Below are 230686 nucleotides of genomic sequence, written 5' to 3'. Positions count from 1 at the left end.
CAGGCTTACAATAACCTTATAAAGATTATAAACAACGATTTACAAAATCTTTCAAAAGATGAATTTTGCGACAAAATTAAAGATTCAATAAAAATTGCTGGACTAAATAATCAGAAGACAAAAACTTTACACTCTTTGGGCAAAAAATTTCTCCAAAACAAAAATTATTCTAATATTGAAGATTATTTTAAAAAAATGAAAATTTCTGAAATTGTAGAAGTCTTTCTGTCCATTGACGGAATAGGTTTGAAAACCGTTTCCTGCGCAATATTGTTTGGTTTACACAAACCTGCCTTCCCTGTTGATACACATATATCAAGAATTGTTCAAAGGGTTAAAAAGAAAAAGATCTCCAAAAAGGATATACAAATTGAAATAGAAGGTTCTATTCACGATTGGGAAAAATTAAAAGCCCTGCACTTATATTTAATTGAATTAGGAAGAAATATCTGCAGGGCTAAAAAGCAAAATTGCCAAATGTGTCCCATTAAAGAGCTTTGCGAAGATTATCGTTCAAAATAACCTTCATCCTGCTAATAGGTTCAATTGGCTCTGGTTCTATTCCTTTAAGTAATGCAAGGTAATAGCTTACAAAATCAGTAGAATATATAAGATCTAATCCTGCTAAAACGTGATTTTTCCCAGAACCAAACACCTCCAAAACCTCTATCCCTTCAGAATTTAGAAAAGTTTTAACTGTACTTATAATATTAGATACCAACACTGATTCTAATTGTGGAATCCTAAATATTAACACAATATATTCTTCTTTGTTATCAACCAGCGAGATTGGGACAATCTGGTTGTGTGAGGCCTCCGGAAGATAAGAGTAATAAGACAGCTGTTTTGCGTTCTCTTCGAGCTGAGATTTAAACCTATAGGCAATATTTTTACTGATCGATTCCACTCCCCAAATTATAACGTTCTTTTTAGTAGCGAGCTTATATGCGATCCTTTTTGAAACATTATCCTCAAAGTCAACTTCGGGCAAAAAATTATTTTTACTATTAGACAGCTCGATTATATCATTCCAAAAATCATCCTCGTTATATTCAGTCCATCCTTTAGAAAGGGCTAACTTAAATAAAATTGATAAGGTAAACGGCATAGCAGCTCTTGGAGCTCTGCCCTTTGGTACAGCAATATGTTGCCAGTTCAAACTTTTACACAGATCAACAATTTTGCCGCCAGATGAAATTCCTATTCCTCTAAATCTATCCTTTGCAATTAGTTCAATACTCCTTAAAGTCTCAACAGTATTTCCGGAGTAGCTAAAAGCTATAACAAAGCTTGTGGAAGGATCTGGTAAAGCTTCAAACCCATTCAAGGTAGAAAAAAAATAAACCTTTTTGTTAATATTCATAATTTCAGTAAAGATCTTTGGAGAAATTGCAGATCCACCAATTCCCAGAAAAATTAAGTTTTCTATTTCGTTTAAATCTATTTTGCCATCTTTATAGAAAGTTAAGTCTTTATAAAAATCTTTCATATGGTATGCAATATCAGAAACGTATGAATTCATTACATTTTTGTCCATAAAGCTTTCCCTCCTAAGTAAATATTTACACCATATTACATTGCACCCCTAATTCTCTGTCTAACTCTTGAAGACGTTTAATTCTCTCATCTGTCGCAGGATGATCAGAAAAAATCTCATAAGCCTTACCAAAATTATCCTTTTCCAAAGTTTTCAATCTTTCCATAAAAGTAATCATCGCACATGGGTTATATCCAGCCCTATAAGCATAGATAGTTCCATAGTGATCGGCCTCATATTCCTCTTCACGGCTGTATCCTAACATCACTAAGTTTTCTGTCAGCCCAGCTATATATTGAGTCAAAGAAGAACTTTTCGCCAAAAAAATTTGCAATAATAAATTTGCATAAAATTCTCTTTCAATATTTTTAACAACATGTCTTCTACAAACATGACCAATTTCGTGACCTAATACACATGCGAGTTCATCATTAGATTTAACGAAATTCAACAAGCCTTTATATACATAAATAAATCCGCCTGGAAAAGAAACAGCGTTTACTTGATTTATATTAACAATTTTAAAACTATATGGCAAATCCTTTCTATCACAAACAGCAACAAGTCTTGAACCTATTTCAGAAACTTTTTGATTCCAATATTGATCGGTGTATAATCCATATTTCTTTTCAAAGCTTTTAGAAGCATCCCGACCTATTTTTATTTCTTCCTGCGTAGAGATTAAAGAAGCACTTGCTTTTTTAGGCAAGATCAGAGAAGAGGCAAAGCCAAAAAAAACAATTAAAAAGCTACGCCGTTTCATTGTCCTTTACTTTACGCCACTGATCTAAAGAGATCTCTTCCTTCAAACCGTCTTCATACATCACTACAAATGAGTTTTTAAGATATCTATTCTCAATAACTCTTCCAATGCCTCTTGGAGTCTTAATTACATCATCTATGTTTGGGAAACAAGATTTACAAGAAGCATAAAAAGGATATTCATATGCCATACAACACAAAAGTCTACCACAAACACCTGATATTTTAGTAGGATTTAATTGCAGTCCCTGATCCTTTACCATTTTTACTGAAATTGTATCAATCTCATCCAAAAAAGTAGTACAGCAAACCTCTCTACCACAACTCCCAATAGCGCCCAACAACTTTACAGCATCTCTAGAACCAACTTGAAATAGTTCAACCCTTGTTTTTTTTACTCTTTTAGTAATTTCTTTAATTAGCTCTCTGAAATCAATCCTTCCATCTGCTGTAAAGTAAATCGTAATTTTAGAACCATCAGTGTTATATGCAGCCTTAAGAAATTTCATTTCGAGTTTTAGCTCTCTCGCAAGCTCTTTTGAAAGAGAAAGAATTTCTTTAGCTTTTTCTTCTCTCTCTTGTATTCCACTAATATCTTCTCTGCTAGCTAATTTTATGATTTTTTTTACTTTCTCAATATTCTCAAAAGTTTCCTCTACTATTGAGTCAATAATTCCCATCTCAATACCAAAATTTCCTTCAACTACAACACAATCTCCCTTTGAAAAGACTTCTTCGGAAGAAAAATATCCAAATCTTCTTAATGGCAAAACCTTAACATAATAATAGTTCATTTAAATCTCCTTTGAATCCAATAAGAAATTAGTAATTAAAAATATTGATGAAGGATTAACTCTGTTTACATAAAATTCATTTGCTATTTTTATTCTATCTAAAATACTTAGATATTTGTCAACAGGTATTTCTTTTTTCTTAAATAGGCTAATTAACAAGGATTTAAAAAAAAATATAGAAAGATAAGGCTCCATATCTTTATAAATACTATCAAACAAATAGCTTTTGCCACCAAATTTTTCAGATTTAATAAAACTTCTCATTAACTTAACCTTTTCTTTCATGTTTATTAAGGTTGTCTCATCTTTGTCAGAAAGCAACCCAGGACATCCATAAACTAAATCAGCAAATTCTTCGTCATTTTTTAAATTTTTGTTCAAACTTACAAGTAACTGTATACTTTCCCTATCAGAAAGCAAAGGAGCATAAATCTCAATACATCGAGACCTCAAAGTAGATATTATTTGAAAATCAGATAAAAATATAAAATAAGTATTTTCTGGTGGCTCTTCTACAATTTTCAAAAAAAAATCAGGTATCTCAACAACATCTCTCATTCTTTGAGGATCGTTTCCAAATTCTACATAAACTGTAATAATTTCATTATTAATCCTTTTCTGCCACAAAACATCGTTCAAAATTTCTCTTAAAAAATTCCTATCAGACAATAACTCATTTTCAACCTGTTTTCCAAAAACAAAAGAGAAAAAATTAGGTTTGTTCTCATATAATGAACTGAACTTATAACCATAAATACTCTCTAAAAGTCTAAGCACTATTTGTTTTTTAAAGCAACCTTTTGGACCCCATATTGCAAATGACTTTAGTTCTAATTCTTTAACTTTATCAAAAAGCCTATCGAACTGCTCTAATCTTTTCTCGAACATCTTCTTTCATTCTTTCTCTCTAAAACCTTTTTTAGAACGATTTCATGAAGTTTTTCTATATTCAGTTTTGAATACAAAATACAAAACCTATCCGGTTCCATTGAAGCAAGGTCAAGATATCCTGCTCTTACTCTATTATGAAATTCTATGCTCTCAGTCTCCATTCTATCCTTGCTATCTAAAAACCTCTGTTTTGCTTCAAAAAAAGAGAAATCAAAAAGAAAGGTGATATCAGGTTTTATTCCTTTTGTTGCAAACTTATCAAGACTTTTTAAAAACGACAAATTAACGTTCCTTCCATAACCCTGATATGCAAAAGTGGAATCAGAAAACCTATCGCAAATAACGATTTTGTCATCTTTTAGTGCTGGAAAAATATGTTCATTTACCAGTTGAGCCCTACAAGCAAGAAACAGTAGAACCTCTGTTTCCACAGAAATATTTTTGCCATATAATAAAGCATTTCTAAAATTCTCTCCCACTTCTGTAACTCCTGGATCTTTCAAATAAACTACTTTCTCTCCTAAGGAAAGGAGTTTATCATAGAGCAACTTTGACTGAGTAGTTTTACCACATTTTTCAATTCCTTCAAAAGTAATAAATAAACCCTTTTTATTATTTTGCAAAGATCTTCACTCTTCTCCTAGGTTCTTCATCCAGGCTTTCTGAAAAGAGATTATATTTTTCTACTAGTTGGTGTTGAAGTCTTCTGAAATAAGCATTTCTTGGACTTAATTCAACAGAAACTTTATCTCTTAAAACTTTTTTAATAGCTTCTTCTGCCTCCCTCAAAGCCTCAAATTTTTCAAAATCCATATCTTCAAAATTAACTGATCTAAGTTGTATAATTTCCGACAAGACCTTTCTCGCCTGTGTTATAGTATTGCTCCTCATAACATATACAGGAAGATTCTTATCTTCAACTTCATCAAAGAATTTCCCTCTTGATTTCAAAAAACCTTTTAGTGTTATAACAACATCTGCAACATTTAGATCTTTAACTATATTTGTAGAAACTCTTAGTTCTTTTGATACTCGTTCTAAAATGTCTTTACTAACTCCAAATGAAAAGATATTTAAAAACTCTTTACAAACATTTACATCAAGATTCCTTTTTGCTTCTAAATTATTGTAAGAATTTTTATCTTCAAATTTATCTTCTTTTAACTCCATGCGATGTTCTTCAATTATTATTTTTCCATCACTCGACTTTGAACGTACTTCTGGTCTTATTTGTTCACCCTTTAATAGTTGATCTACAACTTTATCTACATTTTTGTGTATTACCATCTTTTCTCTGTCTAAAAGTTCTATAACTACATTAAAAGTAGGCTGGGTTTTCCTTTCCTGAATTGTCTTTTGTGTTCTTCTTCTCTTAGCCTCTTCATCTGATAGGGTTACTACCTGAACACCTCCTACAAGATCACTTAAAGTTGGATTCATAATTAGATTAACAAGGCTATTTCCATGAGCAGTTGCAATAAGCTGAACCCCCCTTTCAGCTATAGTTCTTGCTGCTTGAGCTTCTAGTTCTGTGCCAATTTCATCTACTATAATGACTTGTGGCATATGATTTTCCACAGCTTCAATCATTACAGCATGCTGTTTTTCAGGAGTTGGAACCTGCATTCTTCTTGATTTCCCTATTGCAGGGTGAGGAATATCACCATCTCCACCTATTTCGTTCGAGGTATCTATAACAATTACTCTTCTTTTCATGTCTACCGATAAAACCCTAGCAATTTCTCTTAATTTTGTAGTTTTACCAATACCAGGAGGGCCCATCAAAAGTATATTTTCTTTGCTTTCTACTATATCCTTTATTATATCTATAGTTCCAAAAACAGCTCTGCCTACTCTGAGCGTTAAACCAACAATTTCTCCTGATCTATTTCTTATACAGGAAATTCTGTGCAATGTTCTTTCTATGCCAGCCCTATTATCGCCCGAAAAGACGCCAACTTTTTTTACCACGTTTTGTAAGTCTTCTCTTGTTACTTGTTTAGTGGTTATTTCGAACGCATCCTCTGGAAATCTTACTTCAGGATATCTACCTAGATCTAAAACAATTTCTACAATATCGTTTAGATTCTTGAGCTCTAAGATTGGATATTTGAAATCATCTGGCAAGATGTCAATAAGACATCTTAAATCATCAATAGTTTCATCTGGTCCCAAATAAATTCACCTTCCATAATTAATTTGGTTTTAAATGAGGAAAAAATATAACATCCCTTATCGAAGGAGAATCAGTCAGGAGCATAACTATTCTATCAATTCCCAAACCAAGTCCACCTGCAGGTGGCATGCCGTGTTCGAGCGCAAAAATAAAATCTTCATCCATACTCTGGGCTTCTTCATCTCCGCTTTCTTTTAATTTTGCTTGTTCTAAAAACATATTTTTTTGATAAATCGGATCGTTCAACTCGCTATGAGCATTTCCTATTTCCCTACCAGCTACAATCAACTCAAATCTATGAGCTTTTTCTGGATTCAAAGGATCCTTTTTTGCCAGTGGAGAAACTTCTGCTGGGTAGCCAACTACAAAGGTAGGTTCTTCAATTTTCTTCTCTACAATGTGCTCAAATATTTCAAGCTTTAACTTTCCCAGTCCCCATTCCTCGCTGAATTGGCAACCTAAATTTTTTACAAAAGACTGCAAAAAAGCTTTATCCTTCAGTTGATCCTCGGTTAAACCAACATATTCTTTGATCGATTCGTCAAAATCAAGTCTTCTCAAAGGTGGCTTGAAACTGTAAGTCTTCCCCTGATAGACAATATCTGTAGTACCTAAAACGTTTTGACAAAGATAAAATAAAAGCTCCTCTGCAAGGGACATCATATCATTCAAGTCAGAATAAGCCTGATAGGCTTCTAACATTGTAAATTCAGGATTGTGTTTAACAGAAACCCCTTCATTTCTAAATGATCTATTTATTTCAAAAATTTTATGAAAATTACCAATCAAGAGTCTTTTCAAATACAACTCAGGGGCAATTCTTAAAAATAAATTTTTCTCTAAAACGTTGTGATAGGTCACAAAAGGTTTTGCAGATGCACCTCCTGGTATTATGTGTAGCATTGGAGTTTCAACTTCTAAAAAACCTCTCTCTTCAAAAAATTTTCTAATAAAACTTATTATTTTACTTCTCTTTACAAAGATATCTCTTGTTTTTGGATTAGATATAAGATCCAAATATCTAAACCTATATCTTAACTCAACATTTTTTAGACCATGCCATTTTTCCGGCAGAGCTCTCAAAGCTTTCGACAATATTTTTATTGTTTTAACTAAAACTGTAATCTCACCTGTTTTAGTTCTAAACAGATTCCCCGAAACCTGGATAAAATCTCCTATATCAATATAATTTTTAAAGAAATCATATTGTTCACCTAAAATGTCCTTTTTTAATTGTATTTGTATTTTACCAGTAAAATCAATTATATCAGCAAAACTCATCTTCCCGTGAAGTCTTTTAGAGAAAAGTCTTCCAACTACAGTTGTTTCGTCTGTTTCAGATAGCTTATTTTCTTCAAATTTATTTTTTATGTTAGAAATATAATCTAAAAAATTAGACTCAACCGGATAAGGGTCAATTTTCATATTCCTTAAAGCATTTATTTTTAAAAGCCTTTGCTTATAATATTCGTCCTCTAAAGTTTTATCAATTAAAAAGGATTCTTCATCATGCTCTTTCAATGCTTACCACCTTTAATTTTATAGTTTGACCACCTGGAGTGTGAACAGTAACCTCATCTCCTACTTGTTTCCCAAATAAAGCCTTTCCTACTGGAGATTGAAAAGATATCTTTCCATTTACAGGATCTGCCTCAATAGGTTCTAAAATAGTATATTCCTTTATAGTTTTTTTGTTAAGATCCTTTACCACAACTTTACAACCTATACCAACCCTCGATATTTCTATTTTATCTTTATCGATTATTCTTGCATTGGAAAGTTGAGCTTCTAATTCATTAACTCTTGCAAGAACCATAGCCTGCTCGCTTTTTGCCTCTTCATACTCAAGATTGCCAAAATCTTCTGCAAAGTCCTTTGCTTCTTGAATCCTTTCTGATATTTCTTTTAATTTAACATCTCTAAGATATTCGAGCTCATTTTTTAATCTATCGTAACCCTCTTGAGTCAAATTAATTATCTCTTTCATATGACCCTCCTGTACTAAAATTCCTATGTATTATAGTTACTAGAATGAATATTGTAAACACTAAGGGTTTCCTGATACTTCTATTTTATAATCCAAAGATCTCCAGTTGGATACCATATTAGGACCTGAATCTGATGGTGAGTTTAATATCACTAAAGTAATACTATCTCCTGGTTGCCCTAATTTAAAAGTATAGCTAACAGTATCATAATATCCAAACCCTATTTTTGTATTTTTATAAATTCCATTGCTAGTATAAAAATACAAATTTGCAGTTGGAACAATAGCACCTTTCAATATTACTTTAACAGTACAGCTGCTAAACGAGGCTAATCTTGAAAAAGTAATAAAGAACCATCTTGACTGTGGTGGACCGAAGAAATTACCTGGAATTGGAGAATAATATCTTTCTTTTTCTCCTTCTGTAAGGTAAACAGCTGCTTTATCAGAATCCCAGAATGGATTGTCATTGCTCAACACAATAATTGATACTCTTTGTATTGAGTCTTGCTGACCTGGGATAAATTCTCCAGAAGAAAAATCAAGGTTAAGGCTACTGTTCAAAGGAAGCTTTGCCAGCTGCCATGGGGAGGGAGTAAATATTAGATCATCAGCAAAAGCTTTTGTTGAAACCGCTACTGTTATAAGGAATAAAAACAACAAAACAAAAATTTTTCTCAAAAATGATTTATTTAAAATGTACAATTGTAACTCCTGCACCTCCTTCATGAGGATCAGCCAAATTAAAGCTTTTAACTTGTGGATGCTTTTCTAATATTTCATGAATAATTTTTCTTAATATGCCTTCTCCTTTGCCGTGTACTATTCTTACATAGGGGACATTAGAAATTAAGGATTTATCTATAAATTTTTCGACTCTTTGTATTGCCTCTTCTGCTCTCAAACCTCTAACACTAATTTCAACATTAGGACCCATGTTTTTTAGATTACTTAAAACACTAAAAGTATTACTATACTCCTTAGAGAGCTTTTTGTCAGATTCATTCTTATCAAAAACTAACAAAGAATTATCAACCCAGATTTTAGACTTATCTGTTTGTACTAAGCTCCTTTTACCTTGTTTTTTTATTACTTTCCCTGATATATTCATTGTTGATATATTAACATAATCGCCAATATTTATCTCTATTTTATCCTTAGAAGTCTCTTCTCTTTTTAAAACTTTTTCATTAATTAAGCTGCTCAATTCCTCCCATTTTTTTAAACTTTCAAGCACTAAATCTTTTTTTGGTTGATTCAAATTTCTCTTCAACTCTTTAGCAACTAAGTTTACTGAAGACAGCAATTTATTTAATTGAGATATTTTTTCTTCATACTGTTCTTTCATATCTCTTTCAAGCTGCTCAAATTTCTCTTTTAAAAATTTTCTTTCATTTTCTAAAATTTTTTCCTTATTGTTTAATTCTTCAACTTTTTTGTAGTAAAATTCTGTAAGTTCGTTTAACTTTATCATCTCATTATAAACCCGATCGCCAATAAGATATTCTTTTGCATCAGAAATAATTTCTAAAGGTAAACCCATTTTCTTTGCAACATCTAAAGCATGGCTATTACCAACAGAATTCCACACAAGTCTATAAGTAGGAAGATTTGAATTTTTATCATATTCCATTGCACCTATAGCTATCTGAAAGCCTTCAATATTTGTTATCTTTAATTCTGCAATGTGAGTAGTTATACAAACAAATGCACCTTTTGTTAAAAGATATTTAATAATTGACTTTGCCAGAGCATAGCCCTCTTTAGGATCTGTTCCACTACCCAACTCATCTATTAAAATTATCACATTTTTTAGGTCGTTCTCCAAAAAATGTTTTAATCTATCTATATGATAGGTAAAGGAACTAAGTCCCAAACTTAAATCCTGTATATCACACAAATCTGAATACAACCCTTTAAAAGGACCAATTTTTGCACTACTTGCATGCACAAAAAGTCCACTGAGAGCTAAAAAGACGTTTAAACCAAGGTTTTTTAATGCAACAGACTTGCCGCCACCGTTTGGTCCAGTTAATATAAAACCCCTTAAGTTTTTGTTTAATAAAAAATCTTGACCAATTGGGTTTTTTAAGAGAGGGTGCTTTGCATTTTTAAAATCAATTACCATTTCGTCAACATACTCTGGTTTTATACAATTATTTTCTTTAGCGTATATCCCTAAAGAGAAAAAAAAGTCTACAGTTTCGTAAAAATCAACGCATTCTTGGATTATTGCTTTATTATCAGAAAAATTTTTATCAAGATTTTTAAGTATTAACTTTAATTCGTTTAATTCTTCTTCCCTTTTCAATCTAATTTTACTAACTATTTGTGCAGAAATATAAGGCTCAACATAAGCTGTAAGTCCTGAAGCAGAAGTGTCCCTAATTGTTCCTGGAATTTTATCTAAATATTCAATTTTTACAGGAAGTAAATAAAAACCATTTCGTTCTAGAATAATGCTTTCCTGAAAATATTTTTTGTTTTCACCTCTAATGTAGTCATTAAGTAAACTATTGAGTTCTTTTTCAAGTTTTTTTATATTTTTTCTTATTTCGCCTAATTTTTCGCTTGCACTATCCTTTATATTACCTTCATCATCAAAAATATTTATAAGGAGGTTAAAAAATTTTTGTGGGAAATTTAGCTTTAGTGAACTATCATAAAAAAAATTAAAATTAAGTTCTGTTTTTAAAAAAAATTCTCTAATTGAACTAACTGCTTTTAAAAAGAGCAACAGTCCAAAATAGTTCTTAAAGGAAAAGGGAAGATGGTTTTTATAATTAACAAGTGAATCAATAGCAATTTCTTGCAGCCTTTCTCTAGGATCAGAGTACTTCCAAATAATATTGATAGCATCATTAATACACTTTTGCCTTATTTTTAGTTCAAAAATTTCTAAAGGCTTGATATTTAAAATATTTTCTTTAACAAAAGGCAAAAATGCTTTTTTGCAAATGATTTTTAAAACGTCTTTATAATCTAAATCATCAGCATCAAATTTAAATGACATAAAATATATTATAATTTATTTGCTTAAATAAAGTAAAAAAAATGTTAGAATTAAAAATTTGTAATAAAACTAAAAAATTGTAATAAAATATTTATAAATTATATTTCAAGTATATTTTTAGGAGGCATGAATTTGGATAAATTTAATGTGATTGTAATCGGAGCTGGACCAGCAGGGCTTAAAACTGCAATGAGATTGAAAAGATTAGATTTTAATCAGAAAATTTTAGTTATAGATAAAGGAACGTATCCCTCATTTGCTGCTTGCGGAATGCCATTTTATCTGGAAGGTTTAGTAAAAGATTTTGATGACTTGCGAAAGACATCATTTGGATCTTTAAGAGATGAAAATTATTTTAAGAATTACGCTAACATAGATTTATTACTAGATTACTTGGTTACCGAAATTGATCCAGAATCAAAAACCGTTGTGGTCCTAAATAATGTAAGTCATGATACATTTAGATTCCAATACAACAAACTTGTAATAGCTACAGGTTCAAAAGCTATTGTTCCCCCCATAGAAGGGCTTTCGATTGAAGACGAAAATCTTTTCACGCTAAAGGACCCATCAGATTCAATAAAAGTTAAATCTTATTTAGAAAAGAATAAAGTCAACAGCGCTTGTATTCTAGGTGCTGGTTTAATTGGGTGTGAAGTTGCTTCATCGCTTTTTAATTCTAATATAGATGTTTCAATCTTTGAAATCTTTGATTGGCCTCTTGCAGCACTTATAGACAAAGAAATAGGGTTATATTTAAAAAAACAAATGTTCAACAATGGAATGGAAATATTTACAGGTGAAAAAGTAGTAAAATTTGTCTCAAAAAACAAAAAAACAATTAAGGCCATTTCTGAAAAAAGAGAGGTAAATGCAGATATATTCCTTATATGTTCAGGAGTAAGACCAGACACAGAAATAGCAAAAAAAGCTGGATTAGAAGTGTCAACAAAAGGTGCAATAATAACAAATGAATTTCTACAAACTTCAAACCCTGATATTTACGCAGTTGGTGACTGTATAGAAATAAAAAATTTATTAACTAACAAAACCTTTTATGCACCAATGGCAACTTATGCTAACAGACTTGGGAGACTTGTTGCAAATAATATTATGAACAACAACACTCAAACTTTTGATGGATCAATAGGAACTGCAATAGTTAAAGTATTAGATTTTAATATTGCCAAAACTGGCCTGAGCGAAAAAGAGGCAAAGGATTTGAATATTGATTTTGAAACAGTTTATTATTCTGGTTTTGATAAACCACATTATATGAGTGAGAGCAATAAAATAAACATTAAACTTATTTTTGATAAAAAAACTGATAATTTAATCGGAGCTCAATGTATAGGCAAAAAAGCCAATGTGGACAAAACAATTGATATTGCTGCAACAATTATTCAAAATAAGATTTTGAATAATAAAGTTCTAAACTTAGATCTGTCATATTCCCCTCCATTTTCAAATTCTGTAGACATTTTGATTCAGGGCTTTCAAATATATGAAAACAAAAAGAACAATATGTACAAAGGAATTTCATTCGAAGAAGTAAAAGAAATTTTAGAAAATGATAAAAATATGGAAAACGTAGTATTATTAGATGTAAGATCAGAAGATGAATTTAAAAAAGTTCCTTCTCCCTTCAAGAACGTTATCAACATACCTATTGATTATTTATATAATTCTGATTTAGAATATATTAAAAATAAAAAGATTATCATATACTGTGGCACAGGCTCAAGGTCTTATCAGGCATCAGTAATGTTGAAAAGTAAAGGCTTTAGGGAAGTATACAACCTGGAAGCAGGAGTTAGTGGTTTTTACTAATACAAAGAGGTGAACGAATTTGACAAATGAATTCGGTAAATTCTTAAAAGAAGCAAGAGTTCGAAAAGGCATTAACCAGAGGCGGCTTGCTCTGCTATCTGGGATAGATCCTGGTTATGTAAATAAGCTCGAATCTGGGAAGATGCCACCACCATCTCCAAAAGTCTTGAAAAATATAGCATCAGTTCTTGGGATAGATGAATTAGATTTATATCTAAGAGCAGGTTATATTACAGACGATTTAACAAAGAAGTTTTCTGAAGAACCTGAATTTAGCATGATGTTTTACGCTCTAAAGGTTTTGTCAAAAGAGGAACAAAAAAGTATTTTAGATTTTGTAAAATTTAAGCTTGAAAATTGGGAAAAGACAGACAAATCAAAAAATTGATTTTTTCAAAATTATGTTTTATAATTTAAATACTTTTTGAACATTATAAATATACAAAAGAGGGGGAGAAAAAATAACTTCTTTAAAGGAATTAATAGAAAAAAATAGTTTGCTCAATAAAATTCACATCCTATTAGACAACAACGCTTATGAGGATGTTTTTTTAGTTGGAGGAGCAGTTAGAGACTTATTAATTGGCAAAGAAATAAGCGACTATGACTTCCTCGTTTCTGAGGGGTCTGTGTCAGATATAGCCAAATTATTAGCTAGTAATTTAGGCGGGAAGTTTTTCTTTCTTAAGGGCGCTAACTATTCTTCTAAAACAATTCGTATATTAAAAGAAGGTTTGCAAATAGACATATCAGAACCAAAGGGCAGTAACCTTCAAGAAGATTTATTAGAAAGAGATTTTACAATAAACTCAATGGCCATAAGAATGAGCGACGGAGCTCTCTTTGATTCAGCTGAGGGGATTAGAGATTTAATTAACAAAAGAATTAGACTAACCAGCGACCTTGCCTTTATCAAAGACCCTGTCAGACTCATTAGAGCCTATAGATTTGTCGCCGAAATGAATTTTCAGTTAGATGAGAGAACAGGTATTTTGATTATGGAACAAGCACCTCTAATATCTCAAGTTCCTTCAGAACGAGTTCGAGATGAAATTTTCAAAATTTTAAACCTAAAGAATTCTGCTGACGTTCTTTATAATCTCTGGAAAGCAGGTATTTTGAAAATAATATTCCCAGAGCTGACATTACTTGAAAAAGTTAGTGCAGAACCCCAAAGATTTCATCATTTAAATGGACTTGAGCATTCTTTTGAAGCACTCAGATGTCTTGAGAGGATTTTACTTTTCAAATCTCCTATCTGGCACGATATATCAGAAAAACTAACACATTATTTAAATCATATAATAGGCGGTGGCAGGAAGAATCTACAATTATTAAAGTTAGCTACTCTTTTACACGATGTGGGAAAACCTATAACTATGAAACTAGATTCTAATAAAACAAGCTTTCTTAATCACGATCAGGAAGGTTCTATAATAGTTGAAAAAATTGCCAGAAGAATGCGACTGTCAAAATCAGAGATAAAAGAGCTAAAACATTTGGTTAAGAATCATATGCAACCGATTTTTATACCACCTGAAAATTCTGAAGCTCATATATTAAAATTTCTAAGCAGAACTTATCCTTATACCGTCAATATTACTCTTCTTAGTTTAGCAGACAGACTATCAAGCAGAGGCCAGAAAATTACCCTTTCTTATATATTAGAAAGATACAGATTATACAAAAAAATTATTAAGACGTCTCTTTACTACGAACCACCTAAAAAATTACCACTAAATGGAAAAGAAATAATGAAGCTATTAAACCTTGAACCTGGACCTACAGTTGGCATAGCATTAAAAATGTTAAAAGGAGCCATGATAAGGGGAGAAGTTAAAGACGAAGAAGATGCAAAGGCATTCCTTTTAGAAAAATTCAATAATTTGAAAATAAAAAAGTAGTAATTATTGTTTTATAGCTCTTTTAATTTATCATAGAAATCTGGAAAAGAAATGGCACAACATGATGGGTTATCTATTGAGCTTTCCCCGTTTGCCAAAAGTGAAGCAATAGTAAAAGCCATTGCTATTCTATGATCATCAAAAGTTTTAATATTTGAAGGTTTAAGCTCATTTGTACCTTCTATCAAAAAGCCATCTTCTTTTTCGACAACTTTAACTCCCATATTTCTTAAGTTAAAACATACTGCATTAATTCTATCGCTTTCCTTCTTCCTCAAGTCAAGCGCACCTGATACTTCACTTTTTCCCTCAGCCAACGCCATAGCAATTGAAATGATAGGCACCTCATCTATAATTTTAGGTACTTCTTCAGGAGATATATTTGTAGCTGTTAACTTCTCCACCCCTTCTACAAAAATATTCCCGATTGGTTCGGGGTTAAAGGAACAGTATTCAAGCTTTATATTTGCACCCATTCTTTTAAGTACTTCGATATAGCCTATCCTTAAAGGATTAAGGCAAACGTCTCTTACTAACAATTTAGAACCAGGTATTAATACTGCAAGAACCACAAAAAATGCTGCAGATGAAGGATCTCCCGGAACAGTTAAATCAAAGGGATTAAGATCTTCTGAGGGATATACGTATATTGAGTTCTTTATTTTTTTTATATTAACACCCAAATAAGTCAAAATAAGCTCAGTATGATCTCTGGAGGGAAATGGTTCAATAATAATAGTATCAGAATTAGCTTTTAGCCCAGCCAAAATTAAACACGACTTTAACTGTGCGCTTGAAATGGGCATTTCGTAATTAATACCATCTAGACCATTCTTATTTCCAACAATTGCTAAAGGCGCCAAAAAGTTTCTTCTTGAAAATATATTGGCTCCCATAATAGATAATGGTTTTATTATTCTACCCATTGGTCTGTTTCTTAGGGAATTATCCCCAGTTAAGATAAATAATCCCTTTCTTTCCGAAGCCAATAAACCCGAAAAAAGCCTTATTGTGGTTCCAGAATTACCACAGTTTAATATATCTGTCGGTTCATCAAGATCTCTTAAACCCTTACCTTTAATAATAATTGCTTTTTCTTGCTTTTTAACCATCCCACCAAGCTGTTCCACTATTGCTAACGTTGACAAAGTATCTGCACCAAGCAAGGGGTTTCTAATAATAGATTCCTTTTTGGTTGATAGAGCAAAAATAAAAAGTCTATGTGTAATAGATTTATCAGAAGGAACTGAAATTTCTGAAGAAAACTTTTTAAATTTTCCTAAAATTTTCAATCTAAAACCTCCCTCTAAATTCCTTAGCTACCACAATTTCTGACCTAAATCTCTCTATGTCTTTATCAAAAGAGTCTCTAAGAGAGGATAAAGTATCAATGTATGAATCAATAGCTTTCAAGATCTCTTTCTTATTGAATTTAAATATTGAATAAGTAAAATTTGGATCTTGAAGCGCTAATCTAGATGTGTCCTTAAAACCAGGACCAGCAACTAAATTCAAATATGGAAAAGTTTGATCATATTTTCTTAAAGTATTCGATAAAGATAGTGCAACAAACATAGGCAAATGGCTAACTAAAGAAACAAGACTATCATGTTCATTAATACTAATTAGTTGAATGTTAACTCTTAAATTAATTTTTAAAAAATTACTAAATTCATTAACTAAATGCTTAGCATTTTCGTTTTCTATTATTAAAAAAGGTCTATCAAAAAAGATTTCTTTAAAAGAATTCTCGTACCCACTATACTGAGTTCCAGCCATTGGATGAGTGCTTATAAAGTTTACATCTTTAGGAATAATTTTGCTCACTTCATCAAAAAAGTGCGATTTTACACTAGCCACATCAGATACAATACAATTATTTTTTAGATATGGTATAAGAGCTTTAAAAGCCTCTAGAGTTTTTTCAATATTTACACATACGAAGACAAGATCACAAAAAGAAATATTAGAGTCAAATTTATCGTTCAAATGACGAAAAAATCCATCAGATCTAGCCAAATTAATAGTATCTATACTTGAATCATACCCATAAACGCTATACCCATTAAAAGAAAACGCCTTAGCTAGAGAGCCTCCAATAAGGCCTAGTCCTATAACACAAATATTTTTAAAATCCATTGTATTTTTACAAAGTTCTATTCAATACTTTTGCTATCGGGCGAATTTCCTTCATAAGTGTCTCAAATTCATTCAAATTAAGAGACTGAGGTCCATCTGAGAGGGCTTCTTCTGGCCTTGGATGAACCTCTATCATCAATCCATCTGCTCCAGAAGCAATGGCAGCTCTTGCCATAGGAGCTACAAGAGACCTCTTTCCTGTAGCATGGCTTGGATCAACAATTATTGGAAGATGACTAAGTTGTTTTACTAGGGGAACAGCGCTTAAGTCAAGGGTATTTCTCGTATATTTTTCAAAAGTTCTAATTCCTCTTTCACACAAAATTACATCTTGGTTTCCTTCAGCCAAAATATACTCTGCAGCTAATAACCACTCTTCAATTGATGAAGACAATCCTCTTTTTAGTAAAACAGGTTTTGAGCATCCGCCTACTTCTCTTAATAGGGGGAAATTTTGCATATTTCTTGTCCCAACTTGCAGTATGTCAGCATAAGAGGCGACCAATTCCACATCTCTTGTATCCATTACCTCTGTAACAACCTTTAACCCGTATTCATCGGCAGCCTCTCGAAGATATTTTAATCCTTCTTCTCCCAATCCTTGAAAAGAGTATGGGCTAGATCTGGGCTTAAATGCACCTCCTCTTAAAATTTTAGCTCCACAACGTTTAATTGCTTTTGCCACTTCAAAAGACAATTCTCTACTTTCAACAGCGCACGGCCCAGCCATAACAACCAATTGTTCGCCACCTATTTTCAAATCTTTCATATTTATGATGGTATCCAGAGGATGAAATTCTCTGCTAGCTCTTTTATATGGCTTCCTCACAGGTATAACTTCAGAAACTCCCGGTAACACCTCAATAGGTTCAACTAATAATTTCTTATCTCCAATTGCACCGATTATAGTATGAACCTCTCCCCTTGAAAGATGAACCCCAAAGCCTAAACTCTTTAACTTCTCAATTACTCTATTAATCTCCTCTTCACTAGCTGACGGTTTCATTACAATAATCATAGAAATTACCTCCATATAAAACTAATTTAGAAAATACTATAAAAAATTTATGCTTTTGTCAAAGATTTAATTTATCTGTAATCTAGATTAGAATATAATAGCTATAAAGGAGGGATAAGATGAGAAAATTTATTTTCCAAAGAGTTACCATTGCAGCTCTAATTTGCAGCTTATTTCTTTTATCGCCTGCCAAACTTTATGCATTCAATCTAAGCAGTATTTTAGAAGGTGGAGGAATTGCAATAGCAGTTAAAATTTTTGGCAGACAAATAAATGACTTTATTAACACAGCACTAATGAACAGAAACATTTCTACTCAAGAAATGACAAAAGTTGTACCAGTTATATCGATAGGGAACGGGACGTATGTTGGTGCAGTACAGGTTTCTGGTCCCGCTGAAAGAGTGCAAACAGTTCAAGCTGTTATGCAGTTAGAACTTAATTTTAGCAATGATAAGTTTAGAATTAAAGCACTAATACCATCCGACTCTCTTAACCCATTACAGTTCCATAGAGTATTAGGAGTCGGTGTCTCAGCTATGATTGACGTGAAACTTTAAACCTTGAATTAGTAAATTTTTTAGCTCTTTCAATTGCCATATCAAGAGTGGGCAAATTAGTTTGAGCTCCATCTTTTTCTAGAACAAAAGACGATACAGAGGCTGCTATATATGCACAATCAATAAACTCAAATCCTAAAAGATACGAAGCCAAAAAAGCGCCTCTGTGACTATCTCCCGCCCCAGTAGAATCCACAAATTTTTTTGGAGGAATAGCTGGAATTTTATAATTTACTCCGTTATAAAAAATCTCACATCCATTTTTACCTAAACTTACACAAGAAAGTTCAAATTTCTTATATTTCATAATATTGTCAACATTTAAGGTTTCGCATAATTTTTTATTCTCGAACTCGTTCATAAACAAAAAATCAACATATGGCAGTATTTCAATTACTTTTTCAGGTTGAGTCAGAGTTTGCTGCCCTGGATCAAAACTAATTTTTATATTTTTTTTTCGATCCTTTAATTCCTTTAATTTAATTAAAAATTTTTTATAGAAATCATAATAGCCAGTAGTAAAGTGTAGCACCTTACATTTATCTAAGTTGTCTAATATACTAGAAATATTTGATTCTAAAATTTTTTCATAGTTTATTTTATCTTCATAGAAATAAATTTGTTGAGCACCATCGGGCACTCTTGTAATTAAAATGCTTCTTGGAGAATATCCATTTTGAACTTTAAATACAAACTTTGTGTCTATCATCAAATCTTTGAGGTAACTTTCATACCCGTGGTGAAAATCATTATCTCCTACAACAGAAATAAGGCCCGAATCTACGGATAATTTTTTTATTGCAACAGCACAATTCGCAGCAGCTCCTCCAAAAGTCCTTTTGTATTCATCAGCTACCACTGCATCATTAACCAATGCTAACTTTTTAACTACAAGTATGGTATCGAATACTATAGTCCCAACACAAAAAATCATTAATCCTCCCTAATTATTCTTATAATTTTGTACATTATAAAACAAAATTTGATATAATAATAAAAGCAAAAAAGGAGGGTAAATGGAAAAAAATATCATTAAAGTAGCCATTGTTGACGGACAAGGTGGCGGAATAGGACAACAAATAGTACTAAAAATTAGAGAAATTCTGTCAGAAATCATTGAAAATATAGAAATAATAGCACTAGGAACAAATGCATTTGCAACTGTAAATATGCTTAAAGCAAAGGCAAACAAAGGTGCATCAGGCGAAAATGCAATAATAAAGAATGTTCCAGAAGCCGACTATATACTCGGTTCCATTAGCATTTTAGTAGCCGATTCTATGATGGGAGAATTTACTCCAAGAATGTCAGAAGCTGTTGCAAAATCAAAAGCAATAAAAATTCTTTTACCAATTAATCAATCCAACATAGATATCGCACTCACTCAGCAAGAACCCCTCCCCCATCAAGTTGAAGACGCAGTTTTGCGTCTAAAAAATTATATCGAAAGGACGAGCTAAAAATGTGTGAAGCCAGCGCTTTTTATAAAAACCAGGAAAGTGAAGAAACTTTAATTCTAAAAGATGTTGCACTTTTGAAACCGGAGGAAGAAAATTTATGGTTTTTAGTTAATATCTTTGGCGAACAAAAAGAAATACACGCAAAACTACTTGAAATAAATCTATTGCAACACAAAATAATCTTTCAAAAAATTTAAACATCTCTTACATAATTTTTAAAAAATCTAGGTAACGCAAAGGATGCTTTGTGTATTTCTGTTGTGTAGTACTTTAAATCGCTAATAGATATATCACTTGGTAATTCCTTTATTGGATCTATTGTAAAGGATGCAAAACCGAAGCTCCATAGTCCAGCAGGATAAGTTGGTATAAATGCAACATAGTTTTTGAAAATCGGAAAGATGTTTTTGACTTTTTTACTAACTTCACTAATAAATTCCAAATGACACCATGGAGATTCAAGCTGAAAAACTAAAATACCTTCGGGATTAAGAATTCTTTTTATGTTTTCAAAAAAGTCAGCCTCAAATAAACCAACAGCAGGTCCTATTGGATCTGTAGAATCAACTAATACAAGATCAAACTTGTCTGAAGTCTGTTTAACAAAATTTATACCATCGCAAATACAAAGTTCAAACCTAGGATCATTAAAACCACTTGACAGAGAAGGAAAGAATTTTTTGCTAACTTCAACAACCATTTCATCAATTTCAACTTGTTTTATATGTTTAATATTTTTATGCTTTAAACACTCTCTTGCAGAACCGCCATCTCCTCCTCCGATAATTAGAACTTCTTTAATTTTATCTGACAAATTCAATGGAACATGAGTTAACATCTCGTGATAAACGAATTCATCTCTTTCAGTAAGCATTACCTTTCCGTCTACAAGAAGGACTTTCCCATAACTAGTGGTTTGAAATACTTCAATTCTTTGATATTTCGAATGCGCACTAAAGAGTATATCAATTACATCAAAATATATGCCAGAACCTGGAAGATGTTCTTCTTTGAATTGAAAAATCGGTATATTATTATCTCCTAATACCATAGGACCACACAAGCAAAGGCGCATGCAGCTTTATCGACTACGATATCCGTAGTCACAGCCTTCTTTTCTAAAAGTTTAAAGCCTCTCATTGCAAAACCCTCTTCAACCATTTCTAATACTGTTTTTTCAGCTTCTTCTTTGCTTCCAGAACAGCTATACTCCATTATTAAGCCAGGAAGACTTGGATCTTCTGGTATTCCAATGCCAGCTGCTGCCGCAATTCTTTCTCCCTTGTTTGTACTTACCTTACTTGCATAAGCAATAGGAACTAGTGCACCATAAGGTAGAACTAAATTCTTTACTTCAACGGCAGACGGTGGCAAAATACTACTAACTCTAACAAGGTTAGTATTACCTACTCCAGCAGAAAGAAGAGCACCATCAAATGCATTAAGAGGGTGATCAGCATTACAGCTTCCAAATGAAATAAAATACTTTGTTGGTATTGGCAGCATCAAAAAAATTCCTCCTTAAAATAAAATACCAAGGTTAATATTATAACTCAAAATTCTTTTGTCTAAATATTTCATATAACAAAATACTAGAAGCCACAGATAAATTCAAAGAGTTAAAATCATTAGACATAGGAATATATACATTTTGATCGAGATCTCGCAAAAAAACATCTGAAAGAGATTTCGATTCAGAACCAAAAACGCAACAAATTGGGAGATCATATTTCAACATATCGTACCTAACTGATCCTCTTTTTTCAACACCAATAACGCTTACACCTCTTCTTTTTAGATCCTTTACAAAATATCTTAAATTGCTGAGTCGCACTACTGGAATGCTTAAGAGAGAACCTGTAGATGCCTTGATGGCAGCAGGAGTAATATCAAGCGATCTATGTTTTGGCAAAATTATTCCTCCCACCAGGCCGGATGCCTGAGCAGTTCTAGCTACAGCACCAATATTACGTACATCCATAATACCGGAAAAAGCTAAAAGAACCTTTTTAGATTTTATAACATTAAGAACAGTTTCTTCCTCATCTGCATATTCAAATCTCTTTATAAACATTACTATTCCTTGTGAATTAGGAAAAAGCCTTTCAATTTCTGAAAGATTTTTGTAAACAACAAGAGACCTTTTGTCTTTGTTTTTTTGTAAAAACTCTTCTATAAAGGGCAGTTTCTTATTTCTAGCAATAAGTAATTGTTTAAATTCTATTCCTTCCTTGATTGCATTAATAACAGGATGTATACCAATCACAAAATCTTTTCTCATCTCTTTTTGGCTCTTATGCCCCCTGGTAAATCTTCTAACACAATACCCTTTTTATTCAAAAAGTTTCTTATTTTATCGGCATTGTCATACAATTTTTTCTTTTTCAAAAATTCTCTAAAACTCAAAAGCTTAAACATATTCTCAGTAGTAAGTTCATCAAATAATTCAAGATTTACTTCAGTAAGCTCATAAGAGTCAAATTCTTTAGATAGCTGTTCTTTAGAATAAAATAAGACATCAGGCTTATATTTTAAACCTAATATTTCAATCATGGATAAAACTTCATTTATATTAAAAGAAATAGCGTTTTTCAGATCCGCTGCCTGTGATTTTGAATAACTATCTACAATTGAATTAATAAATCTAACTTTTTCAAAAATATATGAGATAGCTAAAGGAGTATTGAGATCGTCACATAAAGCAGCAATAAAATTACTTGGTGGCGCAGCTTTAAGTTCTCCTATAAGTCCAAAAGAAGAACAAACGTCAATAGCATTTTTAATTTTATCCCAAGCCTCCTTAGCTGCCATTAAATTTTCTAAATTAAATACAACCGGACTTCTATAATGACTACTTAATATAAAAAGCCTTAAAACCATCGGATCATATTGTTGATAAATATCTCTTAAGGTTTTAAAATTCCCAAGAGATTTTGACATTTTTTCTCCAGATATAGTAACAAAACCATTGTGCAACCAATAATTTACAAATTTTTTACCAGTAAAACCTTCCGATTGTGCAATCTCGTTCTCGTGGTGAGGAAAAATTAAATCTTGTCCACCTGCATGGATATCAAATGGTGAACCAAAGTGTTTCAGAGACATTGCAGAACATTCTATGTGCCATCCCGGTCTTCCTTTCCCAAATGGGCTATCCCAAAAAGGTTCATCAGGTTTTGACGTTTTCCATAATACAAAATCCAAAGGGCTTTCTTTGTAAGATGATGAATCAACTCTATAGTTTTCAATGAGATCGTCTATAGATTTTCCAGATAATTTTCCGTAGTCTTTGAATTTCTTTATAGAAAAGACTATATCACCACCCGCCTTATAGGCATAGCCTTTTTCTATTAAACCAGTAATTATTTTAATCATCTCATCAATATAATCAGTAGCTTTTGGATAAAGAGTTGCCCTTAAAACATTTAGTTTATCCATATCTTCAAAGTATGCATCAATAAATTTATTTGTAAGTTCTTTCCAATCAACTTTCTCTTCTCTTGATCTCTTTATTATTTTGTCATCAATATCTGTAAAGTTTTGAATATGAAATACCTCAAATCCCTGACTTAAAAATAATCTTTTCCACACATCCCAGACTACATAAGACCTTCCATGCCCTAGATGACAATAATCATAGACTGTAACACCACAAACATACATTCTAATCTTTTTATTTTCTATTGGCACAAACAGTTCTTTTCTTTTTGTTAGCGTGTTATAAAGATATATTTGATTGTTTGACAAAGTTAAGATTTTACCTCCAAATCCAAAGTTTTTTTAAGCTTCAAGATTTCATTTTCTAATTCCATTATCTTTTGATCCTGCTTAATTAGATAGTCCTTTAAAGGATCCGGCAACATATTGTGATCTAATTGTGATATTTTCGCCTTTACCCCATTTCTTACAACTACCCTTCCAGGATTTCCCACTACTGTTGAATTTTCAGGAACAGCTTTTATCACTACTGCTCCAGCACCTATTCTAACATTGTCACCAATTGTAATAGGCCCCAGAACTATTGCACCCGCACCGATTACTACATTATTCCCTATCGTAGGGTGTCTTTTCCCTTTTTCCTTGCCTGTTCCTCCCAAAGTAACATACTGATACATTGTTACGTCGTCGCCTATTTCAGTTGTTTCACCTATTACAACGCCCATCCCATGATCAATAAAAAATCTTTTACCAATTACAGCACCAGGATGTATTTCGATGCCAGTAAGAGCTCGTGAAATCTGAGAAATCAAACGTGGAAAAAAGGGTACTCCTTTAACCCATAAGAAGTGTGAAAACCTATGAAGCCATATAGCGTGTAAACCCGGATAGCAAAATAATACTTCAAAAATGTTTTTAGCAGCAGGGTCTCGTTCAAATACCGTATTTATATCTTCTTTTATTGTTTTAAACAATTTTTTCAACTATTATTAAATTTATGTTATTAATCTTATTTAAGTAACTCAATTTTTACTGGAGCAAGGCCTGAACTGATCATTCCGATCTTTTCAGCTGCGCCCTCAGATAAATCTATTACCCTGCTTGTGCTTCCCATCCTATCTGTAATCGTTACTATGACGCTCTTCCCATTGTTTTCATTTGTTACAAGAACAATAGATCCTAAAGGAAGCCATCTATGAGCTGCAGTAAGGTCATAAGGATCAAATATTTCACCATTCGACATATACCTACCTGCTAGATTAGTACCATACCACGAAGCTATACCCTCTTGAATAAATTCTTTTGAATAATATTTATGTCCATATAAAATTTTATGATTTTCATCTGGATTGTATCCTAGCGATCTTTGCAAGTTTGTAAGCCACATATTTGTAATATCACTATCAGCTAAACTTTGTAAAAAGGCTTGGCTTCTATCTATTTTAAAAGCCAAATCATCTCCTACATAACAACAAAAATATTTGTCTTCGGTTACAAACCTTATATCAGAAGGATCATAAGAGCCTTTAGATGAACCAAAATATTGATTAATAGCGCTAGAAACTATATCCGCCTCTTTTTTAATCCTTTCGAAACTCTCATTATCAAATGACACTAAAGTTAAGACCTTATAATTGTTTACAAAGATCTGAACTTCTTTGGAAGGTATTATGTTTTCTTTAACAATCCCAATAGTTTTCGTTTCTGAGGCTTTACAGTTCATGCAAAAAATTGAAAATAACAAATTAAACAATATCAACATAAAAATTAAATAAAATAACCCTTTTAGTTTCATAAACTTTCCTCCTCTAGCTAAATTTTCGCCTTCTTTCAAATTTTAATTTACACATATTAATTTTCTTTTATATTTTCATTTAAAACGTTTTTATCTAATTTGTTTTCAACAGTTTTAGAATCGTCATCGTTTTTTTCATCTTCAAACTTTCCATTTAGGTAATCCAAAAGGGTATCTCCTTGGAGCGTCTCATTTTCAATAAGTTTCATAGCAATTTTATTCAAAGTATCATATACACTTAAAAGTATGTTTTTTGAATTTTCATAACAACTCTCAACAATTCTTTGAACTTCAAGATCTATTTCATTTGCCATATTTTCACTATAGTTTTTGGTTTCAAAAAGATCTCTGCCCATAAAAACATTTTCGCTTCTCTTTCCCCAAGTTCTGGGCCCCAAATGATCACTCATACCATATTCCATAACCATCTTTCTTGCAAGTTCTGTAGCCCTCTGAAGGTCATTTTGTGCACCAGTTGTAACTTCCTTAAAGATAATTTCTTCAGCAGCTCTTCCTCCTAAAAGGACACAGATATTATTAATAAGTTCTGTCTTGCTAATTAAATATCTATCTTCTCCCGGAAGTTGCAGGGTATAACCCAATGCCATGCCTCTTGGAATAATAGAAATTTTATGAATCGGGTCTGTCCCTGGAAGATTGTGTGCTACCAATGCATGACCTGCTTCATGAAAAGCAATTATTTTTTTATCCTTTTCAGAAATAACCCTACTTCTCTTCTCGATACCTGCCACTATTCTATCAATTGCATCCTCAAATTCAGCCATCGATATAGTTTTTTTACCCTTCCTAGCAGCAAGCAAAGCAGCCTCATTAACCAAATTAGCAAGATCTGCCCCCGCAAATCCGGGTGTTCTTTTTGCAAGTATGTCAACCTTAACTTCTTCTTCTATAGGCTTCCCGGCTAAGTGAACTTCTAATATTTGCTTTCTGCCCAACAAATCTGGCCTATCAACTGTAACATGTCTATCAAACCTTCCTGGTCTTAAAAGCGCAGGATCTAAAACATCAGGTCTATTTGTAGCAGCCATAACTATAATTGTTTCATCAACTTCAAACCCATCCATTTCAACAAGCAATTGGTTAAGAGTCTGTTCTCTTTCATCATGACCGCCTCCAAGACCAGCTCCTCTTTGTCTACCTACTGCATCGATTTCATCAATAAAAATTATACACGGCGATTGATTTTTTGCTTGCTCAAAAAGATCTCTTACACGTGAAGCACCAACTCCTACAAACATCTCAACAAAATCCGAACCCGATATACTGAAAAAGGGAACTTTTGCTTCTCCAGCCACCGCTCTAGCCAAAAGAGTCTTACCGCATCCAGGCGGCCCAACCAAAAGAACTCCTCTGGGAATTTTTGCCCCCATAGCCCTAAAGGGTGCTGGATTTTTTAGAAAGTCTATAATTTCCTCAAGTTCTTGCTTTGCCTCATCTGCCCCAGCAACGTCTTTGAATGTTGTTTTGGTTTTCTCTTGATGAAAGAGTTTTGCCCTTGACTTTCCAAAGGACATAGCTTGACTTGCTCCACCCTGTGCTTGCTTTAACATAAAAAGCCAAAAACCAATTAGAATTAAGATGGGAAACAATTGAGTAAGGACCGAAACCCACCACCCATTATCACTAGGCGGCTCAACTCTAATATCTACTTTTTTTTCAGTCAAAGTTTTTATTAGCGAAGGATCGTTTTGAGGGTAATATACAGTAAATGAAGTGCCATCCTTTAATTTACCATTAATTACATTTTGAGAGGAAGAAATAGTTACCCTTCGAACATCTTCCTGATTTACTCTATCCATAAATTCTGTATATGACAATTCCTGATTTGAAACCTTTTTACCACTACTCAAAACTACTGTTAAAACTACAACTATCAACAAAATTATAAGATAAAACGTAACACTCTTAGTTATTTTCAAAAATTCATATCCCCTTTTTTAAAAAATGTTAGTTAAATATTGTATCTTTTTTTACGTATAAGTGTCAAACAAAAGAAACTACATATAAATCCTTTAGATTACGATATTTTTCAGCATAATCTAATCCATATCCAACTACGAAGTAATCTGGAATTTTTAGTCCGAAATAATCTGCATTAGGTCTTTTGCAATCATTATTTTTCATTTTATAAAACAACACTACAGATTTAACACTTAATGGTTTTTTTTGTTTAAAAAAATCAATTAGATATTGCAAAGTAAGTCCAGAGTCTAAAATGTCTTCAACAATCAGAACGTGATAATCAGATAAATCCTTTCTTATATCTTTAATTAATTTAATTTTCCCAGAACTTTCAGCTTTATTGCCATAGCTTGATACTTCTACAAAATCTATTTCTAGTGGTAAAGATATTGATCTTGCGAGGTCTACAAGAAAGAAAGCAGCGCCTTTCAATACCCCTACCAGTAAAATTTTCTTACCAAGATAATCACTATCTATTTTTTTTGCCAATGAATTAATAGCCTTAGCAATTTCTTCTCTACTTACTAAAATTTTTAGCTCATGTTCTTTCACAATATTCCTCCAAACTTCGAAAAAATAATTATTAATATAAGAGCAAATATATAATTAATCGTTTTAATTTTAGTTAAACTTAGCAAATTAAAGCCAATACCAATTAACATAATGCCACCCGTTGCATAAAAATTACTGGCTATGTTTGTATTGCTAAACAACCCAGAAAGTGCGTTTGCAAATAGGGTAAGCGAACCCTGATAAATAAGGATTGTAATGAAAGAGAAAAAAACTCCCACTCCCAACGATGAAGCAAGAAATAAACTAGATACCCCATCAAGAGCTGACTTCAACAACAATATTGAATAGTCACCTTTTAGGCCATCCTGAAAAGATCCCAAAATGCTCATTGGACCAACACAAAATAATAAGCTTGCACTCATAAAGGCATTTACAACATCGCCTTTTTGCATCTTTTTATTAACATAATTTCCAAACCTTTCAATAAGACCTTCAAGAGAAATAAATTCCCCTATTAAACCTCCTAATATCAAAGAAAGCAAAACCCAAAAAATACTTTTAACCTCCAAAGCTAGCTTTAATCCGATCAGAAGGGTTACCAAACTAATAGCATTAATCACTATGTTTTTATATTTTTCAGCTAAACGAGAGCCCATAACTAAACCTATACTACTACCAATAATTACAGAAAAAGCATTAATTATTGTTCCTGTCATTTCTCTGCCTCCACGATAATCTAAACTTTTCCAAAAAATCATCGCAAATAATTTTAATATTATAATTTTTAAAAAAATTCTCATCACAATATTCAAATGGAGCCCATTTGAGAACGTTTTTATAAAATATCATTGGCACAAATTTGTAAAAAAAATTATTTTTTTTGTTAAAAAAATTATTTAAATAAATCTTTTTTCCGTTTATAATTACAAAGTCAGAATTTTTAAAAAACCTTATTTCTAGAAAAATTTTTTCTTCTAATGGGTTATTAATAGATATGCCCAACTCTTTAGGTATTTTATCCCATGGGTATCCCTTTACAAAAGACCGGTCGTACAACGAAAAAATATTTTTATTTTTATAAACTCCAAAATCTTTAAAAGAAGGCAAAGAAAGATTTTCATTCTTTTGTAGAAATTTGCATAACAAATTAACTTCATTAAAGTTATAAGATATATCTAAAGAATGTAAAAATTTCAATATAACCCTGCGTATTAAGGCAATATCAAATTTTAATAATTCCTTTAAAAGGATAATATTAGCCCATGGCATAGAAAGGACAACTTTTCCATATATCTCGTTTGTAATCTTTTCTAGGTAACAATCTTCGTCTTCTGCCAGTTTAATAAAAGAATCAAAGTGTTCTAAGGAATTTTGCCAAACATTCTCTATTCTTGGAGTTATTTCCTTCCTAATAAATACCCTTTTGTAGCGTATATCATCATTATAAAAATCAGATATATAATCTAGCTTCAAATACTCGCAAAAAGTCCTTATTTTATCCCTTTTTAAATGTATTAAGGGACTAATAATATTTATTTTCCCAAATTGTCTTATTTCTTTCAAAGATAGAATCCCCCTAATTCCTGTTCCACGACAAATATTCCACAAAAATGTCTCAAACCTATCATTCAAATTGTGTCCTGTAAATAAAACATTTGAATTTATCTTATCCATAATGTTACAAAAAAAAGCAAATCTTCTTTTTCTTGCATCTTCTTCATTTAAACTCCCAGTATTTCCCGAAGAGCCAAAAATAATTCTAAAATTATATTTTTCTGCATAATTAATTATCAAATTCCTTTCAAGAATTAGATCCTTTTTTCTCCATCCATGATCAAAGTGAAGTAATATAAAGTCGTCTTTAGATTTAAGTCTTGAAAGTATATAAGTCAGAAAGACAGAATCAGCTCCACCTGAAATAGCTATGCATGGATTTGAAAATTTGAGATTGTAGTTATTTAAAACACTATCGATATGGCAAATGATTTTGTCTATTTCAGTTTTAATATACATAAAAAAATGGTAGCGGCGAGTGGATTTGAACCACTGACACAGCGGGTATGAACCGCTTGCTCTGCCTCTGAGCTACGCCGCCACATAAAAGCAAGATTATTTTAAAAAAATATTTGAATAAAGTCAAGAAAAATCTCAAAATAAATTTATACATATAAAATTTAATTCTTAATTAACTGTTTAAAATTTTGTAAAAATCTTGTATAGATTTTACTTCTATTTCAGAATTCTTTAGAGCTTCAATGGCGTTAACTGTTGCAGCAGCTCCCGCGATAGTTGTGATAGTAGGTATATGATGTAAAAGTGCCATCCTTCTTATCTTATAATCATCCTTTCTTGCACCTTTACCAGAAGGGGTATTAATAATAAGCTGGATTTGGTTATCTTTTATCATATCAAGAATTGTAAAGCCGTCCTCGCTAGCTTTTTTTACCTCATTAACCTTTATACCATTAAATTTCAAAACCTTAGCAGTACCTTGAGTAGCAAATATATTAAAGCCCATATTCACAAGGCTCTTAACAATAAAAACTATATTTCTTTTATGCTTATTCGAAACACTAACAAAAACATTTCCTCTTAGTGGCAGCTCTTCTCCTGCAGCAATTTGTGCTTTTGCATATGCCTTTCCAAATTCAAAATCAATGCCCATTACCTCACCTGTAGATTTCATCTCTGGACCCAAAATTGTATCTACACCAGAAAATCTTCCAAACGGCAATACAGCTTCCTTTACAGCAATGTAAGGCAAATCTAACCTTTCTTTAATATTGAAATCTTTTATTTTTTTGCCAAGGGATATTTGAGTTGCAAGCTTTGCTAGAGGAATACCTATGGTTTTGCTTACAAACGGTACTGTTCTAGAAGCTCTTGGATTTACTTCAAGAACATATATTTTATCTCTAATGGCGTATTGAATGTTTATTAAACCCTTTACTCCTAGTTTCAAGGCTATCTCTCTTGTAATTCTAGATAGTTCTGTTAACTCTTCTTTTGTCAAACTAAAAGTTGGCAATACACATGCTGAATCGCCAGAATGAATCCCTGCCTCTTCAATATGTTCCATAATACCACCTATAAAAACTTCATCTCCATCACAAAGGGCGTCAACATCAATTTCTATTGCATCTTCCAAAAATCTATCAATAAGAACCGGTTTCGCTTCAGAAACCTCAACAGCTTTCTTAATATATTCCATTAGATCGTTGTCATCATAAACTATCTCCATAGCCCTACCACCCAAGACATACGAAGGTCTTACTAAAACTGGATATCCAAGACTTCTTGCAACTCTTAACGCTTCATCTGGAGACTTGGCTATACCAGCTGCTGGTCTAAATATTTTTAATTTCTCCAAAAATAAGTCAAAACGTTCTCTATCTTCAGCCATATCAATTGCCTCAGGAGAGGTACCAAGAATTGGAACATTAAGTTTTTCAAACGATTTAGCGAGTTTTAAAGGAGTTTGACCTCCAAATTGTATTAAAGTTCCAAGCGGTCTAATTTTCTCAACAATATTTATTACGTCCTCAAATGTTAAGGGCTCAAACAAAAGTTGATCAGACGTATCATAGTCCGTTGACACAGTTTCAGGATTACAGTTAACCATTATTGCAGCTTTCCCTAACTTTTTAGTTGAATCTACTGCATGAACACAACAATAATCAAATTCAATACCCTGCCCAATTCTATTAGGACCTGCTCCCAAAATAATTACCGATTCTTTATTATCAATGGGTATTAATTCATTTTCTTGATCATAAGTAGAATAATGGTAGGGGGTAAATGATTCAAACTCAGCCGAACAGGTATCAACCGTCTTATAAACAGGGAAAATACCAAGTTTTTTTCTATATTTTGTAACCTCTTCTTCACTTGATTTAGTAAGAAATCCTATTTGAAAGTCGGAAAAACCATCTCTTTTCAAACTGAACATTTCGTCTTTATTTATAGAATACAAATTTCTATTCATAAATTCCTTGCCAGTCAGAACTATCTCTTCAAGTTCTTTTAAAAACCACTTATCAATGCCAGTTAGTTCATTTAATCTATCTACGCCTACTCCAATTTCTAACAATCTGTGAATTGTAAAAATTCTATTATCCTTAGGAGTCCTAAGTTCTCTTATAAGTTCTTCTTCTGTTAAATTCATCAAATCAGCATCTTTTCCATCGAAACCAAAACCTCTTCTACCATTTTCAAGCGAACGAATTGCCTTTTGAAAAGCTTCTTTAAAATTTCTACCTATAGCCATTGCTTCGCCCACAGATTTCATCTGAGTATCCAAAACTCTTGGTGCCCCATGAAATTTTTCAAAATCCCATCTGGGTATCTTTACAACAACGTAATCAAGAGTTGGCTCGAAAGAAGCTGGAGTCTTTTTGGTAATATCATTGGTAACTTCATCAAGAGTATAACCAACAGCAAGAAGAGCAGCAATTTTTGCAATTGGAAAGCCGGTGGCCTTTGAGGCAAGAGCAGAACTTCGCGAAACACGAGGATTCATTTCAATGATAACGATACGACCATCTTTAGGATTCATTGCAAATTGAATATTAGAACCACCAGTATCAACACCAATTTTCCTAATAACTTTTATAGACATATCTCTTAAGACTTGATATTCCTTATCCGTTAAGGTTTGAATAGGCGCTACAGTGATGCTATCACCCGTATGAATGCCCATCGGATCAAAATTTTCTATAGAACAAATTATTACAACGTTATCCTTTTTATCTCTCATTACTTCTAATTCAAATTCTTTCCAGTTAAGAACTGATTCTTCAATCAAAACCTGATGTATCATACTTAGATCCAGGCCATTAGATACATGATATCTTAGATCGTCGAAGTTATAAGCTATACCTCCTCCCGTTCCTCCAAGCGTAAATGAAGGTCTTATAATTAAAGGAAATCCAAGTTCAAAAGCAATTTTCTCTGCCTCATTCAAACTATGAGCAATTCCGCTTTTAGGAAGATCTACACCTATTTCTTTCATAGTTTCTCTAAATAAAAGCCTATCTTCGCCCTTTTTTATTGCATCAGTATTTACACCCAACATTTCCACATTGTATTTTTCCAAAATTCCAGCTTCTGCAAGATTTACAGCAACATTTAAAGCAGTTTGACCGCCCAATGTTGGCAATATTGCATCTGGTCGTTCCTTCTTAATAACTTTTGTTACAACTTGAGGAGTAATTGGTTCAATATAAGTATGATCTGCCATTTCAGGATCAGTCATAATTGTAGCAGGATTAGAATTTACCAAAACTACCTCATATCCTTCCTGCTTTAAGGCTTTGATTGCTTGGGTCCCTGAATAATCAAACTCACATGCTTGCCCAATTATTATAGGCCCTGAACCAATAATCAAAATCTTTTTTATATCCGTCCTTTTAGGCAAAACTTATCACATCCTTAATGTTTTATATAAAGTAATTAATTTATAAAATTTTTAGTTTTTTTTCATTAATTCGCAAAACTGCTTGAACAAGTATCCCGAATCATGTGGTCCAGGACTTGCTTCAGGGTGATACTGAACAGAAAATATTGGCAATTTTTTGTGCCTGATGCCTTCAACAGTTTTGTCGTTAAGATTAATGTGAGTAACCTCCCAGTTAGATTTATCAATGGAGTCGTAATCTACAGCAAACCCATGATTTTGTGATGTAATTTCTACTTCACCGGTTTCAAGTCTTTTAACAGGATGATTTCCGCCATGATGCCCAAATTTCAATTTAAAAGTTTTTGCTCCTGAAGCAAGAGCCATTAATTGATGCCCCAAACAAATTCCAAAAATAGGCACCTTATCAAAAAGTTCTTTAATAGGACTAATTGCATAACTTACTGCAGCAGGATCTCCCGGGCCATTTGAGAGAAAAACACCATCTGGCTTTATAGATAAAATTTCATCGGCACTACTAAAAGCTGAAAATACGGTTAACTTGCAACCAAGCGCAGTTAATATTTTCAGTATATTCCATTTAACACCATAATCTATAACAGCAACTTTAAAATCTCCTTCTGGTTTAAACCTTTCACTGATCCATACATCAGTCTGGTTCCAGCTATACCTTTCCCTAGGAGTAACATCTTTTACCAAATCAAGTCCTTCCATAGACGGAAAAACTTTTAGTTTTTCATATAAAGATTCAGGATCAAGATCTACAGTAGATATAATACCATTAAGAGCACCTCTAGTCCTTAGTTTTCTAGTTAAAAATCTTGTATCAATATTATCTATACCTACAATATTATTTCTTTTCAAATACGAATCAAGAGTTTCCTGGGATCTCCAATTGGAAGCTCTGTCTTTATAATCTCTCACGATAAAACCTTTTGCAAAAGGTTTAGTGCTCTCAACATCTTCATTATTTACACCATAGTTTCCTATCAAAGGGTAGGTCATTGTTACAATCTGTCCAAAATAAGAAGGATCAGTCAAAATTTCCTGATACCCGCTCATACAAGTGTTAAAAACAACTTCTCCCATAACTTCTCCTTCAGCTCCAAAAGACCTTCCCAAAAAAAAACTTTTATCTTCTAGTAAAAGCATAGCTTTTTTAAAACTCAATTAAGAAACACGCCCTTTCTTTTTTCATATTTGCTAAAAAACAAAAAAATAAATTTCATATTTCTTGTTTAACACTTTTCATAAAATTTTTGTCCTTATAAACTAGATTTCCGTTGTAAAAAGTAGCAAGAGGAAATCCATACAACGTTTTGTTAAGAAATACAGAAAGTTTACACTTTGAAAAAAACATTTCAGGACTTACCAAAAACTCTTTGCCCTTTTTAAAAATAAAGAAATTGGCTCTAGACCTATTTTTAAGTTCTAAAACTGGTAAAGAAAAGATTTTGGATGGATTTACAACCATCCACTTAATAATATCTTCTAAGTTGCACTTATTTTTCATAACAAAATATGTATATAATGCTGCAAATGCAGTTTCAAGCCCTGGAGTTCCAAAGGGTGCCTCGCTATAATCAAGCTCTTTTTCCTCTAAAGTATGAGGAGCATGATCAGTACAAACTACATCTATTAGCCCCTTCTTTAAAGCAATAAAAAGTTCGTTCATATCTTCCTCATCTCTGAAAGGCGGCTTCACCTTAAATCTTGTATCAAAGATAGGAATGTTCTCACAATTAAAAATAAGATGATTTACTGTTACCTCCGATGTAATATTAAGTCCTTCTTCCTTGGCAGCCTCAATATACTTTAAAGAATGTCTTGTAGATAAATGCGCAAGATGAAGTCTCGATCTGGTTTCTCTTGTAAGAGCAATATCTCTTGCTACACAAACTTCTTCCGAGGTATAGGGAATCGAATTTATTCCATAAGCTCTTGAAATCTTCCCTTCGTGAATTACACCATTGCCACTTAACACAATATCTTCCGGGTGATCTATAATTATTCCGTCAAAAGTTTTACTATAAATTAAAGCCTTTCTAAGAATATTTGTTGAGATTGGCTTTCCATCATCAGAAAAAGCTATAGCCCCACTTTTTTTCATCTCAAGCAAAGGAGACAATTCTTCTCCTAACTGATTTTTTGAAACTGCTCCAACAGGATAAATTTTTATAACTGAATTTTTATTGATATTACTTATTAAATAGTCTACAAGATAAGCATTATCAACTACTGGATTAGTATTAGGCATCGTAAAAATTTGTCCAAAACCACCCCTTGCAGCAGCTTTAGAGCCTGAAACAATATCTTCCTTTTCTTCTTGACCTGGCACCCTTATATGAGTGTGCACATCAGTCAAAAGAGGCATTATAACTAAGTCTTCCCCCTCAACAACTTCTTCAAAACTAGAAATATCATAAGAATCTAAAAAATTTACTTTTCCTGATTGGTCTATGTAAAAGCTGATCCTCTTTGAACTTAGATCTGAAAAGTAAGCCAAGACATTCTTAAACAAAATTTTATTCATAAAAAATAACCTCACAGTTTGCTATATTAATTTAATTTCAAATGATCTCCTATATTACCAGTTTTATGAGCTAACAAATGATAAAAAATAGACATTCTTATTGCTACTCCATTTGTTACTTGATTTCTTATAAGCGCATTTCTCCCATCAGCTACGTCAGATGATATCTCAAGACCCCTGTTCATAGGTCCTGGGTGCATAATTATAACATTACTGTTTTTCATCAATTTCTCACGATTTAACCCATAAAAAATAGAATACTCTCTAGTACTTGGAATCCAGGCGCTTGCAGCCCTTTCTAGCTGAATCCTTAGCACTATAATTGCATCTGCATTAGTAATAGCTTTATCTAAATCCCAGTAAACATCTACATCCCATTCTTTCTCAAATTCTTCTCTCACAAGAGTAGATGGCCCACAAAGAGAAATTTTAGCTCCAAATTTTTTTAAAAGCCAGATATTTGATCTTGCTACCCTGCTGTTTAAAACATCTCCTAAGATCAAAATTTTTTTATCTTTCAGATCTTTAAAATGTTGCATCAATGTAAAAGCATCAAGCAAAGCTTGAGAAGGATGCTCGTTCGAACCGTCGCCTGCATTAATTACCTTTGCTGATGTAAAATTTGTTATATACTCAGGAATTTTCGAAACAGAATGTCTTAATACAATACAGTCTGGCTTCATAGCATTAAGTGTTAAACAAGTATCCTTAATAGTTTCTCCTTTTTTGGCAGAGCTTTGAGAAACGGATAGGTTAATAACATCTGCGCCCAAAGTTTTACCTGCAATTTCAAAAGAAGTTCTCGTTCGTGTGCTAGGTTCAAAAAATACTGTTAGAATGAGCTTACCTTTAAGAATTGGTATCTTTTTTGTGGGTCTATTTAATACCTCCAAAAATTTTTTTGCATTATCAAATATTTCTAAGACTTCGTCTAAATCAAGATATCTAGTACTAAGCAAGTGAGAAATCACTCTAAAATAATCACCTCATCTACATTATCAATCTCTTTAAGTCTTACCTTAACATCTTCTTTGGAAGAAGTGGGAACATATCTGCCTAAATAGTTAGCATTAATTGGAAGTTCTCTGTGTCCTCTATCAATAAGCACTAATAGCTCAATTTTCTTAGGTCTGCCAAAATCAAAAATGGCTTCTATTGCGCCTCTTATAGTTCTTCCTGTAAAAAGTACATCATCAACAATTATAACCGAAAGATCCTGAGTAGAAGTTAAATTTGTAGTTTTTAAAGGAATTTTTTCTTTAGTGTATAAATCATCCCTATAAGGTGTGATATCCAATTCTGAAGTTACTAATTTTATTCCATGTTCACTTAAAAAAATATCCGCAATTCTCCTACTAAGATAAACACCCCTTGTCCATAAACCTACTAACAAAAGTTCATTAAAATCTTTATGATTCTCATAAATTTCATAAACTAAACGACGAAGTATCTTATCAATTTCCTGCTCATTTAAAATTTTTGCCTTGAGCATAATACCTCCCTATTAACTATGAATATGTTACTACAATTTTCGTGAACTGTGAACTATAAACTCATATTGTATAATTGATTATTGAGAAACTAATTTTTAAGGAGGTTTTATTTGTCTTTTTACAACCATTTGAAAAAAGAAACTCAAAAACACATCACTAAACTTTATCCAGAGATTAAGAACCCAGCTTCCTTTGTAGAAATACAAATATCTAATCCTCAATACGGAGATTATACTATCTTAAGTTCAATGAAACTTGCAAAACACCTAAAGGAAGACCCTATAAAAATTGCAAACAAATTAGCTCAAAGTTTTAAGGATGATGATTTTTCTGTTCAAGTTGCTAATCCTGGATTTATAAATATAAGCTTAAAAGAACATGCTCTACAAAATATTTTACAAAATTTTACTATTGAACCTTATTTAAATAGTTCTAATTCCAAAACAATACTAATTGAATACGTTTCGGCAAATCCTACAGGACCACTTCACATAGGACATGCCAGATGGGCAGCATTTGGCGATTCTTTAACTAGAATTTTAAAAGATTATGGTTTTAATGTCCAAACTGAATTTTATGTGAACAATTATGGAAATCAAATGGAGCTTTTCACCCTATCAATAATAGCTAGAATGAGGGAAATTCTAAAACAAGATTATGACTTTCCAGAAGGGGGTTATCAAGGCGAATATGTCGTAGATATTGCAAAAAAGATTCTTAATAAATATCCTTTTTTATCTAAAGATGACCAAAATTTGCACTTTGAACTCATAAAAGAAGAGGCATTAAATATAGCTCTTGGAGAGCAAAAGGAAACTTTAAAAAACTTTGGAGTTATTTTTGACTCTTTTTTCTTTGAAAGTAGCTTACATCAAGAAAACAAAATTAATAAGATAATCGAACTTTTAATTTCAAAGAATCAAACATATAAGAAAGACGGTGCACTCTGGCTTAAAACTTCTAATTATTTCGATAGCGAAGACAGAGTATTAATAAGAGAAAATGGACTCCCGACATATTTTGCAGCCGATATAGCATATCATTACGAAAAATTTAAAAGAAATTTTGACATTTACATTAATATATGGGGTACAGATCATCATGGCTATATACCAAGACTCAAAAGTGCCTTGAAAGCACTAGATTTGCCTGAAGAAAAACTTGTCGTTCTTTTGGGACAATTAGTAAACCTCTATAAAAACAAAAACCTCATACGCATGTCAAAAAGAACTGGCAATATGATCACTTTAAAAGAACTTTTAGAAGATGTTGGACATGATATTCTAAGGTTTTACCTAACTTCAAGATCTTTAAATAGCACAATTGATTTTCATATAGAGAAAGCAAAAGAAGTTACAATGGATAACCCTCTTTATTACATCCAATATGCTTGTGCAAGAATATCAAGCATAAGAAGAAACATTGATGAAGAAATACCAGCTAATTTAAACGAATACTCAAAATATATAAAAACAGCAGAAGAGTACGAAATTATTAAGAAAATTGATAATTTTGACTTTTTCAGAGAAAAAGCAGTTCGGGATTATGAACCATATTATCTTGTCAACTATATGCTTGATCTTGCAAGGCTGTTTCATATTTATTATCAAAAAAATAGAATAATTAATCAAGATAAGTCAATCCAGTGGTCAAGGCTGTTTCTGATTTTAAAAGTTCATAACATTCTCTCAAGAGGATTGTCATACTTAAATATTATTCCGATGGAGAAGATGTGAAATTAATTTTTTTTTGGACTATAATATTGTTTTTTTGTATTTTTACCTCTTCATTTAATAATATTGATGCAAGAGCAAACGACCAGCTTCAGGTAAATCTTTCTATTACAGGAGACGAAAAACCGGATGGTAACTATAGTTCTATAAGTTCCATATCTGTGCATGTAAAAGCTGATAACAGTCTAATGAAAGAAGTTATTCAAAATACCCCTGATTATGGGCCAGTGCTTGAATCATGGCTTAAATTAGGAAATAAGCCGCCCTTAACAGGCCCAAAATTGATATACAGGTTGAATTTTTATTCACCAGATTCAAGATCCTTATATTCAACTGATATCGTCTTCTTTGCAAGAAAATATTCTGTTGTAAGCGATAATGGGCAAAAAAAACCAGTAACTGAGGTAGTAGATGAAACAAATATAGTTATACCTGTACAAACTGAAATAAATGGTACATACAAACTCTTAATTAGCCAGGGAAACAAACCCATTTTTATAAAAAATATTGTCTTAGAGAAGGATAATACTGAAAAGCAAGCCATAACAGAAAAAACAACGTCCACAAATGAAAAAATTAATAAACCTAAAAAAATTAGTAATTTTTCCGATTTTATTCCTATACTTTTAACAGTTATAGGTATTTTATTAATAGCATTATCATTTTTTATTATCGTTTTAGCTATTAAAAAATTTCCAAGAAAACCAGAAGCAAAGTGTCCTTTCTGTCACAAAACTCTCTTTGACGAAAATGATACTTTTTGCTGTTATTGTGGAGCACTATTAAAACCAGAAAAAAAACAAGCAAACAATCACGATAACGAAAATGTTTAAAAAAAAATTTCTGCTTTTCTTTATTACATTAATAACTTATCTTCTTTTAAACTTTCAGGATAATGCCTATTCTCAAACTATAGTCAATTATGATGCAGAATATAAAGAAGGTCAAAAAATTGCAAAAGAAATCGAATCATATTACAAAATCGTAAAAGATCCCGTAGTTCAAGAAAGACTGAACAAAATCGGTGAACGTTTACAAAAATATGCCAGAGAATTTTCAGGAGTTAAGGATTTAAAACTAACAATAAAAGCATATTATAGTAATGACGTTAATGCTTTCGCTCTACCAGGAGGCTTTATTTTCGTTACAACGGGAATGTTAAACTTTGTAAGAACTGATGATGAATTAGCATGTATACTTTCACATGAGACTGGTCATGTAGTCTTAGACCATCACAGAAAGCAAATGGAACTACAAAAAAAGTACACTCTTGTAGCCCTTGCTGTAATAATAGCATCAAGAGGAAATGCTGCAGCAAGTGAATCAGCAAGCTTACTCTCAATGGCAATGATGAACCAATATTCTATTGGTTTAGAGAAACAAGCAGACGAATTTGCAATTAAGTGTGCTATGGCTTGCGGTTACAATCCAGTTGGTTTGTTAACTACTATGGAAAGACTTAATGCAAGAGAAAGAAGTTCTCAAGATATAAATTGGGGAATTTATCAGAACCATCCAGATACAGAAGAAAGAATCAAATACATTATTGCAGATCTAAAAAAATACGGAGTTATAATTAATCGAAGAATTGCTGCTGATTATTTCAGAGTAACCAATAAGGGACCTAATATTTATATTGAAAAAGATCTTTGGTTTAATCTTCAGGATTATCCTGAAATCTTCCCTAATCCTTTCATAGACTTAACGTCTGTAATAAAAAATTTGAATCTTGCTTTAAATGAAGAACCAAATATATATGATATTAGGGTTATTAACAGCAAAAACAGTGTTATAATTGACATTAAAAATATAGCAGTTATTACTGCAAAAAACACTGAAGAAAATAGGAAAGTCCTTGAAGAATTAAGTTCAAGGTTAAAAAATATAATGTGGAAAAATTCATTTTGGGAGGCATTTAATTAAATGCATGAAGCAAGTATTGTTCAGGAAATAATTGATATAACTACAGAACAAGCAAAACAAAATAATGCACACAAAATTCTTGAAGTGGAAATTACTGTTGGAGCTGGCGCAATGATAGAAACCGATCTTTTAGCTTCTGCTTTTGACATTATGAAGGGCGAAACAATGTTAGAAGAAGCTGTTTTGAAAATAAATAAAGTAAATCTTAAATTACATTGTTTGAATTGCGGAAAAATATCAGAAAGCGATAAAATGGTTAGTATGGAGTGTCCATATTGTCACTCTTTTGAAACAATAATCGAATCTGGTAGAGAAATGTTAATTAATAAAATTATTGCTGAATAGTTCTTCAAAATTTTATAAAGCAAAGAAGAAGGGAGAAAATTATGGAGCTTAAAGATATAAATGTAAATATCCCAATACTATCAAAGAATATTAAAGAGGGGGAAAACAATAAAAAGATCTTCGAATCGAAAAAACTCTTAACCATCAATCTTATAAGTTCTCCTGGATCAGGAAAAACAACTCTTTTAGAAAATATTACGCCCATATTAAACGAAAAAGGATTTTCCTCTTTAGTTATTGAAGGGGATATTGCCACTACAAGAGATGCAGAGAGAATCAACAAAAAGGATATTAAATGCGTACAAATTAACACACATGGTATTTGCCATCTAGAATCTAAGATGATAAGAAAGGCTTTCGAACAATTTAACATAAAAAATGAAAAAATTTTATTTATAGAAAACGTTGGCAATCTTGTTTGCCCTGCAGAATTTTATTTAGGAGAACATGAAAAGGTAGCAATATTAAGCGTAACAGAAGGTGAAGATAAACCAGAAAAATATCCGCTTCTTTTCAAAGAAGCTTCTTGCATACTTCTAACCAAAGTTGATCTCTTGCCATTTCTCGATCTGAGTGAAGAAGATTTCATTTTAGAAATTAGAAAATTAAACAAAAACTCCCCTATTTTTCTTGTATCAAAGAAGGATAAAAATTCATATCATAAATTCGTAGAATGGCTAATTCAAAAATACTTTTCTATCTTTGGGGAAGCACAATAATTGAATTGCCCTCATGCTTTGGAATAGTAGTTGGCTGACTATTCTCACCTGAAACTTGTGGCTTCTCATTAGTATTCTCTTTAGTTTTCTTCTCTTTTGGAACATAAGGACCACCAGGATATCTGTTATCATATTCTGTAGGCACTTTGTCTTTTGGAAAAGATTTTAACACAGGATTTGGACACTTATCAGTTGCCAACTTACCAGTATCATCACACACCCATACACTAACTTCATTTCCACTCGATGAACCACCAATAGGTTCAGAACTTTTCGGAAAGTAAGCAACAGGCGTGCCAGCAAGAGCACTTTTCATAAATGAAGCCCAAATTTCAGCAGGAATAAAGCCACCAACTACACCATTCATTGGTGAATTATCATCATTCCCTACCCATACTCCACAAACTAAATTAGGTGTAAAACCTATAAACCATGCATTTCTAAAGTCATCCGTTGTACCAGTTTTGCCTGCGGCAGGTCTGCCAATATTTGCAGCCATTCCTGTACCGTGCAAAATTACATTAGTAAGCATATTATCAAGAACTGATATATATTTTTCATCAAATACCCTCTGAGGTATCGGTTTATTCTCTTCTAATACTTTCCCATTTCTATCCAGAACTTTGGTTACAAAAATTGGCTCAACCCTAATACCTCTATTAGCAAAAACCCCATAAGCAGAAGTAAGCTCAAGCAAGTTCACATCGCTTGCACCTAAAGCAAGTGCAAGATTTGCATTTAATGGACTTTTAATTCCAGCCTTTCTAGCTGTTTTAATTGCATTTTCTACTCCTACCATAGCTAATAATTTCACACTAGGAACATTTCTAGAAAGCATTAAGGCCTCCCACATAGGAATATTTCCCATAAAGGTTCTATCATAGTTCTGGGGGCTCCAAGGACCTTCTGGTGTTGGATAGGTAACAGGGGTATCAGACAACATAGTATTAGGACTCATTCCTTCTTCTAGAGCAGTCAGATAAACAAATGGTTTAAATGCAGAACCAGGTTGTCTTTCTGCCATAATAACCCTATCAAACTGACTCTTTTCATAACTGGTTCCACCAACATATGCCCTTATCTCTCCATTTTGAGGATCAATAGCAACAAGCGCTCCCTCCGATACGTGTAAATATTTATATTTGTTTACATATTCTTTGACCAGTTTATCAGCTTCTTCTTGCATATTGTAATCAAGAGTGGTATAAATTTTTAAACCGCCAGTATAAACTTCGTTATAACCATACTTTTTTGCCATTTCTTGTAATATGTGATCAACAAAGTATGGAGCAATACCACCCCATTTTGAATTAGAATGAGCTATTTTAATAGGTTGGTTGTATGCTTCTGCTGCTTGAGCTTTGGTAATAAAACCTACATCTACCATTCTGTTTAACACAATTTTCTGTCGTTCTTTAGCTAACTTAAAATTTCTTACCGGAGAATAATACTCAGGTGCACTTATTAAGCCCGCAAGCATTGCAGATTCAGCCAGATTAAGATCTTTTACGTCTTTATTAAAATAATATTTCGAAGCAGCCTCAACACCATTCGTTCCGTGACCTAAATATATTTCGTTAAGATATAACTCCAAAATTTTAGCCTTACTAAGGGTAAGATCTACTCTTATTGCAATAACCAATTCAACAAGCTTTCTCATTATGGTCTGTTGAGGAGTAAGGTAGATATTTTTAACAAGCTGTTGAGTTAGGGTACTTCCTCCCTCAATTTCTTTTCTGTGTGTAACGTCAGCTATAAAAGCTCTTATTATTCCTATAGGGTCAAAGCCTATTTCCGAGTAGAATCTTGAATCTTCAACAGCTATAACTGCATCTTGTAAACTTTTTGGAATATCCTTTAAAGGAACCACTATCCTATTTTCGGAATCGTACAGCGTAGTTATTAACTTACCATTTCTGTCGAATATTTGAGTAGCTTCGGGAGGAGCATAGTTCTCAAGACTTTCTACGTTTGGGACTTTAATAAAGGAATATATCGTTACTCCAGCCAAAAGTCCAACCAAAAAAAGCGTTAGAAATATCGCAATAAAAATTACAAATTTCTTAATTTTATTAAGCATATTATATTATCTGTCTAAGTTTTAAAGATACGTATACGCTTGCTTCGTCTGGCGGAACAAGATTTGAACTTCCATCCCTTCTAACTTTAATCTCAACAAGACCAGATTTAGAAAAGTGACTACCTATTATAATCTTAATTGGAATTCCAAGGAGATCAGCATCTTTAAACTTTACTCCTGCTCTCTCATCCCTATCGTCAAACAAAACGCTTATGCCTCTTTCCTTTAGTTCATAGAAAATCATTTCAGAGGTCGTTAACTGATTTTTATCATTTATATTTGTAGGAATAATAATTACCTGGTAAGGAGAAATAGAATTTGGCCATATAATTCCAAATTCATCATGATGTTGTTCAACAACAATAGCAAGAAGTCTTGAAATACCAATTCCATAACATCCCATTTCAAACGGTTTCTCTTTGCCATCTTCATCTTTAAAATAAGCTTTCATTGGTTCACTGTATTTTGTACCAAGTTTGAATACATGACCAGCTTCACTACCCGTGCTCTCTAATAACCTAGAGCCACAACGAGAACAAAATTCGCCTGCCTTTGAAATTCTCAAATCAAAAATTTTATCTGTATAAAAATCCCTCTTAAAGTAAACATTTTTATAGTGATATCCCTCTTTATTTGCTCCAGCATAAAAGGCTACATTTTCAACACAAATTCTTTTGTCACATATCAAATCTATATTATTATTAATCTTTACCGGTCCTATTGAACCAACATTCAAGTTTAATTCTTGCTTAATTTCTTCAGGCGTCATCATTGACAGCTCTTTTCCAGAAAGAGCGTTTTTTAACTTTACCTCGTTTAACTCATCATCACCAGCTATCACTATCATTGTTGGTTTTCCATCGACTCTATACATCAAAGACTTTAGAATATACTTCTGGTCTACTCCAATATATTCCGAAACTTCATTAACTGTTCTTGCATTAGGTGTTGGAATAATGTCTATATCAGAAAGTTCACTACTGTTAGGGTAAAATGGTTCATAAGTTGACGTGGCCTTTTCAAGATTTGCCGCATATGAACAACTTGAGCAATAAAGAATCTTATCCTCTCCAAAAGGAGTCAAAACCATAAATTCATGAGAAACACTTCCACCAATAGCTCCAGAATCTGCTTCAACCGACTTAAAATTCAATCCCATTCTTGTAAGAATTTTTTCATAAGCGTGAAACATGTCCCAATAAGTTTTATCAAGGTCCTCTTCGTTTCTGTGAAAGCTATAAGCATCTTTCATAATAAATTCCCTTGTTCTCATCAACCCAAATCTAGGCCTTATTTCATCTCTAAACTTTGTTTGTATTTGAAATACAGAAATTGGAAGTTGTTTATAAGAATTGACCTCTCTATTTATCAAATCAGTTATAACTTCCTCATGAGTAGGACCAAGAGCATAGTCCTTATCGTGTCTATCCTTAAATCTCATAAGTTCAAGTCCATATTTTTTCCATCTTCCTGAAATTTCCCAAATTTCTCTTGGTTGAAGGGCAGGAAGTAATAGTTCTTGAGAGTTAATATTAATCATTTCCTCACGAACTATATTTTCAATTTTTAACAAAACTCTTTTGGCTAAGGGCAAATATGTATAAATACCGGAACTAAGACGTCTTATATAGCCAGCTCTTAACAAGAGAACGTGACTAATAGCCTCAGCATCACCTGGTACTTCCTTAAGAGTCTTGAAGAACAATTTGGATAATTTCATAAATCCTCCTGAAAAATAAGAGATTCTAGTTCATCTAAAAAAATTTTTTCCAAATTATCATTATCAATTTTTTTTATTATTTTTCCATATTTAAACAAAAATGCAAATTGTTTAGCGCATGCAATACCCAAATCAGCAGACTTAGCCTCAGAAGGTCCATTTACTGCACATCCCATAATAGCAATTTTTAAAGGTTTTTTTACATTCAGAAGTCTCTTTTCAACAACTTTAGTTAATTTTCTTAAATTGACCTCTGTTCTGCCACAAGTTGGGCAAGATATTATCACTGGACCAGTTTCAAGTTCAAGAGATTTAAGAATCTCCTTTCCAACCCTTATCTCATCAATTGGACTTGAACTGAGAGATACCCTTATGGTATCTCCTATGCCTTTGTTTAAAAGAATTCCTATAGCAACGCTTGATCTTACTGTCCCCTGAAACAAAGGGCCTGCTTCAGTAACTCCTACATGTAAGGGATAAGGAAACTTTTCAAAAAGCAACTCATAGGTTTTTAAAAGCAAATTAACAGAAAAAGTTTTTGCACTGATCACAATATTGTTGAATCCAACATTTTCAAGTAAACTTACTTCTCTTTCTACAGAACTAACAAGAGCATCAACCGGATTATCTTGAAATTTTCCAAGGAGATCTTTAGGTATAGAGCCTTCATTTACACCTATTCTAATAGGGATATTATTGCTCGATGCAGCTTTCACAACCTCTAGCAAATTATTTTTTGAACCAATATTGCCAGGATTTATCCTTATCTTAGAAATCCCTGCATCGATAGCCTTCAAGGCCAACCTATAATCAAAATGAACATCTGCCACAAGGGGTATCGATACCCTTTTGACAATTTTATAAATGGATTCTGCAGCCTCATTATCTGGAACCGCTAGCCTTACAAGATCTGCACCCGCTTTTTGGATTTGTCTGATTTGTTCAACAGTAGCATTAACATTTCTTGTATCAGTTTTTGTCATTGTTTGAACAAAAACTTTGCCAGATCCAAAAATTAAATCTTTAACAGCAACCTTTTGTCTAATCATCTTTTAAAGATTCTTAATATATCAAAATAACTGACAAATATCATTAATAAAATTAAAAATACAAAACCAGCCACATGTATGAAATTTTCTTTTTTTGGATCTATAGGCTTCCCTCTAAGAACTTCAACAAGCAAAAATAGAATTCTTGAACCGTCAAGAGCAGGAATAGGAAGCAGATTTAATATCCCTAAATTTAAAGACAAAAAACCTATAAAAAAAATAAGAGCAGTAGGGCCTTCATTGGCAGCCTGACCAAGCATATTAGCTATCCCTATAGGTCCAGCCAGACTTCCTACCGGAACTTTTCCTGTTATTAACATCCAAATACTTACAACAAGTGCAATAGACCAGGAAATTGTTTGAGTAAATCCCATATATATAGATTCAAGAATTGAATATTTCTTTAAAGTACGATCAAACATTATGCCAATTAAATACCTGTTTTCCTTCTGATCAAATTCTGGAATAAGGCTAATATTTATATCCTTGCCATCCCTCAAAATAGTTAGTTTAAGTTTTTCCCCTTTCGATTCAGATACTATTTTTATTAACTCATTTGGCGTTTTAATAGGAATGTCATTAACAGCAACAATCTTATCTCCAACCTGTATTCCTGCTTTTGCAGCTGGGAAATTATCATTAACTGATTGAATCTTTAAATCAGGAACATAAACGCCCTGTGTATATACAAGAGTAAAAAGAACTGCAGCCATAATTATGTTCATTACAGGACCAGCTAAAATTACTAAAATTCTTTGAAATGATTTAATTTGATCAAATCTCTTCGTTCCAGGGGGAACCTCTCCTTCATCCAAACCAGCAATTCTTACAAACCCACCAAGAGGAAGAACCCTAACGCTAAGATCTGTTTCTTTGTATTTACTTTTGAAAATTCTTGGACCAAAACCAATTGAAAATTCATAAACTCCTACACCAAAAATCCTTGCAAAAACAAAGTGCCCCGCTTCATGAACTAGCGTCGCAACAAAAATTACTAAAATAAAAATTAAGATACTCATTAAATTTTATAGGCCTCCAACAACTCTAAACTTCTCGCAACAGTTTCATTATAAATCAAATCTATCTCTTCAAAAGATGTAACATTACCCGAATTAGATTTTGATAAGATCAATTCTAACATTTTTGGGATGCTTAAAAATGAAATCTTTTTATTTAAAAATGCATCAACCAAAACTTCATCACAAGCAGCAAGCGATGCAGTTTTAATTGAACCACCTTCCAACGCTTCATAAGCAAGAGCCAGGCATGGGAACTCATTATTATTAGGCTTTTCAAATTCCAACACGAAATGATTTTCAAAATCTTCTTTTTGAGGAGCAACCCATCTTTCAGGATAAGAGAGTACATGCTGTATAGGTATTCGCATATCCGGTTTATAATACAAGATTCTAACAGAACCATCAAGAAATGAAATCAAAGAGTGAACCAAACTAGTTCTATTAATAAGAACCTTAATCTTACTAGGATCAAAACCAAAAAGAAAAGAGGCTTCTATTACTTCAAAACCTTTATTCATCAGATTAGCAGAATCAACAGTTACCTTTGGTCCCATTTTCCATGTAGGATGCGACAAAACTTCATCCACTGAAGGACTTTTGATAAAATGCTTGTTATAGAATGGCCCTCCTGAAGCTGTCAGATATATAGAATCAACAAAAGAAATATCTTCGTTTTCTAATAGTTGAAAGATTGCGTTGTGTTCACTGTCTACAGGTAAAATTTTTCTGCCAACTTTTTTTGCATAATTAACAATTAAATTTCCACCATAAACAAGTATTTCCTTTGTAGCAAAAGCAAGATCTTTATTTGAGTCAAGCGCTGATTTAGCAATATATATCGAATCTTTGCCTACCCAAGCTAGCAAAACTAAGTCAGCTTCTGTTTGTCTTACCATTTCTAAGATTCCATCAAAACCATAAAATGTCTTCTCAGGCTTAGTTTCAAAATCTTCTTTATACAATAGGCCAACACATTCAGGTTGAAATTCCCGAATTTGATCTCTTAATTTTTCTGATATCTTTCTTGCTGCTAAACCTACTACTTTTAATTTATCAGAATGTTTTCTAACAACTTCTAAAGCTTGCGTGCCTATTGATCCTGTAGATCCAATCAAAATTATTTTCTTCATTTAATTTTCCCAAGATAAAGAATCATAAAATATAAAACTGGTGATGAAAAAAACAAACTATCGAATCTATCAAAGAAACCTCCATGTCCTGGCAAAAGATTTCCAGAATCTTTACAATCAAAGGTTCTCTTGATCAAAGACTCGCTTAGATCAGAAATTTGAGAAATTATATTAACAACAATACCCAAAAAAATCAATAAAAAAATGGATTTTTGCAAAATATTTGAAAGAACCAAAAAAGGAACAACACCAAAAATTATATTTGCAAATGCACCTTCCCAGGTTTTTTTTGGCGAAACGCCTGAAAGTTTATGTTTGCCAAAGTTTTTACCAACTATATAAGCCATAGAATCTCCTAGCCACAAACTTGTCAAAAGAGCAACTGACCAAAAAAAACCGTTATCAAGATTCCTAATTAAATAGAAAAAAGAAAGTGAAAAAGATATAAAAAGGCAAGAAGCAAGTGAAAGACTAACATCAAAAAAAGAAAACTTATTGAAGAAAACTATCGCCCAAAAGAAAAGTAACAACATACCTAAAAAAATTGAAAAAGATAGAAAACCAAAAACATTTCCAAAAAATATTATGAATGATACTAAAAATGAAATATAAGGCATTCTATGATTATTATTCTTCATCATTACACTAAATTCATATGTAGAACATAATATCAAAACAGAAAGAAGCAAAACAAGCCATAAATTACCAGCATAAACAAGAAATAACAAAACAGGTATTCCCCAACAGGCTGTTATCACCCTAAAAATCAAGAATTACGTCCCCCAAATCTTCTTTGTCTCTTGTGAAATTCTGCAATAATATTATCAAGATCATCCTTTGTAAAATCGGGCCACAATTTATCGACAAAAAAAAGTTCTGTATAGGCAATTTGCCATAAGAAAAAGTTGCTTATTCTTTTTTCCCCGCCAGTTCTTATCAATATGTCTGGTTCAGGGAAGGGATAAGTCAAAAGCAACTTTGAAAAATTTTCTTCATTAAATTCAATATTTAAAGACTTTATTTTATTAGCAGTATATAAAATTTCTTTTCTTGAACCATAATTAAAAGCAACACCAAGGTTAACCTTTACTGGATTGACTTCGACTTTTTCAGAAGTTTCAATTAATTTTAAAATATCATTTGATAAATTTTCTTTTAGAGTGAAAAACTTTAACTTAACACCCTTTTTTGACCAATCTTCTATATACTTTTCTATTCCATCATAAAAAATTTTAAATATGCCTTCTATTTCTTCTTTAGGTCTCTTCCAATTTTCGGTTGAAAAAGCATAAACGCTTAGATAGGGAATATTTTTTTCAGTAAAGATATTTACCATTTCTTGCAATTTTTTAAATCCTTCAAAGTGACCGTTGAAAACTGGAAGGAATCTAGCTTTTGACCATCTTGCATTGCCATCCATTATGATGGCAATATGATTTATTTTAGACATAGCTAGACTAAATAATCCCTAAGTTTACGACTCCTGCTTGGATGTCTTAATTTTCTAAGCGCTTTAGCTTCTATTTGCCTAATTCTCTCTCTGGTAACGCCAAATTCTTTGCCCACTTCCTCAAGAGTTCTCGCATGGCCATCAACAAGACCAAATCTAAGTCTAACTACATCTCTTTCTCTTGGTTGTAAATCTTTGATTACTTCTTCTAAATCTTCCTTCAAAAGACGATACGTAACTGCCTCCATAGGTGATGAAATTGATTCATCTGCTATGAAATCTCCAAGATGACTATCTTCATCTTTCCCAATAGGAGTTTCGATGGATATAGGTTCTTGTGAAATCCTTTTAATTTCATGAATTTTTTCTACATTTACTTCCATCTTTTCGGCTATTTCTTCGTCAGTAGGTTTTCTGCTTAATTGTTGGCTTAAATTTCTAACAGTTTTTTTGTATTTATTGATTGTCTCCACCATGTGTACTGGTATTCTTATAGTTCTTGCCTGGTCCGCTATAGCTCTAGTAACAGCTTGTCTAATCCACCATGTTGCATAAGTTGAAAATTTATAACCTTTTCTATAATCAAACTTTTCAACAGCCCTTAATAAACCCATATTTCCTTCTTGAATTAAATCAAGAAACAACAAACCTCTTTTTGTATATTTCTTGGCAATTGAAACCACAAGTCTTAGATTTGCTTCGGCAAGTTTCTTTTTAGCTGCTTCATCGCCATGAAATGCTCTCTCAGCCAAATATTTTTCTTCTGAATGTTTTAACAGAGGAATCTTGCCAATTTCTTTCAGATATTGCCTTACCGGATCCTCGACCATAGGAACGCGTTCTTCTGGCATAGTTAGGACGTCTTCTGCTGAAACCGGCTCAGTATCGTTAACAATTTTTAAAAGATCTTGATCTTCATCATCCACATTGCCAGCTTCTATGGATTTTATTATATTATCTAAATCGGACGGTTCCTCTAAATCATCAAAATAGCTAGAAAAACTCTTATAAGATTGGTCTTCTGTATTTGGCAACTGTGGAGTTTTTTTAACCTTCTTAGAATTCTTTGGCATTTTTTTCACCTTCTAAAATGAAGTTTTAAAAAAATGGTGGGCGAAGTAGGGTTCGAACCTACGACCCCCTGCGTGTAAAGCAGGTGCTCTTCCACTGAGCTATCCGCCCATTTTTTAAGAAGTACATAAAACAAAATGGTACCTCCAAGGGGATTCGAACCCCTGTTTCAGCCTTGAAAGGGCTGTGTCCTAGTCCCCTAGACGATGGAGGCATCGTTAATATTCTACAAAAAAGATAAAAATTGTCAACCATCATAATAATTTCAATTCTTTTAACATATTATAACTTAAAAAAATAAAAAAAGCTTATTTAAAAATGTATTAAAAAGCCATAATAAATATAACTGCAAATTGAAATACAAATCACTGTAAAAATAATAGGTTTTTTATAATAAAGAGATATTGCGCTTATAATCATTATTAGAAATGTAAATGGATCAGTTATAGTCTGCGGATAAAATTGTACACCAAGAGAGAAAAGAAGAGATGTCAATGCTGTAATCACACCAATCATACCCTTATAAAACCAGGTTCTTTTACTTAGCCTATCATAGAACGGATTAACCAAAATTAGCAAAATTATAGGAGGTAAAAAGGTAAACAAAAAAGCAAGCATTGCACCAAAAACCCCCCATAAACATAACCTATATAACCAGAAAGACAAAGAACAGGACCAGGAGTAATCTGACTTATAAGAACAGCATCCAAATAAGCATTTTGGGTTAAAAGATTGTTATTAACAACAAAAGTTTTATGATAAAGAGGCAGTGCAGATTGAGCGCCTCCAAAAGCAAGCAGGCTAATTTTACTCAAACTAAGACAAAAATCAAAAAAACTTGGAAATAAGAAAAAAACAGTTAAAAACATTGTTGCTAATATAAAAAGCGCATAAATAATCTCTTTTAAAGAAAGATTTTCAATTGAAGAGCTTCTTGCTCGAGGCACATCTATTCTAAACAAAAAGGCTCCAAATAAGAAAGATAATAAAAATGCGTAGATAATCTCAGCATTATTTAAAAAAGCAATAAAAGAAATCAAAAGAAGAATTAACTGCCTTCCAGTTTTAATATATTTTTTATAAAATTGCAAAAAAGCAACAAAAAAAAATGCAACTACAAATGGTTTTAATCCTTTAAAAATCAGACTTATTATTGTTGCATTTCCATGCAAATACAAAAAAGCAAAGCCTATCATCATTAATATAGACGGGAAAACAATAGCTAAAGAAGAAAGAATGCCATACCAAAAACCAAAAGACCTATAAGCTATAAATCCTATAAGATTACTAATAATTGAGCCTGGCAAGAACTCGGTAAGCGTAACTCCTCTTAAAAAAGAGTTATCACTTACACATGTATATTTTTTGACAAATTCAGATCTTAGAGTGGGTAACATTGCAACTCCCCCAAATGCAGTGGACCCTAGATACAAACATTTTATTAGAAAATGCAAGGGATCAGGACAAGAATCAATTACTCTTTTCATATAAAGATGATTTTACCACAAAAACTCTGCAGCCAAGACATTTTAACTTGGCTGCAGAAGAAAAAATTAAGCAGATTTTTTGACCGGCTCTTTAGGTAATATAGCTAACAGTATGACAGCCACGAGAAGTAAGGCTCCTACAGCTGCAAGCCCAAAATATACATTCCCTGTTTTGTCCTTTATAAGTCCAATAATGTAGGGAGCAAAAAAGCCACCAAGATTTCCAATAGAATTGATCACTGCAATTCCAGCAGCAGCCGCTTCTCCAGATAAAAATTCATTAACAAGTGCCCAAAAGGGACCAAATGCTCCAAATGCTCCTATAGTAACAATTGACAAAACAATCATTGATATAAAAGGATCTTTTATAAACAACATAAGAAATATTGCAATAGAACTTACCAAAAGAGGAATTTGAGAGTGTCGTCTCCACTCTCCTTTTTTGTCGGCATCCCTACCAACCCACACCATAGCAATAGCAGCGAGTATGTAAGGGATCATTGTTAAAAAGCCTACTATAGTTGCACTAAAAGAATTTGACAAACCTTTGATGATCGTAGGTAACCAGAAACTGGTTGAATATAGACCCATAATACATCCAAAAAAGTAAATAAATGCCAAGAGCCAAACTCTACCATCAACAATAATCTCTCTGACCGAAGCCTTTCTTTGCTTAGCTTTCTCTGCTTGCTCTCTAGATATTTCATCAGTTAGGGCCTTTTTTTCATCAATAGTTAAAAAAGTAGCATCTGCTGGCTTGTTCGGAAGCACAAAAAATGTAATAAAACCAAAAATAACTGAAGGTATCCCCTCAAGTATAAACATCCACCTCCAGCTCTGCATATTTAGCCAATGTACGTGATCTAAAATAAGACCAGAAATAGGACCGCCAATAACACTCGATATAGCTAAAGCAGTCATAAAGATTGCTACAGCTTGAGCCAATTCTCGTTGTGGAAACCAGTATGTAAGATACAATATCATGCCTGGGAAAAATCCTGCCTCTACCAAACCAAGCATTACGCGAGCGACATATAGATGAAAAGCATTGTCTGAAAATCCTGTTAAAGTCGCAGTCAAACCCCAAACTATTATAATAATAGCTATCCAAATCCTTGCTCCAATCCTGTGTAAAAGCAAATTGCTGGGCACTTGAAAAATCAAATACCCAAAAAAGAATATACCAGCGGCAAAACCAAATTGCTCAGCAGATAGTCCTAGATCTTTATTCATACCTCCTACTGCTGCAAAGCCAAAATTAATGCGATCAACAAAATTTAAAATGTACAAAATAAAAATGTAAGGCATTAAAAACCATTTCGATTTGTTAATTGCACTTTTCAAAACTGTAGAATCCAATTGTTCACCTCCTAAGATTTTAAAAAATTAAACTAAATCACCTCCTCAAATTTAAGAATTATGAAAAATCAATTTCAGTTCCTACAAAGGCAGCTATAAAACTATCACCGAAAGAATCTTTTAGCTTGGCCATCATAGAAAAACCAGTACAATGATTGGCAGCCACAATAGTTGGTTTAGCATCTAACAAATCTGAAATAGTATTTTCTCTTTGAACAGGGTCAGCCGGACCAAGATGAGTTCCCCCAACAATCGCATAAAGTTTGTTTGTTTTTAAAAGTTTAAAACCGTATCGGATAATATTTATAATGCCAGCATGAGCACATCCTGTCAGGGCTATAAGCCCATTATCCTTAATAGCATATAGGGCCATATCATCTAGAATCGGATCTTTTACACTTTTGCCATCCTTTTCTATAACTAAATTTGAATCCCCTTTTTCATAATCAGTCTTACGCTCAATAGTACCGCTCAAGAACAAACCTGGGACAATTTCTAAAATTTCTTCAACAAAAACAAAATTTGCACCTAATGACTCCAAATATTTCTTAGAATAAGGGATACCAATATGAAATTTCTTCTCACCAGCTAAAGAATATCTGTTTAAAAATGCGTCTTTATGAAGAAAAACTGGTATCTTTTTTCTTGCATTACCTAAAATAGACAATAAACCGCCTGTATGATCATAGTGTCCATGACTCAAAACAATCATATCCAAATCTTTTGGGTTAACGCCTAATAAAGAAAGATTGTGAATAATTGAACCTGATTGGCCTGTGTCAAACAGTATAAGTTTGTTAGATATATTGATTAAAATCGACATGCCGTGTTCAGCTTTGAAAGAATATGGTGTTGGAGCATGAACACAATTATCCATTACAATAGTAATTTTCATAATATCCCCTCGTTTTATTTTTATTAAAACATAATTTTATTGTAACATTACTTAAATAAAACAGAAAATAAATTATATATATTAAAAAAAAGATATTTTAAATACAGAAATTATGTTAATTTACAAACCACAATTCTCAAAAAAAATCCTATTTAATATTTTCTTTCAGAAAACTAATAGCAAGAGACCAAGAACGCTTATCTGCTAACTTATTATAAGCAGCTCCTTTAGATGCATCCGTTCCCGCTCTTTTGTTGGTAAACGAATGAACACTATTTCCATAGGAAACAAACACCCAATCAGCTTTAACTTTTCTTAATTCTTCTTGAAATTTTAATACTTGATCGAGGGGTACATGAGGATCATCCGCACCGTGCAAGGCTAAAACCTTTGGTTTAAAAATACCGGGTATAGCCTCTAGTGGAGTATCCAGGCCTGCATGAAAAACTACCACACTTTTGAGATTAGCACCACTTCTTGCCAACTCTAAAGCTACTGTGCCACCAAAACAGTATCCTACAGCTGAAATGTTATTTCTTTCAACATACTTACTTTAATTCCCCACACCCATCCAATCTGAAAACAGTAAAATTCCAGCTTTTTTACTGAGTTCATTAGAATTATAAAAAATAACACTTTTTAGCGTGGTCTCGTCTGATAAATAAGTAATAGTTTTCTTTTTGACATGAACTTCTGAAGATTTAGATGGTTCACATTGATAAATTGTTGTATCTTCCTTCACCTTTATACTTCCCCCTAATTCTAAAGTAATAGGCTGGCGCGCCCGACAGGATTCGAACCTGTGACCTACGGATTAGAAGTCCGCCGCTCTGTCCAACTGAGCTACGGGCGCTCAAAACAACATGGAGCGGGAGACGAGATTCGAACCCGCGACCCTCAGCTTGGAAGGCTGATGCTCTACCGACTGAGCTACTCCCGCTCACATGTTGAAATTATAAACTAAAAAACTAAAATTGCCAACCCCTAAATTTCAACAAACTTATCATTTTTAACTTCATAAACAGTAATTACTTTATTTTTTGTATCACCATTTGGAGCAAATGTTGTATTTCCAAGAACACCATTATAATTGGTTTCGTCTAAAAGTTTAATAAGTGCTTCACCCTTAGCAGTTGGATCCTTTTCAAGAGCAGCTGCTAATATTTTTACAGCTTCATACGCAAATATACCATATGCACCTGGCTCTCCATATTTTGCCTTATAAGCTGCCAAAAAATCTTTAGCATTTGGATTTGTTTCAATATTAAGACCTATATTTGTTATTATGTCTCCATTAGCTGCTGCTCCTGCAATCTTTAAAAATTGTGGATCATATAAGCCATCTGGTCCTACCAAAGGCATCTTCATGCCCAAATCTCTCATTTGCTTGGTTATAAGAGCCCCCTCAGGATAGTAACCACCAAAATAAATAGCATCTGGATTAAGGGTTTTAAATTTTGTAAGAATAGCTGAAAAGTCCTTCTGATCTTCTGTCACACCTTCAAATGCAAGAACTTTTCCACCAAGTTTTTCAAAGCTATTTTTAAACTCTGTAGCAACCCCCTGTCCATATGCAGACTTATCCTGCAAAATAGCTATATTCTTATATCCTTTTTTAAACAAAAAATCAGCAGCAAAACTTCCCTGAACATTATCAGTTGGGGCTACTCTAAAAATATTTTTTAAACCTTGCTGTGTTAACTCAGGATTTGTAGACACAGTGAGCATTGGAACATTGGCTTGAGCATAGATCTTAGAAGCAGGTATGGAACAACCAGAATTAACGTGGCCTATTACAGCCACAATACTTGGATCGCTAACAATCTTTTGAGCTACAGATACAGCCTGCTTCGGATCTGCTGCATCGTCAAATATTACCGCTTCAAGTTTTTTCCCCTTTATTCCTCCCTTTGCATTAATTTCATCAATAGCCAAAAGTGCAGAATTTTTCCAGTCTTCTCCATATTTCGCTTGCGCTCCTGTCATTGGACCTACCACTGCAACTTTAATTGTAGAACTTGCAGCTTTTTGTTGAGTACCAGCGCAACCTGCCAACAGCAAACCCACTCCAAATAAAGCTAAGACCAAAAACAAAAATTTCTTGTACTTTAAAAACAAATTAGCACCCCCTAAATAAAGTATTTGATACGTTAATATTTTATTATAATTTCTTTTTATCTAACAATATATAAATATTTTTTATAGTCTTGCTACAACTTTAATCCAAGAGCTGTTTTAATTATGTTTGGATTCTCCTTTAGTCTTCTTCTAACATAAGATAGCCACTCTTTGCCATATGGTACATATATCCTAAGTCTATGCTTCTTAGAAAGTATAAAGTCTCTCAGTTCATCACCTATTCCCAACAACATTTGAAATTCATATTCATTTGGCTGTAAGTTGTATTTCCTAATTAGCTTCATTGCATGAAAAATTAACTTCTCGTCATGAGTTGCAATGCCAACATATGCCTTATTATCAAAAAGTTTTTCTAAACAATAAATATAGTTTTCATTAATTAATTCAGGATTTTTGTACGCAATTTTATAAGATTCTACGTAGATACCCTTGCAAAGCCTTATATTCAGATTTTTATCTGAAAGTTTGTCAATATCGTCAATTGTTCTTCTTAAGTAGGCTTGCAAAACAGTCCCCACATGACCTGGAAATTCTTCTCTTAAAAGCTTATACATTTTTAACGTATCAGTTGTATATGGTGAATTCTCCATATCAATTCTTACAAAATTGTCTAATTCCTTAGCTCTCCTTACTATTTTCCTTATATTTTCATAACAAAGAGCTTTATTTATGGCAAGACCCATTTGAGTAGGTTTTAAAGAGAGATTTGCGTTTAAAGACTCTTCTTTAATGGTTTCAAGTACTTTAATACACTCATTTCTAAAAAAAATAGTTTGATCTTCGTTTTGAACGAATTCACCCAACACATCAATAGTAGACATCATTCCCTTGGAGTTCAAATCAATTGTAGTCTTAACCGCATCGGAAAGAGATGGTCCAGAAACATATTTTTTTGAAAAAAAATCTATAATTTGTTCTGGAACATAATCAATAGTGTTTGAGATAGTAAAATTAAAAATATTATTTAGCATCATCTTTCCTCCATAAAGGGGTATTGAAAATTTTCTGGAGGGTTAAAAGTTTCTTTAACAGACCTTGCGCTTGTCCACCTAATCAGGTTTAACAAACTGCCTGCCTTATCGTTTGTTCCACTAGCTCTAGCCCCACCAAAAGGTTGCTGACCAACAACTGCACCTGTTGGCTTATCGTTAATGTAAAAATTCCCTGCGCTAGACTCAAGAACTTCGGTTGCAATGTTTATAGCATTTCTATCCTGAGCAAAGATAGCACCAGTTAAACCGTATATGCTTGTTTTATCGCATAAATAAAGCGTTTCTTCAAACTTATTATCATCATAAGGATAGAAAGTTACCACAGGACCAAAGATCTCCTCCTCCATAGTTTTGAAATGAGGGTTTTCAGTAACTATAACAGTAGGTTCTACGAAATATCCTACACTATCATCACATTTTCCACCAAATAGAATACTAGCTTCGTTGCTATTTATTGCATAATCAATATATGATTTAATTTTGTCAAATGATTCTCTATCAATAACTGCATTCATAAAGTTTGTAAAATCTTCAGGAGAACCCATTTTTATCTTGCTAAGCTCATTTAGAAACTCGTCTTTAAAACTATTAAACATTAATTTTGGTATATAAACTCTTGAAACAGCAGAACACTTTTGACCTTGATACTCAAAGGAACCTCTAATAATTGCAGCAATTAAACTCTTAACATTAGCCGAATTATGAGCAAAAATAAAATCTTTTCCACCAGTTTCGCCAACAATTCTTGGATAGGTTATATAATTTGAGATGTTATTAGCTATAGTTTTCCACATGTAGTTAAAAGTTTCATAGCTCCCTGTAAAATGAAGGCCAGCAAATTCTCTAGAAGAGAAAACCAAATCTCCTATAGTAGAACCTTTAGCAGGCACGAAATTGATTACCCCATCTGGTAAACCTGCCTCTTGAAGAATCTTCATAAATAAATAAGAAGGATAAACAGCGCTGGAAGCCGGTTTCCAAATTGAAACGTTTCCCATTATTACGGGTGCAGTTGGCAAATTGCCAGAAATCGAAACAAAATTAAACGGGGGAACTGCAAATACAAAACCCTCAAGAGGCCTATACTGCATTCTATTCCAAAAACCCTTCGGAGAAATTGGTTGATCCTCATAAATTTTCTCAGCAAATTTCACATTAAATCTCAAAAAATCAATAAGTTCGCAAACACAATCTATTTCAGCCTGGAATACGTTTTTGCTAATTGAAAGCATTGTTGTAGCATTCATTAAATATCTGTACTTTGTGCTTAAGAGCTCTGCCGCCTTTAAAAAAATTGCTGCCCTTTCTTGAAAATCAATTTTAGCCCAATTCTTTTTCGCATTCATAGCCGATTCAATTGCTAACTTGATTTCTTCCTTACCAGCTTGATAATACTGACCAAGAACAATATCGTGTTGATGTGGACATCTAATATCTACTGTATTTTCGGTCTTAATTTCTTTTCCACCAATAATTAACGCAATTTCAACCTTTTTCGAAAGAACATCCTTTAATGCCGATTTTAGGTTATCTCTTTCTTTAGTTCCCACCCCATAATCATAAACAGGTTCATTAATTGGTTCTGGAATCTTTGCTATACAATTTCTCAAATTCAATCCTCCTTAAAAAATAATTGCAATAAATAAATTTAATTAATATTATAATTTATTTATTGGATTAATAACACTATCAAAATTTTTAAATGCTCTAAAATATTCCTTCTTAAGTTCTTCATATATTAAATGAGTATATATTTGAGTAGTCGAAATTGACTCATGACCTAATATTTCTTGTATAGTCTTAATACTAGCCCCACCAGAAAGTAAATGGGTTGCTAATGAATGTCTAAAAATATGAGGATGTAATTCTAAATTTAAGAAATTACCTACTTTTTTACACATTTTCCATATATATTGCCTTGAAAGAGGCTTCCCTTTTGAATTAACAAAAATATTTTCACACTTAGGTTTCAAACTCTCTTGTCTAAAAATTAAATACGAATTAAACAAATCCAAAATATCTCGATGAAAAGGAATAATTCTTTCCTTTGATCCTTTCCCAAGAACTCTAATATCCATACTTTCAAAATTAACGTTATCAATCTTTAGATTTAAAAGCTCTGAAATTCTCATGCCCGTAAAATACAACATCTTAAAAATAAGCAAATCCCTAATAGTAAATTGTTTTGAATTAGAAATAAAGTTAAAAATATTAAAGATATCGCTCCTAGACAAAAAAAATGGCAATCTTTTATCTTTTTTTGGCAAAACAATATCAGGAATTTTGCCCTTATAATAACCTTCTTGGAATGAAAAAATAAGAAATTGTTTTATTGCTACCAATTTTCTTTCAAGAGAAGAGGCTTTATAATTATTTGAAATTAAATAATTCGAATAATATAGCAATAACTTTTCAATATCAACAGTATCGTTTATTCTGTCCTTAAAAAAGTTAAAAAAGGACTTTATATCGCTCCTGTACGAATTTACTGTATTCTCAGAATACCCTCTTATAAAAAAGAGATAGCTTACAAAAGCATGTAGGGCCTTACTACCTTCTTGTAAGATAAAGGACCGCAAGCACTGTTTTGGCGTCTTTAATCTTCCCCTCTAAAACCATTTTCTCAAGGTCTTTAATATTAAATTTTACTACATTAATTACCTCATCTTCATCAGGATTAACGCCAACGTATTCTAAGTCTTCACAAAGCATAATGTGCATATATTCGTCGGTAAATCCTGGAGTTGTATACATAGAAAATATCCTTTTAACGCTTTTAGCCCTATATCCTGTTTCTTCAATAAGTTCTCTTATAGCACCAGCTTCAGGGGATTCACCAGGATCCAATTTTCCAGCAGGGATCTCTAAAAGTTTTTCATTGGGAGCATATCTGAATTGTTCAACCAATAAAATCTCTTCTTTGTTTGGTAAAGCAATTATGCCTACGGCATTAGAAAATTCAACAACCTCCATCCAAGTTCTGTGTTGCTTTGTTCCCTTTTTAATCTTTACCCAATCTCGTCTCACTTTAATAATTTTCCCACAATATACATACTCTGTATAAGTTTTATCTTCTTTCATAGGTATGACACTCCCTTTACATTAATAAGCTAAGATTTCATTCGTTCCTACAAAGCATGGACTTTTTATGAGCGCTAAATCCTTCTACTTCGGCTATCAAAGAAGCATCTAAAAGATTTTTTAAAGCATTTTTTGTTTTTATTCTAGAAAAGTTTGTTCTTTTTAAGAAATCATACACGTTTATCCCTGAAAAATAACGTGCACTACCTGATGTCGGCAAAACATGACTTGGTCCTAAAATATAATCTCCAAATGGTTCACAAGTCAAATTTCCCAGAAACACTGTGCCTGCATTTTGAACTTTGTTAAAAAGTTCTTCAGGATTTTCACAAGCAATTTCAAGATGTTCAGGAGCTAAGATATTTGAAATACTTATCGCATCCTCAAGGGTAGGGGCAAACCCAAAAAAGGAATTTTGGAGTGAAGATTCTACAATATGTTTATTCAAAACTCTAAGAGAATATTCTTTAACTCTTTCCATTACTTCATTTAAAAAATCAATTTCATTTGATATCAGGCCAGTTTTTGCATTTTTATCATGTTCTGCTTGCGACAAAAAATCCCATGCAATCCAAGAAGGATTTACTTTGCCATCAGAAACTATTAATATTTCAGAAGGACCAGCCATCATATCAATAGCTACCTCTCCAAAGAAATATTTTTTAGCAAGACTTACATAGTCGTTACCAGGTCCAAATATCTTGTCAACCTTTTTAATTCCCAAACCCAAAGCCATAGAAGAAATAGCCTGAATACCAGAAAGCTTCACAACCTTAACCTTCTTAGTATTGCAAGCAAGAATAGCTGAAGCTATATATGGATTTATTTTTCCCTTATTTGGCTTAGAACATACATAGATGTTATTCACTCCCGCAACATCAGCAACAATAACCGTCATTAGAATTGTAGATGGATATGCTGCCAATCCTCCTGGTATATATATACCTACATTTTCAATTGGAGTCCATTTAAACCCTGATTCTGACTCTTCTGTTTCATACTTAAATGATTCAATTTTAACGCTTTCATGATACCTTTTTATCCTTTCAGCAGAATGCTTTAGTGCATTATAAACATCAGTAGGTACAAGCCTCGCTTGAGAAATTATTTCCTCTTCTGAAGCTATTAAACCAAGGGATAAATCATAATCATCAAATTTTTTAGAATATTCTTTTACAGCTTCAAGTCCTCTTGATTTAATGTTATTTATAATTGCTATCACTTCATCAAAAATTTTATTATCTTGAAAATACGACCCCCTTTTCCACAATCTTTGAAGCTCTGCCTCTTTTTTTAATAAAAGAAAATCATCAATAAATATCATTAAGAACCTCCTTAACTCGCAAAATGAATTCGTTTATTTCTTTTCTCTTAAGTCTATACTTAGCATCATTTACCACTAAACGAGAAGTGGAAAACAAAATAGTTTCAATTTCTACAAGGTTATTGGCTTTGAGAGTATTACCAGTAGAAACGAGATCGATTATTGCATCAGACAAACCCACAATAGGCGACAACTCTACAGATCCTCCAAGAGGGAAAATCCTAACCTGAATTCCTTTTTCTATAAAAAACTTTTTTGAAAGATTCTGATATTTCGATCCAACTTTAATAAAAGAATGAAAATCTTCAACAGATCTATAAGGACTAAAACCTGGCACAGCAACTGACAACCTGCATTGACCATAACCTAAATCTAATATTTCAAAACAAGACATCGAAGTTTCTTCAATTACATCTTTACCGATAAAAGCAACGTCAACAACCCCTTCTTCCACATAAAGAGGCATATCAAAAGGTCTTACTATTACCAAAGACAGTTGCTGATTTGAATCTTCTATTAAAAGTTTCCTCCCAAAATCTGAAGGGATCTTGTATCCACAATTTTTTAATAATCTTAAAGATGGTTCAAACAAAACTCCTTTTGGTACAGCAATTTTAAGCATCAGCAAAAGGTCATCCTTTCTTTGTTTTCGGTATGCGTATCAACAATCCACCCAGATACTCCTGATGATTCTAATTTAGATATGTAAACCAATCTTTTAGCCTTTTTATTTTTCGAAAACTCTAAGGCTTCATCAAATTTTCTACTTTTTAAGTCTATTTCCACCCTTATCCCCTGGTCTCTATAGGAAGCAGCTAGATTCCACACCCAATGTAAAGGTATATCATCATTAAAAGATAAAAGGACGTCAATATTTATAGGTTTAAGATAATTCGCTTTCAAAATCTCATAAATCTTATCTAAATCAATACCAAACCCTGAGGAAGGACAATCAAAACCAAATAGGGAATATAAATCATCATATCTGCCTCCGCCACCAATAGAATTTGGCGAACCTGGAACAAAAACTTGAAAAATAAAGCCAGTATAATAGGAAATTTCGTTAATCAAAGAAAGATTAATATAGTGTTTTACGCCAGCATTTTTGATTTCATTACTTATTTTCTCCAAATTTTTAACTGAAGGATGCAAAAATTCAGGAATTAAATTAATTTTTGAAAAAACTTCATCTGGTGTTCCTGAAAGTTTTGGAAGATTTCTAATAAAGTTTGAAATTTTAAAATCCTTAATCTCATTTGCAATACAGTTTAGTGTTACCCAATCCTTTTTTAAAAAAGCCTCAAGCAAATTTTTTTTGTAACTCTTAAGCATATCCAGATCCAAAAGCTCTTTTAATATTTCAAAATTTCCTATTTCAAGATATATCTCATTAAAACCGATTTCTTTTAAAGTCATAAAAATTAATACTGCAAGTTCTACGTCAGCTAAACTTTGTTTATCAGCCCCTATAATTTCAACACCACATTGTCTTATTACACTATGTTCTGAAGTAACTCTAAATACATCTGATAAATAAAAATATTTTAACGGAAAAGGAGAGCTTCTCTTTCTAGCAGAAACCATCCTTGCAATAGAAACCGTCAAGTCGGGGCTAAGAACGCTAACTCCTCCAAATCTATCAATAAATCTAATTGTTTTTTCTATTAATTTTTCGTCAAGTGCTACTTGTAACTTGTCCCAATTTTCAAGAACAGGGATAGACACCATAACAAAGCCATTTTTTTCCCAAAAACTTTTAATCTTTTCTTCGATTGAGTTTCTACACAAAACTTCTTCAGGTAGCATATCTACTGATCCAGAAAGCGAATTATTCACAATCAAATACCTCTCCTTAATAATCTTGATGATAGGTTAATTATTCTTTGTAACTGTTTTAATTATATAATTATTTTTTTCTTAATTACCTATTTTCTTCAAGCCAGCACTCAACGCCTCTAAACTTATTAATCCTTTCAACAATATCGCTTTCTACATTAACAAAGTAATTTGAATCTGCCAAACAAAGCTTTTCTGCGTTTTCGTCAACAAAGTGAATAATTAATGGTATATCGCCTTTTAAAATCGAAAGTTCTTCTTTTAATTTCATAAGTGCACCTTCTGAACAAAGCTTCTTATAAAATTTAATATGAAATATCTTTCTGTTAATTTTTCCTATTTGATCAATAATTATTCTTGATCCCTCATCCTTTTTTATAAGTCTTCCCTCAATCCAAACAATATCATTTTCCATTATTTCATCAATAATAGCCTTGTCTTTTTTAGAATAGATGCACTCTACGCTTCCAGTTAAATCCTCAATGTTTAAAACAAAGAAAAAGGAGCCATCCTTTTTAAAGACTTGCTTCTTATTGAAAACTATTCCACAAATTTTTACCTTTTCAGTATCGAGCTCGTTTAGAGAAGAAATATTAAAATTTGAAATACTATTAATCAAAAATTTATAAGGTTTAAGTGGATGCCCACTGACATACAATCCAAGAACTTCCTTTTCAAATGCAAGTTTTAAACTTGGATCAAAGTCTTTTTTGGGAATAATTTCAATGTCATTGTCAATATAAAGCTCTTCCTCGTCAAAGGCTTCATTAAATAAACTATGTTCATTGTCTGTTTTGGTACTCTTTTTTACCAAAGCCAAAACTTCATCCAACTGATCTAAAAGATTTAGCCTATCTTTATACAGATTATCGAGTGCTCCAGCTTTTATTAAATTTTCATAAATCTTTTTATTTACAGACTTTGAACTAGTTCTATAAATAAAATCTCTCAAATTTTTAAAATTGCCATCAGAGAGTCTGTTTGCTAATATAGTATCAATTGCAGCCTTACCAACTCCTTTAATTGCAGAAAGACCAAATCTAATTTTGTTTCCTATTACAGTAAAGTTTTCTCCACTTTCGTTTACATCAGGAGATAAAACCTCCACGCCAAATTTTTTTGCTTCTTTAATATACTCAGCAACTTTATCAGTATCAGAAGACACAGAAGAAAGCAAAGCAGCCATATATTCAGGAGTATAATAAACCTTTAACCAAGCAGTTCTATATGTAATAAGAGCATAAGAAGCACTATGAGATTTATTAAAACCATACTCTGCAAACTTTGCCATATCATCAAATATTTTTTCAGCTTGTTCCCTTGAAATTAAGCCTTTGTTTATAGCCCCTTCCACAAACTTAGGTTTTTGGGCCGCCATCACTTCTGCCTTTTTTTTGCCCATTGCCCTTCTTAAAAGATCCGCTTCTCCTAGAGAAAACCCTGCCAATATGCTTGCAAGCTGCATTATTTGCTCTTGATAAATCATAACGCCATACGTTTCAGAAAGAATTGGCTCAACATCTTTATGAATAAATACTACAGGTTCCTTTTTGTGCTTTCGTCTAATAAATTGTTCTACCATTCCAGAATTCATAGGACCAGGTCTGTAAAGAGCAAGTATTGCTATTAAATCTTCAAATTTGTCAGGCTTAACTTCTTTTAAAAGTTGTTGCATTCCGGAACTCTCTAGCTGAAAAACTCCAAGAGTCTCTCCTCTTTCTAAGAGCTCATAAACTTTCGGATCATCAAGAGGAATATCTTCTATATCAACCTTTATACCTCTAGTCTTTTCAATTAATTCCAAAGTTTTCCCAATTACCGTTAAGTTTCTTAGCCCCAACAAATCCATCTTTAAAAATCCTGATTTTTCTACATCTTCCATGGGCCATTGTGTTACCGGAACATCACCTTCAGATGGTCTTTGTAAAGGTATTAAATCATAAATAGGAAAAGGCGATATCACCACACCAGCAGCATGAACAGAGCTATGGCGTGTCAATCCTTCTAACTTTATGCTTTTTTCCCAAAGCTCTTTTAGAGAGGGGTTAGAATTTAAGAACTGCTTTACTTCTTGCAGTTCTTCTGCTTCTTTCAAAGTTGCTTGAGAACCAGGCTTGTTTGGAATTAATTTTGCTAGTTTGTCAACAATACTAAGAGGCTTACCTAATGTTCTTCCAACATCTCTAACTACTGCTCTTGCGTTCATAGTTCCAAAAGTACCAATTTGGGCTACATTTTCTTGACCATATCTTTTAACCAAATAATTCAAAACTTGTGCTCTCTTCTCTATACAAAAATCAACATCAATATCGGGTGGATTTACCCTTTCTGGATTTAAGAATCTCTCAAAAAGCAAATTATACTTCAAAGGATCAATGTCAGTTATCCCAAGAACATATGCAACCAGACTCCCAGCAGCAGAGCCTCTACCAGGACCAACTTGAATTCCATTCTCCTTTGCATAATTAATATAATCAGATACTATTAGAAAATAACCTTCATAACCAGTTTTTTGTATAATATCAAGTTCATATTTTAAACGCTCTTCGATCTCTTTGGTTATATTGCCCTTATATCTTCGATTTAAGCCTTTTTCAATTAATAGGTTCAAATATTCTCTCTCACTTTTGCCCTCAGGACAAGGAAACTTCGGTACTGTTACCTTGCCAATTGGTAATTCTAAACTACATTTATCTGCAACTATTAAAGTATTCTCAACAGCATCTTTGCAATAAGAAAAAAGTTCTTTCATTTCTTCAGAAGTTTTAAAATAAAGAGAATCAGTATTGAATTTCATTCGATTTTCATCCTGAACTGTTTTTTTTGTTTGAATGCAAAGTAGTACGTCATGAAACTCAGCATCTTCTTTATTGGTATAGTGAGAATCATTAGTAGCTATTAGTGGAATATTCAAATCCTGAGACATATTTATTATTACTGGAATTAACTTCTTCTCTTCAGGAAGTCCATGATCCTGAATTTCAAGATAAAAGTCATCACCAAATTGTTCTTTAAAGGTTTTTGCAAGTTCAACTGCTTGATCCTTTTTATTAGAGAGAATTAGTTGAGGTATTCTTCCGTACATACAAGCACTTGAAACTATTAGACCTTTCTTGTATTCAAATAAAGTTTTTAAATCAATCCTTGGTTTATAATAAAATCCTTTAAGAAAACCAAAAGAAACTAGTCTAACTAGATTTTTATAGCCTTCAAAATCTTTTGCAATAAGGATTAAATGAGATAAATAGGTATCAAGATCGCCATTAGCTCTCGTCTGTTTGGTCATATCATCAGTAATATACATCTCACAACCTATTAATGGTTTTATTTCATGTTCCTTTGCCAAAGAATAAAACTTAAGGGCGCCATACATATTTCCGTGGTCAGTAAGCGCTAGTGCTTGCATGTTATCATTTTTTGCCTTGAGAATTATATCATCTAATCTACTTGCGCCATCCAGTAAACTGTATTCACTGTGTACGTGAAGATGAACAAAGCTCATGTCAATTAGCCTTAGAAGAAAATTCTACAAAACCTAAATCTCTATCATAAACAATTTTCCACAAACCATTTTCTTTTCTTAAAACATATTGCGTCATCTTTCTATCTCCTCCTATCAAGGTTACAAGAACATTAACATACGCCTCATTGCCAAAATTTTTAACGTCAACTACTCTATATCTTACTTCTTGATATATGTTTTTTGTCCATCCACTATAGGCAATACCATACAATTCCTTTTTAAAAATAGATGGGTAATTAGTATATATCTCATAAAAGTCATCATTTCTCTTCCCATCAAGATATTTTTCAACAACAAAACTTGGAGTTTCAGAGCTTATATAATATTTTGGTCCTACCTGATTAATAAACCAATAAAGAGGCAAAAAAATCACTATAAACATTGCTATTAAAATTTTTAACAGTCTTTTAATATGCCACCATAATTTATCTATCATATTTCAAGACACCATATTTTTATTATTTATAAAAATAAGTAACACCTCTATTTTTCAAACTAAAAGATTGTTTTTTCTAAGCTTTCTGATTCTAATATCTCTTATCAAACTTTCGAATTCATTCAAATTAAGAGAATTCACGATATCACAACTTTTTAAATAAGACTTCCTTGCGGTCATCACCGAACAATAAAATCTTATATCATATTGTCTAAAATTATGTAGATCAGTGTTTACGGCATACAAGTTCTTAAACTTATTTTTATAAGTTTTAATCGAAGCACAATCCAAATCCAACCGAGCTGGATTCCCATTGATTTCAATTATAGTACTATATTCAGAAGCAAGCCTTAGTAACCTCTGTAGGTCGACGTTATAAATGGGTAAAAAACCCACAAGCCTTCCACTTATATGTCCAATCATATGAACATAAGGGTTTTTTATGGCCTTTTCAAACCTAAAGGTCATAGCGTCTTCATCTAAATCATAATTTTGATGCACTGATGCAATCACAAAATCTAGATTTTCTAAAACCCAATCGGGATAATCTAAAGATCCATCCTCTAATATATCAACTTCAGCTCCTTTAAATATCTTAAATTTTTCTACCTGCTTGTTTAATTTATCTATAAGCTCATTTTTCTCAATCAAAGTATCAATGTCTAATCCTCTTCCCTGCGAAAGAGAAACAGAGTGATCAGTCAGAACTATATATTGAAAACCTTTAGACATATAAAAATCCACTAATTCTTCAATGGAATGAGTTCCATCACTATAATTTGTATGGACATGTAAATCAGACTTGATATCATTAAAATTCACAATATTTAACTCTTCTCTATTTTTGAACAACTCACGTCCACCACATCTAAGTTCTGGATAAACATAATTAAAACCTAACTTTTTATACACATCCCTTTCACAATTAATTGTTATCTTATTATTATTTATAAAGAAATTATTTTTAAAAATTTTAAAGGATTCAAATTTTTGTTTTGCAAGATCAGTTAATATTTCATTATGTCTTAGTGTTCCAGTTAAAAACCATTTTTGAATTATAAAGTTTTCGCCTGGCAAATATATCTTTACTTCTAGCTGGCTTTCTTTATCATAAAGCAGCATATAAACATTTGTTTTGTAAAGATATTTAAAGCTTCCTAAATTAGAAGATTCAAAATTAGAATTCTCTTTAAAAAGCAGTTCTACTGGATAAATCATTTCATCAAATCTTAAAAGCGAACCAACAGGTTCTAATAAGGGATAAATTGCCCTCAATTTTTCATAACATCTAATAGCTCTCCCTATAGGTTTTTTGGAACTTTTGAAATAAAAAAGATAAAAATCATAAAAATTTGATTCATCTAAATAATAATTTAAAATTTCCCTAAACTTTTTATAAGAATGAAAAGCTTTATAAAAAGATATTGGACCAAATACGCTATATTTAGCTAAAATTTCTTCCTCTAAAGTGCTACCACAAAACTTAAAAAAAGCTTTATTAAAATTATTAATCTTATTTAATTCCACTTCCTCATCTATTTTCAAACCAGCAAACATTTTTCTTAATTTTAATTTCATATTAGTTGGAAGTAAGTTATTTTCTTCTCCAAAAACTATAGTATAAGATTCTTTGTTCCACTTTAGAACAATATCGTATGCTCTATAAAAATTAGAAACATCGTTAATTTTAATTAGTTGATGAAAATCAATTATATCCTTTAATCTTCTGGCTACATCCGCAGCTCTCTGGTTGCTCTTGTATTTTAACTTTTCCATGGCAAAGAGAAGTTGAAAGGAAAGTACTTAAAGAAATTGTTATTTAATTCTAATAAATAATGTCTAGTTAAAGAACTATTCCATTGATTTGAAAAGAGCATATACATCTTCGCCCAGTCTAAAGATTTAATTATCAAACTCAATATTAAAATAGATAAAAAAACATTTAAAAATCCTGCAAGAAAAGAATTTTTAGATATTCTAGTAATACCTAAGATATCAGCTATTAATAACAAAAATTTGCCAATTAAAGCATTAAGCATAAGTAGAGTAAAAATAAAAGAAATACTTATAAGGCTATTTCCACTGAACAATAGCGCTTTTGAAAAAAAGGCTTCAGCAATGTTCATTAAATGAGGAGTAAGATACAAAGATAAAAAGAATGCAAAAATGAAAGTAAAAACAACAATTAGACCAGTTTTATAACCACTAAAGTAAGATAGTACGACCACAACTAATATTAATAAGTCAACAAAATTCATAAATCAAATCTCGCCTCACTAAATACATAAAGAAGGAATTTAACTATTAATTAACTTCGCTTCTAATCTGAATGCCCAAGTTATCTTTTAATTTTTTTATTATTTTTTCTACCCATTCAGTTATTTCTTCATTAGATAAAGTCTTTTCCTCACTTCTAAACCTTAAACTTAAAGTTATACTTTTCATGTCTTCAGGTATACCCTTTCCTTGATAAACGTCTAAAATACTTATGTTTTCAAGTATTGGACATTCTAGCATTTTAATTTCATTTCTAATTTTAGAATAAAATGTTTCTTTTGATACAAGCATCGAAATATCCCTAGTTGCTGCTGGAAAGACTGAAAAAACGTGTTTAACATTTTTAAATTCTAACAGATCAAGAAACTCATCAACAAATAGCTGCGCATAAAAAAATGTTTGATTTATTTCCCAATTATGTAAAATTCTTGGATTGACTTCGCCTATCTCTAATACTTTCTTGTCATTAATTACAAATGCACATGAAATAGATGGATGGAATATGTAGTCTACATCAGAAGAAATTTCCCAATCTACTATTCCAAAAGATCTAAAGAAATTCTCAAAAACTCCTTTAAATGAATAAAATGACCAATTCTTATCTTCAACGGGCAATCTCCAAGGATCTAACTGTCTTTTGCCTGTAGCAATCAAACCTAACAGATTTTCTTCCAAAAAAGAATTGTTTATTTTTTTAAACACTTTACCTACTTCAAAAAAGGAAATATCGTAAATTTGTCTATTCAAATGTCTTTTTAAAAGCATTGTTAAAGGCTCTAACATCGAAGTCCTCAAAACGCTATGCTCTTCAGAAAGAGGAGATAAAACTTTTATAACTCTATTCTCAATAAAAGTTGCTTTATCTATGTCATCTGTTGAAATTATATTCGTCTTTAGGACATCTTCCATCGATATTAAGCTGTCGCTAATTGATTCTGTAAAACCGTTATTTGCAAAATAGCTTTTAATTTTATTAATAAGTTCAATCTTTTTGGGCAAAAAACCAGGCATAGGTTCACCTGGCAAAGTAGAGGGAATTTTATCAAATCCCTGAAATCTTGCCACTTCTTCAACTAAATCTTCAGCCTCTTTGATATCCAATCTATAAGTAGGACTACTCACTCTAAACGAGCTATCTTTACATTCTACTTTAAACCCTAAGTTTTGAAGAGATTCTTGAATATCAGTCTTAGAAAAAGTTGTTCCCAATATACTATTAACTTTCTCAGGAACTAAATAAATATCTTTTGAGCTTTCAGGCACTTTTCCATCAATTTCTATTTTTTTGTGCAAAATACCGTCTGAAACCGATGCTATCATTTTAGAAGCAAAGGATATTATTTCAGATACATCTTTCCAGTATAAACCTTTTTCAAACCTTATAGAGGCTTCAGTTCTAATACCTAATCTTCTTGACGTCCTTCGAATATTTACATGGTTAAAAATAGCTGCTTCAAGAAAGACATCAGTTGTTGCGTTTGATATTTCTGAGTTACCAGCTCCCATTATCCCAGCAAGACCTATAGAACCTGATTCATCTGCAATTACTATATCATTCTCATTTAATATAACTTCAGACCCATCCAGTAATACCAGGCATTCATTATCAAATGCACGTCTTACAATAATTCTATTGTTAATTTTACCCATATCAAATGCGTGCAAAGGATGTCCAAAAAGATACATTACATAGTTTGTGCAATCTACAACATTATTAATTGGTCTTATGCCAACTTTTTTTAACCTTTCAGCTATAAATGGCGAAGAGGGTTTAACCTTTACACCTTCGATCCACTGCCCCAAGTAAACTAAACAACCTTCTGGAAAGTCAATCCTAACCTTAATAGGAGAAAAATCGTTTGAATCTTTACACTCAAAATCATTAATTTTAACTTTTAATCTTAATTTAGCACCAATTTCCCTTGCAACGCCAACAACGCTCATCAAATCAGGTCTATTTGCAGGAATCGAAAGATCAAATACATAATCTTTTTCACCTAAGACAGACGCAAGATCCGAACCTATTTGAAATTTTTCATCATTTAAAATCATAATACCAGAGTGATCTTTTCCAAAACCTAATTCATTTGGAGAGCAAAACATCCCCTCTGACAAAATTCCCCTAAGCTTTGTTTTCTTTATTATAGTACCGGTTGATAACCTTGAACCATGAAGAGCAACAGGCACAATATCACCAACGCTTAAATTTGTTGCAGCTGTTACAATTCTTTTTATTTCTCCTCCAAGATCCACATCAACAACAAAAAGCCTATCTGCATCAGGATGTTTTTCGTGATTAATAATCCTTCCAATTACTACCTTGTTAAAATCAGTTTTTACCTCGTCTATTTGTTCAACTTCTATCCCTGAGCTTTGCAATATATTTGAAACAGTATATTCATCAAGAGATTCTTCAAGAATTTCACTTAACCATGACAGGGAAACTTTCAAAACAACAAAACCTCCTCTAACAATTTTTAAAATTAATAATAATAAACATTAGAATTAAAATTACTAAAATCTAATTTCCAATGAAAGAATGAATGAATCTTACATCGTTATCATAGAACATTCTTATATCGTTTATAGAATATTTAAGCATTGCTAACCTTTCAGGCCCCATCCCAAAAGCAAAACCCTGCCATTCTTCAGGATTATAACCTACATTTCTTAAAACATTTGGATGAACCATTCCAGCGCCTAACACTTCTAACCATCCAGTGTGGCTACAGATAGCACAACCTTTTCCTTCACAAAAAATACACTTTATATCAACCTCTGCACTTGGTTCTGTAAATGGGAAATAACTAGGCCTAAACTGGATTTCGCATTTTTCACCAAAGAAAGATTTAGCAAAATATTCTAATGTTCCTTTTAGATTAGCAAATGAAATTCTCTTTCCGATTGCTAGACCTTCAACTTGATGAAATACTGGAGAATGTCTTGAATCCTTTGCATCTCTTCTGTAAGTTTTACCAGGTGCAATTATTCTAATTGGCGGTTTTAATGATTGCATTGCCCTAATTTGAACAGGAGAGGTATGAGTTCTAAGTAGAAAATCATTTGATAGATAAAATGAGTCTTGCATCTCTCTTGCAGGATGGTCTTTGGGTATATTTAATGCCTCAAAGTTATAATAATCGCTTTCTATTTCAGGCCCTTCAAATATCGAATATCCGATGCCAACAAATATGCTTATAATTTTATCAATTACCTTTGTTAATGGATGTAAAGTGCCAACATTTTTGCAATCACCAGGTAAAGAATTATCAATTTTTACTTTTGACAAATTATTGTATATTTCACGTTCTTTAATTATTTTTAATTTTTTGTCTCGTATCTCATTTATGAAGGTTTTTATACTATTAAGCTGCATTCCCATTTTTCTTTTTTCCTCTGGAGTTAAATCTTTCATTTTGTTAAAAAGTTCATTAATCAAACCTTTTCTACCAAGATATCTTGAGTATATTTCCAATACTTCTTGACTGGATGAAGCCTTTTCTATCTCTTCCATAGCCTTATTTTTTAAAGACTCCAAAGACAAAACAACTCCTCCTTCGATATAAAAAAAGTAATTTATAAGTACTTAATCTGGCAACATTGAGCCCGGTGACCCAGGAAAATAAATGGGGATTGAAGAAAGTCTCCATTCATTATCTTCTACATACATTGTTATAGTCTTAACTATATCAAATTTTTGATTGTTCTCAGTAAAAGTAATCTTTGCATTAATTTCAGCATATCCTCTTGCTGTTTTAAAAACAGCTTTTGACAGTTTAAAAGATTCAAGCCTTAGGCCACCAGCTTCAGCTTTTTTAAACTCATTTACAAAAGTATCCTTAGAAATTATTTTCTTATCACCTTTTAAAAGATACTGATACATTTTATCATAATCACCCTTCATCCAGTCAGAAAAGTAATCTTTTAGTGCATCTGTAGCTGTACCATGTGTAAAAATTACTGTTCCTTCTAAGCTTGGATTTGATTCGGGCCCAGCAAAAGAACTACTTTGAAAAAGCAAAATAACCGACAAAACAACAAGTAAAAATAAAATTAATTTTTTCATATTATCACTCCTTTTTTAAAATCAAGAGAATCTTTCAACAGTAAAAGTAAAATAATCACATGGCAAATCATTAAATATGCCTGCTTTCATTTTAACTATTCTAATTTGATCCTCTACAGTATCAACGCCTTCTAAATCGGGGAGTAGCAAGGCTTGCTTAGAACCTTGTTTTATTATAATTCCATTTACTTTTGGGTTTAATTTTCCTAAATCTTTAACAGGAAAAATTTCAGACAAAACATCTACTTTATATTCTAATAAGTCCAACTCCTCGACCCTAACGGGCTCAAATCTTGGATCTCTAGTCGCTGCGCTTATTGCATTTTCTATTATTTCTTCATATAAAGAATCATGCAATGGGAATATAGTACCAATACACCCTCTAAGCTCTTTGTTTTTATATATCGTGCAAAAGCATGCGCCTTTTCTTTCAAACAATGGAGATTTTTTGTTATTTTTATCTGGTTTTTTGTGTTCTTTTATCCAAAGCTCTACCGCCTCTTTAGCAAGTTGAACATAAGGGTGCATATTATTCACCTTCCCAGACAAATTTTCTAACTAATTCTGCTTCCCAACTATATAGAATATCACAAGGTCTAAAAAGTTCCAAAAAACCCCACTTTAAAACCCTAAAGTCTAAAATAACAAAAACTCCTATGTCGTTTTTGCTTCTAATAAGTCTACCAAAGCCTTGCCTTAATGATAACTTTGCATTTGGCAAATAACTTTTGTTAAAAACTTCTCTTCCTTCATTCTTCTCTCTCATAATCATCATAGGATCGTTGGGGTTAGGAAAAGGCAATCTATCGATTATCAAAAGCGAAAGAGAAGAACCTGGAACGTCAATACCCTCCCAAAAACTATTAAGCCCAAACAAAACAGATGAACTGTCATTTGAGAATTCTTCAACTAATTGGATATTTGGCTTTTCGCCTTGGAAAAAATACCTATATTTTCTCTTTTTTGACATTATTAATCTTTTTGTTTCATTTAAATTTTTTTGCGATGTAAACAGAACAAGAGCATGTCCTCCAAAATCATCTAGGATACGTTCCACTGCATATGCAACCTGAGTTGAGAAAAGAGAAGATTTTGGATCAATATTAAAATTTTGAGGAATAATTATCTTTGCCTGCTTTTTATAGTTAAAAACGCTCTCATAAACAATCTTGTTGTCAGCCTTGAAACCAAGCTCATTTTCTAAATAAGAAAAAGTTTTTTTGTCTGGAGTTAGGGTAGCAGAGTATAAAGTTACAGATTTTGGAGGTTGAAGGTCTAAAAAATTTTTCAAAATCCCGTTTACATACACTGGTTCGATTGAGAGATAGCCCTTCTCAACAGAAAAAGAATATGAAAAATTTGGGTAGTCATTAAGGCTTAGAAAATCAGAAATTGCCAAAGCATAAAAATCAATTTTTCTCTTATAATACTTAAGTTTCGCATCAGCAAGGCCTTTTGTTCCAACTTTTTGAAAAAATTTTTCCCACTCGTCAAATTCTTTTAAAATCTTTTTTGAAATATCTATTATTTCGTTGCCCTTTTTTTCCAAAAAGGATAGGGTTTTATGAAACGTTACAATTTTTGAGTCTTTGTTTATCTTTGGATCGATACAATAATTTTGAAGTTCATCAAAAAAGTTTTCATATGAAATTTTTAAATTGTTAACATAATTTTCTAAGGATTTCAAATCATTTAAAACTGATAACAAAATATCTGGTTCTCTATCTACGATTTTTAAAGCAAAACCCCGTGGCAAAAAATAGTTTAGAGAACCTTTTGAAATCTGCCTTGTACAGGCGCTAGATAAAATTTCAGGCAAATGGTGAGCCTCATCCATAAGAATGTGATCGAAATCAAAAGGGAAAGAACCATTAATTAGATTAAAAAAAAACGTGTGATAATTAGAAACTAAAATATCTAAATCGTTCAGAGAATTAACAAGCCTAAAATAGTGACAGGCTCCACTAAGTAAGTATGGACATTTTCTACCCGGACAATCTTCATAATCCACACTTATTACATCTTTTAATTCATGGACTAAAAAATCATCATATTCATTTAGATCTCCATCTCGAGAAACCCTTGCCCAATTTCTTATTGAGTCTAATTCATTTTGATATATAAGGCCATGGGTTCTAAAAGCTTCATCAAAACGAAGCCAACAAAAATAGTTCGATCTGCCTTTGAGTAGACCATATTTAAAATCAACTTCAACAATTTTATGTAAGTTTGGTAAATCCTTCTTTATTAATTGATCCTGTAAAACAATTTTTGCAGTAAGATAAAGTATTTTTGAATTGTTTAAACCAATCTCTACTATAGAGGGAATTAAACTAGAATAAGTCTTCCCAATGCCTGTTGGAGCCTCAATAAATGTTATCTTACAATCTCTCATGCCTTTATAAATCAAATTTGACATATTTATCTGGTTTAATCTTTTTTCTAAATCAGTTTTCTTTTCTAACAGCTCATATATTGAATCAATAGATAATACTTTACTTTTTTCCATTTATCCAAGTAACTCTTCTATTTGACAAAAGTGGATTTAGCAACGTTCCAAAAATCCCCAAACATATAAAGAAAGCTCCAAAGAGTTTGTATCCTAGTGACTCTTTAAAAAAGATTATTGCAACAATACTACCAACAAGGGGCTCTATAAATGTAAATACAGCAGCCTTTGAAATTTCAACCATACTCAATCCATAATAAAACAAAAAATAAGCCAGAATGCCTGGGAAAAATATCAAATAAAAAATTTCTACTAAATTAAAGAAGGTATATGTTCTAAAAAATATACTAAAACCTACAAATGGAAAGTAAATTAGGGTTGCAGCTGAGAACCTGTATAAAGTTAACTTAAAAGGTAAAACATAATTCGAAAAATATTTTCCAAACATACTATTTATTGCATATGAAATTCCTGAAATTAACCCAAAAACCATCGTTATGCTTGGATTTTGACTGGTATTATCATAGCTTGATGCAAAAAGTAAAATAATGCCTAAAAAGCCTAAAAAAACACAAAATATTAACCACTTTGTTAATTTTTCTTTAAAAAAATATTTTGCAAATATAGTAATAAAAAAGGGCGCAGTATATAAAAGCAATACTGAAATAAATATTCCATTTAACTTAACAGAGGTAAAAAAAGAAAACCACTCAATAATAGTAAACAACGCAAACAAAAGAAGTGGATAAAATAATCTTTTTGAATATAAATAAACAATATCCTTAAATAGAGGTATAAATCCTATCAAAAAAACTCCAAAAAGTCTAAAAAAAACAACATCATTAGCATTAAAGCCAGATCTATACAAAAGCTCTGCAACAGGACCTAAAAGACCCCACAATACACAGCTAAGCGAAATAAAAAGATAACCAATGCTCATTTAAATGACCATTTTCTATTATGATAATGCATATTGCTTATTAAACCTAATGCAATAAAGTTTGTCATTAAAAAAGTGCCACCATAAGAGACGAATGGCAAAGGTATACCTGTTACCGGCATCATGCCCAAAACCATCCCCACGTTTACGAAAGTATGAAAAGAAAGCAAGAAAGACCACAAGACACAAAAATAACCCATATATCCTTTAATTTCAAATCCAATTTTAAGAATTCTGAAAACCACAAGAAATTCAAATAATATTGTTAAAAACCCGCCTACCATCCCCCATTCCTCAACAATCGCGCTAAAAATAAAATCAGTATGTTGTTCTGGAATAAAGTGAAGTTGAGTATGTGTTCCGTTTAGAAAACCCTTTCCAAATATCCCTCCAGACACAACAGCTGCTTGTGATTGAATAATATGATAACCAGCCCCAGTCGGATCTTTAAATGGATTTATAAAAGATAATAGTCTTTCCTTCTGATATGTATGCAATGAATTCCATCCTATAGGCCCAGAAATAGCAGAAAATATTGTAAAAAGCAAAATTAAAAAGACTGTAATTTTTCTTCTTTTAAGGCGTATAAATATATAAAACAAAAGAGGAATTAATACAATTAATAATAATTTAAAAAAATAGACAAAAAAGGATATTAAAATAGCAAAAAATACTAGATAAATAATCAAATCAAAACCATAAAACATAAAACCTATAAACCACAAAAACAAAATTGATAAAGCAGTCCCAAGATCAGGCTGCAGAGAAACAATTATAAATGGAACTATTGAGTATACAACAGAACTAAATATTATAATGTAATTCTTGTTTTGAGAAGAAAAAATTTTTGACAAATGTATGGCAATCAAAAGCTTAAAAAACTCAGAAGGCTGAAATGAGAATGGACCAAACGAAAGCCATCTTCTTGACCCAAGTACTACCTGACCAAAAACAATTGTAAACAGAAGAATAAAAAGCCCTACAAAATATATTTTTCTAGAATTTTCAAATATATGTCTTTCACCTATATATGAAAATATTAGCATCAGAAAAACTGAAATTAAATACCATAAAAATTGTTTGATCACAAATATATATTTATTACCCCCCGTCAAAAAAACATTAGAATAAGTAACACTATAAATATTAATCATGCCCCATATAGTTAATAAAGTAACTATTAAAAATAATTTAAGATCAATTATTACTAGTATGTTTTTTAGTTTTTGAAGCAATTTTATCTTTTTCTTTTAAGTGGAATATTCACAATAAGATGACTGATATTAGAATCATTAGACTCAACAAATACGTTTGCAGCTTCTTTATCTATTTCCATATATTTATCGATTACCTGTATAATTTCATCTCTAATTTTTTCTTGCAAAGCAGGATTAATAGACAATCTGTCAAATGTCAAAACAAATTGCAATCTTTCCTTTGCAATTGAAGAATTTTTGTCGCCTTTTTTAAACAAGAAATCTAATATCCCCACTTTATTCTCCCAACTTAGCTTTAAAAAAGTTTTTGATTTTATTGAACAACCCTTTATCTTCTTCAAAGGAAGGAAAATCAACCTTTTCTCCAATTAATCTTCTAGAAATCCTTTGAAAGGCCTTTCCTGAGATGGTTAAATCAGATGTAACAACCAATTCTCCCCTATTGGCAAAGGTTATAATTTCTGGATCTTCTGGAACTATACCCAATAATTGAATTCCCAAAATATGCAAAACATCTTCCACGTCCAGCATATTTCCTGATTTAACCATCGCATATCTGTATCTATTTAAAATAAGATAATGATCTTTAATCCCTTTTGCTTCCAACAAACCTATTACTCTATCAGCATCTCTAACAGCGGTAACTTCAGGAGTAGTTACGACGATAGCTTCATCAGCAAAATTTGAGGCTGCCATAAAACCCTGCTCAATACCTGCTGGAGAATCTAAAATCACATAGTCAAACTCTTTCTTCAAACCCTTTATTATCTCGCCAAATCTATCGATTAGTTCTGCTAAGTCTGATTTATCATGAATCTGGGAAGCAGCAAGCAAATACAATGAATTTAATCTTTTGTCCCTCACGATAGCCTGCTGGATCTTGCATCTACCTTCCATTACGTCCATTACGTCATAAACAATTCTTTTTTCCAGTCCCATTATAATATCTAAGTTTCTTAAACCAATATCTACATCAGCAAGAAGGACAGATTTGCCAAGACTTGCTAGCCCACCACCCAAATTAGCTGAAGTAGTAGTTTTGCCAACTCCACCTTTACCAGAAGTTACAACTATACACTTCCCCAAAATATCACTCCCCTATCAAAAATTTTCGCCCTGTCCAGGGCTCGATATTTATTTTATTATCTTTAAAATATGCAAACATATTATTAGTATTTATTGCACTTTTATCATTATTAGATAATAAACCTAAAACCCCTGCAATTGTTATCTGTACAGGGTCGAAATCTAGAGCAAATACTATAGAGGAATTATCCAAAATTCCAGCTTGGACTATTCCCTTTAAACTACCTAAAACTATTACTGAACCTCCAGCTGAAATTTTAGCACCAGCATTAACATCACCTAAAATTATAACATTTCCTTCGAAATCTATCTTTTGCCCAGATCTTAAGCTTTTATAAACATATTTAGTACTCATTTTATTGAAACATATTTTATTATCAAAGCTTTCAGTACTTTTATCTTCAATTTCATCTCTATCATCATCGTGATCATTATAAATTTTAAATGTATTTATCTCTTCAAAACGAGCCAACTTAAGTTTTAACTGCTCTATAAAAGATGCTTCTAAATCACATAATGATTGAATCTCAAAAATTATCTTTGTACCTTCAAAGAATTTTTTATTACTTTCAAAAAAAGATTTTACGTAAGAAATAACATCAGCTAATGAAGGCTTTTGATCAATTATTAATCTAAGAGCTCCTTTACTCCCTATCAAACGAAATTTTTTACCCCTTTCCATAACTATCTTTCCCTCAAACTAGGATTTGAAAAATAATAGTCTAGATAAGATTTAGCCACAGGACCAGAAAAAGACGCTCCCTCTCCAATATGTTCAAAGAAAACACAAACCACAATTTCAGGTGCATCATAAGGAGCTGCTACAACTATCCATGAATGAGGTTTTTTTCTGGGAGGGTCTTCTGCCGTACCAGTTTTTGCAATTGCGCTATATTTATCGCTATTTAATATCATGGCAGTTCCTTCTAGGACTGCTTTTCTTAAGCCTTCTCTCACTACCTCATAAGTTTTTTCGCTAAATTTAAAACCTTCATAGGAAGCATCTTCACCACTAATCAATTTACACCCCGCAAAACTACCTTTATTGACAAAGATGCTCATCATTCTAGCAACATCCAGTGGAGTAGTTCTTACAAAACCCTGTCCTATAGACATATTTACTGTGTCACCATCATACCATACGTCATTAAACTTTTTTTCTTTCCACTCCTTTGTGGGCAAAAAACCATTTTCTTCCCCTGGCAATTCTAAACCACTTGGCAAATCAAGACCAAACTTATTAGCATAATACCTTATCTTTTCAGGTCCTAGTCTTAATCCAAGAGTATAAAACACAACATCGCATGATTGTGCTATCGCTCTCTCAATATGAAGATGACCATGCCCGCCTGGAAGCCAACAATAAAACGTATGATTTCCTACTTTTAAATAACCAGGACAATAAAACAACTCTTCAGGCGTAGTAACCCCTTCTTCCAAAGCTGCTACACTAACAGCAATTTTAAATGTAGAACCAGGCGGAAAGGCAGAAAGAGCCCTATTAATAAATGGATGATCTTCTTTAAGAAGCTTATTCCAATCTTTTTGTGACATTCCATAAACCATCTTATTGGGATCAAAATCAGGTGAACTAGCAAGAGTTAATATCTCTCCACTTCTAGGATCAAGAGCTACTAGTGCTCCAGGTCTTTCATTCAAAAGTTTTTGAGCATATTCTTGCAAATCAGAATCAATATTTATTTTTATATTTTCACCAGGTATTGGCTTAGTTCCCTGGAATCTCTTTTGTATGTTACCAAAAGCATCTACAATCGTTATATCTGCACCATCCTGACCCCTTAGTTCCTTATCCTTTATTAATTCAACTCCAGTTTTCCCAACCATTTGATTTGGGTGTAAATAAGGAAATCTTTTTAAGTCGCTTTCCGAGGCTTCACCAACATATCCTATTGCGTGACAACCTACATTTTTCAGCGGATAATTTCTCATAGGTATCTCTATAAGCCTAAAACCCCTTTGTCTAAAAGTTAATTCCGATAAACTAAGATATTGTTTAGTATCTAATTTTTCATGGAGTATGTAAGGATAGGGATTTCCTATACTTTTCTTAATGGCATCATATATTTTTGTGCTATCTTCATTAAGAATTGGAGAAATATTGTCAGCTAGTTCTATTGCGTTCTTGTCATCTCTTGCCATAAACATTATTGCATGAGCAGAACTATCATATGCCATAGGCAGCCCCTTTCTGTCAAAAATCTTTCCCCTTGGAGCAGGTATAGGAAAGATTCTTGTAGTGCTATCAATCGTTACTTGCTTAAACTCATTGCCGCTAAACATAGCCAAAGAGATAAGTCTATAATTAAGAGCTGCCCAAAGAATACCTAAAAAACCTATCGACAAAAATTCCCGTCTTCTAATTCTCATTTTTGCTCACCAACAAATATTTATAAAATTTTTGAATTACTAATAAAAAGATTACGTTTAATAAGCTGTTAACTATTATAACCACCAAAAGATTAAAAAAATTAAAGACATTTATCAAAATAGCAATTAGGCTATATAGCAAAAAATAATAGATTACTAAAGCAAAGATAAATACAAGGTGCTTACTCCAACTAAAATTTTTTTCTAGATATAACTTTATAAATAAAATTATAAACAAAATTAAGGCCAAATTTGTTCCTAAATAAACCCCCAGTCTCAAGTCGTCAAAAAAAGAGAAAAAAGTTAATGGAAGCAAAATACTCTTTGAAAAATCAAAGTTGCAATATAAAGAGTATAAGATTGCTGGAGTAAGCGTTAACAAAACACTTGACAAACCGAACACGTTTACAAAAGAGAGAAATAAAACTTGAATTATGTAGAAAAAAATACATAATATAAAACTCAGCTTCCAAGATAGACCCATACTTCATTCACCGTTTGAATTTGTTTAATCGGTACCGCTGTAAAAACTGTGTTCAAACTTCCAACCTCACGTAGAGTCATAATTTTTGCGACCGGAATATTTGGTGGCAACAATGATGATGGAACACTTGCTGTAACTAAAACTTCAAGAGGATGAATTGCCGCAAAGACGCTCGGTACACTAAAAACTAACTGTTCAGAACCTGTTCCTTCTAAAATTCCATACAAGTTTGAACCATTTAGCTTAACTGGAATTTTTACTGATTTATCGCCTATATATGAAACTTTGGAAAAATTTGGCCCAACATCTGAAATTAGCCCCACAATACAACCATCAGAGATAACTGGCATTCCTATTTTAACTCCATCATTGGATCCAACATTAATTATTAGGTCTTGATAAAAAGGCTCAGTCCTATACAAAACTAAAGCCCTTAGAAGTTTAAATTTTGGATTTTGAGCTTTGAAATTTTGAAAAGCCTTTTCTTCATATAAATTTTGTATATCCTTCAACATCAACGCATAAGAAAGTCTAAGTTCCTCGTTTTGTTTCTTTAAATCTTCTATTTCTTTGTTAAGATTTACGTTATCGTTTACTATATTAGACAAATTATTTGAAAAAGTTCCTAAACCTGTTGCCCACTCGCTAAAAAGATATATAGGCGACAAAACAAAGAAACCTATTCTATTATAAATATTAAATTTATAATTTAAAAAAAGAAGGGATACACTAAAAATTAACGTTAAAAAAATTATTTTTTTTTTAGTTCTTGAAAACATGACCAAATCTGTCTAAGTCTTCTAATACCTTCCCAATCCCCTCAGCAACTGAAAGCAAGGGATCTTCCGCTAAATAAACGGGAATTTTTAGCTTTTCTGAAATATATTTATCCAATCCCTTAAGGAGCGCCCCACCACCAGCAAGCATTGCTCCTCTTTCCATAATATCAGATGCCAACTCAGGGGGAGTTTGTTCCGCTGTCAATCTTATTGTTTCAGTAATTTGATCAACAATAGGACCTATAACTTCCCTAATCTCAACAGACGTTAGGTTCAAGCTCTTTGGCAAACCAGTAATTAAGTCCCTTCCTCTAACTTCCATACTCTTTTCTTCTCTTAAAGGATAAGCAGAGCCAATATTAATTTTTATATCTTCAGCAGTTCTTTCTCCAATAAGTAAGTTATATTCTTTTTTACAATACTCCATTATCACCTCATCCAATTCATCACCTGCAACTCTCAAACTCTTTGCAACAACCATACCGCCAAGTGAAATAACAGCTACTTCTGTAGTCCCGCCACCTATATCAATAATTAAACATCCTTTAGGTTCATCAATAGGTAAGCCTGCACCTATAGCAGCAGCCATCGGTTCTTCAATTATGTAAGCCTCTCTACCACCGGCTCTTTGTGAAGCTTCTATTACAGCCCTCCTCTCAACACCAGTAATTCCTGATGGTATACCTACAACAACTCTAGGCTTAAAAATACCGCTTGAAAGGGCTTTTTTTATGAAATATCTAAGCATCATTTCGGTAGTCTCAAAATCAGCAATTACGCCATCTTTTAATGGCCTAACAGCAATTATATTAGAAGGTGTTCTACCAAGCATATTTTTTGCTTCCATACCTACAGCAACGGCTTGTTTTTTCTCAACGTTATAAGCAACTACTGAGGGTTCTTGCGTTACAATTCCCTTACCACGTACATAAACAACTGTGTTTGCAGTACCTAGATCAATCCCAATATCGTTAGATAACTTCATAAATCCAAACAACTTTTTTCCTCCTTATTGTTCACTAATAATTTTTGCGTTAATACCTTTCATCTTTAAGTTGTTAACAAGATTTAAAGCATCTTCCTTTTTATTAAGAGCAGCAACTTGTAACCAATAGCTTCCATTAGCCTTTAAAAGTATACTCGAATAACCCAATTTAAACAAATCCTTTTTCATTCTCACACTATCTTGCTCGTCATCAAAAGGACCTACTCTTACCTTGTATAACAAATTTGCCGCGTTTTTTAAATTGCTAATTTGAGACTCATTAACCGTTTTTTGACTGGTTTCTTCCGATACAGGTTTAGAGTTTTCACTGTTGGTAGCTCCATTATTATAACCTTTTTGTTGTAAATTTATATTAGAATCAGAATTCCTATCTTCTGGAGGAGTTTGAATCTCAACACTTTTATTTTCGTTAGATGCTGTAATCTGAGTATGTGGCTTGTTAAAAAATAAGAAATTAAAGCCTTTTCCAACCAGATAAAAACCAAAAAACGACAATAAACAAGCAAATATAATTATAGCAGCATAAAAGACCTTACTTTTCAAGAATATCACCCTCCAAGACTTTTTATGAAAGCCTGTTGTTCTTCATATGTTTGAGAGAAAAAGTGTGTTCCGTCTCCCTTTGCTACAAAATACAAATATTTAGTATGTGCTGGATGTAGAGCTGCTTCTATTGATTTGATTGAAGGGCTATTAATAGGAGTTGGCGGTAAACCGTAATGTATGTAAGTATTATAAGGTGATTCGATTCTTGTGTCAGCATAAGATAACACATCTTTGTGAACAGGAAGAAAATATTCCACGCTCGCACAGGATTCCAAAGGCATATTAATTTTTAATCTGTTTAAAAAAACCGAAGCTATTATAGGTCTCTCCTTATCAACTTTTGCTTCGCCCTCAACCAAAGACGCAAGCTTTAAGAGGTCATAATAGTCTTTTCTATCTCTAATAAGTGGCCACACCTTTTTCTCAAAATCACTTAATTGCATATCAATAATTTCTTCAGGTGGATCATTTTTGCCTATAAAATAAGTATCCGGAAACAAGAAACCTTCCAAAGAATTAGAATCAATTCCTTGTAAAAAAGGAAATTTCTTTGAAAAGGATTTTAAATCATTATAGGCTATATTTTCATACTCTTTATATTTAATATATCCGTCCTTCTTCAAAATCAAAGCCATATCTTTGATTCTTAACCCCTCAGGAAAGGTAACCCTTAAAACGTTATCTGGACCTTTTTGTATAGCATATATAGAATCTAAGAAGCTTCCACTCAAACTATAGTTACCAGGCTTTGGGTCAAAGTTTTTTATTCTAAAGTATAAATCAGCAAAAAACGATGGGGTAACACCATAAACTTTATAAAGTTTTTGAAGAACAACACTCGACGATTCACCTTTATAAACGTGAAATTCTACTTTGTTAGACAATCTATAAAATAAAACATATGGAAAATTAATTAATATCAAAAGCAAAATAACTAAAATAAGATATAAACTCCATCTCTTCAAACGAGATATTGTTCTTCTAAGTTGCATATTTTTATTTTATTTAAACTAAATTACTCTGAAATATCTTCGAAATCAAAACTTTCCTTTAAATATTGATATATTTTGTCGAACTCTTCATCTGTCAAAGATTCATCTACTTTTGTGTCCTCAGAACCAAATATTACTACTGGAGTCAAAAAGTTATCGTTTTCTTGTCTAAAAATTGATATCTCAGGAACATATTCACTATCAACTTCTTCTTCAAAGTAAGGAGTAAGTACAAAATACAATTTGTCATCAAGCTCAAACTTGTCTAATAACTCGTATTGCTTTTTAACCCCATCTTCTTCTTCAATTTCAAAAATTTCCAATTCATCGAACTCTCTATCTTCTTCCACGATTCACCTCGCTTCAATAATATCAAAACAATATGTTATCATTTTAACTAAAATATATCAATTACTACGGAGGTAATAGGTTTGGATTTTAAAGTTTTTGAAGGTAATATTTTAAAACTAATTAATCGCTATAAGGAAATAAATGAACTTTTATCTAGTTTAGAAATAATAAATAATCCTTCTAAGCTTATATCGCTATCTCAGGAAAAAGCAGAACTAGAAGAAGTTGTAAATAATTATAATGAACTAAATAAGCTGAAAAATTACTTATCAGACCTCAAAGAATTAAAAAATAGTGAAGATGAAGAAATAAAAGCTTTAGCAGAAGAAGAGTTTCAAGTTGTAGAGAAAAATATTGAAAATTTAGAATCAAAGTTGCTAAATTTTATTTTGCCCAAAGATCCCCTTGATGAAAAAAATATAATTCTTGAAATCAGAGCTGGTGCAGGTGGAGAAGAAGCAGCATTATTCGCATCAGAACTTCTAAGAATGTATCTTAGATATGCTGAAAGAAAAAATGCTAAGACAGAAATATTATCTATCAACGAAACAGGAATTGGAGGTATAAAAGAAGCAATAATTTCAATAAAGGGGAAAAGGATATATAGCAGGTTAAAATTTGAAAGCGGGACTCATAGAGTACAAAGGGTGCCAGAAACTGAATCTGGTGGTAGAATACATACCTCTACAGCAACTGTTGCTGTGTTACCAGAAGCAGATGAAATTGACATTACAATTGATGAAAAAGACTTAAAAATTGACACCTTCCGCGCCGGTGGAGCAGGTGGACAACATGTCAACAAAACTGATTCTGCAGTAAGAATAACACACTTGCCCACAGGAATAGTAGTCGCTTGTCAAGATGAGCGTTCTCAGTTCCAGAATAAAGAAAAAGCTATGAGAATTCTAGCTGCAAAAATCCTTGAGGAAAAGAGAGTTGCATCAGAAAAAGAAATAGCAATGTCTAGAAGAATACAAGTTGGATCGGGTGATAGAAGCGAAAAAATTAGAACTTACAATTTTCCTCAAGGCAGGGTAACTGATCACAGAATAAATCTTACTTTATACAGATTAAACGAAGTTTTAGATGGCGATTTGGATGAAATAATTGATGCCCTCATTGCTGCCGAAAATATAAGAAAATTAGAACTTTTATCTGTTAAATAGTTTTAAATTAAAAAATCAGAGCTTTGTAAAATCCTTAACCAACTTAACCAAAAACCTCATCTTTGGGGAAGAGTGATAGTGTTGTTATTTGGCGAAGGAATTTTTTGATTTTCATTAACTGTAGACTTAGCGTTATTGACATTAGTTTTAGTTCCATTTTTCGTAGTAGTTTTATTCTGTGCTTCGTTCGTTGTTTGATTTTGAGTAGCTTTTTGAAGAACTGTATTTACACTATTGTAAGTAGCTTTGTCTTCTGGAAATGGAAAAGTTAATGGCACATCAGGATTAGCGTTTGGAAAAACACTTTTAATAATTGAAACAACTTTTTGAGTTGGCCATAAGTAATCTACCCCATATGCATATTTGGGTACCATTCCCTCATCTAAAAAGATTCTTTTAATCTGAAAGTTTGGCTGGTTTACAATATCTTTCACTGCAAGGGCCCAACTTAGTGCATCGTTAAACGACATATCTGTTTGTACGTTATCCAATACTACCTTTAAAATATCTGGTATCTTTGTTATCATCGCCGGACTTGAAAAAAGTTGATTTTTAACTGCAAGGAGAAATTCCTGCTGTCTTCTCATTCTTCCAAAATCACCTAAAGCATCATGCCTAAATCTCACATATTCCAAAGACTGTAACCCATTTAAATGCTGCATACCAGGATATAAATCAATAGTAAAATGAGCCCAATTGTCAACGTAATACATTCTCTTGTCAACGTTAATATCTACTCCACCAATAGCATCTATAATTTTCATAAATCCCTTATATCCTAAAATTACATATTTATCAGGTTTAACCCCAATAAAATTAGTAAGTGTTCTAAGAGCTAGTTCTGTATTTCCATAAGCATAAGCAGCATTAATTTTGTCATAACCGTGTCCTGGTATTTGTACAAGAGTGTCTCTCGGCACCGACATCATGGTTATGGTTTTATCATTCGTATTGATATTTAACCAAAGAATCGTATCAGTTCTATGAGTCTCATCGACATCATCTATACCAAAAAGCACTAAATTAAGTTCCCCTTTTGCAGGCTGAGCCATAAAATTAGGGGTTAGCAAGTCGCTAATATTTTTAGTAGGAGTAAACAGGCCGAAAACAAAGCCACAAAATCCAGACAAAAAAAACAACACTCCAAATAAGATCATAATTTTTTGTCTGGAAGAATTTCTTCTTTTCCTTAAAATCCTTTTAGGTATTTCGTTATTCAAATTTTCTAAATTTTTATCCATAAAAGCTCCTAAAAAATTTAAAATCTAAGAGTTATAGAAGCTAAATGTACATCTTTCATAAATTGTACATTTTGTCCTGTTATTAACCCTAAAGAATCCTTTAGTGTAGCATAATCTACTATCATAGAACCTGTCTTAACTCCTATATCATAGTGAACCGCTCCATCATGATAACCTACCTCTAAAAGCAGATTCTTTTTGTCAAGAGCAAGAGTGCGATAACCAATTCCAGTTACAGGTTTTATTCCAATTTTTAACTTCCCATCACTTAAAGATAGAGATACATCAGATGAAATTATAGCATCACTTCTGCTATCAAGTTTATATCCCCAGGAAAATTGTAAATTTACAGTCTTTTTCGTATGTACCCCTGAGTCATCCTTAAGCTCTTCAGTAGCAAAAGACGGTGTAACTCCGTATTTAAATCTATTAGTAGAACTCTCCCACATATAGCCTGGCTGCAACATAAAAAATTTATGTATATATATAGTTTTTCCAGTTTTGTCATCCCTTAACCAGAAGTCACCCTTTGCCAAGGAGAATCCAACACTAGATATATCATTTCTATGAGCCAGACCAATTTCAAAAAGTCCACCCTTTAGTGTTCTTCTAGGTATTTTTCCATTTTCATCAGAAGAATTTTGAGTACACCAATCAAAGCCTGTTTCATGAGGCGTCATCCAAAGAAACCCAAAACTCGTTTTGCCAGCTTCAAAAGGTAAACTAAAACCATATATATCTGAGTCAAGTTGGTCAAGATTTTTTATTCTTCCAGGAAAGTGTCTAAGAGAATGAGTCATTAATAACTGCAAACCTCTACTAGAAGCTATCGAAGCTGGATTAAATGGGAAAAAGTTTAATCCTTTTTCTACAGAAGAACCAAATGATAGTACGCTTCCCTCAGGCGTTAATTTAATATAATTTAGATTGTCTGCAAAAGAATTTTTGCAAACAACAATACTTAAAAATAGAAAAAAAAAGGCTACTCTCCCTCGTCCTTTTAACATACTTTATTTTGTCAAGAGCAAATTAAAAAAAAATTAAAAATTTATTGTTCTTCCTTTTCAGAGTCTCTTCTTAAAAAGCTTGGAAGATCGTCGAAACCAAAGTTAACTGTTTCATCAAATAAACGCTTTTTAGAAGGAGTTGAATAAGTTGAATCTGTCTTTTTCTTTAGAGGTATATCGCTTGCAGTTTCTGAAAATCCTGTAGCAATAATAGTTATTCTTATAGAATTCTCCATTTCTGGGTTAATAACCGCCCCAAATAATAAGTTAGCATTCTCAGAAGTCAATGAGCCTAGCTCATCTGCAGCTTCATTTATTTCAAGCAAAGTCAAATCATAACCGCCTGTTACGTTCATAATAATGTTTGTTGCCCCTTTTACAGGTATTGTCAGAAGAGGCGAATCAACAGCGCTTCTAACTGCATCAATAGCTCTCATTTCATCTTGTCCATATCCAACCCCCATAATAGTATTTCCAGTATTAGTAAGAACAGATTTAAGATCTGCAAAATCAAGATTTATAATACCAGGTACAGTTACAAGATCAGAAATTCCCTGTACCCCTTGTCTTAACACGTCATCGGCTAAACGAAATGCTTCTAAAAAAGAAAGTTTCGAATCTGCAAAAGTCAAAAGCCTTTGATTATCAATTACAATATATGAGTCAACAATCTTTTTAAGTTCCTCCAAACCCTGATCTGCATTCTTTTTTCTCTTAGGCCCCTCAAATTTAAACGGAAATGTAAGAACAGCTACAGTCAATATACCCATTTCTTTTGCAATACTTGCAATATATGGAGCAGCACCTGTGCCTGTACCACCACCTAAACCTGCTGTTATAAAAGCCATATCAGCTCCTTCTAAAATGCTCCTTAAATCATCTTCACTTTCTTCAGCTGCCTCTCGCCCAAGATCAGGATTAGCTCCAGCACCCAAACCTTTTGTTGCTTTAGGACCTATTTGTAACTTTTGATCAGCTCTGGACAAACTAAGAGCCTGAACATCAGTATTAATAGCCCAAAACTCAACAGAAGAAAGACCTGCCTCAATCATTCTATTTATAGCATTGCCACCCGCTCCTCCTATGCCTAAAACCTTAATAGAGGGACCCATTTTTTCATCATACATATAAAAACCTCCCACTTATCGTCCTCTTTTTAAAAAAATTTCAAAAAATTTCTTTATTAGATTTTGGTTGTCATACTTATTAGATAATATTGTATTATTTAAAGCATAATTAATCAAACCCAAAACAGTTGAGTGCTCATAATCCCTTTTCTCATTTATTGAAAAAGTAAAAGGTCTCCTAACCTCAACCGGGCATTCAAAAATTTCTTCAAATAATTTTTTAAAAACAAATAACTTAGAACCTTGTCCGGTAAGATAAATTCTTAAAGGGATCATATTATCAGAAATTTTTTTTAGTTTATCATAAATATATAACACAATATCTTCCGATCTCGAATAAATAATATTTTTTAAAAAACTTTTAAAATCATCATGATCTTCAGGTTCAGAAAAGTCTAACTTTAGTTTCTCTGCCTCATCTCTATTTACCTTAAGACCAAACGATATATCTCTAGTAATGTTTTCTGAACCTAACAAAACTGTAGAAGTAAATTCTGGAACTCCTGAAGAATACAAAACAAAATCAGTCGTCAAAGCACCGATATCCACTACTAAGAACTTGGGAATTAGATAATCATTATCTTTCAAAATAGCATTTGCACTTGCAATTGAACTAGGAAGGATATCTACTAAATCTAGATGCAAAGAGCTAAACAACTCTTTAAGGGTTTTATAATAGGTTGAAAGCATATATATAACGTGAAAATTTGCTTGAAGCGATTTACAAAACATCCCTGATGGATTTAGTGTTTCAAATGAATTATCAACTAAAAATGATCTTTTACAAATATGCACAGGAGTATAATCTTTTTCTTCTGAAATATTTAGAAGTAAGTCATTAATTGTTTTAGTTCTGATTTGAGTTTCTTTAGAATATTTTTGTTCAATTTTAATATTCTTTGAAATATAAACTTTTCCTGAAAGGTTTAGTATACATTTCTCTTTAAAATTAGAACCTTCCCTCTGATAAATAGATTTCAAACCGGCATTTAAGATTGATCTTACCTGTTCAAAATCATATATTGTACCATTCTTAATCCCATATGAGGGCAAAGATATAAAGTGTGCAATGGCTTTATTAGAAAGTTGATCCTTTCCAACAACAATTCTTATAAAACTACTACCAAGGTCAACAGCTAAAATATTGCTCTCTTTTATATCACTCATACCTTGATGAAGGAGGAGTAAACAATAAATGTCTTATAGCAGTTATATTATTAAAAATTCTTATACCAAATAGTATTACAGCCGCTATATACAGATCGATTCCTAATAGATCTCCTGCATAAGTCAGACCAGCTGCAACAATAGAATTACCAAAAAAACCTGTTATAGCTTGCCATCCACTAAACTTCCCCTCTAAACCACTTTTAAATGCGCCAAAAAATGAATCAGCAAAAGCAAGAATAACAACTGCCATGTATTTAGTATAAACAAATGGCATCTCTATAGGGAAAAAGTAAGCTGCAATCATTCCCAACACAAAACATAGCAATATAAACCACATAAGTTATTCTCCTTTATTAATCAGAGTTGCATAATTAATCTGTATATTTGCACTGAAAGCAGGAATATAAAGAGAATCTGACTTTTCAACAGAAACCCTTATTCCTAATAGCTTCAAATAGTCAATTATACCGCCGCTCATCGTCAAAGAGTTATAAAGCATTTCCGGTGAACCTATTGCTTTTATTATAAAAGGAGGAGCAAGCCTTACACCATTTACAAGTATAACAGGACCAGCACATCTTATTTCAGAAATTGCAACGAGTCTTTGATCGTTAACGCTTATTGCTTCTGCACCACCAGCTCTAAGCTCGTTCACAACCCTCAACAAATCCTCGTCATGAACTAAAGAAGCGTTGCCTTCTTGACCATTTTTCGCATCCTTTACGGTAACTATCACGCCTGGACCTTTAACAGGAGTAGAACCAGCCAAAAGCGCAACTTTTTTACTCTCTTCCCCTATTGAAATATTTTTATTTTTTTCTTGCTCTAGCTTATTTTGAAGATCCATTATTTTTTGTCTGGAAACAAACAGTTCTCTTTCCAAATCGAGTCTCTTATTTTCGGCTTCTTTCAAAAGGCTAGCCATCTCCTCTGCCTGCCTTGTAGGAATAAGGTGAAACAAATCTTTTTGAGTTCTGTATTGAACTACGATAAAAAATCCTAAAATAAAAGCAATAATACCTAAGATTAACTCCCACCTTTTTGGCGGATGAATGCTGTGAATAACCTTTTCTTGAATATGATGAACTTTATTTTCACCGTTCATTTCTTAACCACAAGCCTTCTTTCGTCTAACAAAATTATCTCCTTGGGCCATTTTTTATTATTCAAATTTTCTAAAAAACTAAAAATATTTCTAAATTTTTCTTCAAAGTTACCATCATTTTTAAACTCAAAAACTGTTGTACTTTTATCCTTAAACTTTATAATATCATCATAAAAAAATATATAATCTGGGATAAAACCATAAAAAGTAGAATAATAAACAATATTTTGTAACATATCAAAAAATTCACTACTTTTTATTATACTATTGACATCTATAACTTTTTTATTCTTTAAATTTTCATTTGATATTACGTTTCCATTTAGATCATAAAAATTGCTATCAGAACTCGCCTTTACTATGTAATCTGGAATATAAAAAGTTACATCAACTCTTCCTAGGCTTGTATGAGTTATTGATTTAATCTTATAAAAATTATTGTTTTCAATTTGATTTTTTAAATTGTTAAGGAAGGTTTTATAGCCCAAAATCCCATATTTATCTTTATGTAAAATGTAAAAACTTTTATTTTTTATATAACTTGACATACCTTCAACTTTCAAGGAAGTAAAGCTATTTGTTGAAAAAATAAACCAAAAAAAATAACATAAAGCAAAAAAAAATATTATAGAAACTAAAAGATTAATCCTCCAACGCCAGTTTGACAAGAAGTTTAACAATTTCCTGGAACGAATATCCAGCAGCTTTAACCTCCTTAGTAAAAAGACTATTTGCAGTCAAACCAGGAATAGTGTTTATTTCAGAGAGGTAAATGTTTTCATATTTATCTACAAACATATCAACCCTGCCAAAACACTTGCAATCAAAAGCCTTATATGCTTTTATTGCTAGCTCTTGTAATCTATCCTTTAGGTTGTCATTTAATCTTGCAGGAACAATTTCGTCACACAATTGAGGATTATATTTCGACTCATAATCAAAAAATTTTGTTTTGGGCAATATTTCAACAAGAGGCAGGGCAATTACATTGCTGTTTCCGATAACACCACATGTTATCTCTTTTCCATGTATAAATTCTTCAACCAGAACAATTGGATCGTATTTAAATCCAAGCTCCAAGGCATCTTTCAATTCGTTATTATTGTTCACAATAGATACTCCTACACTTGAACCTTGCGAATTAGGTTTTACAACTAAAGGAAAGCCTTTCAAACGCACAAATTCCAAAACCTCTGTAGAATCCTTTGTTCTTATAGCAATAAAATCTGGTTGTGGAAATTCCAAAGATTTACAAATTAATTTGTACCTGTATTTGTCCATAGTTATTGCACACGAAAAAACTCCAGAACCGATATATTTTATTCCAAGAGTATCCAAAAAACCTTGTATAGAGCCATCTTCTCCAGGCTTCCCGTGTAAAACTGGAAAAACAAGATCAAAATTTTCACATAATATTTTTTGACACAATTCATAAGGAGAAAGTGTAGCAATATCCACCATTTCAACGATATATTCAGTATTAATCAAGGACTTATAAACGTTCTCTGCAGACCATATAGAAACTTCCTTTTCTGAAGAAGTTCCACCACATAAAATCAAAATTTTCATAATTCATCACCGGATAAAATTGGCAGTTCTTTAAATTCTCCCAAAAATCTTACCTCTGGCTCCAATAAAATATTGTAGCTTTCCAAAACCCTATCTTGCATCAATTTTATTATCTTTACAGCGTCAGAAGTGGAACCTCCAATATTTTCTAAAAAATTTGCATGTTTCTCAGAAACTCTAACCCCACCAAACTTGTAACCTCTAAAACCCAAACTATCAAGCAGTTTCCCAGCCCAATTATCCGGTGGATTTTTGAAAACACTTCCAAAAGTTTTAATTCCATGTGGCTGAGATGATTTCTTTTTATTTAAAAGTTCAAGAGTTTTAGCAAAAATGTTCTCAGACTTATCAAAATTTATCTCAAAATATGCTTTCAATATAACTTTATCTTTAATAGAACTCTTTCTATAAGAAAATTGTATATCACCTGAATCTATTTCACCAAAAGTTTTACTAGCACAGTCAAAGACAAAAATTCTTTTTAGATTTTTTGAAAAATCTGAACCAAAACAACCTGCATTACCAAAGATACAGGCTCCAATTCTTCCTGGTATTCCTGCTGCAAATTCAAAACCACTTATACCTTTTCTGGCACACCACCATGAAAGAGCGCTTGAGGAAACGTTTGCATCAACCTCTAAACAATCAGAAACAATATTAATTCCCTCAGAAGAACTTAAAGGAATAACATATAAAATATTTTTAGAGAAATAATCATCAGAAAAAATAACGTTCGAACCGTTACCTAATATCACGAAATCGTCTATCTCTCCCAAAATAACAGGTAAATCAGAACTTTTAAGAAGATAGACACTTCTGCCTATACCACCAGTTCCAAAAGTAGTAAGGTTTTTAAGTTGAAAGTTCCGAAGTATTCGGATCACTTATCTCTTTTCTTTCACCTTTTTTAATATCTAAGAAAATTGATGCCACCTTATCACAGATCTTTGTAATATCGCCTGCACCCATAAACAAGTATACGTTCTTTTCACCATGTATTTCTTGGATAAGCTCATAAATCGAGTCTTTAGAAACAAAAAAAACGTTGTCTTTCATCCTCTTTTTACACTCTTCGAACAATTTGTTACCCAAATAAGGATTCGCCGTCTTTTCACCTGCTGGGAAAACATCAAAAAGCAATAAAGTATCTGCTTTTGTTAAAATATCACAAAAATTATTCAAAAATTTTTCAGTTCTGGAAAATCTGTGAGGCTGGAAAATCAGGACTAGGTTTTTATCTTTAAATATACTTCTCGCTGTATTTAAAACTGCATTTATCTCCTCGGGATGATGAGCATAATCATCAATAATGTAAGGATCTTTACACTTTAGTTCAAATCTTCTTCTGACCCCTGAGAAGGATGCAATTGAATCAAATGCAGAAACAAAATCAAGTCCAATTATTTTAGCAACACTAAATGCTGCAAGCGAATTCAAAACATTGTGAATTCCCGGAACATTCAACGTTATTTCTCCAATTTTTTCACCTTCAATATAAAGGTCATAATAGCTACCAAAACCGCTCAATATTACATTTTTACACTGTACTTGATTGTTGTCACCAAAGCCATAAAAGATTTTTTCTTTATCTGTTATTCTTTCTGCAACGCTTCTAGTAACAGCGTGATCCCCACAAACTACCAATTTTCCATCTTCACTTATTCCCTGCATAAACTTTTCAAAGTAATCTTCAACCATTTTTAAATCACTAAAAAAGCTAGGATGATCAAAGTCAATATTAGTAATAACAGCAATATTGGGCTTATAATTCAAAAACGAGCCATCACTTTCATCGGCCTCAATTACTATATATGGGCCACTTCCATGCCTTGCATTAGCACCATAATCATTTAACTCACCACCAATCAAGAAAGAGGGATCAAGCCCCCCATCGTTAAGCATCTTGCTAATCATTGAAGTAGTAGTTGTCTTGCCATGTGTTCCTGCAACAGCAATTGAAAATTTTTGTTCAATTATTTTAGATAACATTTGTGCTCTCGATAGCACTGGAATATTTCTTTGCCTTGCACTCAAAAGCTCACAATTATCAGATGGTATAGCTCCAGAATATACAACTGCATCAACGTCTTTCGAAATGTTGTCAGGACTATGACCTATGTATATATTTACTCCTTTTTGTTTTAACTTTAAAAGAGACCTAGATTCTTTCTTATCAGATCCCGAAATAATCTTTCCATCTTCGAGAAGAAAGAACGCTAAAGCGCTCATGCCTGTCCCACCAATCCCAATAAAAAAAACCTTCTTCAAATTTTTCACAATGTTTTCCATTAAGAAATTATCATCTTCCTTTCTATAATTTTTTCAACAAGATCAACAATATTTTTTGTTGCATCAATCTTTTGAAGCTTTAAAAGTTCATCATAATTCACATTAATACTTTTATTATTTAATTCAAATATTTCTCTAATCATATTATATAGTAAGTTTTCAGAAAGTGCATTCTGAAATATAACTTTTCCAAGTCCCAATTTTTCAAGATAAAGAGCATTATATTTTTGATGCGATTTTGCTCCTGGATAGGGAATTAAAATAGCTCTTTTTCCTGTCTTTATAATTTCAAATACTGTAGATGCCCCGCTTCTAGAAATAACCAAATCTGATAATGCATACAGCAAGGACATTTCTTTAAAGTATTTGAAATTAACGTATTGACATTTTAGATCTCTTATTTGAGGAACAAATTGTTCGCCTGTAATATGTATTACAAGATACTTCTCATCAAGCATTGGCAATAAGGCCCATACTGTCTTATTTATTGCCTCAGAACCTTGGCTTCCACCAAAACATAAAATGGTTCTTTCCAATTTCTTAAATCCCAATCTTTTCTCTGCCTCTTCTATTTTAACTTCTCCAATATTTTCTCTAACTGGAAGCCCTGTAAATATTACTTTACTTTCTGGCAATTTTGGATCAGCTTCTGGAAAAGAAGTCATTATGAATTTAGCAAATCGAGAAACTAGATAATTTGTCAATCCTAACTTATAATTTTGCTCGTGAGATAATATTGGTATGCCTAACATATAAGCTGAAATACAAGGTGCAACGCTTGTATGACCACCAAAGGAAATTAAACAGTCAGGCTTAAATTTTATCATTTCTGGAATGAGTTTCAAAGATAAAAAAATAGTTTTTATAATTGACAAAAATTGCACAATTTTTGTCATCCCAACAAATGGGTAAGAAGGTATTTCTTTCTTTTCAATCCCCTCAAGCTTTGTGTTCTTAAGAAGTGTACCTTGAGACCAAAAGGATATTTTTGATTCAGGATGTAATTTCTTAAAAAGCTCTGCTACACAAAGTGCAGGATAAAAGTGACCGCCAGTACCAGATGTGACAATTAAAATTCTCATTGCAGACCTCTTGGCAAATCAGAATAAAATCTATAACATATGGCAATCATTATCAAATTGATTATTTCAGAAGTTCCTCCATAACTAAGAAAAGGCAGTGGCACACCAATAACAGGTATGATGTTTAAAACCATAAAAACGTTCAAAAAACACTGCAAACCCAATATTGTAGCAGTCCAAAAAATAAATGATTTGTCAAAGGGATCTGTAACCTTTTTTGCCATCTTAAAAAGTAAAAGCACAAGATTTAAAAAGCCAAACAAAAAGGCAACCCCTCCAACCATACCAACCTCTTCTGAAAAAACAGAGTAAACAAAGTCTGTATGTGCTTCTGGAAGATAACCTAATTTCTGTTTTCCACTACCAAGTCCTTGTCCAAAAAATCCACCATCCCCGATACCATATAGAGCTTGAACAATCTGATAACCACTAGTTCGCATATGAGCCCACGGATCAAAATTTGACGTTATTCGTTGAAGTCTATATGGAGCGAGAAGCGCTCCAATCAAAAGAATTACAAAAACAATACTTGTTATACTTAACCAAAACCTAAAATTTATTCCCATAAACAATAAAAATAAGAACACCGTAACAACTATTAAGGTCATCGTGCCATAGTCCGGCTGCATTGCTATTAGAATACTAATAGGAACAAGATACAATGATATATTAACTATAAAACCTGATATATTATTTTTTAAAGCCAAAAAAAATGAAGCGCTTCTAGCAATTTTTAACCCCAAAGTTAGCTTTACAAATTCCGAAGTTTGAAATGATATTAAACCAAGATTAATCCATCTTCTAGCTCCATTAATTTTATGGGAAAAAAAAGGTACGAGAGTAACTATTAAGAGAGCTATGCTTAAATAGAATAAAGAATCAATATATCTTTTAACAAAGCTTGATGGTAATTTAACTATGATAAAGAAAATCAACCATCCTATAACAAAGTAAACAATAGCATGTTTAAAAAAACTCAGTGGATCTGAATAAAGCTGAATCCCCAATTGGGCAGCTGAACTAGCAGTAAAGAGCGTACCTACTAGACTTAGTATGAAAGTCAAAAGCAATAAGAGCCTTTTGTCTTTCATCCTTTTCATGTTATTTCCTCACATTTGCTCTTCTCTTTAACTTTTTTCTTAAAAATCTTTCCTCTTTCTTCAAAATTTGCAAACATATCAAAACTCGCACACGCCGGAGAAAAAAGAACTATATCATTTGGCTTTGCTAATTCAAAAGCCTTATCAATCACATCATCAAGCGAATTTAAAACAAAAAGGTTTGGAAAACTCTTAAAGTGATCAAAAAATCTTTTTTTTGCTTCTCCAAAAAGAATTATTGCTTTACAAGTTTTACTTGCTAGACTTACAAGCTCATCCAAAGGCGTATTCTTATCTTTACCTCCTAAAATTAAAATAAGATTGTTATTCTCACCCCATGTTTTTAGTGCAACAATAGTAGATTCTGGATTCGTTGATTTAGAATCATTTATCCAAGTTATCCCTTTATGAGTATAAAATCTTTCTTGTCTGTGCTCAACTCCTGAAAAAGTAGATAAAGCTTTTTCTATATGTTTTGGTTCTACTGAGGAAAGATAAAGCGAGCTTGCTACAAATAAAGCATTTTCGATATTGTGTTCTCCTTTTAGAGAAAGATCAGATAAATCAATAATTTTGACAAAATCTAAATTATCTTTAACAAAAATTTTATTTTCAATAACCCCCGCTATAGAGAAATCCTTTCTCTTAGAAACGTTTAGAATTTTTGTTTTCAAAGTTAAATTTTTAATATTTTTCTCTAAATAAGGATCGTCTTTATTATAGATAGAGTAACCATTTTCTTGATTTTTAAATAAATGAACTTTTGCGTTAAAGTATTCATCTAAATTAGCATATCTATCTATATGATCTAGAGTTAGATTTGTAATCATTGCTATTTTTGGTTTCAAAAAAATTGAATTTTCGATCTGATATGAACTCAACTCCAAAACAAGATTAGAACCAGTTACAATATCATAAATAATTTCAGAAAGAGGAGTCCCCACATTCCCCGCAACATAATAGGGCATTTTTGCTACCTCAAAACCATATCCTATCCACTCAGTAACTGTAGTTTTCCCATTGGTTCCAGTTACCCCTATAGTATTTACCCCATCAGGTAAAAGCCCAAATACCAAATCCAACTCTCCAACTACAGGAATGTTCTTTTTTCTAGCAAATTCAAAAAATTCTAAATTCAAAGGAACTCCAGGGCTTTTAATTATCCATGAAGCTTTGTCTAAAATCTTTGGGTTATGTTCTCCTAAAAGATAATTTATCTCTTCAATCTCAGGAAACTTTAACTGATTTTTATCTGTCACCACAATTTCAACACTTTTTAATTCACTCTTTAAAAGTCTAGCAATGCCAAAACCGCTTTTACCATAACCAACTATAACAATCTTAGTTGGAACCTTAAGCTTTTTAAATATTTTCTCCCAATTTAACAACATATCTGTATGCTCACAGCAAGAAGTGTAAACAGTAAAGATACAATAAAAAATCTCATAGATATGTGTGTCTCCTTTACATTAGATAATTCAAAATGATGGTGAAGAGGGCTCATTTTGAATATCCTTTGTTTTGTTCTTTTATAATATACTACCTGTATAATCACAGAAAGAGTTTCAATTATAAATGGCATTGCAGAAATAATGAAAAAGACAATTCTATTGGTAAAAATCGCAAGTATTGCTAAAAGGGCACCTATACCAATTGAACCAGCATCACCCATAAATATTTTTGCCGGATTTACATTAAACCACAAAAAAGAGAGCAAAACCCCAATAAAAGAAAAAAGCATTAAGGTTAATGGTACGTCTCCATCTAAATACGAAAAAAACAAATATCCAAAAAGAATAGATAAAGAGCACAGTGCAGCTAGACCATCAAGACCATCAGTTAAATTAACAGCGTTGGTAGAACCGCTTATTACGAAAATTAGAAACGGCCACAAAAATATGCCTGGAACATAAAACTGTATTGTAGGAGATATTTGAAGCCTCGTAAAAATCTGAGAATTAAGAATAAAAGCTAGAAAAAACACTGCTACAAAGGAAAATATCACAATTAAAATCATCTTTTGTCGAGGCTTTAAGCCTTCGTTCTTCCCCTTTTTTATTGAAAGAAAATCGTCTATAAAGCCAATTATAAAAAATGGAAGGGAAATAAGAAAAATTATAAAGGTCCTTGAATCAAAGAAGGGTAAAAATAAGGCAACAACGATAATAAAAAATATCCCAGATGCAGTTGGCGTTCCCGTTTTTATTTTATGAGTTTCGGGCCCTTCCTCTCTTATCTTTTGACCAAAAAATTTTCCAAAATGTCTCTCCCATATTGAAAAAGCAAGAATCCCTATAAAAAAGCTAAAAAAGAGCTCGATCATTTATAAAGCTAACCTCCAGTTTACAAATAAACTCTTATTCTTTAATCCCACAACTCAAGTACTTTCCACGTTTTTGTAGAGTTTGAACCCTTAATGTAAACAAGATCTTCTTTTGATAAAATTTTAGCTAAATCTTCTTTCACCTCATCAATACCTAAATTTTTAAACCTTAATTTAGAGTTACGACCTACTGATTTTACAAATTCTGTTCCAACAAAGTACACCAAAAAAGGATCTAATTCTTCAATCTTTTTTATAACCTTCTTGTGCAAATCTCTAGACTTATCCCCAGCTTCAAGTATATCTCCGAATACAAAAATCTTTCTTCTGTTACCAAATTTTAAACTTTTGATTGTTTCTAATCCCTTTAGAAAAGAAGTGCATGTTGCATTGTAGGAATCGTCAATAACAATTTGATCTCCTAGTTTTTTAATTAAAAATCTACCCTGTAAAGGGTGATAGCCTTGTAAATTATCATTTATTTCATTCCAGTCCAGACCTAAAAATCTTGCAACCGCTACCGATGCCAAAAGTGGTTCAAATTGTGGCAAAAAGATGTTTGGAGCTCTCAAAACAAAGTTTCCAAATCTACCAGACAATTCAAGTCTTGATCCGTGTATAAAAATTTCATGTGATTTTATGTAAAGATCTGATTCTTTCCCAAACCAAATAACCTCTTTAGGTTTTCCCTTTTTATCCTTAAGCATCTCACCAAAAATTTTTCTGCTATATTTACAATTGAAATTTAAGAAGGCACTGTCCACAAAGTCTAAAATTTCACCCTTTGCTCTTGCTATGTTTTCCATCGAACCAAGAAGCCCAATATGAGATTCTGCAATTCTTGTAATTATGCCAATATCAGGCATTGCTATTGAACAAAGCTGAGAAATTTCTCCTTTTGAGCGCATAGCCATTTCAAATATCCCAAACTTATCATTTTTTTTTGCTCTAAAAAGACTTAATGGCAAACCTATTTCATTATTGAAATTTCCAAAAGTTGATACCGTTTGATACCCTTTAAGAAGAGTTTTTAAAATCTCTTTGGTAGTTGTCTTACCAACACTTCCAGTAATGCCTATAACTTTTTCAATCCTTTGTCTAAACCCTCTTGCAATATCATGCATGGCAAGAATGGTATTTGGAACCTTTATAAATGAAAAATCAGTTCCAAAAACTATATTTCCTAAAGTATTAGCAACCTCTGCCAAGCTCAATTCAGAAATTATCCCAAAAGCACCTTGTTCTAAGGCATTCTTAATAAAGTTGTGTCCATCAAAATTCTTCCCTTTAATTGCAATAAAAAGTTCTTTTCCTTTAATATCTCTTGAATCTATTGAAATTCTTTCAAATTCCATAGGGCCAACTCTTTCAATTTCACAATTAGTTAAAGACGTTACAAAACTTAGCAAAATAGAATCATCAACTTCAAAATTGCGAATGTTATTTATTTTATCTATATCTTTGTCAGCGCTCAATGTATTAAAGCTTAAACCTCCTTATAATTTATCTATGAATTAACTCTTTAACAACTTCTTTGTCCGAAAAAGGATATTTTACACCATTTATCTCTTGATAATCTTCATGGCCTTTTCCTGCAATTATTATTGCATCATTGTCTCTTGCAATCTCTATAGCTCTTTTTATCGCTTCTCGCCTATCTGAAAGTATCTCAAAATTTGAATTTTTTACACTTAAAAAGCCAGATTTTATCTCATCAATAATTGACATCGGGTCCTCATAACGAGGATTGTCTGAGGTAATTATTGTATAATCTGAAAACTGTGCAGCTATTCTACCCATAATAGGTCTTTTACCTTTATCTCTATTGCCACCTGCTCCAAAAACTAAAATTATTTTCTTTTCAACCATATCCCTCAAAGATTTCAATACCTTTTCAAGGCCATCAGGGGTATGTGCATAGTCTATCCATATTTTAAAAGGTTTTGTTTGTACGCATTCCAGACGTCCGTAAGGAGCTACTAAATCAACAAAAGCATCCCCTAATTTATCCTTTTCAATCCCCATCATCCTCAAAAAGGTATATGCTCCTAATAAATTTGAGGCATTAAATCTTCCATAAATAGGAGCAAAGACTTTTTGGCCTTCAACTAACAAACATACACCTCTATCAACAGGTTCAAATTTCCCAAAAAAGCTTGCTTTTTCGTTTTCCAATGAAAAAGATGCTTTTCTAAAATCTTTTATACCGTTATATAAATTTATGCCGTAAAGATCGTCTATATTAATTACAACAAATGCGTTTTCTTTTAGATAAGTAGAGGTGAACAAAGACTTCTTAGTCTCAAAATAATCTTCAACAGACGGGTGAAAATCCATATGATCTCTAGCGAGATTGGTAAAAAGCGCAGCATCAAATTGTATGCCGTGTAACCTACCAAGTTTTAAAGCATGAGAAGATACCTCCAAAAATCCATATTTCATATCTAATTGAATTGCTTGATCTAAAAGTTCACATATGTCCTTCGATTCAGGAGTAGTATTACTTGTTTTTCTAATAATTTTTCCAGCGTGCATCCAACCCAACGTACCTAAAGCAAAAGATTTCCCCAATAACTTATTTACAGCATGAGATAAAATCCACGTAATAGTACTTTTACCATTCGTTCCCGTAACAGAACCCAAAAAAAGCTTCTTAAAAGGATAATCGTAAAATACAAGAGATGTTTCTCTTAAAGCCTGAAGAGTAGACCTGACCTTAATAGTATTGACATAATCTACATCTTTTTCAACAACAGCACCTATAGCTTTATTTTTGAAAGCTTCTTGAATAAACTCGTGACCATCAATTCTATTGCCTTTGATTGCAAAAAACAAATATCCTTTTTTTATCTCTTTCGAGTTATAACTAATGCCAGCTACTTGACTGTTAAAAAATTCTCCAGGATAGTGTTCCTTTATATCTTCTATCCTAATATTTGATTTATCAAAAAGTTCTTTAACAGTCAAGCAAATCACTCCTTAGAAGCTTTATAATTTTTATCTTAAAACATAGATTTAACAATCATCTGTTCATTGACATTGACATAGTAGCAATGGCTATTTCCCTAAACAGTGGCGCTGCAACTGAGCCACCCCAGTGTATACCTACTGGATTATCGATCAACACACCAATTACATATTTAGGATCGTTAGCAGGGAAAAAACCTATAAACGAAGCCACATATTCTCCTGGAATATAGCCACCAAGTTTTGATGGCTTCTGAGCTGTTCCAGTTTTTCCTGCAACTTCAACTCCATTTATCTTAGCATTTACTCCAGTGCCATCTTGAACAACGCTCACAAGACACTTTCTTATAAAATCTGCGTTTCCTTTGTCAAACAATCTTTGAGGTCTACTAACATCATCGTCAATTATCTTTAAAGGCACTATCTCTCCACCATTTGCAATAGCAGAATAATAAGCAACGACGTTCAAAAAGGAAAGTGAGATGCCTTGTCCAAATGCTGTTGTTGCTTGTTCAACTGGACCTTTGTAGTCAGGCAGATGAATATATCCTTTAAGGAAGTTTTCAGAAAAAAGATATTTCTCATCATCGCAAAAATATTTATTTAGTAATTCAAAGTACTCTTTATTTGGAGCTTTCAAAGCTAAAGAGCCAGCACCAATATTACTAGAATATCTTAAAATGTCCTTAATAGTAGATGGACCTGATAAGCCCATTCCATCTTCAGCATCAAAAATTCTCCTATTGGCAACTTGCAAATACTTTCCTATATTTACCGTTGTGTTCTTGGATATTATATTGTTATCTAATAGTATATTAAATATTATAGGTTTTAATATTGAACCGGGTTCATATAGGAAATCCCTTGAAATAATTCTATAATCTTCTTCTGGAAAATCATAAAATTTATCAGGATCTATCCTTGGACTTTGAGCCAAAGTTAAAATTGATCCAGTTTTAACATCAACTACAACTACAGTTCCTCTTTTTGCATTATATTTCTTCATACACTCATCTAAAAGCCTTTCAGTAAGGCCTTGTAATTTAGAATTTATCGTCAGTTTCAATTTTACTGGCGACGATTGCACCAGACTTTCCAATTTATCTATATTCACTATCCTTCCATTAGCATCAAACTCTAAATTCTCTTCTTTCGAAATACTCCCTAAATACGAATTATAAAATTTTTCTATACCTTCCAGTCCTTGATTATCGATTCCAACAAAACCTAAAAGAGGCTCAGCGAGATCTTTATAAGGATAAACTCTCTTTTCTTCCTTTATAAGTCCTATTCCTTCATCGGGGAACCTGCTTAGAACCTCTCTAACTTGTTTTTCAATATCAAATGGCATTTTTCTATAAACCCAAGTAAAGGGCGCATTTTTGTCGAAAATTTTTTTAAGGTTTTCAATTGGCATACCTTTAATCTTTGAAAGCTCCTCATACAATTTATTTCTAATTTCATCATTTTTTATAAGTGACGGTTGTATGTACAATGAGTAAGAAGGAATTGAAAAAGCCAAAACCACTCCTTCTCTGTCAATAATTTCGCCTCTAGGATTTGATACCTTCACTCTCTCATTTCTTTGTTCTTGAGCATAGGAAATCAATTTTTGTCTATCAATTGTTACAAAATAAAGTTGTTTAAACACAGCAACAAAAAATAAAACTATCATTATTTTTTGTATATAGGCAATTCTTTTATTTATAAATTCATTATGTGATTGATCTAATGGTTTATTTGGATATACTCTATCTCTGATGGTAAAATCATACCCCTTTTCAAAGCGACCGATTGCATCACTTTTGCATTAAAAATACTTGCCTCCTCTAAAGTTTTTTTGGTCTTTAATGTCTCTAGTCTTTGAATCGAAGTTTTAATACTATCAACTTCATTAGACATTGATATTATATCCGATCTTAAATAAAGACCATAGATTAAAACAAATATTATAAATAAAGAAAACAGAACTATTAAAATGTTGTTTTTAATGCCTATAAGAAAACTCTTTAGTTCAAAAGTTCTAAGACCTTTAACGCTTTCAATTTCAGAGAAACTCAGATCATAATCTCTTTTCATATTGCCTCCCATACCCTCATTTTGGCACTTCTTGCCGATGGATTTTCTTTAGTTTCGCTTTCTGAAGCTATAATGGGCTTTTTTGTAATTACTCTTCCTCTTCCCTCCTTTTCTAAGTTTTTAAATGTCCACTTAACAACTCTGTCTTCTCCTGAGTGAAAGGAAATAACAATTATTCTTCCAAGAGAATTTATATGATTCGTTGCTTCCCTCAAAGTAGCTTCAAGATGTTCAATTTCATCGTTTATAACAATTCTTATTGCCTGGAATATTCTTGTTGCAGGATGCCTTCTACCATATGGATAAATTTTTTTTACAAGTTGGGCTAGATCCATAGTGCTTTCGAATGGCTTTTCGCGCCTTCTCAAAGATATCATCTTAGCTAATTTTCTTGATTTGGGTTCCTCACCATATTTTCTAAAAACTTCTTCCATTTCTTCTTCACTTGCGCTGTTAAGCCAATCTGAAGCGGTCATTTTTTCCTTAAGATCCATTCGCATATCTAATTTCTCGTCTTTCATAAAACTAAATCCCCTATTTGACTCCTTAATTTGCATAGTGGAAAGTCCAAGATCTAAAAAAAATAAATCAAATTTACCATAAGGTAAAAAGTTTAAATATTTGACAAAATTTTCAAATTTATCATTGAAAATAGTAAAAGAATTTCTATCAAAAGTTGAAGACAATTTTTCAACCGCTAATTTTACTGCCTCTATATCCTTATCAAACCCTAAAAGAAAACCACCCGGCAGAATTTTTTTCAAAAAGTTGAAGCTGTGTCCTCCAGCACCAATTGTGCCATCCACTACTACCTTCCCAGGAGCTAAGTTAGAATTTTCCAACACCTCATTTAGAAGAACTGGGATATGAATATCTTTTGAATAGTTACTCATTTTCTATAAACTTTTTGACAGAATTTGAAATCTTCTTTTTTTGGCTTTCCCACTCTTCAGGATTCCACAATTCAACTCTATCCATTGCTCCTATTACTACAACTTCTCTTTGGATATTGCTATACTCCCTCAATTGTTGAGGCAACAAAAGTCTACCAGAGCGATCTAGTTCATCGTCATAAGCACCCGAAAACAAAAAACGAATCACATCTCTAAGTTTTATATCTGATTTTGATTTTTCTTTGAGATATTCTACGTATTCTTCCCAATACTTTACTGGATAAAGATATAAACACCTTTCAAAACCTCTTGTGAGGATAACTTTTGAGGATATTTCATCCCTTAGCTTAAAGGGAATTGTGACTCTACCCTTAGAGTCTAAAGAATGTAGATATTCTCCACCTAACATAATTTTTTATCCCACTTTATCCCACTCATAGACACTATTCAACACTTAAATACACATAATGTCAACAATTGAATAAATATCAATTATATTTTTATAAGAGTTAGTTTCTTTGAGTTATTTAGAAAAACTGTAATAATTTTTTTAGAAATTTTAGTTTAAAATATGAGAAATTAAGAAAACTGGAGGTAAGATGCACAGAATTCTATTCAGCTTCGATGGATTGAAGGTGTATTCGTGGGGCTTTATGGTAGCGTTAGGTATAATTATTGCGACAATCTTTATCTTAAGGGAGGCCGAAAAGAAGGACATTAACCCAGATAACATCTTAAATATTGGCATGGTCAGCATATTCTGTTCTTTAATTGGAGCAAGGATATATTATGTCATAGAACATCATCAGGACTTCGCGAATAACCTGATTAGTGTTTTTTATTTATGGGATGGCGGATTAGTTTTTTATGGAGGTTTAATTGGATTTGCATTAGCCTTTTATTTTATGGCTAAACATTACAAAATTAATTTACTTACTTTAGCCGATCTAATAACACCTTTTCTACCTCTTGCATATGCAGTAGGCAGAATTGGTTGTTTTCTTAATGGTTGCTGTTATGGAATTGTCGCAAATACTCCTATTTCAGTTGTATTTGCCGATGCTAACGTACCTGGAAAAAGAATCCCTACTCAGTTAATAGACTCCTTTGTGAGTTTTTTATTTTTCATTTATCTTTACTTCCAAAGAGGAAAAGAAAAGTTTATAGGAGATTTGACTACAAAATATCTGATAATGTATTCGATATCAAGATTTTTAATAGAATTTTTGCGAGATGAGGCAAGAATTTTTTTTGGACTTACTCACTCTCAAGTTTTTAGCATAATATTATTTATATTTGCAATTATATTAAGAAACTATCTAAAAAGAAAATCCCTTCAGACTGTTTAAATAGTTCTGAAGGGATATTGTTCTCTTAGAAGTTCACGTCTAGCTGAATATAATACCTTTGGTCTTTATCGATCTGATCTGGGTTAAAGGTATAGTAGTAGTTATTTAAAGAGTCAGTAGCATAAGGTTTTTTGCCCTTGAAGTAATCGTAGTTTAGAGTAAGCGTTGCATTATTTGCAACTGGCAGAGTGTAGTAAACGTTGTAATAATCTTTGTACTCTGTAGAGACCATCGTATTTAAGTTAAAAGGATTAAACCATTTGTTATTCCCAAACCAGAAATCCCCTGTAAGAGAACCTACTGGTAGAGGAATAGTAGCTCCAACTCTCCATGCACCGCCATTTACAGAATGCGTGCCTGTAAAAATTTGATTAGAAGCAAGAATTGGCATATCAGTAGACGTACCGTTATATCCAGCCCACATACTCACGTTGTATATATTCCAATTGCCTATCAACGCCCACCAGTCGTATTTTCCATACATGCCATTTAAAGAAGTATTGAAATATGAGAACTTATTTACGTTTCCATAATCTGCTTCTAAACCAAGGGTATTAAATAATTTTGTACTAAGATTAAGTACGTATACATCCTTATCCTTTAATCCATTTGCTTCATCAGATGAAGTTACAAGGCCGCCATCAAACATCTTTACCCACGCAGCAGAAACTGAAGTTGATGGGAGCATGTTGCTAAGATCGAATATTACCATTCCACCTTCTGTGCCAGTATCCATAAAAAGATTGTTGTAATAAGCTCCAGAATCCATAGTAGGAAGTCTGCCAAGAACAAAGGTCACAGGATATGGGTTAAGAGTCCATGTGATATATGATCTTTCCACATACAAGGTGTTGTTGTCATCATTGTATCCTGTAAGGGATGCATACAAAGGATTGTTATTTGAAGAGCCGTCTGAATTAACTCCCGCATTCTTCTCCATTGTAAGTCTTGCATTAAATGATATGTTGTCTGCTACTGGAGCAGAAACGTTTAATCTGATCCTATACTGCATGAATGTGTTGTCCTTTTGCTGAGAGAGTCCAGGATCCTGACTTAACATCGCAGGTAAAGTATCTCCAACAATAAATCCATTGCTGGAGGAACCTTCTGTATTAATAAATACATTTGTTCCAGAGGTAGACATTGCATAAAAAGTTCTCTTCTCGCTCCCAAACCTAAACCTTGCATCCCCTGTGAAGTTTACGGTATCAAGAGCTGCTTTTTTCTCAAGCGCTGCAACTCTGACGTTTAGCGATGCTAGTTCTGACTTAAACTCCTGAGCTAACTTCATAAGAGTTGCTATGTCGTTAGCGTTTAGCTCTATCTTTTTATCCTGTGTATTTTGACCCTTTTCATACATATCGAGCATTCTTGCAACTATCATTGCCATCTCATAACGGGTGGCAAGTCTTTCACCTCTGAAAGTGCCATCTCCATAGCCTATAACCAATCCTTTTGCCGATAAATCTTGCACTGCCTTGTATGCCCAAGAATTAGCTGGCACGTCTGAAAACGGTCCTGCAAAAGCAAAAGAAACAAAGTAAACAGAAACAAAGAAAGAACAAAAGATTACAAAGATTTTTTTCATTATTAACCCCCTAAACAATTTTTTTAACTAACAAAAAAAATTAAAATTCTCACCTCCTCCAAAAGCAAAAAGTCACGAAGACATAAAGCACATAAGTCTTCGTGACTTAGAATCCTAAAGTTAATTTGGTGGGCCCTGAAGGATTCGAACCTACAACCAACGGATTATGAGTCCGCTGCTCTGCCGTTGAGCTAAGGGCCCCTACTTTCGTGTGATATTATAACCTATTTACAATAAATTAGTCAAATTTCACTTATCTAAATAATCAATTCTATATTTTTTAATCATTTTCGAGCATCCACTTTGTAGACTTCATGGTTTGTTTAGATTTTTTATTTGAGGCAACGATTGTATTTCGTTTAGATTTTTGATGAAGCAATTCGCTTAAAATTCTAAACATAACCATAATATATTTTATCTTTGTTTTTGCTAATTTTTTTAATAGAGTTTCTTACTTCTTCCTTTATGGATATATCTTCTAGTAATTTTTTTTGAAGTTTTACTATTTCTCTTTGAAGTTCAGCTGGATTTAATTTTGTATACTGTTCTATTAGCTTTTCTTTATCTATTTTTTCTACACCAGGATTTTCTAATATTCTTTGATAAGGAGTTCTTGCTTTATCGTATTTTTTTGTAACTTTACTTCCAATTCTTTCTTTTGAGATTTGTTTCATTATAGGCTGAAAAAAAGTTTATATATAGCCTTAGGCTTTCATAAAGCCTTTTTAAAGTTATTAGCTCAACTTCTCTATCATATCTAAAATAACCAACATATTTTCTTACTACAGAGTAGTTTTTCTGTTCAACATAGCAGTTATCGTTTTTTCTATATTTTCTTGACCTTGTGAACGTTATATTATTTTCAACACAATAACGATGAAGTTGATGATTTATAAACTCTGCTCCATTATCAGAATCAATTCCAAAGAGTTTAATAGGGATCTGGCTTTTAAGAAGGCTGCCTGGTTTTGTATATGTCTTTCCCTTTGGTTTATTCATTCTTTTGTATTCTGAAAGTATTCTGTCTATAGTAGATGCGCTTATCTTAAAGAGTTTTTCTTCTACATCCCTTTCAATTTGTATTTCTTTAAACTCTTTAAGTTTATATATTATTTCAGGAAGAACAGGTTTTAACCTTTTGCCACATGGACAATCTAAAACGTCCCATACCTTAATTAACGCCTTTTTTACATCATCATCATAATATTTGCTTTTCTTTTTCTTTGTCTTCATCGTTAAATCTACTTTTAAAACTCTGTTATTCATCCTTACTATCTTCTCATGACTGCTTAAAAGAAAAGATGCATAACTACGATTGTATCCAGTCAAAGCTATTAACTCATCTAAAATAATGCCTTTTTGTTTCTTGCTTGCTTTTTTATATCTTTTTGCAATTTCACTCACCACTGATTTTCTTTCCTTCATCGTTAACCCCATTTCTAGCCTCCAGAGTTATAGTAACTACTATTCTAAGAGGCTTATTATTTTCATTTAGATTTTTTATTTGAGGCAACGATTGTATTTCGTTTAGATTTTTGATGAAGCAATTCGAGGACTTGACAAGATTAATTTTATTATTATAATATTATTAGCACTCAAGAATGATGAGTGCTAATAAAAAAATATTTAGGAGGTGTTAGTATGTTCAAGCCAGTTAGATCTTTGTTAAGATCATCAGATCCCTTTGAAAACTTGTTTGCTCTACAGGAAAGAATTAACAAAGTTTTTAACGACTTGCTACCCTCAACAGAGTTTGAAACAACTTCTCGTTGGATACCTGCTATGGACGTTTATGAGAAAGAAGGAAATATAATTATTGAACTAGAGGCACCAGGGATCAAAGAAGATGACTTAAAGATCAAAGTTGAGGACGGCATGCTTATTATCAATGGCGAAAGAAAGTTCGAAAAGGAAGATAAAAAAGAAAATTACTATAGGATTGAAAGAAGCTATGGCAGCTTTTCAAGAAGCTTCTCATTACCTGATAACATAGAGAAAGATAAAATTGAAGCTAAATATGAAAATGGTCTCCTAAAGATCACCATGCCCAAAAAGCCAGAATCTCAACCAAAAGAAATACCTGTTAATTTTGTTAAAGAAGTAAAGAAATAAAATCATATTAAAATCATTACTTTACATATACCCCCACAGTAAGTGGGGGGATTTTTTTCTTACAAAATTAACATAGCATCACCAAAAGAATAAAACCTATAGTCGTTTTCTATAGCATACTTATAAGCTTTTTTAATTAATTCAATGCCGCCAAACGCCATTGTAAGTGCCAAAAGACTTGTCATTGGAAGATGAAAATTAGTCATAAACATATCTGGAACTTTAAAATTATATCCTGGCAGTATTACAGTATCTATATAACCGCTATAAGGTTCTAAATTTGTAGATTCAACAGTTCTCATTGTTGTAGTGCCAACAACAAGAATTTTATTATTTCCTTTAGCTTTTTTAATAGAATCACAGACATCCTGCGAAATATCTACCCATTCGGGTTCTAATAGGACTTCTCCTTCATTTGAAATTGATTTAAACGTTCCAGGACCCACGTGAAGAGTTATAAATTTAATTAATACCCCCTTCTCTCTTAAACTCTCTAGCAAGCTTTCCGTAAAGTGAAGCCCAGCTGTTGGAGCAGCAACAGAACCAGGCACATTTGCGAATTTTGTTTGATATTTCTCGTTAAAATCTTTGCTAAATTTTTTGACATATGGCGGTATAGGGATCATTCCAAACTCTTCAATTACCTTATCAATTTCGTCATAAAGCTCTATAATTCTTCTGCCTTGCAAATCAATATCCCTAACTATCCCCATTTTTTTACTGTTTATGATAATTTCCTTACCTTTTTTCAACCTCTTCCCGGGTTTTGTCATAAATAAACCAGTTTTATTATCAAGTTTTTTTATTAAAAGCATTTCAACCTTCGCTGAAGTATCTGTAATTGCATAAAGTCTTGCTTTTATTACTTTAGTATTATTCAAAATTATCAGATCACCTTCATTAAGAAAATTAGGCAAATCTCTCACAATACAGTCCTCAAAACTTAATTTTTTTCTATCCACAACTAAAAGTTTTGCATTATCGCGTGGTTCAATAGGATTTTGTGCAATCTTTTCATTTGGGAGAAAATAATTTAAATCATTCATCAATTTTTTTTCAAGGATCAAACTTCACTACCTCCATGCCAGAAAAATAATAACAAATAATATTTTTGTAATTATTATTCGATTTAGCCATAACATACACTCACCATTAATTTAGCCCAACTCTGTAGTCATATACTGAATCTCCAAAATTTAAAAAACTTCTATCTAGGAAAATTTTAAAATTTGTACAATAAAACCCAAAAATTTTACGAAAAAGAAATACCTGATTGAGAAGAGATATTAATAATCTTTGAAGAGTAGTGATTAATATTGGTAATATGAGTAAAATTGTTGCAAAAGATTCATTAGCGAAAAAAGACAAAGGAATAATGAAGAAAATAAAGGTTTTAAAATTTTTCACCTTCTAAAGAAATAAAAAAATATGTTTAACAATATTGTTAGAATCAAACTTACAATTAACATAGACAAAAAAGGAAAATAAACCCTAATGTTTGAACCTCTGTATTCAAAATCACCCGGAAGCTTCCCAAAAAAAGGTAGTTTATCAAACAACAATAAAAGTAAGCCCGCAAAAATTAACAAGAATCCTATTCCTATAAAAATTTTTGCAAACTCGCTCAAATCTTATCACCTCTTGCTCTTTTTTTCATTAACATATTATATTCACTTATAATACAACCACAATAGTGCTGTCTATAGATGCCATTTTCTTTAGAAAATTTTATAGAATCTTGATACAAAGATCTAAAGTTTTTAAAAACGTGATCAATTTTATATTTGTTAGAAATTTCTTCAAAACAATTCTTTATAATCTCAAGAGATTGATAAGGGCTTATAGAAAGGGTTGTAGAAAAGGCATCAAAGCCAAGATCCTTTGCTAATTTTGCAGTTCTTTCCAGGCGTATAAATATGCAATTACTACACCTTTCTTCGCTCGAAAAATTGTTTATCCACCTTTCAACCTCCCAATCTATTGAATAAAGAACTTCAAAATTTAATATTCTTGCAACTTCTTCTAAATTCAGCCTTCTTTTTTCATATTCTGAAAAGGGATGAATATTTGGATTATAGTAATAACTAACAAAATCAAGCCCCTGTGCTCTAAACCAGGGAATTACCCCACTAGCACAGGGACCACAACAAGTATGCAAAAGAACTTTCATTTACTGAGAAATTTTATTAAATTTTATCAAAAGCTCCCTTAGTTTTTCTAATTCAGGCTTACTAAGCGCTACCAATGGTAGTCTTGGATTTCCAACCTTAAAGCCTATAAGATTAGTAGCCGCTTTAACTGGTATTGGATTCGTACTGGTAAACATTGCTTTGAAAATTGGATAAAGCTTTAGGTGCATATCCTTTGCTTTAGTTATATTTCCATTAACAAAATCCATAATCATCTCTCTAATTTCAGGACCTACAACATGACTTGCAACACTAATTACACCATATCCACCCACAGCCAACATAGGGAGGGTCATGCTATCATCACCACTGTAGATCAAGAAATTTTCTTTTACAGAAGTAAGTATCTGGGAAACTTGTTCCGTTGAACCTGTTGCATCTTTCAAGGCTATAATATTATCTATTTCTGAAAGCCTTATAACAGTGTCTGGATTTACGTTAACACCTGTTCTTCCAGGAATATTGTACAATATACATGGCAAAGACGTTGATTTTGCAATAGCCTTAAAATGCTGATACAATCCCTCCTGAGGCGGTTTGTTATAATACGGAGCTACAAGCAATACCCCATGTACCCCAACATTTTCAGCAATCTTTGTAGAGTTTATAGCAGTCTCAGTTGAATTTGAACCAGTTCCAGCAATTATAGTTCCTTTGTTTTTCAATGAGTCATAAACAGCTTTAAAAAGCTCAAATTCCTCTTGATGAGTCAGTGTAGGAGACTCACCAGTTGTACCTGCTAAAACCACACCATCAGAACCATTTTCAAGTAGGAAATTAGCGAGTCTAACCGCTTCATCATAATCAACTCTTCCTTCTTCATCAAAGGGAGTAACCATCGCGGTTAAAACTCTTCCAAAATTGACTTGCATGATAAAAACCTCCTTTAAATTTGGAAAGTTATTTTTTGTTTATTAATGACTCAGCAATCTGAACAGCATTCAGTGCCGCACCCTTTCTTAAGTTATCTGATACAACCCAAAGATTTAAGCCATTTTTAACTGAAAAATCTCTTCTAATTCGTCCTACAAAGGTTTCATCTTTGTTAGTAGTTATTATGGGCATGGGATATATATTTTTTGTAAAATCATCGTAAAGTGCAACTCCAGGAGATTTTGACAAAAGATCCTTAACTTCATCTAAATCAAACTCTTTCTCCAGTTCTACGTTAACGCTTTCGCTGTGAGAGTTTAAAACAGGCACTCTAACTGCTGTACAGGTAATTGCAAGATCATCAATATGCATTATCTTCCTACTTTCCTCGATTACTTTCATTTCTTCTTTCGTATAACCGTTTTCTTTAAAAACATCAATATGAGGAATACAGTTGAAAGCAATTTGATAGGGAAATTTCTCACAAACTATTTCTTTCCCGTTAACTATAGCATCAACCTGATTGTTCAAATCATCAATACCTTTCTTCCCAGCACCTGAAACTGCTTGATATGTAGAAACTACAACTCTTTTTAAACCATACTTTTTATGTAAAGGCCAAAGAACTAGAACTAGTTGGGCAGTAGAACAATTAGGATTAGCAATTATTCCTTTGTTTTTAAAGATATCGTTCTCGTTTACCTCTGGAACTACAAGAGGAACCTCAGGATCCATACGCCAAGCGCTACTATTATCAATCACTACACATCCTCTTTTTGCAGCTTCAGGAGCTAGTTCTTTTGAAAGTTCACCGCCAGCAGAAAATAAGGCTATATTTACACCTTCAAAAGCTTCAGGTCTTGCTAATTCTACTACAATTTCTTTGCCTTTATATAAAAGCTTCTTGCCAGCAGATTTGGAAGAAGCGAGGGCTTTAACTTCATCTGCAGGAAAATTTCTTTCCTCAAGGATCGAAAGCATCTTAGAACCCACAACTCCAGTAGCACCAACTACAGCAACTTTTAAACCCATTTCTCAAAAACCTCCTAAAACTTAAGTTAAGTTTATATTTCAGGGTCTCTTTGTGACCAAAAGTTTGCAAGCATAGAGCCTGAAATATTATGCCATACACTAAAGACAACAGAGGGAAGTGCAGCAATGGGAGTCAAAAATTTCATGGCCAACACAGTACCTAGGCCTGAATTTTGCATTCCTACCTCAAAAGAGATAGCTCTTGCTTGCTTTTCAGTCATACCAAAAAGATATTTTGAAAATAAATATGCAAACAGATAACCTAAGCTATTGTGCATAATAACAGCTATAACAACAGGAATTGCAACTAACAGCAATCTGTCTCTCGTAACAGCTACAACAGCGCTGATTATTAAAACAATAGCAAAAACAGAAACAGAAGGTAGAAAATAAGAAACTGACTTAGTCCTTTCTGCTCCCAATAACACCCTGATCAAAAAACCAAGAATTATTGGAACTATAATAATTTTAAATATATCAATAAACATTGCGTTTGGATCGATTGGAATCCAGGTTCCAGCAAGCCAATAGTATAAATACGGAGTAACAAAAGGAGAAAGCAAAGTGGTAATTGAAGAAACAGTGACAGAAAGCAAAACGTCTCCCCTTGCTATCAAGGTCATCACATTAGAAGCTGTTCCAGAAGGGACACATCCAACCAATACTACACCAGCAGCTAATTGATAAGGAAGTTTAAGCAAAAGAACAATTCCAAAACCTAATAAAGGCATAATAATAAATTGTAGAAGAACACCAATAATGACGTTTTTCGGTTGCTTTATAATTTGAGCAAAATCCTTCGAATCCAAGGTCATGCCCATACCGAACATTATTATTCCCAACAGTATAGAAATATACGGCACTAACCATTTAAAAAAATCAGGATTATAAAACGATAAAATTGCAAAAATTATAACCCACATAGTAAAAAAGCCCGTAACCCATTTCGTAAAACGATCAGCAACGCTCACATTCTAACCCCCTTCAAAATTTATATTAGTAAATAAGAAGTATAGCATAACAAAATATCTTTATCTCAAAATGATTAATTTTCCTGCTTTGTTAACTTTATATGTTACCCCTCTCCACTGAAGCTCGTTCTGAAAAATTCCTTGGCAAAAAGCTAAAAGCATAATAAAAAAATAAATAGGTAAGAAGAACGCTCTCAAAACTAACTGGTTGTCCTCTTTGAAGTCAAATTTTAGAATTAAAACAGAACCAATAACGGTAATTAAAATTGAAGCAATTGTCCAGAATAGATTCGCTTCATACATTGGATCCAGCAAATCCAAAAGCAAAACAATATATGGGACCAAAAAAGCAAAATAAATAATTCCTGAAGAAATCCAAAGCGGTTTATCCCATAGTTTCAATATAAGATACCGTCTTCTCCAATATTCTAAAAATGAAGAAAAGCTTGCATCTTCAGGTGAATGCAAGAAAGCCTCAGGCACAAATGAAACGTTCAAATTAGCCCTACTAATAGCGCACGTAAGATCTCTATCCTCGCACACACTTCTTTCCCAAATCTTAACTCCACCAATTTTTTCAAAGTCCTCTCTTTTTATGGCAAAAGCCCCACCCCAGATACCTCTATTAAATGGATTGAGAGCATGTACTATTCCAAGACTTACAAGTATAGCCCGACCAAAACCAAAAAAGGTCTTGTTAGGAGGAAAATATTTTGGATAACCAGTTGTAATTGAAATTTTTTCAGAGCGAAGAGGAGAAATTAATTTTGAAACAAAGTCAGAAGAGGGACTACCATCAGAATCAAGAACTACAAGTATATCGTATTCCTTACATTTCTGAATGGCTCTTATAATGTTGTGTACCTTTTGGCTACAACTCTTTGAAATACCAGAAACTATAACGTTTAATTTTTCGCTGTAGTCCTTTTCTAAGTCCTTTAAGATTGGATAAGCTTCATCTTTCTTTGAATCAACAACAAAATAAATCTGAATATTCTTAAAATCTTGATTTAAAATTGAGAGGGCATTTGCCCTGGTATTTTGCTCTAACCCTTTAAAAGGCGTGATTAAAAGCACTCTTGGATTAAAATTAGGATCCACATATTGCTTTTTTCTTAATTTAAAAAACAAATATACAAAGTACCAGCTAATAAAACAGGTTAGTATAATAAAATATAAAAGCAATATTTACCTCACCTGAAAAAAATTTTAACGATTATTTTCCATAATTAACTCACAAACTATTATATATCTTTTTCTTAAAATTTTATACTAAATTATATTATTCTATAAACAAATTAAAAACATATTAGATGTAAAGCATTATTAGAATTTCTTATAATAATCATAAAAAATTAGAATATTTTACAAATAACCTTAATTTTAAATTTACAAACTTTAATGGTATTATAATGATAATTTTTATTTCATGGTGGAAGGGGTGCAAATTATGTCCGAAAAGAATAAACCGTGGTATTTAGAAATTAGCAAAAGTCAGTGGTATTCTCTTTTTGCAGGTTTTATGGGGTGGGGATTAGACGCTTTTGACGTTATGCTTTATGCCTTTGCTCTTACAAGCATCATGAAAGAATGGTCTATAAACACAGCAATTCTTGGGCTTTTAGCTTCTCTTACACTTCTTTCTTCTGCTGCTGGCGGCATAATATGGGGCATTGTCGCCGACAAGATTGGCAGAAAAAAAGCTTTGATGTCAACTGTATTAATTTTTTCAATTTGCTCTGGTCTAAGCGGTCTATCCCAGGATATTTGGCAGCTTGCTATAGCAAGGACTTTGCTTGGACTTGGAATGGGCGGTGAATGGGCTACTGGCGCCTTGCTTGTAAGCGAATCCTGGCCAGCAGAACATAGAGGAAAGGCAATTGGTATTATGCAAAGCGGTTGGGCAATAGGATACTTTTTAGCTGCTTTAGTTGCATCTTACGTTATTCCAGCATATGGATGGAGGGTCCTTTTCTTTATAGGCATACTTCCAGCTTTATTTATATTTTATGTAACAAAATTTGTAGATGAGCCAAGAATATGGATTGAAAAAACTGACAAAAACAGGGCTTTTATGTCATCATTTATTGAAATCTTTAAACCATATTTACTTAGATTCACAATAATCACCACTCTAATTAGCTCTGCTGTTATGTTTGCTTATTGGGGGCTATTTGTCTGGCTTCCAGGATTTTTAAGTTCTCCAGTAGAAAAGGGTGGAGCAGGACTTAGTATAGTAAAGAGTTCAAACTTTATGATGCCTACAATGATTGGTGCCTTTTTAGGTTACGTTAGTTTTGGCTTTATAGCAGATAGATTAGGAAGAAGACCAACGTTTTCTTTTTATCTCATAATATCAGCAATTCTAGTATACATCTACGGACATACTAGAGATGTAAATACATTAATGTTACTTGGACCTTTCCTTGGATTCTTTGGTTCAGGATATTTCAGTGGATTTGGAGCATTCATATCTGAACTGTTTCCCACAAAAGCAAGAGGCGCGGGTGTAGGTTTTACATATAACACAGGAAGAGCGCTAAGCGCTTTTGCTCCTACAGTTGTTGGATTTTTTGCTATTAGTTATGGTCTTGGAGTATCTCTCACCATTACCTCTCTTTTCTTTTTTCTTGGCGCAATTTTAATATTCTTCTTACCAGAAACAAAAGGAATAGAACTGCAATAAATCTGTGAGGGTGCGAATTTTTTTGCACCCTAAATATTTACTTTAATCTAATAAACTTATCTAAAGCGAAAAGTTTGTCATATTCATCTTCTTTCAAATGTCCCCCGTTGAAAATAGATTTTTTATTAATATATTCTCTTTAAAAGCTTTTTTTTTACAACATTAGCTGTTTCATAATAGCCAATATATAACATAACTTCATTCACAACTTTTAAATTCTCAATAATCCTTTTAATTTAAAAAAAGCTTTTCTTCTGGATACCTACCTTGCCAGTTATATCTTCTTCGATTTTTAAATTCATTTAATTTAACTTACAGCTATTTATGGATTTTAGAAGAATTAACTTAAAAGCATAATCCTTTGCAACATTAAGAAAATTTAGAATTGTCTAAAAAATTAGTAAATTTAATTTATTAAATAATAAGTATTTTTTATTGTATAATTTTTTTAAGGGGATAGCTATAAAAAATTATTTTTTTAAATAAATTTTAACAAGGGGCGAAAAAATTCTTATGGGTAAACAAAATTTAAGCATTATATTTGAAAAAATCAAAAATTCCTGTACCTTAGATAAAGGCGTTTATAGAAACACTATTAAAGACCAAACTCCTTTAGAAGTTGCTATTATGATGAGATCGATTAACGCAAGATTAGTCTTAGTAAATGCATTTTTAGATCTTCAAGATGAAAGAACAATAATTTTAGAAAATCTATATGATATAGACGGTTGTTTATTTTCATTTCAATTTAAGAAAAACTTACCTGCTACATTTACCAGCATAACTTCAATATATCCAAACGCCAACTGGGGAGAGAGGGAATGTTTTGAAATGTTTGGCATTGATTTTAGCGACAATAAAGACATAAAAAATGGACTTCTACTTACATCACAAAAAGATCTAAAAACACCTCTTCTTAAACAGGAAATAGAAAAAATTTTAATAAGAAAAAATAAAGTTCAGGAGGACAAAATTGTCTGAAAATGAGATAAAAAGAGGTTTTTCTCTCCCTATTGGTCCTATTCATATAGCCCTCGAAGAACCAGCCACATATACTCTTGAAGCAGAGGGTTCCAAGATCAAGAGCGCAACTATTGATTTAGGTCATGTGCACAGAAGCATTGAATATTTATCCGCAACCAAAAATTTTTGGCAAGTAATCCCACTTGTAGAAAGAGTTTGCGGAATATGAAGTATGAGCCATCCAATGGCCTGGGTCCAGGCAGTAGAAAAACTTGGAAATGTTAGTGTGCCCCCTAGGGCAAGGTGTTTAAGAACAATAGTTAGTGAGCTTGAAAGAATTCATTCACACCTTCTTTGGGCAGGAATTGCAGCACATATAATTGGTTTTATAAGCGTATTTTATTTAATATGGAATTCCAGAGAAAAAGTCAAAGATTTAATGGAGATAACAACTGGACATAGAGCAAATTACTCATTTAATACAATAGGCGGAATAAGAAGAGACATTACAGATTTAGAACCAATTTATAAGATATTAAGTGAAGTAGAAGAAGACTGTAAATCATTTATTGATATAGTCATGAATGACAAAACAATTGAACTCAGGACCAAAGGGGTTGGGGTCCTCACAAAAGAAGATGCAATTACATATTCAGTTGTAGGACCTACTGCAAGAGCTTCTGGCATCCCACAAGATATTAGAAAAGTTGATGAGCCAGGAGCTGCTTACGACCTAATTGATTGGAAAGTAATCGTTTCTGATGGGTGCGACGTTTTTGCAAGAGTAGAAGTAAGACTCTTAGAAATCTTGGAAAGCATACATATTATTAGAGAAATTCTAAAAATTATTCCAGAAGGTCCAATTGCTAAAGAAATTAGACCAATAATTCCCGAAGGTACAGCAATAGGTAGGCATGAGGCGCCAAGGGGCGAGGACGTTCACATTCTGGTATCTGATGGTTCGGATGTTCCCTTTCGACACAAGATTAGAGCTCCGAGCTTTGTCAATCTTCCAGCCCTCTCAGCAATGCTACCCAATAACGATTTGGCAAATGCAACTTTGATAGTTGCCAGTGTAGATCCATGCCTCTCATGTACTCAAAGATAGGAGGAAGATGTGAGACTTAAAATAAACCCAAAAAAGTGTATTGGATGTCAAAAATGTATGGATGCGTGCAAAGAAATAAACAATTCTCCTGAATCACGAATTTTTATATCAAAAAATGAATCTACAGAAAGCTTCAAAATCACATATTGCACAATGTGTGGAATATGTGAAAAGGTTTGCCCTGTAAAAGCTATAGATAGGAGAAAGGGAGTAATTGATATAAATCCTGATGCATGCGTTGGCTGTAAAACTTGCTACTATATGTGCCCATTTGGCGCAATCGAAATGATATCAAGACAAAGCACACATTATGTAAAAATAATAGCTCAAAAGTGTAATCTTTGTGAAAAAAACAATTTCGTTGCTGCGTGCGCTCAGGCCTGTCCAACAGAGGCAATTGTTCAGGCTGCAGCAATTTCTACAGAATAAGATTAGGGAGGAGTAATTTGTTAGACAAAAATCTTATAATTTTTCTAAGCATAGGAATTCTTTTTTCTGGAAGTATAATCTCTTTCCTATTTCACAAAATAAATTCTAGAAAATTTCATGGAACTATCTCAATATTCACCTCTTTAATTTCTTTTCTAACTATAATATACCTTTGCATAAATTTTATTAATCATCCATTTTCTGCTAACCTTTTTAATCAAAGCCTTTTCAACACAATTAATTTGAACTTAATACTTAGAGCTGATGGCCTTAACTTATTTTTTGCACTTTTTGGATCCTTTATTAGTTTTTGCGTTTGCATTTATTCTTTTGAATATATGTCTCACGAAAAAAATGGAATGGGAAGGTTTTTTGGGCTCATGCAGCTCTTTATTGGAGGATATCTTGGAGTAGTATTAAGTGACAACTTAATCTGGACATATATTTTCTTCGAGCTTATAGGCCTTTGTTCTTATCAACTAATTGGCTTTTGGTATGACGTAAATCTTTCAAGCTACTCTGCGAAAAAGGCATATCTTATGACACACATTGCTGGGTATGGGCTGTTACTTGGCATTATTGCTATTGCATATTGTACACATGGAAATCTTATTATCTCAAAACTTGAAGGAAGTAGTTTTGGCATATATACCAATATAATCCTTCTAGGAATATTAATTGCATGTATGGCAAAATCTGTTCAATGGCCGCTTCACACGTGGATACCCTTCGCCATGAACACTGTGACCCCTGTTAGCGCACTTTTACATGCTGCATGCCTTGTCAAAGCTGGTGTGTATATCCTTGTAAAGATGTATGTGATATTGTATCCTTATCCGCTACCATGGAACGCACTGATAGTTACTGTAGGCTCGTTAACATCACTAATTGGCGTAATGTATGCGCTAAAACAGACAGAGATAAAAAAACTTCTTGCCTTTCATACCGTATCTCAAATTGGATATATGGTAGCAGGAATCGGACTCGGAACTCCCCTTGGTATAGCAAGTGCACTTTTTCACGCGCTTAATCATGGGCTATTTAAATGCACTCTATTTTTATGCTCTGGGATAATGCAAAACGCTACGGGCAGCAAAGACCTTACAAAGATGGGTGGACTTTTTAAAAAACTTCCATTTACAGCTGCCCTCTTTCTTATAGGATCGTTTTCAATATCAGGAGTGCCGGGTTTTAATGGATTTATAAGTAAATGGATGTTTTATTATGCAGCAATTCAAGCAAATTATCCATTTGCAGCAGCTATTGGCCTTATTGCAAGCACTCTTACCCTGCTTTCTTTCATAAAGGCATCTTCAACAGCTTTTTTTGGATTTCAAAAAGAAGAATTTAGCAATATTCGAGAAGGAAAATATAAGCTTGAAATATTTTCAACCTCCTTGCTCGCAATCTTTTGCATACTGATTGGAATATTGCCACAGTTTTTGATTTCATATCTTCTTGTGCCAGCTCTCCACAGCCTTAATTTAAACTTAAATCAAGAAATACTTAACTTTGACCTAGGGGTCTTGTTATCATCTGGAGGAGGTTACCTTGCAAGCTTTACAGCCATATTCGCAATAGTGGCCATTATTATTCCATTCTTAATAATATTTGCCTCAATCAAAAAGTTCAAAAGAACCCAAAGTTTTACCGGCGGAGAAGTAGATATTAGTTCTTTAAAAAGCGTAAATGCATTTGACTATATATTTGACGTTGAAAGCCTTTCAAAAAACTTTTATAGATTTACAGATTCAGACAAGTGGTATAACTTTTCAAATGATTTATTAAAAACTACATTTGAAATTATATATATACCTATAAAGTGGCTTGAAAACGAGATGTGGCTGGTGACAAGCATAGTTTCAATGATAATAGTAATAGCTATTGTCCAACTAATTAGGTGACAAGGAGGTGTTAACTTGATATTAATATCTGATTTATTATTAGCAATATGTCTAATATTACTTTCAAAAGCAAAAAATAAAATTATAAGATTTATATTAGTTTTGATTGCATTTTCTTCATTAGGATACGATCTAATTAGCTTAGGAATTTTTTCACCTTTCGACTTACGGGCATTCTTTATAATAACGGTATTTATCGTCTCTGCTATGATTTCTATCATATTGTCAGTTAAGGATTTCGAGAAATCAGTTTCACCTTTGTATGTAATAGCATTTATCTTTCAGTTATTCGCACTCTTAAATCACGATGCATTGCTTTACAGCATTTTGTTAGAACTCTTAAGTTTAATAACATTTGGCTTTTTATTTATGAAAATTAAATCTTTTAACTCTTACAAAATATATTTTATTGTTAACATAATCTATTATTTACTTTTTATTTTAAATAGCACAAGTTTTATTTCATTTACTGGCCTTCTAGCTATAATTGCAATATCTTTGAGGTTAGCTGCCACACCATTTCACTGGTGGCAACCAAAATTCGTTAGCATAACAAATCCTATAATATCATCTGCAGTTGTATGTGTCGGAGAAGTAATAGACTTCTACCTATTGTTCTTCATATTGCAAGAAGTTAAGTCGATATCATTTATAACATATCAAGACCTAAACAATATACTATTCTTCGTGGCAATATTATCAATTGTTGTCGGAGCAATAATGGCATACCTTGAAAAAAATCTAAAAAGACTTCTCTCTTATTCGACAATTGATGACACCGGCTACTTTCTTTTAGCGCTTGCAATTGGAAATAGTTTAGGATTAATCGCAGCCATAATAATATTAATAAATCATTCTGTTTCAAAATTTGGGCTATTCGTTATAACTGACAAAATTGAAAGTATTTTTTGCACCACAAATATATCAGAATTAAGCGGCATTGCAAAAAAATATCCATTTTTATCAATAACTTTTTTGATTTTCTCACTTAGCCTAATAGGCGCTCCTTTCTTGCCTGGTTTTTCTGGAAAATTGTTACTTTATCAGGCAGCTTTTGATAAAAGCTTGTTGCTTAGCATCTTTCTAATTATTGCAAGCTGCTTGACTCTTATTTACTATATCCGTGCCTATCATAAAATTTTTTGGGGAAGTGAAGAAAGCATGGCAAAAAACAAGATAAGTTTTGAAGAAAAATTTGTTACAAATATCTCGCTCACAATTTTATGTATAGCAATTTTATATTTTGGCATATACCCAAACTATTTAATAAACGTCATCAATAGCTTGATTAAGGTGGTAAACTAAAATGATTTTTAAAATTGGAAGAAGTAAATCGCCTTGGATATTTCATTTAAATACTGGTTCCTGTAATGGCTGTGATATAGAAATTGTAGCTCTCTTTGCATCAAGATACGATGTGGAGAGACTAGGCTGCAAATTGGTTGGTAGTCCAAAGCATGCAGATATATGTCTGGTCACTGGCCCTGTAACAGCAAGGTCTAAGGAACCTCTTTTAAAAATATACGACATGCTTCCAAATCCAAAGGTAATTGTGTGCGTTGGCGCGTGTTCTATAAGTTCTGGGGTATTTACAGATGGATATAGCATTGTTGGGCCTGCTCATAAACTGATTCCTGTAACCGCTTATGTAGGAGGATGCTCTGCTCATCCTAAAAACATATTTTTGGGCCTGAAAAAAGCCATAGAGGTTTTTAAGGAGGGAAGATGATTTCATATATACTTTCTATTTTAATTTTTCCAGGCCTTCTCTTTTCATTCTTACTAGGAAGCCTTATGGACTCATTTAGAAGAAAATTAAAAGCAAAAATGCAGCTCAGAATTGGTCCTCCATTAACACAGGGCTTCTACGATACTATAAAATTATTTAGCAAAGAAGCCTTAATCCCAGAAAATATGCCATGGGCTCTATACTTTATAATTCCAATTGTAGGCGTAGTGTCAATATCCATTGCGCTCTCACTTTTTCCTATTCCATTACCATTTGTCAAGTTTAACTCTCACAAAATACCATTCGATCTTATAGTAATATTTTATCTCTCTGAAGTGCCTACTATTTGTTATCTATTATTTGGATACTTTACAAATTCTATATTTGGTCAAATAGGAGCATCAAGAAAAGCCCAACTTCTTTTTGCATACAACGTGCCAATGATACTGATCATTACGGCACTTGCTTTTAGTGTAAATGGATTTCCAACTTTTAATTTATTTGACATTGCTACAAAGGGTTTTAATACCACATCAATCTTTTTAAAAATCATATTTATTCCGATATTTATTTTGTGTTCACTTGCGAAGCTAAAGCTTAACCCCTTTTCAATACCAAACGCTGAACAAGAAATATTGGAGGGACCTACGGTAGAAGCAAGTGGACCAGCTCTTGCGCTTTTTGAAATCTCACACTTTATGGAATGGGTTATTTTGGGATTTTTATTTTCTTATCTATTTTTACCAATATTCATCATACCAACAAATCTTATATTAATCTCAATAATATTAATATGCTTTGTATTCGCATCGCTACTTTCATTATTAGAGGCCGCAACAGCAAGAATTGAGCTTAATCAAGCAATTAATATATTTGTAAAGTTTACCTGGCCAATTTCTATATTAGGGCTTTTATTAGCATTTTTCACACATGTTTAAATTGTATATTAGAAAGGAGACGCCATGCTTCCACTGATAAGAATCTTAATTGAGAATATTTTTAAGCCACCCATAACAGAAGATATATCAAGTGTTAACTTGCCAAAGCATCCAAAGGGATTTCACGGCCATCCAGAACACGATCCCACCAGGTGTATTGCATGTGGTATATGTCAGTACTTTTGCCCGGCAAAGGTTATAAAAATATCACAGATAGATGACAAAATAAACTACCATATGGACTTAGATCAGTGCACCTGTTGTGGACAGTGCATAGATTATTGTCCTACTAATGCAATAAAGCACAGACCAAACCCATACTTTGTTACTACTAATCTTGATGACTTTAAGGTCGATCATCAAATAAACCTTATAAAGTGTGCAAAATGTGGCGCCTTTATACCGGATATGACGCTTATAGCAAACAAATTGTTTGGTGAGGGCAAGCCAATTCCAAAACACCTATCTCTGTGTCCCAAATGTAAAAGAAAACCATAATAAGTACTATATAGTCAATCTAACTACTTTTCGATAACTTCCGAGTCGCAATATTCGTTTGAGTTAATATCTTCAACAAACAAGTTAAAGTGTGCAGCAATTGGAAAAGAAATTTTCTCCAATAAAACTAGAAAATATTTTATATAGAGATCTCTAGCAAAAATTACTGATAAAACAATCAAAGCCCAAAAAATACAACTAATAGTCCCCCAACCAAAAGAATCAAACCTTTTTACAGCAAAAAATAAACTAAATAGGATAAGGGAAACATAAACCAAAGACAAAGGCATTATAATATTTCTCACTGTTTTTATAAAATAATTCTTAATATTCAAGACCCTCCACCTCCAAAAGTTCTTAAGTAATTATACATCAAATTTAATTCAAAAAGACATATTGAGTCCTATATATATACAGATTTTAGTAGGTTAACTATAAAATCTTTAAACCCTAGTGGATGAATATGGAGATATGAAGCCATCACACGCTTATACACCACTCCATCGAGTTTATTCATTATGCCATTACCCCTAAGAACTTTCATAGAAAATTTAATATCGGCGCTTCTATTGATCGAAACGCTACTATGATGGAATTCGTGTCCCTTTATTCTTATCCCTTTTGAGAAAAATGGGTTATCATCAAACACCTCAATCTCTTCATAACCATGCCCAACAGGTTTTTTATCCATATGAATGCCAAATGGCAAGAGCCCAACCATATTATATTTATTACCGTCGTTTTCAATAAAATCAGATAAATACATTAACCCACCGCATTCAGCATAAATTGGATTATTGTTCTCACCAAAATCCTTAATAGATCTCCTCAGCGAATCATTTCCCTCAAGCTCTTTAGCAAAAACTTCAGGAAAGCCACCTCCAATATAAAGTATATCTATGTCTGGAAGATGTTTATCTGTTAAAGAGTTTATAATTTCTATTTTTGCACCTGACATTTTCAAAAAATCAAAGACTTCAGGATAATAAAAAGAAAACGATACGTCCTGTATTATACCTATCCTAACGTCAAAAAATCTCTCAAAACTAACAAGATCGCTTAATAGTCTACTGCTTAAATTATCATTTTTTCTGATTATATCAAAGAACAAGTCCCAATTCATATGTTCATCTACAGCATCAGCAAAACTATCAATTACAGAATTTAACTCCAATCTTTCTTTAGCAGGTATTAAACCTAAATGTCTATCTGGAATAGATAATCTTTTATCGTCTTTTGGAAAGGAAGCTAAAACATCTGGCAAATTATAGTGCTCCAATGCGTTGATAATCAAGTTTTTCTGTCTGTCTCTTGCAACTTTATTTAGTATTATGCCTTTAATATCTATTTCTTTATCAAACTCAACATATCCCTTTATAAGAGCTGCACTACTTCTTGTTATTCTTTGAACTGGCAAGACAAATATAACAGGAATATCAATTATTTTTGCAATTTCAGCAGTTGAGCCTGTACCCAAATAGTCAATTCCATCATAGAGCCCCATCGCACCTTCAACTACAGAAATATCTGCATCAATAGAATTTGTCATAAAAGAACTTAAAATTGTTTCCTTATCCATCATAAATAAATCTAAATTCCTGCATGGTCTTCCTGAAGACATAGAAAGCCAGCTGGGATCTATAAAATCAGGTCCTTTTTTAAATGTTTGAACTCTGTATCCCTTTCTTGACAGTGCACGAGCAAGTCCAATTGAAAAAGATGTCTTACCCGAACGACCAAACGGAGCAGATACTAAAATTTTTTTAAAACTTTTACTCACTATAATAAAACCTCGATTGCATTGTTTTCACATACTCTTTCACACCTTTTACATGCATCACACCTTGACAAATTAACAAATATTGGTCTAAAAAAACCATTTAAATAGATTACTCCTTTAGGACAAGCTAAAGAGCACTTTCCGCATTTATTACACCTATCAGGCATAAAGGATATAGATTTTATTAGAATCATAAGATTATATTTATCTTTCACCTATGTTTTTCTTAGTATTTGATAAAAAATCTAAAAATGACTTCAATACAATTGAACTTGCGATTTCATGAATCTTACCTTTATCTTTATTTCCCAAGATTTTTTGAAGCTTTAGTGCTTCTATAGAAGAATATCTTTCATCAAAAAGTATTACTTTGACCCCTATAGTTTCTAACTTTTTTTTCACTTTAAGAATTGACTTAGATGACGCAGAAGAAAAATCTGTTCTTAAAGGATCTCCAAGAACTATTGCTTCTACACTTTTTTCCTCAATTATTTGCTTAATTTTATTCAAATCTTTATCCCACGTAGTTCTTGTAATAGTACCTAAAGGAAAGACAATTTTTTCCTCCGGATCGCTTATGCTTAGTCCCAGATGAGTTACACCCCAATCAATTCCAAGATATCTCAAGATCGCTATCTCTCGAATAGATATCTCTGATGTGTTTTATAACTATATTGTACTGATCTGTCAATCTCGCTAACCTCAAAAACTTTGCATAACTCTTCAAAATAGCTAAATTATTTGGCTCTAATGAAATGGCTTTTTGGTAAGTAAAGTTAGCACTATTGTAATTATTACTTAATTCATAATCTTTAGCCATATAATACCAACTATAAACATCGAATGGATCTTTATCAATGCAGATACTGAGCGCTCCAATACTTTGTGAATAGTTACCTTCTAAATAATATTTAATTCCCTCTGCAAAAAAATACTCTTTTGAGTCCATCAAAGATGCAGGTACAGAGCTCAGAATTCTTTCAATCAATGGTTCATCCAGACTAAGAGCTGCTGATTTAAGATTCATCTTTATTACATTATTGCTATTATCATTAAAAGTGTAAGAATATGCTATCGCACTTTTGTAAAGGCCGCTACCAGCCATAGTCTCCATGATATATTCGTGAGTTTTATCCCCCCAACTTGCAAAAGACTGCCCGCAAAAAGATACAGTAAAACAAATAAATGCTAAAAAAAGTTTTTTGCAAGCCACCTTCCATCCCTCCTTTTTTAGAAACCCTATTCATTAGATCTTAGTTCTTCTAACAAGTCGTTAATTATCTTATTTGACATCTCAGGAGAAGCTTTTCCTTTAGTTTCTCTCATAAGCTGACCAACCAGGAAACCAACAGCATTTTTCTTTCCCTTAAAAAAGTCTTGAACAGCTTTTGGATTATTTTCTATAACTTTTTTGGCAGCATCAATTAAGAAACCCTCATCCGAAATTTGTTTAATACCAAGCTTTTCGATAATGTTCTTTGGAGAATCTTTCATATCAAATACCTTTTCAACCACTTCCTTTGCTTGTCTGATACTTATTGTTTTTGAATCAATCAAATCTAAAATTTCTTTTAAATATGAAGGCTCAAAAATTTTACTGTCAGGTTCTAATTTTTTTTCGTTCCAAAAATAAGTCAAATCTCCCAAAATCCATTTCACAGCTTCCTTAGGCGAACACTTACATCTTACACAATCATCAAAAAAGTTAGCTAGCTTTAAATCGGAAACTAAAACAGCAGCATCATTTTTATTAATACCAAGTTCGTCAACAAATCTAAAATATTTTTTTAACGGAAGCTCAGGTATACTGCTAGATATACTTCTTATCTCTTCATCAGAAACAACAACAGGAAGCAAGTCTGGATCTGGAAAATATCTGTAATCATGAGCCTCTTCTTTAGTTCTCAAAGAATGAGTTGTCCCATCACGTTCATCAAAATGTCTTGTTTCTTGGATTATAGTTCCACCAGAATTTAGAATTTCTGATTGTCTAGCAATCTCAAATTCTAATGCTCTTTCAAGAGATCTCAAAGAATTCATATTTTTAATCTCAACCTTCGTTCCAAATGTACCATCAGGATTTTTTAGCGAAATATTTGCATCACAACGCATTGATCCTTCTTCCATATTGCCATCGGAAACTCCAAGATATCTTAAAATATTCCTAAGCTCAGACATAAAGAGCCTGGCTTCTTTGGGAGAAGATATATCAGGTTCAGTAACAATTTCCATCAAAGGAATTCCTGCTCTGTTATAATCCACCATGCTCTGTTCTGATTCCATAATATCTCCCGTATGAACAAGTTTGCCGGTATCTTCTTCTAAATGAATTCTATGAATTCTAACCCTCTTTAACTCATCATCACAAAGAAATTCAAGATACCCATTCCTACAAAAAGGCAAATCATATTGAGAAATTTGATAATTCTTTGGCATATCAGGATAAAAATACTGTTTTCTATCGAATTTTGAATATCTTGAAATTGTACAGTTAAGAGCTAAACCGCTCATTATTGTAAAAGCAATTGCTTTTCTGTTGGGAACTGGTAAAGATCCTGGCAGAGCCATACATACTGGACAAACGTTGGTATTAGGCTTATCACCAAAAGAGGTTCTACATCCACAAAACATCTTTGTTTCAGTTTTTAGTTGAGCATGAATTTCCAAACCAATTACAACATTATTATTCATAAGTTTATATACCTCCCAATTGAGGCCTGGCTTCAAAATTTATTATTGATTCCAGTTGATCTGCAAAATTTAATACTTCACTATCATTAAAGGGTCTCCCAATAATTTGTAATCCAATTGGAAGCCCTTTATTATCACATCCAGAAGGAATAGAAATGCCAGGAAGACCGGCAAGATTCACAGGAATAGTAGCAATATCAGATAGATACATAGAAAGAGGATCGCTTGTTTTATCGCCCTTTTTAAAAGCTGTAGTGGGCGAAGTTGGACATATTAAGAAGTCGTATTCTCTAAAAGCTTTCTCAAAATCATTTACAATGAGTGTTCTTACCTTTGATGCTTTTAAATAATATGCATCATAATAACCGCTCGAGAGAGCATAAGTGCCCAACATTATTCTTCTTTTTACCTCGCTTCCAAATCCTTGCCCTCTTGTTTTTGAAAAGGTTTCGATTATATCTTTACCCTCTACCCTTAATCCATACCTTACGCCATCAAATCTTGCAAGATTTGAACTTGCTTCAGAAGTAGCTACTAAATAATAAACAGGCAAAGAATACTTTAAGTGCGGCAAAGAACATACATCAACTTTTAATCCTTCAGATTTAAGAATTTTTATAACGTTGTTTAAAGAATTCAAAACTTCAATATCAAATCCTTCTGCTTCATAAAGCTCTTTTATAACGCCAACTTTATATTCTTTTATATTTCTATTTACTGAAGTAAATTGGTAAGGATGCGAAGTAGAGTCCATATCGTCTTTTCCACTCATAACACTAAAAGCAAGTTCTACATCCTTAACCTTCGTTCCGAAAGGACCTATCTGATCCAAAGAAGAAGCAAAGGCGACCAAACCATATCTTGAAACAGTCCCGTAGGTTGGCTTAAATCCAACAACGCCGCAAAAAGAGGCAGGCTGCCTTATAGAACCACCTGTATCCGAACCAGTTGCAAGAGGAACAAATCTTGCCGCTACTGCAGAAGCTGAACCCCCCGAACTTCCGCCGGGAACTCTTTCCAAATCCCAAGGATTCGAAGTGGTGAAGAAAGCAGAATTTTCAGTAGAAGACCCCATAGCAAACTCATCAAGGTTGGTTTTTCCTACTATGATCGCTCCTGCATCAATTAACCTTTGAACTGCTGTAGCTGTGTATATTGGTATAAAATTTTCAAGTATTTTAGAACTACACGTAGTCTTAAAACCTCTAAAGCACATGTTATCCTTAATAGCCACAGGAATCCCCCAAAGAGGTTTTAAATCTATTTCATCTAACTTAAGAGATTCAATCGCTTTATATGCATATTCTTCGGTTAGCGTAATAAAAGAATTTATTTTTGAATCATATAATTTTATCCCTTTAAAAACATAGTCTAAAAGCTCTTTTGGAGTAAGATTGCCTTTTTTATATTCGCTCTTAATAGAGTTAATTGTAAAATCATTAATTTCCATTTTTCTCCTCCACAATCCTAGGTACCAAAAAATAAGTTAAAGTGCTTTCAGGAGCATTCGATAATATTTCCTCAACGGGATAAGATTCTTTTATAATATCTTCCCTAAAAATATTGTTTATTGGAAACGGATGAAAAGTAGGTTCTACATTATCGGTATTTACGTCATTTAAAGTAATAAAATAATTCAGGATCTTGCCAAGATCTTCTTTTAGGCTTTCAACTTCATTGTCCTTTAATTCCAATCTTGCAAGTTTAGCGACATGTAGTATTATCTCTTTGTCAATCAAAACAATCCTCCTTGAAAAATTAATTTAGAGATTTAAAAGTATTACCTGTGCAAAAATAGCGTTACACTCATTATATACCAGGTAGCAGGCAAAAAAATGATTTGAGATAAAACTAGTGATCCTAAAATTCTTGTAAAGAGAAGCAAGTATACCATTGACTCAACGTTATTATATGTCCTTCTCTTATGCAAAGCGTCATCGGTAATCAAGGCCGCAGTAGGATCTACAACAAAAGCCATTAATATAGTAGCCAGACCATTTACAATTCCAGAAAGCTGAGTAGCTGTCACCCTGTAAGCTGCCAGATGCGCTCCAGCAAATAGTGAGGACATAACTCCCACTGTATATACCGCAACAACTACAATATTAAAAAAAATAAATTTTTTAGGAATCCCTTTAAAATCAAAATCTTCAAACCTTTTTAAAAACTTTACATTAGCAAAATCCTTTGAAACAAGTTTAATATTTTTAAAACTCAGAAGTTTAAAAAGTGCCATTGGAACTGATCCAGTTTCTTCAAACCATAAAATTATTCTTGAAAAAAAGGCTACAGAATATGGCAAAAGTATTATTGCCAAAATATCTCCAAGTGCGCCGCAAAATATAACAGCTCTAAAATTATTTCCCAACGCATCAATTTTACCTGTCAATACTGCCGAATCAACAAGTACGCCCAAAAGAGGGGCTTGAAACATATTCGACATCCTCGAAACCAGAGCAATTATGTTGTAGAAAGAAAGAGAAGTGGTTATTTTACCCGTCCTTAAACCAGCTAAGCGCAGTGCAGAAGCTGTAGCCTCCGAGAGGTGAATCGAAAAATCAAAAAACATTATTAAAAAAAGCAATTACAGATCCTTTAACTTTTCTTGAAGTACTTTGTTTTGTTCTCGAATATTCTTTTTCATATCTTCAGAAGCCTTTAAAAGCTTGCTCTTGATATCAGGATATTTAATTGACAAAATTCTCATAGCAAGATAAATTGCGTTTTTAACATTACCAAGTCCAACAGTTGCAACAGGCACTCCCGAAGGCATTTGAACAATAGAAAACATTGAATCCATACCCGAAACGGGAGAATTCGTTAAAGGGACCCCTATAACAGGGAGGGTAGTTACAGCAGCCAGTACACCAGGAAGGTGAGCAGCAAGACCAGCAAAAGCAATAATTACTTCTGTACCTCTACTTTCCGCTTTTTTTGCCCATTCTATAGTCTCTTCAGTATTTCTGTGAGCAGAACTAACAACAAGTTCAAACTTAAGATTAAACTTTTTAAGTTCCTTGATTGCAGGAATAATCGCTTCATAATCATTATAACTTCCAATTACCAAAGAAATCATAAACCTATGTCCCTCCTAAAATGCATACCTTCGAAATTTATATACTTAATCGAGTTATATGCCTTATTTCTTGCTTCTTCAAAGGTATTTCCCATACCTACTACGTTCAAAACCCTTCCAGAAGAAGTAAAAAGATTGTTTTTATCTCTCGTTACCCCCGCATAAAAAATTGCAACATCCTCATCCTCAAAAATTTTTCCATCTATATTTATCATTTTTCCTACTTCAGGATTGTTTGGGTATCCCTTGGCAGCTAAAACTACTGAAAGGGCTTTTTTATTTGAAATCTTTGGTTCAGGTATTCTTTCATTTTTTGCTACAGCATAAAGAAGCTCGGAAAAGTTAAGAATTCTTGGAACAAGTACCTGGGCTTCAGGGTCGCCAAATCTACAATTGAATTCTAAAATTGATGGGCCTTCTTTTGTCAACATTATTCCAAAATATAAAACTCCTTGATAAGAAATATTCTCTTTTCTCAAGGCTCTGATTGTAGGTTCAACAATATTGTTTTGAATTTTATTAATTTGAAATTCAGGCAGATCATCGACTGGCGAATAAGATCCCATACCCCCTGTATTTGGACCTTCATCAAAGTCGTTTAACCTCTTATAATCTCTTGCATTATCCAAAACCACATGATCTTTATCGTTGATCAATACAAAAAGAGACAATTCTTTCCCCACCAGACACTCTTCTACAATTATGTATTTTGAGGCTTCAGGAAAATTATTTTTTAAAAAATTTATTGCCTCAACAGCTTCTTCCTTTTCATGAACTACTACCACTCCTTTTCCCGCTGCAAGACCATCAGCCTTTATAACAACAGGATACTTACAATTATCAAAGTGCTTTATCAAAGAACCTTCATCTTCATATATAACAAAGTCAGCAGTTGGAAGGTTATTTCTCTTCATAAAAGACTTTGCAAAAACTTTACTCCCTTCTAACTTTGCACCTTCCTTGCCAGGTCCAAAAACCCAAAAACCTTTTGATCTCAAAAAATCAGCAATTCCCTCGGTAAGTGGTTTTTCAGGACCTACAACTATAAGATCTACTCCTGTAACTCTACAAAAAGATTCTATATCATCTTTTGAAAGAATCTTATTTATCCAGCTTAAAGATGTACCGCCATTTCCTGGAGAAAGAAAAACATCTTTTCCCTCCTTTTTAAGACGCCAGGCAATTGCGTGTTCTCTTGCTCCACTACCAATAACTAAAATAGAACCCACATATACCTCCCAATTAAATTAATTAGTTCTTTTAAGAGATCTTTTAAATTTAGTGATAGAAATGTCTTCTGTGAGTAAATACCATAGGTATCCCAAGTCTATCAGCCTCTTCAATTACCTCTTCATCTCTTCTAGAACCACCCGGTTGAATAATTGCTTTGATACCATATTCTCCTGCAAGAGTTACTGAGTCTTTAAACGGGAAAAATCCATCAGAAGCAAGGCTGGCTCCTACAGATCTTTCCTGTGCTCTCATACCTGCAATCCTAACAGACATCACTCTACTTGACTGACCGGCACCAGCACCAACTAATTGGCCATCCTTTGCAAAAACAATTGCATTTGACTTAAAGTTTCTGCATAACTTCCAGGCAAAGATTAGATCTTCCATCGTCTTTTCATCGGGCTTAACCTTAGTTACCACATCTAGGTTGTCTAGCTTTAAAAAGTCTTCAGTCTGAAGCAAAAAGCCAGCTCCAACTTGTTTTATGTTATAATTCCAATTAGTTCTTTTGGTTGAACCTTTCAAAATTCTAAGGTTCCTTTTTTCCTGCAAAATTTCAAGGGCCTTTTCGCTAAAATCAATAGCATATACTACTTCATAAAAGTTTTTGTAAATTTCTCTAGCCAAAACCTCATCAACTACACCATTTATAGCTACTATGCCGCCAAAAGCTGATTCTTTATCGCCTTCATATGCCTTAATATAAGCAGTCAAAAGATCGTCGGCAACTGCAAAACCGCATGCCTGATTGTGCTTTATTATTACAACAGCCTTTTCGTCTATGAAGTCATAAAGAAAACGTAAAGCCGCATCTATATCCACAATATTATTAAAAGAAAGTTCTTTTCCGCTTAAAAATTCAGCATCAAGCGGATACCCATCTTCGGTTTTATAAAGAAAAGCTTTCTGATGAGGATTTTCCCCATATCTAAGACTCTGGATTCTCTTGCCCGTAAGAGTAAATTGTTCCTGAAATAGATCTTCTGAAAAATATGCTGCTATATGAGAATCATAGGAGGCAGTATGCTGAAAAGCTTTTGCAGCAAGATATTTCCTATACTCAAGGGTCATTGTATTGTTTCTTAAAAGTTCAATAGTTTTTTTATAGTCATCTGGGTCTACCAAAACAAGTACGTCTTTATAATTTTTAGCAGCAGCTCTAATAAGAGCCACTCCTCCAATATCAATCATCTCAATTATTTCCTCAATTGGAGCCCCTCTATTCAAAGTTTCCAAAAATGGATAAAGATTTACCACTACAATATCTATGGTGTCTAAATTCTTTATTTGTTGTATATGATTTGGGTTATCTCTTTGAGCCAAAATGCCTCCAAAAATAATTGGATGAAGAGTTTTCACTCTTCCGCCCAAAATCTCAGGGAAATGAGTGTATTCAGAAACCTCAATTACAGGAAAGTCAAAGGACTTAAGGTACTTTGCTGTTCCACCTGTTGAAAGCAAACCATAACCTAATTTATTTAATTCTTTTGCAAATTCTTCAATACCATTCTTGTTATAAACACTTATTAAAGCTCTTTGCATACCAGACCTCCTTAAAATTCATTGTACATATTATATATCTTTTATTTTTACCTTTCTTCCATCAATTACTAGTCTATTTTGAGCAAAGAGTGAAATAGCAAAGGGATATATTTTGTGCTCTTCCTTTAGAATTCTCGAGGCTAGAGTTTCTGGGCTGTCATCATCAAGCACAGGAACCACAGCTTGTAAAATTATTGGACCAGTATCGGTTCCAGCGTCAACGAAATGAACGGTGCAACCGCTAACCCTTACACCATAATCTAGAGCCTGTTTTTGTGCGTTAAGACCTGGGAAAGAGGGCAAAAGAGAGGGATGTATGTTCATTATTTTCCATTTAAAATGTTCTACAAAACCAGGGCTCAAAATTCTCATAAAGCCAGCTAAAGCTATTAGTTCTACTTTATATGAGTCCAAAATATTAGTTATTTCTTTTTCAAAGTTCAATTTATTGCTGAATTTTTTCCTATCGACAACTTCATAAGGAATGTTAAATTCTTTAGCTATTTCTATTGCCTTTGCACCAGGGTTATCAACTATTAATACCTTTACTTCAGCACTATCAACTTTTTGCACAATAGCCTTAAAATTCGATCCTCTACCAGAAGCCAAAACTCCAACTTTTAACTTATTCAAACTCCACTCTCCTCTCATCAGAGGGAACAATTTTACCTATTATTCGGGCATTTGAACCTAAAGATCTTAAAATTTCATCTACATTTGAAGGGCTAACAACCAATATCATCCCAATACCCATATTAAACACCTTATACATCTCTTCTTCACTCACACCGTGATCTGCAATCCATCTAAAAATCCATGGTATATCAAAATCCTTTTTTATCACTGCCTTAACGTTTTTTGGTAAAATCCTAATCAAATTTCCTTCTATACCACCTCCTGTAATGTGTGCAAGACCATTAATCATGCCCTTTTCGATAAAAGGATAAACATCTGAATAATAAATTTTAGTAGGTTTCAAAAGCTCTTTAGCCAAACTAATACCTTCTGGGGTTATGCTTTTAAGTATATTAATTTTATAATCTTTAATAATTCTTCTTATTAAGGAAAAACCATTGCTATGAACCCCATTAGAAGATAATCCAATCAAAATATTCCCTGATTTAATATTTTTTGGCAAAAGGGAGGACCTTTTAACAGCACCTACCACAAAACCTGAAAGGTCCCAATCACCCTTTTTATAAAGATCTGGCATTTCAGCAGTTTCTCCCCCCAATAACACTCCACCAGTAGGTTTTAAGGCTTCAATTATGGAGGAAACAATTTCTAATGCAATTTTTGTATCCAATTTCGAACATGCAATATAATCTAAAAAAAATAAAGGTTTTCCGCCGTGCACTAATATATCATTCACGTTCATAGCTACCAAGTCCTGACCTATTGAACTCCAGATGTTTGCTTTTTTTGCAACCAAAACTTTTGTTCCAACTCCATCACAAGAAGATAGTAAAACAAAATCAGAACCAAAGTTATCAAGAGGATAAAAACCTGCAAAACCATCACCTAGACTCTCAGAAAATGATCCAAAAGCTTTATTGCTTATCTTTTTGATTTCATTTACAAACTTGTTCGCGCTCTCGATATTCACTCCCGATTTTTCGTATGTTAGTTTTTCTTCTTGCATAATACACCTTCTTTCTACAAAACAATTATAAATTTATGATTAAGAAAGTGATCAATCTTAAATTTACCACTTTTCGTTTTTTTCAAGCGCATATTTTTCTCTAACTTCCTCACTGGGTATATAAGTAGGATAATCAGCTCCAAAACAGGCAAGGCACGGATATTCAATGCCAATAGCCTCAATAGTACTTTTTCTTGAAAGATATGCCAAGCTATTTACGCCAAGAAATTCTCTAATCTGTTCAATATCCATTTTACTAGCCAAAAGCTCACCTCTTGAAGCGGTATCAATGCCATAAAAGCATGGATGGCTAACCATTGGAGAACTTACCCTAAAATGAATCTCTTTTGGCTCACATTCCCAAAGCATTTTAACAATTTCCTTACTTGTTGTGCCTCGAACAATAGAATCATCCACAACTACTACTCTTTTTCCCCTAACCAATTCCGAAATCGGATTTAATTTTAAGCGAACACCTCTTTCTCTTAACTCTTTTGTAGGTTGAATAAAAGTCCTTCCAACATATCTATTTTTTATAAAAACTTCATTAAAGGGTATCTTGCACCTTTGAGCAAAACCAATTGCAGCTGGGGTACCAGAGTCAGGAACACTAACTACTATATCAGCATCCACTGGTGATTCTTCAGCCAAAAGCTCACCAAACCTCTTTCTAACCTCATAAAGTCGTTTTCCCATAACTACAGAATCAGGTCTAGCAAAGTATATATATTCAAAAGAACACAAGAAATTACCCTGCGGTTCTAAAATTTGGTCCACTTCATAACCATTTCTGTGAATTCTAACCATTTCACCAGGAGAAATCTCCCTGATAAATTTAGCACCAATAATATCAAATGCACAAGTTTCAGAAGACACAACAAAACCATCTTCATATGAACCCATGCAAAGTGGCCTAAATCCCCATGGATCTCTAACTGCATAAATTTCTTCCTCAGTTAAAAAAACAAGAGAATAAGCGCCAATAAATCCTTTACACACGTTAGCAAGAGTTGTTTTAAAATCATCTTGAAAATTTCTGGCAATCAAGTGGCCCATAAGTTCAGTATCTGAAGAAGTATATGGTGAAATGCCCAAACTATAAACTTGTTCTCTTAGTTCCTTTATATTCACAATATTGCCATTATGAGCTAAAGCAAAGGTTCCACCTTTATATCTCATCTTTAGAGGTTGCGCATTTTCTATACTTGGCCTTCCAGTTGTTGAATACCTGACGTGGCCAAGAGCAGCATAACCATATAATTCCTGGAGTTCTCTTTCAGAAAATGCAGAAGATACTAAACCCATAGACCTTTGTATCATCAAACTTGTTCCATCAGTTGCAGCTATTCCACAACTTTCCTGCCCTCTATGTTGAAGTGAATATAAAGCAAAATAGGTATGCTTAGCAACATCTTTCCTAGAGGGACAAAGAATTCCAAATATTCCACACATTATTAAATTACCTTTCCATCAAAAAATTTAATATGACCTTCCATCCATGCCTTGCCTATTACCGCACCATCAAAACCAACTTCTTCAAGAATATTAATGTGTTCTTTTTTTGATATTCCTCCAGCACCTATTAATCTGTGTTTTGGAAATATTTTTCTAATATTCTCAAACAACTCTACCGAAGGACTTGAAAGTGTACCATCTCTATTTATATCTGTAACCAAAAAACCCAGATTACTTCTATTCCCAAATTTTCTTTGTAACTCTTTTAACTCTAAAGAAATCGAAGTCGTCCATCCATGAAAACAAAGTTTTGAATCCTTAAAATCTAAAGAGATAAGAATTTTATCTCCAAAATCTTTTAAAATCGCGTTAAGAGTCTCTTCATCGGTAAAAGCAACAGTTCCAATAATAATTCTATCAGCTCCCACCTTAGCCAAAACCTTAACGTCATCATATTTTCTTACTCCTCCCCCCCATTGGACGACAAAACCCTTAGACTTTGCCATTTCAAGAACGTTAAAAGCAGTAAATTGGCCAATTTTTGAAGCCTCCAGATCAATTATGTGTACAAAATTAATCCCAGAAGATTTTAGTTTATTAAAATAGTCTTCAGGTTTACCATATATTTTTATTTTATCAAAATCACCTTGATAAAGTCTAACAACATTATCCCGATATATATCGATTGCCGGTATTATTTCAAACATTTAACCTCCTTAAAAAACTTATAAACTTGTTGGTGTATAAAATTTAAAAAGCAAAATTTTGTTTAATAATTATTTTATAACTTTTATAACTATATTGAACTCAAGAAATTATCTAAGAGCTTAAGCCCCCAACGTCCACTCTTTTCAGGGTGAAATTGACAGGCAAACACGTTATCTTTTTCAACAACACACACGAATCTTTTATTTACATATTCAGCAAATCCCTTTTTACAAGAAAGATCATAAACTTCTGGATAATAAGAATGAACAAAATAGAAAGAAGAATCATCAGGTATATCTTTAAAAAATCTCAAGTCTGAAGTATTAAAAACTTTGTTCCAACCAAGATGCGGTCTTATAAAGTCCTTTTGAAACTCAACAACTTTGCCAGAAATAACCTTTAAGCCTTCTGTAAATCCAAATTCATCAGAATAATCAAAAAGCATTTGCAAACCCAAACATATTCCAAAAAAGGGTTTGCCAGAGTATATAAATTCCCTTAATGCTTCCCAGAGATTAGCTTCTTTAAGAGATCTGCTTGCCTGCGCAAAAGAGCCCTGGCCAGGGAAAATTAAAGCATCAGCTTTTTTTAAACTTTCTTGATCCCAAATTTCTTCAAATTGGTAACCCAAATAAGTAATTGCTTTAAATACACTGCCTAAATTTCCTCCTCCTTTATAACACAAGACTCCTATCATCAAATACACCCCTTAACAGAAGGAATAGATCCTGAATTTGTCAAAGTTACAGCATCTTTTAGACATATAGCAAATGATTTAAAACAGGCTTCTGCAATATGATGGCTATTAAATCCAGAAATCTTTTTAAAATGGAGGTTTGCTTTCAAATTCATTGCCAAAGAGTTGAAAAAAACTTCTACAAGTTCAGTATTGAATTTGCCTATCATTTTGGAGTCAAACTCAACATCATAAGAAAAATAAGATCTGCCAGAAATATCTATAGCACACAAAACTAACGCATCGTCCATTGGCAAAATCGCATTTGAAAATCTTTTTATACCAACCTTGTCTCCTAAGGCCTTCAACAAAGCTTCCCCAATAACGATCCCTACATCTTCAACACTATGATGATAATCAACTTCTAAATCTCCTATGCACTTTAGTTTCATATCCACACTAGAATGTTTTGAAAGAGTAGAAAGCATATGATCAAAAAAACCAATATTAGTTTGTATTGAATTTTCTCCTGTACCATCTATATTGATTTCTAATTCAATGTCGGTTTCATAAGTTTTTCTTTTAATGCTTGAAACTCGTGCTATCCTTTTCCCGCTTTCATGGTCCATTTTAAGAACCTACCTCTCTTTATAATTTACTTAAAGATAATTATGAATTCCAAAACCTAACTTTACTCGACTAAAGAACTTTATCTAAATAATCACTTACATTCTCATACATTTTTGCAAAGGAAAGACCTTCTATTTTGTTAACAAGCTGATTTGAATAGGTTCCAGTTTTAACTCCTGCAAATTGTACAGGTAGTCCCTTTTCTCTTGCCCTTACAACCAGTTCGAGATCATCCAAAGTATCACCTACATAAGTCATCTGTGAGCAGTTGTTTATAACAAACATCTTTTCAAGAGGGGTAGGATCAGGTTTTTTAAAACCGCTATCATCAGTAAAATAAAATTCATTCAGCACAATTAGATTAACTGCCCTCAAAGCAACTTCAGCTTCTTTAAAACATCTTCCAGAATAGATTCCTATTTTTTCTCTATCTACAGAATAATTGCAAAAATTTATCAACGGCTTCTCTTGATAAATAAATCCATTGAAAAAGATATATTTTGGCTTCTCCAAATATATCTCAAAAAAAAGTTTTTCTCCAAGATAATATTCTTGAAAGATTCTCTTAACAAATTCATAAGCAATTTCTATTTTAGGAGGTTTATTATTTTTCTTAAAATAGCTTTTCAAAATTTCCAAAAACTCTGCTTCGTCAAAAGTAGGATAATCCCAACTAACTGCCAAAAGAGCATATGTCAAATCCCAATCGTTATTAAACCCCCCCAATGACTTTAAAAAACTAATATGTTCGATGTTACATTTTGCGCTCTTACCAAATAAATTCCTCACAAATTCAAAGGTTTTAATCGTAGATTCCACGAAAGAACCGTTAGTTTGTATTAAAACTCCATCTATATCAAAGACTATAAAGTTACTCATTTAATATTCTGCTAAGCTCCTTTAGTAAAATATTTGTATCAGAACTTCTACCAGCAGAAATCCTGATAAAGTTAGGCAAATATGGAAAAAACCTTACTAAAATTTTTCTTTTTCTAAGTTTTTCAACAATATCTTTAGTAGGTTTATCAAATTTTGCCAATAAAAAGTTAGCTTCTGTAGGATAAACTCTAATGCCCATTTTTAATAAGCCATCGTAAATTCTATTTATTTCGGCATTAATAGCGTCAATATTTGACTTAAATAGACTACTATTTTTAAGTATAATGCTTCCTGCCACCTGCGAAAAGTGAGATAGTAGATATGGTAATCTTACCTTTTCAACCTCGTCAATAAGAAACTTATTTCCAAAAGCAAATCCCATTCTCACTCCTGCACCCGAAAAGGCTTTAGATAAGGTTCTTAATATCAAAACATTTGGATATAATCTAAATTTATCAACAAAACTTTTTTTACTAAATTCACAATAAACCTCATCAATCAAGACAATTCCTGGGGTGCTATTAATTATATTTTCTATATATTCATCTGGGAAACAGTTTCCTGTCGGGTTATTAGGGTTACATATCACAATTACTGAAGGCCTTTTTTCCTTCACAACATCAATTACTTTCTCAATAGGCATAGTAAAGTCTTCATTTAAAGGAATTTCTATATATTCAATTCCTAAATTCCTTGAGGCTATCTGGTAAGTATGAAATGTTGGCCAAAAGGAGAGAACAGGACCATTATTTAATGCAAATGCCATAATTACATTTTGAATAACCTCATCACAACCATTTCCCACAGTAACCTCTTCAGGTTTAATTTTGCCAACGTATTGACTAAATGCCTCTTTTACAGAACCGCACCATGCATCAGGATAATGATTCAACCGAAGGCTAGAAAAAGCATTAATAATTTCTTCCTTTACCTGCAATGGCAAATCAAATGGACTTTCATTCCTATCAAGCCTAATCGCATCTTTAACCTCTACCGGCCTATAAGGCTCAATCCCTAAAAGATCTTTTCTAAAAAGCGTCATCTTTTATACCTGCTTGAATAGAAGCTGCGTTAATTACATTTTCCATCAAAGACATAATAGTTAAAGGCCCAACTCCACCCGGTACTGGAGTGAGATAACCAGCAACGTCAAAAACATCCTCAAAATCAACATCTCCAACTATTTTACCTTCTATCCTGGATATTCCTACATCAACTACTACTGCACCTTCTTTTACATATTCTCTATTTACCATTTTTGCCCTTCCAGTAGCAACAATTAATATGTCTGCTTCTTTACAAATATTCTTTAGGTCTTTAGTTTTAGAATGTACAATTGTTGGTGTAGCATTTTCATGCAAAAGCATCAAAAAAATTGGAAGGCCAACAAGTTGGCTTCTACCAAGAATTACGGCTCTTTTTCCAACAAGATCGATTTTGTATTCTTTCAATAGGTGAATTATTCCACTTGGAGTACAAGGTCTCAAACCAGGCATGTTTTTATATAGCAAGCCACATGAAAAAACGTTTAGGCCATCCACATCTTTCTCAGGACTAACCAAAGATAAAACTCTCTCTTTGTCAATTCCTTTAGGCAAGGGTAGCTGAACTATTATCCCATTTATTTCTTTGTCTTTATTTAGAGAAGATACTCTATTCTCTATTTTCTCCTGATCTAAACCTTCCTCTTCTATAAGAATGGGTTTTATACCCAACTTCTCACACATAGCAACTTTCTTTCTAACATAAACCTTTGACGCTTCATCGTCATTGAATCTTGCTACTGCAAGACAGATGTTTACTCCTTTTGCTTTTAGATTTTGCACTCTTAAACTATTTTTTTTCTCCCATTGACTAGCAACTTCTTTTCCGTTTAATATAATTGCACCCAACTTTATCATCTCCATATTTTTTATTATGATACTTTATTATAAGACAATAAGGCAAAAAAAATGTAATTTATTTTATTATTATAAAAAAATTTAAAGAGGAGAGCGTAGAATGGAAGAGCATAAAGAAAATTTAAGATTGCTAGCAATTAGGGGAGCTACCACTTTATTAAAAGATGATCCAAAAGAGCTAAGAGAAAAGGTTATTGAGCTAGTTACCAAAATGGTCAATGAAAATGATGTAAAAGAAGAAGATATGGTTAACTTTTTTATCTCTGTAACTAATGATATTCACTCTGAATTTGCAGGAAAATTTGTAAGAGAAACATATCCATCTACTCCAGTTTTTGGTGCATTAGAGACAAATGTCACTAATGCACCAAAAATGTGTATAAGAGTGCTCTTACAGTGCTACAGCAAAAAAGCAAAAAACCAGATAAGACATATATTTCTTAATGAGGCATCAAAATTAAGGCCAGATCTTATAAAGGAGTAAAAGTATATCATACTCATATCATACTATCTCTTTATTACTTATTTTAACAATGTTATCTATATCCAGTTTTATTTGTTTTTTTAACGCAGCAATCGAATCAAACTTTATTTCGTCTCTAATTTTAGATTTAAAATAAACCGTAATAACCTCCTGGTAAAGATTGCCTTCAAAGTTTATTACATGTACTTCAATAGATCTCTTTTTCCCACCAACAGTCGGTTTTATACCAATGTTAAGTGCTCCCAAGTACCTTTCACCAGCAATTTCAACCTCAGCAGAATAAACCCCTGATTGCGGGACAATTTTATACTCAGGCAGTCTGAGATTGGCAGTAGGAAAACCTAAGAATGTGCCTATGCGATCTCCATGAATTACTTCTCCGGAAACGAAAAACTCCCAGCCAAGTAGTTTGTTTGCTTCATCAATCTTCCCAGATATTATAAGTCTTCTAATCCTTGAGCTTGAAATTGGAACTCCGTCAAATATATATAAGTTTGCAACGTCTACATTAAACCCAAATCTATTCCCAAGCTCTTTTAGAAGATTAACGTCACCACCCTTTCCACGTCCAAAATGAAAATTTTCCCCCTCAACAATTGTATTAATTTTGAAATTGCTACAAAGAAAATTAATAAATTCTTCTGGAGTAAGTTTAGAAAGCAGTTCATCAAATTGCAAAACTATTACTTCATCAACGTGTTCTAACAACAGTCTTATTCTTTCCTCAATAATAGTAATAAGTGACAAATTCTCTATACTTTTAAAAAAGATCCTCGGATGCGGTTCAAACGTTACAACGCTAATTAAATCTTCCTTATTCTTTCTCATTTTCTTAAGTTGTTTAAATAACAATTGGTGTCCTAGATGTACGCTATCAAACGTCCCAATGGTTAAAAATCTTGAGCCATTTTTGTTTTCTTTTCTGTAAATTCCTCTTATCATATAATTATCACCTTATTAGGCTTCCAAATTTTTTTTTCACCTTTAGATTTTTCAGCTAGGCCTAAAAATGTTCCAGAAATACAAAATATTCTTAATATTTCAAAATTATCAAAATCCTTTTTTATCCAGATCTCCTGACCAGCCACAAATTTCTTGGCATTATCATAGTTTAATACCACAACAGGTATGTGTGACAACATCTTGTTTACAGGAGTTATAACTTTAAAATATTCTCTTTTTATAATCAAATCTCTTAATTTTTCTAGACTAATACTGTCCTTAAGATGAAAATCCCCCGATACCTCTCTAAGCAAAAACGTCATCGTTCCAATAGTACCCAACTTTGTAGAGATATCTTCACATAAAGTTCTAATATAAGTTCCAAAAGAACACAAAACTTCAAACCAAAGTGAATTTTTATTTCGTTTAATAAATTTAAGCTCTTTAATATTTACTTCTTTATATCTTTCAGGAACTACTTGATTTGCTCTTGCCAGCTCATAAAACCTCTTGCCATCAATTTTAGCTGCAGAATAAGAAGGTATTTTTTGTGGATAGCGACCAATCAGATCAGAACAAACAGAAATGATCCTTTCATCAGAAATATTTGGAACAGTTTGAACATCTAAAACGTCGCCTTCTTGATCTCCTGTAGTGGTCTTGAACCCCAAAGTGAGTTCAAAGAGGTATTTTTTATCGTTGTTTTTAATATGTTCACAAAGCCTAGTGGCTTTCCCTAAAGCTATAGGCAACACTCCAACTGCACAAGGATCAAGCGTTCCAAGATGTCCCATCTTTATATCTGCACCAAGTTCATCTTTAAACATCTTTCTTATCAAATCAACGACTTCAAAAGAACTTTTATATTTGTCTTTAAAAATGTTTAAAAAGCCGTTAATCACCAAAGACCTCTTTTTTCGTATAGTTCAAAACTAACTCAACTACTTCATCAAAGTTTCCCTCAACAACAGCTCCCGATGCCTCAGGGTGTCCTCCACCCCCAAAGTGTTCAGCAATAGAATTGAGTTTTCCTGTATTTTTCCCTCTAAAACTAATTTTTACTTTGCCTGGTTGATCCTCTCTAAAAACTATCGACACTCTGCAATCCTTTATTCTTCTTAGCCATTCAATAAGTCCTTTAGTAATATCGGGTTCTAGTGAAAAATTTACAAAATCTTTATATGATATAGGAAGCCATGAAATGCCCTCAGAAGCCTTTAGCTTAGATAACAAAAAACCCATTTTTGAAATACTGCTTGCATCTCTTTCATAATATTTCATAACCAAACCCATATCAGCACCATATTCCAATAATTTTGAAGCAACTTTCAAGCATTTTTTATTAGTATTTGTATAATAAAATCCACCAGTATCATAGTGTAAAGCAAGATATAAATACGTCGCTACCAGATTATTTATGTCATGCTTCATCTTTTTTATAATATCAAAAACTAAAACAGCAGTTGCGCTAGCAGTGATGTCAACATATATATTAGTAGAATCAAAGTACGGCCCATGATGATGATCAATTATAAAAAAATTCTTATATCTAGGAAAAATTTCTTCATATGGTTTCCCTATTCTTTTCAATGAAGAGGCATCAAGTAGTATTGCCACTCTCGAAAAATCAAAATCATTGCCACTATATACGTTTTCCATGCCTGGAAAATCCACAACACTATTTGGTGTCCTGTAGGGTTTTATAAATCTTACATCTTTCCCTAACGACTTTAGGAAAAAATATAAGGCCAGACTAGAACCTATAGCGTCACCATCAGGTTCTAAGTGTGTAAAAATATCAAAAGAGTTGTAGTTGCTTAATAAGTCTAAAATTCTAGGGGGTATTTTGCTCAGAACTATTCACCCATTTCAGTGTTCAATTTTTTTAAGTATTTCGAATATCTTATCTCCTCTTTCAAGAGAATTATCTATAGCAAAAAGAATTTGCGGTGCGTACTTTAAACCAATTCTTCTTGCTAACTCTCCTCTTAAAAATCTTGATGCAGAAACAAGTCCTTTCATCGTTTCTTCTTTGGATTTCTCATCCCCGTATATGCTAACCCAAACTTTTATATTTTTGTGATCGCTCGACATATCTAATTCCATAATAGAAACCATACTTTTAATTCGAACGTCCTTAAGTTCGTATAATAAAACAGCAAGCTCTTTCCTAATTGTTTCTTTCAATCTTTCGGCTTTTACACTCATTTTATTTTAAACCTCCTATAAGAGTAAGAACAAAAATTGATTTAATAAATCTCAATGTTATATGAAATAAGCCTAATATCAGGCCTATCAAGAAAAAAATTAATATAATAGTCATAAAGTCTATGTATGTCCACTTCGTTCTCTTTTACCGCTGATAAATATAAAGTGCTAGATCTAATGTTCTTATTTAGAATTTCAAGCACACTGATATTTTGCTTTTTTATATTTGAAATAATTGCTTGCATAATTTTTCTATGTTCCTTTATGCTAACAATATAAGGAAAATAAAGCTCAAATTCAATTAAACACGTTCTAATCATAATATTCCATAAATAAAATTTAAATTTTCTACAGCTTTAAGCTTAAATTAATGCTTATATAGTTAAAATCAACTCTACACAAAGATGAATCTGAAAAATATTAACAAGCTACTTCTACTAATTTATATATCTCAAAAATATCGTTTTCCTTTATATCATGGAAATCTTTTATCGAAATTCCACATTCATATCCCTGATTCACTTCTTTTACATCATCCTTAAATCTCTTTAAAGAAGACAATTCACCCTCATGAATAATAACATTATCCCTCAAAACTCTTACTTTTGCATCTCTTGTAACCTTTCCATCCACAACATAACAGCCCGCAACAAGACCTATTTTTGGAACTTTAAAAGTCTGTCTAACCTCAGCCCTTCCAAGTATTGTCTCTTCATATTTTGGTGGAAGTAAGCCCTTGATAGCTTTCGAAATATCTTCAATAAGATCATAAATAACCCTATAAGTTCTAATATCAATACCTTCTTCAGAAGCAAGCTTCAAAGCAGTGTTTGATGGTCTTACATTAAAACCAATAATAATAGCCTGAGAAGCAGAAGCAAGCATAACGTCAGATTCAGAGATTCCGCCGGTTCCAGACGATAAAATACTTATAGTAACATTTTCTTCTTTAATCTTAGCCAAAGACGTAAGAATAGCCTCTAGCGAGCCTTGAGAATCAGCTTTCAGAATAAGTTTTAACTCTTTAACCTCAGATAGATCTGTGCCCTGAACAAAACACGATAAAGTCGGTTTTTTCATTCTTTGTATTTGCAGCTCTTTCTTCCTGTTAAGCATTTTTTCGGCCATTAATTTTGCTTCCTTATCGCTTTTTACAGCAATCAAACTATCTCCTGCTTCAGGAACCATATTGATACCTAGTATTTCTACAGGCGTAGAAGGTCCTGCTTCTTTTAATCTTTTACCTCTATCATTAATTAATGCTCTTACTTTTCCGCTAGCAGCACCTACACAAACAAAATCTCCTACTCTCAAAGTTCCTTTTTGAATTAATACAGTTGCTACAGGACCTCTATTTTTTTCTAACTTTGCTTCTAAAACCAAACCTCTTGCCAAAGTCTTTGGATTAGCTTTATATTCCATTATTTCTGCCAATAACAATATCATCTCTAAAAGCTCGTCTATACCTTCTCCTGTTTTAGCAGAAACTTTAACAAATATGGTCTTCCCACCCCATTCTTCAGGAATCAGGCCATATTCAGTTAGCTGTTGCATTATCTTCTCTGGTTGTGCCCCAGGCTTATCAATTTTATTTATTGCAACCATTATCTGAACCCCTGCTGCTTTTGCATGTTGAATTGCTTCAATAGTTTGAGGTTTCACTCCGTCATCAGCTGCCACAACCAAAATCACTATATCAGTAACGTTTGCACCTCTTGCTCTCATAGCAGTAAATGCTTCATGACCTGGAGTATCAATAAAAGTAATCTTCTTACCATTAATCTCTACCTGATATGCACCAATCTTTTGTGTAATTCCACGAAATTCTTTTGATGCGATTTTTGTTTTTTGAATTTTATCTAAAAGCGTTGTTTTGCCATGGTCTACATGCCCCATAACAGTAACAATGGGAGGTCTAGGTTGCAAATCAGCAACGTTTTCAACTTCAGTCTCTTCAAAAGTTAACGATTCTTCTTCTTTTAATTTTGGTTCGTAACCAAATTCCTTTACTACGCTTTCAATAAGACTTATATTTAAAGCTTGATTTATAGTTGCAAGTGTTTTAAGCTTTATTAATTTTTTTATAACTTCGCTCTCTTTTACGTTAATTTTCTGCGCAATCTCTCTAGGAGTCATGCCATCTGATATATATAAAATCTTTTTTTCCTCAACTTTCGGCTCTTCGATTACTTCTGTTTCCTTTTCTTTAGTTGCAAGCTCCGGTGCTTCTTTTATAGCAACTTTAGTAGCATTCTCTTTTTGCAAGTCCTTATTTTCAACCTCAACTTTTTCAATTTCTTCTTTTTTAGTTTCCTTAGAAACCTCAACTTTATTTTCAGCTTCAATAGTAGATCTAACCATAAACTCTTCTTCTTCTCCTACAGAAGACAAAGAAGATTTAACAGTTACTCCCAAACCCGAAAGAATTTCAATTATTTTTTTAGAAGAAACACCCAGTTCTCTTGAAAGCTCATATATTCTTTTCAATCAGTGCTCACCTCCTCGACTTTGTATTATTATATTTTTAAAATATCTTTCAATTTCATTATAGATCTTTGTATCCACATTTGTTTTAAGAGATTTTGCAATCATATTTTTTTTCTTAAAGTTGCCAGAACTTATACACGAAAAACAAATATAACAACCTCTACCAATATTTTTCCTCTCATAATCAACAATTAAACCATCATTTTTAATCTTCGCTATTCTAAGCATATCTCTTTTTGGAAAAAATCTCCCACAAAAAATACACTTCCTATGTTCCTTAATCATATTTGAACTATTCTTCTATCTTAATATCAATTTTATAACCAGTTAATTTATGTGCTAATCTTACATTTTGTGCATCTTTACCAATTGCCAATGAAAGCTGCGATTTATCTACATAAACTCTTGATTCTTTTTTAACCTGATCTAATATCTCTACCCTCTTAATTTTAGCAGGAGACAAAGCACTTGCTATATAAATTTTTGGATCTGGATTGTATAAAATTACGTCAATTTTTTCTCCTCTAAGTTCTTTTGTAACATTTTGTATTCTAGAATTTCTTATCCCCAAGCAAACACCCAACGGATCAACATGAGGGTCCCTTGATAAAACCGCTATCTTAGTTCTGCTACCAGGATCTCTTGCTATTGACACTATCTCCACAATACCTGATCTAATTTCCGCCGATTCAAGTTCAAATATCCTCTTAACCAAATTTGGATGACTTCTGGACAAAATTATTTCAACATCTTTCTTTTGCTTTTTAACCGATAAAACATAAAAAACGTATCTTTCGTTAATGTTATATTTGTCTTGAAAAACTGTTTCTTTTTGAGGCAGTATTCCTTCAGCCCTTCCAAGCTGCACTATCCAATTTTTCCCCTCAGGTCTTAAAATTTTGCCAGAAATAACACCAAAGACTCTGTCTTTAAATTCTTCAAAAACAGCATCTCTTTCAGCCTCTTTTATTTTCTGCTGCCAAACTTGCTTTGCTGTCAGGGCAGCAATTCTACCAAAATTTTTAGGATCTACCTGTATCTCTATAGTTTCGCCAATATTAACTTTAGGATCTATTTCCCTAGCCTGTGTTAAGGATATTTCATCAAAGATATTATTTACTTTATCAACAACAGTTTTCTTAACTACTATTTCTAAAACTCCAGTGTCAGGAATTATTTTTAAAGAAACGTTTTTTGACGGATAATATTTTTTATATGAAGCTAAAAGAGCTGATTCCAAAGCGGATATCATAGCAGGCAAAGAAACGCCTTTCTCTTTTTCTAATTGCTCAAGAACGTGTAAGTCAATTTTCATTGCCTATCTCCCTTAAACCTGAAATGTATTCTTACTTCTTTTACGTCATTTCGGTTTATCTTTTCTTTAGATTTTCCAGTGTTGACAATAATATAATTGCCATCACTATCAATTCCTTCAAGTATACCAATAATAGGACTAATATTTGGTTTTTGAAAAATTACTATTATTTCTTCACCTTTAAATCTAGTAAAATCAGAATCTTTCTTTAACTTTCTCTCTATTCCAGGAGAGGATACTTCAAGATAAAAACTCTCAGGAATTAAATCATAATAATCCAATATAGCACTTAATTTTTTTGATACCAATTCACAATCGTCAAGAGAAATGGGCTTTTCAAGGTTATCAATGAATACCCTTAATATCCATCTCTTGCCTTGCTTAAAGTATTCTAGATCATAGAGTTCAAATCCTATGTCTAATAATACTTTTTCTACTATATTAAGTAGTTTTTCTTTAATATCTTTTGATTTCAAAAAAAATCTCGTCCTTTCAGATTTTTAAAAACACAAAGAGTGGGTAATTACCCACTCTAGCTAAAAACTTAAAATGTTATAATAAATTATCTTGTTTGAAAATATTATATCATAATAGTTAAAATTTAACAGGAGGAAATATATTTTTAACTTTACTAAAAAAAGCTCTCCCATCAAGATAATACCACTAGGTGGAATCGAAGAAATTGGCAGAAATATGACACTTTTTGAAAGCGAAAGGTCGCTAATTGTACTTGATTGTGGGATAAAATTTCCCGATCCAAGTTTCGAATCCTCACTTTTAACAGCTGATTTCCAATACGTAATTGACAAAAAGGACAAAGTAAAAGCACTGTTCATCACACATGGACACGAAGATCATATTGGTGCAATTCCATTTCTATTAAAAAAGGTAAATGTACCTATATATGGCACCAAGTTAACACTTGGAATGGTAAGAGCAAAACTAAAAGACTATAAAATATCTTCAAAGGATGTAACTTTTCATGAAATTAATTCAAATGAAATTATTTTTGTTGACGATATGTTTGTCGAATCTTTTCACGTTAATCACAGTATCCCTGATGGGGTAGGATATGCTATTCATACCCCACACGGAACAATAATTCATTCTGGCGACTTCAAATTCGATCAGACTCCAATAGATAGAAAAACAACAGAATATAACAAATTAGTATCAATTAGTTCAAAGGGCATAGACCTCTTGATGCTTGACATTACAAACGTTGAAAGAGAAGGATTTACTCCATCCGAAAGGGTTGTAGGTGAAAAGTTCTTTGATGTATTCAGGAAGGTAAACGGAAGAATAATCCTTACAACTTTTGCTTCGAATATCCATAGAGTACAGCAAGCAATTAACGCATCAATCGCTTTCGACAGAAAATTTTGTATTCTCGGCAAAAGCATGATAAATACTGTCTCAATAGCAAAAGAACTAGGATATTTATCCTTTCCAGAAGAATATCAGCTAAAGCAACATGAATTGAAAAATCACCCACTTGAAAAAACCACAATAATCACAACAGGAAGTCAAGGAGAACCGCTTTCGGTTCTTACAAGAATAGCAAACAATAATCACAAAGACGTTAAAATTTTCCCAAACGACACTGTTATTATTTCAGCATCACCAATTCCAGGCAATGAAACTCTTGTTAACAAGACTATAAACAAGCTCTTTAAGTTAGGAGCTGAAGTTTTATACGAACCAAATCACAGGGTACACGTATCAGGTCACGGCTCAAAAGAAGACATAAAGCTCCTAATAAATTTAGTAAAACCAAAAAATCTTTTACCATTTCACGGCGAATTTAGACATATGAAGCATTTTTCTGATCTCGCACAAAGTCTTAGTTATTCTAAAGAGAATATTATATTAGCAAAAAATGGAGCAGTAGTCGAACTGAATAACGGGGAAGTTAAAATAGTTGACGAAATTGCGATTAGAAATATGATTGCAAGCGGTTCAGAAATAATTGAATTTAATAAAAGTTCTTTCCTTGAAAGAAAAAAAATATCAGACGAAGGACTAATTTTGATATCACTAACGTTTGATCCGGAAAAGTTCAAAATATTAGCTGAACCAAGAATAAAAACATTAGGTCTGAAAAATCAAGAAAATATTATTCAAAAAGAAATTGAATCGGCAATATATTCTTTCTTTTTAAAAAGTCCAAAAATAGAAAATACCCAAAAACTTGAAGATAAGATCTCCAATTCAATAAAAGAATTAGTTTTTAGTCAATATAGAAAATACCCTGCTATCTTTATACAAGCTATTAAGTTAAATAGCAAATAGTTTTTTTAAATTAACTTTATTGAAAAAGTTTTCTACCAAACCCAATCAAAGCTTTTGCTTCATGAATGCTTTTTCCCTCTGCATAGATCCTCACTAAGGGCTCAGTTCCAGACGGTCTTATCAAAAGCCAGCTTTCATCTTCCAAAATATATTTGATTCCATCAATAGTAGAAATCTCAGAAACCTTTTTCTCACCAATTTTCTTTGCTGGATTTTCAATTAAGTCTCTAATTTTTTTTCTTACCTCTTCGACTGAAGTTTCTAGTTTTAGATCATATCTGTCATATTCAAAAAAACCAACCTTATCATATATTTCATCAAGCTGTTCCATTAAAGACTTCTTTGACATAACAACTGATTCTATCAAATAAAGTGAAGACAAAAAACCATCTCTATCTGGAATGTGACCAAGAAACCCAAAACCTCCACTTTCTTCTCCTCCCATCAATACATTACCTTCGCTAATCATCTTGGAACAAATATATTTAAAGCCAACAGGCAATATTTCAAATTCTATATCATAGAGCTTGCACAATTTATCAACTAGGACGCTTACAGCAAAGTTCTTGAGAACTTTTCCTTTTAGCTTTCTACTTGTAACCAGATGATTAAGCAGTAGAACATACGTTTGTTGAGAAGTAAAAATAGTGCCAGAAGCATCACAAGATGCCACCCTATCTCCGTCGCCGTCGAGAGCAGTGCCTAGATTTAATGAATTAGAAAAAACTTCATACGAAAGTGGGCCTAAAAGTTGAGGAATTGGCTCAGGCCTTGACCCCTTAAAATATGGATCTCTTTTGTTCCTTACAGGAAATACCTTTATATTTAGATCTGACAAAAGACTTGAAAGATAACCCGATCCTGCGCCATTCATGCAATCAATGGCAACTTTAATGCCTGATTCTTTAATGGCATTGATATCAACGAATTTTAATATAGAATTTTTGTAATTTTCAAAAAGATTTTGGACTTTAATTTTTCCTTTTTCATTTCTAAATTTATAAGTTTTAATTTTTTCCAAGTTAGATTCGACCTTTGATGTGAATTCTTTTGATGCAGAACCGCCAAAGCTTTGTTTTATTTTAAAACCGTTATAATTATACGGATTATGACTTGCAGTTATCATTATACCTACTGCGCAAGACTTATCTTTAACAGAAAATGCAAGTGTGGGAGTTGGTATAAAATTATCAGAAATTATTACGTCAAAACCTACACCTGACAAGACTTCAGCAACGTGGTTTGCAAAATCTTCGGAAAAAAACCTTGTATCATAACCAATAACACAGGTTTTATTTAAGGAATTTTCTTCTTCTAAAGTAATAGCTAAAGCCAATGATACTTTTTCAAGATTTTCAAAAGTATAATCTTGAGCGATTTTTGCTCTCCAACCATCAGTTCCAAATTTTATATTCAACTTTCTACTCCTTCGCATTTCAGAATATAAAACTCATTAAATATTATATTATACAAATTAATTAGTAAAAAACATCAAATAAGAGATATTTGCTCTTGCTTCACTCCCTACCAAAAATCTATTATCAGCAAAAAGAACAGAAGAATAGCCGCCATCTAAAAGCATAGCATCTTTTAGACCAAGATTTTTCAATGAGTTTGCAAGTTCATTCAAAGTACAACCTGGCCATGAAACAGAAAAAACATAAATATTAGACAAGGAGTCAATTCCTAAACCAGTTCTCATGTGATTTCCTACTTTAATATCGTTTACTATATATTCTTTTTTGCATGACTGTAAGGCAACGTTTTGTCCGTTATAAAGCAACATAGGACCGCCCGAAATATAGAAATCCAAATTGCTATTTATCATTGGCTCTATACTTACTCTAATTCTGTCCGTAGGCACAAGGTTGTTTAACACATCCAAGTCGTGATTAGCTAGCAAAATATATTCTCCCCGAGAAGGCATTGCACTCCTAGTATAAAGATATTCAAAAGTTCCATCTTCATTTATTTTTAGCAATATGCCAGAAGTAGGCAAAACAGGTCTCAAATAACCATTCGTGTACAATATATTTTCGTAATAATTTTGTGGTCTATTTATCCCATCAAGATATAAAACCCTACATTTTGAAGAAGAGCTGCAAATATCAAGCTTAACTTTATATTTTAAATAATTTATGCTTGCAGTATTATTTTTATAATAAAAAAATGTTGCTCTATTATCGCCCATATAAGATTGAGGTTCACCGTGCATGAACAAAGCACCCAAAAGCTTATTAGAATAAAAAAATGTGCCATTTATAAGTAAAAAAGGATTATAGTAGTTAACCACGTCTATTGCTCTAATAGGATAATCATTTAAATATGGCACTACACGAACTTCTTTTGGGTTAAACTTAAAAACATATAAATGTGCACCATTAATAGAATATTCATTCTTAGTATAGGCATCAGATTTATTTTGATAAAAAAACAATATATAAAAAACAAAAAACAAATAAAAAAGGATTTTTGTAGCTAACAAAAAGGAATTTATCGATTTCTCACAAAAGGAAGTAGCATTTTTTATCCAAACCTCTTTCACATTCACCTCAATTAAGGTAAAACTTCTTTAGATATTGATGCACCAAGATTACTGAGTTTGACTTCCAAATTTTCATAGCCACGATTAAGATGTGAAAGTCCAAAAACCCTTGTTTCTCCTTCTGCAATTAGCCCGGCAATTACAAGCGCAGCACCAGCTCTTAAATCGAGAGCTCTTACTGGTGCACCCGATAAGTGATTAACCCCCACTATAACTGCAGTTCTTCCGTCAATTCTAATATCTGCACCCAATCTGCTCAATTCCTCAGCATGCAAATATCTATTTTCAAAAACCATTTCTGTTATAACAGAAGTACCCTCGCCCAACGATAATAGGGCCATAAATTGTGCCTGCATATCTGTAGGAAACCCTGGATGTGGAGATGTTTTTATAGTTACTGGTTTAGGTCTATTTTTACATCTTACCCTGATGCTATTTTTCTCTGGCAAAACTTCAATACCTGCTTCTATCATCTTTTCAATAACAGAACTCAAATAGTCAGGATTTATATTCTCTACAAGAATATCACCCTGTGTTATCGCTCCTGCAAGCATTAAAGTACCAGCTTCAATACGATCGGGTATAATCGAATAATTATCGATTGGTTTAAGAGATTTTACTCCTTCAATTTCAATAGTTCTTGAACCAGCTCCCCTAATTTTTGCTCCGCATAAATTTAAAAATTCTGAAAGACCTAATATCTCTGGTTCCTTTGCTGCATTATCGATAACTGTCATGCCCTCTGCAAACACAGATGCCATAATCAAATTCTCAGTAGCACCCACGCTTGGGTAAGACAAATAAATATTTGCACCTTTAAGTTTATCGCATTCAAGATTTACAAAACCATGTTCAATTGATCTTTTTACACCTAGAGCCTCAAAACCCTTAAGGTGTATATCTACTGGTCTAGAACCAATAGCACAACCTCCAGGAAGAGCTACTTTTGCTCTACCAAATCTTGCAAGAAGTGCCCCCGCTACCAAAAAAGATGCTCTCATAGCTATAACAGGTTCTAAAGGAGGATCGTACCTTGATACGTTTGAAGGATCAATTAAAACCTCTGAGTTTCCCTTAAAATCGACTCTACCCCCAAGACTTGAAATTATTTTTGCCATAGTGTTAACGTCCAATAAATATGGAACGTTAGACAAAAACACAGGTGAATCAAATAGTAGAGCCGCTGCCATTATAGGCAGCGACCCATTTTTTGAACCGCTAGTTTTCACAGAACCTAATAAAGGCTTGCCGCCACAAATCCTATAATATTGTTTAGAAAAATTTCCATTACAATTATTTACTTCTAAAATACTCCTTACGCACCTCTTTTCCTACTTCCACTTCTTCTATTCAACAGTTCAATCGCCTTAAGCCTTGCAAGTGCCCTTGCAAGAGCAGCTTCTGCCCTCTTTACATCTACCTCTTCTGTTTTCATAGTCAATCTTGCCCTAGCTCTCTTTTCGGCTTCTTTAGCCCTCAACTCGTCTATATCTACAGCAAGTTCTGCGGCATCAGAGAGAACTGTTACCTTATTATCTTTAACTTCGAGAATTCCTCCGATAGCAGCTACTACCTCCCTATCAGAGTTCTCCTTAACAAATTCTATCACATCTACCTTCAAAGTAGTAACAAGCGGTGCATGTCTTGGCATAATACCAAGTGATCCTTCTTCTCCCATTGCTGAAACAAATGTTACTTCTTCATCGACTACAACACCTTCAGGGGTTAATATTAACAATTTCATTTGTATTCACCCCTAACTAGCTTGTGATGCTTGCATAGACGCTGCCTTCTCACGAGCTTCTTCAATTGTTCCAACCATATAAAAAGCCTGTTCGGGTAATTCATCACAATTGCCATCAAGGATTTCTTTGAAACCTTTAATGGTATCTTCACGCTTTACATATTTACCATTCATTCCTGTAAAGGCTTCTGCAACGAAGAATGGTTGAGACAAAAATCTTTGAATCTTTCTAGCCCTGGCAACAGTCAATTTATCGTCTTCAGAAAGTTCTTCCATTCCAAGAATGGCAATGATATCCTGGAGATCTTTATATTTTTGCAAAACTTTTTGGACTCCACGAGCTACTAAATAATGTTCCTCACCTACAACTCTTGGATCAAGTATACGAGACGTTGAGTCAAGCGGGTCTACAGCAGGATAAATGCCGAGCTCTGCAAGAGGTCTTGACAAAACAACAGTACCATCAAGGTGAGCAAATGTTGTTGCAGGTGCTGGGTCAGTCAAGTCGTCAGCAGGGACGTAAACAGCTTGTACAGAAGTAATAGAACCATCTTTTGTGGTTACAATACGTTCTTGCAAGCTTCCAACGTCTGTACCCAAAGTAGGCTGATAACCTACTGCAGACGGGAGCCTCCCAAGAAGCGTAGAGACCTCAGAAGCTGCCTGAACAAATCTAAATATATTGTCTATAAACAATAACACATCGGCCTTATCAACATCCCTAAAGTACTCTGCCATAGTAAGACCTGTCAAACCAACTCTCATACGAGCACCAGGCAGCTCATTCATCTGACCAAAAACCATAACGGTCTTGTCGATAACGCCAGATGCCTTCATCTCGTGATAAAGATCATTGCCTTCACGAGTTCTCTCTCCAACGCCTGCAAATACTGACTTTCCGCCGTGCTCTGCTGCAATGTTCCTTATTAACTCCATCAAGATAACTGTTTTGCCTACACCCGCACCACCAAACAAGCCTATTTTCCCGCCTCTTGGAAATGGAACCAAAAGATCTATGACTTTGATGCCTGTTTCCAACTGCTGAGGAACAGGGTTAATATCTCTGAGACTTGGGGGAGCCTTGTGCAAAGGCGAAAAATTTTTTGCTTCAACCTTTGGACCATCGTCAACTGTATTGCCCAAAACGTTAAAAATTCTACCAAGGGTTTCGTTACCTACAGGAATCATAATTGGAGCACCAGTATCAATCACTTCAGTTCCTCTAACCAAACCGTCAGTAGAAGACATTGCAATAGCCCTTACTCGATTATCACCTAATTGTTGCATAACTTCTAAAGTAATGTTGAATTCCTGCCCATATTGATTTTTCCCCTCTATTTTAAGAGCGTTCAAAAGTGCAGGTATTTTGCCAGGTTCAAATTCTATATCCACAACAGTACCTAAAATTTGTACAACCTTACCAACGTTCGCCAATGTCCACCTCCTAAGAACCGAGAGCTGTAGTGGTTCCTACAATCTCACTCAGCTCGCGGGTAATTATCGCTTGACGCGCTTTATTGAAAGCAAGTGTAAGTTGTTTAATTAGATCTTGTGCATTCTCTGAAGCTTGAGACATAGCTTGCATCCTTGCAGCTTGTTCGGAAGCCGCAGTCTCAAGAATCACTCTTAATATTTCTGCCATCAAACCTCTTTCTAACAAATATGAAGCTACCACATCTTCTTCAGGTTCAAAAATATAAGTCGCTTTAGGCTCAGACTTTTCCTGTACGTGAATTAAGGGTAGCACTTCTTCTTCAACAATTGTGTATTTAGCCATAGATTTGTAGTTATAGTAAAGGACTTTTAAGGCATCTATAGTGCCATCAGAAAAATACTTTGTAATTTCTGAGGCTATTAAAGAGGCTTCTGCTTGAGTGGGGGGTTGAGGTAATTTTGTAAAGCTAGCAATCACTACTGGGAATCTTCGTTCAAGAAACTGCTTTGCTTTTCTCCCTACAGCAAAAAGTCTAACCTCTTTGCCTTCAGATTTGTACTTTTGATAGAGCTTAAGAGTTTCCTTAAGAATGTTTGCATTAAAAGAGCCACAAAGTCCTCTGTCAGAAGTCACAACCAGAATGCCTACCGTCTTTACCTCTCTTTTTTCTAAAAGCGGATGTTTGAAACCAGCAATTTCAGTCGAGAGCCTTTTGGTTAGCTCAAACATTTCTCTTGAATAATCTTTGACCTTTTTAACCCTTTCTTCAGCTTTCCTTGCTTTAACCGCAGCTACAGATTTCATTGCCTTAGTTATCTTTTGAATATTTTGAACAGCCTTTATCTTTCGTTTTACATCATTAGGACGCATTTTATTTACCGCCTACGAAGAGAGCTTTGAATTCCTTAATTGCTTTCTCAAGCTTTTCTTCAGTTTCTTTTGAAATAGCCTTTTCTTTTGTTATTGCCTCAATTATATCCTGGTTGTGAGCTTCAATATAAGATAGAAGTTCTTTTTCAAACCTTTGAATGTCTTCGGTATTTATATCGTCCAGGAATCCACGAACTCCCGAGAATATAGAACATACTTCTTTCCAAAGAGAAAAGGTCATATATTGAGGCTGTTTTAAGAGTTCAACAAGTTTTTCGCCTCGGGTCAAAACTTGTTTTGTAGCTGGATCAAGATCAGAAGCAAACTGAGCAAATGCAGCCAATTCACGATATTGTGCTAATTCAAGCCTTAATCTGCCTGCTACTTGTTTCATAGCCTTTGTTTGCGCCGAACCACCTACACGAGAAACAGAAAGACCTACGTTTACAGCAGGCCTGACACCAGCATAGAAAAGCTCTGGCTCAAGATATATTTGACCATCGGTAATAGAGATAACATTAGTTGGAATATAAGCAGTAACGTCACCAGCTTGCGTTTCAATAATTGGTAGAGCAGTTAAGCTACCACCTCCGTAATTCTTGTTGAGCTTTGCTGCCCTTTCAAGAAGTCTGGAATGTAAATAAAAGACGTCTCCCGGATATGCCTCACGACCAGGCGGTCTTCTCAAAAGTAGTGAAACCTGCCTATATGCCCAAGCATGTTTAGAAAGATCATCGTAAATTATCAAAGCGTCTTTACCCTGCTCCATAAATTCTTCGCCCATTGCGCAACCGCTAAACGGTGCAATATATTGAAGAGCAGCAGCATCAGAAGCATTAGCCACTACAACAATTGTATAATCCATCGCACCATTGTCTTCTAACGTCTTAATAATAGTTGCAACGGTTGATGCCTTTTGACCTATTGCTACATAAATACATATCATATCTTGATCTTTTTGATTAAGGATCGTATCAACACAAATAGCTGTTTTACCAGTTTGTCTGTCGCCAATTACAAGCTCTCTTTGGCCTCTACCAATAGGGATCATACCATCTATAGCTTTAATACCTGTTTGTACAGGTTGATTTACAGATTGTCTGGTAATTACGCCTGGAGCAACTCTTTCTATCACCCTGTACTTCTTTGCATTGATAGGTCCTTTACCATCAAGAGGCCTTCCTAAAGCATCCACTACTCTACCCACCAACTCTGGACCGACAGGGACTGATATAACCCTTCCAGTTGATTTAACTGTATCACCTTCATTTAGTTTTGAGTCATCACCCAAAATAATTGCACCCACAGAATCTTCTTCTAGGTTAAACACAATTCCATAAACGTCATTTGGGAATTCTAAGAGCTCTGACATCATAGCATCTTTCAAACCCCAAATCCTTGCTACTCCGTCACCAACAGATATAATTGTGCCAACCAGTGCAGACTCTGGTTCAGCTTTTATATTAGATAATTGCTTTTTTATTACATCAGTAATTTCTTCAGCCCTTATCTTCAAAAAAACAACACCTCCCTTCAATTAGCTAAAAGAAGTCTCTTGGCTTTATCCAAGGACCCCTTAATACTTGCATCAATAAGATAGTCTCCAACTTTTGCTCTAAAGCCACCAATAATCTTTTCGTTAACGACTTCAACAATATCTACAGCTTTAGCATTAAATTTTTTCTTAAAGTATTCTATAAAATTTGATTTTAATTCGTCAGTTAATGGAATAGCCACTTCAAGATTGGCGACAATCCTACCACTTTCTTCGTTTAAAGTCTCTTCTAACGATTGCAAAATAAAAGGCAACAAAGAAAATCTATTTTTATCAACAAGAAATTCTAAAAAAGAAAAAATATCACTTGAAATCTTGTTTTTTAAAGGCTCAATCAGTTCCTTCTTAGTACTAATATCAAGAACAGGATTTAAGATCACTTTGTCAAGTCCAGTTTCTCTAAAGCTCTTCATAAGGGTTTTTGTTTCGTCAACAACGTCTTGCAGGTTTCTCTTGTTTTCCTTGAGAATAGACAAAAAAGCCCTTGCATATCTTTTGGCTAAAACATAGTTGCTGCTCATTTTAATTCTTACCTATCTTTTGCAAATATTCTGTTACAAACTTCGTCTGCGCATTTTTATCCAATTCTTTCTCAAGGAGCTTCTCTGTAAGAGAAATAGTAAGATTAACAACTTCAACTTTCAGTTCTGCTATAACCTCTGCCTTAGCCCTGTCAAGATCTTTGGCAGCACTGTCAACTATCTTTTGTGCCTCTTCTTTAGCTTTTTGAATAATATCTTTTTTTACTTCTTCAGCATAAGCTCTTGCTTCTTCTACAATCTTTGAAGAACGAGCCCTTGTTTCTTCTAGCTCTTTCTTTGATTCCTGCAAGAGTTTTTCTGCCTCTTCCCTTTCTTTTCGAGCCTGTTCTATTGCACCCGCAATAGCCTTTTCTCTTTCTTTAAGTGCATTGTTTATTGGTGGAACAACAAATTTTGCAAACAAAAAGAAGAATATCAAAAAGGAGACAATAGTCCAGAACTCTAGTCCAAATTCAAAATTCATCATTTTTTTAGATCTCCCTTAAAAGAATAAAAGACTAGTGCTTAGGAGCTGCAAACAAAAGGATCATAGATACAACAAAGCCATATAAAACCTGAGCTTCAATAAAGACTAGTACCAAAATCATATAAGTACGTAGTGGACCAAGAAGCTCTGGTTGTCTTGCAAGAGCGGTCAAAAAATATCCGCCTAAAATACCCATTCCTGCACCACCACCAGCAGCGGCAAATCCAATAGCTACACCTGCGCCCAATTGAGCTAATCCAAGGTTTATACTTACTGCATCCATTTAAAAACACCTCCGAATTTATTATTAAATTTTTAAATTTTAAACTGTAAAGAAAAATTCTAATGTTCAGGAGCAACAGCACCAGCTATGTACATAGCTGTCAAAACGGCAAAGATTACTGCTTGCAAAAATTTGACAAATACCTCCAAAAAGTACATTCCAATAGATGCTAAAAAGGGTAAAGCACCAAGAATAAAACCTCCAACAAAAGCGCCTGTTGCCATTAAACAAAGATAAATGAACACCCCAATAATAATGTGTCCTGCCGTCATGTTTGCAAACAACCTAACAGATAATGAGAGTGGACGAGCAAGATGGCTAAATATTTCTATGACAAAAACTACAGGAATTAATGGAGCAGGAAGACCCGGTACAACTATACTTTTTAAATATCCAATCACGCCATTTCTGAAAACTCCTAGAACGTTATAGAGTATAAACACAAATATTGCAAGTATAGCGGTTGTATTAATGTTGGCTGTAGGCGTATAAGTGCCCGGAATAATTCCTATAAAATTCGATGCAAAGATAAAGAAAAATATTGAAGCAATAAGTGGAAAAAATCTTTCAACGTCTTTTCCGTGCATAAAACTTTCAACCAGATCTTTTTTAACAAAGTCTACAAGAACTTCAAATAAGGTAACAAGTCTATTAGAAGGTATTACAGTCATATTTCTACTACAATAAATCAAATAAAGCATCATAATTACAGAAGCTATCCACATCCACAAAACTGCCTGAGTAATGCTAAGATCAAACCCGGCAATATTTATAGGTATGATTTTGTGTAACATGAATTCTTCAGCGATATGCAACTTTCTTCACCCCCTTTCATTTTTGATTTAAAATTTGTTTTAATATTATCCATAAACCAGAAAAAACGCCTAATAAAAGTCCAAACAAAAAACCTGGCAATCCACAACCTAATTTTTCCTGTAAAAACCACCCTAATAACAACCCTCCTAGCGTAGTACCTAAAACGTTAAAACCTAACTGAACAACATATAGGGGTAAATTTTGTTCTTTTTTATTCTTTTTTATATGATTCACCCCTAACTACAAAAATCATTTATAGATTAATAGATTTTTCTTATCATGTCAATAATAAAATTATATCTCCAATAAATAATTAAAATTTTACCTAATTATTTAATATTTTAGTTTCACCAACTTTATATGTCACTAGTTTTGTCAGAAAAGTCTTAATTTTCTAAATAAACAAAGCTTATATAAATAAATAACTTATCTTACAAATTAATAGATATTTTTGAATATTTAAAACCCTGAAAATTGAATAGAAGCAAATAATAGTTTATCTTAAACTAATAATTTAGTGATATCATTTTAATATAATATCAAAATTTTTTGGACTGGAGGAAAGAAAAGATGGATCCAAATCTGAAGTGGCACGGTGAAGTTTTTGGTAAAAGAGCCGTAGAAGCTTTGAAAAAAAACAACTTTAACGCTGATTTCTTTAACACCAGAGAAGATTTAATAAACAAACTTTTAGAAATTATTCCAGAAAAGGACGTTATTGGAGTTGGAGGCTCAACAACCGTACAAAGCCTTGGAATACTGGATATCTTGTCAAAAAGAGGTAATATTATTTTAGATCACAATAGACCTGGCCTGTCACCAGAAGAAGTTCTAAGCTTAAGAAGAAAGCAGTTAACCTGCGATACATTTATAGCAGGTTCAAACGCCATAACACTTGATGGAAAGCTCGTCAATACTGATGGAGTTGGAAATAGAGTTGCCTCTATGATATTTGGACCAAAACAGGTAATAATAATAGCTGGAACTAATAAAATAGTAAAGGATGAGGAAGAAGCAAGAAAAAGAATCAGGACAATAGCAGCACCACTAAACAACAAAAGGCTAAATAGACCAAACCCATGTACTGTAACAGGTGAATGTATGGATTGTCAGGGACCAACCAGGATATGCAACATTACAACTATATTAAAAAAGAGGCCGACTCTTACTCCATTTAGCGTTTTTATAATTAACGAGCATTTAGGTTTCTGATATCAGATTATCATCATAATCGTATCTAAAGTCCTCCGGCCTTTCAGAACTAAGTTTAAAAAAATATTCTAGAGATCTTAGAATTCTAAAAGAGGCTCTTCCATCTCCATATGGATTGAGCTTCTTTTTCATAGAAAGATAAAAAGTTTTATCGCTCAAGAGCCTTGCTGCAGTATCGTATATTTTTTCACCATCAGTTCCACTTAAAACAACTGCATTCGCCTTAAGAGCCTCAGGCCTCTCTGTGGTCTTTCTCATAACGACTACAGGAATGCCAAGAGAAGGAGCTTCTTCTTGGACGCCTCCAGAATCAGTAAGTATAAGATAACAATTCTTCATAACGTGTATGAAAGCTTCGTAGTCAAGAGGTTCAAGCAAAGACACTCTTGAATTATTACCCAAAATATTTTGAGCATCAAATCTTATTTTTGGATTCATGTGTACAGGGAAAATTATATGTATGTCATCAAAGTTTTCAACTAACTTTTTTATTGCCTGAAAAATATTTTTCATCTCGTCCCAGTTTTCTCTTCGATGGGCAGTAACTAAAATTTTTCTCAAAGGAGAATTTATTATCGAATTTAAAATTGGCGGAAAATCATAATCCCTTTTAGATATATGAAGCAAAGAATCTATCACGGTATTCCCAGTTATATATATATCTTCTTTCTTGACATTTTCCTTAATCAAATTATTAAAAGAGGTAATAGTAGGTGCAAAATGTAGATCAGCAAGACAAGTAGTCATTTTCCTGTTAATTTCTTCAGGATAAGGATTGAATTTATCATAAGTTCTCAAACCTGCCTCTACATGTCCAACTGCTATTTTGTGATAAAATGCTGCTAATGCTCCCACGTAAGTAGTTGTAGTATCTCCCTGAACAAGAACAATAGAAGGATTCACTCTCTTTATGATATTACACAAACCTTCTAATGCTCTAATGGTTATTCCTTCAAGACTTTGACCCGGCTTCATTATATCAAGATCAAAATCCGGTTCAATGTTAAATATTTTCAAAACCTGATCTAACATCTCTCTGTGTTGTGCAGTAACAACTACAATAGGCTCAAAATGCTTCGATTTTTTTAGTTCTAAAAAAAGTGGAGCCATTTTAATAGCTTCAGGTCTAGTCCCAAAAATCAGCAAAGCTTTATGCACTTTTTCTCACTCCAATAACGATAGATTCAAGCAAAAATAAAAATAAATAACCAAAAATCAGAAAAGAAGCAGTAAACAAAAAATATTCTTGAGGCAAAAAGACAAAAAAGAACACCAAAGATCCTACTACAGTAATTCCTCTAAACAAAAAATTGATCTTCCTTACACTCCAACCCTTTTCCAAAAGCATATGATGAAAATGGCCTTTATCTGGCGAAAAGATTGATCTTCCAGATATTGATCTTCTTATAATAGCCCAAAGGGTATCCGCCACAGGAATTATTAACATAATAATAATCGAAAATAATGTTACTATTGTAAGAGCTTTCATAAATCCAACAACTGAAAGCAAACCAATTATAAAACCAACAGTCAAAGAACCGCTATCTCCCATAAATATTCTAGCAGGATTTATGTTGAAGACAAAAAAACCTGTCATAGAGAATAAAAGTATTATCGAAATTATAAAAACAAAATTCCTATCCAAAACATACGAGACTATTGCCATTGATAAAAGTATTAAAATAGCAACTCCCGATGCCAAACCATCCATGCCATCTACTAAATTTAGAGCATTAGATAATCCTACGAGCCAGAAAATAGTCAAAAATAATGACAATCCTCCAAAAAATAAATACCCTACAAATGGAAGATAAATATAGTCTATTCGAAATCCCAAATTAAAAGCTATAAATGAGGCAAAAATTTGGGCTGCTAACTTCACAATAGGGTTAATTCCAAAAAGATCGTCATATAACCCAAGGAGAAATATTGGCAAAATGCAAATCAAGAAATCAACAACTTCGAATCCTTTTACTAGAAAGGAGTATAAGAATACAGTAACTAGAAATGGAACAAAAAATCCAACTCCTCCAAGACGAGAAGTTAATTCGTTGTGAATTTTTCTCTTATCAGGCCTATCATAAATTTTCAGCTTTTCAGATAAAAAAATTACAAATTTAGTGTTTAAGAGAGAAAGAAAAAAAGAAAACAAACACATAAGAAATAACAAGATAAATTACACCTCTTTGTCATCAGGAATAAATTTTATAATCTCTACTCCAGCTTCCTCTAACATCTCTAAAGCAAGTTTATCAGGATAATCTCCCTGATAAACTATTTTAACTATTCCTGCCTGAATAAGCATTTTTGCACACGTTATACATGGTTGATTTGTAACATATATTGTAGATCCCATCAGGCTAACTCCATACATAGCACCTTGGATTATTGCATTTTGCTCGGCATGTAATCCCCTGCAAAGTTCCTGTCTTTCGCCAGAAGGAATATTCAACTTGTCTCTCAAACAACCAATATCAAGACAATGCAAAAGCCCTGAAGGAGCGCCATTATATCCAGTTGACAATATTCTTTTTTCCTTTACAATGACAGCTCCAACTTTCCTTCTTATACACGTTGAGCGCGTAGCAACTAAAAATGCAATTTTCATAAAATAAGAATCCCAATCAGGTCTCACTTTTTTTCCTCTCTTCATTTAAGTATCTTTCAGCTATTATTACAGCTGAAATGTCATCAACTGGTTTATCCAAATATCCAAAAAGCTTGCAAAAAAAACCTTTAAATCCTTTTAGTGAATTAATATATCTCCATTTGGCTTCTACCGAAGTATTTCTTTCTGATATCACTATGACCTTTAAATCCAAATTGAGTTCATCTATTAATTTCATCACCTTTTTATGTCCAGTTCCACTTCCAACAACAACCACTTCAATTTCATATTCTTTTATAAATCTTAAAAAATCTTTTTTGAAGTCATTAAGTAGTATTATCCCTTTTGAAAAAATATTATACCTTTCATCTAAAATTGCATAACCAATTTTATAACTTCCTGCATCAATTCCTAAAATCAATATATAATCCTCACTTTTTGAATATTACACATTTATGATAAAATAGTTTTGAATGTTTGACTACTAAATATATCATAAAGTTATCAAACTTACCCTGTCTAAGCATTGCGAGATAACAGTGGACAATGCTCAGATAGTGGATTTATTATTTAAGGAGGAACTTATGTTAGACAAAGAACTTAAGAAAAAGGTAATAGAAGATTTTGGTCTGCATGAAAACGACACTGGTTCAGCAGAAGTACAGGTAGCTATACTAACTTACCGTATTGAAAAACTTGCAGAGCATTTAAAAGAGCACAAGAATGACCTTCACTCAAAAAGAGGACTTTTAAAGATGGTAAACCAAAGAAAGAGGTTGTTATCTTACGTAAAGAACAAGGATATAAATAGATATAGAAAGCTGATCGGCAAACTTGGTCTTAGAGAAACTGCATAATGAACGAAGTACACAGTATCACAAAAGAAGTAGCAGAAGGCATAGTTATAAATATTGAAACTGGACTTTTAGCAAAACAAGCAAACGGTTCAGTTACTGTTAGATCAGGAGATACTATAGTTTTTAGTGCAGCAACTATGTCCAAAGAAGCCAGAAGCGATATAGATTTCATGCCTCTTGTAGTCGATTTTGATGAAAAGATGTATGCCGCGGGAAAATTCCCTGGCGGTTTTTTCAAGAGAGAGGGAAGACCAAGTGAAAGAGCTATCCTATATAGCAGGATTATAGACAGATCTATTAGACCCTTATTCCCAAAGGGATTAAGAAATGATGTCTGTATCTCTTCCTTTCCTCTTTCGATAGATAATGATTTCCCTGTAGATGTGCTTTCTATTATCGCTTCCAGTGCAGCTTTATGTATTTCAGACATTCCTTTTGACGGACCTGTAGGCGCTGTTAGAGTTGGCGAAATTGACAAAAAGTTCATTTTAAATCCAACAATTGATCAAATCGAAAAGAGTGACATAGACATTGTAATTGTAGGTAAAGAAGACAACATTCTTATGATAGAAGGAAGCTTTAACGAAATCCCTGAAGATAAGATAATTGAAATAATCAATTATGCTCTTCCAGCAATAACAAAGATATGCGACATCCAAAAGGAGTTAATATCGTTAGTAAAACCTACCAAAAGCTTAGTTTATTTACAAGAACCAACAGAAGACATCACTAGCTCTTTAGATTCCATTCTAACAGATAACATCACAGATAAGTTTCCCCTAAAAACAAAACAAGATTTTGAAAATTTGGAAAAAGAACTAAAGGACGAAATTTTGTCTGTTTTGTCCGACAGGTTCGGATCCGAATTCGTAGAAGCAAATATTTTACTAATAAACCAGGCTTTCCAAAATAAACTAAAGAAAATAATAAGAAATTATGTGATAAAAAATAAAAAGAGAGTTGATGGCAGAAGTTTAGATGAAATTAGGCCGATATCCATTCAAGTTGGCTTGTTACCAAGAGCACACGGTTCAGCCCTTTTCACAAGAGGTCAAACACAAGCGCTTAGCATTGCAACATTGGGAACACAAGAAGATTCTCAGATAATAGATACCCTTTATCAATCAAGCAATGAAATCAGAAAAAGATACATGCATCATTATAATTTTCCGGGTTTTAGCGTAGGTGAAGCAAGGCCTTCAAGGGGGCCGGGAAGAAGGGAAATTGGTCATGGTGCTCTGGCAGAAAAGGCTTTGTTACCCGTTTTACCAAAAGAATCTGATTTCCCCTATACTATAAGAGTTGTTTCTGAAATACTTGAATCGAACGGATCATCTTCTATGGCTTCTGCATGCGGTTCTTCTCTATCACTAATGGATGCAGGTGTCCCTATCTCAAAACACGTTGGCGGAATAGCCATGGGACTTATTTATGAAAACGAGGAAATTATTATTTTATCGGATATTACCGGTTTAGAAGATGCAATAGGAGATATGGACTTTAAGGTTACCGGAACTATTGATGGAGTTAGCGCGCTACAACTAGACGTAAAAGTACCTGGTATACCCATTGATGCCCTCTCAAAAGCAATTAAAAAAGCATATGAAGGCAGAAAGAGTATTATAGAAAAGATGAATCAAGCTATATCACACCCTAGAGAAATGCTCTCAAACTATGCGCCAAGAATAGAAATGATCCAAATAAATCCAGAAAAAATAAGTGATGTAATAGGACAAGGCGGCAAAATAATCAAAAAGATAATAGAAGAAACTGGCTCAAAGATAAGTATTGAGCAGGACGGCAAAATTTATATAGCATCCACATCCAAAGAGGGTCTAAACAAGACTATCGAGATTATACAAAACATAACTAAACCAATAGTCCCAGGACAGGTTTATATCGGAAAAGTAACCAAGATATTTAACTTTGGTGCTCTTGTTGAAATTTCTCCCGGAAAAGAGGGTCTGGTTCATATTTCTGAGCTTTCAAAGACAAGAGTTAAAAACGTTGAAGATGTCTTAAAGTTGGGCGATGAAGTAACTGTTAAAGTTCTTGATCTTGAAAGCAATGGGAAAATAAATTTAAGCATAAAGGCTCTCTCGGAAAATCCATCAGATCTTAAAAATGATAGACATTCAGGAAAGCAAAAAAGGACTAACAGATAACGAAAATGGTTGTAAACAATATTAATATCTATTCTGAAATATTACGTAAGCTTGATAAACTCTATCCAGAAATAAAAAGTAACTTAAACTTTAACACTCCTTTCGAGTTTTATGTTGCTATTGTTCTTGCCGCCCAATGTACTGACGAAAAAGTTAATGCAGTAACCAAAGAATTATTCAAACGCATAAAAAGCTTTGAAGATCTAGACAGCATACCATTAGAGGAATTAGAAGAAGCAATACACCCAACCGGATTCTATCACAACAAGGCAAAAGCGCTTAAGGAGGGGGCGAAATATATAATCAAAAATTTCAATTCAACTTTACCTAATAATTTTGATGACCTTATCAAAATTCCTGGACTAGGCAGAAAATCGGCATATGCTATCTTAGGTTACGTGTTCAACAAAAGCGCTATAGTTGTTGATACCCACGTTAAGAGATTGGCTGTGCGTTTAGGTCTTGTAAAAAAAGGTGATCCAATAACTGTTGAAAAGGAAATAGCCTTAAATGTTGAAGAAAAAGATTGGTTTAAATTATCATATATGTTAAATCAACATGGAAGATTAATGTGCACTGCAAAAAATCCTAAATGTCAGGAATGTATACTAAACGATATTTGTCCAAAGGTGGGGATTTCTAAAAATAAATGAAATATAAAATAGATTTACACGTTCATACTAACTTTTCCAAAGACTCAAATATTTCTATAGATGAGCTGTACAAAAAGTCTATATTAAGCGGTATAAATGTAATTGCTATTACTGATCACAACACGGTAAAGGGAGCAATGCTTGCAAAAGATAGAATAAAAGATATTGAAGTTATTATAGGGGAAGAAATTCTTACCTCACAAGGAGAAATTATTGGGCTCTTTTTACAAGAAGAAATAAAACCATATATGAGCGCATCTGAAACTATAAAGCAAATCAAAGCACAGAAAGGCCTTGTGTATCTTCCTCATCCCTTTTCTTTTTTTAGAAGTGCATTAAAAAATTCAGCCAAAAAAACTCTCTTAGATGAATTTGATATAATTGAATCGTTTAATGCTAAATCGTTGCCCTATGAAAATTTTCTTGCTAGAGAGTTTGCAACAAAAAATAGAAAGGTGGTTGCAGCGGGAAGTGATGCACACTCAATAGAGGGATTTGGTGAAACATATTCATATGTTGAAACAGAACTAAGTGTTTCTAGAGAAAATTTAGTAAAAATTTTGAGTGAAGCCAAAATAGTTGGAAAATATTTTTTTCTAGAGAATATATTTTATAAAATATCAGCAAGTTTTCAAAAAAAGAAAGGAGTTATAAAATGCAAGAAATAAGAGTTGCAATAGTCGGGGTTGGGAATTGTGCCTCCTCTTTAGTACAAGGCGTTGAATTTTATAAAAATTCAGCAAAAAAACCCATTGGTTTAATTCATGAAAAAATAGGACCATATAAATTAGAAAATATTCGTTTTGTAGCTGCCTTTGATATTGACGAAAGAAAAGTTGGCAAAGACCTCTCAGAAGCCATATTTGCAGCACCTAATAACACCATAAAACTTCATGATGTTCCGAACTTAGGCGTAACAGTTATGAGGGGGCATACAAACGATGGTATCGGTAAGTATGCTGCAAAAGCAATAATAGAATCAAAAGAGGAACCAGTTGACGTAGTAAAGGTTTTAAAAGAATCAAAAGCAGACGTTCTAATAAATTACCTACCGGTAGGAAGTCAGAAAGCCTCAGAATTTTACATGAACTGTGCTCTAGAAGCAAACCTTGGCGTTATTAACGCAATCCCAGTATTCATAGCAAGTAACAGTGAATGGGCAAAAAAATTTAAGGATAAAAATCTACCAATAATAGGCGATGACATAAAATCTCAGCTTGGCGCTACAATTTTACACAGGGCACTTACTCAAATTTGCCTTGATAGAGGTCTTGAAATAGAGAGAACGTTCCAACTTAACGTTGGGGGTAATTTAGACTTCTTAAATATGTTGGAAAGGGAAAGACTGGAATCAAAAAAAATTAGTAAAACAAATGCCGTCAATTCACTGATGCCAGAACCTATGTCAGAAGAAAATATCCACATAGGACCTTCAGATTACATTCCATGGCTACATGATAGGAAGTGGGCATATATAAGGATAGAGAGTAAAGCATTTGGTGAAGTTCCGTTAAATATAGAATGCAAATTAGAGGTATGGGATTCTCCAAATTCTGCAGGAATAATAGTTGATGCTCTAAGATTAGTAAAATTAGCAAAAGATAGGAATTTGGGCGGGCCGATTATTAGTGCGTGCGCATATCTCATGAAGAGTCCACCAGTACAATATCCTGACACACAAGCAAGGGCAATGCTTGAAGATTTTATAAAGGGAGAATAACCTGTCCTTAATAAAAAAAATAATTAAAAGAGTTATTTTCAGCATTTATTGGGACAATAAAAAAAGGAGAGAAGTTGTATTAAAAAACTATAAGATTATAGGCGACGCATTAAATCGCCCGGATTATGAAACGCTCGCCAGAGAGGCCCTTTTATCTTATAGCGATTATATATATGAAGTTTTAATGCTTTTTTTAAATAAAAATAAGTTTAATGTAAATTTTTTCAACTTAGAAAGGCTTGATGAAGCTCTGTCTTTAAAAAGAGGGGTAATAGTGAGTACAGCACATATAGGCAACTGGGATGTAGGAAGCTTATTTGAACATAAAGATATCAAACTAAAAGTTGTTGCAAACCTTGACTTTCCTCTTGCTGGTCATTTAATAAGGTTAATCCGTTCAAGAATTGGCTTTGATGTAATTCCTGCGAGAAATGGATTAAGAGAAATAATAAACTCGCTTAAGAAGAACCAAATTTTATGTATGCTAAGCGATATAGCCTTAAATCATCCATCTGAAAACATAAATTTTTTAAATCACAAAATTTCCTTTCCAAAAGCAGCTTTTCAGATAGCATCTTCAAGGCAGTGCCCAATCTTGCCAGTATTTATAATCAGAAAAAATCCATTTAATTTTGACTGCTATATAGAAAACTTTATTAAACCAAAAAAAGATTACAAAGAAGCAATGCAAGAATGGGTAAGTTATTTTGAAAAGTATGTAAAGACCTATCCACAACAGTGGTACATCTTTTTACCAATGGAGATAAAAAATGGATAAAAATTTTATTAAAGCTGATCTTCACATACACAGCAGCTTCAGTGACGGAATAGCATCCCCGGAAGAGATTGTTAAATACGTAGCAAATTATACCGATCTCAAAATAATTGCTATAACCGACCACGATAACATAAAAGGATCGCTTAAAGCAGTTGAATTAGGAGAGAAATATGGAATAATTGTAGTTCCTGGAGTTGAGGTAACTACCCTTCAAGGTCACGTAATATGTCTTTTTATAGATAAACACATAAGAAAGTTTACCAGTCTTTACAAAACAATAGAAATAACGTATGAATCAGGGGGAATAATAGTTCTTCCACATCCAATGAGCCCACTAACTTATAGTATTCCGCTTCGCTGCATAAAGAATATTTTCAAGAAAGAAAATTTTCCAAAACCAGATGCAATAGAAATAATAAATCCTACTCTTGCTGGTCGAGTGATCAGACAAAAGGTAGTAGAATTGAATAAAACTTTAAAATTAGCAGAACTTGCTGGAACTGACTCCCACACTCTAGACACAATAGGAAGCGCATATACTCTGTTCCCCGAAAACACAAAAAATCTAGAAGATGTTAAGAGAGCTATCATAAACCGACAAACTAAAGCCTATGGAGAGTTTTGGAGTATAAGAGAGCATTTGAGGATTGCCAGAACAAGACTCAACTCAGATATAAAAAACATCGCACAAAAAATAGGTGGCAAGCTGATAAATGGGAATAGATAAGAGAAAGCTAATAAAGCCAATTATTTATCCTATAGCGAAACTCTTATCGAAAATGAATATCTCCCCAAATTCCATAACTATTTTTTGCACTATAATAACATTTTTAGCATCACTTTCAATTATATTTCTACCAAATATAATCAGCGCTTTGTTTTTGCTAATTGCGGTTTCATTCGATTCTGTAGATGGGTTAGTTGCGAGGATTTCAGGCAAAATTACCAAATTTGGAGGTTTCCTAGACTCCACTCTCGATAGACTATCTGAGGGCTTTATTTTCACTTCTACAGCCATATATGGAATCATAAATAATAATGATCTTATTATAGTTTTTTCTTTCTCATCAATGGTTTTTTCTTACATGATTTCTTACGCGAAGGCAAGATCGGAATGCGACAATGTTCCTATTAAAGGTGGACTTATGCAAAGGCCAGAAAGGCTTTTGTTATTTGTCGTGTCTTTAGCACTAGGATTTTTATTACAAGGACTTATAATACTTACAATACTTTCTATATTTACAACCTTTCAAAGAATTCTAATAGCATACAAGGGGTATAAACAAAATTGAAAAGTTATACCCTTGTCAATAGATTTAAATTCCATTAAAGTCAAAGCGTAAAATGCTATTTAAAGAAAAAATTATAATTTTCCTGTGTTATCTTATTTTGGAAAATATAAAACTTTTTGCACATCCTGTATCCCTTCTTATGAAATCATTTCATAAGAAGGGATTTCGTTTAGCAAAATTAAGATTTAAAAATTTATACCCAAATTTAAGCGAAAAGGAGTTAAATTATCTCGTAAGCCAAAACTTTTACAATTACTCAATTTATTATCTTGAAATAATCTTATTGCCGCTTTTAATAAAATTTATTAGATACTTTATCAACAACTTTCAAGAATCATATTCAATATTAAAGGATTGCTTTATACAGGCGAATGATAGAGGCATAATTGTTATCACTGCTCACTTTGGCAATTGGGACTTAGGGTCCTACATAATATCTTCAATATCAAAAGAATGTAACAAAGAAGCATTTGCAGTAGTTGAATCAATTAGACCAAGATGGTTATTTAACTTTTTTAAATGGACCCGAGAAAAAGCTGGATTAAAAATAATTCCACTTAATGAATCTACTGGAATAAAATCCTTAAAAGAGCTAAAAAACGGCAATGTAATAGCACTAGTAGTCGACAGAAATCTAACAAAACATGGAATAAAGACAACATTTTTTGGAAGAGAGTGTATCTTCAACGATGGACCTTCAATTTTGATAAAGAGAACTAACCCAAAGCTCTTCGTAGCTGGTTTGTATAGATTAAATAAAAACTATCAAATATACTTCAAAGAAATAGAATACAAAAATGAAAATTCAAAAGAAGAAATAACAAATTTATTAATAAAAAATCTAGAAGAAATGATAAATATTAGCCCCACACAATGGTTTATCTTTCAACCCAACTGGATTGGAGATGATTACGAATGAAGGTAGCTCTCGTTAGTCCATATTCCTTTTCGTTCAAAGGAGGAGTTAATACCCATCTTTTTTTTCTTCAAAAATTTTTCGATAAACACAACATTGAAACGCACATAATTGCTCCTGCAGAACCAGGAAAACCACTTGCTTACAATGTTGATCACTCAAGATTTCATACAGTAGGTAGATCTTTCCCATTTATGACAAACGGTTCTATAGCAAGACTTGCGCCAACTCCGGGAGCTCTTGGAAAAATACTTTTGCTTAAAGAAAACTTTGATATATGGCATGTACATGAACCCTTTGCACCAGGTCCTTCTCTCTTTTCTATATTTACTATAAATAAGCCAATAGTAGGTACTTTTCACGCTTATTCTGATATACCGTTTCCCTTTGAATGGTTTAAACCAATTTCAAAAAGATTTTCAGAAAAAATAAACGTTAAAATTGCTGTCTCAGAAGCATCAATGCACTTTGCAGAACAATATATTGATGGAGAATTTAAAATTATACCAAATGGAGTTAATATAGACATATTTGCCCCCTCAGAAAAATATCAACAACCAACAATACTCTTTGTTGGAAGACTTGAAAAGAGAAAAGGACTTGACGTAATATTAAAAGCATGGAATAAAATTTTTAAAAAATACCCCGATGCACAACTAAGAATAGCTGGATATTCAACTGAAAAAAGAATTAACAAATTTCAAGATCTTGATGGCGTAAAGTTTCTTGGAGAACTAAGCGAAGAAGACCTTGCAAAAGAATACTCAAAAGCCTGGATATTTTGTTCGCCAGCATTGGGTGGGGAAAGCTTTGGTATGACTATTTTAGAGGCACTCTCTTCTGGAACTGCGGTAATTGCATCAAACATTACAGGATACAGAACTCTGCTAAAAAACGGTCAATACGGTTTATTAGTTGAGCCGAACGACCCAAATGACCTTGCACAAAAAATATGCTATTTAATTAAAAATAGAGAAGCAAGAACAGAATTGGAAAAAAGGGCAAGACCTTATGCGATAAATTTCTCCTGGGAAAAAATCACGCTTTCTCTTATTGATATTTACGAAGAAGCTAAAAGCATTTTTAAAACTAAGTTATAGCCACCGTTTCTATTACTGGTTCTTTTTCTCTTGTCTTTACAACAAGGACAGGTCTCACTGAATAAGTAAATACCTTATCGGATACTGAGCCTAAAAAGAAGTTGTTAATTCCTGATCTTGAACTATTTCCAACAACTATTAAATCTACATCCTCCCTGTCGGAAACATCTAATATTTTTGATGCAGGGCTACCTCTTTCTACCACTTTTTCAACTTCAATACCTTCCAAATCTATATCTTCAAACGATTTTTCAAATATTTCATTTGCTTTTTTTTCAATTCTAATATCAAGTTCATCGTCAGATAATAAATAGTCTTCCTTTGAAAGCTGTCTTTCAACATAAACTGCTATCAGTTTGGCTTCTTTTTCTTTTTTAGCTATTTTTACTGCCCACAAAGCTGCTTCTCTAGAGTACTTAGTACCATCGACAGCTACAAGAATTTTCATATACGCCCTCCTTATTTATCTAAGAGCACCTGATAGATCTGTAACTCTATAACCTTTACTTTCAAAATACTTTATCATTTCAGATAAAATCATTGGAGTTGTTCTACTACCAATATGAAGCAATATTATGCTTCCATCTTTAAGATTATTATATATTCTATCCCTTTCCCTTTCAACAGTCATATTATCTTCCCAATCAAGAGAGTCAATAGTCCAATAAACCGTTTCATATCCTAAAGACTTTAACACCCCTCTTACCCTATCATCTCTAGCCCCATAAGGAGGTCTAAACCATGGCCTTGGATCCTGCCCAGTAGTTTTAATAATTATCTCTTGAGCTCTAAGTATGTCTTCCTTAATTGATTCGTTCGACATCGTTGTCATATCTTTATGAGCATAAGAGTGATTCCCAACTTCAAAGCCATATGCTGTAATTTTTCTAACAAGATTCGGATATCTCTCGCAAAAAGGCCCAGTAAGGAAAAAGGTTGCCCTTACGTGATTTTCAGACAAAATATTTAGAATTTCAGGCAATCTACTACCATCAGCTCCAGCATCGAAGGTAAGAACTATTGTCTTGCCTTTTGCTCTATCTATCTCATATCTTGAACTATAACTTTTAGAGCTTTCACCAATTTTTTGCTCTTCGCTGGTTCTATGGCTATTAGTTTTAGGAGGTATGTTTTCATTTTGATTCTTAACAACGTTTTCCTTAACTGTCTCGTTACTTGTTTGAGATCTATCTGTATGAAATAATTTATTTCCAACAAAGAGGACTAATAAACCACATACAATTAAAATAACAAAAGAGAATCCTTTTGACACTAACTATTTTTTACTATATGAGGAGTAAGCAAGAATATTACTTCTGTCCTACTCTTCATGTTATAATCATATCTAAACATTGGGCCAAGAAGTGGCATATTGCCTAATCCTGGAACAGAAATAGTTTGTTTTCTCTGTTCATCGCTAATTAGACCACCAATATAAAATGTTTGGCCATCCTTTACCCTTGCTGTTACATCAGCTTCTCTTATAGTTGTAGTAAATGGTTGGTTAATCTGAAGCTGGGTAACGTCTCCATTAAATGCAGAAACAGATGGAGTTACGTGAATGGTAATTTCTCCATTTTCACCTATAAATGGGGTAATCTTTAACAAAACTCCTACATCATATTCATTCGTAGTGTATGTGACGTTACCTCCGGTAGCAGAAGACACCTGAGGTATATATAACTTGTCACCAGCAAATACATATGAATCCTGTCCATCCAAAGCAAGAATTCTTGGATCTGAAAGTATTTTTGCATTATTATTATTTAACTGAGCATAAAGACTTGCAGTAATATTGGAAATCGTACCTGTATAAACGCTAGATTTACTCTTTGAAGTACCATAAGTTCTTGTACCGGTAGCGTTGCCAGAAAACTGGATATTATTAGGCCACTGTATACCCAATTGTTTTATCCCTTGATTGTCAAGTTCAATAACCATTACCTGAACTTCTATTTGTTTAAGAGGTTTATCAAGGTTTTGAAGCAATTCTTCAGCAATTTTCTGCTTGTCTTCTGGTGCTATTACTGTAATCGTATTTGTCCTGTCATCATAAAGAACCTTTCCTGAGCTATTGCTCGAGCTAGATGTGGACGTTGATTCTCCTCCACCTGAAGAGGATGCAATCTTTGTAGAAGAAAACGATGCACCAATGCCCTCTGCAATAAGCTTTGCTACATCAACTCCTTGCCTCATTGTAGTTACTTTATTTATAGTTAGACCCGATGCTCCTCCCGAAGTGCCTCCACCAGCAGTTGCTGAAGTAGAAGTCTCTATTATTGTTTTATTGCCTACATTATATAATTTATAAACTCTAATAACGCCAAAATTACTAAGATCTTTATCAGTACCTATTACAAGAACGTTGCCAACCTTTTGCATCGAAAAATTATTTATTTTTGTAACAAGTTTAATTGCATCATCAACGCTTATGTCCTTCAAATCAACAGTAACCGATCCTTTAACAGAATCCGCTGCTACTAAATTGTACCCTCCTAATCTTGCCAGAGTAGCCAAAACATCTCTTATATCAGCGCCTTTAAATGCCATATAAGAGATCATAGGAGAGTTTTCAGCTTGGTAGTTATTGCTACTTTCATTTTGTTCGTTACTGGTTTGTGACTTAAAGTTAGACAAATTAAATCCCTTCGGATAAAGGCCTGAGTCTAAATTATTTGCATTTCCAGAACTTGAAACATTTTGGTTTGATGATTTGCTTTCCACATTTTCATTCCCTGGAGAACCGGTTTGCACAGATTTACTAATCTCTTTAGATTGAAATTTCAATTTTATAACATTGTCCGCAGTTTTTTGAATGCTTACACTAGTATCTGGATCTCTAAGATACGCATAGAGCTCTACTCCCTCTGGAACAATATAATAAGAAAGATAATCAATTTTTGACAGATCTGCAAAAATTTTTTGTCCTGGTTTTAAAGAAAGGTTTACGTTTTTAAAAGTGAATTTTATGCAATCTGGATAATTAAGTCTTTCCTCACTGATGCTGTTTAGGTCTATAGGCCCTGAAAAAGTAAGAGTTAATTCATCATAAGTATCCTGGTTATTTGTGCCTATATTAACAAGAGCAGGTTTGTCAGAAGCGTAAGAGGTTATAGAAATAAAGAGAAAAAACAGAAAAAAACACGATTTTAAAAACCATTTCATAAAATTCACCTCACATATTTTATAGTTCATAGGTTCTCGTTTGGCCAGAAGAAGTTAAAACCACACTATTAAGATAAATTCTTTCAACCTTAATGTTTCCCAATATTATATCGCCTTGTTTTACAGTATATGTCTGTTGACCATTTTCTAAAATTGCCATCATCTTGTCATTAACTCTCATAATCCCCACTAACTTCAATGTTGGAGGAAAAGGGTTTATTTTTATCATAGGTAAATTAATATTTGAACCAGAAGATCCATGGAGGTTCGCTGAACTATTCTCAGAACTAATAAGAGGAACAAAGGGATCCGCTCTACCTATTGGAACATTTGGTTTTTCAAGCGTCTCAGGGTTAATAATATTATTAGAAACCTGAGTATTTTCTTTTTTAACTTCAGGATTTTGCCCAACATGTTGAATTTGAGATCCTTTAGGACTAGTTTGGAAAAATTGAGGATAGACGTTAATGCCTACTGCAATTACAAGAATCAAAATAAAAATCCCCAATATAATTTTCATTCTCTTCTGTTTATCCATATTAGCTCTCCCTATTTAGACTTCGACAGATCGTAAAATCCGTCTAAAGTCATATCTAACCTTAAAGTTTTGTCCTTTTCAGAATAACCAACGACCTGAAAACTATCTAAAGTAAGTATTTTAGGGAAAGTGCTCAACTTTTGTATAAATTTTTTCATAGCCTCATATCCGTGAAAATCTACTTTAAGTGCAAACTTTATAGTTCTAACATTTAAAACTTTTTCTGCGTTCGCATAAGGATTGCCTATAGACGGATTAACAACATTACTATTAGCAGGCTGGTTTGCTGGCTGCATAACTGTTTTGCTAAAGGTCGCTCCAGTATTAGTATTTGTTTGTTGCTGAGGTTTTTGTTGAGTACTGGGAGTTTGAGCAACCGTTTCAGGTTTAAATTCAACAATAGTACCGCCTGATGCCTCAATCAGATTTGAAAGGTCTACATACATCTTAGCCATATCACTTTGGGTTATAAACCTTGTTTTTATCTTATCAATTTCAGAACTCGCCTGGTTGAAATCCTTTCTTAATGCAACTAAAGCAAGGGATTTATTTTTATATTCATTTAGTTGTAACTCTTTAGAATCTAGAGTTGACTTCTGAGTTATAAACAGTTGTAACTGCGGTAAAAGGAAAAAAACTCCAAAAAAGATAACTAACAAAAAAGATAACAAAAAAGAGAGCATCTTTTTCTCTCTATAACTCAGATTTCTGAAATAATTTAAAATATAGTCTTTCATCTTGAGACCTCAAAGTCAAAAATAAAGTTAAAGGCATTATTTGAGTCTTCCTTGCCTTTACCAGAAACCCTTATAATTTCATCCAATCTTGGATTAGAAAGTATTTTAGATTTTGATATCAAATAATAAAAGTACGCAGGAGAAGTGGAACTAAGAGAAGAGCCGTTTAAAGTATAATGTGATCCGTTTATCTTTAAAGAAGTAATCCAGGTATCAGCAGGTATACTAGATCTAAGATCTTCTAGAACTTCGATGTCTATCTTAGACCTTTGATCTATTCCCTGCAAAACCTTGTTAGCTTCCTGTAATTCATTTTTTCTCTTCAGTAGAACGTCATAATTAAGCGCATCTGGCATAAGCGCAGTAATTTGGGCATTTAAACTATTAATTTTAGACGACATATAGAAATTTAGAGCAAAGGCCACACCCGTAAGCAACAAAAGAATAAAAAAAACAGCCACAGGTACAATAAAAACTAAGTTTTGGTTAACTTCTTTAGTCTTCTCAGTAAACTCTTCAGGCAATAAATTTACAACATATCTCATATAGACGCTATTCTTCATCTCTCATCCCCAACCCTACTGAAATGCCAGAATAATTAAGAGCACTTTCATCGAAATTTCCTTTAAGGAATTTGTTTGGAACAATCTTTGCCTCTCCGAACGAAACGCTAATTTTTTCTTTAATATAATTAAACAAAGGCTTATCATTTTCGCTTCTTCCTATAAAACTTAACTTGCTAACTTCCTTGTTAACTTTATCGGAAAGATAAAAGCTAATAGTTCTTTCAATCTCGGAAAGAAGGAGCTCCAAACTTGCAGTATCATTTCTTATAAGATTATCGTATGGAATTAAAATAAAACGTTGATATACTGGAAAACCCTCGTCCAAAATTAAAATATTTACTCCTTCAGAAAATATTTTCATAATCATCTGAATCCCAGAAACAAGTTGCTCCCCTAAAGCTCTTGCAAGTGCTAAAATTGAAAGATCTACTTTACTCAGATTTAGATTAGCCCTATTAAAAGAATCAATATAAGGATCAACTATTCTTCTAGGACAGGCAACCAAAAGGGCATCAACAAAATTATCATTTCCTATACTAACATCTCTCAAAAAACAACTATCAATATAGGCTTCTTCTGGTGGTATAGGCAAATATCTGTCTGCCTCAGATTTTACAACCAGAGGCACCTCATCAGCGGGCAGCATAGGAAGTCTAATGTTTTTTAAAATAACTTGAGTCCCATGAAGACCCAAAACAAAGTCAACATTTTTAAATGAGCCAAATTGTTGTTCAAGTAGAGAAGAAAAAGACTTTATACTTTCAATATTCGAATCTTTAGTATATGGTTGTGGCAGTATAATTTCTTGATAATTTCTTAAAAAGAAAGAAGATTTGCGATTTTCTACATGAGAAAATCTCAATATGTTACCGTCTATTTCAATGCCACAATAAATTTTTTTCTTTTTAAACAAAAACAACTCTTCCTCCGCCCACAATAAAATAAATTAATAATACAATATCATACTTGTTATCCTGCATATTTACAATATACTTTAAAGCAAATTTTGTCAATAGTGAGAATTTTCCAAAAACTAATATGGAAAAACCCATATTTTTGGAATAATCAAAAATATTAAAAAGTTAAGCCCCCCCACATTATTTTTTTTATTTTCTAAGATTGCATTGATTTATAACTAATCATCTTGTTTACAGAACTCACAAATGCCTTTGCAGAGGCTACAAGAATATCAGTATCAGATCCTCTGCCTATAAAAACCCTCTTGTCAGAATCTTGAACCCTTACTGTAACCTCTCCTAAAGCATCTGTTCCACCTGTAATAGCTTTAATGTTAAAATCAATTAAATTTAGTTTCAAATTAACAATCTTTTCAATAGTCTTATAAATTGCATCTACTGAACCGTTACCAGTACCTGAATCTACTAATCTTTCTCCATTACTCTTCTCTAGCACTACAGTTGCGGTAGGGTAAGAATTTGTGCCTGAAAAAACGCCAACATAATCAACTCTATAGAATTCTTCACCTTGGAAAATAATATCACTAATAAGGGTTACAAGGTCCATATCATGAATTTGTTGTTTTTTATCAGCCATTTCTTTAAAAGCTATAAAAGCCTTATTTAAATCTGCAGGAGACAACTTGAATCCCAAATCTTCAATCCTTTTTCTAAAGGCGTGTCTGCCAGAGTGTTTTCCAAGTACCATTTGTGAACCAGTAAGCCCAATAAGTTCTGAATCAAGAATTTCATAAGTTCTCTTGTCTTTCAAAACTCCATCCTGATGTATACCTGATTCGTGGGCAAAAGCATTAGCACCTACAATAGCCTTGTTTGCCTGTACGTTCATCCCTGTTAATGATGATACCAACCTACTAGTTCTATAAATTTCCTGCGTATTAATGTTGGTAAAACTCTGATAAAAGTTCTTTCTAACATAAAGTGCCATCACTATCTCTTCAAGAGCTGCATTCCCAGCCCTTTCGCCAATTCCATTAATAGTACATTCAACTTGCGAGGCGCCAGCTTCTATAGAAGCTAAAGAGTTAGCAACTGCAAGGCCTAAATCGTTATGACAATGAACAGAAATATCTACATTTTCTATTCCTCTAACATTTTCTTTAAGATATCGAATAATCTCAGCCATTTCACTTGGAGTAGCATAACCAACAGTATCAGGAATATTAATCGTTTTTGCACCTGACTCTATAGCTGTACTAACACATTGAGCAAGAAACTCAAGGTCGCTTCTAGAAGCATCTTCTGCTGAAAACTCAACATCTGTACAAAGAGATCTAGCATAGGTTACTGATTCTCTTATCTTAGACAAGGCTACCTCTCTTGAAATCTGAAGCTTCTTTTCAAGGTGCAGATCAGATGTAGCCAAAAAGGTATGAATTCTTGGTTTTTCATTATCTTTTATTGCTTCCCAGGCTCTGTCTATGTCTTCCTTTTTCGCTCTTGCAAGAGCTGCAATAATTGGGCCCTTAACCTCTCTTGCAATTTGTTGGACAGCTCTAAAATCGCCTTCTGAGGCAATAGGAAAACCTGCCTCGATACAGTCAACGTTAAGTCTAGCTAATTGCTTTGCAATCTCACATTTCTCTTCACTATTAAGGCTTACACCTGGAGATTGTTCTCCATCTCTAAGAGTTGTATCAAAAATCTTTATTCTTTTCAAGACACTCACTCCTTAATATTCAACTTTCGGCAACCATGACATCATAGCCCTAATCCTCTTCCCCACCTCTTCAATTTTGTGCTCTTTAGCCTCTCTTCTAAGAGCATTAAGCATAGGTTGGCCTGCAGTATTTTCCAAAATCCAACCTTTAGCAAAAGCTCCAGTTTGAATATCATTCAAAACCTTTTTCATGTTCTCTTTAACTTCTGGCCCCACCACACGTGGTCCAACTGTTAAATCGCCGTACTCGGCTGTATTTGAAATTGAATGTCTCATCCAACCAAAACCGCCTTCATAAATTAAATCCACTATTAGTTTCATTTCATGAAGAACTTCAAAGTATGCAAGTTCAGGCTGATAACCAGCCTCACAAAGAGTTTCAAAACCTGCTTTTATCAAGGAAGTAAGCCCACCACACAAAACGGCTTGTTCACCAAATAAATCAGTTTCAGTTTCTTCTTTAAAAGTCGTATTCAAAACACCTGCTCTTGTTCCGCCTATTCCCTTAGCATAAGCAAGTGCCATATCAAAGGCACTGCCGCTAGCATCTTGATAAATAGCATATAAACACGGAACACCTTTACCTTCTTGGAATTGTCTTCTCACAAGATGTCCAGGACCTTTTGGAGCTACCATAAAGACATCTACATCTGCTGGAGGAACGATTTGGTTGAAATGAATACTAAACCCATGAGCAAAAACCAACGCTTTGCCAGCTTTTAGATATGGTTTAACTTCGTTTGCATATATTTTTGCCTGTAATTCATCCGGAATCAAAAAGACGATAATATCAGCATCTTGACTCGCTTGAGAAACGGTTGTTACTTTCAAACCAGCATCAATAGCCTTTTGTGCGCTTTTTGAATCTGGCCTTAAGGCCACTATAACGTCAAGGCCACTATCTTTAAGATTTAGAGCATGTGCGTGCCCCTGACTCCCAAAACCCAAAATTGCAATTCTTTTGTTTTTTAAAAATTTAAGATCTGCATCTTGATCGTAATAAACTTTTACCATGATACTAAGTCCTCCTCAATATAATTTTTTCGAAAATTAAAAACTACAACAGTCTATTGTTTGATTTAATTGTTCTATCCTCTCTTCATTGCCACCCTACCACTAAACAAAACTTCAATAATTCCATACGGCTTTAAAAGGTTAAGACAAGCATATACTTTTTCTTCATCTCCAGTTACTTCCACAGTTAGCGTATCTTTAGAAAGATCTACTACCCTAGCCCTAAAAATATTTATTATCTGCAAAATTTCCGATCTTACAGGGCCGCTTGCCTTTGTTTTTATAAGAACAAGTTGTCTTTCAACAATATTTTCTTGAGAGTAATCAAATACTTTTATTACATCAATAAGCTTGTGTAGTTGTTTTGCTATCTGCTCAACAACCCTATCGTCCCCCTCTACAAGAATAGTCATCCTAGAGAAACCTTCATTTTCCATAGGTGCAACGGTCAAAGATTCAATATTGTATCCTCTTCTAGCAAATAATCCAGCAACTCTTGCTAGCACACCCGATTTATTTATAACAACCAAACTAAGAGTGTGTCTCATTTACTTTCCCTCCCATAAATCATCTTTGATATATCAACACCAGGGGGGACCATTGGGAAAACATTTTCTTCTCTTTCTACCCAAATATCTAATAAATATGGCCCCGAAGAGGAGAGACATTCTTCAATTGCGCTCTTTAACTCTGAATTTTTCTTTACTGTTCTTGCAGGAATGTTATAAGCTTCGGCAATCTTTAAGAAATCTGGATTTCCAGATATCAAATCTGTTTCAGCGTATCTCTTCTCAAAAAATAGGTCTTGCCACTGTCGAACCATTCCTAAATATCCGTTGTTAACTATCATTACTTTTACTGGCAATTTATAAGAATTTAAGACAGCTAACTCTTGAATAGTCATCTGGAATCCACCATCTCCAGCAATACAAACTACAAGTTGATTTGGCTTTGCAACTTGAGCCCCTATAGCAGCAGGAAGCCCAAATCCCATAGTTCCAAGTCCGCCAGAAGAAATAAATGTTCTAGGATCAAATCTCTTAAGATACAAAGCGGCAAACATTTGATGTTGACCAACATCAGTTACAACAATGCCGTTTGTACCTAAAATTTGACTGAACATATAGAAAAACTCTTGTGGATAAATGCCTTCATGTGCTTTTGGAGGCTTGTATTCAAGGCAAAACTCCTTTTTCCATTCTTCTATTTGCTTCATCCATTCATTTTTCGGTTGCATTTGTTCTAGCTCTTTATTTAACTGAGCAAGCACCTTCTTGCTAAGCCCAACTATTGGAACTAAAACTGGTACATTTTTACCTATTTCTGCCGGGTCAACGTCAATGTGAATAACTTTAGCGTGAGGTGCAAATGAAGCAAGATGTCCGGTAACTCTATCGTCAAAACGAGCCCCAATTGAAATAATCAAATCAGACTCCATCAAAGCCTTGTTAGCACATGGCAAACCATGCATTCCAGGCATTCCAAGATGATAAACAGAATCAGGATGCAAAACTCCTTTGCCATGCAAAGTGTGAGCTACAGGAATATGAGTTTTCTCGACAAATTCTTTAATCTCTTCTACACAATCTCTAGCTCCACCACCAACTAAAATTACTGGTCTCTTTGATTTTTGTATAATTTTAACAGCTTTTTTAATTTGTAAAGGGTGTCCTTCAGTTGTAGGTTTATAACCAGGAATATTAATAGGTTTTGTAAAATTAAATTCATTTTCATTCATCAAAATATCTCTTGGAAGATCGATAAGAACTGGGCCAGGTCTCCCCGTGGAAGCAATATAAAAAGCCTCTTTAAAAATAGTGGGTATTTCCTGCTGATTTTTTACGATATAGCTATGTTTTACAATAGGTAAAGTTATACCGAATATATCAGTCTCTTGAAATGCATCCGTACCCATTACGCTAGTAGGTACCTGCCCAGTCAGTGCAACAATAGGTATTGAGTCCATATAGGCGTTTGCAATGCCAGTTACAAGATTTGTTGCTCCAGGACCAGAGGTAGCAATACACACCCCTACTTCACCAGAAGCCCTTGCATAGCCGTCTGCAGCATGAGCTGCTCCCTGTTCATGTCTCATCATATAGTGTTTGAAAACAGGATTTTTGTAAAGTTCATCATAAAGGCCCATTATTGCCCCACCAGTAATACCAAATGCATTTTTGACACCCTGGGACTCAAGAACCTTTAAAATCGCTGCTGTCCCTCTCATCTTCATAAATATCCCTCCTTCCAAAAATTTTTAAAAAAAAACCCTCACATCACGAGGACGGAGGGAGGTTCCGCGGTACCACCACGATTAACCATCCAAAGGATGGTTCACTCTAAACTTTAACGCAGTCTTACGTTTCTGATTACTTAATTTCACCAGAAAAGCTCCCAGGCGAGTTCGAAAGCGCCCTTTACCGAATCGCACCAACCTTCGGCTCTCTTAGAAAGTTAAGCTTTCTACTACTCCTGTTCATAGCCTTTAACTCTATTAAATTTTCAAAACACTAATTCTATATATAATAAACCTTAAATTTAAATTGTCAAACACTTGCGAAATTACAAAAAATTAACTACCAAAAATATTTTTGAAAATTCTTCCAAAAAAGCTACCCTTATTTTTTTTAGAGTTAATACCAGGCAAAAAACTTTCAAGCTTGTTTTTGGAATCAATATTCCCTAAATCTTTTGACTTCTCATACCAATATTTTGCCATTTTGTCGTCTTGTGATGTACCTCTACCATATTCATACATCCAACCCAATCTATACATTGCATCAGCATTTCCTTTTTCTGAAGCGTCTTTGAAGTATTTGAAGGCCATTTTGTCGTCTTGATATGTTCCTTGCCCGTGAAGATACATAAGTCCCAAGTGATACATTGCATCAGCATTTCCTTTTTCTGAAGCGTCTTTGAAGTATTTGAAGGCCATTTTGTCGTCTTGTGATGTACCTCTACCATATTCATACATCCAACCCAATCTATACATTGCATCAGCATTTCCTTTTTCTGAAGCGTCTTTGAAGTATTTGAAGGCCATTTTGTCGTCTTGATATGTTCCTTGCCCGTGAAGATACATAAGTCCCAACCTATATAATGCTTCAACATTTCCTTTCCCAGAAGCCTCTCTAAAACATTTAAAAGCAATATCAAAATTTCTTGTTACACCAAAACCTAGTAAATACTTTAAACCAATTTCAAAAAGCACTTTCGGATCTTCTTGATTTTCAATCTCCAAAATATCAATATCAAGTACTTCTTCCTGAGAAAATACATTTTCATTATTTGAAAAAAGCTTTCTATCATCAAAGCTAACGTCTTCTTCTCTTTGCAGCACTTCTCTAGAAATAGTTCTGTCTACCACAGAACTTTTGCTTTCTATCTCATCAATCATTGCCAAAAGTTCATCCATTGATCTAATTCTATTATTTACATTAACCTCAAGACCTTTTGAAATAATCCTCGCAATTTTTGGATTTACACCTGATAAATCTAATTCTCTCAAAGTTTGCAATCTATCTGGGGCAGGTGGTGGGGGAAAACCTTTAATTAATGTATAAAAATTAGCGCAAAGGGAATATACATCTGTATAAGGGCCTCTTCTTACTCTCTGACCGTATTGTTCAAGAGGCGCAAATCCAGGAGTAACAATCCTATCATAATTGCCTGTTTTCTCTGCAATAAATTGTCTGGCCGAACCAAAATCAACAATTACAATTCGACCTTCCTTTGTCAAAATTAAGTTATCTGGTTTTACATCCTGATGAAGTAATCCTGCATCATGAACAACTTTTAGGGCCTGAGCAACTTGCTTAATATAATTAAGAGCTTCATTTTCAGGTATTTTTCCAACCCTATTTAACAATAAAGACAAAGATTCACCATCAAGAAATTCCATTACAAGATATGCAGTATTATTTTCTTCAAAAAAATCAAGAACTTTTACAATTCCAGGATGATTTAACCTTGCAAGAATTCTTCCCTCATTTAGAAATTCACCAATACTTTCAGAGGAATCTGAATCAAATATAACAACGCTACCCTGTCTTGTAGCTCCCAGCGCAAATAACTCTTTTATCGCTACCTTTGCATCAAGCATAGTTTGTATTGCTGAATAAGTAAAAGAGAATCCACCTTGGATAATTACGTCTTCAATTCTGTACTTTCCATTTTGAAGAAGAGTTCCAGAAGCTAGTGCCATTATTGAAAGAGTTCTAGTCCCAGAAAAAGCTTTATCAACAACTGAGGTACCACATACCGGGCAAACTTTTACCTCTTCTGATATTGGACCATACCCACAAACTCTACAAAAAATCATATTCTCTCCTTAATTTTTTTAAAATTCTTTATAAATAGCAACCGCTGTCGCATTGTCAGGCGCCCCCCTTTTTAAAGCTATTGAAATTAATTCACTTACCAGATCATCTGGTCTATTCGATAAAGAGTTTACAACAGAAAACATCTCATCGTCTGGCAATTCACCCCAAACTCCATCACTTACCATTAAGATTAAATCTCCTTTAGTCAATTGAATAAAGTATTTTTCAAATTTTTGAAACAGACCTTCGATATAGTTTTCTTGCTTATCTATTATAAATCCCATAGACCTTAAAAGTTTGTTTCTATCAGGGCTATTAAGGGCTTCTTCTCTCGTCATTATTCCACCTAAAATCAACGTTTCAACCAAAGAGTGATCGTTTGTTAACCTTTCAAATTTTTTATCCTTGTATAAATAAATTCTTGTATCACCAACATGTGCAATAAAGAGCTTATCATCATAAATAAAAATACCACTAAAAGTACAGCCACCGTGTTTACCATTTAGGCTTTCCAAAACAGCTCTATTAGCTTTCCATGCAAGTTCAATTGTTTGATTAGCTATATGTTCTTCATCATCAATTAGTTCAAACCTTTCAGTCAAAAAGGCATCCACAGCAGCTTTGCTGGCTATTTCTCCTGCCTCCATTCCCCCCATACCATCGGCTATACAAGCTTTCAAAACGTTATGTTTCCCAAAATGATTATAGAAATACATTTGAGCGTAGCCAAATGAATCTTCATTAATTGATCTTGAAACATTCAAGCCAATTGTTGAGGCAGAACCAATATTGTATTTACAACGACGTACTTCAATTGTAGAACATATTTGATTTAACATATTAAAAGCATCTTTAAGAGAAATTTTTGCCCTACTTCCTGGAAGAGCAAGCGATAGAAACTGAGGAATACCAGGGATATCATAACGAGAAATAAGCTTAACATCAAAGCCATTTTTTATTGATATTGCACTTAATAATTCGTATAAAAGAGAGCCCAACAATTTGATCGTATAATCTTCTCTTTCATAAGCTTTGTTTGTAAACTCAAAATCTGAAAAACTCATAATAGTAGGAATCTTTGAGAACTTAAAACCACTTTCTGATTTCACAATATCGTCCACATTAATTTCTTTAAACATATATCCATGATTTTCTAAAAAAATAGATGCTTCACATATATCTTTTATAAGAAGTAATGATAGCTCAGGTGCTAATGGAAGATTTAATCTCTTATCCTGATAAAACTTACAAACAATATTGTTCCCGAACGAACTTAATATTTCTGGGAAAATTTTTATCTTTAATATCTTTTCATAGACATTGACCCTTTCTCCACTATAACATAAAAAAACTTTCCCATTATATTCGCATTTATTCCATCCATCTCCAAAAGATTCAACAACTTTAAAAGAATCAAAAACTTTTTCAAAGTCTAAACTCTGAATAATTTCCTCATCCATAAGATTTCTCCGAATTTATAACCATACTATCTTCCTGTCGCTTTTCTGATATCATCATCTGTAGGCATATCCTCTTTAGAGTGATCTAATAATTGCGTCTTCGTGCCTATTTTAAGCGTTTTTGCCACGCTTGAACCTATATATTTCTTAACACGTATCTCTTCTATTGCCTTATCTAACAAAGCTGTTAGGTTGTCATTTTTTAATTTTATAGTGAGACTTCTTGCCAAACCCAAAATTTTTTCTGCTTCTTCGGGCGATTTATGTGCTTGGCTAATTGCTTCACTTACTATTTTCTCAATATTCCTTTGCTGAACCCAATCCATAACTTCTTGATCCGTTTGAACTGCTAGCAATTGATCCTTTGTAAATTCAATTCCAATCTCAAAAGGCCCAACTTTTTCTTTCATATCGGCATTTGGGATCTGATAGTATAGATCAATTTTCCCCATTTCAACCTTTGAAACTGGCATTGAAGGAACATCAAATTCTAGAAGATAAACATTTCTTCTTCTTGATTCGAGATTTCCCAACAAATAAGGTTTATTATCTATCATAATCTCATACTGAACGGGAAAGATTTTTGTTATCCTTTCAAGAGAAAAACCTTCTTTTAGTTCTATTCCCATCTCAAGATTCATAACTACTTCCTGTGTTGCATGGCCTAATTCGTTTAAAAAAACATATGGCAACTTGCTAATATTAATACTGCTTGAACTTTCAGACTCAATTTCAACGTCACATAGGTGAAGAGGTTTACCTAAAGTCCGATCAGAAATCCTGCACAACAAATCTTCATTCCACTCGTCACCAACACCCACAGATATAACTGATATATTTGAAAAAACAAGTTCGTCAAGGACTTTTTCAACCAAATCCAAATCAAAAACGTTGCCATCCGTTAAAACAACCATCTTTTTTATTCCGGCTTTATCTTTAAGCAGATCTAATGAAACCTTCATTCCGGCACCTAGGTTTGTGCCAACTGTACCAGTTCTAATTTGTTCAAATGATGAAAATATTTTCTCCTTTTCTGTAGCAGCGGTAAATGGCAAAACTATTTTTACTTCATCATCGAAAGTTACAATACTTATTTCGTCATCATCTTTTAAAATGTTAGATTCAAGAATTTTTTTCAGAGATTCAATAACAATTTCAATTTTTGATTTATCGTTTACTGTTTCGCTCATTGAACCGGATGTATCAAGAACAAAGGAGACAAAAAGTTTTCCTCTCTCCTCAACTTCTTTACTAACTTCAATACTAAGTAAAACAAATAGCTTTTGGCCACTGGTATCGGCCAACAACCTTTTTCTATGAGTCTTAAGATTCACTTTAAGCACTATAAGTCTCCTTAGACCGTTTTCTATATTTTAAACTTTCTAACCTCATCTTCAAGCTCGTTTGACTTCATCTTAATATCGTTCGAAACTTCTTCCAATTTACCCGCCTCATTTAATTGTTTCTCAGCTCTTTCTGAGATATCCTTTGTTGATGACACGGTATCTTTTGAAACCTGTACAAGATTTTCAATTGCCTTTTGAACATCTAAAGATGCTCTGTTTAGATCGTGAACGTTCGAGAGATCTTCTTCGGCCAAAGCAGCAAGATTGGCCAAGCTTGTTTCAACATTTTTAATGTCTTTTGAAGATATTATACCTAAAGCTTCGTCTTTTATTTTCTCAAATTTTTGGTACAAATTACTGATGTTATCTTTCAAAGTTTTAACAGAGTCTTCAATTGCAGTAAAGTAATTTCCCAGATCTTCTACACCTTCTATATGTCTGTCAAAATTAAAATCAAAGTTATTAGAGTTAAACAGGCGTTCGTTAAGATTGCTAGAAATTTCATTGGATGTGTACAAAAGCTTTTCAGAAAGACTGCGTATTTCATCTATGATAACGCCAAAGGCTTTACCCTGTTCGCCTAATTTTGAGGTTTCAATTATAGCGTTTGATGACCAGAGCTGAATCTGATTTGCTATGGTTTGAATGGGAACTAAAGACATTCTTATTTTCTCAGAAACTTCTTTCACACCATCAGATATTGAGTTTATGTTTCTAGCTATATCTGTTACTGCTCCAACAGCGTTTTTCTTTTCTAAAATATTTTTTTCTATTTCTTTAACGTTTGTATCTATTACCAACAAGCTATTACTTACGTCTCCAAGCTTATTCGTAAAATCTTCAATGCTTCTTGCTATTCTATTGATGTTTTGAGCAATATTAGAAGCAGCAATTGCCTGATCCTCAACGCCTTTAGAAATACCCTGTATGCCTTTTAGCAAAATGTTTTTGTCTTCATTTAATTTAGTTGCAATATTAGATAAATTTTCGGCACCTTTGGCATTAATTTCAGATAATTTAGAAACATCCCCTGAAGATGTCGTAAGAGAAGACGACACCGACATAAGATCGCTAGATGCGTTTACCAGATCTTTAATTGCATAATTAATTTTTCCAATGACGTTAATAAAGTTTGATCTTATTGATTCTACAGCCCTTACAACAACTCCTAGTTCGTCGTTAAAAACAGGATTAAGAGGTTGACTAAGATCACCAGAAGCAACTCTTTTAATATCCTTTACTAGCAAGCCTATCGGTCTCATAAAGAAAAATTCCATAGACAACAATAACAAAATTATACCGATAATAATAGCCGTAATGTTTAAAGCAAACTGCATTATAGTAAATCTCTTTAACATGTTGTTATAAAAAGAAGTATCCTTAGCAATAAAATACATGCCCAAAATATTTCCATCTACATCTCTAAGAGGATAATAATAACCAAAATATGGCTTACCAAATAATATTTCCTGAGCAAAACTGTATAATTCTGAAATATTAGTAGGTGCTCCATAATTTATTGGTTTTCCTTCTTTTAAGACAGACCCAAAAACCGAAGGATTGAAAAATTTACTAAATTGAGAAAGTTCATTGGGTTTAATAGACGTAGAAACCATTTCATTACCCTGGAAAAAAGCCACCTCAACACCAAAATTATTCTTAATCTGATTTGAAATCTCGTTCGCCCCTGCTATTCTGTAACCAGTTGAAATAGTTCCAATAATTTTCCCCTTCTCATCTTTAACTGGTGCTCCTGATCTTATCGATAAACCTACAACTCGTCCTAAACCTATTCCAGATTGAACTTTTCCATCCAGAGCACTTTTTATTTCTGGTAATTCTGAAATATTATCATTTCTCGATATTGAGGGGGCATCGCTCCTAGCCAAGACCTTACCATCAGAATCAGTAACAACAACGTATAAACCAGGATAAAGCTGAGCAAATTTTTCAATAAAAACAAACAAAGAGTTAGAGTCTTTGTTTTTTACTCCAGAAATTATATCGTGATCACTGGCCAAAGTTAAGGCAGCCTTTTTTGTGTCAGAAATTTTAGAATCAAGGAAAGAATTAATTCCTCTTGCGGTATTTGTTATATCATTTAGCAAAATTTCATTACTAAAATTATAAATTTGAATTAACCCACCACCAGACAATAATAATCCGAAGACAAAAAAGCTTAAAAGAACCATTATGCCCATCTTTTTGCGAAGGGCAGCATTTAAGAAAATACGAAAAATCCTCATATTACCCCCTAAGTTAAGGTTATATTAAAATATTATATAGAAAACCTAAACCATATCCATATATTTTGTAGAACAACTTTGAACTTCGTTCAACCCCTGATCTTCAGCCTCAAGATAAGTAGCATAAAGATCTAAATCCCATTCTTCCCTATTCTCTTTAGAGTACAAAATTGATCTAGCAACCTCTTCCCAAACTTCGTCCCCATCGGGTTTTAAACCATACGCTCTTAGACAATCAAAAACGTTAAAATCCTTATGGTTTTTTCCACTATCGTCATAAACAATAAATCTTGGTAATTTAAAACCTTCTTTGTCTACTATAATCCAAAACCTCTCAACTAATTGCAGTTCCTTCTCAATTTCTTCTTTAATTCTATATTTTAAACCTTCTATTGATATTTTTATAGTCTCTTCTTCTATATTCTTAAGCTCTTCATTAGAAAAATCACTGACATTAAATGACACATTATTATCATATTTCTTTAAAATTTCAAAAAATTCATCCCAAGAAGTAAATATATCATAAAAATTATCAATCCAGGAGTAAATTGGGATTTTTTGAATTTTTTCTTCAACAATCCTTTTTAAATTATTTTTTACAATATCAATCTTTTCCAAAATTAATTATCCTCAACGTAAAGTTTAAAATATACTTTCAGTCTTTCTTTCCACATAGTCAAAAATATAGTTCCAATCCCTCTGCTCAAGAAAAATGTCAGAAGATTTAAGGTTTTCTATAACTTGTTCAACCTTTCTTGCTCCTACAAGCAAACATGAAACTCCAGGCATCATTCTAGTCCATGCCAGGATAAGCTGTGCTGTTGTAATATTATACTTCTCCTTTAGCTTATCAAACTCAGCCAAAAGATTCAAAATCTTTCCTCTAATTTGAGGGCTAAATCTTGATTCGAAAGACCTGTTATCGTCTTTAGGAAATACCCTATCAAGAGTCACTTTCCCACTTAATAAACCCTTTTCAAGAGGGGAATAAGCTATAAAAGAAATATTATTCTTTGTACAGTAAGGTATATTTTCAAATCTTGCTTCCATATCCAACATACTAAATTTCTCTTGATCAGATTGAATTTTTGCGTATTTCATAAACTCTTCAATTTCCAAAGTTCCAGCGTTACATATGCCAATCTCTCTGATCTTTCCTTCTTCTTTAGCCTTTAGAAGAGCCCCCATTGTCTCTTCAACAGATGTCACTCTATCAAGCCAGTGGATTTGATAAAGATCTATATAATCTGTATTTAATCTCTTAAGACTTTGGTTTAATTCGTTTTCTATAGATTCCCTACCCAGATATCTATAAACAGGCTTATCGTTTTCCTGGAAAAAAAACGTACCCTTTTTAATATCCCAAACTAGTCCACACTTTGTAGCCAAAACAACTTTATCTCTTTTGCCTCTTATAGCCTTTCCAACAATTTCTTCGGAAAGCCCTAATCCATAAGCAGGAGCAGTATCAATAAAATTACCCCCATTATCTATAAAGGCCCTAATTGTTTCAATTGACTTTTCTACATCAGTGCCTCCCCAAGACCAACCACCTATAGCCCAAGTACCCAAACCTATTGTAGAGATCATAATATCAGAAGTCCCTAACTTTCTATATTCCATTAACTACACCTCAACTTTAAAGTTTCATAATAGTTTAACATCTTTTCATAACAAAAAAAAAGGTCGGACTTAAGTCCGACCAGAATTATTAGGGAAAAACTACTTTACTTCAACTTTGCCACCAGCAGCTTCAACTTTTGCCTTAATCTCGGCAGCTTCTTCTTTTTTCACTTTCTCTTTAATTGGTTTGGGGACATTGTCAACCAATTCCTTTGCTTCTTTCAAACCAAGCGAAGTAATCTCACGCACAACCTTCAAGACATCAATCTTTTTTGCGCCTACATCAGTTAAAATTACGTCAAATTCTGTTTGTTCCTCAACCTCTTCCTGAGGTGCTGCAGCAGCCCCAGCTCCAGCAGCGGCAACAGCAACAGGAGCCGCAGCAGTTACGCCAAATTTTTCCTCAAAAGCCTTAATGAGTTCTGATAGTTCAAGAACAGTCATTTGAGATATAGCTTCTAATATTTCTTCTTTACTCAAAGCCATTTTATCCTCCTAAATATTTATAATTTTTAAAAATTTTCGTTTAAATAAATAATAAATTTATATTCATTATATTCAAAAATCAAGAAGCCTCTTTTTTATCTCTAAGGGCCTGCAGTGCATACATAAAGTCTCTCGGAACCGCACCAAGTACTCCCGCAAATCTTGACAAAGGACTCTGTAAAAGATACAACACCTTTGACAAAAGTACCTCTTTTGGCGGAATATCAGCAAGAGCCTCAACCTCTATGGCACTAAGAGCCTTATTTTCAATAAATCCACCTTTAATTGTTCCCTTTTCAAATTCTTTAAGGGATGTCTTCAAAACTTTTGCGGCAGCGCTAATATCGCCCTGTACAAAAAGGACTGCAGTTGGCCCAAATAACAAGTCTTTCACCAAAGACTTTTTGCCAATTTGATCAAGCGCTATGCCAAGCAAAGTATTTTTCACTATTCTGAGCTTTGAAGAAGTTTCTCTTATTCTATCCCTCAATTCGACGCTTTCTTTGACGTTCATTCCCTTTAGATCAACCAAAAAAACAGCAGAGGAATTATTAAGTTCTTCTAAAATTTTACTTACAGTATTTTCTTTATTTTTCCTTGTTTGACTTACCATTTTTTCACCTCCTTTCAAGCGATGCAATAAATTTATATCTAATTATAAATATACCCAGGCAAAGGCAATACCTGGGTATTATCTTCCTTTGCCTCCGCAGGATTTATGAGAAACTCACCTGCTTCTTTGGCCAATATTCAGTTTAAACTTCTTATTTTTTAAAGGTTTACTTTCTTTACAGACTCAGTTGCTTTATTTGTATCTATCTTTATTCCAGGACCCATTGTTGAAGAAACAGTAATGCTCTTCAAATAAGTACCCTTTGCAGCCGATGGTTTTGATCTCAAAATTGTGTCCATCACAGCAGCAAAATTTGCCATCAGATCCTCTTTTGAAAAAGAAACTTTACCAATTGGAACGTGTAAAATGCCACTTTTATCAGTTCTTAGCTCTACCTTACCTGCTTTGAACTCCTTTACAGCTCTAGCTATATCAAAGGTTACTGTACCAGTTTTTGGATTTGGCATCAAACCCTTTGGTCCAAGAATTCTACCTAGTTTGCCAAGTGCACCCATCATATCTGGAGTTGCAATAATCACATCAAAATCAAACCAATTTTCTTGCTGAATCTTTTGCAAAATATCTTCAGCTCCAACATAATCAGCTCCAGCTTCTTTGGCTTCATTAGCTTTTTCACCCTTTGCAACAACTAGAACTCTAACCTTTTTACCAGTCCCAGCAGGCAAAGATACTGTAGTTCTAATTTGTTGATCGGCGTGCTTTACGTCTAAACCAGTTCTGACAGAAACCTCAACAGTTTCATCAAATTTTGCTTTGGGAGAATTTTGCACAATCTCAAAAGCCTGAACCGGATCATATTTTTGATTTCTATCAAAAAGACTTAAAGCTTGAACATATCTCTTGCTTCTTTTATGCATTCTTGCCCTCCTACCCTTCAATTACTTCTACGCCCATGCTGCGTGCAGTACCTTCTAACATCCTAACTGCACCTTCAACACTGTTTGCGTTCATATCTTTTAACTTTTTTTGAGCTATTTCTACAAGTTTGGATCTTGCGATTTTTCCAACTTTCTTTTTATTCGGTTCGCCACTACCCTTTTCCAGTTTTAGAGCTTCTCTAATAAGGACTGAAGCAGGAGGGGTTTTCAAGACAAAATCAAAACTTCTGTCCTCATATACTGTAATTTCTACAGGAATTATAGTTCCTTCTTGAGAAGAAGTTTGAGCGTTATAAGCTTTACAAAACTCCATAATATTGACGCCATATTGGCCTAATGCAGGACCTACTGGTGGTGCCGGATTAGCTTTACCTGCAGGCAAAGCCAATTTTACAATTCCAACAATCTTTTTCTTTTTCTTCTTAGGAGCAGCCATTTATTATAACCTCCATCACTTAATCAAAATCAAACTTTTTCTATTTGGGTCAGAGCTATCTCAGCAGGAGTATCTCGACCAAAAAGATTTATAACGAGCCGTACTGTTCCTTTTTCAGGAAATATCTCATCAATTACTCCAGTTTGTTCAGCAAATGGCCCAGCTGTAACTCTAACAACTTGACCCTTCTCAAATTCTACCCTAATTACGGGCTTATCCGATTTTGCATACATCATAATTTTTTCAACTTCTTCTGGGCTAAGTGGTAAGGGCTTCTTTTTACTACTTATAAAACCAGTTACTCCTGGAGTAGTTCTAACAAGATTCCATGTAGCATCATCAAGATCCATCTCTACTAAAACATAGCCAGGAAACACCTTTTTTGAACTTTCTTTCTTTTGATGGCCTATCATTTTAACTTCCTTCTCTACAGGTATTAAAACTCTTGTTATTTTGTCTTCAAGGCCTTCTCTTTGCGCTCTGACTAATATTGCCTCTTCAACTCTTTTCTCATAATTAGAAAGAGTTGTAATTACGTACCATTTCAAATTTGGATTAGCCTTTGTCATGAAGATGTCCAGTGACCAAATGTCGAGATCAAGAAATTAAAAATAGCAGTAAAAATGGCGTCAATAGTACCTACAAAAACGGCAATAATTAGACTAAAGGCCAAGACGACTCCAGTAGCGGAAATCACCGTTCTCCTATCAGGCCAACTTACTTTCCTGGCTTCAACTTTAACTTCTGAATAAAAGGACCTAATTTTTTCCTTCACATCACTAAAAGATAACAAATTACACCTCCAAGAGGTATTAAGAAATTAAACAAGCTTTATGCTCCCACAACTGGCGATGTGGTCACGCAAAAATGGCAGGCCAGGCAGGACTTGAACCTGCAGCCCCCGGTTTTGGAGACCGGTGCTCTGCCATTGAGCTACTGGCCTAAAACAAAAGCATTATAATACTATTTTGTTTCTTTGTGAACAGTTACTTTGTTACACCTTGGACAATATTTCTTCAATTGCAAACGATCTGGATCATTAATCCTATTTTTCTGAGTATGATAATTTCTCTCTTTACACTCCTGACATGCTAAAGTTATTCTTATTCTTTTTTCCTTTGCACCGGCCTTAGCCATATCAAAACCTCCATTTGTATTTCATAGACGGTTAATTTTATAATATTAATAAAAAACTGTCAAATTTTATTTGTTAATGTGTTAACGGACAGTGATATTGTCACCCCTTAAGAAGACAGTAATAATGTCACTATGATGGGAGAGATATTTTTGAGTGTTAAGGAATCACGCAGAGTTTTTGTAATTGAACAAGCAATTGAAGGCAATATCACTAATAGACAGGCAGCTGAAGTTTTAGGCTTAAGTAAACGTCAAATTATTCGTTTGAAGGAGAGGGTGAAAACAGAAGGCGTTACTGGTCTGGTTCACAAAAATAGAGGCAGAGAATCAAAACAGAGAATACCTAAAGAAACTAGAGAAAGGATTGTTAAATTAGCTCAGGATAGTCTTCACAATGCCAGTTGTCAGCAAATAGCTGAAATACTTGAAGAGTTTTATAACATAGATGTTTCATCCAAGACAGTAAATCGTATCTTAAAGAAAAATAATATTCCATTAAGTCATACGCACAGGTCATCTAAGCTTAAGAGGTCACGTAAACGTTTACCTCAGGAAGGTCTACTTTCTCAAATAGACGCCAGTCCTTTTGAATGGCTTGAAGATAGAGGACCAATGCTTTCTTTGCACGGTTCTATTGATGATGCTACTAGTAAGGTTCAGGGATTACATTTTGAACTTCATGAATGTCTTTTTGGTTACTTAAAACTTATTCAACAAGTAGCACAGAACTTTGGAATACCTAAAAGCATATACAGTGATCGTCATACCATTTTCTTTTCACCTAAAGAGGATAAGTTATCAATTTCAGAAGAATTATCTGGGCAAACTGTTCCCTTAACTCAGTTTGGCAGAGCTATTTCAGAATTAGGGATTAGACATATACCCGCTCGTTCTCCACAGGCCAAAGGACGTATTGAACGTCTTTGGGGCACATTACAAAAGAGACTAACAATTGAACTGCGTATGGCAGGTATATCTACTATTGAAGCAGCAAATGAATTTCTACCAGACTTTATTAAAAGGTTTAATCAAAGGTTCGCTGTTGTTCCAGATAACCCCAAGTTAACTTATAGCCCTTGCCCTTCATTAGACAAACTAGAAGAGATTCTATCATGGCATCAAGAACGCAAGGCATCTCACGGCTCTTATATATCTTACCTGGGTCATATTTATCAATTAGTAGATTCTAATGGCAAGGTAATACCTTTAACTCCTAAAAGTACAGTAAAAGTTCTAACTCATCTAGATGGATCATTCAGCGCATTATACGCTGATAAATATTACTTACTACAAGAATTACTCATACCACCTAAAGAAAAAGTAAAGAATGGCTCTAAAAACACTTCAACCAAAAAACCTTATATACCTGCTGCAGACCACCCCTGGCGTCATATGGTTATCAACAAGTTTAAAAGACCTAATTCAAATTCTAATTCAAGTTCTAATTCAAATTCAAATAGCAATGACAATTCATCATTAGTTGATGAAAGAGGGGTGACAAAATCAGTGTCTCATTAATTTACTTTTGTAGTGACAAAATCAGTGTCCCTTGACAATTTTATTTGTTAATGTATGTTAACGGACGCTGATTTCACCCCTTAAGAAGACGCTAATTTTGTCACTATGATGGGAGAGATATTTTAAGAAAATCCCTTCAGACTGTTTAAATAGTTCTGAAGGGATATTGTTCTCTTAGAAGTTCACGTCTAGCTGAATATAATACCTTTGGTCTTTATCGATCTGATCTGGGTTAAAGGTATAGTAGTAGTTATTTAAAGAGTCAGTAGCATAAGGTTTTTTGCCCTTGAAGTAATCGTAGTTTAGAGTAAGCGTTGCATTATTTGCAACTGGCAGAGTGTAGTAAACGTTGTAATAATCTTTGTACTCTGTAGAGACCATCGTATTTAAGTTAAAAGGATTAAACCATTTGTTATTCCCAAACCAGAAATCCCCTGTAAGAGAACCTACTGGTAGAGGAATAGTAGCTCCAACTCTCCATGCACCGCCATTTACAGAATGCGTGCCTGTAAAAATTTGATTAGAAGCAAGAATTGGCATATCAGTAGACGTACCGTTATATCCAGCCCACATACTCACGTTGTATATATTCCAACTGCCTATCAACGCCCACCAGTCGTATTTTCCATACATGCCATTTAAAGAAGTATTGAAATATGAGAACTTATTTACGTTTCCATAATCTGCTTCTAAACCAAGGGTATTAAATAATTTTGTACTAAGATTAAGTACGTATACATCCTTATCCTTTAATCCATTTGCTTCATCAGATGAAGTTACAAGGCCGCCATCAAACATCTTTACCCACGCAGCAGAAACTGAAGTTGATGGGAGCATGTTGCTAAGATCGAATATTACCATTCCACCTTCTGTGCCAGTATCCATAAAAAGATTGTTGTAATAAGCTCCAGAATCCATAGTAGGAAGTCTGCCAAGAACAAAGGTCACAGGATATGGGTTAAGAGTCCATGTGATATATGATCTTTCCACATACAAGGTGTTGTTGTCATCATTGTATCCTGTAAGGGATGCATACAAAGGATTGTTATTTGAAGAGCCGTCTGAATTAACTCCCGCATTCTTCTCCATTGTAAGTCTTGCATTAAATGATATGTTGTCTGCTACTGGAGCAGAAACGTTTAATCTGATCCTATACTGCATGAATGTGTTGTCCTTTTGCTGAGAGAGTCCAGGATCCTGACTTAACATCGCAGGTAAAGTATCTCCAACAATAAATCCATTGCTGGAGGAACCTTCTGTATTAATAAATACATTTGTTCCAGAGGTAGACATTGCATAAAAAGTTCTCTTCTCGCTCCCAAACCTAAACCTTGCATCCCCTGTGAAGTTTACGGTATCAAGAGCTGCTTTTTTCTCAAGCGCTGCAACTCTGACGTTTAGCGATGCTAGTTCTGACTTAAACTCCTGAGCTAGTTTCATAAGAGTTGCTATGTCGTTAGCGTTTAGCTCTATCTTTTGATCCTGTGCATTTTGACCCTTTTCATACATATCGAGCATTCTTGCAACTACCATTGCCATCTCATAACGGGTGGCAAGTCTTTCACCTCTGAAAGTGCCATCTCCATACCCTATAACCAGTCCTTTTGCCGATAAATCTTGCACTGCCTTGTATGCCCAAGAATTAGCTGGCACGTCTGAAAACGGTCCTGCAAAAGCAAAAGAAACAAAGTAAACAGAAACAAAGAAAGAACAAAAGATTACAAAGATTTTTTTCATTATTAACCCCCTATTTCCATATTAATGAAAACATTTGATAAATTAAAGTTGCAGTAAGCCATCCAATAAGTAGACTATAAAGGATACTAAAAGCAGTCCATTTTAATGAATTTGTTTCTCTATAGATTACGCCAATTGTTGCAAGACATGGAATGTAAAGTAGACTCATTACCATAAATGTATATGCGCTCAAAGGAGTCATAAGTTGTGTTAAAGAGTTCGAAAGATTTTCTTCGCCACCAAACAGTGTTCCCATAGTGCCAACAACTGTTTCTTTTGCCAGAAGCCCAAAGATAAGAGCTACTGCAGCCTGCCAAAATCCAAAACCAGCTGGCACTAAAATTGGTGCAAAAAATTTTCCCAACATTCCTACTAAGGATTCTTCACTACCATAATCAACACCAAATGGAAGACTTGACAACAACCACACCAGTAAAACACCAAGCAATATGATAGTACCAGCTTTTTTCAGAAATTCTTTTGTTCTCTCCCATGTATGTACTGACACAGCTTTAAAAGTAGGCATCCTATAAACAGGAAGTTCCATAATTAAAAACGATACTTTACCTTTAAGTTTTGGAATTGTACTTCTAAATAATTTTGCACTAAATATTGCAACAAAAATACCCAGGATATAAAGTGAAAATATGATCAGTTCAGGATGATTATTATTAAAAAAAATTCCAGTTAACAACACATAAATAGGCAAACGTGCAGTACAAGACATAAATGGATTTATAAGTATTGTTAAAATTCTATCTCTTTCATCTGCAATTGTACGGGTTGCCATAATTGCTGGCACATTACAGCCAAAACCCAGTATTAAAGGTATAAAAGCTCTCCCTGGAAGGCCAATGCTATGCATCAATTTATCCATAACAAAAGCAGCTCTTGCCATATAACCTACATCTTCCAGAAAAGATAAAAATAGGAACAAAATTAATATATTTGGCAAAAAAGCTACTACTGTACCTACACCCCCAATTAAACCATCCTTAATAAACGATTGTAAAATTGGATTCTGAATATAAATGGATAAAAAATCTCCAAACCAATCAAAAAACTGGTTAATATAACCTGTAAAAAAACCTCCAAGTGTAAATGTAGCTTTAAATACAATTAGCATCACAATTGCAAAAATAGGTAATCCTAAATACCTATTCGTAACAATTTTATCTACTTTATCTGAAAATGTTAACCTATCTTCTATACTAACCAAATTTTTTGTTGAACTTTTAATAACCCCCTCTATAAGAGCGTATCTTTTTTCAATTATCTCTGTTTCTAAGTCTGAATAAATTCCTTCCAACTTATTCACTTCTAATAAAGCGCTTTCAACAATATTCTCCTTTTTCAGTCGTTTCAATTCTTCTGAGATAACCGAATCTTGCTCCAAAAGCTTTATAGCTAAAAAACGCTTATTATAAGATAATTCTGTACTGTTTAACAAGCTTTCAATCCTCTTTATTGAAGATTCAATATCTTTACCATAGTTAACAAAAAACTCGCCCTGATCCTTATGGAATTCTTCATAAATAGCTTTTTTGAGTTCATCAATTCCTATTTTTTTTGTAGCAGAGGTCTTCACAATTCGAGTTTTTAAACTTTCTGAAAGTTTTGATTCATCAAATTCAATTTTATTTTCCACAAGGTCTATCATATTAAGCACTAAAAGAGTTTTAGCGCCAAGTTCTTTTAGCAATACAAAGAGATATAAGTTTCTTACTAAATTCGTGGAATCTACTATACATACAACTAGATCTGGTTTTTCTCTAACTATATAATCCCTTGCTATACGTTCATCAATTGAAGATGCAGTTAAGCTATAAATACCAGGCAAATCAACCACGTTTATTTTAGTATCGTTATAAACAAACTTACCTTCTTTTTTTTCAACAGTAACGCCTGGCCAATTACCTACATGAGCATTAGCACCTGTAAGCTCGTTAAAAATTGCTGACTTTCCAACATTTGGGTTACCAATTAAAGCGATTGTAAATTCTCTCATACAACCTCCTTTATTAATATCTTTGAAGCAAAGCCTTTGCACATGGTATATCTTGAACTATTAATTGCAACAATCAATGGCCCATTTGAGTTAGATAATAACTTCACTTTTGATCCCGGTATAAAACCCATTTCTAGTAATTTTGCCCGTAGACCACAACCACCTCTTATCCCAATAATTTCATACTCCGAATTTTCCTTAGCTAAAACAAGTGGTATAACCCTATCATTCAACAATTATTTTTTCCGCCTCATCTTTCCTAAGAGTTAAATGATACCCAAGCAAAGTCACTTCAATAGGATTTCCAAGAGGTGCAACCTTTTCTACCTTTATCACTGTACCAGGTGTAGTTCCCATAGAAAGTAGCTTACTTTTTATGGGTGAATCTTCAATTCTTACAATCTTAACTGTTTTACCTGTGTCTATTTGATCTAATCTCATATAAATCTCCTTTTCTGAAAAATTTTCAAATTGTTCTTTGATATGAGGATTTTTAGAAAAAAAATCTGTAAGTTTCACTAAACCTTCATAAGCTTCATTTGATAAATCATGTTCAAGTTTGTGCGCATCATTAATTGCTATATTTGTTGGTATGCCCAATGTAAAAGTTAAAAATTTCAATATATATTTTTTTCGTTCTAGCAAACTTTTTGCTAGCTCAATACCATAGTCTGTCAACATCACATAACCATATTTTTCATGTTTGATTATCTTTTTTTCCACAAGTGTTTTAATAGCACTTACAACAGTAGGTAAAGTCACATTTCGCGATTGTGCAATATCTTTAATACGCGCTACGGCATTATTTGATGTCTGTTCAAAAATATCAAGTAAATAATCTTCTTGCGTTTCACTTAAATAGGTCATTTTTAACCTCCTTTCACAAAAAAATTTTTATTACAAATCTTACAAATTGAACACTTACTTAAACTTAGATCTATATAATGCACTTTGTTTTCATTAGTAAGATTGAATATCGCCTGTAATAAATCATCTCGCTGTAAATTAGTTTTTTTCAATATTTCATCAAATGTAAGTCCTTTATCTTTATATAAAAGATGTAATATATATTCTTTCATTCATTAAAACCTCCTAAGTTAGAGCTATCTAACTTTATAAGTATATTAAAACTTTTAGCATCTGTCAATCCTACGAATTGCTTCATCAAAAATCTAAACGAAATACAATCGTTGCCTCAAATAAAAAATCTAAATGAAAATAATAAGCCTCTTAGAATAGTAGTTACTATAACTCTGGAGGCTAGAAATGGGGTTAACGATGAAGGAAGAAAAGCAGTGGTGAGTGAAATTGCAAAAAGATATAAAAAAGCAAGCAAGAAACAAAAAGGACATAATTTTAGATGAGCTAATAGCTTTGACTGGATACAATCGTAGTTATGCATCTTTTCTTTTAAGCAGTCATGAGAAGATAGTAAGGATGAATAACAGAGTTTTAAAAGTAGATTTAACGATGAAGAAAAAGAAAAAGAAAAGCAAATATTATGATGATGATGTAAAAAAGGCGTTAATTAAGGTATGGGACGTTTTAGATTGTCCATGTGGCAAAAGGTTAAAACCTGTTCTTCCTGAAATAATATATAAACTTAAAGAGTTTAAAGAAATACAAATTGAAAGGGATGTAGAAGAAAAACTCTTTAAGATAAGCGCATCTACTATAGACAGAATACTTTCAGAATACAAAAGAATGAATAAACCAAAGGGAAAGACATATACAAAACCAGGCAGCCTTCTTAAAAAGCCAGATCCCTATAAGGACATTTTCAGAATGGGACGAAAGTATACCTGGATATTTAGAAATAGACCTTGTAGGTCATGAAGGAGGAGATCTAAGAGGAGAATTTATCCAAACTCTAACTGCAGTTGACATTTGCACCGGTTGGATAGAAATAGATGCTTTAAGAAATAAAGCTCAAAGGTGGGTTTTTGAATCAATAGATGAAATAAAGAAACGCTTGCCTTTTAAACTCTTTGGAATTGATTCTGATAATGGAGCAGAGTTTATAAATCATCAACTTCATCGTTATTGTGTTGAAAATAATATAACGTTCACAAGGTCAAGAAAATATAGAAAAAACGATAACTGCTATGTTGAACAGAAAAACTACTCTGTAGTAAGAAAATATGTTGGTTATTTTAGATATGATAGAGAAGTTGAGCTAATGACTTTAAAAAGGCTTTATGAAAGCCTAAGGCTATATATAAACTTTTTTCAGCCTATAATGAAACAAATCTCAAAAGAAAGAATTGGAAGTAAAGTTACAAAAAAATACGATAAAGCAAGAACTCCTTATCAAAGAATATTAGAAAATCCTGGTGTAGAAAAAATAGATAAAGAAAAGCTAATAGAACAGTATACAAAATTAAATCCAGCTGAACTTCAAAGAGAAATAGTAAAACTTCAAAAAAAATTACTAGAAGATATATCCATAAAGGAAGAAGTAAGAAACTCTATTAAAAAAATTAGCAAAAACAAAGATAAAATATGTTATGGTTATGTTTAGAATTTTAAGTGAGGCAACGAATACAACTTCCTTTAGGTTTTTAAATGAGGCAACACGTAATTCGAGTTGCTTTTATTAACGGACGCTAATTTTGTCACTATGATGGGAGAGTTTTTTGAGCGTTAAAGAATCACACAAAGTTTTTGTAATTGAACAAGCAATAGAAGGAAATATTACTAATAGGCAGGCAGCTGAAGTTTTAGGCTTAAGTAAACGTCAAATTATTCGTTTAAAGAAGGGGACAAAAACAGAAGGCACTGCCGGTCTGGCTCACAAAAAGGGGGGCAGAGAATCAAAATAAACAATACATAAAAAAGGGGACAAAATTAATATTTTTTGAAAATTTTATTTGTTAAAAACACATCTTATCCCCTCAAAATTCCTACATTTGCTACAAGAAATACACGAAACCTTTTCTTGTCCACTTTTAAGCCTTATAACCAAATCAGGCTCTCTGATGAATGGCCTACTTAGGGAAATAAAGTCAGCAAAGCCTTTTCCAATAATTTCGTTCATCAAAGAAAGAGATCTAATGCCTCCTACCACACTGAGTGCAGTATTAGTATTTTTTCTTACAACTTTTGCTCTTTCCAAAAAATACCCTTCATCTTCAATCTTTAAGATATTCAACCTATCAATTGGGTTTTCTTTTGAGCCAACAGCTCCACCGCTTATCTCAATCAAGTCTACTCCGTGCTCCTCAAGAAGAGTAGCAACACCTACTAGTTCTTCCGTACTTATGTTTCCTTCTCCAGTCCCCCCTGTGGAATTTAGTTTTACAAAAATTGGGTAATCCTCGCCAAGAGCCTTTCTAATAGAGTCAATTAATTTAAGAGCAATTTTTGATCTGTTTGCTATACTTTTGCCAAATTCATCTTCTCTTTTATTTGAATCAGAAAAGAGCGTCCTACACAAAAAATATCCATGAGCCATATGAACACAAACTGCATCTGCTCCAGAAAGTCTTACTCTCACGGCTGCTTTAGTAAAGGCTTCAACCAAAGTATTGATATCCTCTTTATCCATAGTATTGTGATCAATTGGATCCAGATTATTTGTAAAATCTTTATTCGTCTGGAGACCTGCATGCGAAATCTGAATTGCAAAAAGTGAGTTGTTTTCGTGTATTACATCAGCCAACTTTTTATATCCCTCAATAAATCTATCATCGTCTATTCTATTTTGCTTTAACCCAGCTCTTCCACGGGGAAATTCAACACAAGAATGACCAGAAACTATTAACCCAACCTCTCCTTTTGCAAGTTCTTTAAACATGTTCAATTGTCTTTCCGATATTGAACCGTCTTCATTGCCCATCCAATCGTGTGTAGCAGATCTTATAAAACGATTCCTAAAGTTTAAACTTTTAATCTTAAATGGAGAAAAAACGTCCATCAAACTTACCCCCTAAACAATATTTTATTTATTATATTACTTTTTAATTTAATAAAAAAAGCCTGCTACTTGCAGGCTTTTTTTGAGGCTCAAACTGAGCCTTTAGTTAAAATCCTCAACCACCGCTAAAGCAGCTCCCTGAGTCAGATCCATCATCGGAGCTGCTCGTATTAGACCAGTGATTAACCCTATAAACCTTTCTAACGTTTTCTGAATTGCAGTTTGGACATACTACTTTTCTTCCATCAGCAGAGGATGGCAGGTATATGTCGAAGTCCGCACCACAATCCTTACAAAAATACTCAAATATCGGCATTTAAACACCCCTAACTATTTATATATTTATCATTAATTATATACTCAAAGTTTAATTTTTTCAACATTTCCTCGCCATATAAATACTCTACAAACTGAAAGGCAGATCGTCCTGTAAAGCTCCCACCCATTTGAACCCACTCAAGTGCCCTTTGGCTTAATATTTCTTCATCAATCTCTAAACCCCTAAGATTTACATAATTTTTAACGATGTTTAAATATTGTTCTTTGCTAAAAGGAGAAAAAGAAAGTCTAATCCCGAATCTTTCTACAAGAGAAATAGTCTCCCTATAAGCATCGTTTGCAAATTTCTCATTTGTATCTTCTTCTTTTGTCAGATGTCTTCTGTTTGACGTAGCATAAACCAAAATATTAGAAGGTCTTTCTTCAATATCCCCATCAAGCAATGCCTTTAAAACCATCCATGAATCCTCACCTATAGAAAACGAAAGATCATCGAAAAAGAGTATAAAGCGATAGTCTTCATCTCTTAGCAACCCATAAAGATTTGACAAATCGTTTATCTGAGATTTATAAATTTGAATAATTCTTAAACCATCGGAAAAAAATTTGCCAAGCATGGCTTTAACCAAACTTGATTTGCCAGTTCCTCTCTCTCCCCAAAGCAAAACATCGCTAGCAGGCAATCTTTTTACAAATTTAAAAGTATTTTTTAACAAAGTTTTAATTTGTTCATCAATACCCAAAAATTTATTTAAGTCATAAAAACTCACGTTGTGTATAGGCATCAATTTCTCGTCCTTGAATCTAAAAGCAGCTATTTCCTTTAAATCTTCTTTAAATGACATAAAAAACCTCCTAATTTAATAAAAAACCCAACTATTTGTTAGGTTTTAAAAACTAAAGTAATTTTTTATTTTAAAGTATATAACTTATAATATAAGATGTTAATTTAAAGTTAAGACTTAATTTTTACAAAAATATTATAAACTATAAAAAATGCACTATGGAGGAAATATGGAAAATTTAATTAAAGCAATGCTAAACCCTTCTTTCTACCCACACGAAGCAGATGTAAAACTTATTGAAACTCATATATCCTGCGTTTTTTTGACTGGAAAATATGCTTATAAAATAAAAAAACCTGTCAACTTTGGTTTTTTAGATTTTTCTACTCTTGAGAATAGAAAAAGATTTTGTGAACAAGAAATCATATTAAACTCAAGAATAAGCCCAAGTTTGTATTTGGGAATTTTACCCATCAGTTTAATAAATAACTCCTATATTCTAAATTCAACTGAAAACACAGTTGAATACTGCATTAAAATGGTGGAACTACCTCAAGATTCTCTAATGTCAAATTTGTTAATTAAGGATAGGGTATCAGTAGAAGATATTAAAAGAGTTGCCGAAAAAGTCGTATATTTTCACTCAATAGCCAATAAGATTAAGGATACTCAATTTGTGAACTCTATTAGATACAATTTAGAAGAAAACTTTAGACAGACTGAAAACATTGTAAACTGGTTAATTTCAAAACACAATTTTAATCTAATAAAAGATAATTCGCTTTATTTTTTTGATTCTCATAAATCTGATTTTTTAAAAAGAATGGAAAACGATTTGTTTGTTGATGGACATGGGGACCTACATTCGAAAAATATTTCTATCATGCCAGATGACATATATATATTCGACTGCATCGAGTTTAATGAAAGATTTAGAATTCAGGACGTCGCTTCTGAAATTTCATTTCTTTCAATGGACCTAGACTTTAACAACAAAAGCGATCTCTCATTAGCATACATAAATTCTTATCAGAAACTAAGTAATAAAAACATAACTTCCTACTTAAACTTTTTTAAATCCTACCTTGCTTATGTAAGGGGGAAAGTTCTATCGTTCTCTTTTTTAAGCGAACAGACAAATAAAGGCCTTGAAAGAACAATTAGAAGATATTTTAGACTTTCTGCAAAATATTTTGATAGCGCTTTGCCAACAATATTCGTTATTTGTGGCCTTTCTGGTACTGGAAAGAGCGCACTTGCTAAAAGGTTAAGCGCTAAAGCAAATATTAAGAGACTCTCTTCAGATGAGATAAGAAAGGATTTAGCAGGAATCCCGAAACACGAAAGCGCAAAAGCTGATTATAATCAGGGGATTTATTCCCCAGAATTTACAGAAAAAGTCTATAATAAAATATTTGATCTGACAAGTGAAGAAATTAAGTCAAATAGATCTGTAATTATTGACGCCACCTTTAATTCAGATACCTATCGCAAAATGATCTTAGATTTACAAGAAAACTTAGAAGTCGATTTGATTTTAATTGAAAGAGAAGCCGATTTTGAGGTAGTTAAAGAAAGGTTAACTAAAAGAGCTTTAAAGAGAAACACATCAAGCGATGCTGATCTAGCAATTTACAAAAGGCAACTATTAGAATATAAGCCATGGAATGTATCCAAAGGCGTTACATATGAAAAAATAGGTAATGTAAAAGATTTAGATATTCTTTGTGATGAATTAGTAAAAGAATACCTTCTCTTTGATTTTTCTGAAAAAAATATATAAATCAAAAAATCAAAGAGTATTACTCTTTGAAAGCAACTAGATATTAAATTAATAAAACTAATCTTCCGAATAATCTTCCTCCCACGTCATTGTGGTATGCGTATAGGTATCCTCATCCTTTACGCCTCGTTGAACTTCTGTAATGTGAGCATGTCTAACTCGAAAAGCCTGCAAAATAAATTCAACAGCTTTTTCAGGTTGCGCTTTCTCACCACAAGTATATACATCTAGTGCCGCATAACCATTTTCAGGCCAGGTATGTACCGAAATATGTGACTCGGATACTACTACAACACCACTGGTCCCTGACGGAAAGAACTTGTAAAAATGAACAGCCTTTACGTCCATATTCGCAACCTTAGCAGCCGCCAAAAAAATTTCTCTTGCTCTTACTGGATCCCCTATAATAGCAGGGTCACATCCAGAAGCTTCAACAATGTAATGCATTCCTATTGCTTCCAATTCTTTACCTCCTAAATCAAATCACAAGAAGTGATTATATCACATTATAAAAAAAATAGTTTAATCTATACTATTGCAAATAAGTCTATAAGTTAGATAAGAGATCAAAGCGCCAAAAGCCATAGGCACAAAAACTGCGCTTGAAACAATATTCGAATTATTAAATTCTTTTTTTGGGGTTTCTTTAGAAAAGACAACGTCTATTCCAGAAACAATTCCAAAACTCTTAAGCCTCTTCCTAAGGATTCTAGCAATAGAACAATTTGAAGTTTTTGAGAGATCTGCATAGGTTACCATTGTGGGATCTATTCTGTTTCCCGCTCCTGCACTAACCACAATGTTAGACTTTTTATAAAAATGTCCGATTAATAGTATTTTTGCTTCTAAGTCATCTATAGCATCAATGATTACATTTGGTTCAAATTTTTCAATCTCAAGGATAGCATCTTGAACTTTATTCTTCGAAACAAGAACGTCACAGTCGCTTATTAGTTTCAATCTATCAATTGCTTCTTCAACCTTTAATTTACCAATATTGTTAAAGTTCGACAAAATTTGCCTGTTTAGATTTGTTATCTCAAACCTATCATCATCAACCAGAAAGAAGCTTCCAACACCCAATCTTGCAAGAGCTTCTAACACAAACCCCCCAACCCCTCCAAGACCACAGATTACAATTCTTGATTTTCTTATCTTCTCAATACAATCTTCACCCAAAAGTAGTAAATTTCTGTGAAGTCTTAATTAAATCACGCCCTCTGCGCTAAATTCATTTAAATGACAGATAAGGTTTATCGACAATAATTTAAATTCTCCATCGTATTCAAGAACGTTTATGCCAGCATTTGCGAGTTTGAATTTCCAAAAGAAATCATAAGGGAGAGAAAATATGTCCATCAAAATAACTCTTATTACTACGTCATGCGTAACAAAAGCTATATCTCTTTCTCTATATTTATTTACCCATTCCCTGAAAGCACTGGTAGCTCTCAAGGACACATCGTGTAAACCTTCGCCTTCAGGCATTTTTGCCTCATAAGGCTTTAATTTCCAAAAATTATAAATTTCTTTAAACTCTTCTTTTACTTCAGCTACAACTTTCCCTTCCCATAAACCATGTGATATCTCTAAAAATCTATCATCATAAAAAACCTTTAATTTCTTTGGATAAAATTCAACAATAGAATCCGCCGTTTCTTTTGTCCTGCTTAACGGAGAGGAAACTATTATATCTAAAGGCAAATTAGAAAAATACATCCCAAGCTTTTTTACTTGTTCTATACCTTTTTCAGAAAGGGGTATGTCTTTTACTCCTTGATATCTACTTTCCTTATTCCATTTTGTCTCGCCGTGTCTAATTAAATATATTTTCATGAAAGGAAAATTGACCTAAGTTCTTCAATATCCCCTCCGCTTATTAATTCCCTAAGCACATCATCGTTTACCTCAGAATCAACGCTTAAAATCATTACAGCTAAACCACTGGTCAAATTTCTTCCAAGTTGCATTCCTGCAATGTTAATGTTGTTCTTTCCTAAAATTGTCCCAAATCGTCCTATTATGCCAGGCTTATCCCTATGTCTGGACACCAAAAGATAGCCTTCGGGGAAGGCATCAACTCGATAAGAATCTATTTCTATTATTCTTGGTTTTTGATCAGACAGTATCGTTCCAGAAACCGATCTAACTCCCGAATCAGTCAAAACTCTAACTGTAATCAAGCTCTTAAAGTCCACATCCTGTGACTCTTTTATCTCTGTATACTTGATTCCAAGTTCATTTGCAAGTGATAGTGCATTAACAAAGCTAACATAATTACCTTTTATTTTTATTAGATAACCTTTAAGAACGCTAATTGACACCGAATTAACATTTTTCTTAGCAATATCTCCATAATATACAATTTCAATTTTATTTACTCTTTCAGAAACCAAATCTTTTATAAATTTCCCTAGTCGTTCTGCCAAATCAATCCATGGCAAAAGATCATCAGAAACCCCTCTAAAAGCTGGCAAATTAACCGCACCATGAGGAATCCTTCCATCGAAAAAAGCAATAATCTGATCTACTACGTCAAGTATAACGTTCACTTGAGCTTCTTTTGTAGCAGCACCTATATGTGGAGTCAAAACGGTATTTTTTATAGAAATATATGGATTATCCGCTGAGATAGGTTCAGTTTCAAAAACATCAGAAGCAGCACCTGCTAGATGGCCCGACTTAAGGGCGTCAGCAACAGCAACTTCATCAACAACTCCACCTCTAGCAGCATTAATAATATAAGACCCTTTTTTCATTAGATTAATTCTTTCTTTGCTAACTAGGTGATATGTCTCTTTTGTTTTTGGAACATGTATAGTTATAATATCAGCCTCCTTAAAAACTTCATCAAGAGGCATAAGTGTAATGCCCATTTCCTTTGCCCTATCAAGAGTTACATACGGATCGTATCCTATAACTTTCATCCCGAATGCTTTAGCATATTTTGCGACGTTGCTTCCAACTTTTCCTAGACCAATAATTCCAATTGTTTTCCTGTAAAGCTCATGCCCAGTAAATTTATTCCTCTTCCACTCAAGATTTCTGACAGATCTATCTGCCTGAGGAATATTCCTAAGTAGAGAAATTATCAAACCAAAAGTATGTTCGGCAGCTGAAATGATGTTACCTTCGGGAGAATTAACTACAACTATGCCATATTTCGTCGCAGCTTCAACGTTTATATTATCAACTCCAACGCCAGCTCTACCTATTATTTTAAGATTTTTGGCATTAGAAAGAATCTTTTCAGTAATTCTTGTCGATGATCTTATAATAATAGCGTTATAGTCTACTATAGTCTCAGTAAGCTCATCTTCTGAAAGACCAGTTTTAATGTCTACCTGAAAACCTGCAGATTCCAACCTCCTTATACCAAGTTGTGAAACTTCATCAGCTACCAATATCTTTTCGTTCATTTACATATTCTCCTCAAAAACTTTCTGTGCCGCCTTAACTGATGCGCCCTTTTCAAATTTATATCCTAACTTATCAAGTGTTAATTCCAGGGCTGCAAAGGTCGAAAATATTTCTGTAGCTCCTATAAAACCTAAATGACCAATCCTAAATATTTTGCCTTTAAACTGCGATTGACCACCCGCAAGAACTATACCAAAATCCTTTCTCATTGTATTAATAATATCTTGAGGACTAATTCCTTCAGGAGAAAAAACTCCCGTAACAACAGGACTTGCACAACTGTCATCCGACACAAGTTTCAGACCAAGGGCCTTTACTGCACTTCTCACTGAATCTCTTAAAACAATATGTCTTTTCTGGAAGTTATCAAGACCCTCTTCAAAAATCATCTTTATAGACTCTTCAAGTGAAAAGTAAAGCGAAATAGGCGCGGTAAAAGGAGGTTGTCCCTTTTTATATGATTCATGATATTTTCTAACATCAAAATAAAATCTTGGTAAGTTAGCATTATTTGCTCTATTAAGAGCTTCTTTAGATACTCCAAGAAGGCTAATTCCAGGAGGACAACCAAAAGCCTTTTGAGAAGCTGCAGCTACTACATCTACCTTCCACTTGTCCATCTCAAAGGGTGCTGCAACCATGCCACTAATTGAATCTACTACAAACAGAGCCCCATGTTCTTTTATGATTGGAGAAAGCTTTTCAAGATCATTTAATATAGCCGTTGAAGTTTCGTTGTGCTGAACCAAAACTCCTTTATATGTGCCCTTTGGATATTTTGATAGGTGATCCTTTACCTTTTCAGGATCTGCATATTGACCCCACACAAATTCCAAAGCATCTACATTTAAGCCATATGCGTTTGCAATTTGAACAAAGCGTTGACCAAAATTGCCATTAACCAAAACCAAAACCCTATCATCTCTGTTGAAAAAGTTAGAAACACAAGCCTCCATAGCGCCAGTTCCAACAGAAGCAAAGATATAAACTTCCCCTTCATCAGTTTTAAAAATCTTTTTCAAACCATCAACACAATATTCGTGAATTTTTTGAAAGATCGGCCCTCTGTGATTTATCATTGGCCTTGAGTTTACTCTTAAAATTCGAGGTGGAACAGTAATTGGTCCTGGAATCATTAACATATGATTGTCATTTAAGAAGCGGTCCATCTATTCCTCCCGATTATCTCTTAGAGTATTGAGGTGCTTTTCTTGCCTTCTGTAAACCATATTTTCTTCTTTCTTTCATTCTTGAATCCCTTGTCAAAAGTCCCTTAGACTTCAACAACATCTTCAGTTCTGGATTAAGAGAGAAAAGTGCCCTTGCAATTCCATGAGAAAGAGCTCCTGCCTGAGAAGAAATTCCTCCTCCAATAATCTTTGCCCTTACTTCAACTTTACCAAAAACTCCAGCTGTTATAAGTGGTTCTTCTACAATTATTTGCAAAGTTTTTCTCGGAAAGTATTCTAAGTAGTCTTTGCCATTGACTATTATCTTGCCATTATCTGTAGGATATATTCTTACTCTTGCAACAGAAGTCTTCCTTCTTCCTAATCCCCAAACAAAAGCTTGCTCCTTAAGATTCATCAACTTCCTCCTTAAATTGTTAAGTAAAAATATAATTGTCCTAGAAACATATATTTACTGCCATATTTATTTTAATTCTCAAAATTCAAAAGAACCGGCTTTTGAGCCTTTTCTTTATAATTTTCATCTTTGTAAATCTTGAGTTTGCCAAGCATAGTTCTACCAAGCGATCCCTTTGGCAACATTCCTTTTACAGCATGAAACAAAATAAACTCTGGCTTTTGAGCTCTCATTTTTTTAAGGTTAATTGATTTTAGATTTCCAAGATATTGAGAATGCCTGTAATACATTTTCTCATTCTCTTTGTTTCCAGTAACAACAATCTTACTCGCATTTATTAAAATTACATAATCTCCATTATCAAAATTCGGACAGTAGGTTGGTTTGTGTTTACCTCTTAAGATTGTTGCAACTTTACTAGCCAAACGACCTAAAGTTTGCCCCTTTGCGTCAATAAGCCACCATTTTTTATCAGAATTAGATATATTTGGGAACTCAGTTTTCATATCCTTCCTCCTAAATACATTTTAGAAAACTCATTATATTACGGACATTTTACAATGTCAACGAAAGATGGGGGCTTAAAAAAACCACATAACCCATCTTTAATTATATTTTTTTCACAAAGAGTTCCAAGCGCCTGTTCAAAATAGCTTACTCCCCAAAGATGTAACCCTTTTGGGGGAGCCTTATAAAGAACCAATCTTTTTTTTCCTTCTAAAGCCTCTTTGTAATCCTCTAAAGTTCTTTTGCCTTTCGCTACTGCCACAGCCTCACCAAACAAAAATCTTACTGTATGCCACAAAAAAGAAGGAGCTTCAATTATAAAATACAAAAAATCCTCAAAAACAACACATTTAGAGAAAGTTACAGTACCAAAATTCAATTTTCTGTCCTTAGAAACTCTTGAAAAAGACCTAAAACAAAACCTGTTAGGGATTAAATTCAATGTTGCCTTAAGATCTTCAAGAGAAATGTCTAAATTCCAAAAATACCTGTTTAGATGAGCACATATATCTTTTTTGGCACTTATAGCATAAACATATACTCTTGATTTTGCTGAAAACCTACTGTTAAAATCCGCAGGCATTAGTCTCATTTCACTAATTCTAATATCATCTGGTAGATGATAATTCAAAATATTTTGCAATTTTTCAACGTCAAATGGGCACTTCGCTAATCTAAAAGAAATAACCTGACCTATAGCATGTACTCCAGCATCTGTTCTGCCAGCAGGTACTACACAAACTCTTTCTTTAAATATCTTTTCAAGTTTTTGTTCAATTACTAATTGAACAGTTCTAGACTGATTTTGCATCTGGAATCCATGAAAGTTAGTGCCATCATAAGAAATTATAGCCGCAATATCCATCTTTAAAGAGAAAGATCGAGGCATATAGGCCCCGACCCATTAATATGTCCCTTTTCAAAATTTCCAATCTTACTAGAAAACAATTTCTAGAACCGCCATCTCAGCCCCGTCACCTTTCCTGGGACCAATTTTGACAATTCTAGTATAACCACCATTTCTTTCTCTCACAGGATTAAGCTCTTCGCTATATAAAGCCTTTACAGCATCTTTAGATTGCAAATAAGAAAAAGCCAACCTTCTATTAGCGGTATTGTCTTTTTTTGAAATAGTTATAACGCGTTCAATAATTTTCTGAGCTTCTTTAGCGCGAGCTAATGTGGTGGTAATCCTTTTGTTGATAAAAAGACTACAAGCCAAACCTTTTAATAATGCCTTTCTGTTAGAAATTGGCATATTAAGTTTTCTATGTGCTATTCTATGTCTCAAAATCGTCACCTCCATTTTCATCGCTAGATTTTAGACGATAACCCTTAGCATGTAAAATTTCTTCAAGTTCGTCTAATGATTTTTTTCCAAAACTTGGAACGTTTAGAATGTCTTCTCGAGTCTTTGAAATAAGATCCCCTAAAGTTGATATACCAGATCTTTTAAGAACGTTTGCTATTCTGGTTTGAAGGCCAATTTCTTCTATTGACTGTTCTAAATCCATTTTTGCCTGAGATCTTAAGTAAGAATCCTTTTTCGTCTCTTTATAATCAGAAACTGGCTTTTCAGAATCCAAAAAGGTACCATACTCAGCAAAAATTCTAAAATGTGATATCAGATCTTCAGCTGCAATTCTCAGGGCGTTAACAGGTTCAATAGCACCATTAGTCCAAATTTCAAATATAAGTTTATCCCAATCAGTTTCTTGACCAACACGAGTCGACTCAACAGAATAATTTACTCTTGTAATTGGCAAGAAATTGGCATCCAAAGGAATACTACCTGGAGATAACCAACGAGTATTCTCCTTCATCTTTTCAATAGAAATATATCCTTTTCCCTTTTTCACAGTTATTTCTGCTCTTAATTCGCCGTTTTCTTCCAGAGTAGCTAGATAAAGGTCTTTATTAATAATCTGTACTTCAGCGTTTGGTTGAATATCTGAAGCCTTAACTATCTTTGGCCCCTTAACATCAAGAATCAGTTTCCTTGTTTCCTCTTCAGAAATATCAGGCGAAACGACAACGACTAATTTTTTTAGATTCAAATGAAATTCCAATATGTCTTCTACCATACCAGGCAAAGTCATATATTCATGAGGCGCATCGTCAACCCTAACTGCAATAACAGCACTTCCAGGAATTGATGTAAGAAGCACTCTTCTTAATGCATTGCCTATGGTAGCACCATAACCAGGTGGTAATGGCTCTAAAACAAATTTACTATATTTACCGCCATTTTCAATTTCTAATTGTTCTTTAATTTCTAATTTATAATTTTCCTTTGACCCAAACAAAGGACTCCTCCTCTTCTATCGAGAGTAGAACTCGATAATTAGATTTTCTCTGATAGGCACATCAAGTTCTTCACGCTGAGGAAGTCTATCAAACTTGATCTCTAATTTGTCATAATCCACATAAATCCATGGGGCAGGAGTTCTCTCTTTGATAACCTCAACATATTCAGGACTAAAAAGTCCTTTACTATTTTCCCTTACAGAAATAACATCTCCTGGTTTAACACTATAAGAAGGGATGCTTACTCTACGAGAGTTAACGTTAAAGTGCCCATGAGAGATCATCTGTCTTGCCTCTTGACGACTTGAAGCGAAGCCTGATCTGTACAAAACGTTATCCAGTCTTCTTTCCAACAAAAAATAAAGGTTGTCTCCTGTAACACCACCCATTTTTTCAGCAAGTTCAACATATCTTCTAAACTGTCTTTCACCAATCAAACCATAAAAACGCTTCATCTTCTGTTTTTCCCTCAAACGCAACCCGTACTCTGAAGTCTTTGTTCTCGTGTTGATATGCATTCCTGGTGGAGTTGGACGCTTATCGAAAGAGCATTTTTCAGACAAGCATCTGTCGCCTTTTAGAAAAAGTTTCATGCCCTCTCTTCTACAAAGTCTACATACAGGGCCAGTATATCTGCTCATTATTGTTTTACCTCCTACACTCTTCTGCGTTTAGGTGGACGACACCCATTATGAGGAATAGGCGTAACATCCTTAATCATTTCAATTGAAAGGCCTGCTGCTAACAAGGAACGAATTGCAGTCTCTCTGCCTGGTCCAGGGCCCTTAACGTATACATCCACCTGTTTCATTCCATGATCCATTGCCTTTTTTGCAACTACTTCCGCAGCAAGCTGGGCAGCATAAGGTGTGCCTTTTTTAGTTCCCTTAAATCCCGCAGTTCCTCCACTGCCCCACGAAATCAAGGCGCCTTGCTTATCTGAAATTGCTATAATAGTATTATTGAAAGTTGAATGAATATGAGCTATTCCATACAATACGTTTTTCTTTTCTTTTTTCTTCACTCGGGTTTGTGTTTGAGATTTACCCTTTCTTGCCAACTCAATACCTCCTTAAAGTTAATTAAAAAATTTTTATTTCTTCTTTTTAGCACCAATCAAGCGCTTGGGTCCTTTTCTAGTTCTCGCATTTGTCCTTGTTCTCTGTCCTCTGACTGGAAGCCCTCTTCTGTGCCTTAGTCCTCTATAAGTACCAAGGTCAATTAATCTACGTATATTCTGAGCAACTTCTCTTCTTAGATCGCCTTCAACCTTATAATTTTTCTCTACTTCATCCCTTAATTTTATAATTTCATCTTCGGATAACTCTTTTATTCTCTTTTCAGGATCTACTCCGGTAGCATTAAGAATTTTAAAAGCCAGGGGCTTTCCTATACCATAAATATAAGTTAAAGCAACCCAGGCTTTCTTGTTCTCAGCTAGGTCTACTCCAGCAATTCTAGCCATCAACTAACCTCCTTATCCTTGTCGCTGTTTATGGCGAGGGTTTTCACAGATTACCCTTACTATCCCTTTACGCTTGATGATCTTACACTTTTCACATATTTTTTTTACTGATGCACGAACCTTCATATTGGCCCTCCTAATAGCAAAATTCTATTTCATTCTATAAATAATACGACCTCTCGTAAGATCGTAAGGTGATAACTCTACTTTAACGCGATCGCCAGGGACTATCTTGATAAAATTCATTCTCATTTTACCAGAAACATAAGCCAAAATTACATGGCCAGTCTCAAGTTCCACTCTAAACATTGCGTTTGGCAATGCTTCTAGTATCACTCCCTCGACTTCAATAGCCTCTTCTTTAGCCAGTTTCATCACCTCCCCATGAAGAGAGGATTACAGGTCCGTCCTTTGTTATAGCTACCATATGCTCAAAATGAGCTGAAAGGGATTTGTCCTTAGTAGTTACTGTCCAACCGTCCTTTGCCAAAGTTACCTCATAACTCCCTGCATTAATCATTGGCTCAATACAAATAGTCATACCTTCTAACAGCTTTGGCCCTTGACCATAGTTACCAAAATTTGGAACACAGGGTTCTTCGTGGACGTTCCTACCAATCCCATGACCTGAAAGCTCTCTAACAGGAGAAAATCCAAAAGCTTCAACAAATCTTTGGACAGCTGCACCAATATCCGAAACATGACCTCCAACAACAGCTTGATCAATTCCAGCATATAAAGATTTCTCTGTAACTTCTACAAGAAGCTTGGCATCAGATGAAATATTTCCTACAGGATAAGTCCTGGCACTATCTCCGCACCAACCATCCACTATAGAACCCACATCAATTTTTAAAATATCCCCTTCTTGGAGTATTCTTTTTTTGGAAGGGATACCGTGTACGACCTCATCATTTATTGAAGTACAAAGTATAGCAGGGAAAGGCTTTGCAGAAAAATTGGGTTTATAATTTTTAAAAGCGGGTATAGCCTTTTCCTTTTCAAAAAACATTTCTGCAAACTTCTCAAGTTCGTATGTAGAAATGCCAGGTTTAATTATTTCAGCAATTTCATACAAAAGCTTCCCTACCACACGGCCAGCCTTTTTCAAGGCCATTATTTCTTCATTTGATTTGATTGAAATCTTTCTATTTCTATTTAATAAGATGCTCATATTGTTTTGCCATCAACTGCGCCTGGATTTGTCTTATTGTGTCAAGCGCCACGCCTACCACAATAAGAAGAGCAGTTGCTCCTAAGCCCCTAAATGTTGTAACCTTTGTCAAAAGTTCTGATAGTGCAGGAATTAAAGCAATAAAGCCCAAAAACAAGCCTCCCAGAGTTGTAATTCTTGTCAAAACTCTGTCAAAGTACTCAGAAGTTGGCTTCCCAGGTCTAATTCCCGGAATAAAACCACCATATTTCTTCAAGTTGCTCGCCAGTTCAACAGGATTGTAAATAATTGCAGTGTAGAAAAAAGCAAAAAATATAATTAGGAAAAATTCAATAATATTGTACAAAACTGATTCAGGAGAAAAAAGAGCAGAAAGATAGATAGCAAGATTTTGTACAGATGGCACACCTCTTAAGAATCCAAAAATTGTGTTAGGAAGCATCAAAATTGATACTGCAAATATAATAGGCAAAACGCCAGCAGTATTAAGCCTTAATGGTAAATAAGAGGTTTGTCCACCATAAACTTTTCTGCCTACGACCTTTTTTGCATAGTGTATTGGAATCTTTCTTTCTGCCAACTGGATCCATACAATTGCAACAATAGCCAGACAAAAAATCGCAAACAAAGCTATAACTTGCAATATGTTTATATCTCCTATCATAAGAAGAGAAAATGTTTGTCCAAAATACATAGGCAATCTGGAAATAATGCCTATAAAAATTAAAAGCGATGCGCCATTTCCGATTCCTTTCTCTGTTATCAATTCACCCATCCACATTAGGAAAACAGAGCCAGCAGTTAAAACTATCACAGTGGTCACAATGTTGAAAAAGGTAAATACAGGAATTGCAGAAGAGAGAACGAAGCTCATAGCTACACCTTGAAGAGCAGCAAGTACAACAGTCAAATATCTTGTATATTGAGCTAAGGCCTTTCTGCCAGATTCACTCTCTTTCTGCATAGCTTGCATTCTCGGTACAATAGGAGTCAACAACTGAATGATAATTGAAGCGTTAATATATGGAGTGATGCCCATAGCAAAGATTGAAAACTTTGCAAGTGCACCACCAGCAAACAGATCAAGAAATCCCAATATACCTGTTTGTTCAATAATTCTCGAAATCATTTCGTGATTAACTCCGGGAACAGGAATATGGGTACCAAATCTAAACAAAACGATCATAAGTATTGTGAAAATTACCTTGTTTCGCAAATCCCCAAAGTTCATTGCTCCCATTAAACTGTCTATCACGATAACACCTCTACGGTTCCACCACATTTTTCAATTTTTTCTTTAGCAGAGGAACTAAATTTATGAGCCTTCACAGTCAATGGAATAGAAATTTCGCCATTGCCTAAAATTTTTATCAAAGCACCTTTTTTTACCCAGCCTTTATCTTCTAAAAATTCTGGAGTTACAATTGTACCTGGTTCTAACTTAGCAAGCCTTGAAACGTTTACAACGTCGTAAATTTTCTTGAATAATACGTTCTTAAACCCTTTCCACTTTGGAAGTCTTCTATAAATAGGAATTTGACCACCTTCAAAACCAGGCCTTACTCCGCCACCAGAACGTGAATTTTGACCGGCTTGCCCTCTTCCACATGTCCTACCATGCCCAGAACTCCTGCCTCTTCCTAGCCTTTTAGGCTCCTTTATAGCGCCAGCACTCGGTTTAAGGTTTGAGAGACTAATCATTACTAATCACTCCCTTCCTCATCTTTGAAAGGAGAATAGAGTTATTGATTTCTTGTAAACCTTTTATAGTAGCCAAGACAGTATTAAGAGCATTAGTAGAGCCAATTACCTTTGTCAAAACATCTTTATACCCGGCTAATTCAAGTATTGCACGAACAGTTGTACCAGCAATAATTCCAGTTCCAGGAACAGCAGGTCTTAATATTACACTGGAAGAACCAAATTTAGACTGAACAAAAACAGGTATAGTATCCCCTCTCATAGGGACATCTATAAGGTTTTTCTTTGCTTTTTCTACAGCCTTTCTAACTGCTGAAGGTACTTCTTGAGCCTTTCCGACTCCAACCCCAACTTTTCCTTCACCATTGCCTACTATTACAATTACTCTAAATCTTAATCTTTTACCACCAGCAACTACTCTGGCTACCCTTCTCACTTCAATAACACGCTCTTGAAGAGTAACATCTTCCAAAGGGTGTTGAGATTTATTTAGCATATTTTCCTCCTCATTAGAACTTTAATCCTGCTTCTCTTGCAGCTTCAGCAAGCATTGCAACGCGGCCATGATATTTATACCCTGCTCTATCAAAAACTACTTTATCTATTCCTTTCTCTAAAGCTCTTTTGGCAATAAGAGCACCAACCGCTTTTGATTTATCTTTCTTGCTGCCAGATAAAGAATTTCTGATCTCAGGGTCCAATGAAGATGCATGTGCAAGAGTTTTACCCTCTGTATCATCAATAATCTGTGCATAAATATGATTTAAACTCCTAAAAATAGACAATCTAGGTCTATCCTTAGTACCGAAAACCTTTTTTCTAGTTCTCTTTTGTCTTATTTTTCTGCCTTCTAATCTTGTTTTCTCTTTTATCACAATTAGCCTCCTCTACTTCTTAGTTCCAGCTTTTCCAGGTTTGAGATGCAAGACTTCACCTATATAACGGATACCCTTGCCTTTATAAGAATCAGGAGGAAGTGATTTACGTACGTTTGCAGCAATTTGACCTACAAGCTCCTTACTAATGCCCTTCACCCAGATCTTATTGTTTCCTTCAAGCTCAAATTTAATCTCTTGAGGAGGGACAAACTCCACCGGATGAGAGTGTCTCAACTGCATTACGAGCTTGTTACCCTGTAATTGTGCTCTATAACCAGTTCCTACTAATTCTAAGCCCTTCTTAAATCCCTCAGAAACGCCTGTAACCATATTTGCAATTAGAGTTCTAAAAAGCCCATGAAATGCCCTTGCTCTTTTAGAATCGCTTTTCCTTTCTACCTCAATCTTGTTATCAACGATCTTTACATCTATTTCTGGTGGTAAATTCTGGCTTAGTTCTCCTAAGGGTCCCTTTATCTTTATTAAATTTGTGTCTAATTCAACATTCACTCCTTTTGGGATCGCTATAGGTTTTTTCCCTATTCGAGACAAAATTAATCACCTACCTTATAAATAAATGAAACTAAAACTTTTAAACTCATAAATTATTCAATTTTTTACCAGACCATACACAGCAATTCTCCACCAATTCCTTCTTTTCTGGCCCTACGATCGCTCATTATGCCTTTAGGGGTCGAGAGAATTGCTAATCCAAAGCCACCTAAAACTCTTGGAATATCGTTTTTTCCTACATAAATTCTAAGTCCTGGTTTGCTAACTTTTTTTACATCTCTGATAACTCTTTTTCCGTTGATATATTTAAGTTTTACTTTTAAAATATCTTGTGGATTAGATTTAATTCTTTCGAAATCTTCAATAAAGTTTTCCTGCTTTAGGATTTGCAATATTGACTCTTTTTCCTTAGAAGCAGGAAGCGTAAAAACATCTTGTTTTGCATTATTAGCATTTTTTAACCTTATTAACATATCGGATATTGGATCAGTATGCATATAAACCTCCTTTACCAGCTCGCTTTCCTAAGACCAGGTATTACACCTTCATAAGCCATTTTTCTCAAACAAATCCTACACAAACCAAATTTACGATAATATGCATGCGGTCTCCCACACAAAAGGCAACGATTCTTTTGTCGCGAAGAATATTTTGGTGGCTTTTTCCATGTTTCTAGCAAACCTTTTCGTGCCAACTATTTCACTCCTTCTTTAAGGTAAACTTTTAATTCCAAAAAACCTTTAAAATCAGCTTTTTCTAAAAGGAAAACCAAGTGCACCCAGCAATTCTTTGGCTTCTTTATCAGTTTTTGCAGTTGTTACAATAGTAACGTTCATTCCTCTAACCTTATCAATCTTATCATATTCTATTTCAGGAAAAACAAGCTGTTCGCTTAAACCTATTGTTATATTCCCTCTTCCGTCAAAGTGATCATCAGAAAACCCTTTGAAATCTCTTATCCTTGGAAGAGCAATGTTAAAAAGTTTATCAAGAAAGTAGTACATTCTTTGCCCGCGTAAAGTCACCTTTAACCCAATAGGCATTCCCTGCCTAATTTTAAAGGCAGCAATAGATTTCTTTGCTCTTCTAATTATAGGTTTTTGACCACTAATCACTTTAAGATCTTCTGTGGCAGCATCTACTGCTTTAGCGTTTTGAACAGCTTCACCTAAACCAATATTAATAACTACCTTCACAGGCTTTGGCACTTCCATAACATTCTTATATGAAAATTTATCCTTTAAATAGGGTACTACTTTCGTATCATATAATTCTTTCAACCTTGCTTTCATAAAAACCTCCTAATCAAACACTTCATTACAATGCGAGCAGTAACGATGCTTATTGCCTTCAGAATCAATTTTATGTTTGACCCTTGTTGGTTTCTTACATTTAGGACAAATCAACATAACCTTGGAAACAAAAAGGGGAGCAGGAATTTTTTGGATACCACCACGCCCTTTTGCACTGGGTTTTGTGTGCCTTGTTACAATATTTGCTCCCTCTACAACTACCATCTTTTTATCTGGTATAGATTTGATAATTTTACCTTGTTTGCCTTTATCTTTGCCAGATATTATTAAAACGTTATCGCCCTTTATTACGCTCAATTTACTCTTTTCCACCAATTTGTTTTTCATAAAACCTCCGGAGCCAAAGATATAATTTTCATAAAGTTTTTGTCTCTTAGCTCTCTTGCTACAGGACCAAACACTCTAGTGCCTCGGGGATTTCCTTGGTTATCTATTATCACAGCAGCATTAT

At 33.3% G+C, this 230686-nt stretch carries 248 protein-coding genes, 7 tRNA genes, 2 pseudogenes and 1 other annotated feature (2 of these 258 running past the window's edge); of the genes and pseudogenes, 45 read left to right on the top strand and 212 right to left on the bottom strand.

Annotated features, from left to right (window positions below; translation table 11 throughout):
* On the top strand, positions 1–522 hold the 3' portion of the coding sequence (locus tag THENA_RS03855; protein WP_013756121.1) for an endonuclease III domain-containing protein. It extends 138 nt beyond the left edge of the window; the window shows 522 of its 660 coding nt (coding positions 139–660); its start codon lies beyond the left edge, outside the window; it ends in the stop codon at positions 520–522.
* On the opposite strand, the gene THENA_RS03850 is transcribed toward THENA_RS03855, so the two are convergent.
* The 10 genes from THENA_RS03850 to THENA_RS03805 are packed head-to-tail and all read right to left on the bottom strand — an operon-like array spanning position 488 to position 11160.
* On the bottom strand, positions 488–1537 hold the full coding sequence (locus tag THENA_RS03850) for an SIS domain-containing protein (protein ID WP_013756120.1): 1050 nt from the start codon (positions 1535–1537) through the stop codon (positions 488–490). The genes THENA_RS03855 and THENA_RS03850 overlap by 35 nt on opposite strands.
* A gap of 25 nt (positions 1538–1562) precedes the next feature.
* Positions 1563–2300 (bottom strand): M48 family metallopeptidase, encoded by a 738-nt coding sequence (locus THENA_RS03845; protein WP_013756119.1) that lies wholly within the window; start codon positions 2298–2300, stop codon positions 1563–1565.
* Entirely contained in the window at positions 2287–3093 is an 807-nt protein-coding gene (locus THENA_RS03840; protein ID WP_013756118.1) for a PSP1 domain-containing protein, read from the bottom strand. The genes THENA_RS03845 and THENA_RS03840 overlap by 14 nt, the downstream gene beginning before the upstream one ends.
* Complete coding sequence (locus THENA_RS03835; RefSeq protein ID WP_013756117.1) at positions 3094–3981, bottom strand: hypothetical protein; 888 nt, start codon at positions 3979–3981, stop codon at positions 3094–3096. It lies immediately after the preceding gene.
* Positions 3963–4607 carry a dTMP kinase gene (gene tmk, locus THENA_RS03830; protein ID WP_013756116.1) on the bottom strand — a complete coding sequence of 215 codons (645 nt, stop codon included), beginning with the start codon at positions 4605–4607 and terminating at the stop codon, positions 3963–3965. Before tmk ends, THENA_RS03835 begins: the two co-directional genes overlap by 19 nt.
* Positions 4597–6159, bottom strand: a complete 1563-nt coding sequence (locus THENA_RS03825) for a R3H domain-containing nucleic acid-binding protein (protein WP_013756115.1) — start codon at positions 6157–6159, stop codon at positions 4597–4599. The genes tmk and THENA_RS03825 overlap by 11 nt, the downstream gene beginning before the upstream one ends.
* Positions 6160–6178: 19 nt before the next feature.
* The gene (gene lysS, locus THENA_RS03820) at positions 6179–7681 is read right to left on the bottom strand and encodes a lysine--tRNA ligase (protein ID WP_013756114.1); all 1503 of its coding nucleotides are present in this window, start codon (positions 7679–7681) and stop codon (positions 6179–6181) included.
* Positions 7668–8147, bottom strand: a complete 480-nt coding sequence (gene greA / locus THENA_RS03815) for a transcription elongation factor GreA (RefSeq protein ID WP_013756113.1) — start codon at positions 8145–8147, stop codon at positions 7668–7670. Before greA ends, lysS begins: the two co-directional genes overlap by 14 nt.
* A 60-nt stretch (positions 8148–8207) precedes the next feature.
* Positions 8208–8852 (bottom strand): hypothetical protein, encoded by a 645-nt coding sequence (locus THENA_RS03810; RefSeq protein WP_013756112.1) that lies wholly within the window; start codon positions 8850–8852, stop codon positions 8208–8210.
* Positions 8836–11160 (bottom strand): endonuclease MutS2, encoded by a 2325-nt coding sequence (locus THENA_RS03805; protein WP_013756111.1) that lies wholly within the window; start codon positions 11158–11160, stop codon positions 8836–8838. Before THENA_RS03805 ends, THENA_RS03810 begins: the two co-directional genes overlap by 17 nt.
* A gap of 132 nt (positions 11161–11292) precedes the next feature.
* On the opposite strand from THENA_RS03805, the gene THENA_RS03800 reads away from it, so the two are divergent.
* The 3 genes from THENA_RS03800 (at position 11293) to THENA_RS03790 (ending at position 14894) form a co-directional block, all read left to right on the top strand.
* Positions 11293–12990, top strand: a complete 1698-nt coding sequence (locus THENA_RS03800) for an FAD-dependent oxidoreductase (RefSeq protein WP_013756110.1) — start codon at positions 11293–11295, stop codon at positions 12988–12990.
* A gap of 19 nt (positions 12991–13009) precedes the next feature.
* Positions 13010–13378, top strand: coding sequence for a helix-turn-helix domain-containing protein (locus THENA_RS03795; RefSeq protein ID WP_013756109.1), 369 nt, complete (start codon positions 13010–13012; stop codon positions 13376–13378).
* 109 nt (positions 13379–13487) lie between these two features.
* Complete coding sequence (locus THENA_RS03790; protein WP_013756108.1) at positions 13488–14894, top strand: CCA tRNA nucleotidyltransferase; 1407 nt, start codon at positions 13488–13490, stop codon at positions 14892–14894.
* 11 nt (positions 14895–14905) lie between these two features.
* On the opposite strand, the gene aroA is transcribed toward THENA_RS03790, so the two are convergent.
* The 3 genes from aroA to aroF are packed head-to-tail and all read right to left on the bottom strand — an operon-like array spanning position 14906 to position 18051.
* A complete protein-coding gene (aroA, locus tag THENA_RS03785; protein WP_013756107.1) occupies positions 14906–16186 on the bottom strand; it encodes a 3-phosphoshikimate 1-carboxyvinyltransferase in 1281 nt (426 codons plus the stop codon).
* Between the two features lies 1 nt (position 16187).
* Positions 16188–17033: a prephenate dehydrogenase gene (locus THENA_RS03780; protein ID WP_013756106.1), complete on the bottom strand. Its 846-nt coding sequence runs from the start codon at positions 17031–17033 to the stop codon at positions 16188–16190.
* A gap of 7 nt (positions 17034–17040) precedes the next feature.
* Positions 17041–18051: a 3-deoxy-7-phosphoheptulonate synthase gene (gene aroF, locus THENA_RS03775; RefSeq protein ID WP_013756105.1), complete on the bottom strand. Its 1011-nt coding sequence runs from the start codon at positions 18049–18051 to the stop codon at positions 17041–17043.
* Positions 18052–18170: 119 nt separating this feature from the next.
* Between aroF and THENA_RS03770 the strand changes: the two genes are divergently transcribed.
* Positions 18171–18611 carry a hypothetical protein gene (locus THENA_RS03770; protein WP_013756104.1) on the top strand — a complete coding sequence of 147 codons (441 nt, stop codon included), beginning with the start codon at positions 18171–18173 and terminating at the stop codon, positions 18609–18611.
* Here THENA_RS03770 and THENA_RS03765 read toward each other — a convergent pair.
* Positions 18589–19545 carry a carbohydrate kinase family protein gene (locus THENA_RS03765; RefSeq protein WP_013756103.1) on the bottom strand — a complete coding sequence of 319 codons (957 nt, stop codon included), beginning with the start codon at positions 19543–19545 and terminating at the stop codon, positions 18589–18591. The two genes, THENA_RS03770 and THENA_RS03765, sit on opposite strands and share 23 nt — an antisense overlap.
* Positions 19546–19627: 82 nt before the next feature.
* On the opposite strand from THENA_RS03765, the gene THENA_RS03760 reads away from it, so the two are divergent.
* The gene (locus THENA_RS03760; protein WP_013756102.1) at positions 19628–20071 is read left to right on the top strand and encodes a DUF3842 family protein; all 444 of its coding nucleotides are present in this window, start codon (positions 19628–19630) and stop codon (positions 20069–20071) included.
* 2 nt (positions 20072–20073) lie between these two features.
* Positions 20074–20268: a CooT family nickel-binding protein gene (locus THENA_RS03755; protein WP_013756101.1), complete on the top strand. Its 195-nt coding sequence runs from the start codon at positions 20074–20076 to the stop codon at positions 20266–20268.
* Here the strand turns inward: THENA_RS03755 and speE are convergent.
* From speE to pyrR, 16 genes are all read right to left on the bottom strand, one after another.
* Complete coding sequence (speE, locus tag THENA_RS03750) at positions 20265–21122, bottom strand: polyamine aminopropyltransferase (RefSeq protein WP_013756100.1); 858 nt, start codon at positions 21120–21122, stop codon at positions 20265–20267. The genes THENA_RS03755 and speE overlap by 4 nt on opposite strands.
* Positions 21113–21577: a pyruvoyl-dependent arginine decarboxylase gene (locus tag THENA_RS03745; protein ID WP_013756099.1), complete on the bottom strand. Its 465-nt coding sequence runs from the start codon at positions 21575–21577 to the stop codon at positions 21113–21115. Before THENA_RS03745 ends, speE begins: the two co-directional genes overlap by 10 nt.
* 40 nt (positions 21578–21617) lie before the next feature.
* Positions 21618–22352 (bottom strand): TrmH family RNA methyltransferase, encoded by a 735-nt coding sequence (locus tag THENA_RS03740; protein ID WP_013756098.1) that lies wholly within the window; start codon positions 22350–22352, stop codon positions 21618–21620.
* Positions 22349–23818 (bottom strand): cysteine--tRNA ligase, encoded by a 1470-nt coding sequence (gene cysS, locus THENA_RS03735; protein ID WP_013756097.1) that lies wholly within the window; start codon positions 23816–23818, stop codon positions 22349–22351. The genes THENA_RS03740 and cysS overlap by 4 nt, the downstream gene beginning before the upstream one ends.
* Before the next feature lie 2 nt (positions 23819–23820).
* The gene (gene cysE / locus THENA_RS03730) at positions 23821–24483 is read right to left on the bottom strand and encodes a serine O-acetyltransferase (protein ID WP_013756096.1); all 663 of its coding nucleotides are present in this window, start codon (positions 24481–24483) and stop codon (positions 23821–23823) included.
* A gap of 35 nt (positions 24484–24518) precedes the next feature.
* The gene (locus THENA_RS09605; RefSeq protein WP_052296054.1) at positions 24519–25304 is read right to left on the bottom strand and encodes a septal ring lytic transglycosylase RlpA family protein; all 786 of its coding nucleotides are present in this window, start codon (positions 25302–25304) and stop codon (positions 24519–24521) included.
* Positions 25305–25360: 56 nt separating this feature from the next.
* Positions 25361–27244, bottom strand: coding sequence for an ATP-dependent zinc metalloprotease FtsH (gene ftsH, locus THENA_RS03720; protein WP_013756094.1), 1884 nt, complete (start codon positions 27242–27244; stop codon positions 25361–25363).
* Between the two features lie 64 nt (positions 27245–27308).
* Positions 27309–27839: a hypoxanthine phosphoribosyltransferase gene (gene hpt / locus THENA_RS03715; RefSeq protein ID WP_013756093.1), complete on the bottom strand. Its 531-nt coding sequence runs from the start codon at positions 27837–27839 to the stop codon at positions 27309–27311.
* Positions 27836–28516, bottom strand: coding sequence for a DUF554 domain-containing protein (locus THENA_RS03710; RefSeq protein WP_013756092.1), 681 nt, complete (start codon positions 28514–28516; stop codon positions 27836–27838). The genes hpt and THENA_RS03710 overlap by 4 nt, the downstream gene beginning before the upstream one ends.
* Positions 28497–29813 (bottom strand): tRNA lysidine(34) synthetase TilS, encoded by a 1317-nt coding sequence (gene tilS, locus THENA_RS03705; RefSeq protein ID WP_013756091.1) that lies wholly within the window; start codon positions 29811–29813, stop codon positions 28497–28499. Before tilS ends, THENA_RS03710 begins: the two co-directional genes overlap by 20 nt.
* Positions 29814–29820: 7 nt before the next feature.
* Positions 29821–29895: transfer RNA gene (locus THENA_RS03700), tRNA-Met, on the bottom strand.
* A gap of 90 nt (positions 29896–29985) precedes the next feature.
* Complete coding sequence (carB, locus tag THENA_RS03695; protein ID WP_013756090.1) at positions 29986–33216, bottom strand: carbamoyl-phosphate synthase large subunit; 3231 nt, start codon at positions 33214–33216, stop codon at positions 29986–29988.
* 51 nt (positions 33217–33267) lie between these two features.
* The gene (carA, locus tag THENA_RS03690; protein WP_013756089.1) at positions 33268–34386 is read right to left on the bottom strand and encodes a glutamine-hydrolyzing carbamoyl-phosphate synthase small subunit; all 1119 of its coding nucleotides are present in this window, start codon (positions 34384–34386) and stop codon (positions 33268–33270) included.
* 55 nt (positions 34387–34441) lie between these two features.
* Positions 34442–35749, bottom strand: coding sequence for a dihydroorotase (locus THENA_RS03685; RefSeq protein ID WP_013756088.1), 1308 nt, complete (start codon positions 35747–35749; stop codon positions 34442–34444).
* A 26-nt stretch (positions 35750–35775) separates the two neighbouring features.
* Complete coding sequence (locus THENA_RS03680) at positions 35776–36720, bottom strand: aspartate carbamoyltransferase catalytic subunit (RefSeq protein ID WP_013756087.1); 945 nt, start codon at positions 36718–36720, stop codon at positions 35776–35778.
* Complete coding sequence (gene pyrR, locus THENA_RS03675) at positions 36717–37241, bottom strand: bifunctional pyr operon transcriptional regulator/uracil phosphoribosyltransferase PyrR (RefSeq protein WP_013756086.1); 525 nt, start codon at positions 37239–37241, stop codon at positions 36717–36719. The genes THENA_RS03680 and pyrR overlap by 4 nt, the downstream gene beginning before the upstream one ends.
* A gap of 111 nt (positions 37242–37352) precedes the next feature.
* Between pyrR and argS the strand changes: the two genes are divergently transcribed.
* Genes argS through hypB form a run of 5 tightly spaced genes read left to right on the top strand, consistent with a single transcriptional unit; the run spans position 37353 to position 41962 of the window.
* Positions 37353–38978 carry an arginine--tRNA ligase gene (gene argS / locus THENA_RS03670; protein WP_013756085.1) on the top strand — a complete coding sequence of 542 codons (1626 nt, stop codon included), beginning with the start codon at positions 37353–37355 and terminating at the stop codon, positions 38976–38978.
* Positions 38975–39808, top strand: a complete 834-nt coding sequence (locus THENA_RS03665) for a hypothetical protein (RefSeq protein ID WP_013756084.1) — start codon at positions 38975–38977, stop codon at positions 39806–39808. Before argS ends, THENA_RS03665 begins: the two co-directional genes overlap by 4 nt.
* Complete coding sequence (locus tag THENA_RS03660; RefSeq protein ID WP_013756083.1) at positions 39801–40898, top strand: M48 family metallopeptidase; 1098 nt, start codon at positions 39801–39803, stop codon at positions 40896–40898. The genes THENA_RS03665 and THENA_RS03660 overlap by 8 nt, the downstream gene beginning before the upstream one ends.
* Complete coding sequence (hypA, locus tag THENA_RS03655; protein ID WP_013756082.1) at positions 40899–41243, top strand: hydrogenase maturation nickel metallochaperone HypA; 345 nt, start codon at positions 40899–40901, stop codon at positions 41241–41243.
* Between the two features lie 41 nt (positions 41244–41284).
* Complete coding sequence (hypB, locus tag THENA_RS03650; RefSeq protein ID WP_013756081.1) at positions 41285–41962, top strand: hydrogenase nickel incorporation protein HypB; 678 nt, start codon at positions 41285–41287, stop codon at positions 41960–41962.
* Here the strand turns inward: hypB and THENA_RS03645 are convergent.
* The 12 genes from THENA_RS03645 to THENA_RS03590 form a co-directional block, all read right to left on the bottom strand.
* Positions 41940–44042, bottom strand: coding sequence for a transglycosylase domain-containing protein (locus THENA_RS03645; protein ID WP_013756080.1), 2103 nt, complete (start codon positions 44040–44042; stop codon positions 41940–41942). The genes hypB and THENA_RS03645 overlap by 23 nt on opposite strands.
* 1 nt (position 44043) lies before the next feature.
* Complete coding sequence (locus THENA_RS03640) at positions 44044–45762, bottom strand: proline--tRNA ligase (protein ID WP_013756079.1); 1719 nt, start codon at positions 45760–45762, stop codon at positions 44044–44046.
* Complete coding sequence (ispG, locus tag THENA_RS03635; RefSeq protein ID WP_013756078.1) at positions 45759–46811, bottom strand: flavodoxin-dependent (E)-4-hydroxy-3-methylbut-2-enyl-diphosphate synthase; 1053 nt, start codon at positions 46809–46811, stop codon at positions 45759–45761. Before ispG ends, THENA_RS03640 begins: the two co-directional genes overlap by 4 nt.
* Entirely contained in the window at positions 46808–47830 is a 1023-nt protein-coding gene (gene rseP, locus THENA_RS03630) for an RIP metalloprotease RseP (protein ID WP_013756077.1), read from the bottom strand. The genes ispG and rseP overlap by 4 nt, the downstream gene beginning before the upstream one ends.
* On the bottom strand, positions 47830–48960 hold the full coding sequence (dxr, locus tag THENA_RS03625; protein ID WP_013756076.1) for a 1-deoxy-D-xylulose-5-phosphate reductoisomerase: 1131 nt from the start codon (positions 48958–48960) through the stop codon (positions 47830–47832). Before dxr ends, rseP begins: the two co-directional genes overlap by 1 nt.
* Complete coding sequence (locus THENA_RS03620; RefSeq protein ID WP_013756075.1) at positions 48957–49730, bottom strand: phosphatidate cytidylyltransferase; 774 nt, start codon at positions 49728–49730, stop codon at positions 48957–48959. The genes dxr and THENA_RS03620 overlap by 4 nt, the downstream gene beginning before the upstream one ends.
* Positions 49727–50410 (bottom strand): polyprenyl diphosphate synthase, encoded by a 684-nt coding sequence (gene uppS / locus THENA_RS03615; protein ID WP_013756074.1) that lies wholly within the window; start codon positions 50408–50410, stop codon positions 49727–49729. The genes THENA_RS03620 and uppS overlap by 4 nt, the downstream gene beginning before the upstream one ends.
* Before the next feature lie 2 nt (positions 50411–50412).
* Positions 50413–51483 carry an RNA polymerase sigma factor RpoD gene (gene rpoD / locus THENA_RS03610; protein ID WP_013756073.1) on the bottom strand — a complete coding sequence of 357 codons (1071 nt, stop codon included), beginning with the start codon at positions 51481–51483 and terminating at the stop codon, positions 50413–50415.
* Between the two features lie 34 nt (positions 51484–51517).
* Positions 51518–51592, bottom strand: a tRNA-Val gene (locus tag THENA_RS03605).
* 27 nt (positions 51593–51619) lie between these two features.
* Positions 51620–51695 (bottom strand) — tRNA-Glu (locus THENA_RS03600).
* 98 nt (positions 51696–51793) lie between these two features.
* Complete coding sequence (locus THENA_RS10240; RefSeq protein WP_013756072.1) at positions 51794–52099, bottom strand: chromate transporter; 306 nt, start codon at positions 52097–52099, stop codon at positions 51794–51796.
* Positions 52063–52878 (bottom strand): chromate transporter, encoded by an 816-nt coding sequence (locus THENA_RS03590; protein ID WP_041437923.1) that lies wholly within the window; start codon positions 52876–52878, stop codon positions 52063–52065. The genes THENA_RS10240 and THENA_RS03590 overlap by 37 nt, the downstream gene beginning before the upstream one ends.
* 14 nt (positions 52879–52892) lie before the next feature.
* Between THENA_RS03590 and THENA_RS09995 the strand changes: the two genes are divergently transcribed.
* A complete protein-coding gene (locus THENA_RS09995) occupies positions 52893–53051 on the top strand; it encodes a hypothetical protein (RefSeq protein WP_169309399.1) in 159 nt (52 codons plus the stop codon).
* On the opposite strand, the gene THENA_RS03585 is transcribed toward THENA_RS09995, so the two are convergent.
* The 34 genes and pseudogenes from THENA_RS03585 to THENA_RS03415 form a co-directional block, all read right to left on the bottom strand.
* The gene (locus tag THENA_RS03585) at positions 53035–54327 is read right to left on the bottom strand and encodes an MFS transporter (RefSeq protein ID WP_013756070.1); all 1293 of its coding nucleotides are present in this window, start codon (positions 54325–54327) and stop codon (positions 53035–53037) included. The genes THENA_RS09995 and THENA_RS03585 overlap by 17 nt on opposite strands.
* A gap of 58 nt (positions 54328–54385) precedes the next feature.
* Positions 54386–55222, bottom strand: a complete 837-nt coding sequence (locus tag THENA_RS03580) for an MBL fold metallo-hydrolase (protein WP_013756069.1) — start codon at positions 55220–55222, stop codon at positions 54386–54388.
* A 148-nt stretch (positions 55223–55370) separates the two neighbouring features.
* Positions 55371–55754 (bottom strand): annotated as a pseudogene (locus tag THENA_RS03575) (dienelactone hydrolase family protein); the annotation flags it as partial.
* A gap of 21 nt (positions 55755–55775) precedes the next feature.
* Complete coding sequence (locus THENA_RS03570) at positions 55776–55964, bottom strand: hypothetical protein (protein WP_013756068.1); 189 nt, start codon at positions 55962–55964, stop codon at positions 55776–55778.
* Positions 55965–55998: 34 nt separating this feature from the next.
* Positions 55999–56075, bottom strand: a tRNA-Arg gene (locus THENA_RS03565).
* 11 nt (positions 56076–56086) lie between these two features.
* Positions 56087–56162 (bottom strand) — tRNA-Gly (locus THENA_RS03560).
* A gap of 44 nt (positions 56163–56206) precedes the next feature.
* On the bottom strand, positions 56207–57340 hold the full coding sequence (locus tag THENA_RS03555) for a branched-chain amino acid ABC transporter substrate-binding protein (RefSeq protein ID WP_013756067.1): 1134 nt from the start codon (positions 57338–57340) through the stop codon (positions 56207–56209).
* Between the two features lie 92 nt (positions 57341–57432).
* Positions 57433–58335 carry a proline dehydrogenase family protein gene (locus THENA_RS03550; protein ID WP_218914886.1) on the bottom strand — a complete coding sequence of 301 codons (903 nt, stop codon included), beginning with the start codon at positions 58333–58335 and terminating at the stop codon, positions 57433–57435.
* Positions 58332–59963 carry an L-glutamate gamma-semialdehyde dehydrogenase gene (pruA, locus tag THENA_RS03545; RefSeq protein WP_013756065.1) on the bottom strand — a complete coding sequence of 544 codons (1632 nt, stop codon included), beginning with the start codon at positions 59961–59963 and terminating at the stop codon, positions 58332–58334. Before pruA ends, THENA_RS03550 begins: the two co-directional genes overlap by 4 nt.
* 48 nt (positions 59964–60011) lie before the next feature.
* Positions 60012–60932, bottom strand: coding sequence for a site-specific tyrosine recombinase/integron integrase (xerA, locus tag THENA_RS03540; protein ID WP_013756064.1), 921 nt, complete (start codon positions 60930–60932; stop codon positions 60012–60014).
* A complete protein-coding gene (locus THENA_RS03535) occupies positions 60904–61434 on the bottom strand; it encodes an NUDIX hydrolase (RefSeq protein ID WP_013756063.1) in 531 nt (176 codons plus the stop codon). The genes xerA and THENA_RS03535 overlap by 29 nt, the downstream gene beginning before the upstream one ends.
* 37 nt (positions 61435–61471) lie before the next feature.
* Positions 61472–62758, bottom strand: a complete 1287-nt coding sequence (gene hisD, locus THENA_RS03530) for a histidinol dehydrogenase (protein ID WP_013756062.1) — start codon at positions 62756–62758, stop codon at positions 61472–61474.
* Positions 62745–63380 carry an ATP phosphoribosyltransferase gene (gene hisG / locus THENA_RS03525; RefSeq protein WP_013756061.1) on the bottom strand — a complete coding sequence of 212 codons (636 nt, stop codon included), beginning with the start codon at positions 63378–63380 and terminating at the stop codon, positions 62745–62747. The genes hisD and hisG overlap by 14 nt, the downstream gene beginning before the upstream one ends.
* Positions 63380–64594 (bottom strand): ATP phosphoribosyltransferase regulatory subunit, encoded by a 1215-nt coding sequence (locus THENA_RS03520; RefSeq protein WP_245523258.1) that lies wholly within the window; start codon positions 64592–64594, stop codon positions 63380–63382. Before THENA_RS03520 ends, hisG begins: the two co-directional genes overlap by 1 nt.
* Before the next feature lie 85 nt (positions 64595–64679).
* The gene (locus THENA_RS03515; RefSeq protein ID WP_013756059.1) at positions 64680–68096 is read right to left on the bottom strand and encodes a DNA polymerase III subunit alpha; all 3417 of its coding nucleotides are present in this window, start codon (positions 68094–68096) and stop codon (positions 64680–64682) included.
* Position 68097: 1 nt separating this feature from the next.
* Complete coding sequence (locus THENA_RS03510) at positions 68098–68553, bottom strand: nuclear transport factor 2 family protein (RefSeq protein WP_013756058.1); 456 nt, start codon at positions 68551–68553, stop codon at positions 68098–68100.
* 54 nt (positions 68554–68607) lie between these two features.
* Positions 68608–70329: a PHP domain-containing protein gene (locus THENA_RS03505; protein WP_013756057.1), complete on the bottom strand. Its 1722-nt coding sequence runs from the start codon at positions 70327–70329 to the stop codon at positions 68608–68610.
* Positions 70317–70811, bottom strand: a complete 495-nt coding sequence (locus tag THENA_RS03500) for a hypothetical protein (RefSeq protein WP_013756056.1) — start codon at positions 70809–70811, stop codon at positions 70317–70319. The genes THENA_RS03505 and THENA_RS03500 overlap by 13 nt, the downstream gene beginning before the upstream one ends.
* Positions 70812–70857: 46 nt before the next feature.
* Positions 70858–73281: a phenylalanine--tRNA ligase subunit beta gene (gene pheT / locus THENA_RS03495; protein ID WP_013756055.1), complete on the bottom strand. Its 2424-nt coding sequence runs from the start codon at positions 73279–73281 to the stop codon at positions 70858–70860.
* Between the two features lie 70 nt (positions 73282–73351).
* Entirely contained in the window at positions 73352–74374 is a 1023-nt protein-coding gene (gene pheS / locus THENA_RS03490) for a phenylalanine--tRNA ligase subunit alpha (RefSeq protein WP_013756054.1), read from the bottom strand.
* A 42-nt stretch (positions 74375–74416) separates the two neighbouring features.
* The gene (locus THENA_RS03485; protein WP_013756053.1) at positions 74417–74896 is read right to left on the bottom strand and encodes an NTF2-like N-terminal transpeptidase domain-containing protein; all 480 of its coding nucleotides are present in this window, start codon (positions 74894–74896) and stop codon (positions 74417–74419) included.
* Positions 74897–74917: 21 nt separating this feature from the next.
* On the bottom strand, positions 74918–75424 hold the full coding sequence (amrA, locus tag THENA_RS03480) for an AmmeMemoRadiSam system protein A (protein WP_013756052.1): 507 nt from the start codon (positions 75422–75424) through the stop codon (positions 74918–74920).
* Between the two features lies 1 nt (position 75425).
* Positions 75426–77405, bottom strand: a complete 1980-nt coding sequence (locus THENA_RS03475) for an ATP-dependent DNA helicase (protein WP_013756051.1) — start codon at positions 77403–77405, stop codon at positions 75426–75428.
* Positions 77392–78285 (bottom strand): DMT family transporter, encoded by an 894-nt coding sequence (locus tag THENA_RS03470; protein WP_013756050.1) that lies wholly within the window; start codon positions 78283–78285, stop codon positions 77392–77394. The genes THENA_RS03475 and THENA_RS03470 overlap by 14 nt, the downstream gene beginning before the upstream one ends.
* Positions 78282–79520: an FtsW/RodA/SpoVE family cell cycle protein gene (locus THENA_RS09600; protein WP_013756049.1), complete on the bottom strand. Its 1239-nt coding sequence runs from the start codon at positions 79518–79520 to the stop codon at positions 78282–78284. The genes THENA_RS03470 and THENA_RS09600 overlap by 4 nt, the downstream gene beginning before the upstream one ends.
* Positions 79521–79522: 2 nt before the next feature.
* Positions 79523–79777, bottom strand: coding sequence for a cell division topological specificity factor MinE (minE, locus tag THENA_RS03460; RefSeq protein WP_013756048.1), 255 nt, complete (start codon positions 79775–79777; stop codon positions 79523–79525).
* 1 nt (position 79778) lies between these two features.
* Entirely contained in the window at positions 79779–80588 is an 810-nt protein-coding gene (gene minD, locus THENA_RS03455; RefSeq protein WP_013756047.1) for a septum site-determining protein MinD, read from the bottom strand.
* 4 nt (positions 80589–80592) lie between these two features.
* A complete protein-coding gene (gene minC, locus THENA_RS03450) occupies positions 80593–81270 on the bottom strand; it encodes a septum site-determining protein MinC (RefSeq protein WP_013756046.1) in 678 nt (225 codons plus the stop codon).
* 2 nt (positions 81271–81272) lie between these two features.
* A complete protein-coding gene (gene mrdA, locus THENA_RS03445; protein ID WP_013756045.1) occupies positions 81273–82976 on the bottom strand; it encodes a penicillin-binding protein 2 in 1704 nt (567 codons plus the stop codon).
* Between the two features lie 462 nt (positions 82977–83438).
* Entirely contained in the window at positions 83439–84128 is a 690-nt protein-coding gene (mreC, locus tag THENA_RS03435) for a rod shape-determining protein MreC (protein ID WP_169309411.1), read from the bottom strand.
* A gap of 94 nt (positions 84129–84222) precedes the next feature.
* Positions 84223–85224, bottom strand: a complete 1002-nt coding sequence (locus tag THENA_RS03430) for a rod shape-determining protein (protein WP_041438329.1) — start codon at positions 85222–85224, stop codon at positions 84223–84225.
* A 24-nt stretch (positions 85225–85248) separates the two neighbouring features.
* Positions 85249–85788, bottom strand: coding sequence for an SPOR domain-containing protein (locus tag THENA_RS03425; RefSeq protein WP_013756041.1), 540 nt, complete (start codon positions 85786–85788; stop codon positions 85249–85251).
* 5 nt (positions 85789–85793) lie between these two features.
* Complete coding sequence (mltG, locus tag THENA_RS03420; RefSeq protein WP_013756040.1) at positions 85794–86783, bottom strand: endolytic transglycosylase MltG; 990 nt, start codon at positions 86781–86783, stop codon at positions 85794–85796.
* Positions 86784–86806: 23 nt separating this feature from the next.
* Positions 86807–87133 carry a DUF1292 domain-containing protein gene (locus THENA_RS03415; RefSeq protein ID WP_013756039.1) on the bottom strand — a complete coding sequence of 109 codons (327 nt, stop codon included), beginning with the start codon at positions 87131–87133 and terminating at the stop codon, positions 86807–86809.
* An 81-nt stretch (positions 87134–87214) separates the two neighbouring features.
* Between THENA_RS03415 and prfA the strand changes: the two genes are divergently transcribed.
* Positions 87215–88300, top strand: a complete 1086-nt coding sequence (prfA, locus tag THENA_RS03410; RefSeq protein WP_013756038.1) for a peptide chain release factor 1 — start codon at positions 87215–87217, stop codon at positions 88298–88300.
* A gap of 56 nt (positions 88301–88356) precedes the next feature.
* On the opposite strand, the gene THENA_RS03405 is transcribed toward prfA, so the two are convergent.
* The 20 genes from THENA_RS03405 to mraZ form a co-directional block, all read right to left on the bottom strand.
* A complete protein-coding gene (locus THENA_RS03405; RefSeq protein WP_013756037.1) occupies positions 88357–89541 on the bottom strand; it encodes an LCP family protein in 1185 nt (394 codons plus the stop codon).
* A 17-nt stretch (positions 89542–89558) separates the two neighbouring features.
* On the bottom strand, positions 89559–90548 hold the full coding sequence (locus THENA_RS03400) for a hypothetical protein (protein WP_013756036.1): 990 nt from the start codon (positions 90546–90548) through the stop codon (positions 89559–89561).
* A gap of 41 nt (positions 90549–90589) precedes the next feature.
* Entirely contained in the window at positions 90590–91675 is a 1086-nt protein-coding gene (gene ftsZ, locus THENA_RS03395) for a cell division protein FtsZ (RefSeq protein WP_013756035.1), read from the bottom strand.
* A 15-nt stretch (positions 91676–91690) separates the two neighbouring features.
* Positions 91691–92842 carry a cell division FtsA domain-containing protein gene (locus tag THENA_RS03390; protein WP_013756034.1) on the bottom strand — a complete coding sequence of 384 codons (1152 nt, stop codon included), beginning with the start codon at positions 92840–92842 and terminating at the stop codon, positions 91691–91693.
* A complete protein-coding gene (locus tag THENA_RS03385; protein WP_013756033.1) occupies positions 92835–93182 on the bottom strand; it encodes a small basic family protein in 348 nt (115 codons plus the stop codon). The genes THENA_RS03390 and THENA_RS03385 overlap by 8 nt, the downstream gene beginning before the upstream one ends.
* Before the next feature lie 3 nt (positions 93183–93185).
* Entirely contained in the window at positions 93186–93950 is a 765-nt protein-coding gene (locus THENA_RS03380) for a DUF881 domain-containing protein (RefSeq protein ID WP_013756032.1), read from the bottom strand.
* A complete protein-coding gene (locus THENA_RS03375; protein ID WP_154645305.1) occupies positions 93947–94498 on the bottom strand; it encodes a hypothetical protein in 552 nt (183 codons plus the stop codon). The genes THENA_RS03380 and THENA_RS03375 overlap by 4 nt, the downstream gene beginning before the upstream one ends.
* Positions 94499–94592: 94 nt before the next feature.
* Positions 94593–95519, bottom strand: coding sequence for a D-alanine--D-alanine ligase family protein (locus THENA_RS03370; RefSeq protein WP_013756030.1), 927 nt, complete (start codon positions 95517–95519; stop codon positions 94593–94595).
* Positions 95516–96403, bottom strand: coding sequence for a UDP-N-acetylmuramate dehydrogenase (gene murB / locus THENA_RS03365; RefSeq protein WP_013756029.1), 888 nt, complete (start codon positions 96401–96403; stop codon positions 95516–95518). The genes THENA_RS03370 and murB overlap by 4 nt, the downstream gene beginning before the upstream one ends.
* The gene (gene murC / locus THENA_RS03360) at positions 96372–97808 is read right to left on the bottom strand and encodes a UDP-N-acetylmuramate--L-alanine ligase (protein ID WP_013756028.1); all 1437 of its coding nucleotides are present in this window, start codon (positions 97806–97808) and stop codon (positions 96372–96374) included. Before murC ends, murB begins: the two co-directional genes overlap by 32 nt.
* A complete protein-coding gene (locus THENA_RS03355; RefSeq protein ID WP_013756027.1) occupies positions 97808–98890 on the bottom strand; it encodes a UDP-N-acetylglucosamine--N-acetylmuramyl-(pentapeptide) pyrophosphoryl-undecaprenol N-acetylglucosamine transferase in 1083 nt (360 codons plus the stop codon). The genes murC and THENA_RS03355 overlap by 1 nt, the downstream gene beginning before the upstream one ends.
* The gene (locus THENA_RS03350) at positions 98887–99990 is read right to left on the bottom strand and encodes an FtsW/RodA/SpoVE family cell cycle protein (protein ID WP_013756026.1); all 1104 of its coding nucleotides are present in this window, start codon (positions 99988–99990) and stop codon (positions 98887–98889) included. Before THENA_RS03350 ends, THENA_RS03355 begins: the two co-directional genes overlap by 4 nt.
* Positions 99987–101381: a UDP-N-acetylmuramoyl-L-alanine--D-glutamate ligase gene (gene murD, locus THENA_RS03345; protein ID WP_013756025.1), complete on the bottom strand. Its 1395-nt coding sequence runs from the start codon at positions 101379–101381 to the stop codon at positions 99987–99989. Before murD ends, THENA_RS03350 begins: the two co-directional genes overlap by 4 nt.
* Complete coding sequence (gene mraY / locus THENA_RS03340; RefSeq protein WP_013756024.1) at positions 101372–102313, bottom strand: phospho-N-acetylmuramoyl-pentapeptide-transferase; 942 nt, start codon at positions 102311–102313, stop codon at positions 101372–101374. The genes murD and mraY overlap by 10 nt, the downstream gene beginning before the upstream one ends.
* 41 nt (positions 102314–102354) lie before the next feature.
* Complete coding sequence (locus THENA_RS03335) at positions 102355–103788, bottom strand: UDP-N-acetylmuramoyl-tripeptide--D-alanyl-D-alanine ligase (protein ID WP_013756023.1); 1434 nt, start codon at positions 103786–103788, stop codon at positions 102355–102357.
* Positions 103789–103816: 28 nt separating this feature from the next.
* A complete protein-coding gene (locus THENA_RS03330) occupies positions 103817–105280 on the bottom strand; it encodes a UDP-N-acetylmuramoyl-L-alanyl-D-glutamate--2,6-diaminopimelate ligase (protein ID WP_013756022.1) in 1464 nt (487 codons plus the stop codon).
* A gap of 55 nt (positions 105281–105335) precedes the next feature.
* Positions 105336–106955, bottom strand: coding sequence for a peptidoglycan D,D-transpeptidase FtsI family protein (locus THENA_RS03325; protein ID WP_013756021.1), 1620 nt, complete (start codon positions 106953–106955; stop codon positions 105336–105338).
* Between the two features lie 53 nt (positions 106956–107008).
* On the bottom strand, positions 107009–107359 hold the full coding sequence (locus THENA_RS03320) for a hypothetical protein (RefSeq protein ID WP_013756020.1): 351 nt from the start codon (positions 107357–107359) through the stop codon (positions 107009–107011).
* A complete protein-coding gene (gene rsmH / locus THENA_RS03315; protein WP_013756019.1) occupies positions 107356–108252 on the bottom strand; it encodes a 16S rRNA (cytosine(1402)-N(4))-methyltransferase RsmH in 897 nt (298 codons plus the stop codon). The genes THENA_RS03320 and rsmH overlap by 4 nt, the downstream gene beginning before the upstream one ends.
* The gene (gene mraZ / locus THENA_RS03310) at positions 108245–108661 is read right to left on the bottom strand and encodes a division/cell wall cluster transcriptional repressor MraZ (protein WP_013756018.1); all 417 of its coding nucleotides are present in this window, start codon (positions 108659–108661) and stop codon (positions 108245–108247) included. The genes rsmH and mraZ overlap by 8 nt, the downstream gene beginning before the upstream one ends.
* 190 nt (positions 108662–108851) lie before the next feature.
* Between mraZ and lgt the strand changes: the two genes are divergently transcribed.
* A complete protein-coding gene (gene lgt, locus THENA_RS03305) occupies positions 108852–109601 on the top strand; it encodes a prolipoprotein diacylglyceryl transferase (RefSeq protein ID WP_013756017.1) in 750 nt (249 codons plus the stop codon).
* 25 nt (positions 109602–109626) lie between these two features.
* Here the strand turns inward: lgt and THENA_RS03300 are convergent, their stop codons facing one another.
* The 4 genes from THENA_RS03300 to THENA_RS03285 all read right to left on the bottom strand — a co-directional run bounded on the left by THENA_RS03300 (position 109627) and on the right by THENA_RS03285 (position 112626).
* Positions 109627–111189 (bottom strand): putative porin, encoded by a 1563-nt coding sequence (locus tag THENA_RS03300; RefSeq protein ID WP_013756016.1) that lies wholly within the window; start codon positions 111187–111189, stop codon positions 109627–109629.
* Positions 111190–111315: 126 nt separating this feature from the next.
* Positions 111316–111390: transfer RNA gene (locus THENA_RS03295), tRNA-Ile, on the bottom strand.
* A 191-nt stretch (positions 111391–111581) separates the two neighbouring features.
* Positions 111582–111863, bottom strand: coding sequence for a hypothetical protein (locus tag THENA_RS10075; protein ID WP_041437921.1), 282 nt, complete (start codon positions 111861–111863; stop codon positions 111582–111584).
* Positions 111829–112626, bottom strand: a complete 798-nt coding sequence (locus THENA_RS03285; protein WP_041437920.1) for a hypothetical protein — start codon at positions 112624–112626, stop codon at positions 111829–111831. Before THENA_RS03285 ends, THENA_RS10075 begins: the two co-directional genes overlap by 35 nt.
* 204 nt (positions 112627–112830) lie before the next feature.
* Between THENA_RS03285 and THENA_RS03280 the strand changes: the two genes are divergently transcribed.
* The gene (locus THENA_RS03280) at positions 112831–113301 is read left to right on the top strand and encodes an Hsp20/alpha crystallin family protein (protein WP_013756015.1); all 471 of its coding nucleotides are present in this window, start codon (positions 112831–112833) and stop codon (positions 113299–113301) included.
* 59 nt (positions 113302–113360) lie between these two features.
* Here the strand turns inward: THENA_RS03280 and queA are convergent, their stop codons facing one another.
* The 7 genes from queA to THENA_RS03245 all read right to left on the bottom strand — a co-directional run bounded on the left by queA (position 113361) and on the right by THENA_RS03245 (position 119467).
* Entirely contained in the window at positions 113361–114368 is a 1008-nt protein-coding gene (gene queA, locus THENA_RS03275; protein ID WP_013756014.1) for a tRNA preQ1(34) S-adenosylmethionine ribosyltransferase-isomerase QueA, read from the bottom strand.
* A 336-nt stretch (positions 114369–114704) separates the two neighbouring features.
* Positions 114705–114929: a DUF2905 domain-containing protein gene (locus THENA_RS03270; RefSeq protein WP_013756013.1), complete on the bottom strand. Its 225-nt coding sequence runs from the start codon at positions 114927–114929 to the stop codon at positions 114705–114707.
* Entirely contained in the window at positions 114926–115471 is a 546-nt protein-coding gene (locus tag THENA_RS03265; RefSeq protein WP_013756012.1) for an epoxyqueuosine reductase QueH, read from the bottom strand. The genes THENA_RS03270 and THENA_RS03265 overlap by 4 nt, the downstream gene beginning before the upstream one ends.
* Positions 115472–116362 (bottom strand): 4-hydroxy-tetrahydrodipicolinate synthase, encoded by an 891-nt coding sequence (gene dapA, locus THENA_RS03260; RefSeq protein WP_013756011.1) that lies wholly within the window; start codon positions 116360–116362, stop codon positions 115472–115474.
* Positions 116363–116390: 28 nt separating this feature from the next.
* A complete protein-coding gene (locus THENA_RS03255) occupies positions 116391–117395 on the bottom strand; it encodes an aspartate-semialdehyde dehydrogenase (protein WP_013756010.1) in 1005 nt (334 codons plus the stop codon).
* 32 nt (positions 117396–117427) lie between these two features.
* Complete coding sequence (locus THENA_RS03250; RefSeq protein ID WP_013756009.1) at positions 117428–118366, bottom strand: bile acid:sodium symporter family protein; 939 nt, start codon at positions 118364–118366, stop codon at positions 117428–117430.
* Between the two features lie 60 nt (positions 118367–118426).
* Positions 118427–119467 carry a glycosyltransferase gene (locus THENA_RS03245; RefSeq protein ID WP_169309410.1) on the bottom strand — a complete coding sequence of 347 codons (1041 nt, stop codon included), beginning with the start codon at positions 119465–119467 and terminating at the stop codon, positions 118427–118429.
* Positions 119468–119816: 349 nt separating this feature from the next.
* Between THENA_RS03245 and THENA_RS03240 the strand changes: the two genes are divergently transcribed.
* The 10 genes from THENA_RS03240 (at position 119817) to THENA_RS09585 (ending at position 128621) form a co-directional block, all read left to right on the top strand.
* Positions 119817–121052: an MFS transporter gene (locus tag THENA_RS03240; protein ID WP_013756007.1), complete on the top strand. Its 1236-nt coding sequence runs from the start codon at positions 119817–119819 to the stop codon at positions 121050–121052.
* Between the two features lie 513 nt (positions 121053–121565).
* Complete coding sequence (locus THENA_RS03235; protein WP_013756006.1) at positions 121566–122033, top strand: NADH-quinone oxidoreductase subunit C; 468 nt, start codon at positions 121566–121568, stop codon at positions 122031–122033.
* A complete protein-coding gene (locus tag THENA_RS09595; RefSeq protein WP_052296050.1) occupies positions 122026–122244 on the top strand; it encodes a hypothetical protein in 219 nt (72 codons plus the stop codon). Before THENA_RS03235 ends, THENA_RS09595 begins: the two co-directional genes overlap by 8 nt.
* Before the next feature lie 15 nt (positions 122245–122259).
* Complete coding sequence (locus THENA_RS03230; protein WP_052296049.1) at positions 122260–123123, top strand: hydrogenase large subunit; 864 nt, start codon at positions 122260–122262, stop codon at positions 123121–123123.
* 9 nt (positions 123124–123132) lie between these two features.
* A complete protein-coding gene (locus THENA_RS09590; RefSeq protein ID WP_013756004.1) occupies positions 123133–123552 on the top strand; it encodes a 4Fe-4S dicluster domain-containing protein in 420 nt (139 codons plus the stop codon).
* Positions 123553–123569: 17 nt separating this feature from the next.
* Positions 123570–125456 carry an NADH-quinone oxidoreductase subunit 5 family protein gene (locus THENA_RS03220; protein WP_013756003.1) on the top strand — a complete coding sequence of 629 codons (1887 nt, stop codon included), beginning with the start codon at positions 123570–123572 and terminating at the stop codon, positions 125454–125456.
* Between the two features lie 15 nt (positions 125457–125471).
* The gene (locus THENA_RS03215; RefSeq protein WP_013756002.1) at positions 125472–126761 is read left to right on the top strand and encodes a proton-conducting transporter transmembrane domain-containing protein; all 1290 of its coding nucleotides are present in this window, start codon (positions 125472–125474) and stop codon (positions 126759–126761) included.
* Between the two features lies 1 nt (position 126762).
* Entirely contained in the window at positions 126763–127185 is a 423-nt protein-coding gene (locus tag THENA_RS03210; RefSeq protein ID WP_013756001.1) for an NADH-quinone oxidoreductase subunit B family protein, read from the top strand.
* On the top strand, positions 127182–128123 hold the full coding sequence (locus THENA_RS03205; protein WP_013756000.1) for a respiratory chain complex I subunit 1 family protein: 942 nt from the start codon (positions 127182–127184) through the stop codon (positions 128121–128123). Before THENA_RS03210 ends, THENA_RS03205 begins: the two co-directional genes overlap by 4 nt.
* Before the next feature lie 24 nt (positions 128124–128147).
* The gene (locus THENA_RS09585; protein ID WP_013755999.1) at positions 128148–128621 is read left to right on the top strand and encodes a 4Fe-4S binding protein; all 474 of its coding nucleotides are present in this window, start codon (positions 128148–128150) and stop codon (positions 128619–128621) included.
* A gap of 23 nt (positions 128622–128644) precedes the next feature.
* Here THENA_RS09585 and THENA_RS03195 read toward each other — a convergent pair whose 3' ends face one another.
* The 21 genes from THENA_RS03195 to THENA_RS03095 form a co-directional block, all read right to left on the bottom strand.
* Entirely contained in the window at positions 128645–128956 is a 312-nt protein-coding gene (locus THENA_RS03195; RefSeq protein WP_013755998.1) for a hypothetical protein, read from the bottom strand.
* Between the two features lie 68 nt (positions 128957–129024).
* Complete coding sequence (locus THENA_RS03190; protein ID WP_013755997.1) at positions 129025–130401, bottom strand: cobyrinate a,c-diamide synthase; 1377 nt, start codon at positions 130399–130401, stop codon at positions 129025–129027.
* Entirely contained in the window at positions 130401–130616 is a 216-nt protein-coding gene (locus THENA_RS03185; protein ID WP_013755996.1) for an ATP-binding protein, read from the bottom strand. The genes THENA_RS03190 and THENA_RS03185 overlap by 1 nt, the downstream gene beginning before the upstream one ends.
* Entirely contained in the window at positions 130606–131028 is a 423-nt protein-coding gene (gene ruvX / locus THENA_RS03180; RefSeq protein ID WP_013755995.1) for a Holliday junction resolvase RuvX, read from the bottom strand. The genes THENA_RS03185 and ruvX (THENA_RS03180) overlap by 11 nt, the downstream gene beginning before the upstream one ends.
* Entirely contained in the window at positions 131009–131614 is a 606-nt protein-coding gene (locus THENA_RS03175) for a tetratricopeptide repeat protein (protein WP_013755994.1), read from the bottom strand. The genes ruvX (THENA_RS03180) and THENA_RS03175 overlap by 20 nt, the downstream gene beginning before the upstream one ends.
* A 26-nt stretch (positions 131615–131640) precedes the next feature.
* Entirely contained in the window at positions 131641–133092 is a 1452-nt protein-coding gene (gatB, locus tag THENA_RS03170; protein ID WP_013755993.1) for an Asp-tRNA(Asn)/Glu-tRNA(Gln) amidotransferase subunit GatB, read from the bottom strand.
* 4 nt (positions 133093–133096) lie between these two features.
* Positions 133097–134542 carry an Asp-tRNA(Asn)/Glu-tRNA(Gln) amidotransferase subunit GatA gene (gatA, locus tag THENA_RS03165; RefSeq protein ID WP_013755992.1) on the bottom strand — a complete coding sequence of 482 codons (1446 nt, stop codon included), beginning with the start codon at positions 134540–134542 and terminating at the stop codon, positions 133097–133099.
* Entirely contained in the window at positions 134532–134831 is a 300-nt protein-coding gene (gene gatC, locus THENA_RS03160) for an Asp-tRNA(Asn)/Glu-tRNA(Gln) amidotransferase subunit GatC (RefSeq protein ID WP_013755991.1), read from the bottom strand. The genes gatA and gatC overlap by 11 nt, the downstream gene beginning before the upstream one ends.
* A gap of 41 nt (positions 134832–134872) precedes the next feature.
* Entirely contained in the window at positions 134873–135676 is an 804-nt protein-coding gene (locus tag THENA_RS03155) for a lipid II flippase family protein (RefSeq protein ID WP_013755990.1), read from the bottom strand.
* Entirely contained in the window at positions 135677–136168 is a 492-nt protein-coding gene (purE, locus tag THENA_RS03150; protein WP_013755989.1) for a 5-(carboxyamino)imidazole ribonucleotide mutase, read from the bottom strand. It lies immediately after the preceding gene.
* Positions 136165–137397, bottom strand: coding sequence for a phosphoribosylamine--glycine ligase (gene purD / locus THENA_RS03145; protein ID WP_013755988.1), 1233 nt, complete (start codon positions 137395–137397; stop codon positions 136165–136167). Before purD ends, purE begins: the two co-directional genes overlap by 4 nt.
* A gap of 49 nt (positions 137398–137446) precedes the next feature.
* Entirely contained in the window at positions 137447–138943 is a 1497-nt protein-coding gene (gene purH / locus THENA_RS03140; protein ID WP_013755987.1) for a bifunctional phosphoribosylaminoimidazolecarboxamide formyltransferase/IMP cyclohydrolase, read from the bottom strand.
* Positions 138944–138973: 30 nt separating this feature from the next.
* On the bottom strand, positions 138974–139576 hold the full coding sequence (gene purN / locus THENA_RS03135) for a phosphoribosylglycinamide formyltransferase (RefSeq protein WP_013755986.1): 603 nt from the start codon (positions 139574–139576) through the stop codon (positions 138974–138976).
* Positions 139569–140585: a phosphoribosylformylglycinamidine cyclo-ligase gene (purM, locus tag THENA_RS03130; RefSeq protein ID WP_013755985.1), complete on the bottom strand. Its 1017-nt coding sequence runs from the start codon at positions 140583–140585 to the stop codon at positions 139569–139571. The genes purN and purM overlap by 8 nt, the downstream gene beginning before the upstream one ends.
* A 63-nt stretch (positions 140586–140648) precedes the next feature.
* Positions 140649–142037 (bottom strand): amidophosphoribosyltransferase, encoded by a 1389-nt coding sequence (gene purF, locus THENA_RS03125; protein WP_013755984.1) that lies wholly within the window; start codon positions 142035–142037, stop codon positions 140649–140651.
* Between the two features lie 2 nt (positions 142038–142039).
* Positions 142040–142747 carry a 1-(5-phosphoribosyl)-5-[(5-phosphoribosylamino)methylideneamino]imidazole-4-carboxamide isomerase gene (locus tag THENA_RS03120; RefSeq protein ID WP_013755983.1) on the bottom strand — a complete coding sequence of 236 codons (708 nt, stop codon included), beginning with the start codon at positions 142745–142747 and terminating at the stop codon, positions 142040–142042.
* A gap of 89 nt (positions 142748–142836) precedes the next feature.
* Complete coding sequence (hisH, locus tag THENA_RS03115; RefSeq protein WP_013755982.1) at positions 142837–143445, bottom strand: imidazole glycerol phosphate synthase subunit HisH; 609 nt, start codon at positions 143443–143445, stop codon at positions 142837–142839.
* Positions 143445–144053, bottom strand: a complete 609-nt coding sequence (gene hisB / locus THENA_RS03110) for an imidazoleglycerol-phosphate dehydratase HisB (RefSeq protein WP_013755981.1) — start codon at positions 144051–144053, stop codon at positions 143445–143447. The genes hisH and hisB overlap by 1 nt, the downstream gene beginning before the upstream one ends.
* A 70-nt stretch (positions 144054–144123) precedes the next feature.
* The gene (locus tag THENA_RS03105) at positions 144124–144933 is read right to left on the bottom strand and encodes an HAD family hydrolase (RefSeq protein ID WP_013755980.1); all 810 of its coding nucleotides are present in this window, start codon (positions 144931–144933) and stop codon (positions 144124–144126) included.
* A complete protein-coding gene (gene hisC / locus THENA_RS03100) occupies positions 144926–145975 on the bottom strand; it encodes a histidinol-phosphate transaminase (protein WP_013755979.1) in 1050 nt (349 codons plus the stop codon). The genes THENA_RS03105 and hisC overlap by 8 nt, the downstream gene beginning before the upstream one ends.
* Positions 145962–146825 (bottom strand): bifunctional 5,10-methylenetetrahydrofolate dehydrogenase/5,10-methenyltetrahydrofolate cyclohydrolase, encoded by an 864-nt coding sequence (locus THENA_RS03095; RefSeq protein WP_013755978.1) that lies wholly within the window; start codon positions 146823–146825, stop codon positions 145962–145964. Before THENA_RS03095 ends, hisC begins: the two co-directional genes overlap by 14 nt.
* Before the next feature lie 109 nt (positions 146826–146934).
* Here THENA_RS03095 and aroH point away from each other — a divergent pair, with 109 nt between their 5' ends.
* Positions 146935–147318, top strand: a complete 384-nt coding sequence (aroH, locus tag THENA_RS03090) for a chorismate mutase (RefSeq protein ID WP_013755977.1) — start codon at positions 146935–146937, stop codon at positions 147316–147318.
* Positions 147319–147336: 18 nt separating this feature from the next.
* Here aroH and THENA_RS03085 read toward each other — a convergent pair whose 3' ends face one another.
* The 9 genes from THENA_RS03085 to THENA_RS03045 form a co-directional block, all read right to left on the bottom strand.
* Positions 147337–148260 carry a bifunctional riboflavin kinase/FAD synthetase gene (locus THENA_RS03085; RefSeq protein ID WP_013755976.1) on the bottom strand — a complete coding sequence of 308 codons (924 nt, stop codon included), beginning with the start codon at positions 148258–148260 and terminating at the stop codon, positions 147337–147339.
* The gene (gene truB / locus THENA_RS03080) at positions 148257–149162 is read right to left on the bottom strand and encodes a tRNA pseudouridine(55) synthase TruB (RefSeq protein WP_013755975.1); all 906 of its coding nucleotides are present in this window, start codon (positions 149160–149162) and stop codon (positions 148257–148259) included. Before truB ends, THENA_RS03085 begins: the two co-directional genes overlap by 4 nt.
* Positions 149155–150057 (bottom strand): DHH family phosphoesterase, encoded by a 903-nt coding sequence (locus THENA_RS03075; RefSeq protein WP_281054584.1) that lies wholly within the window; start codon positions 150055–150057, stop codon positions 149155–149157. The genes truB and THENA_RS03075 overlap by 8 nt, the downstream gene beginning before the upstream one ends.
* Before the next feature lie 72 nt (positions 150058–150129).
* Complete coding sequence (gene rbfA, locus THENA_RS03070; RefSeq protein ID WP_013755973.1) at positions 150130–150468, bottom strand: 30S ribosome-binding factor RbfA; 339 nt, start codon at positions 150466–150468, stop codon at positions 150130–150132.
* A gap of 41 nt (positions 150469–150509) precedes the next feature.
* Positions 150510–150788 carry a DUF503 family protein gene (locus tag THENA_RS03065; protein WP_013755972.1) on the bottom strand — a complete coding sequence of 93 codons (279 nt, stop codon included), beginning with the start codon at positions 150786–150788 and terminating at the stop codon, positions 150510–150512.
* 100 nt (positions 150789–150888) lie between these two features.
* A complete protein-coding gene (gene infB / locus THENA_RS03060; RefSeq protein ID WP_013755971.1) occupies positions 150889–152955 on the bottom strand; it encodes a translation initiation factor IF-2 in 2067 nt (688 codons plus the stop codon).
* Entirely contained in the window at positions 152956–153240 is a 285-nt protein-coding gene (locus THENA_RS03055; protein ID WP_013755970.1) for a YlxR family protein, read from the bottom strand.
* A gap of 7 nt (positions 153241–153247) precedes the next feature.
* The gene (nusA, locus tag THENA_RS03050; RefSeq protein WP_013755969.1) at positions 153248–154270 is read right to left on the bottom strand and encodes a transcription termination factor NusA; all 1023 of its coding nucleotides are present in this window, start codon (positions 154268–154270) and stop codon (positions 153248–153250) included.
* Complete coding sequence (locus tag THENA_RS03045) at positions 154267–154746, bottom strand: ribosome maturation factor RimP (protein ID WP_013755968.1); 480 nt, start codon at positions 154744–154746, stop codon at positions 154267–154269. Before THENA_RS03045 ends, nusA begins: the two co-directional genes overlap by 4 nt.
* Before the next feature lie 142 nt (positions 154747–154888).
* On the opposite strand from THENA_RS03045, the gene THENA_RS03040 reads away from it, so the two are divergent.
* Entirely contained in the window at positions 154889–156562 is a 1674-nt protein-coding gene (locus THENA_RS03040; RefSeq protein WP_321162722.1) for a ribonuclease J, read from the top strand.
* Between the two features lie 16 nt (positions 156563–156578).
* On the opposite strand, the gene THENA_RS03035 is transcribed toward THENA_RS03040, so the two are convergent.
* The 12 genes from THENA_RS03035 to THENA_RS09805 are packed head-to-tail and all read right to left on the bottom strand — an operon-like array spanning position 156579 to position 167052.
* Positions 156579–157979 carry a phosphohexomutase domain-containing protein gene (locus tag THENA_RS03035; RefSeq protein ID WP_013755966.1) on the bottom strand — a complete coding sequence of 467 codons (1401 nt, stop codon included), beginning with the start codon at positions 157977–157979 and terminating at the stop codon, positions 156579–156581.
* A gap of 57 nt (positions 157980–158036) precedes the next feature.
* Positions 158037–159107, bottom strand: coding sequence for a phosphodiester glycosidase family protein (locus tag THENA_RS03030; protein ID WP_013755965.1), 1071 nt, complete (start codon positions 159105–159107; stop codon positions 158037–158039).
* A gap of 11 nt (positions 159108–159118) precedes the next feature.
* On the bottom strand, positions 159119–160366 hold the full coding sequence (murA, locus tag THENA_RS03025; RefSeq protein WP_041437914.1) for a UDP-N-acetylglucosamine 1-carboxyvinyltransferase: 1248 nt from the start codon (positions 160364–160366) through the stop codon (positions 159119–159121).
* A 56-nt stretch (positions 160367–160422) separates the two neighbouring features.
* A complete protein-coding gene (gene atpC / locus THENA_RS03020) occupies positions 160423–160851 on the bottom strand; it encodes an ATP synthase F1 subunit epsilon (protein WP_013755963.1) in 429 nt (142 codons plus the stop codon).
* Between the two features lie 12 nt (positions 160852–160863).
* Positions 160864–162285: a F0F1 ATP synthase subunit beta gene (gene atpD / locus THENA_RS03015; protein WP_013755962.1), complete on the bottom strand. Its 1422-nt coding sequence runs from the start codon at positions 162283–162285 to the stop codon at positions 160864–160866.
* Between the two features lie 10 nt (positions 162286–162295).
* Complete coding sequence (atpG, locus tag THENA_RS03010; RefSeq protein WP_013755961.1) at positions 162296–163156, bottom strand: ATP synthase F1 subunit gamma; 861 nt, start codon at positions 163154–163156, stop codon at positions 162296–162298.
* A gap of 1 nt (position 163157) precedes the next feature.
* Positions 163158–164672, bottom strand: a complete 1515-nt coding sequence (gene atpA, locus THENA_RS03005; protein ID WP_013755960.1) for a F0F1 ATP synthase subunit alpha — start codon at positions 164670–164672, stop codon at positions 163158–163160.
* A 17-nt stretch (positions 164673–164689) separates the two neighbouring features.
* On the bottom strand, positions 164690–165232 hold the full coding sequence (gene atpH, locus THENA_RS03000; RefSeq protein WP_013755959.1) for an ATP synthase F1 subunit delta: 543 nt from the start codon (positions 165230–165232) through the stop codon (positions 164690–164692).
* Between the two features lies 1 nt (position 165233).
* A complete protein-coding gene (atpF, locus tag THENA_RS02995) occupies positions 165234–165719 on the bottom strand; it encodes a F0F1 ATP synthase subunit B (RefSeq protein ID WP_013755958.1) in 486 nt (161 codons plus the stop codon).
* Positions 165720–165750: 31 nt separating this feature from the next.
* The gene (atpE, locus tag THENA_RS02990; RefSeq protein WP_013755957.1) at positions 165751–166002 is read right to left on the bottom strand and encodes an ATP synthase F0 subunit C; all 252 of its coding nucleotides are present in this window, start codon (positions 166000–166002) and stop codon (positions 165751–165753) included.
* Between the two features lie 59 nt (positions 166003–166061).
* Positions 166062–166817 (bottom strand): F0F1 ATP synthase subunit A, encoded by a 756-nt coding sequence (gene atpB, locus THENA_RS02985; RefSeq protein WP_013755956.1) that lies wholly within the window; start codon positions 166815–166817, stop codon positions 166062–166064.
* A 16-nt stretch (positions 166818–166833) separates the two neighbouring features.
* Positions 166834–167052, bottom strand: a complete 219-nt coding sequence (locus THENA_RS09805) for an AtpZ/AtpI family protein (protein ID WP_013755955.1) — start codon at positions 167050–167052, stop codon at positions 166834–166836.
* A gap of 336 nt (positions 167053–167388) precedes the next feature.
* On the opposite strand from THENA_RS09805, the gene THENA_RS02980 reads away from it, so the two are divergent.
* Positions 167389–168030, top strand: coding sequence for a lactate utilization protein (locus THENA_RS02980; RefSeq protein ID WP_013755954.1), 642 nt, complete (start codon positions 167389–167391; stop codon positions 168028–168030).
* Here THENA_RS02980 and wecB read toward each other — a convergent pair.
* The 4 genes from wecB to ruvX (THENA_RS02960) are packed head-to-tail and all read right to left on the bottom strand — an operon-like array spanning position 168019 to position 171059.
* Complete coding sequence (wecB, locus tag THENA_RS02975; protein ID WP_013755953.1) at positions 168019–169188, bottom strand: non-hydrolyzing UDP-N-acetylglucosamine 2-epimerase; 1170 nt, start codon at positions 169186–169188, stop codon at positions 168019–168021. The genes THENA_RS02980 and wecB overlap by 12 nt on opposite strands.
* Positions 169181–170188 carry a glycosyltransferase family 4 protein gene (locus THENA_RS02970; protein WP_169309409.1) on the bottom strand — a complete coding sequence of 336 codons (1008 nt, stop codon included), beginning with the start codon at positions 170186–170188 and terminating at the stop codon, positions 169181–169183. The genes wecB and THENA_RS02970 overlap by 8 nt, the downstream gene beginning before the upstream one ends.
* 18 nt (positions 170189–170206) lie before the next feature.
* The gene (locus THENA_RS02965; protein ID WP_013755951.1) at positions 170207–170665 is read right to left on the bottom strand and encodes a deoxycytidylate deaminase; all 459 of its coding nucleotides are present in this window, start codon (positions 170663–170665) and stop codon (positions 170207–170209) included.
* On the bottom strand, positions 170655–171059 hold the full coding sequence (gene ruvX / locus THENA_RS02960) for a Holliday junction resolvase RuvX (RefSeq protein WP_013755950.1): 405 nt from the start codon (positions 171057–171059) through the stop codon (positions 170655–170657). The genes THENA_RS02965 and ruvX (THENA_RS02960) overlap by 11 nt, the downstream gene beginning before the upstream one ends.
* A 163-nt stretch (positions 171060–171222) precedes the next feature.
* Between ruvX (THENA_RS02960) and rpsO the strand changes: the two genes are divergently transcribed.
* Genes rpsO through THENA_RS02910 form a run of 10 tightly spaced genes read left to right on the top strand, consistent with a single transcriptional unit; the run spans position 171223 to position 180119 of the window.
* Entirely contained in the window at positions 171223–171495 is a 273-nt protein-coding gene (gene rpsO / locus THENA_RS02955; protein WP_013755949.1) for a 30S ribosomal protein S15, read from the top strand.
* On the top strand, positions 171495–173660 hold the full coding sequence (locus tag THENA_RS02950; RefSeq protein WP_013755948.1) for a polyribonucleotide nucleotidyltransferase: 2166 nt from the start codon (positions 171495–171497) through the stop codon (positions 173658–173660). Before rpsO ends, THENA_RS02950 begins: the two co-directional genes overlap by 1 nt.
* A 5-nt stretch (positions 173661–173665) precedes the next feature.
* Positions 173666–174313, top strand: a complete 648-nt coding sequence (locus THENA_RS02945) for an endonuclease III domain-containing protein (RefSeq protein ID WP_013755947.1) — start codon at positions 173666–173668, stop codon at positions 174311–174313.
* Positions 174310–174981 carry a PHP domain-containing protein gene (locus THENA_RS02940; RefSeq protein WP_013755946.1) on the top strand — a complete coding sequence of 224 codons (672 nt, stop codon included), beginning with the start codon at positions 174310–174312 and terminating at the stop codon, positions 174979–174981. The genes THENA_RS02945 and THENA_RS02940 overlap by 4 nt, the downstream gene beginning before the upstream one ends.
* Positions 174969–176033, top strand: a complete 1065-nt coding sequence (locus THENA_RS02935) for an inositol-3-phosphate synthase (protein WP_013755945.1) — start codon at positions 174969–174971, stop codon at positions 176031–176033. The genes THENA_RS02940 and THENA_RS02935 overlap by 13 nt, the downstream gene beginning before the upstream one ends.
* Before the next feature lies 1 nt (position 176034).
* Positions 176035–176811 carry a lysophospholipid acyltransferase family protein gene (locus THENA_RS02930; protein ID WP_083816110.1) on the top strand — a complete coding sequence of 259 codons (777 nt, stop codon included), beginning with the start codon at positions 176035–176037 and terminating at the stop codon, positions 176809–176811.
* Complete coding sequence (locus tag THENA_RS02925; protein ID WP_013755944.1) at positions 176804–177538, top strand: PHP domain-containing protein; 735 nt, start codon at positions 176804–176806, stop codon at positions 177536–177538. Before THENA_RS02930 ends, THENA_RS02925 begins: the two co-directional genes overlap by 8 nt.
* The gene (locus tag THENA_RS02920) at positions 177525–178103 is read left to right on the top strand and encodes a CDP-alcohol phosphatidyltransferase family protein (protein ID WP_013755943.1); all 579 of its coding nucleotides are present in this window, start codon (positions 177525–177527) and stop codon (positions 178101–178103) included. The genes THENA_RS02925 and THENA_RS02920 overlap by 14 nt, the downstream gene beginning before the upstream one ends.
* Positions 178104–178155: 52 nt before the next feature.
* Complete coding sequence (locus tag THENA_RS02915; RefSeq protein WP_013755942.1) at positions 178156–179022, top strand: lysophospholipid acyltransferase family protein; 867 nt, start codon at positions 178156–178158, stop codon at positions 179020–179022.
* Positions 179019–180119, top strand: a complete 1101-nt coding sequence (locus tag THENA_RS02910) for a glycosyltransferase family 4 protein (protein WP_013755941.1) — start codon at positions 179019–179021, stop codon at positions 180117–180119. Before THENA_RS02915 ends, THENA_RS02910 begins: the two co-directional genes overlap by 4 nt.
* On the opposite strand, the gene THENA_RS02905 is transcribed toward THENA_RS02910, so the two are convergent.
* The 25 genes from THENA_RS02905 to rpmG form a co-directional block, all read right to left on the bottom strand.
* Positions 180109–180567 (bottom strand): universal stress protein, encoded by a 459-nt coding sequence (locus THENA_RS02905; protein ID WP_013755940.1) that lies wholly within the window; start codon positions 180565–180567, stop codon positions 180109–180111. The two genes, THENA_RS02910 and THENA_RS02905, sit on opposite strands and share 11 nt — an antisense overlap.
* A 15-nt stretch (positions 180568–180582) precedes the next feature.
* Entirely contained in the window at positions 180583–181392 is an 810-nt protein-coding gene (locus THENA_RS02900; protein ID WP_013755939.1) for a polysaccharide deacetylase family protein, read from the bottom strand.
* The gene (locus THENA_RS02895; RefSeq protein WP_013755938.1) at positions 181392–183284 is read right to left on the bottom strand and encodes a type II secretion system protein GspD; all 1893 of its coding nucleotides are present in this window, start codon (positions 183282–183284) and stop codon (positions 181392–181394) included. Before THENA_RS02895 ends, THENA_RS02900 begins: the two co-directional genes overlap by 1 nt.
* A gap of 19 nt (positions 183285–183303) precedes the next feature.
* Positions 183304–183822 carry a hypothetical protein gene (locus tag THENA_RS02890; protein WP_013755937.1) on the bottom strand — a complete coding sequence of 173 codons (519 nt, stop codon included), beginning with the start codon at positions 183820–183822 and terminating at the stop codon, positions 183304–183306.
* A gap of 11 nt (positions 183823–183833) precedes the next feature.
* The gene (locus THENA_RS02885; protein WP_013755936.1) at positions 183834–184559 is read right to left on the bottom strand and encodes a hypothetical protein; all 726 of its coding nucleotides are present in this window, start codon (positions 184557–184559) and stop codon (positions 183834–183836) included.
* Positions 184556–185122 carry a PilN domain-containing protein gene (locus THENA_RS02880; protein WP_013755935.1) on the bottom strand — a complete coding sequence of 189 codons (567 nt, stop codon included), beginning with the start codon at positions 185120–185122 and terminating at the stop codon, positions 184556–184558. The genes THENA_RS02885 and THENA_RS02880 overlap by 4 nt, the downstream gene beginning before the upstream one ends.
* Entirely contained in the window at positions 185112–186044 is a 933-nt protein-coding gene (gene pilM, locus THENA_RS02875; RefSeq protein ID WP_013755934.1) for a type IV pilus biogenesis protein PilM, read from the bottom strand. Before pilM ends, THENA_RS02880 begins: the two co-directional genes overlap by 11 nt.
* A 194-nt stretch (positions 186045–186238) precedes the next feature.
* Positions 186239–187762, bottom strand: a complete 1524-nt coding sequence (locus THENA_RS02870; protein WP_013755933.1) for a 2-isopropylmalate synthase — start codon at positions 187760–187762, stop codon at positions 186239–186241.
* A 12-nt stretch (positions 187763–187774) separates the two neighbouring features.
* Positions 187775–188776 carry a ketol-acid reductoisomerase gene (ilvC, locus tag THENA_RS02865; RefSeq protein WP_013755932.1) on the bottom strand — a complete coding sequence of 334 codons (1002 nt, stop codon included), beginning with the start codon at positions 188774–188776 and terminating at the stop codon, positions 187775–187777.
* 74 nt (positions 188777–188850) lie between these two features.
* Entirely contained in the window at positions 188851–189324 is a 474-nt protein-coding gene (ilvN, locus tag THENA_RS02860; RefSeq protein WP_013755931.1) for an acetolactate synthase small subunit, read from the bottom strand.
* Positions 189321–191009, bottom strand: a complete 1689-nt coding sequence (gene ilvB / locus THENA_RS02855; RefSeq protein WP_013755930.1) for a biosynthetic-type acetolactate synthase large subunit — start codon at positions 191007–191009, stop codon at positions 189321–189323. Before ilvB ends, ilvN begins: the two co-directional genes overlap by 4 nt.
* A gap of 44 nt (positions 191010–191053) precedes the next feature.
* Positions 191054–191265, bottom strand: a binding site (T-box leader).
* 83 nt (positions 191266–191348) lie between these two features.
* Positions 191349–193097 (bottom strand): protein kinase domain-containing protein, encoded by a 1749-nt coding sequence (locus tag THENA_RS09580; RefSeq protein ID WP_013755929.1) that lies wholly within the window; start codon positions 193095–193097, stop codon positions 191349–191351.
* Between the two features lie 18 nt (positions 193098–193115).
* On the bottom strand, positions 193116–194558 hold the full coding sequence (locus tag THENA_RS02845; protein WP_013755928.1) for a PP2C family protein-serine/threonine phosphatase: 1443 nt from the start codon (positions 194556–194558) through the stop codon (positions 193116–193118).
* 26 nt (positions 194559–194584) lie between these two features.
* Positions 194585–195901 carry a vWA domain-containing protein gene (locus THENA_RS02840; RefSeq protein WP_013755927.1) on the bottom strand — a complete coding sequence of 439 codons (1317 nt, stop codon included), beginning with the start codon at positions 195899–195901 and terminating at the stop codon, positions 194585–194587.
* A gap of 23 nt (positions 195902–195924) precedes the next feature.
* Positions 195925–198150, bottom strand: coding sequence for a cache domain-containing protein (locus THENA_RS02835; protein ID WP_013755926.1), 2226 nt, complete (start codon positions 198148–198150; stop codon positions 195925–195927).
* Positions 198151–198195: 45 nt separating this feature from the next.
* Positions 198196–198768 (bottom strand): hypothetical protein, encoded by a 573-nt coding sequence (locus THENA_RS02830; protein ID WP_013755925.1) that lies wholly within the window; start codon positions 198766–198768, stop codon positions 198196–198198.
* A gap of 24 nt (positions 198769–198792) precedes the next feature.
* Positions 198793–199773 carry an aldo/keto reductase gene (locus tag THENA_RS02825; protein WP_013755924.1) on the bottom strand — a complete coding sequence of 327 codons (981 nt, stop codon included), beginning with the start codon at positions 199771–199773 and terminating at the stop codon, positions 198793–198795.
* A 99-nt stretch (positions 199774–199872) separates the two neighbouring features.
* On the bottom strand, positions 199873–200259 hold the full coding sequence (gene rplL, locus THENA_RS02820) for a 50S ribosomal protein L7/L12 (RefSeq protein WP_013755923.1): 387 nt from the start codon (positions 200257–200259) through the stop codon (positions 199873–199875).
* Between the two features lie 79 nt (positions 200260–200338).
* Entirely contained in the window at positions 200339–200872 is a 534-nt protein-coding gene (gene rplJ / locus THENA_RS02815; protein WP_013755922.1) for a 50S ribosomal protein L10, read from the bottom strand.
* Positions 200873–201030: 158 nt separating this feature from the next.
* Positions 201031–201750, bottom strand: coding sequence for a 50S ribosomal protein L1 (gene rplA / locus THENA_RS02810; protein WP_013755921.1), 720 nt, complete (start codon positions 201748–201750; stop codon positions 201031–201033).
* A 10-nt stretch (positions 201751–201760) separates the two neighbouring features.
* On the bottom strand, positions 201761–202207 hold the full coding sequence (gene rplK, locus THENA_RS02805) for a 50S ribosomal protein L11 (RefSeq protein WP_013755920.1): 447 nt from the start codon (positions 202205–202207) through the stop codon (positions 201761–201763).
* Between the two features lie 29 nt (positions 202208–202236).
* Complete coding sequence (gene nusG / locus THENA_RS02800) at positions 202237–202776, bottom strand: transcription termination/antitermination protein NusG (protein ID WP_013755919.1); 540 nt, start codon at positions 202774–202776, stop codon at positions 202237–202239.
* The gene (secE, locus tag THENA_RS02795) at positions 202773–203000 is read right to left on the bottom strand and encodes a preprotein translocase subunit SecE (protein ID WP_013755918.1); all 228 of its coding nucleotides are present in this window, start codon (positions 202998–203000) and stop codon (positions 202773–202775) included. The genes nusG and secE overlap by 4 nt, the downstream gene beginning before the upstream one ends.
* A 75-nt stretch (positions 203001–203075) precedes the next feature.
* A tRNA-Trp gene (locus tag THENA_RS02790) sits at positions 203076–203150 on the bottom strand.
* Positions 203151–203170: 20 nt separating this feature from the next.
* The gene (gene rpmG, locus THENA_RS02785) at positions 203171–203344 is read right to left on the bottom strand and encodes a 50S ribosomal protein L33 (RefSeq protein ID WP_013755917.1); all 174 of its coding nucleotides are present in this window, start codon (positions 203342–203344) and stop codon (positions 203171–203173) included.
* 132 nt (positions 203345–203476) lie between these two features.
* On the opposite strand from rpmG, the gene THENA_RS02780 reads away from it, so the two are divergent.
* Entirely contained in the window at positions 203477–204862 is a 1386-nt protein-coding gene (locus THENA_RS02780) for an ISNCY family transposase (RefSeq protein ID WP_154645285.1), read from the top strand.
* 174 nt (positions 204863–205036) lie between these two features.
* On the opposite strand, the gene THENA_RS02775 is transcribed toward THENA_RS02780, so the two are convergent.
* From THENA_RS02775 to THENA_RS02755, 5 genes are read right to left on the bottom strand one after another with little or no spacing between them, the layout of a single operon-like run.
* Positions 205037–206599 (bottom strand): putative porin, encoded by a 1563-nt coding sequence (locus THENA_RS02775; protein ID WP_013755916.1) that lies wholly within the window; start codon positions 206597–206599, stop codon positions 205037–205039.
* Positions 206600–206609: 10 nt separating this feature from the next.
* A complete protein-coding gene (feoB, locus tag THENA_RS02770; protein ID WP_013755915.1) occupies positions 206610–208607 on the bottom strand; it encodes a ferrous iron transport protein B in 1998 nt (665 codons plus the stop codon).
* Positions 208604–208840 (bottom strand): FeoA family protein, encoded by a 237-nt coding sequence (locus tag THENA_RS02765; RefSeq protein WP_041438290.1) that lies wholly within the window; start codon positions 208838–208840, stop codon positions 208604–208606. The genes feoB and THENA_RS02765 overlap by 4 nt, the downstream gene beginning before the upstream one ends.
* Positions 208833–209474 carry a metal-dependent transcriptional regulator gene (locus THENA_RS02760; protein ID WP_013755913.1) on the bottom strand — a complete coding sequence of 214 codons (642 nt, stop codon included), beginning with the start codon at positions 209472–209474 and terminating at the stop codon, positions 208833–208835. The genes THENA_RS02765 and THENA_RS02760 overlap by 8 nt, the downstream gene beginning before the upstream one ends.
* A gap of 2 nt (positions 209475–209476) precedes the next feature.
* Positions 209477–209686 (bottom strand): winged helix-turn-helix domain-containing protein, encoded by a 210-nt coding sequence (locus THENA_RS02755; RefSeq protein WP_013755912.1) that lies wholly within the window; start codon positions 209684–209686, stop codon positions 209477–209479.
* A 111-nt stretch (positions 209687–209797) separates the two neighbouring features.
* On the opposite strand from THENA_RS02755, the gene THENA_RS10070 reads away from it, so the two are divergent.
* From THENA_RS10070 to THENA_RS02745, 4 genes are all read left to right on the top strand, one after another.
* Complete coding sequence (locus tag THENA_RS10070; protein ID WP_245523251.1) at positions 209798–209971, top strand: hypothetical protein; 174 nt, start codon at positions 209798–209800, stop codon at positions 209969–209971.
* Positions 209916–210443 carry a hypothetical protein gene (locus THENA_RS10065; RefSeq protein WP_245523250.1) on the top strand — a complete coding sequence of 176 codons (528 nt, stop codon included), beginning with the start codon at positions 209916–209918 and terminating at the stop codon, positions 210441–210443. Before THENA_RS10070 ends, THENA_RS10065 begins: the two co-directional genes overlap by 56 nt.
* Before the next feature lie 136 nt (positions 210444–210579).
* Positions 210580–211128 carry a hypothetical protein gene (locus THENA_RS10060; RefSeq protein WP_245523249.1) on the top strand — a complete coding sequence of 183 codons (549 nt, stop codon included), beginning with the start codon at positions 210580–210582 and terminating at the stop codon, positions 211126–211128.
* Positions 211129–211243: 115 nt separating this feature from the next.
* A complete protein-coding gene (locus THENA_RS02745; RefSeq protein WP_041437912.1) occupies positions 211244–211429 on the top strand; it encodes a helix-turn-helix domain-containing protein in 186 nt (61 codons plus the stop codon).
* A gap of 44 nt (positions 211430–211473) precedes the next feature.
* Here THENA_RS02745 and THENA_RS02740 read toward each other — a convergent pair whose 3' ends face one another.
* The 3 genes from THENA_RS02740 to THENA_RS02730 all read right to left on the bottom strand — a co-directional run bounded on the left by THENA_RS02740 (position 211474) and on the right by THENA_RS02730 (position 213647).
* The gene (locus THENA_RS02740) at positions 211474–212523 is read right to left on the bottom strand and encodes an NADH:flavin oxidoreductase (RefSeq protein WP_013755911.1); all 1050 of its coding nucleotides are present in this window, start codon (positions 212521–212523) and stop codon (positions 211474–211476) included.
* Between the two features lie 115 nt (positions 212524–212638).
* Positions 212639–212839 carry an FmdB family zinc ribbon protein gene (locus tag THENA_RS10235; RefSeq protein WP_013755910.1) on the bottom strand — a complete coding sequence of 67 codons (201 nt, stop codon included), beginning with the start codon at positions 212837–212839 and terminating at the stop codon, positions 212639–212641.
* A 10-nt stretch (positions 212840–212849) separates the two neighbouring features.
* Positions 212850–213647: an ATP-binding protein gene (locus THENA_RS02730; RefSeq protein ID WP_013755909.1), complete on the bottom strand. Its 798-nt coding sequence runs from the start codon at positions 213645–213647 to the stop codon at positions 212850–212852.
* A 169-nt stretch (positions 213648–213816) separates the two neighbouring features.
* Between THENA_RS02730 and THENA_RS02725 the strand changes: the two genes are divergently transcribed.
* The gene (locus tag THENA_RS02725; RefSeq protein WP_013755908.1) at positions 213817–215370 is read left to right on the top strand and encodes a bifunctional aminoglycoside phosphotransferase/ATP-binding protein; all 1554 of its coding nucleotides are present in this window, start codon (positions 213817–213819) and stop codon (positions 215368–215370) included.
* Between the two features lie 57 nt (positions 215371–215427).
* On the opposite strand, the gene speD is transcribed toward THENA_RS02725, so the two are convergent.
* From speD to rplN, 26 genes and pseudogenes are all read right to left on the bottom strand, one after another.
* Positions 215428–215832, bottom strand: coding sequence for an adenosylmethionine decarboxylase (gene speD, locus THENA_RS02720; protein ID WP_013755907.1), 405 nt, complete (start codon positions 215830–215832; stop codon positions 215428–215430).
* Positions 215833–215892: 60 nt separating this feature from the next.
* A pseudogene (locus tag THENA_RS02715) lies at positions 215893–216555 on the bottom strand (tRNA threonylcarbamoyladenosine dehydratase); the annotation flags it as partial.
* Between the two features lie 21 nt (positions 216556–216576).
* Positions 216577–217206, bottom strand: coding sequence for a histidine phosphatase family protein (locus THENA_RS02710; RefSeq protein ID WP_013755905.1), 630 nt, complete (start codon positions 217204–217206; stop codon positions 216577–216579).
* A complete protein-coding gene (gene serA / locus THENA_RS02705) occupies positions 217203–218789 on the bottom strand; it encodes a phosphoglycerate dehydrogenase (RefSeq protein ID WP_013755904.1) in 1587 nt (528 codons plus the stop codon). The genes THENA_RS02710 and serA overlap by 4 nt, the downstream gene beginning before the upstream one ends.
* On the bottom strand, positions 218790–219959 hold the full coding sequence (locus THENA_RS02700; protein WP_013755903.1) for a pyridoxal-phosphate-dependent aminotransferase family protein: 1170 nt from the start codon (positions 219957–219959) through the stop codon (positions 218790–218792).
* A gap of 13 nt (positions 219960–219972) precedes the next feature.
* Positions 219973–220377 (bottom strand): 30S ribosomal protein S9, encoded by a 405-nt coding sequence (rpsI, locus tag THENA_RS02695; RefSeq protein WP_013755902.1) that lies wholly within the window; start codon positions 220375–220377, stop codon positions 219973–219975.
* Between the two features lie 71 nt (positions 220378–220448).
* Complete coding sequence (gene rplM, locus THENA_RS02690; RefSeq protein WP_013755901.1) at positions 220449–220883, bottom strand: 50S ribosomal protein L13; 435 nt, start codon at positions 220881–220883, stop codon at positions 220449–220451.
* Between the two features lie 38 nt (positions 220884–220921).
* Positions 220922–221773, bottom strand: a complete 852-nt coding sequence (gene truA, locus THENA_RS09575; RefSeq protein WP_013755900.1) for a tRNA pseudouridine(38-40) synthase TruA — start codon at positions 221771–221773, stop codon at positions 220922–220924.
* A gap of 48 nt (positions 221774–221821) precedes the next feature.
* A complete protein-coding gene (gene rplQ, locus THENA_RS02680; protein WP_407635119.1) occupies positions 221822–222184 on the bottom strand; it encodes a 50S ribosomal protein L17 in 363 nt (120 codons plus the stop codon).
* Positions 222165–223190: a DNA-directed RNA polymerase subunit alpha gene (locus tag THENA_RS02675; protein WP_013755898.1), complete on the bottom strand. Its 1026-nt coding sequence runs from the start codon at positions 223188–223190 to the stop codon at positions 222165–222167. The genes rplQ and THENA_RS02675 overlap by 20 nt, the downstream gene beginning before the upstream one ends.
* Positions 223191–223205: 15 nt before the next feature.
* On the bottom strand, positions 223206–223832 hold the full coding sequence (gene rpsD, locus THENA_RS02670; RefSeq protein ID WP_013755897.1) for a 30S ribosomal protein S4: 627 nt from the start codon (positions 223830–223832) through the stop codon (positions 223206–223208).
* A 14-nt stretch (positions 223833–223846) separates the two neighbouring features.
* Positions 223847–224251, bottom strand: a complete 405-nt coding sequence (gene rpsK, locus THENA_RS02665) for a 30S ribosomal protein S11 (protein WP_013755896.1) — start codon at positions 224249–224251, stop codon at positions 223847–223849.
* A 33-nt stretch (positions 224252–224284) separates the two neighbouring features.
* On the bottom strand, positions 224285–224656 hold the full coding sequence (gene rpsM / locus THENA_RS02660; protein ID WP_013755895.1) for a 30S ribosomal protein S13: 372 nt from the start codon (positions 224654–224656) through the stop codon (positions 224285–224287).
* A 12-nt stretch (positions 224657–224668) separates the two neighbouring features.
* Positions 224669–224782 carry a 50S ribosomal protein L36 gene (rpmJ, locus tag THENA_RS02655; RefSeq protein ID WP_013755894.1) on the bottom strand — a complete coding sequence of 38 codons (114 nt, stop codon included), beginning with the start codon at positions 224780–224782 and terminating at the stop codon, positions 224669–224671.
* Positions 224783–224806: 24 nt separating this feature from the next.
* Entirely contained in the window at positions 224807–225025 is a 219-nt protein-coding gene (gene infA / locus THENA_RS02650) for a translation initiation factor IF-1 (RefSeq protein WP_041438279.1), read from the bottom strand.
* Complete coding sequence (map, locus tag THENA_RS02645) at positions 225018–225830, bottom strand: type I methionyl aminopeptidase (protein ID WP_013755892.1); 813 nt, start codon at positions 225828–225830, stop codon at positions 225018–225020. Before map ends, infA begins: the two co-directional genes overlap by 8 nt.
* Positions 225811–227085 carry a preprotein translocase subunit SecY gene (gene secY, locus THENA_RS02640; protein WP_013755891.1) on the bottom strand — a complete coding sequence of 425 codons (1275 nt, stop codon included), beginning with the start codon at positions 227083–227085 and terminating at the stop codon, positions 225811–225813. Before secY ends, map begins: the two co-directional genes overlap by 20 nt.
* Positions 227082–227528, bottom strand: coding sequence for a 50S ribosomal protein L15 (rplO, locus tag THENA_RS02635; protein ID WP_041438277.1), 447 nt, complete (start codon positions 227526–227528; stop codon positions 227082–227084). Before rplO ends, secY begins: the two co-directional genes overlap by 4 nt.
* Positions 227524–228027, bottom strand: a complete 504-nt coding sequence (rpsE, locus tag THENA_RS02630; RefSeq protein ID WP_013755889.1) for a 30S ribosomal protein S5 — start codon at positions 228025–228027, stop codon at positions 227524–227526. Before rpsE ends, rplO begins: the two co-directional genes overlap by 5 nt.
* A 13-nt stretch (positions 228028–228040) precedes the next feature.
* Complete coding sequence (gene rplR / locus THENA_RS02625; protein ID WP_013755888.1) at positions 228041–228406, bottom strand: 50S ribosomal protein L18; 366 nt, start codon at positions 228404–228406, stop codon at positions 228041–228043.
* A gap of 12 nt (positions 228407–228418) precedes the next feature.
* Positions 228419–228961: a 50S ribosomal protein L6 gene (gene rplF, locus THENA_RS02620; protein WP_013755887.1), complete on the bottom strand. Its 543-nt coding sequence runs from the start codon at positions 228959–228961 to the stop codon at positions 228419–228421.
* Positions 228962–229026: 65 nt separating this feature from the next.
* Positions 229027–229419 (bottom strand): 30S ribosomal protein S8, encoded by a 393-nt coding sequence (gene rpsH / locus THENA_RS02615; RefSeq protein WP_013755886.1) that lies wholly within the window; start codon positions 229417–229419, stop codon positions 229027–229029.
* Between the two features lie 11 nt (positions 229420–229430).
* Positions 229431–229616 carry a type Z 30S ribosomal protein S14 gene (locus tag THENA_RS02610; RefSeq protein ID WP_013755885.1) on the bottom strand — a complete coding sequence of 62 codons (186 nt, stop codon included), beginning with the start codon at positions 229614–229616 and terminating at the stop codon, positions 229431–229433.
* Positions 229617–229668: 52 nt separating this feature from the next.
* A complete protein-coding gene (gene rplE / locus THENA_RS02605; protein ID WP_013755884.1) occupies positions 229669–230214 on the bottom strand; it encodes a 50S ribosomal protein L5 in 546 nt (181 codons plus the stop codon).
* Between the two features lie 9 nt (positions 230215–230223).
* A complete protein-coding gene (rplX, locus tag THENA_RS02600; protein ID WP_052296094.1) occupies positions 230224–230532 on the bottom strand; it encodes a 50S ribosomal protein L24 in 309 nt (102 codons plus the stop codon).
* 26 nt (positions 230533–230558) lie between these two features.
* Positions 230559–230686 carry the end of a 50S ribosomal protein L14 gene (gene rplN, locus THENA_RS02595; RefSeq protein WP_013755882.1) on the bottom strand. 241 nt of this gene lie beyond the right edge of the window, so 128 of the gene's 369 nt are visible here — the last part of the coding sequence; the start codon falls outside the window, past its right edge; the stop codon is at positions 230559–230561.

The organism is Thermodesulfobium narugense DSM 14796 (assembly GCF_000212395.1).
In the GTDB taxonomy this organism is placed as follows: Bacteria; Thermodesulfobiota; Thermodesulfobiia; order Thermodesulfobiales; family Thermodesulfobiaceae; genus Thermodesulfobium; species Thermodesulfobium narugense.
The sequence above is the reverse complement of the archived record's forward strand: the minus strand, read 5'-3'. Positions and strand labels throughout refer to the sequence as shown.

What these genes read in the sequence shown, in the direction of transcription:
- THENA_RS03850 (WP_013756120.1), bottom strand. Translation starts at nt 1,537, where the DNA reads ATGGACAAAAATGTAATGAATTCATACGTTTCTGATATTGCATACCAT.
- THENA_RS03845 (WP_013756119.1), bottom strand. Translation starts at nt 2,300, where the DNA reads ATGAAACGGCGTAGCTTTTTAATTGTTTTTTTTGGCTTTGCCTCTTCT.
- THENA_RS03840 (WP_013756118.1), bottom strand. Translation starts at nt 3,093, where the DNA reads ATGAACTATTATTATGTTAAGGTTTTGCCATTAAGAAGATTTGGATAT.
- THENA_RS03835 (WP_013756117.1), bottom strand. Translation starts at nt 3,981, where the DNA reads ATGTTCGAGAAAAGATTAGAGCAGTTCGATAGGCTTTTTGATAAAGTT.
- greA (WP_013756113.1), bottom strand. Translation starts at nt 8,147, where the DNA reads ATGAAAGAGATAATTAATTTGACTCAAGAGGGTTACGATAGATTAAAA.
- THENA_RS03805 (WP_013756111.1), bottom strand. Translation starts at nt 11,160, where the DNA reads ATGTCATTTAAATTTGATGCTGATGATTTAGATTATAAAGACGTTTTA.
- THENA_RS03780 (WP_013756106.1), bottom strand. Translation starts at nt 17,033, where the DNA reads ATGGATTTTAAAAATATTTGTGTTATAGGACTAGGCCTTATTGGAGGC.
- aroF (WP_013756105.1), bottom strand. Translation starts at nt 18,051, where the DNA reads ATGATTATTGTAATGAAACCGTCAGCTAGTGAAGAGGAGATTAATAGA.
- THENA_RS03770 (WP_013756104.1), top strand. Translation starts at nt 18,171, where the DNA reads ATGAGAAAATTTATTTTCCAAAGAGTTACCATTGCAGCTCTAATTTGC.
- THENA_RS03765 (WP_013756103.1), bottom strand. Translation starts at nt 19,545, where the DNA reads ATGATTTTTTGTGTTGGGACTATAGTATTCGATACCATACTTGTAGTT.
- THENA_RS03760 (WP_013756102.1), top strand. Translation starts at nt 19,628, where the DNA reads ATGGAAAAAAATATCATTAAAGTAGCCATTGTTGACGGACAAGGTGGC.
- THENA_RS03755 (WP_013756101.1), top strand. Translation starts at nt 20,074, where the DNA reads ATGTGTGAAGCCAGCGCTTTTTATAAAAACCAGGAAAGTGAAGAAACT.
- speE (WP_013756100.1), bottom strand. Translation starts at nt 21,122, where the DNA reads ATGGTATTAGGAGATAATAATATACCGATTTTTCAATTCAAAGAAGAA.
- THENA_RS03745 (WP_013756099.1), bottom strand. Translation starts at nt 21,577, where the DNA reads ATGCTGCCAATACCAACAAAGTATTTTATTTCATTTGGAAGCTGTAAT.
- THENA_RS03740 (WP_013756098.1), bottom strand. Translation starts at nt 22,352, where the DNA reads ATGAGAAAAGATTTTGTGATTGGTATACATCCTGTTATTAATGCAATC.
- THENA_RS09605 (WP_052296054.1), bottom strand. Translation starts at nt 25,304, where the DNA reads ATGAAACTAAAAGGGTTATTTTATTTAATTTTTATGTTGATATTGTTT.
- THENA_RS03710 (WP_013756092.1), bottom strand. Translation starts at nt 28,516, where the DNA reads ATGACAGGAACAATAATTAATGCTTTTTCTGTAATTATTGGTAGTAGT.
- tilS (WP_013756091.1), bottom strand. Translation starts at nt 29,813, where the DNA reads ATGTATATTAAAACTGAAATAGACAAAATCATTTGCCATATCGATAGT.
- THENA_RS03685 (WP_013756088.1), bottom strand. Translation starts at nt 35,749, where the DNA reads ATGAATAAAATTTTGTTTAAGAATGTCTTGGCTTACTTTTCAGATCTA.
- pyrR (WP_013756086.1), bottom strand. Translation starts at nt 37,241, where the DNA reads ATGCTCAAGGCAAAAATTTTAAATGAGCAGGAAATTGATAAGATACTT.
- THENA_RS03660 (WP_013756083.1), top strand. Translation starts at nt 39,801, where the DNA reads ATGTTTAAAAAAAAATTTCTGCTTTTCTTTATTACATTAATAACTTAT.
- hypA (WP_013756082.1), top strand. Translation starts at nt 40,899, where the DNA reads ATGCATGAAGCAAGTATTGTTCAGGAAATAATTGATATAACTACAGAA.
- hypB (WP_013756081.1), top strand. Translation starts at nt 41,285, where the DNA reads ATGGAGCTTAAAGATATAAATGTAAATATCCCAATACTATCAAAGAAT.
- THENA_RS03645 (WP_013756080.1), bottom strand. Translation starts at nt 44,042, where the DNA reads ATGCTTAATAAAATTAAGAAATTTGTAATTTTTATTGCGATATTTCTA.
- THENA_RS03640 (WP_013756079.1), bottom strand. Translation starts at nt 45,762, where the DNA reads ATGAAATTATCCAAATTGTTCTTCAAGACTCTTAAGGAAGTACCAGGT.
- ispG (WP_013756078.1), bottom strand. Translation starts at nt 46,811, where the DNA reads ATGATTAGACAAAAGGTTGCTGTTAAAGATTTAATTTTTGGATCTGGC.
- rseP (WP_013756077.1), bottom strand. Translation starts at nt 47,830, where the DNA reads ATGAGTATCTTAATTTTTATTTTAGTAATTTTTGTTGCGACGCTAGTT.
- dxr (WP_013756076.1), bottom strand. Translation starts at nt 48,960, where the DNA reads ATGAAGAAAATAATTTTGATTGGATCTACAGGATCAATAGGCACGCAA.
- uppS (WP_013756074.1), bottom strand. Translation starts at nt 50,410, where the DNA reads ATGTCTAAAATAAATCATATTGCCATCATAATGGATGGCAATGCAAGA.
- rpoD (WP_013756073.1), bottom strand. Translation starts at nt 51,483, where the DNA reads ATGCCAAAGAATTCTAAGAAGGTTAAAAAAACTCCACAGTTGCCAAAT.
- THENA_RS10240 (WP_013756072.1), bottom strand. Translation starts at nt 52,099, where the DNA reads ATGCTTGCTTTTTTGTTTACCTTTTTACCTCCTATAATTTTGCTAATT.
- THENA_RS03590 (WP_041437923.1), bottom strand. Translation starts at nt 52,878, where the DNA reads ATGTTACCCACTCTAAGATCTGAATTTGTCAAAAAATATACATGTGTA.
- THENA_RS09995 (WP_169309399.1), top strand. Translation starts at nt 52,893, where the DNA reads ATGCAGTGGACCCTAGATACAAACATTTTATTAGAAAATGCAAGGGAT.
- THENA_RS03580 (WP_013756069.1), bottom strand. Translation starts at nt 55,222, where the DNA reads ATGAAAATTACTATTGTAATGGATAATTGTGTTCATGCTCCAACACCA.
- THENA_RS03550 (WP_218914886.1), bottom strand. Translation starts at nt 58,335, where the DNA reads ATGATGCTAAATAATATTTTTAATTTTACTATCTCAAACACTATTGAT.
- THENA_RS03535 (WP_013756063.1), bottom strand. Translation starts at nt 61,434, where the DNA reads ATGAAAGAAGATAAAACTTATACAGAGTATGTATATTGTGGGAAAATT.
- hisD (WP_013756062.1), bottom strand. Translation starts at nt 62,758, where the DNA reads ATGATATTTATTGATGATTTTCTTTTATTAAAAAAAGAGGCAGAGCTT.
- hisG (WP_013756061.1), bottom strand. Translation starts at nt 63,380, where the DNA reads ATGCTTAAAATTGCTGTACCAAAAGGAGTTTTGTTTGAACCATCTTTA.
- THENA_RS03515 (WP_013756059.1), bottom strand. Translation starts at nt 68,096, where the DNA reads ATGAGCTTTGTTCATCTTCACGTACACAGTGAATACAGTTTACTGGAT.
- THENA_RS03510 (WP_013756058.1), bottom strand. Translation starts at nt 68,553, where the DNA reads ATGATAGATAAATTATGGTGGCATATTAAAAGACTGTTAAAAATTTTA.
- THENA_RS03505 (WP_013756057.1), bottom strand. Translation starts at nt 70,329, where the DNA reads ATGGAAAAGTTAAAATACAAGAGCAACCAGAGAGCTGCGGATGTAGCC.
- THENA_RS03500 (WP_013756056.1), bottom strand. Translation starts at nt 70,811, where the DNA reads ATGAATTTTGTTGACTTATTAATATTAGTTGTGGTCGTACTATCTTAC.
- THENA_RS03485 (WP_013756053.1), bottom strand. Translation starts at nt 74,896, where the DNA reads ATGAAAAAATTAATTTTATTTTTACTTGTTGTTTTGTCGGTTATTTTG.
- amrA (WP_013756052.1), bottom strand. Translation starts at nt 75,424, where the DNA reads ATGCACCCTTATGTTCAACTTGCTAAAGAGGCGGTAGAGCTTTGGATA.
- THENA_RS03475 (WP_013756051.1), bottom strand. Translation starts at nt 77,405, where the DNA reads ATGGAAAAAAGTAAAGTATTATCTATTGATTCAATATATGAGCTGTTA.
- THENA_RS03470 (WP_013756050.1), bottom strand. Translation starts at nt 78,285, where the DNA reads ATGAGCATTGGTTATCTTTTTATTTCGCTTAGCTGTGTATTGTGGGGT.
- minC (WP_013756046.1), bottom strand. Translation starts at nt 81,270, where the DNA reads ATGGAAAGGGGTAAAAAATTTCGTTTGATAGGGAGTAAAGGAGCTCTT.
- mrdA (WP_013756045.1), bottom strand. Translation starts at nt 82,976, where the DNA reads ATGAGAATTAGAAGACGGGAATTTTTGTCGATAGGTTTTTTAGGTATT.
- THENA_RS03430 (WP_041438329.1), bottom strand. Translation starts at nt 85,224, where the DNA reads ATGAAGTTATCTAACGATATTGGGATTGATCTAGGTACTGCAAACACA.
- mltG (WP_013756040.1), bottom strand. Translation starts at nt 86,783, where the DNA reads ATGCAACTTAGAAGAACAATATCTCGTTTGAAGAGATGGAGTTTATAT.
- THENA_RS03405 (WP_013756037.1), bottom strand. Translation starts at nt 89,541, where the DNA reads ATGGATAAAAATTTAGAAAATTTGAATAACGAAATACCTAAAAGGATT.
- THENA_RS03400 (WP_013756036.1), bottom strand. Translation starts at nt 90,548, where the DNA reads ATGTTAAAAGGACGAGGGAGAGTAGCCTTTTTTTTTCTATTTTTAAGT.
- ftsZ (WP_013756035.1), bottom strand. Translation starts at nt 91,675, where the DNA reads ATGTATGATGAAAAAATGGGTCCCTCTATTAAGGTTTTAGGCATAGGA.
- THENA_RS03390 (WP_013756034.1), bottom strand. Translation starts at nt 92,842, where the DNA reads ATGAGTGATATAAAAGAGAGCAATATTTTAGCTGTTGACCTTGGTAGT.
- THENA_RS03385 (WP_013756033.1), bottom strand. Translation starts at nt 93,182, where the DNA reads ATGTGGTTTATATTGCTATGTTTTGTGTTGGGAATGATTGCAGCTTAC.
- THENA_RS03380 (WP_013756032.1), bottom strand. Translation starts at nt 93,950, where the DNA reads ATGAACGGTGAAAATAAAGTTCATCATATTCAAGAAAAGGTTATTCAC.
- THENA_RS03375 (WP_154645305.1), bottom strand. Translation starts at nt 94,498, where the DNA reads ATGTCAAGTTATATAAAAAATAAAAGTTTTTACATTTTACATAAAGAT.
- THENA_RS03370 (WP_013756030.1), bottom strand. Translation starts at nt 95,519, where the DNA reads ATGAAAATTTTGATTTTATGTGGTGGAACTTCTTCAGAAAAGGAAGTT.
- murC (WP_013756028.1), bottom strand. Translation starts at nt 97,808, where the DNA reads ATGGAAAACATTGTGAAAAATTTGAAGAAGGTTTTTTTTATTGGGATT.
- THENA_RS03355 (WP_013756027.1), bottom strand. Translation starts at nt 98,890, where the DNA reads ATGAGAATTTTAATTGTCACATCTGGTACTGGCGGTCACTTTTATCCT.
- THENA_RS03350 (WP_013756026.1), bottom strand. Translation starts at nt 99,990, where the DNA reads ATGAAAAGGATGAAAGACAAAAGGCTCTTATTGCTTTTGACTTTCATA.
- murD (WP_013756025.1), bottom strand. Translation starts at nt 101,381, where the DNA reads ATGTTGTTAAATTGGGAGAAAATATTTAAAAAGCTTAAGGTTCCAACT.
- mraY (WP_013756024.1), bottom strand. Translation starts at nt 102,313, where the DNA reads ATGATCGAGCTCTTTTTTAGCTTTTTTATAGGGATTCTTGCTTTTTCA.
- THENA_RS03325 (WP_013756021.1), bottom strand. Translation starts at nt 106,955, where the DNA reads ATGATAGTTTTATTTTTTGTTGCTGTGTTTAAACAACTTTATTTTGTA.
- THENA_RS03320 (WP_013756020.1), bottom strand. Translation starts at nt 107,359, where the DNA reads ATGAAAAGAGATTATGATCTGAGTTTCTCTGAAATTGAAAGCGTTAAA.
- rsmH (WP_013756019.1), bottom strand. Translation starts at nt 108,252, where the DNA reads ATGAGTAACTATTCAAAAGATATTCATATCCCAGTTCTTCTAAATGAG.
- mraZ (WP_013756018.1), bottom strand. Translation starts at nt 108,661, where the DNA reads ATGTTAGGTGGAGAATATCTACATTCTTTAGACTCTAAGGGTAGAGTC.
- lgt (WP_013756017.1), top strand. Translation starts at nt 108,852, where the DNA reads ATGCACAGAATTCTATTCAGCTTCGATGGATTGAAGGTGTATTCGTGG.
- THENA_RS03300 (WP_013756016.1), bottom strand. Translation starts at nt 111,189, where the DNA reads ATGAAAAAAATCTTTGTAATCTTTTGTTCTTTCTTTGTTTCTGTTTAC.
- THENA_RS10075 (WP_041437921.1), bottom strand. Translation starts at nt 111,863, where the DNA reads ATGAAACAAATCTCAAAAGAAAGAATTGGAAGTAAAGTTACAAAAAAA.
- THENA_RS03285 (WP_041437920.1), bottom strand. Translation starts at nt 112,626, where the DNA reads ATGGGGTTAACGATGAAGGAAAGAAAATCAGTGGTGAGTGAAATTGCA.
- THENA_RS03280 (WP_013756015.1), top strand. Translation starts at nt 112,831, where the DNA reads ATGTTCAAGCCAGTTAGATCTTTGTTAAGATCATCAGATCCCTTTGAA.
- THENA_RS03265 (WP_013756012.1), bottom strand. Translation starts at nt 115,471, where the DNA reads ATGAAAGTTCTTTTGCATACTTGTTGTGGTCCCTGTGCTAGTGGGGTA.
- dapA (WP_013756011.1), bottom strand. Translation starts at nt 116,362, where the DNA reads ATGCAAGTCAATTTTGGAAGAGTTTTAACCGCGATGGTTACTCCCTTT.
- THENA_RS03255 (WP_013756010.1), bottom strand. Translation starts at nt 117,395, where the DNA reads ATGGGTTTAAAAGTTGCTGTAGTTGGTGCTACTGGAGTTGTGGGTTCT.
- THENA_RS03240 (WP_013756007.1), top strand. Translation starts at nt 119,817, where the DNA reads ATGTCCGAAAAGAATAAACCGTGGTATTTAGAAATTAGCAAAAGTCAG.
- THENA_RS03235 (WP_013756006.1), top strand. Translation starts at nt 121,566, where the DNA reads ATGGGTAAACAAAATTTAAGCATTATATTTGAAAAAATCAAAAATTCC.
- THENA_RS03230 (WP_052296049.1), top strand. Translation starts at nt 122,260, where the DNA reads ATGGCCTGGGTCCAGGCAGTAGAAAAACTTGGAAATGTTAGTGTGCCC.
- THENA_RS03210 (WP_013756001.1), top strand. Translation starts at nt 126,763, where the DNA reads ATGATTTTTAAAATTGGAAGAAGTAAATCGCCTTGGATATTTCATTTA.
- THENA_RS03205 (WP_013756000.1), top strand. Translation starts at nt 127,182, where the DNA reads ATGATTTCATATATACTTTCTATTTTAATTTTTCCAGGCCTTCTCTTT.
- THENA_RS09585 (WP_013755999.1), top strand. Translation starts at nt 128,148, where the DNA reads ATGCTTCCACTGATAAGAATCTTAATTGAGAATATTTTTAAGCCACCC.
- gatB (WP_013755993.1), bottom strand. Translation starts at nt 133,092, where the DNA reads ATGAATAATAATGTTGTAATTGGTTTGGAAATTCATGCTCAACTAAAA.
- gatA (WP_013755992.1), bottom strand. Translation starts at nt 134,542, where the DNA reads ATGGAAATTAATGATTTTACAATTAACTCTATTAAGAGCGAATATAAA.
- purE (WP_013755989.1), bottom strand. Translation starts at nt 136,168, where the DNA reads ATGATTTCTTTGGTAATTGGAAGTTATAATGATTATGAAGCGATTATT.
- purH (WP_013755987.1), bottom strand. Translation starts at nt 138,943, where the DNA reads ATGCAAAGAGCTTTAATAAGTGTTTATAACAAGAATGGTATTGAAGAA.
- purM (WP_013755985.1), bottom strand. Translation starts at nt 140,585, where the DNA reads ATGCAAGAAGAAAAACTAACATACGAAAAATCGGGAGTGAATATCGAG.
- purF (WP_013755984.1), bottom strand. Translation starts at nt 142,037, where the DNA reads ATGTGTGGAATATTTGGAATTCTTTGTCCCTCTAGGAAAGATGTTGCT.
- THENA_RS03120 (WP_013755983.1), bottom strand. Translation starts at nt 142,747, where the DNA reads ATGTTTGAAATAATACCGGCAATCGATATATATCGGGATAATGTTGTT.
- hisH (WP_013755982.1), bottom strand. Translation starts at nt 143,445, where the DNA reads ATGATAGGAGTCTTGTGTTATAAAGGAGGAGGAAATTTAGGCAGTGTA.
- hisB (WP_013755981.1), bottom strand. Translation starts at nt 144,053, where the DNA reads ATGGACCATGAAAGCGGGAAAAGGATAGCACGAGTTTCAAGCATTAAA.
- THENA_RS03105 (WP_013755980.1), bottom strand. Translation starts at nt 144,933, where the DNA reads ATGAGTAACTTTATAGTCTTTGATATAGATGGAGTTTTAATACAAACT.
- hisC (WP_013755979.1), bottom strand. Translation starts at nt 145,975, where the DNA reads ATGACGCTTTTTAGAAAAGATCTTTTAGGGATTGAGCCTTATAGGCCG.
- aroH (WP_013755977.1), top strand. Translation starts at nt 146,935, where the DNA reads ATGGAAGAGCATAAAGAAAATTTAAGATTGCTAGCAATTAGGGGAGCT.
- THENA_RS03085 (WP_013755976.1), bottom strand. Translation starts at nt 148,260, where the DNA reads ATGATAAGAGGAATTTACAGAAAAGAAAACAAAAATGGCTCAAGATTT.
- rbfA (WP_013755973.1), bottom strand. Translation starts at nt 150,468, where the DNA reads ATGAGTGTAAAAGCCGAAAGATTGAAAGAAACAATTAGGAAAGAGCTT.
- THENA_RS03065 (WP_013755972.1), bottom strand. Translation starts at nt 150,788, where the DNA reads ATGATTAGAACGTGTTTAATTGAATTTGAGCTTTATTTTCCTTATATT.
- THENA_RS03055 (WP_013755970.1), bottom strand. Translation starts at nt 153,240, where the DNA reads ATGATTAAGGAACATAGGAAGTGTATTTTTTGTGGGAGATTTTTTCCA.
- nusA (WP_013755969.1), bottom strand. Translation starts at nt 154,270, where the DNA reads ATGAAAATTGACTTACACGTTCTTGAGCAATTAGAAAAAGAGAAAGGC.
- atpC (WP_013755963.1), bottom strand. Translation starts at nt 160,851, where the DNA reads ATGAAATTGTTAATATTAACCCCTGAAGGTGTTGTAGTCGATGAAGAA.
- atpG (WP_013755961.1), bottom strand. Translation starts at nt 163,156, where the DNA reads ATGCGTCCTAATGATGTAAAACGAAAGATAAAGGCTGTTCAAAATATT.
- atpH (WP_013755959.1), bottom strand. Translation starts at nt 165,232, where the DNA reads ATGAGCAGCAACTATGTTTTAGCCAAAAGATATGCAAGGGCTTTTTTG.
- atpF (WP_013755958.1), bottom strand. Translation starts at nt 165,719, where the DNA reads ATGATGAATTTTGAATTTGGACTAGAGTTCTGGACTATTGTCTCCTTT.
- atpE (WP_013755957.1), bottom strand. Translation starts at nt 166,002, where the DNA reads ATGGATGCAGTAAGTATAAACCTTGGATTAGCTCAATTGGGCGCAGGT.
- THENA_RS02980 (WP_013755954.1), top strand. Translation starts at nt 167,389, where the DNA reads ATGGATCCAAATCTGAAGTGGCACGGTGAAGTTTTTGGTAAAAGAGCC.
- THENA_RS02970 (WP_169309409.1), bottom strand. Translation starts at nt 170,188, where the DNA reads ATGTGTTTGTTTTCTTTTTTTCTTTCTCTCTTAAACACTAAATTTGTA.
- rpsO (WP_013755949.1), top strand. Translation starts at nt 171,223, where the DNA reads ATGTTAGACAAAGAACTTAAGAAAAAGGTAATAGAAGATTTTGGTCTG.
- THENA_RS02950 (WP_013755948.1), top strand. Translation starts at nt 171,495, where the DNA reads ATGAACGAAGTACACAGTATCACAAAAGAAGTAGCAGAAGGCATAGTT.
- THENA_RS02945 (WP_013755947.1), top strand. Translation starts at nt 173,666, where the DNA reads ATGGTTGTAAACAATATTAATATCTATTCTGAAATATTACGTAAGCTT.
- THENA_RS02940 (WP_013755946.1), top strand. Translation starts at nt 174,310, where the DNA reads ATGAAATATAAAATAGATTTACACGTTCATACTAACTTTTCCAAAGAC.
- THENA_RS02935 (WP_013755945.1), top strand. Translation starts at nt 174,969, where the DNA reads ATGCAAGAAATAAGAGTTGCAATAGTCGGGGTTGGGAATTGTGCCTCC.
- THENA_RS02925 (WP_013755944.1), top strand. Translation starts at nt 176,804, where the DNA reads ATGGATAAAAATTTTATTAAAGCTGATCTTCACATACACAGCAGCTTC.
- THENA_RS02920 (WP_013755943.1), top strand. Translation starts at nt 177,525, where the DNA reads ATGGGAATAGATAAGAGAAAGCTAATAAAGCCAATTATTTATCCTATA.
- THENA_RS02915 (WP_013755942.1), top strand. Translation starts at nt 178,156, where the DNA reads ATGCTATTTAAAGAAAAAATTATAATTTTCCTGTGTTATCTTATTTTG.
- THENA_RS02910 (WP_013755941.1), top strand. Translation starts at nt 179,019, where the DNA reads ATGAAGGTAGCTCTCGTTAGTCCATATTCCTTTTCGTTCAAAGGAGGA.
- THENA_RS02905 (WP_013755940.1), bottom strand. Translation starts at nt 180,567, where the DNA reads ATGAAAATTCTTGTAGCTGTCGATGGTACTAAGTACTCTAGAGAAGCA.
- THENA_RS02895 (WP_013755938.1), bottom strand. Translation starts at nt 183,284, where the DNA reads ATGAAATGGTTTTTAAAATCGTGTTTTTTTCTGTTTTTTCTCTTTATT.
- THENA_RS02890 (WP_013755937.1), bottom strand. Translation starts at nt 183,822, where the DNA reads ATGGATAAACAGAAGAGAATGAAAATTATATTGGGGATTTTTATTTTG.
- THENA_RS02885 (WP_013755936.1), bottom strand. Translation starts at nt 184,559, where the DNA reads ATGAAAGACTATATTTTAAATTATTTCAGAAATCTGAGTTATAGAGAG.
- THENA_RS02880 (WP_013755935.1), bottom strand. Translation starts at nt 185,122, where the DNA reads ATGAAGAATAGCGTCTATATGAGATATGTTGTAAATTTATTGCCTGAA.
- ilvC (WP_013755932.1), bottom strand. Translation starts at nt 188,776, where the DNA reads ATGGTAAAAGTTTATTACGATCAAGATGCAGATCTTAAATTTTTAAAA.
- ilvN (WP_013755931.1), bottom strand. Translation starts at nt 189,324, where the DNA reads ATGAGACACACTCTTAGTTTGGTTGTTATAAATAAATCGGGTGTGCTA.
- ilvB (WP_013755930.1), bottom strand. Translation starts at nt 191,009, where the DNA reads ATGAAGATGAGAGGGACAGCAGCGATTTTAAAGGTTCTTGAGTCCCAG.
- THENA_RS09580 (WP_013755929.1), bottom strand. Translation starts at nt 193,097, where the DNA reads ATGATTTTTTGTAGAGTTTGTGGGTATGGTCCAATATCAGAAGAGGTA.
- THENA_RS02845 (WP_013755928.1), bottom strand. Translation starts at nt 194,558, where the DNA reads ATGGATGAGGAAATTATTCAGAGTTTAGACTTTGAAAAAGTTTTTGAT.
- THENA_RS02835 (WP_013755926.1), bottom strand. Translation starts at nt 198,150, where the DNA reads ATGAGGATTTTTCGTATTTTCTTAAATGCTGCCCTTCGCAAAAAGATG.
- THENA_RS02825 (WP_013755924.1), bottom strand. Translation starts at nt 199,773, where the DNA reads ATGGAATATAGAAAGTTAGGGACTTCTGATATTATGATCTCTACAATA.
- rplL (WP_013755923.1), bottom strand. Translation starts at nt 200,259, where the DNA reads ATGGCTTTGAGTAAAGAAGAAATATTAGAAGCTATATCTCAAATGACT.
- rplJ (WP_013755922.1), bottom strand. Translation starts at nt 200,872, where the DNA reads ATGGTAAGTCAAACAAGGAAAAATAAAGAAAATACTGTAAGTAAAATT.
- rplA (WP_013755921.1), bottom strand. Translation starts at nt 201,750, where the DNA reads ATGCATAAAAGAAGCAAGAGATATGTTCAAGCTTTAAGTCTTTTTGAT.
- rplK (WP_013755920.1), bottom strand. Translation starts at nt 202,207, where the DNA reads ATGGCTGCTCCTAAGAAGAAAAAGAAAAAGATTGTTGGAATTGTAAAA.
- nusG (WP_013755919.1), bottom strand. Translation starts at nt 202,776, where the DNA reads ATGACAAAGGCTAATCCAAATTTGAAATGGTACGTAATTACAACTCTT.
- rpmG (WP_013755917.1), bottom strand. Translation starts at nt 203,344, where the DNA reads ATGGCTAAGGCCGGTGCAAAGGAAAAAAGAATAAGAATAACTTTAGCA.
- THENA_RS02780 (WP_154645285.1), top strand. Translation starts at nt 203,477, where the DNA reads ATGATGGGAGAGATATTTTTGAGTGTTAAGGAATCACGCAGAGTTTTT.
- THENA_RS02775 (WP_013755916.1), bottom strand. Translation starts at nt 206,599, where the DNA reads ATGAAAAAAATCTTTGTAATCTTTTGTTCTTTCTTTGTTTCTGTTTAC.
- feoB (WP_013755915.1), bottom strand. Translation starts at nt 208,607, where the DNA reads ATGAGAGAATTTACAATCGCTTTAATTGGTAACCCAAATGTTGGAAAG.
- THENA_RS02760 (WP_013755913.1), bottom strand. Translation starts at nt 209,474, where the DNA reads ATGACCTATTTAAGTGAAACGCAAGAAGATTATTTACTTGATATTTTT.
- THENA_RS02755 (WP_013755912.1), bottom strand. Translation starts at nt 209,686, where the DNA reads ATGAAAGAATATATATTACATCTTTTATATAAAGATAAAGGACTTACA.
- THENA_RS02740 (WP_013755911.1), bottom strand. Translation starts at nt 212,523, where the DNA reads ATGGACGTTTTTTCTCCATTTAAGATTAAAAGTTTAAACTTTAGGAAT.
- THENA_RS10235 (WP_013755910.1), bottom strand. Translation starts at nt 212,839, where the DNA reads ATGCCGATATTTGAGTATTTTTGTAAGGATTGTGGTGCGGACTTCGAC.
- THENA_RS02730 (WP_013755909.1), bottom strand. Translation starts at nt 213,647, where the DNA reads ATGTCATTTAAAGAAGATTTAAAGGAAATAGCTGCTTTTAGATTCAAG.
- THENA_RS02725 (WP_013755908.1), top strand. Translation starts at nt 213,817, where the DNA reads ATGGAAAATTTAATTAAAGCAATGCTAAACCCTTCTTTCTACCCACAC.
- THENA_RS02710 (WP_013755905.1), bottom strand. Translation starts at nt 217,206, where the DNA reads ATGAAAATATATTTAATTAGACACGGCGAGACAAAATGGAATAAGGAA.
- serA (WP_013755904.1), bottom strand. Translation starts at nt 218,789, where the DNA reads ATGAACGAAAAGATATTGGTAGCTGATGAAGTTTCACAACTTGGTATA.
- THENA_RS02700 (WP_013755903.1), bottom strand. Translation starts at nt 219,959, where the DNA reads ATGGACCGCTTCTTAAATGACAATCATATGTTAATGATTCCAGGACCA.
- rpsI (WP_013755902.1), bottom strand. Translation starts at nt 220,377, where the DNA reads ATGAATCTTAAGGAGCAAGCTTTTGTTTGGGGATTAGGAAGAAGGAAG.
- rplM (WP_013755901.1), bottom strand. Translation starts at nt 220,883, where the DNA reads ATGAAAACTGAGTTCCCAAATATATCTAATTCTGATAAAAAATGGTGG.
- truA (WP_013755900.1), bottom strand. Translation starts at nt 221,773, where the DNA reads ATGCCTCGATCTTTCTCTTTAAAGATGGATATTGCGGCTATAATTTCT.
- rpsD (WP_013755897.1), bottom strand. Translation starts at nt 223,832, where the DNA reads ATGAGCAGATATACTGGCCCTGTATGTAGACTTTGTAGAAGAGAGGGC.
- rpsM (WP_013755895.1), bottom strand. Translation starts at nt 224,656, where the DNA reads ATGGCTAGAATTGCTGGAGTAGACCTAGCTGAGAACAAGAAAGCCTGG.
- rpmJ (WP_013755894.1), bottom strand. Translation starts at nt 224,782, where the DNA reads ATGAAGGTTCGTGCATCAGTAAAAAAAATATGTGAAAAGTGTAAGATC.
- map (WP_013755892.1), bottom strand. Translation starts at nt 225,830, where the DNA reads ATGAGCATCTTATTAAATAGAAATAGAAAGATTTCAATCAAATCAAAT.
- rpsE (WP_013755889.1), bottom strand. Translation starts at nt 228,027, where the DNA reads ATGCTAAATAAATCTCAACACCCTTTGGAAGATGTTACTCTTCAAGAG.
- rpsH (WP_013755886.1), bottom strand. Translation starts at nt 229,419, where the DNA reads ATGCATACTGATCCAATATCCGATATGTTAATAAGGTTAAAAAATGCT.
- rplE (WP_013755884.1), bottom strand. Translation starts at nt 230,214, where the DNA reads ATGAAAGCAAGGTTGAAAGAATTATATGATACGAAAGTAGTACCCTAT.